Origin of the sequence: Xanthomonas citri pv. mangiferaeindicae, from assembly GCA_002240395.1 — a bacterium.
GTDB classification, from domain to species: domain Bacteria; phylum Pseudomonadota; class Gammaproteobacteria; order Xanthomonadales; family Xanthomonadaceae; genus Luteimonas; species Luteimonas citri_A.
In genome coordinates this window covers 3,250,200-3,480,885 of sequence record CP016836.1, presented here as the reverse complement: position 1 = coordinate 3,480,885, position 230,686 = coordinate 3,250,200, and the positions used below count along the sequence as shown (strand labels likewise).

Here is a 230,686-nt window from a genome sequence, read left to right as displayed (position 1 = left end):
GAGGATCTGTCGAAATTCTTCATCGCGCTGCTCAATCGCGGACAGGGGAACGAAAACCGCGTGCTGCAGCAGAACTCGGTGGACGAGATGCTGCGCCTGCAGTTCACGCCCACCCACAAGCCCGGCAATGTCGATATCGCCGAGAAGAACTCCGGCTTGTTCTGGCAGACGAAGTACAACACCCGATACGTCGGGCACGGTGGCAGCGATCCGGGCATGAAAACCGAGATGCTGGCCACGCCCGATCTACGCACCGGGGTGATTTTCTTCACGAACACCTCGGGCGCGGATACGGAGAAGGCTTACGACGGCATTCTCAAGGCGCTGTTCGCGCATGCGGAGGTGTTGCGCCGCGCGCAAGCGCACTGACGCGCTATCCATGGCGTGGATGACGCCTATCGATTGCAGCTGTCTGGTTGGATGACGGGGGCGGTGCCTACGATGGCGCATCCCTTTTTCCGGAGCGCATTGCACATGTCTCTGTCCAGGACGCCGCTCGCGGCCGCGCTGATGGCCGCCGTGTTGTTGCAGTTTCCCGTCAGTCCCGCCCAGGCCGATCCCCCATCGCAGCTGATGCAGCAGCAGGCCGGCGGCTATCGCGTGCGCATCGGCGAGGTCAACGTCACCGCGTTGACCGATGGTACGGTGGCGCAGGACCTGCACCAGTTGCTGCAGGGCACGACGCCACAGGACATTGACGATCTGCTGGCGCGCAACTTCGAGCGCAATCCGATCGAGGTGTCCATCAATGTCTTCCTGGTCGAACTGCCCGGCCATCACGTGCTGGTCGATACCGGCGCCGGGCAGGTGTTCGGGCCTGGCAATGGCGGCCGTCTGATCGAGAGCTTGGCCGCCCAGGGCCTGCGCCCGGAGGATGTGACCGACGTGCTGCTCACGCACGCCCATTCCGACCATGCAGCCGGGCTGGTGCGCGATGGCGAGCGCGTGTTTCCCAATGCTGTGGTGCACGTCGGCAAGCCGGACGTGGACTTCTTCTTCGACGACGATGCCCGTCGCGAGAGCGGCTACGACGTGCAGTACTTCGAGATCGCCCGGATGACCTTGAAGCCGTACCTCGAGGCCGATCAGGTCGCCATGTTCTCGGGCACGCAGCAGGTGCTGCCGGGTATCACCGGCACGGTGCATCCGGGACACACGCCCGGGTCCGCGTTCTACCGCCTCGACAGCGCCGGCGAAAGCGTGACCTTCGTTGGTGACCTCATCCATGCGGCGGCCGTGCAGTTTCCCAAGCCCGGCGTCACGATCGCCTACGACCAGGATCCTGCGGGCGCGAAGTCGGTGCGCCAGGGGCAGTTCGCCACGTTCGCGCGCGAGCGCACGTTGATCGCCGCGCCGCATCTGCCGTTCCCCGGCATCGGTCACGTCCGGGCCGGTGTGGACGGTGGCTATGATTGGGTGCCGATCACCTACACCAATCGCCAGGACCCTTAACGTTGTCGATGCGCGCCGCCTTGCCGCCCGGTCTGGATATGGACCTGCTGCTGACGCTCGATGCGTTGCTGGCCGATCAGAACATCACCCATGCGGCGCAGCGGCTGGGCATCAGCCAGCCGGCGATGTCGGCCCGGCTGACGCGGCTGCGGCAGGTCTTCGGCGATCGGCTGTTCGTCGCTGCGCCCAATGGTCGGGGCGTGGTGCCGACGCCACGGGCGCTGGCCTTGCGGCCGATATTGGGCGATGTCTTGCGTGGCATTGTGGACCTGCTCGCACCGGCGACGTTCGATCCCCGCACCAGTCAGCGGACCTTTGTCGTCGCGTTGCACGACAATCCCGCCCTGATGCTGGGCTCCGACCTGGTCAACCGTTTGCAGGCGCAGGCACCGCAGGTGCGCGTCCGTTTCGCGCTCCCGGACATGCAGGCCTTGCCCGCGCAACTGGAACAGGGCGAGGTGGATGTGTTCGTCGGGCTCAGCGATGTTGCCGAGCACGGCTGGGTGGGGCGGACCTTGTTCACCGACACATTCCTCACCGCCCAACGCAAGGGGCACCCGCGCGGCGGCCGCAAGCTGAGCCTGTCGGCGTTCTGCGCGGCGGCGCATCTGGTGGTCTCGTCCACCGGCGATCCGTTCTCGGGCTTCATGGATACGGCGCTCGCCAAGCTGGGCCGTCGCCGCCAGGTCGTCATGTCCACCGAGAGCTACGCGACAGCGCCGGCGCTGGTCGCCAACACCGATCTGCTGTGCACGCTGCCCGGGCGCTTGCTGCAGCGCTTCGGCGCCTCGCTGGACCTGTTCGCACCGCCGCTGGCGCTACCCAAGGTCACGATCAGCGCCTACTGGCATCCGCGCAGCCGGGACGATGCCGCCAGTGTGTGGTTCCGCAAGCAGCTGTTCCAGGCGGCGGGTGCGACCTCGAGCAACTGAAAGAGCGGTGAGTTTTAGTTGAAATCCAGGTATTTTGCTTTTACCCTGAATCCAGCTAAATTGCATTTACCTCGATATCGGGTATCGCGATGCCGACCATGCCTCATCCCTTGCTGACGAGTACGCAACTTGGGGCCCTGCTGCAGGCCACGCGTAAAGCGCAGGGGCTGACCCAGGCGACGCTGGCGTCGAGGCTGGGCCTGAGCCAGTCGCGAGTGTCGCACCTTGAACTCAATGCGCACGAGATGAGCGTGGCGCAGTTGCTTGCCTGGTGCGCGGCACTGGGCCTGGAGTTGGGTATGGGGCGGCGGGGCGCCCCTGCATCCTCGTCGGCAACCACGGACTGGTGAGATGGGACGTCGATCGCACAGCCGCAGCTTGTCCATCTGGACCAACGGTGTCCGCGTCGGCAGGTGGACCATCCCCGCGCGCGGGGAGATGGAGCTCCAGTACGACGCCGACTGGCGTGACGCCGATGTCGGCCGACCACTGTCCTTGTCGCTGCCGTTCACGCTGCAGAACCTGCCACTCAAGGGCGAGAAGGTCGCCCATTTCTTCGACAACCTGTTGCCTGACAGCGACGCCATCCGGCGCCGGGTGGCCGAGCGCTTCAGGACGGGCTCGACCGAACCCTTCGACCTGCTCAAGGCCGTCGGCCGTGACTGCGTAGGTGCTGTCCAGCTCCTGGACGAGGACGAGGCGCCCATCGGTTTCGATCGAATCGAGGGGACATCCCTGTCCGAGGACGCAATCGAGCGGCACCTGATCGAAACCGTGTCGCCATCAGCGTTCGCGGCGGCGCGAGACCCAGATGCAGACTTCCGCATCTCGCTGGCCGGCGCGCAGGAGAAGACGGCCTTCCTGTGGTGGGATGGGCAATGGCTGGCCCCGCGTGGCGCCACCCCGACGAGCCACATCTTCAAGCTTCCGCTTGGTCTGACGGGGGGGCGGCGCGCGGACTTCAGTACCTCTGTCGACAACGAATGGTTGTGCCTGCGCTTGCTCAAAGCCTACGGATTGCCCGTGGCCGAGGCGCGCATTGCGACATTTGGCCGCCAGCGCGTGCTGGTGGTGACACGCTTCGACCGGCGCGTCGCCCCCGATGGCCAATGGCTGATGCGTCTGCCGCAGGAGGACTTCTGCCAGGTCGAGGGCTGCTCGCCTTTGCGCAAGTACGAGAACGAGGGCGGTCCAGGGCTGAAGGCGTTGTTTGGGACGCTGCGGCAGTCGGTGAATGCCGAGGCCGACATGAAGACGTTGATGGCCGCGCAGGTGCTGTTCTGGTTGCTGCGTGCACCCGACGGCCATGCCAAGAACTTCAGCCTGCAGCTTCTGCCTCGCGGCCGCTTCCAACTGACGCCGCTGTACGACGTGATGTCGGTCTACCCGGTGCTTGGCGATGGTCCGAGCCAGTGGTCGCCGTATGACATCAAGTCGGCGATGGCGCTGCTCGGCAAGAAACGGCATTACGCCATGCAAAGCATTCAGCGCCGGCACTTCAGTAGCACCGCGCGACAGGTCGGCTATGCGGCGACGGCCGAGCCGATCATCGAAGACCTGCTCGCGCGAACGCCAGCTGCCATCACTGAGGTGCAAGCCGATTTGCCGCACGACTTCTCGCCGCGCGTCCTTGACGCCATTCTCGGCGGGCTCGAGCAGGCAGCCAGATCGCTCGGTGAGATGTCGCCGTAAGATGCAGGTCGTGTGCGCGTTCAAAACGTGGTGGCCGTGTCGGCGATGCGGATCGAGGTGTCGAAGCGTCCATGTCATCGGGGCGGGGACCCAGGAGATGGCTTAAGTCCTTACTTACTCCAAGCGGATCAGACCGTCGGATCTGGCGTCTGCGGCCGTGTGCATGACGTCGATGCGTTTCGAGCGCTCGCATCCAGCAGTCTGTAGAGCCAGAACGCCTCGTCCTGCCAAGTCTTGTCGCGCAGCTGCCGCGCCGACAGTCCGGTCACGCGCTTCACTTCGCGCCCCAGGTGGGATTGATCGCTGTAGCCGGCGTTCGCGGCAACTGTAGCCAGATCCTGCGCATGACGGGCGGCGTATTCGAAGGCCCCTTCAATGCGCGCGTACAGATCCAGATCGCGTTGGCTCTGTCCGGTCAGATGCTTGATCCGGCGCTGCACCTGGCGCATGCCCACGCCGAGTCGGGTGCGTGCGCCCCGCGCAGTCAGCGAGGTCAGCCAACTGCGGATCCCCACGATGTCAGTGGCCTGCTGGGCGTCTTGCCACAGCGGCGTCAAGCGGGCTTCCAGCGTATCGAGCGGTGCATCGGAGGCGCCGATGCCCGACAGTGCGGCCAGCGCTTCAGCGGGCAGCACCTGTTCGGCAGGGATGACGGTGTCCACGTAGTCCTGCAGTCGGATGCCCCATAGCCGCGCCAGTGCATCGGGGTAGAAGCTGACCATCAACGCGTGGATCGGGCCGGGTGACCAGCTGGCGGCGGGCTTGCGGAACGGGCCGGCGAACACGAGGGTCGGCAGCGGCTCGGCGCGGACCTGGACGGGCGCGCCGCCCTCGATGTCGACCATATGCAAGTGTCCGTCGAGGATCCAGGACACGGAGGGCAGGGGCGAGGCGGGATACATGTTGATCCGCTCGGCGGATGTGAGCGCCAAGCCGCGCGTGTCCCGCTCGATCGCGATATGGACGCAACCGGTCAAGGCAGAGGGCGGGAAGTGCAATCGGGCCGCTTCCGACGGCCGCCCGACGTGTCGCTTGCGTTCTATACCGGCGCTTCTCATGCCTTCGACAATCCCACCGTCATCCACCGGACCTGTCGAGCAAGACGCCATGACCAGAACCGTATTCCAGGGGAAGCTATCACATCGATTGCGGAGCGCCTGGGTGCTGCTGACCACCTCGTTGATGGTGCTTGTGCGCCGCGCGATCGGCAAACCATTGGTGGCCGAGTGGTCGGTGCCGTTTGAAATCGGGACATTGTTCTATCGCCGCCAATTCAATCACGCCTTTTCGCTGGACCAGATCGCAGAGGGGCGCGCCTACTTCGACAGTTGCTTGACGATTGCCGGCTCGCCGCCGCCCGTGGACATCCGGCAGAGCGGGGCAGGCGAGCCGCCCGGTGCGTGGTTCACCCCGAAGGGGTACACGGGCGCGCTGACGATGCTGTACTTCCACGGCGGCGGCTATACCTTCCATGCCGCGGTGACGCGCAACTTCATTGCGATGTTGGCGCATATGCTGCAGGTGCGGATCTTCTCGCTGGAATACCGGATGACGCCTGAGCATGCGCATCCGGCGCAGCTCGACGATGCGCTGTCTGCTTACCGGCGTCTGGTGACGACGGGAATCGCGCCGTCGGACCTGATTCTCTGCGGTGATTCGGCGGGTGGGCATCTTGTGCTGATGACCCTGGCTGCGCTGCGCGCGGCGGAACTGCCGCAGCCGCTGCTGGCGATCGCGATCAGTCCGTGGACCTACATCGGGCGATTGGGCGAGAGCCAGTTTGGAAACGACCGCTACGACATGGTGCAGGGCTATCAGACCCTGCAGTACGGCAAGTGGTTGAAGGGCGGTGCGGACTACACCGATGCGGCGCTTTCGCCGATGGGACAGGACTTCGGCGGCACTGCGCCGCTGTACATCCAGGCGGGCGACAAGGAGATTCTGGTGGACATGATCCGGGCGTTCGCCAAGCAGGCCGTCGGCCAGGGGGCAGGCGTGCGCCTGGATGTCTGGGACCACATGACCCACGAGTTCCATGCCTACGGCGATACCGAGCCGGCAAGCCGGCATGCCATTGCGCGCATGCGACACGCGATGGACTGGGCGGTGGCACAGCGTCGTGCCGATGGTGCGCGCCCGCACGGCGACAAGACGCAGGATCGTGCGTTTGCCGAGGCGGGCCAGACGGGTGCGGGTCTGTTTCCGGCGATTGACGAGACCGAGGTCGATGCCTGGCCCGACGCGCGCTCGACGGCACCGGCGGAATAGCGCTGCGTCGTCTCGCATCGACGTGCCTCGTTGTCTTGCCGGGCTCGGATCGACTCAACGATGCAGCGACCGCAATACCTTCGCCAATGTCTTGACCCCGGCTTCGAGCTCCTGCGGAGCATGGGCGGCAAAGCCCATCAGAAAGCCCGATGTGGGGGCCTCCGAAGCACAGAGCGTGCTCAGGCCGAGCAGGTCGATGCCAGCGCGGTGCGCGGCGTCCACGGCCTCAGGTTCGGACAGGACACGGACGAACAGGCACGGCATCTGCATGCCGCCGGCCGGGACCCGGGGTTCCAGGTCGTCGGACAGATGTTTGCGGACCAGCGCGGCCAGGCGGTCCCGCCGCTCGGCATAGACGGCGCGCATGCTGCGCACATGGGCGCCGAAATGGCCGCCTTCGATGAAGCGGGCCAGCGTGAGTTGCGGGATCGGGGCGCTGTGGCCGTCGAGCAGGGTGCGGGCCGCGGTCATCGGTGCGACCAGGGACGGGGCAGCACCATGTAGCCGATGCGAAGGCCGGGGAACAGCGATTTGGTGAAGGTGCCGATGTAGAGCGTGCGTTCGTGCGGATCGAGTCCCTGCACACAGGCGGTCGGCTTGCCCGCGTAATGGAACTCGCTGTCGTAGTCGTCCTCGATGATCCAACCCTGCTGCTCCCGCGCCCAGTCGATGATCGCCAGGCGGCGGTCCAAGGCCAGCGTCGCCCCGGTCGGGAACTGGTGCGACGGTGTCAGGAACACCGCACGCGCAGGGGCGCCGGGCTGCCGGCTGGCGTCGAGCAGGGGGGCGACCTGCAGGCCGTGCGCATCGACCGGTACGGGCACGCATTGCAGGCCCGCGGCCTCGAATGCCTTACGGGCACCGTGGTAGCCGGGGTCTTCGAGCAGGATCCGCTCGCCGGCATCGAGCAGCAGCGTGGCGCACAGGGTCAGGGCCTGTTGGGAGCTGGTCAACACCAGCACGCGATCGGGCGTGGCGCGCGCGCCGCGTTCGAGGTTGACGTAGTCGGCGATGGCCTGCCGCAGCGGTGCCATGCCCTGGGCCGGGCTGTGCAGCAGGGCCCGGGTGCCGTACTCCTTCAAGACCTGACGCTCGAGCCGTTCCCAGGTCGCCAGCGGAAAGCTGCGGGTTTCCGGTACACCAGGCACGAAGGCGCGTGGCGCCGGGAAATCGCGCACGCCGCCGCGCTGGAACAGGGCGCTGCCGCGTTGGCTCAGGCGCGGGGCGGTGCGGTCGGTGCGCGCGCGGCGTGCCTTGCCACGGCCGGGCAGGCGCTGCGCGCGTTCGGACACGAAGCTGCCGCTGCCCACGCGCCGTTCGATGAAGCCTTCGGCGTGCAGTTGGCCGTAGGCAGTCTCGACGGTGTCGCGCGAGACCCCGAGCGATGTCGCCAAGGCCCGTGACGCCGGCAGCGGCCTGCCGATATCCAGCATGCCGTCGAGAATCAATTGGCGCACCGCGCGTTGCACCCGCAGGTGCAGCGGCAAGGCGCGCTGCGCGGGGTCGCCGATTGCGGCTTTCACCGACTCGAGTTGGGCGTGCTTGAACAAGTGGTCTGCTCCATCGCCGGAAAGTGGCTGGGCGAATCGGGCCATTGTCCGCCTATAAATAGGCGCCGCAAGCTCAATGCCGCTGTAGGAGTCGTCCGTTCCCCATGGCCCATGCCCCCACGTCTGCGTCCGTTCACTGGAAGGACCTTCCGCACCCGGTCATCGCCGGGCTGATTTCCGTCATCGTCAATTATGGCGGCACCTTCATCCTGGTGTTCCAGGCGGCCAAGAGTGCTGGCCTGAGTCCGGAACTCACGGCCTCGTGGGTCTGGGCGGTCTCCATCGGGGTGGGCGTCACCGGCATCGTGCTGAGCTGGACGACCCGTGAGCCGATCATCACCGCCTGGTCGACGCCGGCCGCGGCGTTCTTGGTCACTGCCTTGGCCACGACGCCGTACGCCGAAGCCGTGGGCGCCTACCTGATCTCGGCCGCTGCCTTCGTGCTGCTGGGCGTGTCGGGCTGGTTCGAGCGCGTGATCCGGCTGATCCCGCCGGGTGTGACTGCCGGATTGCTGGCCGGCATCCTGCTGCAGTTCGGCATCGGTGCCTTTGCCGGTGTGAGCCTGGACCCGCTGCTGGCGGGCGTGCTGATCGTCGCCTACCTGGTGCTCAAGCGGGTGTCGCCACGCTATGCGGTGGTGGGCATCCTGGTGCTGGGGCTGATGGTCCTGTTGTTGCAGGGGCGGGTCGATGTTTCCGGGCTGCGCCTGGCATTGGCCGCACCGGTGTTCACCCCGCCGGTGTTCTCGTTCAACGCGTTGTTGAGCGTCGCATTGCCGCTGTTCTTGATCACGCTGACCGGCCAGTACATGCCGGGCATGCTCGTGCTGCGCAACGACGGCTTCAAGACCAGTGCCAATCCGATCGTGACGTTGACCGGCCTGGGCTCGCTGCTGATGGCGCCGTTCGGCTCGCATGCCTTCAACATCGCGGCCATCACCGCGGCGATCTGCACCGGCCGTGAGGCCCACGAACAGCCGTCCAAGCGCTGGATCGCCGGCGTGGCTGCGGGCGTGTTCTACGTCCTGGTCGGGGTGTTCGGGGTGACCCTGGCGACGTTGTTCATGGCGTTTCCGGCGACCTTCATCGCCACGCTCGCCGGCCTGGCGTTGCTCGGCACCATCGGCGGCAGCCTGGCCAGCGCGATGGCCGAGGCCAAGACCCGCGAAGCGGCGCTGATCACGTTCCTGGCCGCGGCCGCCAACATCAAGTTGCTGGGTATCGGCGGGGCGTTCTGGGGCCTGGTGATCGGGCTGGTGGCCTACGCGGTGCTCAACGGTCGATGGCCGCAGCGCAAGCCGGCAGCGGTGGGGGCTGTGCTGCCGCTGGACGGTACGGTGCGCTGATGGCGATGGCGTTCGACACCCCGACCGGCCACGACCAGCACGGCCGCTATCCCGAAGCGACCAGCGTCGAGGATTTCCGCCGCAATCTGGCCACAGTCCACGCGCGCATCGAGGCCGCCTGCCGCCGCGTCGGACGCGACCCGGCCACGGTGCGCCTGCTACCGGTCAGCAAGACCAAACCCGAGGCCAGCCTGCGCCTGGCGTATGCGGCGGGGTGCCGGCTGCTGGGCGAGAACAAGGTGCAGGAAGCGCACCGCAAGTGGGAGGCGATGCAGGATCTGCGCGACCTGCAGTGGTCGGTCATCGGCCACTTGCAGACCAACAAGGCCAAGCTGGTGGCGCGATTCGCCAGCGAGTTCCAGGCGCTCGACAGCCTGCGCGTGGCCGAGGCGCTCGAACGTCGCCTGCAGATCGAGGGTCGCTCGCTGGATGTCTATGTGCAGGTCAACACCTCCGGCGAGGCCAGCAAGTACGGGCTCGCGCCGGGCGAGGTGCCGGCCTTCCTCCAGGCGCTGCCGGCGTTCTCGGCGCTGCGCGTGCGCGGCCTGATGACCTTGGCGCTGTTTTCCAGCGACGCCGAACGCGTGCGCCGGTGCTTCGTGCTGCTGCGGGGGCTGCGCGAGCAGCTGCGGCAGGACGCGCCTGCCGGCATCGCACTCGACGAGCTGTCGATGGGCATGTCGGGCGATTTCGAGATCGCCATCGAGGAAGGCGCGACGGTGGTGCGGGTGGGGCAGGCGATCTTCGGTGCGCGCCCGATGCCCGACAGCTACTACTGGCCCGATGCCGCAGGCACCGAGGCGACGTCGGCATGAAGACGGCCGTGGCCATCCGCCATCTGCACTTCGAGGACCTGGGCACGCTGGCGCCGCTGCTGGTCGCCCGTGGCTACACCGTGCGCTATCTGGATGCCGGCCGCGAACGCATCGACGCCGACGCGCTGGCCGCAGCCGACCTGCTGGTCGTGCTGGGCGGCCCGATCGGTGCATACGATGAGGCGACATATCCGTTTCTCGCCGACGAACTCAACGTCATCGCCCAGCGGCTGCAACGCACTCGTCCGCTGCTGGGCATCTGCCTGGGCGCGCAGTTGATCGCCCGTGCACTCGGCGCCGATGTCGCCAGCATGGGACACAAGGAGATCGGTTTTGCGCCGCTGATGCTGACGCCTGCGGGCGAGGCGTCGGCGCTGACGGCGCTGGATCGCGTGCCGGTGCTGCATTGGCATGGCGATCGTTTCGGCATCCCGGCCGGTGCGGTCCGACTGGCGGGGACCAACGCGTGCGCCCATCAGGCCTTCGCCATCGGACGGCACGTGCTCGCGCTGCAATGCCATCTGGAGGCCGAGCCGCAGCGCATCGAACAGTGGTTGATCGGCCATGCCTGCGAACTGGCGCAGGCCGGCCTCGATCCACGCGCCTTGCGCGCCGATGCGCACGCCAGGCGAGACGATCTGCCGCGGGCGGCGCAGGCGGTGTTCGGCGCCTGGCTCGACGGGCTCGAGGCCGACGATGCGGTGGACATGACGCGATGACCACACCGCCGCCGGGCTTTCGGCCGCTCTCGCTGGACGTGGTCTCGGTGCAGTCGCAAGTGGTCTATGGGCGGGTGGGCAACGCCGTCGCGGTGCCGACCTTGGATGCATTGGGGCTTTCGGTGGCCGCGGTGCCGACCGTGGTCTTCAGCAATACCCCGCATTACCCGACGCTGCACGGCGGCGCGCTGCCGGCGGACTGGGTCGCGGGCTACTTGCAGGATCTGACGGCGCGCGGCGCGCTGGCGGGCCTGCGGGCGGTGCTGCTGGGCTACCTGGGTAATCCGCAGCAGGCTGCGGTCGTGGCGCGCTGGGTCCGGGCGCGTCTGGCAGAATGCGCGGCCCTCCGTGTGGTGATCGACCCGGTGATCGGCGATCACGACCACGGCGTCTATGTCGACGCCGGTCTGGTTGAGGCCTACCGCCGGGATCTGCTGCCCTTGGCTGACGGCGTGACCCCGAATGGGTTCGAGTTGGCGCAGCTGACCGGACGGTGCGTGCACGACGTCGACAGCGTGATCGCTGCTGCACGGACGCTGCTGACCGGCCACACGCAATGGGTGGCGGTGACCAGTGCCGCCCCCGACACCTGGGCGGAGAACGAAACCCAGGTGGTGCTGGTCACGCGCACCCGGGCCGAGGTGATCGGGCATCCGCGCGTCGCGATCACGCCCAAGGGCACCGGCGACCTGTTCTGCGCGGCGCTGACCGGGCACTGGCTGCGCGGGCGGGGCCTGCGGGACGCGACGACGCGGGCCTGCCGGCATGTCGTCGAGGCGCTGCGCCGGACCGAACAGGCGCAATGCGCCGAGCTGTTGCTGCCGCTGCCGGGCCACCTGCGTGGCGACGCCACGCTCTCGCCACGTCGGCACACGACCGCGGTCGCGCAGCAGGCGCGCCAGCCCGCGGACACCAGCGCGCGCGCACGCGCCTCCTCATTCCCCACCCCATAGGCCATTGCCATGTACGACGCCACCCTGACCCTGACCGAGTTCGACCCCGAGCTCGCCCAATCCATCCAGCACGAAGCGCGCCGGCAGGAAGATCATGTCGAGCTGATCGCTTCCGAAAACTACGCCAGCCCGTTGGTGATGGCGGTGCAGAACTCGGTGCTGACCAACAAGTACGCGGAAGGCTATCCCGGCAAGCGCTATTACAGCGGTTGCGGCTATGTGGATGTCGCCGAGCGCTTGGCGATCGAACGCGTCAAGGCGTTGTTCGATTGCGACTACGCCAATGTCCAACCGCATGCCGGCGCGCAGGCGAACGCGGCGGTGTTCCTCGCGCTGGCCCAGCCCGGCGACACGGTCATGGGCATGAATCTGGCGCAGGGCGGTCACCTGACGCACGGCAACCCGGCCAACTTCTCCGGCCGGCACTACAGGATCGTGCCGTACGGGCTGGATCCCGAGACCGGGCTGATCGACTACGACGAGATGGCGCGGATCGCGCGCGAGACGCGGCCGAAGATGCTGATCGGCGGCTTCTCTGCGTATTCGCGCCACAAGGACTGGGCGCGGATGCGGGCGATCGCCGACGAGGTGGGGGCGATCTTCTGGGTGGACATGGCGCATGTCGCCGGCCTGGTGGCCGCGGGGGAGTATCCCGACCCGCTGCCGCACGCCCATGTCGTGACCAGCACGACCCACAAGACGCTGCGCGGTCCGCGTGGCGGCCTCATCCTGGCCAAGGGGCAGAGCAGCGAGTTCTACAAAAAGCTCGACTCGGCGGTATTCCCCGGCACCCAGGGCGGGCCGTTGATGCATGGCATCGCGGCCAAGGCGGTGGCCTTCAAGGAAGCGCTGCGCCCCGAGTTCAAGACCTATCAACGCCAGGTGGTGACCAATGCCCGCGCCATGGCGGCGGTGCTGCAGCAGCGTGGCTATACGATCGTCTCGGGCGGCACCGACAACCATCTGATGCTGATCGACCTGTCGGCTAAGCCCTACACCGGCAAGGACGCCGACGCGGCGCTGGCCGATGCCTACATCACCACCAACAAGAACTCCGTGCCCAACGACCCGCGTTCGCCCTTCGTCACCTCGGGGCTGCGCATCGGCACGCCCGCGGTGACCACGCGCGGCTTCGGCGTACCCGAATGCGAGCAGTTGGCGGGCTGGCTGTGCGATGTGCTTGACGCGCTCGAAATCGGTGACGACGCGCTGACGAGCATCCAGGACCATGTGCGCATGCAGGTGGTGGCACTGTGCCGGCGCCATCCGGTGTACGGCTGAGCCAGCCCAGTGCGCCACGGGCACGCTGCGCGCCGGCGTACGCCGGCGCGCCCTTCCGGTTTCTTTCAGGAGCTTATCGATGTCGTCTCTTCGGTTGCCCTATCAGACCCTCTCGCCCGAAGCCTATCGAGGCTTCGGGCTGGCGAAGCAGGCGCTGGACAAAAGTCCACTCGGCAAGCCGCTCGTCGAGCTGGTCTATCTGCGCGTCTCGCAGATCAACGGCTGCGCGTTCTGCCTGGAGATGCATGCCGCAGCGCTGCGCGCCGGTGGCATGCCCCAGGCCAAACTGGACGCACTGGCCGGGTGGCGGGTCAGTGCCCATTTCAGCGAACGCGAGCGTCTGGCACTGGCCTGGACCGAGGCGCTGGTGGACGTGGCGAACAGCCATGCGCCGGATGAGGTCTTCCTGCCGCTCAAGGCCGTTTTCAGCGATGCCGAGATTTCGGATCTCAGCTTCGCGGTCGCGCTGATGAGTGCGTTCAATCGTCTGGCGATCGGCATGCGCCAGTAGGTCAGGGACCTGGGGCAGCGGCGACGGCGTGGAACGGTCGTGGGGAGGTAGGCGATTTTCCGGGGGCGTCCAGGATGACGCCTCACGGCTGCCTTCACCGACATCGTCTCTGGCCTATGATTGCGTCTGGCTCACGCATCGAACGTCCATGGCACGCCCCGATCTCAATCTGCTGCTGGCCCTGGACGCGTTGCTGGAGGAGGGCAGCGTCGTCGGCGCGGCGCGGCGCATGCATCTGAGCCCGCCCGCGATGAGCCGGACGCTAAGCCGGATCCGTGATGCGCTCGGCGATCCGGTGTTCGTACAGGTCGGGCGCAAGCTCGTGCCCACGCCCAAGGCGCTGGCGATGCGCGAGCAGGTGCGCATCGCGCTCGATCATGCCGCACAGGTGTTCGCGTCGAACGCGGTGGTCGACCTGGCGTCGCTGGACCGGCGATTCAACGTCCGCGCGACCGACGAGTTCGTCAGCATCCATCTGGGCCGGCTGCTCGACGCGATGGCCAAGGAGATGCCGCGGGCGATGCTGCGCTTCTCGCCGGAAGGCGACGATATCGACGAGGAGGCGCTGCGCAGCGGCCGCATCGATCTGTTCATCAGTGCATCGCGCACGCTGAGTGCGGAGATCCGTGTGCAATCGCTGTTCACCACGACCTTCGTCGGCGTAGCGCGCGCCGGGCATCCGATCTTCGATGAGGAGATCACCGCGGCCCGGTTCGCCCGTTGGGAACACATCCATGTGTCGCGACGCGGCAAGGACAGCGGCCCGGTCGATGACGCGCTACAGGCGCAAGGCCTGCGCCGGCATGTCGCGCTGGTGGTGCCCAACCCGTACACGGCGCTGTTCGCGCTGCAGGATTCGGACCTGCTGCTGTCGTTGCCGCGCCACCTCGCCCGCACCGCGCAGGCGGCGGGCTTGCGCTTGCGCGTGTTCGAACTGCCGGCGCCGATGGAGACCGTACTGCTGACCCAGGCCTGGCACCCGCGTCTGGACGGCGACCCGGCCCATCGCTGGCTGCGGCAGACGATCCATGCGCTATGTCGCGCAATCGACCTCCACCCCTGAAGAGGGAGGTACTGCGCCATCCAACGTGCGCATCCGATCGACGTCGCAAAAGTCCTCCCGCGCGCGGGGCGGGTTGGGTGGGGGCGGCCGGTCGATGCGATGTCTTTGGGCTCGGTCGCCAACGCCCATGCCCCCACCCGACGCCTTCGGCGTCGACCTCCGCCCGCAAGCGGGGGAGGTATTGCGCGGTCGACCTCCTGCTGCGACGAGGGCGGTTCGCACGGTCGACCTCACCCTGCGAACGCGGGGAAGTGTTGCGCGATCGATCCCCACGCGCGAAGAGGGAGGAGTGCGCTGGCAGACACGCGCATCGATCCGATCGACGCCGCAAAAGCCCTCCCCGCGTGCGGGGGAGGGTTGGGTGGGGGGCGATCAGGTCCGTTCGATGCATGCGTCGAACGCAATCGTTGGATTGCAATCATTTCACTTTTTGAAATGACTACGCCTACCTACAGTGCCTACCGGTCGGTCACTGCGAAGCGTCCAAAGTGCAAGCCACGCCCACATCCAAGACATCGCCAGGCGTGCTGCCCACGCGGCAGGCCTGGTGCCGGGATGCGCTCGCAAGCGGGCTGTCAGCGCTCGATCTGACTACGCCGCGTGCGACCTATGTGATGCGCTCGCTGCTGGCGGCCGGGCTGGCACTGGCGGTCGCTTATCGGCTCGATCTGCATGCGCCATACGCGGCGGCGTCCAGCGTGCTGCTGGTGATCCACCCGGTGCAGGGGGCGGTGATCGGCAAAGGGGCCTGGCGGGTGCTGGGCACCTTGGCCGGCATGTTGGCGGCGTTCGTGCTGATGGGCGCGTTCGGGCAGATGCCGTGGCTGTTTCTGATGGGTTTTGGCCTGTGGCTGGGGCTGTGCGTGGTGGGCATGACCCTGCTGCGGCATTTCCGGGCCTACGGCGCAACGCTGGCGGGATACACCGTGGGCCTGGCGGCCTACGGCGCGATGCAGCATCCGGAACTGACGTTCGACCAGGTCATCGGGCGTGGAGCGTCGGTGCTGGTCGGTGTGGTGTGCCTGGCCGCGGTGTCGGCGGTGTTCAGCGCTCGCAGCGTGCACGGTCGCTTGGCTGCGCAGTTGCATCGCCTGGCGGCGGGCACCGCGGGCGTGCTCGCCACGCATCCCCAGGCGATCCACGGGCGCGATGCGCCCGGCGGCAGGCCGCTGGATCCGGGCAGGTGCGCGCTCATCCTCGAGGTGTACGGCGTGGACGACATGCTGGCGTTGGGCAAGGCGGAGTCGGCGGACCTGGCGCGTCGCGCTGGTGCGGTGCGCCAAGCGATGGTCTCTTTGTTCTCCGCATTGGTCGGCGGTGCGCCGCCAATGGGGGGACATGGCGCCGCGCTCGATGCGCTGCGGACCGTGCAGCCGGACTGGGAGCGGGCCTGGCGGCAGGCGACCGATGCGCTGGCGCAGGCGCCGGATGCGTCCGGTCTGGCGCAGGCGACGCGGATGCTGTCCGGGCTGCGGGCCCGGGTGCGCGATGCACTGGCCGCGGTATCGCTCGAGCCGGCCAACGCGCAGGCCACGCTGACGATCGCGGGCGACCGCTTGATCGAGCAACTCGACGATTATCTCGACGCGCTCGCCAGCATCGCTCATGTCCACAGCGCACGGCCGATGATCGGCGGGGTGTCGGTGCCGTTTCACCGCGACATCGGCGCGGCGATCGAGAACGGGCTGCGCGCCCTGCTGACCGTCGTGCTCGGCGGTGCGTTCTGGATCGCCACCGGCTGGACCTACGGCCACATGATGCTGGCTGGCCTAGCGGCGGCGTGTGCGCTGCTGTCCACTGCGCCCGACCCGGCGCGCGGCGCGATCGCGTTCCTGCAGGGCACGGTTGCAGCTGCGGCGATGGCCTTCGTATGCGTCTTCGTCGTGTTGCCGCACATCTCCGGGCTGCCGCTGCTGTTGGTGGTCCTGGGCCTGTTCTGGTGGCCCGGCATCTACGCGACCACGATGCCGCGGCATGCCTTGGCCGGGGTCGCCTACCTGGTGGCCTTTACCAGCCTGGCGGCGGTGGACAATCCGATGCGCTACGACATCGCGCTGTTCCTCAACGGCGCGGTGGCCTGGATTCTGGCGGTGAGCTTCACCTTGTTGGCGTTCCGCACCGTGCTGCCACGCAATGCTTCGCGCGATGTCGAGCGCCTGCGCCAGCGCATCCGGGGCGACGCGCTTGCGACCTTGTCCAGCGCGGGAGAGGAGACGAAGGCCTGGCAATGGCGCCAGCAGCATCGCACCGCGCAACTCGGCGCTCTGTTGCGGGCGCAGCCCGAGGCGATGGATCGCGCCATCGCCGATGCGCTGGCCAGTCTGCACCTGGGCCGCGAAGTGCTGCGCCTGCGCCAGTGGCTGCGCCGCACGCCGGACACCGCTGCCGCGCATCGTGTGGTCAGCGTGACGCTCGCGCGCATGCGGCGACGCGTAGGCGCCCCGGCGGTGGCGGCCCGGCATGCGCGCCGCGCGGCCGTGTCGCTGTCGCGCATGGTTGCAACTTCTGCTGTGGCGGTCGTCGAGACGCGGCGCTTGATCGGCGCACTGCTGGACATCGCGGCGCTGCTCGAGCGCCATGCCGGCGCTGTGCCGCAACGCAAGGGGGAGCTTGGCGATGTTGCATGAGGTGGCTCTGGGCGGTCTCTACTTACCGCCGTTCTTCGTCTATGCCTGCGCCGCGTTGCCGCTCTACTTAGGGCTCCGCTTGCTGCTCGTGCGCAGCGGACTGCTGCGTCGGGTCTGGCATCCAGGCCTGTTTGAGTTCGCGTTGTCCGTCTGTCTCGTCTCGGTGTTGATCCTCCATGTCTGATCGTCCGCATCCCGCCGCGCGCGTCCTGCGCGTCGCTCTCACGCTCAGTGTCGTCATCGCGGCCTGCCTGCTGGTCGCTGCGCTGTGGCGCGCCTATGTGCTGGCGCCTTGGACCCGCGACGGCCGGGTCGCGGCGCAGGTCGTGCGCATTGCACCAGACGTGTCCGGCCCGGTCATGGAGGTCGCGGTCGTGGACGACCAGGTCGTGACTCGGGGCGATGTGCTGTACCGCATCGATCCGTCGCGCTTTGCGTTGGCGCTGGCGCAGACCGAGGCGCAGGCGGCTGCGGCGACGGTCACGCTGCGCCAGCGGGCCGAGGAGGTCCGGCGGCGCCGGGGCATGGAGCGCCTGCTGCCGGCCGAGGACATCCAGCGCGCGCAGCAGGCGCTGGCGCTCGCCCGCGCCGATCTGCAGATGGCGCAGGTCGCGGTCGATCGGGCGAAGCTGGATCTCGAGCGCACGGTGCTGCGCGCGCCGGTGGATGGGGTGGTCACCCGCCTGCGCCTGAGCGTCGGCGATTACGCCGCGGCGGGCCAGCCGACGATCGCGCTGGTGGATGCCGGCGGCTTCTGGATCACCGGCTACTTCGAGGAAACCAAGCTGCGCGGCATCCGGCCGGGCGCCGCGGCGCGGGTGCGGTTGATGGGTTACGACGGCGAGTTGCACGGTCGGGTCGCGAGCATCGGGCGCGGTATCGCCGACCCCAACCAGGAGGCCGATGCGCAGGGCCTGCCGAACGTGGCGCCGAGTTTCAGCTGGGTGCGCCTGGCGCAGCGCATTCCGGTGCGTGTCGAGTTCGAGCAGGTGCCATCCGGGGTGGTGCTGGCGGCGGGCATGACCGGCAGCATCGAGGTGCTGCCAGCGGACGGGGCGCCGGCCTCGCGCGGCCGGCTGGTCGCGTGGCTGCAGCGCTGGCTGTGAGGCGCGCGATGGCGATCTCATCCACGCAGAGACGAGCACGCAGCGGTGGCTGGGTCATGGCCGCGCTGCTGGCCGGCCTGTCGGGCTGCGCGACGGTCGGCCCCGACTATCGCGCGCCGACGGCGGCGGTGCCGGCGGACTGGATCGCGCCCGGCGCGCCTGTGCGCGACGACGATCGCGAAGCGCCGGGCCCGTGGTGGCGCACGTTCCAGGATCCGCTGCTCGAACGCCTCGTCACGCAGGCGCTGGCGCACAACCAGGATCTCGACATCGCGTTGGCGCGGCTGCGGCAGGCACGGGCCGAGCGCGTGCAGATCGCCTCGGCATCGCGGCCCGAGATTTCGCTCGGTGGAGCAGGCGAGGCCGCACACCGCTACGGGCACAGCGCCCAGGCATGGCAGCTGGGCATCGACGCCAGTTGGACGCTGGACCTGTTCGGCGGCACGCGCCGGGCGGTCGAGGCGGCCGATGCCGGTATCCAGGCGCTTGTGGAGGATCGCGATGCGCTGCAGGCGAGCCTGGTGGCCGAACTGGTGACCGACTACGCCGGATTGCGTGCCACGCAAATACGGCTGTCGATCGCGCGTGACGAGCTCGCCACGCTGATCGACAGCGTGCGATTGGCCGAGCAGGCGCATCGCAGCGGCCTGGGCACCTTGGCCGACGTGGCGCTGGCTCGCGCCGAGCGCGCCACCGCCGAGGCGCGGCTCCCGGTGCTGGAGACCGACATCGCGCGTTTCAGTCATGCGTTGGGCGTGTTGACCGGTGGCTTTCCCGGCGACTGGCAGGCCGCGCTGTTGGTGCCTGCATCGATGCTATCCAACCTCGAGGACTGGCCGCGCTCACTGCCTTCGGATGTGATCCGCCAGCGTCCGGACCTGCGCGCGGACGAACGGCGGCTGGCGCAAGCCACTGCGCAGATCGGCGTGGCGCAGGCGCAGGGCTTCCCCGTGTTTCGCATTCCGCTGGGCATCGGCGCCACGGCCGGCACCCTCCGCGAGCTGTTCTCTACGGCGACGCTGGCGTGGTCGGCCGGTGTGCAGAGCCGCCAGGTCCTGTACGACGGCGGACGCACGCGCGCGGCGACAGCGGCGGCGCAAGCCAATGTCGATGCGGCCCGCCAGATCTACGAGCGCGACATCCGGGTGGCGCTGCGCGAGGTGGAAGACGCCTTGATCGCCTGGACCAGCGAGCGCGAGCGCCAGGTGTCGTTGCAGGCGGCCGTCGTCGACAGCACGCAGGCACTGGACGATGCGACGCGCTTGTATGCGCAGGGTCTGCGCGCCTATCTGCCCGTACTCGTCGCGCAGCGCACGGTGCACCAGGCGCGCGACGCGCAGGTGCTCGGCCGATTGGCCGAACTGCACGCGGTCGTCGCGCTGCAGACGGCGCTGGGCGCCCAAGTTGCGGTTGTCCAGACGCCGGCAGCCGAGTCGGGCACGGCTGTGGACGCCTCGGCCGCGCGATGAACTGCGGCACATGCGGCGCGGCGTCCGTCAGCGGACTTTGCGGACCTCGGTGGCCGCGGGCAGCAGCGGACTACCGTCCTTGGCCTGCGGCTGCATCGGCGCGACCGGCCGACCACTGCGCTTGTCGAGCAATACCGAGTGCGGCTCGCCGGGGGCGAAGAGGGTCTGCTCGGCCCATTGGCGCAGCGCGACCACCACCGGGAACAGGCGCTCGCCCCGCGGCGTGAGCACGTACTCACGGTAGGCGCTGCCGTCGGAGGCGTCCTGGGTGGTGAGGATGCCGGCCTCCACCAGGCGGCGCAGGCGGTCGGACAGGATGTTGCGGGCCACGCCTAAGCCGCGCTGGAAATCGCCGAAGCGGCGGCTGCCGTCGAAGGCGTCGCGCACGATCAGCAAGGACCAACGGTCGCCGACGACATCGACGGCGCGGGCGACCGGGCAGTGGACGGCGGTGTCTTGGATGCGTGGGGACATCGGCCTGCTTGGTGGGCGAGTGGTTGCACTTTAAAACTTCATGGCGCAGCATGCGATCAGTTTCAAATAGAAACCAGATTCGCAGCGAGCGCCCCATGTCCACGCCTTCTGTCTCGCCGATTCCAGTTGCATGCGCACCGGTGCCTGCCCACGTCGCCGACCTGCCACGCGGGGTGGTGCTGTTGCTCGCGGTGGCCAGCGGCCTGAGCGTGGCCAACGTCTACTACGCACAGCCGCTGCTCGACGCGCTGGCGCAGGATTTCGCGATCGCGCCTGCGGCGGTGGGCGGCGTGGTCACCGCGACCCAGGTCGGCTGCGCGCTCGCGTTGTTGCTGCTGGTACCGCTGGGTGATGCGCTGGATCGACGCCGGCTGATGGCCGGGCAGGGGCTGGCGCTGGTCGGGGCGCTGCTGACGGTGGCGATGGCGCGCAGCGCGCCGGTGCTGCTGGCAGGCATGGTGGCGGTCGGGCTGCTCGGTACCGCGATGACCCAGGGCCTGATCGCCTACGCGGCCAGCGCCGCGGCGCCGCGCGAGCGCGGGCAGGTCGTGGGCACGGCGCAGGGCGGCGTCTTTATCGGTTTGCTGCTGGCCCGGGTGTTCGCAGGCACGGTCAGCGATCTGGCGGGATGGCGCGGCGTCTACGTCTGCGCGGCGCTGGCGATGCTGGCGATCGCGGTGCCGCTGTGGCGCTGCTTGCCCGTGCTGCCGGCGGTCGTCGCGGCGCCGTCCTATCAGCGGCTGCTCGCCTCGATGCTGACGCTGCTGCGGCAGGACCGCACGCTGCAGGTGCGCGGCACACTGGCGTTGCTGATGTTCGCAGCCCTGAACATCTTCTGGAGTGCGCTGGTGCTGCCGCTGCGCGCGCCGCCCTACGGTTTTTCGCACACCGCGATCGGCGCGTTCGGCCTGGTCGGTGCGATCGGTGCGTTGGCCGCCGCGCGCGCCGGACGCTGGGCGGACCGCGGTCATGCCCAGCGCACCAGTGCGGCGGCGCTCGCGCTCCTGGTGCTGGCCTGGTGGCCGCTGTCGGCAATGGACGGCGCGCTGTGGGCGCTGGTGCTCGGCATCGTGCTGCTCGACCTGGGCGGCCAGGCACTGCACGTCACCAACCAGAGCCTGATCCTGCGCAGCCCCGAGGCGCACAGCCGGCTGATCGGCCTGTACATGCTGTTCTATGCGGTCGGCAGTGGGCTGGGCGCCATCGCCACGACGTGGACCTATGCGCGTGCTGGTTGGAGCGGGGTATGCGGACTGGGCGCGGCAGTCAGCGGATTGGCGTTGGCGGTCTGGGCGCTGACGTTGCGATCGGCCGACGCATCGCGCTGAGGCGACGGGCCCAGCGCATAGCGCGATCGCGCGATTCGGCGTGCGCCTCCCTTCCTGCGCTCAGGCACGAGGGGACGGGGGCGGGTCCGAGACGCCGGCCGCGCGCAGGCACACCTGGCGGATCGAGGCGACCAGTTGCGAGGGGCCCGCGGTCTTCTCGCGCAGGATCGGCGCGACCGGCCCGACCAGCGCCTCGGTGAATGCGCCGACGATGCAGGCCGCGGTGACGTCGGCGTCCTGCGTCGGGAACTCGCGGCGCTCGATGCCAGTGCGCAGGATGTCGCGGAACACGTCGCCGAAGCGCCGGCGGCCGCGGATACGCTCGGCGTCGACTTCCGGATCGACCGGCTCGGCGATGAAGGCATAAGCCAGGGCCGGGCCGGCGAGGGCGCGGCGCACGAAGGCCTCGATTGCGGCGCCCAACTGGTCGCGGGCATCGGTGTGGGCGTCGGCGGCCGCGCGCAGGATCACGATCTCGGCATCGATCGCGGCGGTCAGCACTTCGACGAACAGCTCGGCCTTCGACGGGAAGTAGCGGTAGATCAGCCCGGTCGACACCCCGGCCTCGGCCGCGACGGCCGCAATCTGCGCCTCGCGGAAGCCGCCGACCGACACCAGGGTGCGCGCAGCCTGGACGATCCGCTCGCGGTTGCGGGCCATCCGTTCTTCCATCAGGTCGGAGCGCCGGTAGCTCAAATTGTGATCCTCGGTTCAATTTGTGAATCTTAGTTCAATTCTTCTCCGGAACCCGCTAGGCTGTGCGTCCGAACCCGACCTGCGGCGCCTTGCCGCACGGTCCACGCCCCGGGGAACCTTGGAGTCCAGCATGCGTATTCCGTCCATCGATTTCCAACTCGGCGAAGAGATCGAGATGATCCGCGAGTCCGTCCAGGACTTCGCCGCGCAGGAGATCGCGCCGCTCGCCGCGCACGCCGACGAGACCAATCAGTTTCCCCATGCGCTGTGGCGCAAGCTCGGTGCGCAGGGGCTGCTGGGCATCACCGTCGAGGAGGCCTACGGCGGCACCGGCCTGGGGTATCTGGCCCATGTGGTCGCGATGGAGGAGATCTCGCGAGCCTCGGGCGGCATCGGCCTGTCCTACGGTGCGCACTCCAACCTGTGCCTCAACCAGCTGCGCAAGAACGCCAGCGAGGCGCAGAAGCACCAGTACCTGCCGAAGCTGTGCAGCGGCGAGCATGTCGGCGCGCTGGCGATGAGCGAGCCGGGGGCGGGCTCGGATGTGGTCGCGATGAAGCTGCGCGCCGAGCTGCGTGGCGACCGCTACGTGCTCAACGGCAACAAGATGTGGATCACCAACGGGCCCACCGCCGACGTGCTGGTGGTCTATGCCAAGACCGACCCGGAGGCCGGCCCCAAGGGCATCACCGCCTTCATCGTCGAGAAGGGCTTCAAGGGATTTTCGACCGCGCAGAAGCTCGACAAGCTCGGCATGCGCGCCTCCGACACCTGCGAGCTAGTGTTCGAGGACTGCGAGGTGCCGGTCGAGAATGTACTCGGCGAGGTGGGTGGCGGCGCCAAGGTGCTGATGTCTGGCCTGGACTACGAGCGCCTGGTGCTCTCGGGCGGCCCGCTCGGGCTGATGGCGGCCGGTCTCGATGTCGTGCTGCCCTACGTGCACGAGCGCCACCAGTTCGGCGAGGCGATCGGCAACTTCCAGCTGATGCAGGGCAAGATCGCCGACATGTACGTGGCCTTCAATGCCTGCCGGGCCTATGTCTACGCGGTGGCCAAGGCTGCTGATGCCGGGCGCATCACCCGTCAGGACGCGGCCGGCGTGATCCTGTACGCGGCCGAGAAGGCGACCTGGCTGGCCGGGCAGGCGATCCAGGTGCTGGGCGGCAACGGCTACATCAACGAGTATCCGGTCGGTCGGCTGTGGCGCGACGCCAAGCTCTACGAGATCGGTGCTGGTACCTCGGAGATCCGGCGCATGCTGATCGGTCGCGAACTGTTCCGCCAGACCTGTTGAGAGGAGCGCGTCGATGGCTGTCCTGCAGAGCCGGATCGATCCCGCCGGCGAGAGTTTCCAGACCAATGCCGCCGCGATGCAGGCGGCGCTCGACGACCTGCGCGCGACCCAGGCGCGCATCGCGCAGGGCGGCAGCGAGGCCGCGCGCGAGAAGCACCGCAAGCGCGGCAAGCTCCTGGTGCGCGACCGCATCGATGCGCTGATCGATCCGGGCGCGCCGTTCCTGGAGGTCGCGCCGCTGGCCGCGCTGGGCATGTACGGCGACGATGTGCCGTGCGCGGGTGTCGTGGCCGGGATCGGCCTGGTCAGCGGCGTGGAATGCATGATCGTCGCCAACGATGCGACGGTGAAGGGCGGCACCTATTACCCGATCACGGTGAAGAAGCATCTGCGCGCGCAGGAGATCGCGCAGCAGAACCGCCTGCCGTGCATCTATCTGGTCGATTCGGGCGGCGCGTTCCTGCCGATGCAGGACGAGGTCTTCCCCGACCGTGACCACTTCGGCCGGATCTTCTACAACCAGGCCAATCTCTCGGCCGAGGGCATCCCGCAGATCGCCTGTGTCATGGGGTCGTGCACTGCCGGCGGTGCGTACGTGCCGGCGATGAGCGACGAGACGGTGATCGTCAAGGAGCAGGGGACGATCTTCCTCGGCGGCCCGCCGCTGGTGAAGGCGGCGACCGGCGAGGAAGTGGACGCCGAGTCGCTCGGCGGTGCCGACGTGCACACGCGCGTGTCGGGTGTGGCCGACCATTTCGCCGAGGACGACCTCGATGCGCTGGCACGCGTGCGCGACATCGTCGCCTCGCTCAACTGGCACAAGCAGGGCGAACTGCGGATGCAGCCGCCGGAGGACCCGCTGTATCCGGCCGAGGAGCTCTACGGCGTCATCCCGGCCGACACCCGCAAGCCCTACGATGTGCGCGAGGTGATCGCGCGGCTGGTCGACGGCTCGCGCTTCGACGAGTTCAAGGCGCGCTACGGCACCACGCTGGTGACCGGGTTTGCGCACCTGCATGGGTATCCGATCGGCATTGTCGCCAATAACGGCATTCTGTTCTCCGAGAGCGCGCTCAAGGGCGCGCACTTCGTCGAGCTGTGCGCCAAGCGCGGCATCCCGCTGCTGTTCCTGCAGAACATCACCGGCTTCATGGTCGGCAAGAAGTACGAGAACGGCGGCATCGCCCGTGACGGCGCCAAGTTGGTGACCGCGGTCGCGTGCGCGAAGGTGCCCAAGTTCACCGTGGTGATCGGCGGCAGCTTCGGTGCCGGCAACTACGGCATGAGCGGGCGTGCTTACTCGCCGCGTTTTCTTTGGATGTGGCCCAACGCGCGGATCGGCGTGATGGGCGGCGAACAGGCCGCAGGCGTGCTGGCGACCGTGCGTCGCGATGGCATCGAGGCCAAGGGGGCCAGTTGGTCGGCCGAGGACGAAGAGGCGTTCAAGGCGCCGATCCGCGCGCAGTTCGAGCAGCAGGGCCATCCGTACTACGCCAGCGCCCGGTTGTGGGACGACGGCATCATCGATCCGGCCAAGACCCGCCGCGCGCTGGCGCTGGCGCTGTCGGCGGCCATGAACGCACCGAACGAAGCCACCACGTTCGGCATCTTCCGGATGTGACCGGGTGCGACGAGGACACGCAATGACCGACACACCGAACATCGCGATCGTGCATCAGGGCGCCGTGGCGACCCTGTGGATGGATCGTCCCGAGCGTCACAACGCCTTCGACGAGCACCTGATCGACGCGATCGATCGTGGCCTGCAAACGCTGGGGGCCGACGACGACGTGCGCGTCGTCGTGCTGGCCGGCCGCGGCCGCAGTTTTTCCGCAGGCGCCGATCTCGACTGGATGCGCCGCGCCGCCGACTACGACGTTGCGCGCAACCGCGACGAGGCCGAGGCGTTGGCGCGCATGCTGCGACGCCTGGCCGAACTGCCCAAGCCGACCATCGCCCGGGTGCACGGCGCGGCGATCGGCGGCGGGCTGGGCCTGGTCGCCGCCTGCGATATCGCGATCGCCAGCGACAAGGCCGTGTTCGCAACCTCTGAGGTCAAGTTCGGCTTGATCCCGGCCACGATCGGGCCGTACGTGCTGCGCGCGATCGGCCCGCGGCAGGCGGCGCGCTACTTCCTGACCGCCGAACTGATCCAGCCGGCCAAGGCCCGCGACATCGGGCTGGTGCACGACGTCGTCGCCGACGACGCGCTCGACGCGGCCGTCGACACGCTGGTGCAGGCGCTGGCCCAGGGCGGCCCGAAGGCGCAGGCCGAATCCAAGCGGCTGATCCGCGACCTCGATGGCCAGACGATCGGCGATGCGCTCATCGCCGACACCGCGATGCGCATCGCCGATATCCGCGCCACTGACGAAGCGCGGACCCGTCTGGATGCCTTCCTGTCCGCGCGCCGCGCAAAGGACGCTCGATGAGCACTGGAACTTCCCAAGCCGCGCTGTTCGACAAGGTGCTGATCGCCAACCGCGGCGAGATCGCCTGCCGGATCATCGCCACCTGTCGCCGCCTGGGCATCCGCACCGTCGCGGTGTACTCCGATGCCGACCGCACTGCGCGTCATGTGCGCCTGGCCGACGAAGCGGTGCACATCGGGCCGGCCGCCGCGCGCGAGAGCTACCTGCGCAGCGACCGCTTGTTGGATGCCGCGCGCCGCACCGGCGCCCAGGCGATCCATCCCGGCTACGGCTTCCTGTCGGAGAACGCCGCGTTCGCCCAGGCCTGCGCCGATGCCGGCGTGGTGTTCATCGGCCCCAGCCCGGCCTCGATCCAGGCGATGGGCGACAAGCGTGAGGCCAAGGCGCTGATGCAGGCGGCTGGCGTGCCCGTGACGCCCGGGTATCACGGCGCGGATCAGGACCCGGCGTTGCTGCAGCGGCAGGCCGACGGCATCGGTTACCCGGTGCTGATCAAGGCCAGCGCTGGCGGTGGCGGCAAGGGCATGCGCCTGGTGGAAAAACCCGAGGACTTCGCCGCGGCGTTGCAGTCGTGCCAGCGCGAAGCCGAGAGTGCGTTCGGCGATGCGCGCGTGCTGATCGAGCGCTACATCGTGCGGCCGCGGCACGTGGAGATCCAGGTGTTCGGCGATCGCCACGGCAACGTCGTGCATCTGTTCGAGCGCGACTGCTCGGTGCAGCGCCGGCACCAGAAGGTGCTGGAAGAAGCGCCCGCACCGGCGCTGGGCGAGGCGCAGCGCGAGGCGATGGCGCAGGCCGCGATCGCCGCCGCGCGTGCGGTCGACTACGTCGGCGCCGGCACGATCGAGTTCATCGTCGGCGAGAGCCGCGGCTCGGGCGACGGCACGGGCGAGTTCCATTTCATGGAAATGAACACCCGTCTGCAGGTCGAGCACCCGGTCACCGAGCTGGTCACCGGCATCGATCTGGTCGAATGGCAGTTGCGCGTGGCGGCCGGTCAGCCGCTGCCGCTGCGCCAGGACCAGATCCGGCATCGCGGCCATGCGATCGAGGCACGGCTTTACGCCGAGGACGCGCTGAAGGGTTTCCTGCCCTCGACCGGGACCTTGCAGGTCATGCAGTTCCCGGCGGCCAGCGCCCACGTGCGCATCGACACCGGGGTGGAGCAGGGCGACGGCATCAGTCCATGGTACGACCCGATGATCGCCAAGCTGATCGTCTGGGACGAGGATCGGCCGCGAGCGCTGCAGCGCCTGCGCCAGGCGATCGACGCGGTACGCGTCGTCGGCGTGACCACCAATGCGGTGTTTCTCGGGCGGTTGGCGCGGCAAGCGGATTTCTCCGCGGCACGCCTGGAAACCGGCCTGGTCGCGCGCGAGATCGACCACCTGCTGGCGCCATTGCCCGAGGCCGACGATGCGGCATGGATGCTCGCTGCCCTCGGCGTCTGGGCGCAGCGCCGCGCCGCATCGGCAGGTGTGGATGACTCACCCTGGGCGCAGGATGGCTGGCGGCTCGGCGCGTCTGCGCCGCAATGGATCGAACTGTCGGCAAGCGGCGAGCGCCGTCGGCTCGCGCTGCAGCCGCAGGGCGACCAGATCGAGATCGGTTTCGACGGGGCCTCGTCGCGGACGGCGAGCGTCGACTGGACGGCGCCGACACTGACGGTCTCGCTCGACGGCGTGCGCGGCAGCGTGGACGTGCACGTGGTCGGCACGCAGGTCGTGCTGTACCGCGGCGCCGATCGGTTCGTGTTCGAGCACGTCGATCCGCTGCATCGCCACGCCGGCGCCGAAGCGCACGCCGGCGCGGTGGTCGCGCCGATGCCCGGGCGCATCGTCGAACTGCTGGCGCCCATCGGGGCGCCGGTCGCCAAGGGCACGCCACTGCTGGTGATGGAAGCCATGAAGATGGAGCACACGCTGCAGGCACCGCACGACGGCATGGTCGAGGCGTTTCTCGCCAAGCCGGGCGATCTGGTCGCCGATGGCGCGGTGCTGGTAGATTTCGTGACCGCTGACGAAGAGAAGCCCTAATGCGCGATGTGGTCCGTGTCGTCGAGGTGGGCCCGCGCGACGGGCTGCAGAACGAGAAGGCGATGGTGCCGACGGCGACCAAGATCGCGTTGATCGACCGGCTGTCGGCGTGTGGCTTCCCGGTCGTCGAGGCCACCAGCTTCGTCAGCCCGAAGTGGGTGCCGCAGTTGGCCGACGCCGAAGAGGTGCTGGCCGGGATCACCCGGCGCGAAGGCGTCGCCTATCCGGTGCTGGTGCCCAACGACAAGGGCCTGGCCCGGGCGCTGGCGACGGGCGAGCGCCATATCGCGGTATTCACCGCGGCCTCGGACGCCTTCAATCTCAAGAACACCAACATCGATGTCGATGGCTCGCTGGCGCGCCTGGCGCCCGTGGTCGAGCAGGCACGCGCGGCAGGGGTGTCGGTGCGCGGCTACGTGTCGACGGTGCTCGGCTGTCCCTATCAAGGCGCGGTGCCGGTGCGCGACGTCGTGCGCGTGGCCGCTGCGCTGCACGCGATGGGCTGCGACGAAATCTCGCTCGGCGACACCATTGGGGTCGGCACGCCGGCCAAGGCCCGCGAGATGCTGCTGGCCTGCGCGCAGGACGTCCCCATGGCGCAGTTGGCAGTGCATTTCCACGACACCTACGGACAGGCGCTGGCCAACGTCCACGCCTGCCTCGAGGCAGGCGTGCGCGTGGTCGACAGCGCGGTCGGCGGCCTGGGGGGCTGTCCGTACGCGAAGGGCGCCAGCGGCAACCTGGCGACCGAGGACCTGCTGTACATGCTCGAGGGGCTGGGGCTGCAGACCGGCGTCGATCTCGACGCGGTGACCCGGACTGCACTGTGGATCGGCGAGGCCTTGGGACGGCGGCCGGCGAGCAAGCTCGCGGCCGTCGCATTGGCCAATCGCGCCGCTGACTGAGCGATCCGCGCTGCGGATCGGGACCGGTGCTGTCTAGATGGACAGCCCCCCCGTCGCGGCGTGCTCCATCGAACGGCAACGCCCGGTTGCCTGATCGGAAAATCATTTGACATATCGGAGAATGGCTTGCAATCCTGCGGGCCTTGTCCGCCAGGAGCGTCTTCATGCCTGTGATCGCTGTCTGCCGCATGTCGGCGCCCGCGCCGTCTGGAAAGGCGCTCGCGCCATGTGGGCGGGACGCATGAGCGCGCCCGCGTCGATGCCGGGCCTCGCCCGCTGGTCGCTGCCGTTGCTGCTGCTGTGTATCGCGGTGGCCGGCGCTGCAGCCTGGCGCGCGACGCAGACGCCGGCGCCACTGCCGGCCGACATTCCGGTCTCGGACTTTTCCGCGGCACGTGCGCTGGTGGATTTGCGCTGGATCGCCGCCGAACCCCATCCCACCGGCTCGGCGGCGGCGGCGCGGGTCCGCGACCAGTTGGTCGCGCAGCTCACGCAGGCCGGCCTGGAGGTCGAGGTGCAACGCACGCACGCGTTCGCCGAGTACCGGAATCCACGCTTGCGCAACCTACGCGGCGGCAATGTCGAGAACGTCGTCGCCGTATTGCCGGGACGCGACCGCAGCCTGCCTGCGGTGATGATGATGGCGCACTACGACAGCGTCGCCAATTCGCCAGGCGCGGCCGACGACGGCCTGGGCGTGGCGGTGATACTGGAGGTCTCGCGTGCGATCGCGCAGGACGCGCGCCAGCGTGACGTGGTGTTCCTGTTCACCGATGCCGAGGAAGCCGGACTGCTTGGCGCGCGGGCATTCTTCGCCGAACACCCGCTGGCGCAGCGGATCGGCACCGTGGTCAATCTCGAGGCGCGCGGCAGCCGCGGCCGTGCGTTGTTGTTCGAGACCGGGCCAGGCAACGCCGGGCTGATCCGCACCTTCGCGGCCGGTGCACCACTGCCGGCCGGCAACTCGCTGACCGGCTTCGTCTATCGCTACATGCCCAACGGGACCGATTTCACGGTGCCGGCCGAGCGGGGCATTCCCGGCCTCAACTTCGCGATCCTCGGCGGCCTGTTCGACTACCACGCAGCGAGTTCCACGGTCGACAATCTCGACCCGGGCAGCGTGCAGCACATGGGCGCGCAGGTGCTGCCGCTGGTGCGCACACTGGCCGTGTCGCCGACCTTGCCGGCCGCCGATGCCGACCTGGTCTACAGCGATCTACCGGGGGGTGGATGATCGCGCTGCCGGCCTGGTCGGGCTGGTTGCTGTGGCTCGCGGCACTGCTGCCGATCGTCGCCGTCGCGCGTCGCGTTGCCTGGGCCGACGGCGGCTGGCGCGGCCTCGTCAGCGGCCTAGCGCTTGCGCCGCTGACGGTGCTGGCGGTCGCATTGACGGTGCGGCTGGCGTACCGGCTGCTCGGCGGCGGCGACGCATCGCTGCTGCTCAACCGCGATCTATTGGCCGTGTTTCCGATCCTGGCGGCCGGCTTGGGCCTGCTGTCGATCGGGACGGTGTTGGCGGTGGGCGGCCTGATCGCCGGCGGCGTGGGCCGGCGGACATTCGCGTTGGTCGCGCTGGCCGCGGGTGTCGCCGCGTCGCTGCGCGGCGGCTTCGATCCGGTCGCATTGGTGCTTGGCGTCGTCGTGGCCGGGCTGGCCTGGACCGTGGCCGGCACCCTGCGCCGCGGTGAGGCGGTGCGGCTGGGCGCGCTGGCGTTCTTCGGCCTGCTGGGCGCGGTGGTGCAGGCGCTGGCGCCGGAACTGGCGCCGTTGCTGCTGTGGCCGCTGCTGGGCCTGGCCATGGTCGCCTGGTGCCTGCCGGCCGGCGCACCGCTGCGTGCGGCGCGCGTGGCGGTCGCCGGACTGGTGACGGCCTATGGGCTGGCACATGTCTTCGGCTTGGCGCTGCAGGTGTTCGACGCCGTGGGCTTCGGTACGCCCGAGGTGCTGGCCGTCCCCGCGATCTGGCTGACAGCGCTGGCGCTGCCGTGGCTGCGGCTCGCCGACGGCCGGCGTGGCCCCACGGTCGCACCACTCGCCGTCGTGCTGCTGGCCAGCGGCGTGCTGGTCGCCGCGGCGTTTCCCCGGCTGGATCGGCAACGCTATCCGGCGCTGTCCCAGGTGATGTTCGTCGCCGATCCGGGGAAGGGCGAATATCACAGCGTCAGCGCATTGCCGCCGTCGTCGGCGTGGGTGCGCGCGGCGCTGCACGCCGATCGCGAGGCGCCGGCGCCGCGTCCGTTGCTGGCGGTCGATCTGGCCAATGTCTGGGCGACGCCGGCGGCGCCGATCGCGGTGTCCGAGCCGATCCGGTTCGAGCAGTCGCGCGATGCGGCGACCGGCGAGGCGGTGCTGCGTGTGCAGGCGCCGGCTGCGACCCGCGACCTGCGGGTGCTGCTCAAGAGCGCGGCGGCCGTGCCCGGCGTGACCCTGCAGGGCGAGCCGGCACCGTTGCTCGACACGCCCGATACCTGGTCGCGGCTGCGCTGGCATGCGCCGGGCGCGCAGGGGATCGAACTGCGCTGGCCGGGCGGTGCAGGGCCGGTCGAAGTCGAGGCCGCGGCCGGCATCGACGGCTGGCCGCAGGATGCCGAGCCGCTGCCGCCGCGCGCCCCGGACGTGATGCCCTGGTCCACCTCGGACATGACCTGGGTGCTCGGACAGACGCGCGTCGGGCCCTGACGCATCGCGGCCGCGGGCGCGATGCGTCTGTGGCGTCTGCCCGTCCGCCGCCGCGAGGCAGCGGGCGGACATGCGAACGCCGGCCACGGGGCCGGCGGGTCGTGTCGACCTTACTTGCGTTGAAAAAGATCGCCGTGACGAGCGGGCCTGCAGCGCAGGCCCGCTGTGCCGCAACACGCGCTCAGACCAGGCGGGTCAGCCAGCCGTGGCGGTCGGCCGCGCGACCGTACTGGATATCCAGCAGCGCCTTTCGGATCGTGGTCGTGACCGCGCCCGGACCGGCCTCGGCATCGCCAACCTCGAAATCGCGACCCTTGAGCACGCCGATCGGGGAGATGCTGGCGGCGGTGCCGCAGGCGAACACTTCGGCAATCTCGCCTGAGCGCACGCCGTCGATCCATTCGGCGATCTCGACCCGGCGCTCGGTCACGGTGTGGCCGTGGTCGCGCAGCAACTGGATCACGCTGTCGCGGGTGATGCCTTCCAGGATGCTGCCGGTCAGCGAAGGCGTGACCACGCTGCCGTCGCGCTGGACCAGGAACACGTTCATGCCGCCCAGTTCCTCGACGAAGGTGTTGGTCTCCGCATCCAGGAACAGCACCTGCGCGCAGCCGTTGTCGTAGGCCTCGCGCTGGGGCAGCAACGAGGCGGCGTAGTTGCCGCCGCACTTGGCCGACCCCGTGCCGCCGCGGCCGGCGCGGGCGTAGTCGCGCGACAGCCAGATCGAGACCGGCTTGATGCCGCCCTTGAAGTAGGCGCCGGCGGGGCTGGCGATCACGTAGTAGGCCACGCGACGGGCAGGGCGTACGCCGAGGAAATCCTCGTTGGCGATCATGAAGGGCCGGATGTACAGGCTCGACTCGCCACCGCCCGGCACCCAGGCCTGGTCGGTGCGCACCAGTTGGCGGATCGACTCGACGAACAGATCCACCGGCAGTTCGGGCAGGGCCATGCGGCGCGCCGAGTGCTGCAGGCGGCGGCCGTTGGCGTCGGGCCGGAACGTCCAGATCGAACCGTCGGCATGACGGAACGCCTTCATGCCTTCGAAGATTTCCTGGCCGTAGTGCAACACCGCTGCGGCCGGCGAGAACGTGAGCGGGCCATAGGGCCGCACGTGCGCGTCGTGCCAGCCGTCCTCGACGGTCCAGTCGATCGCGACCATGTGGTCGGTGAAATGGGTCCCGAACCCCGGGTCGGCGAGGATCGCTTCGCGGTCGGCCTGCTGGCGGACCTGTTGCGAGGGGACGATGCGGAAGGTATGGATCGGCTCGGTGGTCATGCGCGAACTCAGATGTGCAAAGCGTGGCCGAGTGCGCGCAGCGCCGCTTCCTGCACGGCTTCGCCCAGCGTCGGGTGGGGGTGGATGGTGCCGGCGATGTCCTCGAGCGTGGCGCCCATTTCGATGGACTGCACGAACGCGATCGACAGTTCCGAGACCTGCACGCCGACGGCCTGCCAGCCGACGATGCGGTGATCGTCGGCGCGCGCGACCACGCGCACGAAGCCGTCGGTGGATTCGAGCGACATCGCCCGGCCGTTGGCCGCAAACGGAAACAGCGCGGTCTTGGCGTCGATGCCCTGGGCCTTGGCCTCGTCCGGCGACAGGCCGACGACGACGACTTCCGGATCGGTGAAGCACACCGCCGGAATCGCGGCCGGCACGAACCGGCGCTTCTTGCCGCTGACGATCTCGGCCACCAGTTCGCCCTGGGCCATCGCACGGTGCGCGAGCATGGGCTCGCCGGCGACATCGCCGATCGCCCAGACCTGGCGCATCGAGGTGCGGCACTGGTCGTCGATCTTGATCGCCTTGCCGGCGAGGTCGAGACCCAGCGATTCGAGGTTGAAGCCGTCGGTCTTCGGACGCCGGCCGACCGCGACCAGGATCTGATCGCCGTTGAGCGTGCGCTCGGTGCCGTCCGGGTCGCGCACGCGCAGCGCGCCGTCGTCCGACAGGCCCAGCACGCTGTGGCCGGTCAGCACCTGGACGCCGGACTTCTGCAGGTGGGTGGCGACCGGCTTGGTCAGTTCATTGTCGTAGGCGGGCAGGATGCGGTCCTGCGCCTCGACCACGGTGACTTCGCAGCCGAGCTTGCGGTAGACCGTGCCCAGCTCCAGGCCGATGTAGCCGCCGCCGACGACGATCAGGTGCTTGGGCAGTGCGGTCGGCGACAGCGCTTCGGTCGAGGAGATCACTTTGCCGCCGAACGGCAGGAACGGCAGTTCCACCGGCACCGAGCCGGTCGCCAGCAGCAGGTGCTCGCACTTGATGCGCAGGTTGCCGCCGTCCTCAGCGGCGCCGGCGACATCGACGGTCTTGCCGTCGACGATCGTCGCCCAGCCCTTGATGAGCTGCGCGCCGTTCTTCTTCAGCAGCGCGCCGACACCGCCGGTGAGCTTCTTGACGATACCGGCCTTCCATTCGACGGTCTTGGCCAGGTCGATCGTCGGCGCCTGCACGGTGATGCCGAGCGGCGAGGTGCCGCCGGCGAAGGCGGCGACCTTGGCGAATTCCTCGGCGGCATGGATCAGCGCCTTGGACGGGATGCAGCCGATGTTGAGGCAGGTGCCGCCCGGGTTCACGCCTTCGACGACGACGGTCTTGACGCCGAGCTGGCCGGCGCGGATGCCGGCGACGTAGCCGCCCGGGCCGCCACCGATGACCAGCAGCTGGGTTTCAATGGTCTTCGACATCAGACACTCACTCCACGAACAGCAGGGCAGGGGTTTCCAGGCGACGCCGGATCGCCTGTACGAACTCGGCCGCGTCCATGCCGTCGACGATGCGATGGTCGAACGACGAGGACAGGTTCATCAGCTTGCGCGCGACCACCTGGCCCTCCTTGAACATCGGCCGCTCGATGATGCGGTTGACGCCGACGATCGCCACTTCCGGATGGTTGATGATCGGCGTGGAGACCACGCCGCCCACCGGGCCGAGGCTGCTGATGGTGATGGTCGAGCCCGACAGTTCCTCGCGGGTGGCCTTGCCTTCGCGCACGGCCGTGGCCAGACGCGCGATCTCGCCGGCGGTCTGCCACAGGTCCAGCGACTCGGCATGCGCGACCACCGGCACCGACAGGCCCACCGCGCTCTGCGTGGCGATGCCGAGCTGCACGCCTTCATAGCGGGTGACGATGTTGGCTTCGTCGTCGAAGCGGGCATTCATCTGCGGGTAGTCGCGTGCGGCCAGGATCACTGCGCGGGCCAGCAGCGGCAGCAGGGTCAGCTTGCCGCGCTCCTTGCCCCAACGCGCGTTGAGCTGGGCGCGCAAGGCCTCGACTTCGGTAACGTCGATCTCTTCCACATAGGTGATATGCGGAATGGTCGACCACGACTGCTGCATCTTCTGCGCGATCTTGCGGCGCAGGCCCATGATCGGGATCTGCTGCTCGCCGGTGCGGCGCGCATAGCCGCCACCCGAGGCCGCGCCACCGACCGGCTGGGCTTTGCCGCCGGCCGCGGCATAGGCGTCGAGATCGGCCTGCAGGATGCGGCCGCCCGGGCCGGTGGCCGGCACATAGCGCAGCTCGATGCCCAGGTCCCAGGCGCGGCGGCGCACGGCCGGCGAGGCCAGCGGCTGTTCGCCGGCGGCGAGCACGCCGTTGGTCACCGCACCGCGCGTTTCGGACTTGGCGACCGGTGCCGGCGCGGCCGGCTTCGCAGACGCCGCGGGCTTGGGCTCGGCAGCCGGCGCGGGCTTCGGTGCCTCGACCTTCGGCGTGTCCGCCTTCGGTTCGGCCGGCTTGGCGGCCGGTGTCTCGGGCGCCGCCGCGCCGGCCTTCACATTGCCGGCGCCTTCGACTTCGAGCCGGATCAGTTCGCTGCCGACGGCCATCATCTCGCCGGGCTGACCGCCCAGCGAGACCACGGTGCCGGCGACGGGCGAGGGGATCTCGACCATCGCCTTGTCGGTCATGACCTCGGCCACGACTTCGTCCTCGGCGACGGTACCGCCGACCTCGACCTTCCAGGCGATCAGCTCGACTTCGGCGATGCCCTCGCCGATGTCCGGCATCTTGATGACGTGGTGTCCCATCGCTCAGTCCTCCAGCACGCGATGCATCGCGTCGATGACCCGGGCCGGACCCGGGAAGTAGTCCCATTCCTGCGCGTGCGGGTAGGGGGTGTCCCAACCGGTCACGCGCTCCACCGGCGCCTGCAGGTGGTAGAAGCAGTGCTCCTGCACCAAGGCGACGAGTTCGGCGCCGAAACCGCAGGTGCGGGTGGCCTCGTGCAGCACGATGCAGCGGCCGGTCTTCTTGACCGATGCGACGATCGCGTCGAGATCCAGCGGCCACAGGCTGCGCAGGTCGATGACCTCGGCGTCGATGCCGGCATCCTCGGCCGCGGCCTGCGCCACCCACACTGTGGTGCCGTAGGTCAGGATGGTGAGCGCCTGGCCTTCGCGCACGATGGCGGCCTTGTCCAGCGGCACCGAGTAGTAGCCCTCCGGCACCAGGTTGTCGGCATGCTTGGACCAGGCCACGACCGGTCGGTCGTGATGGCCGTCGAACGGGCCGTTGTACAGGCGCTTGGGCTCGAGAAAGATCACCGGATCGTCGTTCTCGATCGAGGCGATCAGCAGGCCCTTGGCGTCATAGGGGTTGGACGGCATCACCGTGCGCAGGCCGGCGACGTGGGCGAAGATCGCCTCCGGGCTCTGGCTGTGGGTCTGGCCACCGTAAATGCCGCCGCCGCAGGGCGTGCGGAACACCAGCGGCGAGGTGAACATGCCGTTGGAGCGATAGCGCAGGCGCGCCGCTTCGGAGACGATCTGGTCGTAGGCCGGGTAGATGTAGTCGGCGAACTGGATCTCGGCGACTGGGCGCAGGCCGTAGGCGGCCATGCCGATCGCCGCGCCGGCGATGCCGCTTTCGGAAATCGGCGCATCGAACACGCGCTGCTTGCCGTACTTGGCCTGCAGGCCGTCGGTGCAGCGGAACACGCCGCCGAAGTAGCCGACGTCCTCGCCGAAGATCACCACGTTGTCGTCGCGCTCGAGCATGACGTCCATCGCCGAACGCAGCGCCTGGATCATGGTCATCGGCGCGCTGCCGGTGGTCTGGAGTTCGGTTTCGCTCATCTCACACTCCCAACTGCTGGCGCTGGCGGCGAAGGTGGTCGGGCATGTCCTTGTAGACGTCGTTGAACATGTCGGCCGCGCCGGGACGGTTGTCGCTGCCGAGCAACCCGTGGGACTCGGCCTCCTTGAGTGCGCGCGAGATCTCGGCATCGAGTTCGCTGCGCACTTGCTCGTGCTGTTCGTCGCTCCACAGCCCGCGCTTGATCAGATGCCGCTTCAGGCGCTCGATCGGATCGCCAAGCGGGAAATGCTGGGCGTCGTCGGCGGGGCGGTACTTGGAGGGATCGTCGGAGGTCGAATGCGGACCGGCGCGATAGGTGACCCATTCGATCAGCGTCGAGCCCAGGTTGCTGCGCGCGCGCTCGGCGGCCCAGCGCGACGCGGCGTAGACGGCCAGCAGGTCGTTGCCGTCCACGCGCAGCGACGGAATGCCGTAGGCGGCGCCGCGCGCGGCGAAGGTGGTGTTCTCGCCGCCGGCGATCGCCTGGAACGTCGAGATCGCCCACTGGTTGTTGACGACGTTGAGGATCACCGGCGCGCGGTAGACGTGGGCGAACACCAGTGCGGCGTGGAAATCGCCCTCGGCGGTCGCGCCATCGCCGACCCAGGCGGTCGCGATCTTGGTGTCGCCCTTGATCGCCGACGCCATCGCCCAGCCCACGGCCTGGATGTACTGCGTGGTCAGGTTGCCCGAGATCGAGAAAAAGCCCGCGTCCTTGTACGAGTACATGATCGGCAGCTGGCGGCCCTTCAGCGGGTCGGCGGCGTTCGACAGGACCTGGCACATCATCTCGACCAGCGAGACCTCCTTGGTGATCAGGATGCCCTGCTGGCGATAGGTCGGGAACTGCATGTCGCCGTCGCGCAGCGCCAGCGTCTGGCCGACCGCGATGGCTTCCTCGCCCAGGCACTGGATGTAGAACGAGGTCTTCTTCTGGCGCTGGGCGATCAGCATGCGCGCATCGAACGCGCGGGTCTTGAGCATCGCGTGCATCGCGCGCAGCAGCACCGCATCGTCGATGTCGGCCGCCCACGGGCCGACCGCGTCGCCGTTGTCGTCGAGCACGCGGACCAGTTGCGTGGTCAGCGGTGCGGTCTGGCCAGCGGTCACGTCGAGCGCGGGTTTGTCGACCGCACCCGCCGGGCTGAGCTGCAGATAGGAGAAATCGGTGGCCTGGCCCGGGCGGGCACTGGGTTCGGGCACGTGCAACCGCAATGGAGCGGGCGTGGCCGGGGTCTGGGACGTGGACATGTCAGGAGCCTCGCTGGACATGGGACATGGAAGGACGGGCGTGCCGGCGGCGGGGGGCGTCGGCGAGAGCGCGGCCGATGCCCGGACGGGCGATCGACGCGAGGGGGCACGCGCGGGGCGCGTGCCGGGACGGGGCACAGGGCAAGAAACGCTTCTCCCGGTCGGGGCGGGCTCGGCCCGCGGCACTCAGGCGGGCGCGGCACGCCGCATTCCGCCAGGCGTGAAGTCTACGGTGCCGGTCGGCTATCGTAAATTTGTTTAATTCTGTATGAGGTATCGTCCAATCCGATACCGCACTGCTTTCGGAGCCTCCAATGCAGATTCCGGCCAACCTGTCATTGCGACAGTTGCGCTATTTCGCCGAGGCCGCTGAACTGGGCCAGTTCTCCCAGGCGGCGCGCAAGCTGCATGTCTCCCAGTCGGTGATCACGACCGCGGTCGCGCAGCTCGAGACGATGCTGGGGCTGCGCCTGTTCGACCGGATGCCGCACGGCGTCGCGTTGACCGCCGAGGGCCATCGGTTCCACCAGCACGTGCGTCATGTGCTGGACACGCTGCAGGATGCGCTCAGCGAGCCGACGCTGCTGGCCAACACGCTGGCCGGCACCGTGCGCGTTGGCGCCTCCTACACGGTGCTGGGCTACTTCCTGCCCAGCCTGCTGGCGCGGTTCAAGCGCTCGTATCCGCTGGTGGAGATCGACCTGATCGACATGGATCGGGCCGAGATCGAGCGCGGCGTCGGCGACGGCGACCTCGATCTGGGGCTGTGCATCATCTCCAACATGGTGGCGCCGCATGTTCTCAGGCGACAGACCCTGATCCGCTCGCGCCGCCAGTTGTGGCTGGCCGAATCGCATCCGTTGGCGCAGTTGCCGACGATCGGACCGGCCGATGTGGCGCCGTATCCCTACATCATGTTGAAAGTGGACGAGGGTGAGGCCTCGTCGATGCGCTACTGGCGATCGGTCGGGCATACGCCGAACGTCGCGTTCCGCACCTCGTCGCTCGAAGCCTTGCGCGGCCTGGTTGCCTATGGGTTCGGCGTCAGCATCCTGTCGGACATGGTCTACCGGCCCTGGTCACTGGACGGCCGCCGCATCGACGTCCGTACGCTCGAGGTGGCCGTGCCGCCGATGGAAGTGGGCCTGGTCTGGCGCCCCGACGATCCGTTATCGGCACCTGCGAACGCGCTGCACCAGTTCCTGGTCTTCGCCTGCGAGACCTGAGGCACGTCGCCGATGCCATAGCGTCGGGTTATGCATCACTGCGCAATCCGCAATGGAACCACGCGGAGAAGCTTGGGTATGCTCGATCGCGAGAAATACGAACGCGATTTCTCCGATCGGAGTCGCGAAACGGTTATCCGGGTCACGCGTTCGTGACCGGCGCCTGATCGCGCCATACATCGGATCCAGGGACCGGACCGTCGCTGCTTTGCTCAGTGCCCCGCGCCTCCCCCAAGACCGGGTTCTGTCCGTCCTTTCAGGGGTCACCCCCACTTGCCGAGACCGAACACCATGCGCAATCGCGTCGCCCGTCCCTCCCTGTTGTCGCTGGCCTGTACCGTCGGCCTGTTCGCCACTGGCGCGCCGGTTCTGTCCATCGCCCAGGACGCGCCCGAACCTGCGGCCGTCGCTCGCAGCACGCAGACTCTCGAGGTCGTGCAGGTCACCGCGCAGAAGCGCGTGGAGTCGCCCACTGAAATCCCGATGTCGATCAGCGTGCTGGGCGAGGAAGCGCTCGACCGTCTGCAGATCAACAACGTCAACAACCTGGCCGGTGTGATTCCCGGTCTGCAGGTCAACAACCTGGGCTGGCCCGGCCGCACGCAGGTGTCGCTGCGCGGCATCGTGCCGATGGGCAACACGGCCTCGACCGCGATCTACGTCGACGACATCCCGTTGACCCCCAATGGGTCGCTGTCGGGCGGCACGTCCGGCATGTTCGACCTGCTGCCCTACGATCTGCAGCATGTCGAAGTGCTGCGTGGTCCGCAGGGCACACTGTATGGCGCCAGTGCGCTGGGCGGTCTGGTCAAATATGTCACCCGTCGCCCCGAACTGGACTACTTCGAAGGCCGGGCCGGTGGCACGGTCAGCGTCATCGACGACGGCGGCCACGTGGGCTACGCCGGACGTGCGTCGATCAATGCGCCGCTGGCCGAAGGCACGCTGGCGATGCGCGCCAGCTACGCCGAGCAGGCGACGCCGGGCTGGATCGACAACACCGTGCTCCAACGCCGCGACACCAACGATGTGCGCCAGAAGGCGGGGCGTCTTTCACTGCTGTGGCAGCCGATCGACACGCTCGAGGTGGTGCTCAGCGCGATCACCCAGCAGAACCGCGCCGACAACCTCGGCGTGGTCTCGCTCGATCCGGTGACGCTCGAGCGCTCCCTGCCCGGATACGCCAGTGACTATCTGCTGCTGCAGCCGAGCACCATCGAGGCCGACGTCTATGGGCTGAGCATCGACTGGGATCTGGGCTGGGCCGACTTCAGTGCATCGAGCAGTTGGCTCGATTCGGACACCTGGCGCGTGCAGGACCTGTCGGCGGAGTACGTGCCGCTGCTCGGTGGTACACCCGGTCGCGGCCCGATGGCTTATGCCGCGCTCGACACCAGGATCGGCCTGCGCAAGTTCACCCAGGAAGTCCGGCTGACCTCCAAGAACACCGGCAGGCTGGCGTGGCAGATCGGCGCGTTCTACACCGACGAGGATGCCGACTACATCGAGTTCGGCGACATCATGAGCGTGGACATGACGCCGGTGGCCTCGCTGTTCACCGCCGACGTGCTGACCACGTATCGCGAGAAGGCGCTGTTCGGCAACACGACCTGGAAGTTCAGCGACCGCTTCGACCTGGCCCTGGGCCTGCGCCACGCGCGCAACGACCAGGTGTTCGACCAGAACCTGGGCGGTCTGCTGGGCGGTGGGCAGGCCTATACCGGCACCTCGTCGGAAAGCGTGACCACCTGGAGCGTCAGTCCGCGTCTGTTCTTCGGCCAGGACAGCATGGCCTATCTGCGGGCCGCCAGCGGCTATCGCGCCGGCAGTCCCAATCCGCTGATCGCCAATGCACCGAACGTGCCGCGCCAGGTCGGTGCCGACACGCTGGTCAACTACGAACTGGGGATCAAGCGCCATCTGTGGGACCGGCGTGCGCTGGTCGAGGCCGCGGTGTTCCGCATCGACTGGGAGGACATCCGCCTCAACCTGGTCACGCCGAGCGGTATTTCCTATGGCCTCAACGGCGGCACCGCGCGCAGCCAGGGCGTCGAGCTCAGCGGTTCGGTCGCCGCGACCGACGGCCTGCGCCTGAGCGGCGCATTGAGCTATACCGATGCCGAGCTGACCGCGTCGATTCCGGGGCAAGCACCGGCGGGCACGCCGCTGCCGCAGGTCCCGGAGTGGAGTGGCAGCGTGCAGGCGCACTACCAGTTTCCGACGCGAGGCGAGTGGGCCTGGAGCCTGGCCGGCGCCTTGCGCTACTACGGCAGCCGTCCGCTGTCGGTGGCGGCGTCGCAGTCGATCGAACTGTCCAGCTACAGCCTGCTCGACCTCAGCGCCGAACTGGGCAGCACCGATGCGTCGTTCCGCTTCTTCGTCAACAACGTCACCAACGAAGACACCTTCACCTCGGCCAGTCGGACCCTGTTCGGATCGGCGCGTCTGACGCGCTGGAACGGGGTGATGCTGCAACCGCGTACAGTCGGCGTCTCGTTCGATTACAGGTTCTGACCATGGCACAGGGACGGGCGAGACGAGGGTGGGCGAGGGCGTTGCTGGCGGGTGGACTGCTGGTCGCCGCGCAGGCGCAGGCGGTCGATTCCGATGCGGTGCGCGCGCTGGTGGCCGACCCCACGCACGCGTCTGCGCCCGGGTGTGCGGTCGCGGCATTCCGCGGTGGCGCGCCGGTCCTGTCGGTCTCGGCAGGCCTGGCCGACCTTGAGAGCGTGCGTCCGATCGACGCCCGCACGGTGTTCTACGCAGCCTCGGTGTCCAAGCAGTTCACCGCACTGGTGGTCGCGCAACTCGCGGTCGAGGGCACGATCGATCTCGACGCCGACGTGCGGCGCTACCTGCCCGAGTTGCCGGCGTATGCCCACACCGTGACCCCACGGATGTTGCTGCACCACACCGCCGGCGTGCCGGACTGGCTGATGCTCGCTGCGCTGTCGGGGGCGTCGGACTGGAGCACGCTCGATGCGCGCCAGATCATGGCGCTGATCACCGCGCAGCCGCAGACCGCGTTCGTGCCGGGAAGCCGCTACGCCTACTCCAACAGCGGCTATCGGCTGCTCGCCATGCTCGTCGAGCGGGTCACCGGCACGCCGTTCGCCGAGCGTGTCCGCACCCACGTGTTCGAGCCGCTGGGCATGCGCGAGGCCTTCGTTCTGGACGGTGCACGGCCGACGGGCCCGAACGTTGCGCACGGCTATGTTCCGGTCGGCGACGGCTTCGAGGTGCGCGACACGTATCCGCTGGTCTCCGGATCGGGCGGGGTGATGCTCAGCGTCGAGGATCTTGCGCGGTACGAGCACGACATCGAGGTCGGTCACCGGGTCTGGACTGCGCCGGTGCGTGCGCTGATGTGGACGCCCGCGCGGTTGTCCGACGGTGGCCTGTCCGGTGCGCCCGACGGCCTGGGCTATGCGGGGGGCCTGCGCATTGGGCAGCGCCTGGGCCAGCGCGTCATCCAGCACGCCGGCGGCGCCGAGGCTTTCCGCCTGCAGTACTTGCGCTTGCCCGATCGCGGACTTGCGGTCGCGGTGCTGTGCAACCGCGGCGACCGCGACCCGGTTCCGCTTGCCGATACAGTCGCGGCCATGCTCGAGGGGGACACGCTCTGGTCGCCGACCGCGCAGGCGGCGGCCCGTGTCGGCGACTACACGAATGCGGCGCTGTCGCTGCGCTACCGGATCGACGCGATCGAGGCGGGCGACCGCCTGCACGCGACAGTCTTCTCGCCGCTGACGCCGGCAGCCGGTGAACCCCAGGTGTTCCGACCCGACGATACCGGCGGCTACGTGGCCGAGGATCCGGTCCGGTCGATCCGGCTGCGCTTCCAGCCCGAGGGTGCCGCATTGCGGGTGTCGATGGGCGATGAAGTCGTCCGGCTGTTGCGGACGGCCAAATGACCGACGTCGTACAGCCCAGGCGTCGCAGGTGTTGGCTGCGCATCATGCTGGCGGGCATCGTGGCGCTGCCGCTGGTGCTGGGGCTGGCGCTGCACCTGGCGATCCGCAAGGGCAGCTGCAGCAGCGACGTACCGTTCGCCGCCGCGCTGCGTACTGCCGAGGTGGCGGGGCGGCGCGTGCAGTGGTCGCTGCTCGGCGATCCCGCAGACCGACGGCCCACGCTGGTGCTCATCACCGGGCTGGGCAGCGGACAGGCGACGTTCGCCGCCGTGCTCGAAGGCCTGGCGCGCCACGGCCCGGTGTTCGCCTTCGATCGGCCCGGCTACTGTGGCAGCGAACGCGCACCGGCCGGTCCGCGCGATGCCGACACGATGGCCGACGAGTTGCATGTGCTGTTGCGCCAGACTCAGGTCCGGCCGCCCTATGTCCTGGTCGGGCATTCGCTCGGTGGCTTGATCGCCGAGGCCTATGCCGCGCGCTATCCCGACGAGGTGGCGGCGCTGGTGTTCGACGATGCGCGGGCCTCGGATTTCATGCAGCGCTGCCGCGCCACGCTGAGCGCGGCGCGCTGCGCCGATCCCTGGTGGGTTAGGCCGGTGCTGGCGCTTGCGCCGACCCAGGCACGGGAGTTCGCAGCGCTGGAGGCCAGCGAGGCACAGGTGCGTGGCCTCACGCCACCTCGCGGTGTCCCTGCGCTGGTGCTGTCGGCAGGAGTACTCCGGCTGGGGGACGATGTCCGCGATGTCTGGCTCGACAGCCAGCGCGGTCTGGCGGCGCGTTACGGTGCACGCCAGATCACGTTCGAGGACAGCGAGCATTTCCTGCATACGCAGGCGCCCGACCGCTTCGTGTCGCTGGTCGGCAGCTTCGTCGATACGCTGCCGTCGCGCACGCCGCCCGAATCCACGCCTTAGCGGGCCTGACGCGGTCAGCCGATCGCCGGCGCCCCGCGCTCGCCCAGCGCGGTCACCAGTTGCGCCAGGAAGCCCTCGGTCAGACGCGACGGCGGGCGATCCTCCAGGAACATGCACTGCACCTTGAAACCGAGCGCCGGGGTGAGCGGCCGCGAGGCGAGGCCGTTGCCGCCGATCGCCCGCGCGGTGAACTCGTCGACGATCGACGGACCCGCTCCGCATCGGGTCAGGCCCGCCGCGATGTAGAAGGTCTGGTTGGAGACGACCTCGCGCACACGCACCTCCAGCCGCTGCAGTTCACGGTTGAACAGGTCGCCCAGCGGACCGCCGGTCGTCAGCCCGATCAGGTCGCGGTCCTGCAGCGCCTTGAGCGCGACGCGTTCGCCGACATCGGGCATGTCCTGCTCGCGGAACATCACCTCCAGTTCGCCATCGGCGAGCGTCCGCCGTTGCAGGCGCGGATGCGGCGGGGCGTCGTAACCGATCGCGATGTCGCAACTGCGCTCGTAGAGCGCACGGAACAGGTCGTCGTGGTGCAAGGTCTGCACCTCGAAGGTGACCTGGGGATGCTGCATCCGGAAGCGTGCGATCGCCAGCGGCGCCACGGCTAGTCCCAGCGACGGCACCACGGCCAGCCGGATATGTCCGTCGGTCAAAAAACGCAGCTTGCCGGCCGCCTTCTGCAGCGACGTCAGGCGCCGGAAGACCTCCGCCGCCTCGATGGCCAGTGCGTGCGCTTCGTCGGTCGGCACTAGACGCCCGCGGACCCGTCGGAACAACGCGATGCCCAGCCGTTGCTCGGTGTGCTGGAGCACCTTGCTCAGGGCGGGCTGCGAGACGTGCAGTGCGCGCGCGGCGCCGCTGATCGAGCCGATGGTGTAGATCGCGTGGAAGACTTCGATCTGGCGAAAGCGCATGGGCGGGTCTGGACTTGCGTGACGGCGCATCGTGCGCGCGGGGAACCGATGGTTCAGCGGACGTGCGCCACCGGAGCGTCAGCCGGCTGCAGGCACGGCGCCGGGGAGGAGGGCGCGCTGGCGCCGGGGCTGCGCAGGCCGCCGCCCACAGCTGGGGCGATGTCGGCTGCAGCAGGCCGCCAACGAAGCTTACGCCGCCGAGATGATCCTCGCGCAACCAGAGCGGTCCGTCGAGGTCGATGAAGCGCGCGTGCCGGGCCACATGCAGCGCCGGCGCGATCGCCAGCGACGAGCAGCCCATGCAGCCGACCATGATGTCGAACCCTTGCGCCTGCGCTGCGTCCAGCAGCGACAGCGCACCGGTCAGGCCACCGGTCTTGTCGAGCTTGATGTTCACTACCTGGTAGAGCCCGCGCAGGCGGGGCAGGTCGGTGGCGACGTGGCAGGATTCATCCGCGCACAGCAGGGCGGCCGAGTCGAAGCCCGCAAGCTGCGCGTCTTCGCCGGCAGGCAACGGCTGCTCCACCAACTCCACCCGGGCCTCGGCGAGCACCGGCTGCATCGCCTGCAGCAGCGCCAGCGTCCAGCTCTCGTTGGGATCGACCATCAGCCGCGCTAGTGGCGCTGCCTCGCGCACCGCACGGATCAGGCGCGCGGGATCGTCGGCGCCGACTTTGATCTTGAGCAGGTCGAGATGCGCGTGCCCACGTGCGGCGCTGGCCATGCGCTCGGCCGTATCCAGGCCGATGGTCTGTGCGCTCGGCAGGCAGGGCGGGGCGGTCTGCCCGAGCAGCGTGGCGACCGACGCGCCGCGGCGCTGCGATTCCAGGTCCCACAGCGCGGCATCGACCGCATTGCGTGCCGCGCCCGGCGGCAGCATCCGCTGCAGCTGCGCCCGATCGATTCCACGAGGCGCGGCCCGGGTCAGCGTCTCGATCTGTGCCAGGACCGATGCGGTCGTTTCCCCGTAACGGGCATACGGCGTGGACTCGCCGCGACCGACGTGGTCGCCATCGCGGACATGGACCTCGACGACCTCGGCCGTGGTGCGCAAGCCGCGCGAGATGCGAAAGGGAACGGCCAGCGGCCAACTGCGCGGGTGTGCACTCAACCAGGACAGCATGCGAGCACCTTGTCGATGATGGCGGCGGCGCCGTGGCGCAGGGGATCGCAGGTCGGCAAAGCGAAGGCCTGCTCGGTGTCGCGGCACAAGCGCAGTGCCTCGGCATCGGACAGGGCACTGGTATTGAGGGCGATGCCTGCCGCCTGCACGCGGGGATTGGTCAGGCGTGCCGCCGCGAGGTTTGCTTCGAGCGTGATGGCCAGGTCCGGTGGGGCCATGTGTGGCAGGCCGCGCATGTGCTGGCGTCCTGGCGTATGGCACAGCACCAGTGCGTCGGGCTGGGCGCCATGCAGCAGCCCGAGCGCGACCCCGGCGAACGACGCGTGGAACAGCGAGCCCTGGCCCTCGATGACGTCCCAACCGCCGTCATCGCGCGCGGGCGACAATGCTTCGACGCCCCCGAAATGAAGTCGGCGACCAGCGCGTCGATCGCAATGCCACGACCGGCGATGAGAATCCCGGTCTGGCCGGTTGCACGAAAGTCGGCCGGGACGCCACGTGCGCGCAACGCCGCTTCGAGAACGAGCGCGGTGACCATCTTGCCGGTGGAGCAGTCGGTACCGACCGTCAGCAGGCGCCGGCCTTCGCGCTTGCGCCCGGTTCCGACCGGCAGGTCGGGCGGTGGCATCCGGACTTCGAACAGGCGTCTGCCGTGGCGCTGCGCAGCGGCAGCGATCGACGGGTGCGCGGCCAGGCGCTCGTGCAAGCCGGATGCGACATCGAGCCCGGCCCGAGCGCGGCAACGATGTCGTCAACCATGGTCGGCGACAGCCGGCCGCCCGCACTGGCGAGGCCGACGACCAGTGTCCTGACGCCCGCGGCGTGCGCGTGCACGAAGTCCATATCCGGCAGTCCGACCGTCGTGCGGCATTGGGGCCCACGGAACTGGCCGGCACACCACTGCGGGCGGAACTGCGCGAGACCTCGCGCGGTCTTGGCGGCCAGGTCGTCGGCGGCATCGCCCAGATAGAGCAGGAACGGCGGGGCCCAGGCGCCGGGCGCGTTGGACTCGAGGGACATCAAGCGCAGGCTCCTGGGCAGTTCCGGATCACCCGACCATCTTCAGTGGCGTGCGCACAGCCGGCTATTGAATTGGCGCTGCCAATCCATAGCCCCAGCTTATGGGCATGCGCGGCGCGCGTTCAGCCCGCTCCGGTCGGTGAGGACGGCAGCACGCTGCCATCGAACGCCCGGCGCCGCCGGGTCCACAGCTCGCGACCCGCGTAGAGCAGCAGTGGCACGACATAGGTGGACAGAATCGCGTACGCCAACAGGCGATAGCCCTGCGCGATCAGCGATACCAGCCCAATCGCGTCGGCCATGACCACCGCGCCGAGCAGGAGCGCGGCGATGATCCCCGCGCGCAGCAGCGGGCCCGGCTCGCGGCCGGTCCGCTCCTGCCAGTGAATCAGGATGCGTCGGTCGACCGATGCCATCAGCGCCACACCGGTCTCGACCAGGGCCACCAGGATCATCAGCCGGAACAGCCAGTGGAACCAGGGCATGCCCAGTTGGCCCAGCATCAGATCCGACGGCAGCGGCGCATCGGCGACCCCGGGCAGGAAAGCCAGCATGCACAGGTAGAAGATCATCGCCGGCAGAATCGCCAGCGGACCGGCCAGTGCGCCAGCGACCACGGCATCGCGGCGCCCCAGCATGTGCCGCACGACCAGCAATGCCGACACCGCTGCGAACACGTTGTAACCGGCGTAGGTCAGCCCGTCGAGCGCCCAGCGCGCCTCGGGCGGGCCGGCGCTCGACAGCGCCGACATCGATGCGCCACCGAAGCGCATCAGAATCAGGCATGCCGCCAGCGCGTAGACCAGGTACATGAAGATCGACATCAGCTTGAACAGGCGCTCGACGGCATTCGCACCGGCCTGCACCACCAAGGTGATCACGACCACCAGCAGCAGCGTGCCGACGATGCGCGGCCAGGCGAACATGCTCGACGCCAGTTCGCCGGCAGCCGCACCGAACACCGCCAGCACCACGACGATCAGGGCCAGGTAGGCGATCTCGAACGTCCACCAGCCACGACCGAGCAGATGCCGGAAGAAGCTGCGGTAGTCGTAAGCGCGGATCTGCTGGGCAAGCAGGAACGTCAGCGCGCACACGACGCTCCACACCACCATCGACAGCGTGATGGCCGCCAGGCCGCCCCAAGGCCCCGACGGCAGGAAGAACTCAGCCAGCTCGCGACCGGTGGCGTAACCGCCACCGATCACTGCGGACTTGAAGGCCAGGCCCGGCAGCAGAAACCGCTGGAACCGGCTGGCCTGGGCCGTCATGGCGTCGCGGCCTTGGGCAGGAACAGATAGTAATCGCGCACGGTCCGGGCGATCTCGGCGATGACGCGCTCGCGATCGCTCCGCGGCGCCGAGCTTCCCTTGACGAACGCCGAGATCACCACCTGGCTGCCGTCAGGCAGAGTGACCACGCCCACGTCGTTGACCGTGCCGCCCAATGTGCCGCTCTTGTCGGCCACCACCGTGCCGGCCGGCATGCGGCCGCGCAGGCGGTCGCCGCAGGTGCGGCAGCGTTCCATCACCTGGATCAGCGTCTGCGTGCTGTCGGCGCTCAGGGCCTCGCCCTTGAACAGGCGCGTCAACAGCGTCGACATCGCGCGCGGGGTCGAGGTATCGCGAGGATCGGCATCGAAGGCACGATTGGCTTGCTGGCTGCGCGCCAGCAGCGCCGGGTCCTTCGCCAGTTCGGCCACACCGGCCTTGGTCAGCGGTCCGGCCTCGCGGATGCCGTAGAAGCCGAGCAACAGATCACGCGTGTTGCGGTCCACACGTTGGCCTTCGACCCCTTGCGCGCGCAGCCAGGCGGTCACCGCCGCCGGGCCACCCGCCTGCGCGACCAGCACATCGGTAGCGGTGTTGTCGCTCTGGGTCAGCATCACCTCGAGCAGATTATGGATCGACAGGCTCAGCCCTTCGTGGATGAAGCGGTCGGCAATCACCTCCGAGTCCACGTGCATCGCCATGGGCACCGGCACCATCGTCGTCAGCGCCAGCTCGCCCGCATCCACCTTCGCCAGCACTGCCGCGGCGACCGCGACCTTGAACGTACTGGCCATCGGGAACGCGTCGTCGGGGTTGAGATGCACTTGCGGGCCAGCGCCGTCCAGGCGCCAGGCCGAGACACCGACGGTGCCGTCGACCTGCGTGGCCAGGCGGGCGACTTCGGTTTCGACCGGGGTGGCCGGTGCGGCCTCGGCCGACACCGCGCCCAGGCCGAAGACGCCGACCAGACATGCGGTCAGGCTCAGGGTCAGGGATCGGTTCTTCATGACAGGCAGGCCTCCACAAGGTGATTGAATTTGCCATCGTTTCGCATCGGATCGCCGGCCGGCAGTCCGAGACGCGCGGTGATATCCGCGCAGAGCGCGTCGACATCCGCAGCGTCCATGCCCTGCGTGTTGAGGCTCACGCCGATGCAGCGAATCGCCGGGTTGGTGCGGCGCCCCAGACGCACGGTCAGATCGATGACCTCTTCGATCGACGGCAGCGGATAGTCCGGATATCCGAGCGTATGCGCGCGGTCGGGCTGGTGGCAGACCACGAAGACGTCCGGCTGGCTTCCGTGCAGCAGACCCAGGCTGACGCCAGCGTAGGCGGGATGGAACAGCGACCCCTGGCCCTCGATGACGTCCCAGTGCCCGTCGGCGGCATCGGGGCTCAGGAGCTCGGCGGCGCCTGCGGAGAAGTCCGCGACCACGGCGTCCATCGCAATCCCCTGGCCGGCAATCAGGATCCCGGTCTGGCCACTGGCCCGGAACGTGGCGTCGACGCCGCGCTCGCGCAGGCCGCGCGCCAATGCGAGCGCGGTGTACTTCTTTCCGAGCGCGCAGTCGGTGCCGACTGTCAGAACGCGCTTTCCGCTGCGCTTGCGGCCGGTGCCCACGGGCAGGCCGCGGGGCGGCACACGCACATCGATCAACTGGCGTCCCAGTCGCGACGCGGTCTCGGCCAGTTCCGGGATATCACCGAGCCGCTGATGAAGCCCGCTGATCAGATCCAGCCCTTGTTCGAGCGCGTCGACCAGGGCCGGTACCCAGTCGGCAACGAGCACGCCGCCGCGGTTGGCCACGCCGATCACCACGGCCCGGGCGCCGGCGGCGTATGCCTGCGCCGGGGTCATGGCGGGCAAGCCGGTACTGACCGTGCCTCCGGGCAGGCGCCACTCGGCAACGCACAACTCGGGTGCCCAGTCGCGCAAGCCGATCGCGGTCTTGGCGAAGCCGACCTCAGTGGTGTCGCCGAGAAACAGCAGGTAGGGCTGGGGCAGTGCGGCGAGGGCGTGGGTCGCGCTGGGGGAAGAAGACGTCATGGAGACTCCATCGATGAAGCAGTCAGGTGGGGAAGGCGGCACGCCGGCGCTGACCGGTGTGCTGCAGGCAGAGGGGCGACGCGGCAAAGGCCGCCGTCGCGATCACGCAGCGGCGTCCTGCCTCGCCGGTCGGGCAAGGTCGTGCGGGGCGCGCGTGCGTCCGCCCGGTCAGGCGGCGCGGGCGCAGGGGATCAGAAGCGGTAGTCGATCGACACGCCGATCGTGCGCGGCTGCAGCGGCACGCCGACCACCGCGACGTCCTGGTTGAACACGTCGCGCACCAGCCCGGTCGACACGTAGGCGCGCTCATCGGTCAGGTTGCGGGCGTACAGCCGCGCGGTCCAGCGCAGGTTGGTCAGCTCGGCATGCAGGTCGATCGCCCGATAGCGCTCGATCTCGTAGCCGCCGTCGCCGACGCGGCTGCCGGTGAAACGGAAGCCGCCGCCGACGCGCCCGTGCCATTGCGGGCCGGCCTCGAAGTCGTAGTCCACGGTGCTCGACCAGCTCAGGCGCGGCGTCAGCGGCATGCGGCTGCCCGACTCCAGGCCGCTCTCCGGCGGCACTTCGCCCACTTCGGAATCGGTGTAGGCGGCATTGAACCCGACGGTCAGCCGATCGGTCGCGCGGACCATCGTCGCCAACTCCAGGCCCTGGCTCTTCGCGCTGCCGGCGTTGCCGAGCCGCGAGATGCCGTTGACGGTCTCGCGCAGTTGGATGTCGTCCCAGTCGATACGGAACGCGGCGACGTCGATCATCGCGCGCCGGTCCCAGAAGTGCGACTTGTAGCCCAGCTCGAAGTTGCCCAGCGTGTCGGAGCGCGTCATCGGCACCGAACCGGTCACCGAGACGTTCGGGCCGCCGGGCCGATAGCCGGTGGCATAGCGCGCATAGAGCATCGAGCGGTCGTCGAGATGCCAGCGCGTGGCGAGCTTCCAGGTGAACACGTTCTCGTCGATGGAATCGACCAGGTCGAGCGTGCCGCCATACAGCGCGCCGGTGGTGTGCTGCTCGAAATCCTGTTCGTTGCGCGCATAGCGCAGGCCGGCCGAGACGTCGAAGCGCGGGCTGAACTTGTAGGTCGCATCGGCGAACAGCGCCTGCTCGTCGTAGCGACCGGGCAAGGTGCCGGACGCGGCATTGAACGGCAGCGGATTGCCGCTGCTGTCGTAGGGGAGGACCGTCTGGCTGTTGGCGTGCTTCTCGCCGGTGAAGAAGGTGCCGACAAGCCATTCGAAGCGATCGTCCGCCTTGGAGCTGAGCCGGAACTCCTGCGTCCACTTGCGATTGCCCAGGTAGATGTCGAACTGCGCCTGGCCGGCCGGGATGGCGCCACCGGTCAGCAGCGGCCAGGCGACGCCATAGACCAACGTGGAATCCTGGGTCTCGTCCATGTGCGTCTCGGAGAAGCTGGTCGCCGACACGAAATCCATGCTGCCCAGGTCCCAGTCGAGAATCGCCGAGTGGTAGTTGGTCTCCATGCGGTAGGGCGTGGGCCGGAACAGGATGCCGTCGAGCTCGCCGCGCAACGGCTCGAGCGTCGTCGGGCTCAGGCCGACCTGGCCGGTGTTGTCCGCGTCGACCAACTGATGCAGCGTCTGCAGGCGCAGATTCACGTTGTCGGTGAGACGCCAAGTCAGCGCCACGCGCGAGGCGAGCTGGGTGTAGCCATTGCTGTCCTTGGCGTCGTCGCCGCTTAGGTCGGGCTGGTCGACGTAGCCGGGCGTCACCTGCCTGGAGAAGCTCGCACGCAGGCCGACGCGTCCTTCGACGATCGGCGCATTCATCGCCGCGCGCAGGCCGATGCCCAGATCGCCCGCCTCGTGGGTGCTGTTGACGTCCATGCCGGCGCGGAACTCGATCACGTCCGGGTCGGCTGCCTTGGTGATGTACTTGAACAGCCCGCCCATCGCGCCGGCGCCGTACAGCGTGCCTTGCGGGCCACGCAGCACTTCCACGCTCTGGATGTCGTAGGGCAGCAGGTCCAGCGCATAGGTCGTCGCACGCTGCTTGTTGGTACTGGGGCCGATCGGCGTGTCGTCGATGTAGGTGCCGATGATTGAGCCGCCGCCGAGCGGGGCCACGCCGCGCAGGGCCATCGTGGTCTGGCCTGGAGCGCCGCCGCTGTCGACCTGGAAGCCGGGCACATAGGCAGCAAAGTCGGTGAGCCGGGTCGCGCCGAATGCCTCGAGGCGCTCCTCGCTGATCACGCTGACGCCCGAGGCCACCTCCATGACGTTCTCGCTACGCTTCTGCGCGGTGGCGACCACGCGGTCGAGCTCCACCGCGTCGGGCGCCTGGCGGACGGTGTCGTTCTCCGCGGCCTGCGCAAACACCTGGGGGACCTGGCCGGCGCAACACATGGCCAGCGTGGTGGCGAGGATCGAAGGTTTCATCGTGCGCATGCCGGGCTCCGCAATGGGCGTGATCAGGTGGGAAGAACGATCGGCTTCCAGGTCTGGCCGAGCAGACGCCGGAAATTGCCGCCGAGGATCTGGCGAATGTGTCCGTCGCTGTAGCCGCGACGGATCAGGACCTCGACGAGGTCGTAGGTTTTGCGAGGATGATCGAAACCGTCGGTATCGATTCGCTCGCGGAATGCGTAGCTGGCCTTGTAACCGGCGCGCAGCGCAGCGCCCTGGTCGCCGGGCATGTCGTCGTAACCGTGCAGGTCGGCATCCGAGCCGATACCGACATGGTCGATGCCCGCCAGCTTCACGACATGGTCGATGTGGTCGACCATGTGCTCGATCGTCGTGGGCTCGCGGTCGCGCACGAACATGCGCACGCCGGTGATCCCCATGACCCCGCCCTTGGCCGCGAGCTTGCGGATCGCCTCGTCGGTCTTGACCCGCGGGTGATCGTTGAGTGCGCGGCAGTTGGAATGCGTGATCGCGACCGGGCGCGGCGACAGCTCGATCGTGTCGAGCGTGGTGCGGTCACCGCAGTGGGAGACGTCGATCAGCATGCCCGACGCGTTCATCGCCTCGATGATCTGCACGCCGAAATCGCTGACGCCGCCGTCGACCCGGTCGGTCGCGCCTGAGCCGAGCAGGTTTTGGGCGTTGTAGGTGAGCTGGGCGCAGCGCATCCCCAGGCGATAGAACAGGGCGACATCGTCCGGCGTGCGGAAGTGCTCGGCGTTCTGCACACCGATCATCACCGCGACCTTGCCGTCGGCCTTGGCCCGGTCGAGGTCTTCCGCCTCGCCGACCAGAGTGAACACGTGGCTGTTGCGACCGACGAAGCCATTCCATGCGGCCATGTACTGGAGCGTGTCCTGGAACGCGTTGGGCCCGCCGAGTCCGACCGCGTGATGGAGCGCGGTGATGCCGCTGGCGCGCATGTCGGCCGCGTCCTTCTCGCTGATCCGGATGGCCGGGTACTCGGGGCGGAAGTCGAGCTTGATCACGCCGAGCATGTCGATGACCAGCGACTCGCGGACCAGATCGATCGCACGCGTGGAGTAGGCGGTCGTGGCACCGGGCACCACGGCATGGCGGCCGCGCGCGATGGTGGGAAACGCGATCGCGCCTGCGGCCAGGGCGGCCACACCGCCGAGCAGTCGCCGGCGGGTCAGGGCAGGGGTCCGCGGTGCGGTGGACATGACGTTCCTCTTGCGATAATCCCGTTACGGGAATATTTATCCTGATCGGAGAATTGTCAAGGAATATCAGGACGCATTGTCCTGAATTTGCGCTGCACTGCAGCATGGCTGCTGGCGAGCGGCGGCATACGCGCTGCCGCTTTGAGGCGGATGCCCGGCCCCCGTCACTGTCGGTGTTGTCGCGACGGATCGACGTTGCGCAGATGGCCAGGCTCAGTGTGGCTGGGGATCGACGGCCGATTTGGCGAGCAGCGGACGCGCGCACTGCTCCAGTCGCCACAGCAGCAGGGCGACGACGACGCAGACGCCTGCCATCGTGGCGAAGAATCCATGCACGGATGTTCGCGACCACAGCGTGCCGGCTGCACCCGCCAGCAGGTTGCCGCCGAACGAGGCCAGGAACCATGCTGCGATGATTGTCGCGCCGAAGCCGACCGGGGCCAGACGCGCGAACAGCCCCAACCCGACCGGCAGGATGAACAGTTCGCCGAAGGTGAATACCAGGAAGAACAGCGCGGCCCACAGCCAACCGACCTGGGCGGCCGGCGTGCCGCCGAGCACCGCGACGAGCGCGAAGGCACCGCCGACCACCGCCGCGCCGATTGCCATCTTGCGCAACGCCGGCGGCTCGCGGCCCACCCGCGCTTGTCGGGTCCAGGCCCGGACCAGCCATGGCGTGATCAGGAACACCAGCAACGGGTTGAGCGAAAAGAACCAGGTCATCGGAATGGTGAAATCCGCCGTGATCGCCCGGTCGACGCCGGTGTCGAGCCAGATCGCGATGGTGTTGCCGATCTGCTCGTAGGCGAGCCGGAACACCACCACCAGCCCGGCAACCATCGCCATCAACTGCAGCACCGGGCGATAGGCCGGCTGCCACAGCGCCGACAGCGGCAGCGTCGTGCCGACGGTGCGCGGCGGATCGGGCGGCAGGTGCCGGCGTCCGCCGATGTAGATCGCAAGGCCAAGCAGCATGCCGATGCCGGCAGCGGCGAAGCCCACGTGCCAGCCGTAGAGCTCGCCGAGCGTGCCGCAGACCAGCGGGGCGAGAAACGCCCCGAGGTTGATGCCGACGTAGTAGACATTGAACGCCGAGCCGCGACGCGGATCCTCGCGCCGATACAGGTCGCCGACCTGGCCGGGCAGGGTCGGCAGGAACAGGCCATTGCCGAGCACGATCGCCAACAGCGCCGGATACAGCAGGGCATCGAAGGCCATCAAGAAGTGACCGAACGCCATGACCGCGCCGCCCACGATCACCGCGCGGCGCTTGCCCAGCCAGCGGTCGGCCACCAGCCCTCCGAACACCGGCGTCAAATACGCCAGCGCGGTGTACAGCCCGTAGACCAGCGAGGCCTGCTCCTGCGAGAACAGCAACTGCTTGGTCATGTAGTAGACCAGCAGCGCCCGCATGCCGAAGTAGGAGAACTTCTCCCACATCTCGGTCAGGAACAGGATGGTCAGGCCGGGCGGTTGCCCGAACCACGACCGCGGGGACTGGCTGTGCATGGGGGCCCCGCCGCCGCTTACAGCTGCACGCCAGTGGTCAGCAGTCCCTGCGTCCAGCTGACGAAGGCCAGGACCAGCCCGGCCAGTGCAACGACCCAACTGCCGAAGCGACGCAGACGCGGCCATGTCGCGGGCTTGCGCACCGCCACCCAGACCAGAACCAGCGCGGCCACCACGCCCAGCCACGACAGCGCTTGCACCAGCAGCAGCGGCAGGTCGCGATAGTCCGCCACGCCGCCCGGTGCCGAGATCGCCTTCGCATACAGTCCCCATGCGAGAACGCCGGCCAGCAGCACGGTGATCGACAGCGTCTGCGCGGCGCGCAAACCGCGAGCATCGACCGGTGCCGCCACGCCGTAATGACGCCGCACGAACACGCCGCCGACGCGCAGGACCGCCGACAGCACCAGCAAGGCGAGCGACACCAGCAGTGCAGGGCGCAGCCAGCTGGGCGAGCGCCAGGCCGGGAAGGGCTCGTAGCCGAACACCGACGCGAACGGACCGGCCGAGAAGTAGACAGGCTTGCCGTCCTCGATCTTCACCTCGAGCAGGCCGCGGCCGTGCTCTTCCTGCCACAGCCACGGCGCCACTTCCCGCCACCGCAGCAGCTGGCCATTGAGCCCCTTCTGGCCATCGACGGTGATCGTGCCGTCGTCCTGCGGATGCACCCGCACCGGCGACAGCAGGTTCACCACCCGAAGATAGGAGCTGTCGGAGCGACGCGTGCTCTGCCAGCTCACTCCCGCCAGTGCGGCCGCGTGCGCGCGGGCCGTGTCGGCATCGACACCTGGGCCCGCGGCAACGATCGGGCGCTGCGGCAGAAACTCGGCGACGAAACGCTCCCAGACCTGCGCGCGCAATGCCGATCCTGCGGCATCGCGGCCGGCAGTGTTGGTGGACACGAACAGGCCGATATTGCGCTCGGGGATCAGGTACAGCCACGAGTAGAAGAACAGCGTGGTGCCGCCGTGCGAGCGCGTGTCGTAACCGCCGGTGTCGGAGGTCATCCAGCCCAGCGCCATCCGCGGCAGGTGAGGCAGGTAGGCCGGCTGGGGCGCGAACATCTGCGCGACGCTTTCAGGGCGCAGGATGCGCTGGCCGTCGAGTTCGCCCTGGTTGAGCATCGCCAGCATGAAGCGCGCCATCGACCCGCCCGACGCGTAGAGGCCGCCGATACCGGGTGCGGTGGTCTTCTCCGCCAGCCAGGCGTCGCCCGAGCCGAGCCGGTAGCCATTGGCGACATGCGGCAAGAGCTCGGTCGGCAGTTGTTGCTGGAAGCTGGCGTACTGCATGCCCAGCGGGCCGAGAATATGCGCCTGCGCGTAGTCCTCGAACGACTGTCCGCTGATGCGCGCGACGATGTAGGCCGCAACGCCCGTGGCGTAGTTGGAGTACGCCGGCATCGTGCCCGGCGCGAAGATCTGCTCGGGCACCCAGTCCTTGAGGTACTGCTCGCCGGTGGCCGGATGGTCAGGCCCCAGCACGAGCAGATGGCGCATGCGTTCTTCCAGACCCGTGGTATGCGTCATCACCTGGCGCAGCGTGATCGGCTGGCCCTTGGTCGGCACCTCGAAATCGAGATAGGTGTTGATGTCGGTGTCGAGATCGAGACGGCCCTGTTCGACGAGCTGCATCACCGCCGTCCAGACGAACAGCTTGGAGATCGAGCCGGGACGGAACAAGGTGGTCTGCGGATCGACCGGCGCGCGCTTGGCGACATCGGAGAAGCCAAACCCGCGCTCTGTGACGACGCGGCCGTTCTCGACCACGGTCACCACCGCGCCGGCCAGATCGCCCTGCGCCATCAGATAGGGCACCAGTCCGTCGAGGAAGGTGTCCACGCGCGCGGCATCGAGGGTGCCGGCAGGCGCGGTACCCGCATCGGCTGCGACCGGCACCGGGCCCGGTACGGACGCCTCCTGCGGGGAGGGCGAGGGGACCTGCGCGTACAGCGGCGCCAGCAGGCCAGCCGATGCCAGCAGCAGGCCGGACGCGAACGCCCGCCAGCGGCGCCGAGTGATCGAATACGTCTTCATGCCGGCACTCCCGTTCCCCAGATGCTGTCGTCGCAGTGAATCAGCCCATCGTCGTAGTGCACGCCCGGCACCCGGTCGTCGCGCAGCACCAGCGGCCCATCGAGATCGACGACGTCGCAGTGCTGGCCGACGATGAAGGCCGGTGCCATGGCCCAGCTGCTGCCCATCATGTTGCCCACCATGACCTGCATGCCCAGCGTGCGCGCCTTGTCGACCATCGCCAGGCCCTCGGTCAGCCCGCCAGACTTGTCGAGCTTGATGTTGATCACGTCGAACACGTCGGCCAGCGCCTCGATCTCGGACGTGTCCTGCACGCTCTCGTCGGCGGCGAATGGCAACGGCCGGGCGAAGCCGTCGAGATCGCGTTCGCGCCCGCGCCGCAACGGCTGCTCGAGCAGGCTGACGCCGTTGTCCATCAGCACCGGGATCAGCGCATCGAGCACATCGGCGGTATAGCCCTGGTTGGCGTCCACGCCGATCCACACGTCCGGTCGCACCTTGCGCACTGCGCGGACGCGTTCGATGTCCACATCGAGCTCGCCACTGAGCTTGAGCTTGAGCGCCTTGGCCGGCGCGTAGCGCGCCACGGCGATCGACTGCATTGTCCCCGGATCGTCGGCGCCGAGGGTCCAGGTGGTCAGCAGCGGCCGGACCTGGGACAGCCCCGCCAGCGCCCACGCGGGCTTGCCGGCCCGCGCGGCCTCCAGATCCCAGAGCGCGCAATCGAGCGCATTGCGGGCGCCGCCGCGCGGCAGCAGGTGCTGGAGCGTGGCACGGTCGATGCCGGCTTCGATCACGCCACGCATTCCCTCAAGGGTCTCGAGCATCCGCTCCGGCGTATCGTCGAAGTAGTAGACGCCGCTGGCCTCGCCGCGGCCGCGGTGGCCCTGGTCTTCCAGTTCCACGCGCAGCACCGGCGCGTGCTCGAAGACATAGCCGCTGATCCGGAACGGGGCGAGCATGCGCAGCTTGTCGATCTGCAGAGTCAATTTCATGGCGGTCTCCAGCCGTCGGGCGGCGAGGGGTCAGTAATCGATGGCGAAATCGGCCAGGCCCATCAGGACCAGGACATAGGCGAGCACGCAGGCCGATGCCAGCAGCAGGGCGGCCCGCAGGATGGCGAACACGCCGCGTCGGCTGCGCAGTGTCTGCAGCAGGTGCCAGGCCGTTGCGGCGATGCCGCCGACGATGGCGATGAGGGTGCCGATACCCAGCAGGATCACGATCGGATCGAGGCGGTCGTCGAAGCGTGCGAAATCCGCCGAGCCCCAGGTCATCACAGCCAGGCCGGCGACCGGCATCAGCAACATCCAGACGCAGGCCACGCGGCTCAGGCGATAGGCGCGCAACGCGGCCGGCGACCAGTCCAGGCGACGACCATTGCGACGTCGGACGATCGCTGCGATCGGCCAGGCCAGCACGGTCAACACCAGCACGACCACCGCAGCGATCAGCAGCGGCTTGAGCCAGACCGCCGAGCGGTAGCCTTCGATCTGCAGGAAGGCATTGAACGGCGCCGCCGAATCGACGGCGAAGCCGACCGGCTGGCCATCCTTCAAGATCGCAGCCAGACGCACTTCGTTGTGCGTCGCCTGCCACAGCCAGGGGCCGATCGGCTTGAACAGCGTCGGCTGCCCGTTGGGCTGCTTCATGCGCTCGAAGCGCAGGCTGCCGTCGTCGAGCGCCTGCAGGCGCGCTTGCGACAGGAAGGTGATCTGTCCCAGCCCTGTTTCGGTGCGCCGGGCCTCGCGATAGGCGGGCGCCGCCAGCCGGCGCGCCTGCTCGGCCGCCAGGGCCACATCGACCGCTGGCGCCGGCGGCGCGGGGGCGGTGACGGGGAAATAACGGTCGGCAAAACGTTCCAGCAGTTCACGGCGGATCGGTCCGGTGACGCCGCCCACCCCCGCGCTGTTGAAGGACACGAACAGCCCCACGTCGTGGTCGCGGAACAGGAACAACTGCGAATGGAACGAGAAAGTGTCGCCGGCGTGCGAGACCACGCGTTGTCCGTTGACATCGATCTCATAGAACCCCAGCGCCATCGTGTGCAGCGGCGGCGCGAAGCGTGTCTGCGGGGTCAGCATCTGCGCGCTGGTCGACGCGCGGAGGATCGGTGTGTCGTGGCCACTGGCGGCCGAAAGATGGGCGATCATGAAGCGCGCCATATCCGAGCCACTTGCCGACATGCCGCCGGCTGGAACCGACGGCGTCACCTCGAACGCCCGCGCGTCGCCCGAGCCCCGCGCGTATCCCTGGGACACGTGGGCGCGCAGCGCCGGCGGCAGCGGCTGCCGGAAGCTGGCGTGATCCATCTGCAGCGGCGCATAGATCCTGCGCTCGATGTACTCGGGAAAGGGCAGGCCGGAGACGCGCTCGACGATGTAACCGGCCAGGCTCGTGCCGTAGTTCGAGTAGGCGGGTGTGGTGCCGGGCGCGAAGATCCGCTTGGGGACCCAATGGGCGAGGTAGGGACCGAGCGCGAGGCCGTGGGCCTGCGCAACGGCCTCGCTGGTCCACATGTTCTTGATGTTGGCCTCGAACCCGGCCGTATGCGTCATCAGGTGCCGCATCGTGATCGGTGCGCCGCGCCCGGGCACCTGGAAGTCCAGATAGCGGTTGATGTCCGCGTCCAGATCGAGCTGTCCGGCCTCGACCAGTTGCATCACCGCCGTCCAGGTGAACAGCTTGGAGACCGACGCCACCCGGAACAGGGTGCTGTCCGGATCGACCGGAATCCGCTGCTCGACGTCGGCGAACCCGTAGCCGCGGCGCACCAGAATCCGGCCGTCCTTGACCACCGTGACGACCGCGCCGGCGATGTCGCCACGCTCGATCGCGTACGGCAGGAAGCCGTCCAGCCAGGTGCCGGCATCGTCCTCGGTCAAGGCGTGGGTTTCGGCCGCCACGGGCGCGGTCGCGGCGGCGCCCGATTGCCGGGCGGAGACTGGGAGGCTTGCAGCGGCAGCACAGCACAACACGACAAGCCACGTCCAAAGACGCATGCGACGACCCCCCTCGACGGAAATCCGGAAGCGATGCAGGGGAGCCCGGCACCGCCGAAGATATCTCAATCAGGCTACATTATTCCTGATCGGAGAAATGTCAAACATTGCGTGGTGCCGGTCTGTGGAGCGGGCAGCGCAAGCGCGCTCTGTCGCGCCGCGTGCGGCCGCTCGGCCAGGGCGCGATGGACCCGAACAAGGTGCCCGCCGCGCCATCACCCAAAAAAAACATCCTGATCAGGATGGTGTTCATCCGCGCGTAGTATCGTGCGCTCACCTTCATTGCAAAGGACAAGGCCTGTCGATGAGTCCGAAGAGCCCCACGCTCGGAACCCTGCTGCGCGGCTTGCGCACGCGCAGGGGCTGGACGCTCAGGGAAATGAGCGAACACACCGCCATTCCGCTGTCCACCCTGTCGAAGATCGAGCACGACCGGCTGACGCTGACCTACGACAAGCTCCAGCACCTGGCGCAGCGCTTGAACATGCGCGTGTCCGAGCTGTTCGCCGAACCCGAGCCCGGCGCCGCGCCGCAGGCGGTGACCGCCCGCCGCAGCATCGGCACCCTCGACAAGGCGTTGCGGGTCAAGACCGATAACTACGACTATTTCTATCTGTGCACCGAGTTGCGGCGCAAACGCATGATCCCGATCGTCACCCGGGTCCGCGCCAAGACGACGGCCGAATTCGGCGATCTGGTGCGTCACCCCGGCGAGGAGTACATCCATGTGCTCGAGGGGCGGGTCCAGGTGCACAGCGAGTTCTACGACCCGGTGGTGCTCAGCGAGGGCGAGGGCATCTACATCGACAGCCAGATGGGACATGCCTACATCGTCGACACCGGCTGCGAGGAGGCCCTGCTGCTTGGCGTGTGCTCGAGCGCGGACGAAGACCTGATGGAATCGCTGATCACCATGCACGAGCAGGAAGGCAGCGTCTGAGCTCGGCCGGGCCCCGCCTTGCGCGGGCGCACGCAGGGCCTGGGACGTGCCGCCGGCCGCAGGCGATAATGCTGGGATGCCGGAACCCCACGCGCCCTCTGTGATCGATGCCGCCGATGCGGACTCGGCGTGGATGCGCCGGGCGCTGAGGCTTGCCGAACGGGCGATGGTCGAGGACGACGAGATCCCGGTCGGGGCGCTGATCGTCTCGCCGGAGGGCGAGGTGATCGGCGAGGGGTGGAACCGCAACATCGCCGAGCACGATCCCAGCGCGCACGCAGAAATCGTGGCGATGCGGCGTGCGGGTCAGGCCTTGGGCAACCACCGGCTGGTCGGCTGTACGCTGGTGGTCACGCTCGAGCCTTGCGCGATGTGTGCGATGGCGATGATCCATGCGCGGATCGCGCGCGTGGTGTTCGGGGCGTTCGACCCCAAGACCGGCGCGGCGGGCAGCGTGTTCGACGTGCTGGGCGATCCGCGGCACAACCACCGGGTCGAGGTGACTGGCGGGGTGCTGGCCGAGGTCGCCGGACCGATGCTGACAAACTACTTCCGTCGCAAGCGCGGCCGCCCGCTACGCTGACGCAGGCGAGGCGCGTGGACCGCTGCGATATCATGCGCGCCACGACCGCGATGGCGACCTGCCCATGAATGCCGACAGGCACAGCGATACCCGGCTGATCTGGATCGATCTGGAGATGACCGGTCTGGACACCGACCACGACCAGATCCTCGAGATCGCCACCGTGATCACCGATGGCGATCTCAACGTGCTGGCCGAAGGTCCGGAACTGGCGATCGTGCAGCCGCTCGATGTGCTCGAGGCGATGGACGATTGGAACCGCAATCAGCACACGCGCTCGGGTCTGTGGGCGCGCTCGCTGGAGCAGGGGGTCGGCCTGGCCGAGGCGCAGGCACGCACGCTGGCGTTCCTGCAGCAGTGGGTCGAGCCGGGGCGTTCGCCGATGTGCGGCAACTCGATCTGCCAGGATCGGCGGTTCCTGCACCGGCAGATGCCGGCGCTGGAGAAGTTCTTCCATTACCGCAACTTGGACGTGAGCACGCTCAAGGAGTTGGCGCGCCGCTGGGCGCCGCAGATCCTGTCGGGCTTCACCAAGCATTCGGCGCATACGGCGCTGAGCGATGTGCACGATTCGATCGACGAGCTCCGACACTATCGGCGCCACATGGCGGCGCTGGCGCAGCCTTGAGTTCTGCTCGGCCATATTCGGCCGAGCGGGCAGCGGGATAGCCGCCTGCGATTGCTTGCGGTAGCCGCGCTTTAAGCTCTTCTCATAAGTGCGGGGGTTGGATTCCCGCGTCGGATAGCCATCGGCCTGCCGGCTGGAAGCCGCTTCTCCCTCGGCAGGACATCCTGTCCTGACTCGGGCGCGCGCCATCCATGGCGCGCTTGGCGCGGCCTCCAGCCGTCAGTCCGCTGCTGCGGACGTATGCATCCCGACTTCGGGTAGACGCAGCACTACCTGCCGGGAAAGTCGCGCACGGCCGTACTCAGAGCGTTGCGCTGGTCTGGGGTTTGCAATAGCGCGCCATAGGCGTAGAGGCTGCTTGCCGGGCGGTGGCGAGCGCAAGCTGTATGCGTGCGACATGCCGCGCAATCCGGCTCCGTGAGGTGGAGTGGTCTGAGCGAACTGGCAGGTCTTCCCGACCGGCAGAACGTGCGCACTTCAATCGAAGTCACTCTTCGAACGACCTCGGCAGCGGACTGGCGGCCGGTGGCCGCGTCGAGCGCGCCATGGATGGCGCGCGCCCGAGTCAGGACAGGATGTCCTGCCGAGGGAAGAGCGGCTACCGGCCGGCAGGCCGATGCCCATCCGAAGTAAACGCTTCTCTCCCAAGCAAGCCACAAAAAAGCCCGGGAACAGCCCGGGCTTTTCGTGGGGCAGGGCGGTCAGCCCGCGCGTGCCTTGGACTTGGCCAGCTTCAGCCAGGTGTCGACCACGGTGTCGGGGTTGAGCGACACCGACTCGATGCCTTCTTCCATCAGCCACTGCGCCAGATCGGGATGGTCCGACGGCCCCTGGCCGCAGATGCCGACGTACTTGCCCTTCGCCCGCGCCGTCTTGATCGCCATCGACAGCAACTTCTTGACGGCCGGATCGCGCTCGTCGAACAGGTGCGCGACGATCGACGAATCGCGGTCCAAGCCCAGCGTGAGCTGGGTGAGATCGTTGGAGCCGATCGAGAACCCGTCGAAGATGTCGAGGAACTCGTCGGCCAGCAGTGCGTTGGACGGCACCTCGCACATCATAATGATCTTCAGGCCGTTCTCGCCCTGCTTCAGGCCGTTCTTCGCCAGCACCTCGACGACCTTGCGGCCCTCGTCGAGCGTGCGCACGAACGGGATCATCACCCACAGGTTCTCCAGGCCCATGGTGTTGCGGACCTTAAGCACCGCGCGGCACTCGAGCGCGAACGCCTCGGCGAACGAATCATCGACATAGCGGCTGGCGCCGCGGAAGCCGATCATCGGGTTCTCTTCGTGCGGCTCGAAATTGCTGCCGCCGATCAGGTTGGCGTACTCGTTGGACTTGAAGTCCGACAGGCGCACGATCACCGGATTGGGCGCGACCGAGGCGGTCAGCGTCGCGATGCCTTCGGCCAGGCGATCGACGTAGAAGTCGACCGGGCTGCGGTAGCCGACGGTCTTGGCATCGATCTTCTTCTTGGTCTCCGCATCCTGCCGGTCGTACTGCAGCAGGGCGTTGGGATGCACGCCGATGTGCGCGGCAATGATCATTTCCAGACGCGCCAAGCCGATGCCGGCATTGGGCAACTGGCCGAAATCGAACGCGCGCTCGGGGTTGGCGACGTTCATCATGATCTTCAGCGGCGCCTCGGGCATCGAGGTCAGATCGGTCGTGATGCGGTCGAAAGGCAGTGTGCCGGCGTAGATGTAGCCGGTGTCGCCCTCCGCGCAGCTGACCGTGACCTCCTGACCGTCCTCGATCGTCTCCAGCGCGTTGCCGGTGCCCACCACGGCCGGCACACCGAGCTCACGGGCGATGATCGCCGCATGGCAGGTGCGGCCGCCGCGATTGGTGACGATCGCCGAAGCGCGCTTCATCACCGGCTCCCAGTCGGGATCGGTCATGTCGGCGACGAGCACGTCGCCAGGGCGGACCCGATCCATGTCCTCGAGCCGGCGCACCACGCGTGCGACGCCCGCGCCGATCTTCTGGCCGATCGCGCGGCCCTCGCAGACCACCTCGCCGCGCTGCTCCAGCGAGAAGCGCTCGATCTGGGTGTTCTTGGCGCGCGACTTCACCGTCTCCGGGCGCGCCTGGACGATGAACAGCTTGCCGCTGACGCCGTCCTTCGCCCATTCGATGTCCATCGGGCGCTCGTAGTGCTCTTCGATGATCAACGCCTGGCGCGCGAGCTCCTGCACGTCCTCGTCGGTGAGCGAGAACGTGTTGCGCAGCTCGACGGGGGTGTCCTCGGTGCGTACGCGCTCGCCGGGCACGTCGGAATAGACCATCCGCAGCTGCTTGGCACCGATCGAGCGACGCAGGATCGCCGGCTTGCCGGCCCTGAGCGTGGGCTTGTAGACGTAGAACTCGTCGGGGTTGACCGCGCCCTGGACGACCATCTCGCCCAGGCCAAAGCTCGAGGTCACAAACACCACATCACGGAAGCCCGACTCGGTGTCGAGCGTGAACAGCACGCCCGATGCACCGATGTCCGAGCGCACCATCAGTTGCACGCCGGCCGACAGGAACACGTCCTCGTGCTTGAAGCCGTGGTGGACGCGGTAGGCGATCGCACGGTCGTTGTAGAGGCTGGCGAAGACCTCCTTGACCTTGTGCAGCACGTCCTCGACGCCGGTGACGTTGAGGAAGGTCTCCTGCTGCCCCGCGAACGAGGCGTCGGGCAGGTCTTCGGCGGTCGCCGAGGAACGCACCGCGACCGCGATGTCGCCGCCGCCGTTCTCGGCGCACAGCGCCGCGTAGGCCTTGCGGATGTCGGCGTCGAGCTCAGGCTGCAGCGGGGCCTCGGTCACCCAGCCGCGGATCTCGCGGCCGGCGGCGGTCAGGGCGCCGACGTCCTCGACATCGAGCGGCGCGAGCCGGTCGAAGATGCGCTGATGCAGATCGTTGTGGGCGATAAAGGCCTTGAACGCGTCGGCCGTGGTGGCGAAGCCTCCGGGCACCGAGACGCCCAGCTTGGCCAGATTGCCGATCATCTCGCCGAGGGAGGAGTTCTTGCCGCCGACCTGGGCCAGGTCGGTAAGGCGAAGGTCGTGCAGCCACAGGATGTTGGCGCTCAAGAGGAAGGCTCCGTGTCGCGTGATCGTGGACGGCCGGACCGGCGGGTCCGGCGCAGAACAGTTATTTTAGCCCTCCCGGGCGCCGCGGCGCTCGCCGATGCGACGGTCCCGTCATGCCGACCCCTCGTCCTGTGTTCTATGTCTCAGATGGCACCGGTATCACCGCCGAAACCATCGGCCACAGTCTGCTGACCCAGTTCAGCGGTACGCAGTTCAGCACCAACCGGATCCCGTTCGTCGACAACGCCGAGCGCGCACACGAGGTCGCGACGCTGATCCGCGCCCGCGGCGAGGCCATGGGCGCACGCCCGATCGTCGTCAGTTCCTGTGTCGACCCCGCGCTGGCGACGATCCTGGAGGAGAGCGGGGCGCTGGTGCTCGATGTGTTCGCGCCGTTCATCGAACCGTTGGAGCGCGAGCTGGTCGAGGCGCGCGAATCGCGCGTCGGCCGTGCGCACGGCATGGTCGATTTCGATACCTACCACCGTCGCATCAACGCGATGAACTTCGCGCTCGCGCACGATGACGGCATGTCGGTCAACTACGACGAGGCCGACGTGATCCTGGTGGCGGTGTCGCGCGCAGGCAAGACGCCGACCTGCATCTACCTGGCGCTGCACCACGGCGTGCGCGCGGCGAACTATCCGCTCACCGACGAGGACCTCGAGCACGACCGGCTGCCGCCGCGGCTGCGCGCGCACCGGGCCAAGCTGTTCGGCCTGACGATCGATCCGGTGCGTCTGGCCCAGATCCGCCAGGAGCGGCGCCCGAACTCGCGCTACGCCAAGCTCGAGACCTGCCGGCACGAGGTCAGCGCGGCCGAGTCGCTGTTCCGCGCCGAGCGCATTCCGGTGCTGAGCACGACCAACACCTCGATCGAGGAGATCTCCAGCAAAGTCATGTCGACGCTGGGCATCGAGCGGGTGATGTACTGACGCGACGTGGGCGTGCGCCGGGGGCTGCCGGGCGGTTCACTCCGCGGCGTGTAGGATCGCGTTATGCCCAATGTCGATTCCACCCGCGTCCGGATGCCCGCACTGGGCCGCTTCGGCTGGCTGATGGCGCTGTATGCCGAGAACCACGTCCGGCTCACCCGGCTGTTCCATCCTGGCGACCTGCCACCCGGTACCTACCTGTCGCAGGCGCCGGGCACGCCAACGGTCCAGCTCGAGGTGATCGCGCAGCACCGCTACACCACCGAACTGCGGCTGAGCTACACCATGCTCGATCCACTGACCGGCGAACCGGACCCATCCGCGCACCTGCGTCTGTATCGCGACGCCGGCCAGGTCGAGGCAACGCATTGCTACGTCGGCCGGCGCTGGCAGGACGTCATCGGCATGTTTCCACCACCGGCCGAAGTGGTCGACCACCGCTTGCGCATGAACACGTTTCTGGGCAAGTGGCTCCAATATCTGGTCGAGCAGGGACATGGGGTTGCAACTTTGCGCCCGAATCTGGATGATGCGCGCCTCGCTCGCGACGAAGCCGAACTGCTCGGCTGAAGGCCCCCTCCCGGAAGGCCAAAGTCGCGAACGAAGTGGAAGCGAAAACTTGTTGACGTTGCCGCACGGCATCCCTATAATTTCGCGCTTCCCACCGTGGGGCCATAGCTCAGCTGGGAGAGCGCCTGCATGGCATGCAGGAGGTCGGCGGTTCGATCCCGCCTGGCTCCACCACAATTTCGTCGACAACCACAAGGCCGGTTCTCGACACGATGCAGGCTTCTGCGTCCCCATCGTCTAGAGGCCTAGGACACCACCCTTTCACGGTGGACACCGGGGTTCGAATCCCCGTGGGGACGCCACTCAACACGCTGCGAACGGGCGACTTCGACAAGAAGTCGCCCGTTTTTTTTTGCCGTCGCGCGCGGCACACTGCCGTCATGACTTGTCGACGCCACAGGAGTAGCGTTTCGTTGGGTGCCTAGGGGGAGGACGGACGTGAGAAAGCTGCACGAGGCCGACCGGATCGCGCTGATCCGCAGTCTGGATCTGCTGTCGCTGGCGGGGCATCCTGAATTGGACAGGATCGTGGCCCTGGCCGCGTTCGCGTTCCGGGTCAAGACGGTCCTCATCTCCCTGGTCGACGAGGTGGACCAGCATTTCCTGTCCTGTGTGGGTACCGAGCTGCGCGGGACCAGCCGCGAGATTTCGGTCTGCACGCATGCGATCGAGCAGGACGACATCTACGAGGTGCCCGACCTCACCGCAGATCCGCTGTTCTCGCGCAACCCGCTGGTCATGGAGGCGCCGCGCATGCGCTTTTACGCCGGGGCGCCGCTGGTGCTCGGCGACGGCTACAAGGTCGGCACGATCTGCCTGATCGACTACGCCCCACGGCGGCTGGACGAAGCCGAGCGCGAGCAACTGCGCTCGTTCGCGAATCTGGTCGTCGGGCAGATCTCGCTGCTACGATCGATGGGGCGGCGCGACCCGGTCACCGGCCTGGCGAACCGCCAGCAATTGGCGTGGGATCTGCGCGAGTCCCTGCGGCAGTCGCCGCCCGCGATCCCGGTACCGTCGCATCTGTGCATCATCGACGTGCTCGATGTGGCGAGCGCCCATCGGTTGACCCAGGCACTGGGCGTGGCGCCGGTCGAATCGATCGTGCGACAGCTGGGCTTTCGCCTGACCGATGCCCTGGGTGAGACCGCCCGGGTCTACCACGTCGGCGTGACCCGATTCGCCTTCGTACTGGCGGGCCGCTCGCGCGACGAGGTCGCGGCGATCCTCACCGACCTGCGCGAGCGACTCAGCGCACCGGTGGTCAGCAGCGGGCTGACCCTACAGACGGTGTTCCATGCCGGGGTGGCGGGATTCTCGACCCACGATTCGGCCGACGTGCTGCGCCGGGCGGTGACCGCGATGCACGCGGCGCTGGAAAGCGGCGCGCCCTGGTGCGAGTACGACCGCGACCGCGACGCACGGCTGCAGCGGCATTACCGCCTGGCAACCCAGGTCGAGCGTGCCCTGGACACCCGCGAGTTTTCGCTGGTGTATCAGCCGCGCCTGAGCCTGTCGACCGGGCGCCTGGGCTCGGTCGAGGCGCTGCTGCGCTGGCGGCATCCCGAGTACGGCGACATCGCCCCGGACGAGTTCATCCCGGTCATCGAAGGCACGACACTGATGCCGTTGGTCACGCGCTGGGTGCTGCGCCAGGCCCTGCACCAGTTGCTGGCCTGGGAGGCGCAGGGCGTGGTGCTCGACATCTCGGTTAATTTGTCTGGCGCGGATTTCCGCGACGGTCGGTTGCCGGCGTACATCAGCGATCTGGCGCGCGAGCTTGGCGTCGAACCCTCGCGCCTGGAGCTGGAGGTGACGGAGGGCGAATGGCTGCGCGACAAAGGGAGCGTGGCCGCCCAGCTCGGCGCGCTGCAGGCGCAGGGGTTCAACGTCGCGATCGACGATTTCGGCGCCGGCTACAGCAACTTCTCCTACCTCAACGAACTGCCGGCCACGACGATCAAGATCGATCGTGGCCTGCTGGTCGGGATCGAAACCAACGAACGTCGTGCGCGGCTGATCAGGACCGTCCTCAAGCTATCCGTCGAGTTGGGCTATCGCACTGTCGCTGAGGGCGTGGAAACAGCCGGCCAACTGGCGATGCTGTGCGAGTGGCAATGCGACGAAGCGCAGGGTTATCACGTCTCCCGCCCACTGGCGCCAGACGCGTTGATCGCACTCATCCGGCAACACGACAGCGCCGCCTCCGGGTCGCCGCTGACCGGCGCGGAGACCGGGCGCCTCGCCACCGTCGGTCAAGCCGGCTCGCTATAATCGACCGCGATGCCCCGGATCTCCGCCACTGCCGTTCGCATCCTGCTGCTCGCACTGCTCCTGATCGAATCGATGGGCGCAGTCTTCGCCGCGCCTGCCATGCAAGCCACAGCCTCGATGCATGGCACTGCCCAGGCGAGTGACGCCGATGCGCAGCCTTGCCATGGCGCAACCGGCCAAGCCCCCTCGGAACAGGGCGGGGCGCCCGCGCCGCACGCCTGCGACGACGAGGGCGGCTGCCTCTGCCTGCACGGCTGCAGTGCGGTCCTGATACCGCGCCAGCGGCCGCTGACCTTGGTGCCGACGCCGGCACGTCACCCTGCGGACGTGGCCCAGGCACGCGGCGATCCCGCCGCCGTCCAGCCGATCCGCCCACCCATCGCCATCTCCTGATCCGCACCGTTCGTCCGTCCCGATGTGGGGCAGGGCGCAAGGCCCGCGCAACCGGGCCATCCTACGGATGGAGTGATGATGACTTCCGACGTTTCCTTTGGCCGCCGCGGCTTCGACCCCGCGCGCCGCCGTTTCGTTCAGGGCCTGGCGCTCGGCGGCCTGGCCGCCGGCCTGGGCGCCTGGCCCCGCCCGTCCTGGGCACTGCAATCACCGCACAGCCGCGTCCTGGCCGGCACCGACTTCGACCTGGTGGTCGGCGAGACCCTGGTGAACTTCACCGGACGCAGCCGGCCGGCCGCGACCATCAATGGCAGCCTGCCCGCGCCGATCCTGCGCTGGCGTGAGGGCACCACGGTCACGCTGCGCGTGCGCAATGCACTGCCGGCCGGCTCGATCTTCGGCGATATGACCTCCGTGCACTGGCACGGCATCCTGCTGCCGGCCAACATGGACGGCGTGCCGGGCATGAGCTTCGATGGCATCCATCGCGGCGAGACGTTCCAGTACCGCTTCGATGTGCGCCAAGGCGGCACCTACTGGTACCACAGCCATTCCGGGTTCCAGGAACAGGCCGGCCTGTATGGCGCGTTGATCATCGATCCGGTCGAGCCTGAGCCGTTCGCCTACGACCGCGACTACGTCGTGATGTTGACCGACTGGACCGACCTCGACCCGCATGCGCTGTTTGCGCGGCTCAAGCAGATGGCCGAGCACGACAACTGGTACAAGCGCACCGCTGGCGACTTCGCCCGCGACGTGCGCCGCGACGGCTGGCGCGCCACGCTCGCCGACCGCCGCGCCTGGGGGCAGATGCGGATGACGCCGACCGACATCTCCGACGTCAACGCGCACACCTATACCTATCTGATGAACGGCACGACGTCGCCGGGCAACTGGACGGCGCTGTTCCGCAGCGGCGAGAAGGTCCGACTGCGCTTCATCAACGGCTCGGCGATGACCTACTTCGACGTCCGCATCCCGGGCCTGAAGATGACCGTCGTCGCGGCCGATGGCCAGTACGTGCACCCGGTGACGGTCGATGAGTTCCGCATTGCCGTGGCCGAGACCTTCGACGTGATCGTCGAGCCCTCTGGGCAGGATGCCTACACGATCTTCGCCCAGGACATGGGGCGGACCGGCTTCGTCAGCGGCACGCTCGCCGTGCGCGAAGGCCTGCGCGCACCGATCCCCATGATCGACCCACGTCCGATCCTGACCATGGCCGACATGGGCCATGGCGGCATGCACGGCATGGACCATGGGGCAGGGCCGGGCATGGGGCAGGGCGGACACACGGCGGCGATGCGCGGTGGCGGCCACGACCACGCCGCGATGGGGCATGCCGCCATGGACCATGCCGACATGGGACATGGCATGACGCCGATGCAGGCGCATCCTGACAGCGAGCATGGCAACCCGCTCGTCGACATGCAGACCATGACCCCGGCGCCGAAGCTCGACGATCCCGGCATCGGCCTGCGCGACAACGGCCGCACCGTGCTGACCTACGGGGCGATGCGCAGCCTGTTCGAGGACCCCGATGGCCGCGCGCCGTCGCGCGATGTCGAGTTGCACCTGACCGGCCACATGGAGAAGTTCGCCTGGTCATTCGACGGCATCAAGTTCAGCGACGCCGCGCCCTTGCGGCTCAACTACGGCGAGCGTCTGCGCATCGTGCTGGTCAACGACACGATGATGACCCATCCCATCCATCTGCACGGCATGTGGAGCGACCTCGAGGACGATGACGGCCGCTTCCAGTTGCGCAAGCACACCGTGGACATGCCACCGGGTACACGCCGCAGCTTCCGCGTACGTGCCGATGCGCTCGGACGTTGGGCGTTTCACTGCCATCTGCTGTACCACATGGAAGCGGGCATGTTCCGCGAAGTGCAGGTGGTCGAATGAGCACCGTCACATCGCATCGCAAGTGCATGCCCACGTTGCTCGCCGCCGCGCTACTCGTCGCGAGCGGCGCGCGGGCGCAGGACCATGCGCACGGTCACGGCCATGGCGAGGCGCATCGACCGCCATCGAGCGCCGCGTCGGATGGAGTGTCCGCACATCGCCACCATCCGCCCACCGAACGCGGGCACGAGGGGCAGGGCGCGCATCGAGTGCCCACAGGAGCAGCCAGCCTGCGTGCCGGGGCGGACCATGCCGGACATTCCGATAAGACGGCGCAAGGGGCACCCGCCCATGATCCAGCGCAATCGCATGGGGCGACGCCTGCGAGCACACACCCTCCCGCGCACAACCACTCGGAGATGGACCACTCGGGGAGGGGCGCGGCGAACGGACATCCAACAGCTAGAACGGACAGCCACGTCGGGCATGCGCCTACGCCTGGCGACTTAGCTCCGGATGCGCCTCCGCGCACGCCGATCCCTACACTCACCGATGCCGACCGCACGGCGGCGTTTCCGTCGCTGCATCCTCATGCGATGGGCGATTCGGCGATTCGCCACTTCGTCCGCGTGGACCGCCTCGAAGGCTTCGACACCGATCACGGCCACGGCCTGGGCTGGGAGGTGGACAGTTGGATCGGCGGCGATGTGCACCGCTTGTGGCTGAAATCCGGCGGCGAACGCGTGGCGGGCCGAACCCACGACGCCTCGCTGGACGCGCTGTATGGCCGCAGCGTGTCGCCCTGGTGGGATGTCGTCGCCGGCGCCCATCACGTCTTTGCGCCGGGACAAGCCAAGACCTACGCCAGTGTTGGCGTGCAGGGGCTGGCGCCGTACTTCTTCGAAGTCTCGGCGATGGCGCACGTCGACGATCGCGGACGCGTGCTCGCCGAGCTGGAGATCGAGTACGAGCTGTTGCTGACCAACCGGCTGATCCTGCAGCCGGCGGTCGAGCTCTCGGCCGCCAGCGAATCGGATTCCGCGCGTCGGATCGGCAGTGGCCTGGGTCGGATCGAAGCCGGCCTGCGCCTGCGCTACGAGGTCACGCGACGTTTCGCGCCGTACATCGGTGTAGTTCACGAACGCAGCTTCGGCCAGACCCGAATACTGGAACAGGCTGATGGCGGTACCGGACGGGAGACGCGCTGGGTGGTCGGGATCAGGACCTGGTTCTGAGTTGAGCACCTGGGGCCGTGCAGTCGCGCGGCCCCTCTCATCCTAGCCATTGGAATTTTACATAATGTACATTATGCGAAGTTCGCTGGATTGTGCTTTCATGAGCGAGCCGCCTCCTGCGCGGCTTGAGTGTTACCGGGGGTTGCAGCCCCCGGCAAGGTTTGCCCGGACGGGCGAACAAAAAGCGGGTCGGCCGTGGGGGCTCCACTCCCCACGGTCGGCTCCACCAGCGCGGGTCCGACCGCTGGTGAATCCAGAGCGGCGCATCCATGCGCCATAGCCGCAGGGGCTTCACCCCTGCACCCGGTCCCGTCGTCGGCGCCTATCTCGCGATCACAGGCATCGAGCCACGCATCGCACGAGGCGATGCCGATCTCGACATCACTACGCACGACGAACGTAGCCACGCGGTCTACCAATGGCGCGCCCGCGAGCCGCTGCTCGCGGGCGAGGTCGTCAGCAGCGTCACGGAGACGGCCGTAATGATGACGAAGCGAGCGCACCACGCGCGGCGTGATCCCCGGCACGTTCGCGGGCAGCACCAGCCACGACACGTCGGCGCGCGGCTGTGGCCTGCTCAGCGCGCTCACGGGCCCACCTCAGCAGCCGTCGCCGACACCGGCATGAGCGCGTGCTGCAACCGACGACAGACAGCCGGCCCCCCGGCCCCCTGCTCGCCCTCGCCCTCGCCCACGACCAGCGCCGCGGCGTCGGCGGCTGTCAGCAGGCTTCCGGATGGCACCGCTTTGCCTTGAGCCCGCTTCCGCACGGACAGGGATCGTTTCGACCGACCCGCCGCGCCACCACTCGCGGCGTGGCTGCGTCGGGCTCGCTGTCGGGATCGGGCGTTGCGGGTGGTGGAATCGATCGAGCCGCCGACGCCGTCCTGGCGCGTGGAGCCGTCGAGAGCATCCCCTGCGGGTTCGACCTCAGGAACACGCAGAACTCGCGGATGGCGAGCGTGCAGAAGGCGTTGAAGGAGATCCCCATCCGGTCGGCCTGCGTCTGCGCGTCTTCCAGCAGATCCATGGGCAACCTCAGGTTGAATTTTTTCACTTCCGGCTTGGACGTTTTCATGGCCCCATTGTGGCCCCATTTTGGGGCCACATGCAACGGTCATTGAAAACGAAGGAAACAGCTGTTTTTCAGGCGAATCCGGAGAAACGGGAAATTGTGTATTCCCTTTGTGGGAAAAAGAGACAAGCCCAGGGCGCGGGCCCGCCGGGCCCGGCCCGAAGTCGGGCCTTGCGGCCCCCGGCTGGCCCGTATGCATGTGCGAGGGAACAAGGTAGGCGGGATCGGTGCGGCGACGGTCCATCACCCGCTTGAACTCGACAGCCATTCGCACCAGCAGTCCCTGCCACGCCATATCGCCCGGTTCGATCCGATGGCCCTCAGGCGTGATTAGCGCGCCCCTTACGAAGCGGTAGGCAGACCATGCGGGGTCGATAGGGTCGCCGCAGCGAAGCACGCGGAGAAGCTTGAAAGCGGCGTAAGGCGGGCGCGCCCTCCCAGTCTCCCAATGGCCGATGGTGCGGAACGACACGCCGAGGAAGTCGGCAGCGGCCTGCCGGTCGAAACCCGCAGTGCGTCTGGCGTCATAGAACTGGTCAGCAGTAATGACCGGATTGAACCTGCGAGGACGAAAACCCTTATTTTTCAAGGGTTTACTGTACATTATGCGAAGTTCCGCAGCCGGACGCTGGTCCGGCAGCTGGCACGCTGGATCGTCCGTCTCATCTTACGGAGATCGACATGCTGGGCACCGCACTTACGAATGCTCCGCGTACGCACTTAACGTGTACATCTGACGCAGTTAGAGGTGTACATCGAAGCTCCCGACGCACAAGAGCGTGTACACACGTGCGACTTCTGCAGGTTTAGGTGACCACTTATCCCTGAGTCGAATTGCTTGCCCGTCGCGAACGACGGACAGCCTCTTTGGCCTCCAACTCGGCCATGACGATATCCATCTCCCGAGAGACCAAGCGCCAAACCGCGATCAACGGGGCGAAAAAGACAACGGGACCTTCTCGCCAGCCTTGCTTGAAACTTGACCACAGTTCGTTTGCCGCCACGGGATACCTCCAGTTAGCGCGATGGGACAGTCGCTCCGACTCTATGGGTTCTTAGTCTTCCCAGATGAGACTCGGCCACGCAGTCGAAGACGAGCGTCGGGTGGAGCCAGCGCCCCTTGGTGCGGCGAGCCGAGCTCTAGGGCCGGGCCGACTCTTTCTTCTTCGCAGGTTTGCGGGCTTTAACTTGTAAGCGATTTTCTGCTGCTTGGCGGGCGACTTCAGCGTCTGACGCTCTATCGAGCGCGGCATTCCGCTGACGCTCCTGCTCTTTGATCTCTCCTTCAAGCTGGCTGACCAAGCGCTGCAGTTCGACCGCTCGGGCCGTCGCGAGACGTTCGGATTGGGAAGCTTCTGATGCCGCGTTGCGCAAGGCCACCTCATCGGCGGCAAATCCTTCGCGCTCTTGGCTCAGTGCCTCTTGGCGTTCTGCAGGGCGACCTGTTGGTCGGCAAAGCCGTTCTCGGCTTCGGACCGGGCATGCTCAAGAGCCAACGCCCGCCACTCCCCTGCCAACTTGGCGACCGCCTCAGGGGCCTCGGGCACCGAAAGGCTGCGCTGATGGGTGCTCAGCCGTGCACCAAGGGCACGCCACCAGGTCTCCAACCATCGCGTGACGGTGTTGGGCGACCCGGTGCCCAAGTGCGCACGAATGCGCTCGACGGTTGGTCGTTCTCCGGCGTCAACGATCTCGTCGGCAGCGGTGTGAACGTCGAATTCGGTGATGCCTCGAGCCATGGAAGTGCCTCCTACGCGACCGCCCTACTCTGTTGATTGCATACTCACGATAAGTGATGATTATCGCGGCTACGATCTCTAAGTCGTATTATAAATTACATACTAAGAAAGAAATTTCCGCTAACTCCACCCTCGTCCAGACCGTTCATCACCTGGTGTTGCCGGAACAGCTGGCCCAACAGGCCGCCGACGCGGTGCGCGAGCTGCTTGCCGAGGCCGCTGCCGCCAATACCACCCGCAGCTATGCCAGTGCCTTGCGCTACTGGGCCGGCTGGCACGCCGCCCGTTACGGAATCGAGCTGTCGCTGCCCGTGCCCGAGGCGGCCGTGCTGCAGTTCGTGGTCGACCATGTGGTGCGCCGTAACGCCGACGGTGACTTGGCTTGGGAACTGCCGCCGGCGATCGACCAGGCCCTGGTGGCTGCCGGCCTGAAGGCCAAACCCGGCCCCTGGACCCTGGCCACGGTCCGACACCGGGTCGCGGTCCTGTCCACGGCGCACCGGCTCAAGCAGCAGCCCAATCCCTGTGAGCAGCCGGCCATCCGTACCGTGCTCAGCCGCGCCGCCCGAGCGGCGGTCAAGCGCGGCGAGCATCCGCGTAAGAAGACCGCCATTACCCTGGCCGAACTGGAGGCCATGCTGGCCACCTGTGACGACAGCCTGGAAGGCCTGCGTGACAGCGCCCTGCTCTGTTTCGGCTTTGCCAGTGGCGGCCGCCGTCGCAGCGAGATCGCTGCGGCCGACCTGCGCGACCTACGCCGGATCGGGGCGCAGGGCTATATCTATCGGCTCGAGCACAGCAAGACCCAGCAGGCTGGTGTCACCGCGTCCTCCACTCCGGACAAGCCGGTGCTCGATCGGGCCGCCCTGGCGCTGGCGGACTGGCTGGATGTGGCGGGGATCACCGAGGGAGCGATCTTCAGGCGGCTGTGGAAGCGGCGTGTTGGCCCTGCCCTGTCCCCTGCTGCCGTCGCTGAAATCGTGCAGCGGCGGGCGAAGATGGCAGGGATCGAGGGAGACTTTGGTGGACACAGCTTGCGGTCAGGCTTCGTGACCGAAGCCAGCCGACAAGGCGTGCCACTGGCGGCGATCATGCAGATGACTGAGCACCGGGCGGTGTCGAGTGTTGTTGGGTACTTTCAGACCGGCGGTGCGTCGGCGAATCCTGCTGCTCGATTGCTTGAAGACTGAAGGGCAACGCTATTACCGCCCGTCGATAGATCTGGACCCAGACTCGGCCGCTCCCGCGAGTCCTCCTCGCCTCATAGCCGGCCCTTGGGCGGCGTCAGCAGGCTATTGCGGGACGGCGGGTAGACCGCCCCTCGCTCTACTTGTTCCAAGACGGCTTTGAGGTCCCAGCCGTTGGCCACGAGCTGCTCGATGACGTCGGGCGTCAGCGCGACCCGTCCTGCGCTCCGAAGATCTGCTCGATCCGCTTGTCGACCGACGGGGCCTGCTCGAGCGCCTCCCGGAGCTTGTCCACCGGATAGCCGCCAATCGCCCGGCTGCGGATCTCGGGATGCCCCGTCTCGACCGTGAAGAACGGTCCCGCCAAGCGAAAGGCGCCGTCCCATTCGATCTCCAGGCGCATCGGCAAGTTGCGCACGCCGACCTCCTGACGCTTGCCGTGCCAGACAAGGCAGAGGCAGCGGTCTTCCTCAGGGTCGAGCAGCCAGCCGTCGCCGTCCTCGGTCGAGAAGAGCACGAACTGACGAGAGGCGAGCGCCTCGGGGCCGGTAAGGATGAGCTTGCCCTCCCATGCCATGGCCGCCGCCATGATCCGCTCAATCTCCTTGGTGAGCTGCCGATCTGCCTTGATCTCTTCCGTTTCGGCCAAGCAGAGCTTGACGTGGTGCCAGTGCTCGTAGCCAGCGCTCTTGGCAACCCGATCAAGTAGCGCCGTGTGCTTGCCGCCGCCATTGCGTTGCAGGGCCTTGGCCTTCTTGCGCAGTGCATCCGCTTGGGCGGCAGTGGTCTTGATAAAACGCATGACTGACTCCTCGCTGGGGCGAAGGCCAGCTGCTCACTGCCCGGATTCGCCGCAGAGGGGAATCAAACATGGGAAGTTGGACGCCGTCCCCGCAGGGGTTTGCCATGGCGAGCAGCAGGCGCCGGCAACGCCCATGGGCAGCCTACCAAAGAAATCTGCAGGAGTGCGCCGCCGTTCTGGCGCCTTCCGCGCACGTGCGTGCAGGGTTCACTACTCTGCACCGCGAAGCTGGTAGCTGCCGCCCCTTTTGAAGACCAGTTCGGCATGAAGATCCGCACGGCCAACGATCACCGCCAACAGAGGTCGCCCATCAGATCGTCTACGACTGAGTCGCAGCCACTCTGATCGATCCAGCTCTGACGGCGTCGGGTAGTCCTGCGGGTGGGTATGCCACTCCCCAGATACCGCACTTGCCCCGAACTCTGCGCCCAGAGCATCGATGCAATCGTGGCATGTCCAAATGGCATCCTCTCAAACAAGGCGCGAAATCGTCGATCTCGCGGAGTGGGCGTCGTGGCCTTTTTGATCAGCAAGTGCTCGCCATGCACGGTCCCGAGCAGCAAGCCACCCGCCTCACAGTCCGTATCAGCGCGCTGGGCGTGATTTCGGAAGACCTCTAGCACCTCCGGTTCGAAATGGAGAAGTCTGCGGTGGTCATCAGTGGCCCAGGAGCTCAGGAACGGCATATCGGGCACGCCCTATGCGGCTCCGGACTGCAGTCTGGGGTTGCGACCTCAGCGGTGCGGTCCAGCACCCGCGTGCGGAGCCGCGGCGAAGACGGATCATTCAACCAATCAAGCGCCATCTCAGCGCCGAGCGTGGCGGCGTGCAGTGATACGGTGTTGGGAAAAGGCACGAATAGCCCCTCGCACCCCTGCCCAGCGAGAAGCGTAGAAGCGCCGCCTACTACCGACAGCAGTTCGCTTTCCCGCGCGTAGTGCCAGAGGCATCGGAAGCACGCACCGTTGTGTGGAGCGTGCAGGAGGCCGCGCACTGCGGCGCCTGGCCCATCGATCCAGACAGAAAGAATTGGCACGCTTGCGCCATATCGCTCGCTCAGCCAATGCCCGAGCGACTCTTCCCCGGTTGCATCAATCAGCAGATCAAGCGTGCCAAGCTCGGCTTTGCGCACGTCAACCGGGAGGGCCCGCACATTGGCACTCGGGAGCATGCGCTCAAGCTCTGCCTTCAACGCGGACGCCTTGTTGGAATCGAGGCTGGGAAACCCAAGTCGATGGCGCCCGATGTTCTGCGCGCCGAAGGTATCGAGATCGATCAACGTCAGCCGGCCGCCGAGCGTCCCCGCGCCCATACGAAGCAGTGCATCGGCGAGATGTCCGCCAATTGTTCCGCAGCCAACGACTGCAAGGTTCAACCCACCAAGCGTTGCGAGATTTGGGACGCTACGACTGGCCACATAAGCGTCGTCGATTCGCACCAGCCAGAGCGGCTGCACCTGTGCGCGCAGCGTCGGATCACCCCGCTCTGCCAGCTTCACCCGCTTGGCCTTGTTCCCCTTCGTGAGCTTGGGGCTAACGGCGCGTGAGTGCGCCAAGGCCTCTTCCAAGCGAATGACGATGCCGTAGGTGAGCAAGGGGGACTCGATGAGCACCAGCATGACGGGGGCTTTCTTTCGAAACCCCTCCCGAATGCGCTCATGAAGCTTTCGACGGCAACGCGGGTCGAGCGTGCTCTGCCAATCCAGCATCTCGGACACCGTGCTCGGTGGCCACGCGCCCGCCCAAGGCCTTGGCTGAGCTGGCGTTTTGATGCGAAACGTCAGCACGCTTTCGCTAGTGTTTTTGAACTCCAGCGCAGCCAGCTTGCGCGCCGTCCGCGCTTCATCGTCTGTAATACAGAGCATCGTTCTGCCAGCGGCCTCGCCGAACAGGCATCGCTGCTCCCCGAGTTGCTTGCCTTCGATGTCAATATGGCAGCTGTATCGCCCCCAGTAGGCAAAGAACTCTTCGGCCAGATCATCGACCAGTTCGCCAAGCAGCACCTTGTCCAGTACAAGCTCCGCCTGCTTCAAGCAGGCGAGCGTCTGTCCTACAGGGTCGAAGATATCCAGCACGACAGTGCCTTCCGCGAGAAAGCACAACTCTCCGTTCGGGCCGAGATGAGGCACGGCCGCTGGCAGCCCTTCTGGCTTCGTCAGAAGGCGAATCTTCGGAAGCGAGGTAAAGCGGGGGTCAAGGTCGATCTCGCACGGGACGACTCGCCCCTTGCGCTCTGCCGCCAAGTGACCAGAGAGGCGGAACCAGCCCGCTGGCGACTGCCCCAAGTGCACGAAGTTGCGCTCTTTCAGCGCTTCGATCACCTGGAGCGCCGCCGCCCGCTTCATCCGGCCATCGTCCGACCCACGAGCTCACTCGGGCCTGCCGCGGCGGGAGCCGCCATGATTGTCTGGGCGATCGTTGACGCCTTCACCCGCTCCGGCTCATCAGGAAAGCGGGCGCCAAACTCGCCGCGCATCCAAGTGCACCCCTGTGCCGCGTTGCTGGCCGCAACTGTTGCCCGGAGCACTTTTTCGAAGCTCTCAAAGGCCTGCGCCGCCTCCTCGACCTTCTCGGCACCAAGCCGCTTGGTCAGCGACTCACTCTCTTCTACGGGATTGCACACGCCGCCGCGAAGGCGCCCCGGCAGTTGAGCCACGACGTCCAGGAGCGCCAAATCATCGCGTCGATCGCGCTTCTCAAAAATCGGCGCTGCTGCTGCCATGAGCAGGATCGAGGACGGGCCGCCGCTCGCCCAGCGCCAATCGCGAAACGCTTTGAGGTAGCGCACTACGCGCCGGAACTGTTCGCCCTTCGCATCAACCTGTCCAAGAAACCAGTCCTTCACCGGCCGGGGGTCTGACGGCAACCAGTTGTCTTCTCGATGTGCCAACAGCACCTTGTTCTTCGGGAGCGCCGTCCAGCTATCGCGAGAACGAACGCTAACGGCCTTGGCGACCGAGTCGAAACCGTAGTTCTCCGTAGCGAGCGCGAGTTGCGTGAACTCCTCATCCGGAATCGCGTAGAGCGGGATGTCGATGTGCGCGTACTCGGAAATGATGACGCGAATGCAGGTGGCCTTCGACCGATCCATGCGCCAGCGGCGCGCCACCACCAACGGTAGAAGGGCTTCCTCTGCCGCCGCGAAGAAGACGGTCGTGGCGGCACTGGGGCGCTGCGACTGGGCCACAAAGCCCAGCGGCAAGTAGCACCCATCATCGACGTCTGCTTGCTGGGGCCGTTTGGCGGGCGAGTTCAGCGTTTTGTAGGCCCACGAGCCCTGCGTAAAAAAGCGCGGCTCGGGCACGGCGCCAGAGTATCCGTTCTCGCGAAGCGCGCGGGGAATGCCCGCCCGCAAGCAAGCGCGCACCTCCTTACGCGCATGGGCAATCGCGTCGCGCTCATCCTGCGAGAGATCGAGAGAGGCATGCATGCACGCTTCACCATCGACCGTCGTGAAAAACAGCGAGCTCAGGTTCAACATGTGGCCTCCTCGGCGTTCTTGTTCGCACCATGAAAAAAAGTCGGCGGAGCAGCCTTGTGCTCACGAAACGGCTTAAACTTGGGATCGGGCAGCGCACGCTGGGCTGCGTGCATACCCCTGTCCCGAAGCGTGTTGGTCGAGGCGATGGACACCCGATCAAGCGCCTTGACGTCCTTGCTCTGATCGGGCCTCGCTTTGTCGTCGATCGGGTAGTAGTCGTCGCCGAGCTTCTGCCGGAGCATGTAGTCCACTGAGGATTCTTGCGCCGAGATCACGAGATCGAACAGGCTGCCGCCCCAGCGCCCAAATCCGCGGTCCAAGCTTGCACCGCCGCGCACCGTCGCGCCAATGGTCATCGTGCCAATTGAGAGAACACGGACCTTTTTCTCTTTCTCGCCAGGCGCGAAGAACATGTCGACTTCGTGCAGCCCGAAGAGCCCCGGCGCATTGCCAACTAGGCCGCCATCAGCGAAGACGCCTCGCTTGTGCCGAAAGAGCGGGAAGTAAACGGGCGCTGCTGCAGTCGCGAGCGCGACGTCGACGAGGCGCATCTCATGGTCGATCTCAAAGCTCGGATGATGCGACGTCTTGAAGAACTGGCCGCGCCCGGTCGTGTAGTTCACAGCCGGGATGAGCACCCGGTGCCGCAAGTCGCCGATCAATGCGTCGCCGAACCGCTCGGTGAGAACATTCTCAAGCCCTTTGGAGTCATGTTTGGCCTTCGCCCAGAAGCCGAGCGCGCGACGTGTCCAGGTGCGGCACCCGAAGATTCGGTTGCCCTGCGTTTCGAACAGGCTCTTCAACTCGCTGGCTGGGATTTCAGCAGCGAGCCCAAGGGCCAGCATCCCACCTGCCGACGTCCCGCAAATGAGATCGAAGTGGGAGGCGATGGGCCGCCCAAGCCTGGCTTCAAGCTCGGCGAGCACCGTTCCGGTATACAAACCGCGGTAGCCGCCACCCGAGAGGGCAAGCACGTGGTAGGTGGGGATGCTAGTCATCGGATCAACCTCGCGGCGGGAAGCTGTCGTTGCCGTGACTGTCCTTGTCGCGGATGCGCCCATCAGGGCGATGAATCACGAGCTCCGAACTCTGATTGCGGGCGATCTCACGACCTGCGTCGATCGCTTTCTGCTGCGTTTGGTGCACGGACGTGGCGCGCTGATTGCCCGCCCCCTTTACCGCCCAGCCTTCCTGATGCGGCACCACGTGCTGGTTCTTACCGGCCATTTTTCTATTCCTTCTTGCTCAGACATGAAGTTCCGGCAGCTTCGATTTGCGAAGCAGCCACGCTTACCGCACACTCCGCTGCTCAGCCAGACAACACTCAGACCGGAAATCAGCCTGACCCGCTACTCCCTTCCGCCGCCTCTGTATGTCTATCTGGACAACACGCTATCAGTCCGTCGATTCGGTTACAACTGCTGTGTGCGGCAGATCACACCCAGCACGGCATTCGTTCAGCTTCGATGGCGTTCTAACGCTTTCTTAAAGGACTCACATGCCTCAAACCGGTCTTGGCGTCGCCCTGAGGACGCTCCGGGAGCGCAGCGGTCATTCGCTGCGCCGTATTACAGAACTCACTGAAGTTGATCACGCCTACGTCTACCGCCTTGAGACGGGAGAGAAGACCAATCCTTCGCTGGATCTGGTCCAGAAGATGCTCGCGGTGCTCGGCACTCAGCCGCGCGAGAACGAGTTAGTTGCATGGCTGGTGCAACACCCCGACACCGATCCAGCGCTCGTCCAATACGCGCTGGAAGACAGCACGGTGGATGTGGAAATATTCTCGGCAGCTGCCGGCGTGCGGCACAGGGGAAACGCGAGGCCTGATCCTGAGACGTTGATTGCGCGTGTCAGGCGCGCGTTCGCGGAGGACGACGATGAGGAAGATTGATTATGGAAGACGCCGAGGTCGCGCACCGGGCGCGTGAGTTCTTGCGACAGGTTGGGGCTGTTCCCGTAGGCGAAGATCTGAGTCCCTATGCAAAAGCCCTTGGCGCGAAGATCAAGTTTGACGAGCTTGATAAGGGCGAATCGGGTTACACGCTGACCCGCGCATCAGGCAAGCACGTCATCACGATCAACGCTTTGGAGTCGCCTCAGCGCCAACGCTTCACGATTTGCCACGAGATCGCGCATATCGCGCTTGAATTGCCGTCAGATCACAAGGAAGTGGCGCCCTGGGCTTTCGCCAAGCGGCATATCAATGAGGTCCACTGCGACCTTTTTGCAGCCGAACTTCTGATGCCATATCAGCAGTGGCTCGCTATTGTTTCCAAAGGTGAGCCTTCCCTCGACGCCATCAAGACGATGGCGGCCACCTTCTGCACCTCCTACCCGGCCACAGCATCGCGATTTGCAACATTGAGCGACGGCCCCTGTGCCTTCGTTACGATGGAGCGCGGCACAGTGCGCTATGCAGCGCAGTCCAAGACGCTGCGTGCGCTAAATGCGCGGATTCGCGCGCGTTCCCCCATCCCCGAGGGTGCCTTGGCACACCGTCTCCGCGCTGCAAAGGAGACTCAGACTCAAACCGCTGATGTCGCCCAAGACGTCTGGTTCGAAGACTGGGAGGCTGGTCTTGAGCTCGTTGAGCTAAGTCGCCACTACGCGGAGAGCGACACCACGACGTCACTGCTCTGGTTCGACAACGAAGACGCGCCAGAGATCGAGGTGGACCGTTTCGGGCGACAAACGCGCGAGGAGACCGGACTGGATGAGCTGACCGGCCATCTCGAATGGGGTAGCAGGTCTCGCCGACGCTAGTGCGAAACCAGCGCAAAAGTCTGAAGATCACGCCGTCGCTCCGATCACCCGAGTGGAGTTTGAGGCGCAGCAATCAACTGAGCCGTAAGTGCCGACGAAACCGTTGGCGATTCACTCCGAGCTTGTGCCCCACCTGTCTTCCATCGATCTGGCGTCGTGGTGCGAGCTCTGCGAGCGACATTAGGCTCCGCTGCTGTTCCTGATGGTTGGCACTGGCCCTGACGGCTGGGTCGGGGTGAACAGCCACAGGCTGCTGCGCTCGGTGCGCATGCTGCCAGTCGCCGTCTGAGGAGGATAGGCTGCAATCGCGATGCGGTGCTGCGGCGCTAGAATAGTCGGCGCCAAGGGGGCGGCTGATCCATACGAGGGGCGCGGCGGCGAAATGGAAAGCTCTACACAACGATTTGCCATACGGGTTCTGCGCGCCGCAAGCGCGCAATTGCCAAGCGACTTTACCGGCCTCGGGGTGATTTTCTACGCGACGCTCGATGAGCTGTTGTTTCTTGGACTCGATGTCCCACCGGTGGCTGAGGTGTCCTTGCCCGTGTTCGGAGAGGCAGCTATTGCGGCCACGCTGGCACAAGTGTCCAGCGTTGGTTCCGGCTGGCATGACGGTTTTCACTTCGTGGACGTCGAACGTGAAGTTCTGAGCCACTTGTCGCAGTTCGTCTCCCCGCCGTTGCCATTGCTTCCAGCAACGGCACCCGCCGCTGCGGGCGCCCGCCATATGACAGCGGCATTGGCGAGCCGGGTGCGGGGCATCCACGGCTGCGGCATCCTGACTGCTCGTAGCGAATTGTCATATTTCAGTGACGGCCGTTGCGTGGTCCACGAGCGCCTCGGATGAGAACAGTCACGCTGACGTTCGCCGAGATCGTGCGCCTCATCAAGGCGTCGTTTTACGTGACTCTAGGTGCCGCTGCCGTGATCGTGCTGCTGCGCCTGGCTGTTACCAGCAGTAGCAGCCAGACCTCCTTTGTTGCACTGGCTTTCCAATCGATCTCTATGGCGCTTCTATTCACGACGGCGCTGTTTGGCTTGTTGGCGAATCGCCCCTGGAAGTTCAAGCGCCTAGCCAGTTGGCTGGGGCGGCCCAGCATCCATGGCATTTGGGCTGGAACGCTATACACCGACTGGCAGGATAAGGAGGGCAATCGCCCCGCTCCGATCCCAATCGCATTCGTGATTCGGCAGACCTACCTGTTTGTATCGATTCAGTCATTCACTCAGCGCCAGCCGGCTCATTCAACGTTCGAGTTCTTGGGTACAGACGAGAAAACTACTGATACCCACTTGGCGTACGTCTACGAGCTGCGTCGCACCGCGTACAAAGAGAACAAACTGACGACCGGGTATGGCCACTTGACGCTGCAAGACGGTGGCAAGGTGCTGGCTGGCGATTATTGGACTAACTCGCCGACTCAAGGCCGACTCGAACTTGAGTTCATTGCTCAGGACTGTGATGGTGTCAATTCGTACGACTCGGTCATGCGAGTCATCGCTCAGACCAAGCGCCAGAAAGTCGGCGCGGCGACCTGAGTTACAAGGTTGGCCGAAGGTGGGCACGCTCCCTAACCCCGATAAATCTTCCAAACCGCACACTCCGATCGCGCCTAGTTCAGCCGAACGACCTTGTGATGCCGCGGCGGCTTCATCCTTCTCGATCCAGCCCAGCGTCAGCAGATAGAGGAAGGGGGTGGATTTTGACAGGTCGTTAGAACGGGCTCGTGAATCGTCTTGGTCAATCCACTTAACTACTAATTCGATCATTCAGAAGTCAGCTGGCAAGCCGATAAGGCAGGCATACTCCTACGTCAACATCGCATGCATTACCTCCTCCTGCTGTGCATGATTGTGTCCCTTGTGTGGGGATCGGCATCGATCGCACCCATCTTCGTCCGGGCATACGACTTTCTTCCCGGGCTAACAGTGGCGCTGCTACTGATCTTCCTATGCACAACCCTTTGGGGTGTAGCAACCGCCTATCTAATCGACCTGCTGAGCTCCCACCATCGTCGTAACAACGAGTTCCTTCGTGAATTCTACAAACTTCTATACAAAGACCTCGGTGTCATGCTGGTGCTCGCCGCCCTGCTCTGGTGCATTTTCTGGGCTGCCAAGCCGGCCTATAGCCTATCCAACATCGACATCGCATGCTTAGGGTTGCCCCTCTATTTGTATGCAATCCTCTCCATCGCGAAGGCTAAGGATCCAAGCCGAATCTTGAAGGTCTCAGTTGGTTACAGATCCGTTCTTGTAGTGCTTCCGCTCGTCCTTCTGACGGCTTCCTGCATCGCACTAGTACAGATCTACTCTGGTCGGGTTCCAGCGCTCGGCTCACTCTGGATCCAGCTGAGTATCTTAGCGGGTGGGTTCTCTACGTACGTCAGCTGTAATCAGTTCGCCTACTACGTTCGTCGTCGACGAATCGCAGTCTCTCCTACGCTCGGCCACATGTTTCGCAAGCTTCGAGGTGGTAAGCCCGGCATCTACGACCTTGCGATAAAAGTTTCGGAACGGTTTGAAGAAGAGATGAGGATCAAGACAGCTCAGCGAGCAGCAGAGGCTAGACGCAAGGTTGGCAAGAAGACTAAGAAGCGCTAGCAGCGTGCAGAAAAAAACAGAGCTTTACAGCTGAATTTTCTATCCCTTGCATACTTAAACCTCGCTAGGGCATGCATGCCTTGATCAGCGACGGCGTCGGGTCTGGATTCGCGCTCTATCTACGCCCGATAAACATCCCTAATCACTACCTCGCCTATTGCGAGTTCCCGCACGTCAGAGCACCAACCGCATCAAGCGTGGCGCAGCCGCGCCCGTCAGTCGCTAGCGGCCCGGACCGCGTGGGTGATTGCAAAGCTGGGATACAAGGCTCGCATTCGCGCGGATGCTTTCAATGGTGCGATGGCCGCGCGCACCATTGACCACAGCGCGAACAGGTTCGCAAAGCGCATCGGACTTGACGCGGCCGTTGGTATCCATGACCCGGCCGTACGTGGGTGAAAGTGCGTCGGGCGAACCGCCTGTGGTCGGCACAAAGTTGCGCACAACCCGCCCTCCGACCTCAATGTCACGGTTCGTGTCGTAGGTGCGATCGATGCGCTGGCCTTCGGGGCAGCGTTCGGATTGGTACGTGACCGCGCCCTGCCAGTTCACGCACTTGTAGACGTGCTGGGCCAAGGCCGGTGCCGACACGACGAACAACACCGCGAACGCGGCGACGCCCCTGACATCCATGATGCAACGCTCCATCCCCTGTAGGACGGAGTGTAAGCCTGCTCACGTGCTGCGTCACGTGACCGGATCGCCTGGCCAACTCGGGCGGAAGGCTTGGCCACCAGCGCCCTACCCGACGTCTAGAGATGAAAATTCCCGAACGATTCGGGTTGGTAGATCACCTTGTCGATCCGGATATGGCGCGTACGATCGCCCACTCTCCAGTCGAAGGCATCGCCTTCTTGGTAGCCCAGGATCGCGGCGCCGACGTCGGTGAGGATCGACAGTTTCCCGGAGCGGTCGTCGGCATCTTGCGGATAGACGAGCTCGACTTGCGCCTGATCGTGGTCCACCTGCAGCACGACCCTGGAATTCATGGTCACGACATCGCGCGCGACGCGCTGCGGCTCCACGACGATCGCGCGCTCGATCTCGTGTTCAAGCTCGACAACGGCCGCCCCTTGCTCGAACGCAATCAGGCTCTCGAGCCGGGCTTTGTCGATCTCCGTGACGTAGATGTCGGTCGCTTTTGCCAGGACGCCTTCGCGCAGCAACTGGAGATATCGAGCAGAGGTCATGGACAGAGAATTCAGCGTGGATACTTCGGCTTTGCGCAAAAAGCCGCAGCGCTCAAAGCCCTTGAGCGAGCGGGTGTTGCCCGGCTGAATCTTGGCGATGACGGTCTCGGCCCGCATGTCGAGGAAAGCGAGCTTCAGGCCTTCCCGGATGGTGCTGCCGCCCAGTCCGCGCCCCCAGTTGTCCTGGTCGCCGATGACCAAGACGATTTCGCACTCGGTGCCTGTCTTCACCAAGCGGACGAAGCCGACCGGGACATCGTTCCGGTCGTAGGTCATGAAGAATCGGCCGCCCTGATTGAACAAGTGTGTCAGGATGGGCATCTGCGTCCGGTCTACCGCCTGCGCGATGAATCGAGACACGCTGCGGGAGTCGCTCAGGTAGCGCGTCACGCGCTCATCTTCCAACCAGTCCATCAAAAGCAGGGCGTGTGTCCGCGTGATCTCCGGACGCAACGAAACAAACGGCTTTTTCATCTTCGCCACCTTGGTCGCAAGAATGAAAGCCTGTCACGGTCGCGCCGTGCTGGTTCTTTCCATCAACGCTGGAAATTATAGGCCCGATCCCATGCGTGCCCAAGGAAGGGGTCGCATGCAGTGACATGCTTTCCCTTGATCGAATCAGCTGTGGCGATGCATGCGCAGCGCTTGGCCAGCTCGACGATGAACCTGACAACCGGTGCCCTGCCCAAACGAGCCCTGCTTCAGCCCTGCAGGCTTACCGGATCCCACGATGGTTGCACGCCGACGAGACCGCGTCGTTGAGTCGGCGCAGGTCGTCGTAGCGGCGCTGCATGCCGAGGCGGGCCAGCGTCTTGTCGCGTTGGGCGCGGGCGGCGAGGCAGCGCGCGTGCCGGTCGTCGCGCGGCGCGGAGGGTCGGCGTGGCGCGCGGAAGCTGCGTGTGCGCATCGCTCGTGGGCGTGCCGAAGGCGGGTTTGACGTCACCTGGGCTGGCTGCGCCGCAACGGGCGCTGGGCGCAGATCGGCGATCTCCCAAGTCCTCAGTGTTGCGCCCGCGCAGGCCTGCGACTGGTAGACGATGCCGCCCGCGGCCTCCCGGCACTTGTGCAGCGACTGGGCACTCGCCGGCAGCACGCACAGCGCCAGCAGCAGCGCGAACATCGACCTTCGCATGGGCACCGTCCTGGGGCACGATCCTGGATCGATACGATGCCGCGCCAACAGATCGTGCGCCTCGGACCTCCGGCCGATCCGCGTAGGACTGGACCGCGCGGCCGGATCGGGGATTGCCGCAGCGTCAGTCGTCGCGTGCGGCGCGGGCCGCCTCGCGCGCGGCGCGCAGCTGGTCGAGCTTGTCCTTGAGCTTGATCTCCATGCCGCGGGCGACGGGCTGGTAGTAGACCCGTTCGCCCATCGCATCCGGGAAGCCGGTCTGGTCGAGGGCGATGCCGCCTTCGGCGTCGTGGTCGTACTGGTAGCCGGTGCCGTAACCGAGTTCCTTCATCAGCTTGGTCGGGGCATTGCGGATGTGCATCGGCACCTCCTGGGTGCCGTACTCGCGCACGTCGCGCTTGGCCTGGTTGAAGGCCATGTACGCGGCGTTCGACTTGGCGGTGCTGGCCAGATAGATCGCCACCTGCGCCAAGGCCAGATCGCCTTCGGGGCTGCCAAGCCGGTCGAAGGTGTTCCAGGCATCGATCGCCATCTGCAGCGCCCGCGGGTCGGCCAGGCCGATGTCCTCGACCGCCATCCGGGTCAGCCGCCGGGCGAGATAGCCCGGGTCGCAGCCGCCATCGAGCATGCGCGCCAGCCAGTACAGCGCGGCGTCGGGATTGGAGCTGCGCACCGATTTGTGCAGCGCCGAGATCTGGTCGTAGAACTGCTCGCCGCCCTTGTCGAAGCGACGGGTGCGGTCGGCCAGGACCTGCTCGATCGTGCCGGCGGTGACCTCCCCCCCTCGCACGCCAGTTCGGCGGCGATCTCCAGCAGCGTCAGCGCCCGGCGCACGTCGCCGTCGGCGGCCACCGCGATCAGCCGCAGCAGGTCGTCGGTGATGTGCAGCGTGCGGTCGCCCAGGCCGCGCTCGGGGTCAGCGAGTGCGCGGCGCAGGGCCTCCTGAATGTCATCGGGTGAGACCGCCTCCATGACGTGCACGCGGCAGCGCGAGAGCAGCGCGGAATTGAGCTCGAACGAGGGGTTCTCGGTGGTCGCACCGACGAACACGATGGTGCCGCGCTCGATATGCGGCAGGAACGCGTCCTGCTGGGTCTTGTTGAAGCGGTGCACCTCGTCGACGAACAGCACCGTGCGCCGGCCGCCGTCGAAGCGGTGCGCGGCTTCGGCCAGTACCTGGCGGACTTCGGGCAGGCCCGACAGCACAGCCGAGATCGCCTTGAACTCGGCGTCGGCATAGCGCGCCAGCAGCAAGGCCAGCGTGGTCTTGCCGCAGCCCGGCGGCCCCCACAGCACCATCGAGTGCACCTTGCCGGCCTCGACCGCGGTGCGCAGCGCGGTGCCCTCGGCGAGCAGACGGCGCTGGCCGACCATTTCGTCGAGGGTCGCCGGGCGCATGCGCTCGGCGAGCGGACGCATGGCGCTGCGGTCGACCTGCAGCAGGTCGCCGGTCAGCGAGGCGGCGGACTTGGCGGAACGGGACACGAGGCAGAGGCGTGGGACAGAAAACGGGCCGTCACGATAGCAAGCCGCCGTCGCAACCCGTGCGACGGCGGGATCGATCAGCCGATGGGGCCGCGCGGACTATTCGTCGCCACCCACCACGTCGACGCCGGCCGGCGGCGTGTAGCGGAAGGTCGAGGCGGCGAACGTGGGATTGCGCTTCCAGCCGCTGAAGCCGATGGTCGTGCGCTGACCGAGGCTGTCGAGGATCTCCATCCGTGCCAGGCCGCCGTCGTTGCCGAAGCCCAGCCGCGCGTTCTCGAACGCGGCGCCCTCGGCCTGCTTGGGCCGCAGTTCCAGCCACGACAGACCGTCACGCTCGCCCGCCGGTTCGACGACGAAGTCGCGGTCGAGCCGCGACGGATCGATCAGCGCCGCCAGCGGGCTGTCCTGTTCCTCGCTGCCCTGCGAACGGCGCGTGACCTGCTGCAGGTCGGGGTCGTAGACCCAGACGGTCCTGCCGTCTGCGACGATCAGCTGCGGGTACGGCTTGACGTACTCCCAGCGGAACAGGCGCGGCGCCGACAGCGCCACGGTGCCGCTCGCGCTTTCCTTGACGCGGCCGTTGCCGTCGCTGACCTGCTGCGTGAACTGCCCCTCCAGCCCCTTGAGGCCGCGGGTGAACGTGTCGAGCTGGGCGCGCGCGTCGGCGGCCTGGGCCAGCCCTGCTGCGACCAGCACGGACGCGGCGACGAGCCAGCGGGAATGACGGAAGATCGGACGCATCCTTGGACCTCGGGTGATCGAATCGTGGCGGTGAGTGTGCGAATCGTTGCCTGAATGCGATGCCGACACGCGCGCATCAGACGCGTGCGGCGGCATCGGTCGTTCAGCCGTCAGCGCGGTGGCGGGGGCGCGAGCACGCTGCGGTCGCCATTGTGTTCGGGCGGGCTGACCACGCCGGCCATCTCCATCGCCTCGACCAGACGCGCGGCGCGGTTGTAGCCGATCTTGAGCCGGCGCTGCACGCCGGAGATCGACGCGCGGCGGGTCTCGGTGACGATCTTGACCGCCTCGTCATACAGCGGGTCGCTCTCGTCGCCGCCACCGCCGCTGGCCTCCGGCAGGCCGGTCGCGCCGACCACGGTGCCGTCGCCCATCGTCTGCACCTCGTCGAGCACGCCTTCGATGTACTCGGCCTTGCCGCTCTGCTTGAGGTGCTCGACGACACGGTGCACCTCATCGTCGGAGACGAACGCGCCGTGCACGCGCTCGGGCATCGCCGTGCCCGGCGGCAGGTAGAGCATGTCACCGTTGCCGAGCAGGGTCTCGGCGCCGGACTGGTCGAGGATCGTGCGCGAGTCGATCTTGGAGCTGACCTGGAAGGCGATACGGGTCGGGATGTTGGCCTTGATCAGACCGGTGATGACGTCCACCGACGGCCGCTGCGTCGCCAGGATCAGGTGGATGCCCGCGGCGCGGGCCTTCTGCGCCAGACGCGCGATGAGTTCTTCGACCTTCTTGCCGACGATCATCATCATGTCGGCGAATTCGTCGATGAAGATGACGATGTAGGGCAGCGGTTCGAGCAGGTCGGCGACCTCCCCGCTCTCGGGGTTGGGCCGGAACAGCGGGTCGGACAGCGGCTGGCCGGCGTCCTGCGCGTCCCGGACCTTCTTGTTGAAGCCCGCGAGGTTGCGCACGCCCACCGCGCTCATCAGCTTGTAGCGGCGCTCCATCTCGGCCACGCACCAGCGCAGGCCGTTGGCGGCCTCCTTCATGTCGGTGACGACCGGTGCGAGCAGATGCGGGATGCCCTCGTAGACGCTCAGCTCGAGCATCTTCGGGTCGATCATCAGCATCCTGAGGTCTTTGGGCGAGGCCTTGAACAGCAGGCTGAGCACCATCGAGTTGACCGCGACCGACTTGCCCGAGCCGGTGGTACCGGCGACCAGCAGATGCGGCATGCGCGCCAGATCGGCAACGACCGGATTGCCACTGATGCCCTTGCCCAGCGCCAGCGTCAACGGGCTGGCCGATTTGTCGTATTCCTTGGAGTCGAGCAGTTCGGTGAGATAGATCATCTCCCGGCGCACGTTGGGAATCTCCAGACCGATCACCGACTTGCCAGGGATCACGTCGACCACGCGCACGGCCTTGACCGACAGGCCACGGGCGATGTCCTTGTCGAGCGAACTGATCTGGCTGACCTTGACGCCTGGCGCGGGCTCCATCTCGAAGCGCGTGATCACCGGGCCCGGCTGGGCCTCCTTGACCTCGACGTCGATACGGAAATCCTTGAGTTTGAACTCGATCTGCCGCGACAGCGTATCGAGCGTCGCCTCGTCGTAACCGCTCGGCTGGGGCTTGGGCGGATCGAGCAGCGACAGCGGCGGCACGTCGGAGCCGTCGGCATTGACGCCGTGGAACATCGGGATCTGCTGCTCGCGCTTGGCGCGCTCGCTTTTCTCGACCACCGGCGGGACCACCGGCGCTTCGATCTTGACCGGCGCACGCTTGGCGCGCAGTTCGGTCTCGATCTTGCGCGCCTCGGTGCGCTCCTCGCGATGCTCGCGCGCGGCCTTCCACTCGGTGGCCTGCTTGCTGCTCCGGCGCAGCAGCGGCGGCAACTTCAGGATCCAGCCGCCGATGCGGTCCATCAGCGCGAACCACGACAGGCCGGTCGCCAGCGTCACCGATACCAGAAACAGCGCGATCAGGAACAGGTTGCCGCCTACTTGGCCGAAGGCGCCCGACAGCGAGCGCCCGACCAGCCGCCCGAGGATGCCACCGCCGCCTGCCGGATAGCCGGCCAGCACGTCGAACCGCAGCGCCAGCAGGCCCGCGGCCGAGATCAGGAAGCCGACGATGCCGACCAGCCGCAGCGCGGGGCCGAAGTCGGCGCGGCCTTCGCTGCCTGCGTCCATGCCGAACAGCGCGATCCAGGCGACCGCCCCGAGGATCGGCGGCAGCAGGTAGGCCATCAATCCGCACAACTGCAGCAGGATGTCGGCCGTCCAGGCGCCAACCGGGCCGCCGACGTTGTGGATCTCGGTCGCCACCACCCCGCCCTGCGTCGACCAGCTCGGATCGGTGTGCGAATAGGTGACCAGGCACGCCAGCAGGTACAACAGCAACGGCGCGGTAACGATCAGGGCGATGTCGCGCAGCAGCCGCTGGCGCCGTGGATTGGGCGCAGTGGCAGCCGTCGCCTTCGCGGTGGCCTTCTCGGCGCCGCGGGCGCGCTTGACGCGATCTGAGAGCGGAGCTGCCACCGTGGGTAATTACCTGAGGAATTCGATACAGGTTGTTGATATTACGCCAAGACCGGGCCGGCTGCAGCGCGCCTTCGGACCGCGGCCGCACGCGCCTTGCGCGTGTCCGGGGCCAGCGCCGGCCAGCACGGTCGTGCGACGCGGCGACGGACGCAGCGTTGCGCGCGGCGGCCTCCAGCGCGCCTTGTCTTGCAGGGGGCGGGACGCCAAGCTATGCGCCACACGCGCCGCAGTGCGATCAACCGCGAGTTTACATGAGCTCTTCGAACGGCCCCCGCCACATCCGTCTGCTGATCCTGGGCTCCGGGCCCGCCGGCTGGACCGCCGCTGTCTACGCGGCGCGCGCCAACCTCAAGCCGGTCGTCGTCACCGGCATGCAGATGGGCGGTCAGCTGATGACCACCACCGAAGTCGACAACTGGCCGGGCGATGCCCACGGCCTGCTCGGCCCGGACCTGATGGCGCGCATGCAGGCGCATGCCGAGCGCTTCGACACCGAGGTTGTGTTCGACCACATCCATACCGCCGACCTGTCCCAGCGTCCATTCCGGCTCAAGGGCGACAGCGGCGAGTACACCTGCGATGCGCTGATCATCGCGACCGGCGCGACCGCCAAGTACCTGGGGCTGCCGTCGGAGGAGGCCTTCAAGGGCCGCGGCGTGTCGGCCTGCGCAACCTGCGACGGCTTCTTCTATAAGGACCAGGACGTGGCCGTGGTCGGCGGCGGCAACACCGCGGTCGAGGAAGCGCTGTATCTGTCCAACATCGCCCGCAAGGTCTACCTGGTGCACCGCCGCGACACGCTGCGCGCCGAGAAGATCATGCAGGACAAGCTGTTTTCGAAGATCCAGGCCGGCAAGATCGAGCCGGTCTGGCACCACACCGTCGACGAGGTGCTGGGCAACGACGCCGGCGTGACCGGGCTGCGGGTGAAATCGGTGCATGACGGCGCGACCCGCGATCTCGATGTGCACGGCTTCTTCGTCGCGATCGGCCACACCCCGAACACGACGCTGTTCGAGGGCCAGCTAGCGATGCACAACGGCTATCTCGAAATCCGTTCGGGCATCGACGGCAACGCGACCGCGACCAACGTGCCGGGCGTGTTCGCCGCCGGCGATGTCACCGACCAGCACTATCGCCAGGCGATCACCTCGGCGGGCTTCGGCTGCATGGCCGCACTCGATGCCGAACGCTTCCTCGACCAGCAGGGCTGATCGCAGCCGGGTCGCGCAGGTGGCCGCGCGCGACGCGGCCGGCCGCCTGCCGTGACGTTCGAACAACTGCGCCTGTTCGCGCGCCGGCACGGTCGGCGCATGTGGGTCCGTGCGACCGTGTACTGCGCCCTGGGTGTGGTCACCGCGTTGGTCGGCGCGCTGGTCAAGACCTGGATCCCGGAGTCGCTGGCCGGCCGGATCGGCGCCGATTCGGTCGGCAACCTGCTCAGCATCCTCGCCGCCTCGATGCTCGCGGTCACCACGTTCTCGCTGTCGACGATGGTCTCGGCCTACAGCTCGGCCTCGACTGGCGCGACCCCGCGCGCGACCCGCCTGCTGATCGCTGACAGCGCGGCGCAGAGTGCGCTGGCGACATTCATCGGCGCCTTCCTGTTCTCGGTGGTCGGCCTGATCGCGCTGAGCACCGGCCTCTACGGCGACAGCGGTCGCGTGGTGCTGTTCGCAGCGACAGTGCTGGTGATCGTGCTGATCACGCTGACCCTGCTGCGTTGGATCGAGCAGTTATCGAGTTTCGGACGGCTGGGCGCGACGATCAACTTGGTCGAGGCCGCGACACGCCGCGCGATCCAGGCGCATCTGCGCGCGCCTCACCTGGGTGGTGCGCCCGGCATGGGCGCGCCTGATGTCGGCCATCCGGTGGAGGCCGACCGGGTCGGCTATGTAGAGCACGTCGACGTGGCGCGGCTGGCGCAGATCGCGGCCGATCGGACGTGTGTGGTACACGTGCTGTCGCGCTCTGGCGCATTCGCCGCGCCCGGCCGGCCGCTGCTGGTCGTCGAGGGCGCGCGGCCGGACGAGGAGACGCTCGAGGCCCTGCGCGACGCCTTCACGATCGGCGATGAACGCAACTTCGACCAGGATCCGCGCTATGGCCTGGTCGTGCTGACCGAGATCGGCAGCCGGGCCCTGTCGCCCGCGACCAACGACAGCGGAACCGCGATCGACGTCGTCGGCACGGCCACTCGGCTGCTCTGCGAATGGGCGGCGACGGACACGGCCAGCGATGGTCCTCGCCATGCGCGCGTGTTCGTGCCGTCGATCACGATCGACGATGTCTTCGAGGATGTGTTCCCGCTGCTGGCACGTGATGGTGCCGGCCTGCTGGAAGTGGGCATCCGTCTGCAGAAAGGGCTGGCAGCGATCGCGGCGACCGGCCACCCGGCATTCGCCGCAGCCGCGCGCCGGCAGGCAGAACAGGCCCTCGCCCGCGCTCTCGAGGCAATGGCCTTCGAGGGCGACCGCGCGGCGCTCCGGGACGCAGCGGCGAGGGTTTGGGGCACGTGAGCACGCTGCGCATCGTCCGCAGTCTCGACGGGGTCGCCGCGGAGGATTGGGACGCGCTGTCGGACGACGGCAATCCCTTCGTCGCGCACGCCTTTCTCGCCGGCCTGGAATCGGAAGGCTGCCTGCGCGAGGACTGGGGCTGGACTCCGCACCATCTGACCCTGTGGGATGGCGGCACACTCGTCGCGGCGGCGCCGGCCTATTTGAAGGCCAACTCGCATGGCGAGTTCGTCTTCGATCACGCCTGGGCGCACGCCTATGCCCGCCACGGCCTGGACTATTTCCCCAAGCTGCTCTGCGCGGTGCCCTACTCGCCAGTGACCGGGCCGCGGTTGCTGGCGCGCACCCTTGAGGCCAAGGCGGCGCTGCTCGCGGCGATGCGCGCCCAGGTCGAGGCCGCGCAACTGTCGTCGGCGCACGTGAACTTCCACCCAGGCAGCGAGGCCGCCGCCTTCGACGACGACTGGCTGCCCCGGATCGACGTGCAGTACCACTGGCGCAATCCCGGCGATTGGGCGACGTTCGACGATTATCTGGGCGCGATGGATCACAAGCATCGCAAGAACGTCCGCCAGGAACGCGCCAAGGTCGCGCGCGCCGGCGTCGTGTTCCGGGTGCTGCACGGCGACGAGGCCAGCGATGACGACCTGGCGACGATGCACGCCTTCTACCTGCAGACCTTCGCCGAGTACGGCAACTCACCGGCGCTGACGCTGGACTTCCTGCGCCACTTGGCGCGCACGATGCCGCGGCAGTTGGTGCTGGTATTCGCCGACCTGGCCGGCGTGCCGGTCGCTGGCGCGCTGTGCCTGCGCGGCGGCGACACGCTGTACGGCCGCTACTGGGGCGCGAGCATCGCCCTGCCCGGCCTGCATTTCGAGACCTGTTACTACCAGGGCATCGCCTACTGCCTGCGCGAGGGCCTGGCCCGCTTCGAGCCCGGGGCACAGGGGGAGCACAAACTTGCGCGCGGATTCCTGCCGGCGTTCGTGCACAGCCGCCACTGGATCGCCGATCCACGTTTCCGCGAGGCGCTGCGCGACTGGTGCGCGCAGGAGGCCGAGGCGATCCGCGGCTACGCCGCCTCACTGGGTGCGACTGGCCCCTTCCGCGCGGACGCGCTGCGCTGAGCCTGCACCTGCCGCAGTTGGACGACGACCCGCTGGCGCCGTTTCCGCCGGTGGCCTCGGCCCTGCGCCGCCCGGACGGCCTGCTGGCGTTCGGCGGCGACCTGTCGGTGGCACGGCTGGCCAATGCCTACCGACAGGGCATCTTTCCCTGGTACTCCCAGAGCCAGCCGATCCTGTGGTGGTCGCCCGACCCGCGCACGGTGTTCGAGACCGCGACGTTCGCCCTGCCGCGGCGCTTCGTGCGCCAGCTGCGCCGCTGCGACTGGCAGGTGCGGGCCGACACCGCGTTCGAGGCCGTCGTCGCAGCCTGCGCGTCCGCCCCGCGCCCCGGCCAGGACGGGACCTGGATCACCGACGCCATGCAGGCTGCCTACGCCGCGCTGCATCGCGTGGGCCTGGCCCACAGCGTCGAGGTCTTTGCGGGCGACCGGCTGGTCGGCGGCATCTACGGGGTCGCGATCGGCCGGATGTTCTTCGGCGAGAGCATGTTCAGCGAGGTTTCCGGCGGCTCCAAGCTCGCCCTCGGCGCCCTCGCCCGACAGCTCCATCACTGGCAGATGCCACTGATCGACGCCCAGGTCGGCAATCCGCACCTGGAAGCACTGGGCGCCGCGCAATGGCCCCGCCCGCGCTTCGCCGAGGCGATCGCCGGGCTTGTCGAACAACCGCCCCCCGTCGCCGGCGCTTGGACCCAGCCGTTCGGGAACCAGCATGCCGCGATGTTCGCCCAACGCGCGGGCCAGACTGCTGCCGGGACACCCTGAGCCCCGCCCCGACCTCCGGACTGGCGGACAATCAGTGAGAGTTCTTCGCCGAAGCGAGGGGGGGGCATCTTACTTCTGCTCACTCGATCAGTGTGTTCGTCTTCGGCGCGCGCGTCGCGCCGGCCGGGGACTGCTCCCCGGCTCGGTCAGCCATCCATGGCTGACTCGCCGCCGCGGGCCATCCCTGGCCCGCTATCGCAATCCCCGGCCGGCACGACGCACTGAGGCCGACAGTGCGCGACTTCTTCCAGCAGGCGACTCTGCGTCTCCGAAGTCGGGTTACAAACATCTATGGCAGCGGACTGGTGGCCGGTGGCTGCGTCGAGCGCGCCATGGATGGCGCGCGCCCGAGTCAAGGCAGGATGCCTTGCCGAGGGAAAAGCGGCTTCCGGCCGGCAGGCCGCTGCCCACCCGGAGTGGTCCCACGCCTCAGCACTCGAGAGATAAGCCAATCACAAGGCCTCAGTCTTTTGCATCACCGCCAAGGCCGTGCCACAATACGCGACTTTGCCGGCGCGGCTTCAGCGCGGCTCCCTAACGACGAGTACCCAACACGAATGGCGAAAGACGACGTCATCGAATTCGAAGGCTCGGTCTCCGAGACGCTCCCGAACACCATGTTCCGCGTCAAGCTCGAGAACGGCCACGAAATCATTGCGCATATCTCCGGACGCATGCGCAAGAACTACATCCGCATCCTGACCGGCGACCGGGTCAAGGTCGAGATGACGCCCTACGACCTCACCAAGGGTCGCATCACCTACCGCATGAAGTAAGCGAAACGCTCCCAAGCGACGCGCTCCGTCGCTGGACGACGAAAAGGCAGCCCAAGGGCTGCCTTTTCGCGTTGCGCGCGCCGGCCGGAGAACCGGCGGCCACGCGCGCGTCACTCCACGGTCGCGGTGAGCAGGCGCTCGGGCTCGGCGAAGGTCTGCACCGTCAGCTCGCCGTCCTCGACATCCACCACCACGCGGCCACCGCCCATCAGCTTGCCGAACAGCAATTCGTCGGCAAGGCGGCGCTTGATCTTGTCCTGGATCACCCGCGACATCGGCCGCGCGCCCATCTGCGGGTCGAAGCCGTGCTGGGCCAGCCAGTCGCGCGCAGCCGGCGTGGCGCTGAGCGTGACGTCCTTCTCGTGCAGCTGGCTTTCGAGCTCGATCATGAACTTGTCGACCACGCGCAGGATGTGGTCCAGGCCCAGCGACTGGAACTGCACAATCGCGTCGAGCCGGTTGCGGAACTCCGGCGAGAAGCTCTTGCGGATCACTTCCATCGCATCGCTGCTGTGGTCCTGGCGCATGAAACCGATCGACCGGCGCGAGGCCTGGGTGGCGCCGGCATTGGTCGTCATCACCACGATCACATTGCGGAAATTCGCCTCGCGGCCGTTGGTGTCGGTCAGCACGCCACGGTCCATGACCTGCAACAGGATGTTGAAGATGTCCGGATGCGCCTTCTCGACCTCGTCGAGCAACAACACGCAGTGCGGCGTCTTGACGATCTTCTCGGTCAGCAGCCCGCCTTGGTCGAAGCCGACGTAGCCCGGAGGCGCGCCGATCAGGCGGCTGATCGAATGCGCCTCCATGTACTCAGACATGTCGAAGCGCACCAGTTCGATGCCCAGCTGCAGCGCCAGCTGCCGCGTGACTTCGGTCTTGCCGACGCCGGTGGGACCGGCGAACAGGAAGTTGCCGATCGGCTTGTCGGGATCGCCCAGGCCCGAACGGGCCAGCTTGATCGCCGACGTCAGGGTCTCGATCGCCGGGTCCTGGCCGAAGATCACCATCTTCAGGTTGCGCTCGAGGTGCTCGAGCACGTCCTTGTCGGTCGCGCTGACCTGCTTGGCCGGGATGCGCGCCATCTTGGCCACGATCGTCTCGACCTCCTCGACATCGATCAGCGCCTTGCGCACCCCCTCGGGCAGCAGCCGCTGGCGGGCGCCGGCTTCGTCGATCACGTCGATCGCCTTGTCGGGCAGCAGCCGGTCGGCGATGTGCTTGACCGACAGGTCGACCGCTGCCTGCAGCGCGTCGTCGGCGTAGGTCACGTCGTGATGCGCCTCGTACTTGGGCTTGAGGCCCAGCAGGATCTGGTAGGCCTCGCCGACCGTCGGCTCGACGATGTCGATCTTCTGGAAGCGCCGGGCGAGCGCACGGTCCTTCTCGAAGATGCCGCGGTACTCCTGGAACGTCGTCGAGCCGATGCAGCGCAGATCGCCCGACGACAGCGCCGGCTTGATCAGGTTCGAGGCATCCATCGTGCCGCCCGACGCCGACCCGGCACCGATGATGGTGTGGATCTCGTCGATGAACAGAATCGCGCCGGGATGCTTCTTGATCGCCGACAGCACGGCCTTCAGGCGCTTCTCGAAATCGCCGCGGTACTTGGTGCCGGCGACCAGCGCGCCGAGGTCGAGCGAATAGATCGTCGCCTCGCTCAGCACCTCGGGCACCTCGCCGTCGACAATGCGCTTGGCCAGACCTTCGGCGATCGCGGTCTTGCCCACACCGGCCTCGCCGACGTAGAGCGGGTTGTTCTTGCGACGGCGGCACAGCACCTGGATCGTGCGCTCGACCTCCTCGGCCCGGCCCACCAGCGGATCGATGCGTCCCTCGCGCGCGGCGGCGTTGAGGTCGCTGGCAAACTCAGCGAGCGCGTCGCCCTTGGCCTCGCCCTCGCCGCCTGCGCCTGCGGCGCCGTCCTCGTGCGCGCTCTCGGGCTCCTCGCCGCCGGTCTTGGCAATGCCGTGCGACAGATAATTGACGACATCCAGCCGGGTCACGTCCTGCTGGTTGAGGTAATAGACCGCGTGCGAGTCCTTCTCGCCGAAGATCGCCACCAGCACATTGGCGCCGGTGACCTCCTTCTTGCCCGAGGACTGGACATGGTAGACGGCGCGCTGGAGGACCCGCTGGAAGCCCAGCGTGGGCTGGGTGTCGCGGGTGTCCTCATCGGCGAGCTTGGTCACCGAGGTTAGAATGGCCTGTTCCAGATCGCCGCGCAGGCGGGCGAAGTCGGCACCGGTAGCCTTGAGCACCGACTCTGCCGACGGGTTCTCGAGCAGGGCCAGCAGCAGGTGTTCGACCGTCATGTACTCGTCGCGGGCCTCGCGGGCGCGCTTGTAGCACTGGCCGATCGTGAACTCGAGATCTTTGCTGAACATGGGGCGGAGCCTCCGGAATCACTGCAACCCTGAGTGGGGGCCCGGACCCGGCTTTTCCATCCCTGCCCCGGTCCTGTCAGCCGGCTCTTATTAGGCCTTCTCCATCGTGCACAGCAAGGGATGAAGGTTCAGTCGTGCGTATTCGTTCACCTGCGCGACCTTCGACTCGGCGACTTCGCGGCTGTAGACCCCGCACACCCGCGGCCACGGGTATGGACGTGCAGCATGACCTGGGTGGCGCGCTCGATGTCGAGGGCGAAGAACCGGGTCAGGATCTCGACGACAAAGTCCATCGGCGTGTAGTCGTCGTTGAGCAGCAGCACCGAATACAGTGGCGGTGGCGCCACTTCCGGCCTGCTGGTCTCCACGATGGTGCCGTGGTCGTGTTCGTGCTGGTGTCTGCGGCTCATGGCGCAATTATAAGCGCCGGCGATGGACGCGTCGGGAGCGCCGGGGGGACAATGCCGCCACGCCCCCACCCCGATCCCCATGCGCCTTCGCTTCCCGCCCCGCCCGTTTCCCGCCCCTGTCCGCGTTGCGCCCGCTGGGCTCGTGGCCAGTTGCCGACCGCGCGCGGCCGCGCTGCGACCCGTCGTCGGGGCGGTGTGGTGAGCGGGCGCTTCTGGCAGCCCGACGTGACCGTGGCCAGCGTCGTGTTCGATGCCGGACGGGTGCTGTGCGTGGAGGAGCGGGTGGATGGGCGCCTGGTGCTCAACCAGCCGGCGGGCCATCTCGAGCCCGACGAGGCGCTGGTCGATGCGGCGGTGCGCGAGACGCTTGAAGAGTCGGGCTGGACGGTCGAGCCGACCGCACTGATCGGCCTGTACCAGTGGAAATCCCCACCGCGCCCGGGCGAGGCCGACGGCCGCCACTTCATCCGCGTGGCCGTGGTCGCCAGGCCGCTGGCCCACGACCCGGACCGCGCGCTCGACGACGGCATCGTCCAGGCGCTGTGGCTCACGCCCGAAGCACTGCGCGCCGAGGCCGCGCGCCACCGCAGCCCGCTGGTCTGGCAGGTCGTCGCCGACTGCCTGGCCGGACAGCGTCACCCGCTGTCGTTGCTGCGTCAGCTGCGATGAGCGCGCCGGACGTCGTCGTCGGGCTGTCGGGCGGGGTCGATTCGTCGGTCGCCGCGCTGCTGCTGCGCGATGCGGGCACGCCGGTGGCCGGCCTGTTCATGCAGAACTGGGCCGATGACGACACGCAGGACGGCGGCGGCTGCCGCGCCGAGGACGATCGCCGCGATGCGGTCGCGGTGGCCGGTCGCCTCGGCCTGCCGATCCATTTTCGGGACTTTTCGCGCGAGTACTGGGACGGTGTGTTCGCCCACTTCATCGCCGAGTACGCGGCCGGGCGCACGCCCAACCCCGATGTGCTGTGCAACCGCGAGATCAAGTTCCGGCATTTCCTCGATGCCGCGCACGCGCTGGGCGCAAACCGGATCGCGACCGGCCACTACGCTCGCGTAGGACGCGATCGCAACGGCTGGCAGCTGCTGCGCGCCCATGACCGCAGCAAGGACCAGACCTACTTCCTGCACCAACTCGGCCAGGCGCAGTTGGCCGCGACGCTGTTTCCGCTCGGCGACCTGCCCAAGTCGCGGGTCCGCGAGATCGCCCGTGCCCATGGCCTGGCGACGGCCGAGAAGAAGGATTCGACCGGCATCTGTTTCATCGGCGAACGCGACTTCCGCAGTTTTCTCGCGCGCTATGTGCCCGCCCGCGAAGGCGAGATCCAGACGCCCGACGGACGGGTGGTCGGCCGGCATCCGGGGTGTTCTTCTTCACCCTCGGCCAGCGCGAGGGCCTGCAACTGGGCGGCGTGCGCGGCTTCGCGGCCGCGCCTTGGTACGTCGTCGATAAGCGCGTCCACGACAACGTGCTGGTGGTCGACCAACAGCGCGACAGCCCCTGGCTGATGTCGCGCACGACCTGGACCGCACAGGCACACTGGATCGCGGGTGCGCCGCCGGCTACCCGCTTCGTGGCCAGCGCGCAGACCCGCTACCGCCAGCCCGACGAGACCTGCGAGGTCGACGTGCGCGACGACGGCACCCTGGCGGTGCACTTCGCGCAGCCGCAACGCGCGGTCACGCCCGGCCAGTCGCTGGTGCTCTACGACGGCGAGCGCTGCCTGGGCGGGGCGGTCATCGAGGCGACCGACGCGCCTGCGACCACCGCCACGGCAGGCGCAAGCAGGCCGGAGCGCGCCGCAGACGCTAGACTTGTCCGATGAGCGATTCCTTCGACGATCGGGTGCTCGCGCTCGCCGCGCTCGCCCAGGCCCTCCAGCAAGTCCGTACCACCGCCGAGTCCGGCCAGTCGCGCGGCGATGCGGCGCAGACCGTTATCGACAGCGTCTTCCGCATCGATGCCGACTCGGTGGCCGACGTCTACGGTGGTGTGCCGCGGCTGCAGCCCGGGCTGCGCCTGCTGCGCGACATCCTCACCCGCCAGCCCCACGATGAGGGCGTGCCCAAGCTCGCGATGTCGGTGATGCGGCTCGAACGGCGGTTCTCGGCCGAGCCTGACGTCATCGACGCCGTGAGCGCCGGCCTGCGCCGGATCGCGCCGCAGGCCGAGTCGCTGGGCGCCGCCCATCCCGACGTGCTGCTCGCGCTGGGCGCGCTGTACGCCGACACGATCAGTCAACTGCGGCCGCGGGTCATGGTCCAGGGCGCACCACACTATCTGGGCCAGGCCAGCGTGGTCGCCGAGATCCGCGCCCTGCTGTTGGCGGCGGTGCGCGCGACGGTGCTGTGGCGCCAGCTCGGCGGCACCCAGTGGGATCTGCTGTTCGCGCGCGGCCGCATGCTCGAGTCGATCGCGCGGCGCGTGCCCTGATCTCGACGTCCGCATGCGCCGATGCGCATGCGGTTGTCGGCAGTTGGCTAAAGGCCTGCCACCGGGTGCCGATACCGGGAGCGTGAGAACCTCCCTGAGAGCGCCATGTACGCACGCATCCTGATCCGCCTCGCCGCGCCGTTGTCGCTGACCCTGCTCCTGCCGCTGGCGTTCGCGCTCGGTTGGGCGGCGCCTGCGCGATGGGCGATCCTGCTGACCCTCACCGCCAGCTGGCTGGCCGTGGGCCTGTGGCTGCTGCGCCGCGAAACCCGGCGTTCGCCCGAACAGGTGCGCGTGCTCAAAGAGCAGGACCACCTGCTGACCGAGCTGCGCCAGTTCGTCGGCGCGGAGATCGAAGGCTCGCGCGTCGAGATCGAACGGGCGCGCGAGTTGATCCGCCAAGCGGTCAGCGCGCTGGGCAGCAGCTTCGATGCGATGAACCGCAAGTCGCGCCAACAGGCGCAGGCGATGGGGCGGCTGCTCGACCATACCGGCGACCAGGACGGCATGGGCGGGGCCGATGTCGCCCGCTTCGCCCAGCATGCGAGCCAGCGCATGGAACAGTTGGTCGAAGCCCTGGAGCAGGTCAGCGGCCAGAGCGTGACCACCGTGTCGCATATCGACGAGATGGCCGGGCACCTGGATGGCATTTTCGCGCTGCTCGAGGACGTCAAGTCGATCGCCGACCAGACCAACCTGCTCGCACTCAACGCCGCGATCGAAGCCGCCCGCGCAGGCGAGGCCGGCCGCGGTTTCGCGGTGGTTGCCGACGAGGTCCGCAACCTCTCCGAACGCTCGACCGCGTTCAACGAACAGATCCGCAAGCTGGCGCATTCGTCCAAGGAATCCATCGCCAAGGTCCGCGACACGGTCTCCAACATGGCGTCGCGCGACCTGGACCGCTCGCGCGACGCGCGCGCCGAGGCGGCGGGCATGCTGACCCAGGTGGCCGCGATCAACCGTTCGCTCGGCGACGGCATGCGCGAGATCTCCGAGTGCGGGCGCGCGATCGATTCGAGCGTCGGCGACGCCGTGCGGGCCTTGCAGTTCGAGGACATCGCGACCCAGGCCCTGGGGGCGTCCATGCCCACCTCGAACGGTTGAGCGCGATCAACCGCGAAGCGATCGACCTGCAGGAGATCCTGCATCGCAACGGTGGCGCACTCGACGACGAAATGATGCGGGCGCTGCAGCGGATCGGACAGCGCCTGCGCGAATCACGCTCGACCTGGGAAAAGCCGCCGCACAAGCCGGTCGCGCAGGAGAGCATGGGCGCAGGAACCGTCGAGTTGTTCTGAGTTGAAACCGCGCTCGGCCAACAGCGCACCCCCGCAGGCCCCGGCACCGACCGGGGCCTGCGTGCTGCCGCATCCGAGCGCGCCGGCCGATGCCACCGTCAGCCGGATCCCGGCCGACCTGCTGCAGCGCCTCGAGGCCGCTGCCGACGAGGAACTGCAGGCGCTGCTCGACGCTGCGCGCGTGCCGCCGTCCCAGACGCCGCCGCCCGATCCGATCGAGGCGAGCATCGCCTGGGACCTCGCCGCCGGCTTCTGAGGGACGCGAGTGGGTGGTCCCGGGGAAGGCCCGTGCCCCACCCGACGCCTACTGCGTCGACCTCCCCGCACGCGGAGGAGGTGCAGCAGTTCCAGTCGTTCGATAAGGACGGACTCGCTTGGCACCCTCCCCCGCAAAGCGGGGAGGGTTGGGGTGGGGGCGCCTTCCGCGCCAGGCGCGCGCGCCCAGCCGACACTTGCGGCTCGACCTCCCCTCCGCGCCGGGGGGGAGAGATTCGGTCGTGAGGAACTGCCTGGCATCCGCGGCCGCGCCCTTTCCTGCGCACGGGCGGCGCAGCATTTCCGACCGTTCGATCAGCAGGGGCAGCCGACCGCGCCACGCGCGGAGGGAAGAGCGCCCTGCCCCGCCGCGCGTCGAAGGGGCCATGCCCTTCGGACGCACGACTGCGAGCGGGCTTCGCCCTCCAAACCGGAGTCAGAGTGCAATTACGCCTCGCGAAATTGCACTCTGACCCCGGTTTTGATCCTTAGCCCGCGTGTGGTCAGCGGGCCGTGGCGCCGTCGACGGCCTGGTGATGCGCGAGCAACCAGCGTGCCATCTCGCGCGGCGGCAGCGGGCGCGAGTACAGATAGCCCTGGACTTCGTCGCAGCCGTATTCGAGCAGCAACCGCTCGTCCTCCATCGATTCCACGCCCTCGGCCAGCACCTGCATGCGCAGCGCCTTGCCCAGATGGATGATCGCGCGCGCGACCTCGACCGCACGCCGCGAGCCACCGAGTTCGGAAATGAAACTGCGGTCGATCTTGAGTCGGCCCACCGGGAAACGGCTCAGATAGCTCAGGCTCGAGAACCCGGTGCCGAAGTCGTCGATCGCCAGCGCCACCCCGGCGCCCACCAGCATGTCGAAGCAGGCCCGCAAGGCCTCGGTATCGTGCAACAGCGCCGACTCGGTCAACTCGAGCTCGAGCCGCGCCGGCGGCCAGCCGGCTTCAGCGCAGGCGGCCAGCACCCGGCTGGCGAACGCGGTATCGCGCAACTGCACGGCCGAGACGTTGATCGACATCCGGCCGAATGCGATGCCGGCCGCTTCCCATGCCGCCGCCTGGCGGCAGGCTTCGCGCAGCACCCAATCGCCGATTGCGGCGATGTCGCCGGTCGCCTCGGCGATCCCGATGAACTCGTCCGGCGGACAGACCCCGAGCTCGGGGTGCTGCCAACGCAGCAGCGCTTCCACGCCCGAGACACTGCGCCGGGCGATATCAACCAGTGGCTGGTAGGCGAGCGTAAATTCCTCGTGCTCGAGCGCGCCGCGCAGCGCGTGTTCGACGTCCAGCCGCCGCCGGGCGAGCCGCCAGGCATCGGGGCTGTAGAACTCGACCCGGTTGCGTCCGCCCTGGCGCGCGCCGTGCAATGCGACACCGGCGGCACGCAGCAGTTCGTCGAAGCCAACGCCTGCAGGCCGCACGGCGATACCGGCACTGATGCCAAAGCGCAGGATCTCGCCGCCGACCGGCACCGGATCCGAGAGTCCGGCGACGATCCGCTGTGCACTGCTGGCGACATCGCGCCGGCTCTCGCCCTGCTGCAACAGCACCACGAACTCGTCGGCGCCCACGCGCCCGAACAGGTCGCCGGCATCGACCAGCATATGCAGCCGGGTGGCGATGGCCTTGAGTACGACATCGCCCGCGGCATGGCCGTGGGCCTCGTTGATGCCGCCGAAGCCGGCGACATCGAGCAGCAGCAGCGCCTGGTAGGCGGCCGCGTTGGCGACCAGCGCCGCTTCGATGTCCTGGCGCAGCCGGGTGCGGTTGGGCAAGCCGGTCAGCGCGTCGAAATGCGCCAGCCGCTCGATGCGCTCGCTGGCCGCGCGCTCGCGGGAGATGTCGCGGAACAGCACCAACCAGCGCGCAGGCCGGCCGTCGCCGGACTCGTAGTCGACCACCGCCTGGGTCCAGACCTGCGCGCCATCGGGCCGGTAGAAGCACAGCTCGATGGTCTGGGTGGGCGCGCCGCCCGCGGTGCGACTCATCGCCACCTGCAGGATCTCGCGCGATTCGGTGGTGTAGTGGCGCAGCAGCTCGTCGAGCGCCAGCGACTCGCCCTCGCGACCATGCAGACCGGCGCACTCCCCGGTCCAGTGCAGACGCCGGGTGGCGGCGTCGACCTCGCAACCGCCGATGCGGCCGAGCTCGGCGACGCGTCGCAGCAAGTCGCCGCGCCGGTGCGCCTCGGCGTCGGCATGCCGTTGCCGAGTGACATCCTGGACCTGGGCCAGCACCCGTGCCGGCAAGCCGCGCTCGTCCTCCTCGCCGCTGGGTGAGGCCCAGATCTGCAGATGCGCCGGGCCGGCGACGCCATCGACCACGAGGTCGAAATGGGCCGGCTTGGCGCACTCGCGCAGGCAGCGCCAACTGGTCCGCAGCATCGGGAACTGCGCCCGCGGGATGCGGCGCAGCCACACGCGCAACGAACAGCCGTCGCCGACGCCCAGCAATTGCCGAAGTTCGGGCGCGCTATGCACCAGGCCCGAGGCGGGGACCCAGCTCCAGCTCGACATGCCCGCCAGGCGCTGGGTGTCCTCGACCAGGCGTCGCTGCTCGCGCAGACGCTGCTCCAGCTGTTTCTGATCGTCGATGATCGTCAGCGTGCCGGCCATCTTCAGCGGTGCGCGCTGGGCATCGCGGGCGATGATCCGGCCGCTGTCGCGCACCCAGCGCCAGCCCGCGGCGGGCTGCAGGCAGCGGTACTCGCACAGATAGGAGGATTCGCGCCCGGCCAGATAGGCGCCGATCGCCTCGCGCATGCGCCCGCGGTCCTCCGGGTGCACGCGCCGGCTCATCTCCTCGAACGATAGCGGCGCGCCATCGCGATGGCCGACCAGCGCATGCCAGGTCCCCGAGCCACGCAACTGGTCGTGGCGCACGTCCCACAGCCACAGGGCATGGCCGCCCGCCTCGGCCGCTTCCAGCCAGTCCTCGACATCCTCCGACAGACTCACGCTCAACGAGAACGCGATCGGCCCGGCGCCATCGATCGAGATCGCGGACAACCGGCCGTACAACGGGGCATCGGGCCCCGGCAGTTCGCAAGCGATCGCATGCTCGCCGTCGAGCAGTCGCGCATAGAGCAGCGACAACGACGGCGCGTGCAGCTCCACCAAGCGGTCCAGGCCCCGCCGCCGGGCGGCCGGGTTGGCGACCAGGCAGCGTCCGCCGCGGTCGAGCAGCAACAACCCGTCGGACAGCGGGTGATCGAGAAGACTCGAGATGACGCCGGCATCCATCTGGACCGCTTCGCTCCGTGTCGGCTTGGCATGTCGCGGATCGCGACTTGGCTCACCGTCCGTTAGCGGCGACCTTCGGACGAAGTTGAGCGCTGTCGAAAACAGCCCGGTAGACTCGTGAGCGAACGATGCACGGGGCAGCCGGTCAAATGGGGTCGGGAAACACGAACGTCCGCGCCGCGCGGCGCCAGGACGAGGCGTTGCGCCGCCGATTCGCCGCATTCGGCCGCCGCGTCTCGCTGGGCTGTCTGCTCGGCGGACTGGCGTGGCTCGCCGTCTGCGCCCTGCTGCCCGCATCGCTGCCGGCCGCAGGACCGTTCGACGGCCGGTTGGTGGTCGCCGCACTGATGCTGATTCCGGCAGCCGGGCTGCCCGGCTGGTGGCTGCGGCGGCAGGCCGACCGCCTGGTCCGCAATCACGAGCGCGCGCTCGCAGGCGCCCGGCGCATCGAGCGCGACCGGGAACTGCGCGAGCTGCTGGAGCTCTTGCCAGACGGCACGCTGCTGGTCACAGGGGGCCAGGTCCGCCACGCCAACGCCGCCTGCGCGGCGGCGTTCGGCTATGCGGGATCGATGGCCGGGGTCGCCGTCGCGACGCTGGTCGAGGACGCGGATCGGGCGGCATTCGACGCGCTGCTCGCCGACCCCGGGCAGGCGGGCGACGCGCCGGCCCCGCGCATGCGGCGCCGGGACGCGACCGGCTTTCGCGCCTCGCTGACCGCCAGCCGCACGCGTTACGAGGACAGCGACTGCGTGCTGGTGGTGCTGCGTGACCTGAGTGAGGTGGAGCGGATGCGCGATGCCCTGGCGGTCAGCAACGCCGAACTGCGTGCGCTCGCGGCCCGCATGTTCACGCTGCAGGAGGACGAACGCCGCGCGATCTCGCGCGAGTTGCACGACGACATCGGGCAGTCGGTCACCGCGATGAAGCTGGCCGCCGGTAGCGCGCTGGTGGAGACCGACGCGCTGCGTCGCCGCGACGACCTGGAGGACATCGCGATGCTGGCCGATACGACCATCGAGCGCTTGCGCGACATCTCGGTGCTGCTACGCCCGCCGCAGCTCGATGCATTAGGTCTGGAAGCCGCGCTGCGCGCGCACGCAGCGCGGTTGCTGCGCAATGCCGCCCTGCAGGCCGAAGTCGAGATCGCGACGCTGACGCGCCGGCCGACCCGCGAAGTCGAGCAGGCGTGTTTCCGCATCGCGCAGGAAGCGTTGACCAACATCGTCCGGCACGCCAGAGCGAGCCGGGTGGCGTTGCGGCTGTATGAGGATGCCGACGCCTTGTGCCTGCATGTCGGCGATGACGGCGTCGGCTTTCCGGAAGGCGCGCCGAAGGGGTTGGGCCTGGTGATCATGCGCGAACGTGCGCAAAGCGTCGGCGGCCAACTGGACGCGGCGTCCTCGCGCACCGGCGGCACCCGGATCGAGGCACGGCTGCCCTACGACGTCCAGGCGGCGCCGTGACCGCAGCGGCCACCCGGTAGAATTCCACGATGCAGCCTATCTCCGCACCGCTGGAACGCCTGGGAGCCGGCCACCCTGCCCTGGCGCAGATGATCCGCGATGCCAGGACCCGCAGCGGTGGGCTGGCATTGCTGCATGTGGACATCGATCACTTCGCCTCGGTGAATCAGAACATGGGCGCGGACGTCGGCGACGCCGCGCTCGAGGCGGTCGGCGCCCGGCTGCAGAGCAGCCTGGGCGAACAGGGCACGGTATGGCGCCACGGCAGCGACGAGTTCGTCGTCGCCGCCTGGCTGCCCGACGACGCACCCGCCTCGGCGCAGGCGTTGGCCGAGGCCCTGGTCGAGGAGATCGAGCGCCCGCTCGAGGTCCTGCCCTACACACTCTTCCTCGATGCCAAGATCGGCGTCAGCCTGTGTCCGCAGCACGGCACCGAGCCCTCGGCCCTGCTGCAACTGGCCGAGAACGCCGTGCGCCGCGCCTCGCATGCGGTCTACGAGCACGTCCAGTTGCACAGCAATGCGGCCGCCGATCGCAGCCAGGGCGAGAACGGCATCGGCCGGCAGATTCTCGAGGCGCTGCCCAATGGCGAGTTCCGGCTGCGCTACCAGCCCAAGATCAGCGCCCGTGACGGGCGCGTGATCGGCATGGAGGCGCTGCTGCGCTGGCAGTCGCCGACACTCGGCCTGCTGCTGCCCGAGCGCTTCCTGCCGACCGCCGAACGAATCGGCGCGATCCTGCAGATCGGCAATTGGATGCTCGATCGCGTGGTCGCGCAGATCCGCGCCTGGCGCGAACAGGGCTTCGACGATTTCTTTGTCGGTATGAACGTCACCACCCAGCAGTTGCTCGATCCGGCGTTCGTCGACCGACTGCTGGGCCGCATGCAGCAGGCTGGACTGCCGACGTCCTCGCTGGTGCTCGAGCTCAACGAGCGGGCACTGGGGGCCAACATCGACGTCGTCCATCGGGCGGTCTCGACGCTGCGCCACGAAGGCATCGGGGTCACGCTCGACAACTTCGGCACCGGCGAGGCCAGCTTGGGCGCGCTGGTGCGCTATCCGGCCGACATCCTCAAGATCGACCGCAGCTTCATCAACGCCGCGCCCGCGGGCAGCCGCGAGACGGCGATCGTGCGCGCGCTGATCGCAATGGGTCATCAGTTGGGCATGAAGGTGATCGCCAACGGCGTGGAGACCGAAGCCCAGCTCGGCTTCCTGCGCCGGGCCGACTGCGATTACTTCCAGGGCTACCTGTTCGGCGAGCCGATGAGCGCCGAGACCGCGGGCCAGGCACTGCGTCGCCGCTATCTGCGTCCGGAACTGTTCACCGCGACCAAATCACATCGCACGCTGTTGCTAGTCGACGACGAAGAAAACGTGCTGCGCGCGCTGGTACGGCTGTTCCGCCGCGATGGCTATCGGATCCTGGCCGCCGGCAACGTGCGCGATGCGTTCGGCCTGCTGGCGACCAACGAGGTGCAGGTGATCCTGTCCGACCAGCGCATGTCGGAGATGGACGGCACCGAGTTCCTGGGCCGGGTGAAGATGCTCTATCCCGACACCATCCGCCTGGTGCTCTCGGGCTACACCGACCTGGCCACGGTGACCGAGGCGATCAACCGCGGCGCGATCTACCGGTTCCTGACCAAGCCCTGGGACGACAACGTGCTGCGCGACCACATCCGCCAGGCGTTTCGGACCTACGACATGCAGCGCGGGCGCGACGGCGCGGAGTAAGCGCGGCGCCAGGTCGACTCAGGCGTGGGCGCCCGGCTGGCGTAGCGGCAGCACGATGCGGAAGCGGCTGCCGGCCCCCGGCGTGCTGTCCACTTCGATCCGGCCATGGTGCTTGGCGACGATGCCGTAGGAGATCGACAACCCCAAGCCCGTGCCCTTGCCCACCGGCTTGGTGGTGAAGAACGGATCGAAGATCCGCTGCAGCATCTCGGCCGGGATGCCGTTGCCGGTATCGGCGATCTCCACCCAGACCTCGTCGCCCTCGTGCCCGGTGCGCACCGCGATGGTGCCCTGGGTCTCGATGGCCTGGCCGGCGTTGAGCAGCAGGTTCATGAACACCTGGTTGAGCTCGGACTGCAGGCACTCGACCATCGGCAGCGTGCCGTAGTCCTTCTCCAGCGTGGCCTTGTAGCGCAGCTCGTTCCAGACGATGTTGATCGTCGATTCCAGACCGGCGTGCAGATCGGCCAAGCGCCAGGCGTGCTCGCGGTCCGAGCGCGAGAAGTCGCGCAGGTCGCGGACGATGCGCGTGACCCGCTCGATGCCCTGGCGCGATTCGGTCAGCAGTTGCGGCAGGTCGCGACTGATGAAGTCGATGTCCAGGCGTTCGCGGGTGGCGTCGATCTCCGCGCGCATCGCCTGCGGGTCGTCGGTGCGCAGTGCGCGTTCGTAGACGTCGATCAGCGCGAACAGATTGCCGACGTACTCCTGCAGGCTGCCGAGATTGGAGTGCACGTAGCCAATCGGATTGTTGATCTCGTGCGCGACGCCGGCAGCCAGTTGGCCGATCGAGGCCAGCTTCTCGGCCTGCAGCAGTTGCTCCTGCGCCGCATTGAAGCGGACGTTGAGCTCGCGGTGGCGCTGCAGCAGTTCGTCGTCACCGCGTCGCGGCCGGGCCGGGTCCTGCAGCACCAGAAGATAACGCCCGTCGTCGGCCGCCAGCCGGTACAGACGCGCGGCGATCTGGCTGCCTTCGCCGAATGCGACCTGGTCGTGCCAGCGGCCGGTGGCCTCGGCCTGCTCCAGCGCATGCGCCGGCAGCAGCGCATCGAGCCGGCAGGCGTCATCGACCCAGGTCGGATGCAGCCGTTGCAGCGCATCGCCGGTGGGATTGGCATACAGCAGGCGGCCGTCGCCCGCATAGAGGTAGATGCCCTCCTCGATGCAGGACAGAACCGAAGTGGGCATGGTCGGAGGCGGTGCGGCGACGGGATCGAAAATCGGGGGCACTGCAAAGAGCCGGCTACGGACGCCCGGCGATTCTAACCGCAGGCGGCGGCCGCTCAGGCGACCGCGAGTTCGCGGCTGCGGCAATCGCGCTCGGCGCGGCCCTGTGCGTCGTAGCCGGGCAGGCTCTCGGTACGGCCAAGATGCCGCAGCGCCCAGTTCACCTCGCGGCGGCGCCGGGCCAGCAGTGCGCCGTTGGCGCGATTGAGCTCGCTCAGCTCGGCCAGTGGACCGGCCAGTTCGCCGGCCGGGCAGCGCTCGAGCTCGCGCAGCGCGACGATCTTGTCCTGGGTCGAGCGCATCAGCGCGCCGACATCGTGGCCGATCAGCGCCTCGCGCTCGTCGGCGAGCGCGCTCGCAAGACGGGCCAGGCTGTCCTGTGCCGCCGTCATCGGATCAGCCGCCCAGGCGGGCGTCGAGATCGAGCATCCGCGAGGCGATCGCCTCGGCGTCGACGCGGTAGCTGCCCGAGGCGATCGCCTCACGCACGGCCTGGACGCGCGATTCGTCGAAGGCCGGTCGCGTCGAGAGGTCGCGCTGCAAAGCCTGCAGGCCGGTCGCCTCGCCGGTCAGACGCAGGCTGTCGCCGGCCGTGGCACTGGCGGCTTCGACCGCCTTGTCGCGGCTGTCGCCGGCACGGGCCACCTGGGCGCCGGCCACGGGCGCGGCACTGCGGACGGTCGGCGCCTGGAGTCCATCGATCTTGTGGGTCATGGCAGGGATCCTGACACGAAGTGCGTGAATGGGTTCGTGGACGGTATCGGCCGCCGTCCGCGGAGCTTTAGCGCCAATCGGCGTCGGGTGCCAGATCGCATCGTCCTCAGCGTCCCACGACCACGTCGCCGGCCGGGTCGACGATGCCCTGCACCACCCGGCGCGAGGACAGGTTTTCGACGCTGACCCGCTCACGCTCGCCAGCGTCGCCGAGCGCGCGACCGGCCATGCGCACCTCGACCCCGGCCTGGCGCGAGACCAGGGCGATGGTGTCGCCGCGGCGCACCAGCCGCGGCGACACCAGGTCGCCCGCGGTCAGCACGCTGCCGGCAAGCAGCGTGCGGCGGGCGCTGCGACCGACGGCCTCGGCAGGATCGGCCACCGCGGCGCCGGCCACACGCGCGCCGTCGCGGCGTTCGGCGATGAGGTCATCGGCCGCGATCGTCTGGCCTGAAGCCACGCCGCGCGCCAGCACGAGCACCGTCTGGCTGCGCCGCACGCGGACCGGGACGTACAGACGCCAACCGGCCGGGCAACTCACCTCCACGGTGGCGCCGCCGCTGCGCGTGGCCTGCAGCGGCTCGGCGCACCGCGGCATGCGCAGGGCCGGGTCGAGCGCCGTCTCGGCCTCGCCGCCTTCGACCGCCGACAGTGCGGCCAGGCGGATCGAGTCGACCGACTGGAAGGCATCCGACGCCACGACCGACGCGGCTCCGGCGCATGCCAGCAGCGCAGCGGCCAGGCGCCAGGCGGTTCCGACGGGACGCGGCAGGCAGGCGGTCATGGCGGGCCCCTCTGGGACGAACGGATGCTGCCGCCGATGCAAGCGCCGTGCCGCAGCGTGCATCGGCCCGGGCTCAAGTCGTCGGTCGGCGGGCCGATACCGCAGGCATGTCGCAGGATCTGCTCGACCGCATCGACCAGCGTACCCGCCTCGCCGGCCACAACCGGCTGGCGCTGCTGCTGTTCCGTCTCGGCGGACGTCAGGTTTTTGGCGTCAATGTCTTCAAGGTGCAGGAAGTCCTGCGCCGACCGCATCTGTTCCGGGTGCCGGGGCTGCCGGCGCAGTTCGCCGGTGTGGCGGACGTACGCGGCCGCAGCGTGCCGGTGCTCGACCTGGGCGTGGCGATCGGCCATCCCGAGCGCAGCGACGATGCCCCACCCGGCTATCTGGTGGTCACCGAGTTCAACCGCTCGGTGCAGGGCTTTCTGGTCAGCGGAGTCGAACGCATCGTCAACATCGCGGTCGAGGACGTGCTGCCGCCGCCGGACCTGGGCGCCGAGGGCGGCTATTTGACCGCGGTCACCCGCTACCAGGGCGAGCTGATCCAGGTGATCGACGTCGAAAGCGTGCTGGCCGACATCTCGCAGGCGCGGATGGACGCCGACCTGTCCCCGGACTATGCGCTGCCGGCCGATGCACCGCCGATGCAGGTGCTGGTGGTCGACGACTCGCGGGTCGCGCGCCAGCAGATCCGCAGCGTGCTCGACCAGCTCGGCGTCGGGGTGACGCTGCTGTCCGACGGCCGCCAGGCGCTCGACCACCTGCTGCAGCTGCACGCGGCCGGCGAGCCGCCCTCGCAGCGCTACGCGATGATCGTCTCCGATATCGAAATGCCAGCGATGGACGGCTACACGCTGACGACGGAAATCCGTCGCCACCCAGGCCTCGCCGATCTGTACGTGCTGCTGCACACCTCGCTGTCGGGTGTGTTCAACACCTCGATGGTGCAGAGCGTGGGCGCGAACGCGTTCGTCGCCAAGTACAGCCCGCACGACCTGGCCGACGAAGTGCTCAAGCGCCTGCACGAGGTCGCCGACGCGGCCGGCGGACGACTCGTCGCCGCCTGAGCCTGGCCGCGGCTGCCACGCCGCACGCCTTGGCACGCCGCTTGCACGGTCACCGGTGAACTCCGCCGGAGGCCGGTCATGTCCAATCCGATCTCGTCCTATCTCGGGCTGCAGGCCGATGCGCTGCCGCTGCGCGAGCAGCGGATGAAGCTCATCGCCAGCAACCTGGCCAACGCCGACACACCGGGCTTTCAGGCCCGTGACCTCGACTTCAACGCCGCGCTGGCCGCTGCTGCGCGCGCGCGCGAAGCCGGCGGACAGTCCGGCTTGCGCGAGCGCACCGATCACATCCCGCTGCCGGGCGCCGATGCCCTGGCGCCGTTCGAGGTCGCGCGCGTCGCTGCCCAGGCCAGTCTGGACGGCAACAGTGTCGATCCTGATGCCGAGCGCGCCGCCTACGGCCGCGCGGCGCTGGAGTACCGGGCGTCGCTGAGTTTCCTCGAATCCAAGGTCCGCACCCTGCTGACCGCCATCACCGGACAGTAACCGATGAGCAACCTGCCGATCTTCGATGTCGCCGGTTCGGCCATGCAGGCCCAGTCGGTCCGCTTGAGCACGCTGGCCAGCAACCTGGCCAACGCCGACTCGGTCGCCGGCACGCCCGAGCAGGTCTACCGGCCGCTCGAGCCGGTGTTCCGCGCCAGCGCGCATGCCAGCGACCCGGCGCTGACCGGCGTGCAGGTGGCTGGCATCGTCGAGCGCGACACGCCGCCGATCCAGCGCTACGAACCCGGTCACCCGCTCGCCGATGCCCAGGGTTACGTGTACGCGCCCGACGTCGACCCGGTGTCGCAGATGGTCAACCTGATCTCCGCCTCGCGCAGCTACCAGGCGGGCGTGGAGATGATGAACACCGCCAAGGAACTGGCCGTCGCCACCTTGAGCATGGGCCGCTGATGAGCACGATCTCCAGCGACATCGCCAACAGCCTCGGCCTAGGCAGCGGCAAGGCTGCCGACAAGAAGGACGCCTCACTCGGCCAGGCCGACTTCCTGCGGCTGATGACCGAACAGCTCAAGCACCAGGACCCGCTCAAGCCGATGGAGAACAGTGCGTTCCTCGGCCAGTTGGCGCAGTTCTCGACCGTGCAGGGCATCCAGGACCTCAACAGCTCGGTCAACGGCTTCGCCAATGCGATGGCCAGCGACCAGTTGCTGCGCGGCGCGAATCTGGTGGGCCGCGATGTGGTGCTGCCATCGGCCAAGCTGGCGCTGCCGAGCGAAGGCAGCGCGACCGGCCTGGTCGCCGCCCCGTCGGCCGGCATCGTGAACTTCGATGTCACCGATGCCAACGGCGAGCTCGTGCACCAGTTCAGCGTGCCGGCCACCGCCGCCGGCGAGGTCGCGTTCGCCTGGGACGGCACCGATGCCGCCGGCAACCGGCTGCCGGCCGGGACCTATGGCATCGCCGCACGCCACCTGGCGGGCAGCGGCGAGTCCTCGGTGCTGAGCACCTATGTGCGCGCCCGCGTCGACAGCGTGTCGGTCGGCAGCGACGGGCTCTACCTCGATCTCGACGGCCTGGGCACCGCGCCGATCGGCTACGTGCTGCGCGTCAACTGACCGCCCTTTTCATCCGCGCCCGACCACAACGGAGTCCGCCATGAGCTTCAACACCGCACTGTCCGGCATCAACGCAGCCAACGCCGACCTCAACGTCACTGCCAATAACGTCGCCAACGTCAACACCACCGGCTTCAAGGAGTCGCGCGCGGAATTCGGCGATCTGTTCTCGCGGACGTCCTACGGGCTGGCCCGCAACGCGATCGGCTCAGGCGTGAAGCTGAGCAACGTCGCCCAGCAATTCTCCCAGGGCAACATCACGCCGACCGGGCGCAACCTGGACATGGCGATCGATGGCGAGGGCTTCTTCACCCTCAACAAGAACGGCACCCGGCTCTACAGCCGCGCCGGCAACTTCCAGGCCGACAACCAGGGCTACATCGGCACCCCGGACGGGGCCCGGCTGCAGGTCTACCCCCCAGCGCCAATGGCACCGGCTTCGACATCGGCCGTGTGACCGACCTGCAGCTGCTGACCACCGACAGCCCGCCACGCGCGACCAGCGCGGTCAACCTGAAGTTCACCCTGCCCGGCAATGCGAAGCCGCCGACGATCGCGACCTTCGATCCGGGGGAGCCCAACAGCTACAACGCCTCGAGCGGCGGCGTCACGGTGTTCGACTCGCTGGGCGTGAGCCACGTGCAGACCTCGTACTTCGTCAAGACCGATGTGGCCAACGAATGGCAGGTGCACACCTACATCGACGGCGAACGCGTCGGCGATGTCGCCACGCTCACCTTCACCGACAACGGCGCGCTGACCGAGCCCGCCGATGGCCGCATCGTGCTGACGCCGTTCGTGCCGGGCAACGGGGCTGGCGAGGTCGCGGTCACGCTCGATGTCAGCGGCTCGACCCAGTACGGCAACGGCTTCCAACTGCGCGACAACCGCCAGGACGGCTACGCGGCCGGCAAGCTCGACGAGATCAGCATCGCGGCCGACGGCGTGGTGTTTGCGCGCTATTCCAACGGCGCCGACGCCGCGCTGGGCCAGGTCGCGCTGACGACCTTCGTCAACCCGCAGGGGCTGCAATCGCAGGGCAACAATTTCTGGGCCGAAAGCTACGATTCGGGCGCCTCGCGCACCGGCGTACCCGACAGCGCCGATTTCGGCCACCTGCAGGCCGGCGCGCTGGAATCGTCGACCGTCGATCTGACCGAGCAGTTGGTCAACATGATCGTCGCCCAGCGCAACTTCCAGGCCAACGCACAGATGATCTCGACCCAGGACCAGGTCACGCAGACGGTCATCAACATCCGTTGATGCGCCGGCCGGTCGATGCGTGGCGGGTGAGAGGACGACGTTGCGCGCACGTCTGCACCCGCTCCGGATCGCCAACTCCCCGCTCGTCTTGCGCCCTCGCCCCCGAAACTCCAGACCCGGCCCCCCATGGACAAAGCCCTCTACGTCGCGATGAGCGGCGCCCGCGCCACGCTGCAGGCCCAGGGCACGGTGGCGCACAACCTTGCCAATGCCGAGACCGCCGGCTTCAAGGCCGCACTGGCCAATACCCGGGCCTATCGCGTGCCCGGCGGCGAACACGCCTCGCGCATCGACGCGATGCACATCGACCAAGGCTTCGACAGCCGGGTCGGTGCGCAACGGGTGACCGGCAACGCGCTCGATGTCTCGCTGCGGCCCGACCGCTGGCTGGCGGTGCAGTCGGCCGACGGCGGGGTGGCCTACACCCGCGCCGGAAATCTGTCGCCGACCCCCAACGGCCAACTGGTCACCGGCGGCGGACATCCACTGATCGACGAGAACGGCCAGCCGCTTGCGCTGCCGCCGCACCAGGCGCTGGACATCGGCGAGGACGGCACGGTGTCGATCGTGCCGCTCGGCGAAGGCCCGCAGACGCTGGCGATCGTCGGCCGCCTGCGCGTGGTCGAGGCGCCCCCCGACCGGCTCGCGCGCGGGCTCGACGGGCTGATGCGCAGCACCGACCCCCAACAACCCCCGGCTCAGGCCGTCGGCAACGTCATGACGACCGGCGCCCTGGAAGCGAGCAACGTCGACGCCGCCGGCGCCCTGGTGCAGATGATCCAGCTGCAACGCCAGTTCGAAATGCAGGTCAAGCTGATCCAGCGCGGCGACGACAACGCCCAGGCCGCCAACAGCCTGCTCCGCCTGGGCGGCTGACGCTAGAAAACCGGCGTCTCAAAACCGGGGTCAGAGTGCAATTTCGTCGTCGTGGCAAGACGACCCGATGCAGTCGCTACGAAATTGCACTCTGACCCCAGTTTTTGCTGACCCCGGTTTTGGGACGGTGGCACGGGGATTGCATCGCTGATGGTGGACGGCGCGGTGCGCCGCATCGAGGACACGACGATGAACCAGGCACTGTGGGTGGCGAAGACCGGGCTGGATGCGCAGCAGACGCGCATGTCGGTGGTCTCCAACAATCTCGCCAACACCAACACCACCGGCTTCAAGCGCGACCGCGCCAACTTCGAGGACCTGCTCTACCAACAGGTGCGCCAGCCTGGCGGTGCGAGCTCGGCGCAGACGCAGCTGCCGACCGGTCTGCAGCTCGGCACTGGCGTGCGCGTGGTCTCGACAGCCAAGGACTTCCAGCAGGGCAATCCGCAGCAGACCGGCCGCGCGCTCGACGTGATGGTCGACGGCCGTGGGTTCTTCGAGGTGCTGCTGCCCGATGGCACGTCGGCCTATACCCGCGACGGCAGCTTCAAGATCAGTCCGCAGGGCGAACTGGTGACCAACAGCGGCTTCGCCGTGCAGCCGGGCATCCAGATCCCGGAGGGCGCGCAGGCGATGACCATCGGCCAGGACGGCACGATCACCGTGCAGATGGCCGGTGAGGGCCAGGCGCTGGAGATCGGCTCACTGACGATCACCGACTTCATCAACCCGGCGGGCCTGCAGGCGCGCGGCGAGAACCTGTATCTGGAGACGACTGCTTCGGGGCCGGCGCAGAACGGCACGCCGGGCCTCAACGGCCTGGGCCTGATCGAACAGGGCGCGCTGGAAGGCAGCAACGTCAACGTGGTCGAAGAGCTGGTCAGCATGATCGAGACCCAGCGCGCCTACGAGATGAACGCCAAGGCGATCTCGACCACCGACTCGATGCTCGGCTATCTCAACAACAACGTCTGAGGCTGCCATGTCCGTGGTTCCGCCATCTGCGCCACGCGCGCTCGTGCTGCTCGCCCTGCCTGCCCTGCTCGGCGGCTGCGTCGCCGCCGGCGATGTCCGGCCGTATCCCGCGCTGGCACCGATCCAGCCGGTCGCAGCCCCGCCGACGTATGCGACCCAGGGCGCGATCTACCAGGCCGGGGGCGGCGGACTGTCGCTGTTCGCCGACAAGCGCGCGCGCGAGGTTGGCGACCTGATCACGATCCAGCTGATCGAGAGCACGATCGCGCAGACCAACGCTGCGACCAAGGTCGGCAAGGAAAGCTCAGTGGACATCGCGCCGCCGAACCTGTTCGGCGCCCCGGTCACGATCGGCGGGCGCGAAGTGCTTGGCGCCAGCGCCAGCGGCAAGCGCGATTTCGACGGCAATGGCCGCAGCACGCAGAGCAACCGCCTGCAGGGCAGCATCACCGTCACCGTGGTGCAGCGTCTGCCCAACGGCAATCTCGTCGTCGAAGGCAGCAAGGAATTGCGCCTCAATCAGGGCAATGAACTGGTGCAGGTCCAGGGCATCGTGCGCCCGGCCGACATCGCCCCCGACAACAGTGTGCCCTCGGGCCGCGTCGCCGACGCGCGGATCGTCTACGGCGGCCGCGGCGCGATCGCCCAGTCCAACGCGATGGGCTGGCTCGGCCGGTTCTTTAATTCGCGGCTGTCTCCCTACTGAGTCCCGTCATGCGCCCTGCCCGCTACCGTCCGTTGCTCGTCGCCGCGCTTGTGCTGTGCGTGTGCCTGCCCGCTTTCGCGCAGGAACGCATCAAGGATCTGGCCACCATCGGCGGCGTGCGCGGCAATGCGCTGGTCGGCTATGGCCTGGTGGTCGGCCTGGACGGCAGCGGCGACCGCACCAGTCAGGCGCCCTTCACCGTGCAAAGCCTGCGCAACATGCTCAACGAGCTCGGCGTCACCGTGCCGTCGAACGTCAATCCGCAGCTCAAGAACGTCGCCGCGGTCGCGATCCACGCCGAGCTGCCGCCGTTCGCCAAGCCCGGCCAGACGATCGACATCACCGTCTCGTCGATCGCCAACGCGGTCTCGCTGCGTGGCGGCACCCTGCTGATGGCGCCGCTCAAGGGCGCCGATGGCCAGGTCTACGCGATCGCCCAGGGCAGCCTGGTCGTCGGCGGCTTCGGCGCGCAGGGCCGCGACGGCTCGCGCGTGTCGGTCAACATCCCCAGCGTGGGCCGCATCCCGAACGGCGCGATGGTCGAGCGTGGGGTGGCGACCGGGGAACTGGGCGACAGCGGCGAGTTGACGCTCAACCTCAACCGCGCCGATTTCAGCACCATCGCCAACATGGTCGCCGCGCTCGACGCGCGTTTCGGTCCCGGCACCGCGCGCGCCGTCGACGGCGTGACCATCGCGGTGCGTGCGCCGTACGACCCGGCTGCGCGGATCGGTTTTCTCGCGCAGGTCGAGAACGTGCAGCTGGCCGCCGGTTCTGCGCCGGCCAAGGTCATCGTCAACGCGCGTACCGGCACCGTGGTCATCGGCTCACAGGTCAAGGTGCTGCCGGCGGCGATCGCCCATGGTTCGTTGAGCGTGACGATCACCGAGAGCGTGGACGTGAGCCAGCCCGAGGCCTTCGGACGCGGCAGCACGGTCGTGGCGCCGCGTTCGGATATCGAGATCGGCCAGGACGGCAGCCGCATGTTCAAGTTCGCCGGCGGCACCTCGCTTGATGAGATCGTCCGCGCGGTCAATGCAGTGGGCGCAGCCCCCGGCGACCTGATCGCGATCCTCGAGGCGCTCAAGCAGGCCGGCGCGCTGCGCGCGGAGCTGGAGGTGATCTGACATGCGCATCGCCCCGACGCCCATCGAGCTCGCGCCTGGCCAGCGGCCCGACGCCGGCCGCATCGACGATGCTGCACGCCAGTTCGAAGGCGTGTTCGCGCAGATGCTGATCAAGAGCATGCGCGATGCGAGCTTCGGCGATGCGCTGTTCCCGGGCGAGAATCAGCTTTACCGCGACCTCTACGACCAGAAGCTCGCCAAGTCGCTGACCGACGGGCCGGGGCTGGGCCTGGCCAAGACCATCGCGCGGCAACTGGGCGGCACGCAGGCCGCGCCGGCGCTCGACACGCGGCTGGACCCGAGCGCGCCGTTGCCCTCTGCGGACGCCGACACTGGCGAGCGGTCCTTGTTGCCCGAGACACTCGGCGCACGCACGCTCGACCTGATCGCCGGGCGCACCGCCGCGTCCGCCGAGAGCGCGAGCTCGGCCTCGCCGATGGATGGCTTCATCGATCGGCTGCTGGCCCGTGTGCAGCCCGCCGCCTCGGCCGCCGGCGCGGCCGCGACCGCACTGGTGCCGGGGGCGGCCGCGCTGGAAAGCGCCTCGCGCGCCGCCGCCGACCGGCTGGGCACGCGCACGCCCGAAGGCTTCGTCGCCTCGATCTGGTCGCACGCACAGAGCGCGGCGCGCGAACTCGGCGTCGATGCCCGGGCGCTGGTGGCACAGGCCGCGCTCGAGACCGGCTGGGGCCGGCGCATGATCCGCCAGAGCGACGGCGGGACCGCGCACAACCTGTTCGGCATCAAGGCCACCGGCTGGCAGGGCGAGCGCGTCACCGCGACCACCCACGAGTACCGCAATGGGGTGCGCCGCGACGAGCGCGCGCAGTTCCGCGCCTATGCCTCGCCGGCCGAGAGCTTCGCCGACTACGTGCGGCTGCTCAAACAGAACCCGCGCTACCGCCAGGCACTCGAGTCGGGCGGTGACGTGCGTCGTTTCGCCAGCGCGCTGCAGCAGGCCGGCTACGCCACCGACCCGCGCTACGCCGACAAGATCAGCGCAATCGCCAACGGCCCCACGCTGGGGCGTGCCCTGTCGACGATCGCCGAGGTCGCACGCGAGGCCGGCGACGCCGTGCAACCGTTCCGCTTCGCCGGCGCCGACGCGTCCGGCCAGGCGTTCTCCCGCCGCTAGTCGCCAGGACCCGTCATGGCCAACGTCCTCACCACCGGTACCAGCGCGCTGATCGCGTTCCAGCGGGCGCTCTCGACCGTCGGCCACAACGTCGCCAACATCAAGACGCCCGGCTACAGCCGCCAGCAGGTCGAGTTCACCACCGGCACGCCGCAGGACGTCGGCGTGGGCTACATCGGCAGCGGCACGCGGATCAGCGACATCCGCCGCGTCGCCGACGATCTGGCCAATGCCCGGCTGATCGACAGTGGCGGCGAACTGGCCCGCCTGCAGCAGCTCTCCACGCTCACCGGCCGCGTCGACAGCCTGATGTCCGAGTCGGCCACCGGCATCGCCGGGCAGTGGTCGAACTTCTTCGACGCGGTCAGTGCGCTGTCGTCCAAGGCCTCGGCATCGGCCGAGCGGCAGAGCCTGCTCGGCGACGCCAAGGCGCTGACCTCGCGCTTCCAGCAACTGCACGGCGAGTTCGGGCGCCTGGCGACCGAGGTCGACAACGGGCTGGTTGCCGGCGCGACCGAGGTCAACCGGCTGGCCGGGCAGATCGCCCAGCTCAACGCGCGGATCAGCAGTGCATCGACGGCCTCGCCCGACCTGCTCGACCAGCGCGATCAACTGATCACCGAGCTCGTCGGCTGGACCGGCGGCACCGCCGTGCCGCAGGACGGCGGCGCGATCAATGTGTTCTCCAGCGGCGGCCAGGCTCTGGTCGTCGGCGCGCAGGCCTCGCAGCTGACCACCGTCTCCGACCCCTACCGGCCCGAGCGCCAGCAGTTGGCGCTGCAGGGCGCCGGCCAGACCGTACGCATCGACGAGCGTGCGATGGGCGGGCGCCTGGGCGGGCTGCTCGAGTTCCGCAGCCAGGTGCTGGACCCGACCCAGGCCGAACTGGGCCGGATCGCGCTGGGTCTGGGCATGCGGTTCAACGCCGGGCACGCCGCTGGCGTCGATCAGACCGGCGCACGCGGCGGCGATTTCTTCAGCGTGCCCGCGCCGGTGGTCTCCGGCCACAGCGCCAACAGCGGATCGGCGCGATTGTCGGCGAGCGTCGCCGACCTCGCCGCGGTCGATGGTCGCAACCTGATTGTGCAGTGGCGCGACGGCGCCTGGTCGGCAAGCGATGCGGCCACCGGCGCCACGGTGCCGGTCGCGGGCACCGGCACTGCCGACGATCCGCTGCGCGTGGGCGGTATCGCGCTGATCGTCGACGGCACACCCGCGCAGCAGGACCGCTTCCTGCTGCAGCCCACCGCCCAGGTCACCGGCGGGCTGGCGGTGGCGATCACCGACCCAGGGCGGATCGCCGCAGCAACGGCAGTGCGTGTCGATGCCGCGCTCGACAACCAGGGCACCGGCAAGCCGTCGGGCATGCGCGTCGACGATGCCCAGGCAGCGCTCGCGGGCCCGGCCAGTATCGAGTTCCTCGATGGCGACCAGTACATGATCGATGGCGACGGGCCGTTCCCCTACACACCGGGCGCGCGGATCGAGTCCAACGGTTGGTCGTTCGTGCTCGACGGCATTCCGGCCGCAGGCGATACCTTCACCGTCGGTCCAACGGGTGCCGGCTCCAGCGACAACGGCAATGCCGCCCTGCTCGCCGGCCTCGACGATCTGCGCCTGCTCGACGGCGGCAACGTCAGCCTCAACAGCGCGATCTCGGGCCTGACCTCGGCCGTCGGCTCGACCGCGCGGCATGCCGCCTATGCCGCCGAAGCGCAGGCGGTGGTGCACACCCAGGCGCAATCGGCCCGCGACAGCGTGTCGGGCGTCAATCTCGACGAAGAAGCCGCCAACATGCTGCAGCTGCAACAGGCCTACCAGGCTGCCGCGCACATCGTGTCCACCGCCGACACCCTGTTCCAGTCGATCCTGGGAGCCGTCCGCCGATGAGCAATCGCATCTCCACCAGCATGCTCTACCAGCAGTCGATCGCCTCGCTGCAGTCCAAGCAGGCCTCGCTGGCCCGTCTGCAACAGCAGTTGACCACCGGCCAGAAGCTGCTGACCGCCAAAGACGACCCGGTCGGCGCGGGGGCTGCGGTCGGCCTGGACCGCGCGCTCGCCGAACTCGAGCGCTTCGGCAAGAACGGCGATGCCGTGCGCCATCGTCTGAGCATGCAGGAAAGCGCGCTGACGCAGGCCGGCGACATCATGGGCCGGATCACCGAACTGACCGTGCGCGCCAACAGCGCCTCGCTGTCGGACGGCGACCGCAAGGCGATCGCCATCGAGATCACCAGCCTGCGCGACAGCCTGCTGGAGGTAGCCAACAGCCCCGACGGCACCGGCCGTTATCTGTTCGGCGGCACCCAGGACGGCAGCCCGCCCTTCAGTCGGGTGGCCGGCAGCGTCGCCTATGGCGGCGACCAGACCCAGCGCCAGGTCGAAGTCGCGCCGCAGTTGTTCGTCGCCGACACTGCGCCCGGCAGCGAGGTCTTCCTGCGCGTGCGCACCGGCGATGGCCGGGTCGACGTCGCCGCGCAGGCCGGCAACACCGGTACCGGCCGGGTCGGCAGCTTCTCGGTCGCCGATTCGTCGCGCTGGGACGGCGGCCAGTACCGGATCGTGTTCGGCGAGGATGGCGCCTACGAGGTCCTGGATGCCGCCGGCGACGTGGTCGGCAGCGGCACGCATGTCGACGGTGAGGCGATCGACGTCAACGGCGTCCACGTGGTGCTGGGCGGCGCGCCGGCCGACGGCGACGCCTTCGAAGTCGGCCCGTCGACGACGCGCGACGTGTTCGCGACCATCGACCGACTGCTCGGTGCGCTGGCGCTCGACCCGACCACCGATGCCCAGCGCGCCGCGCAGCAGAACGCGCTGCAGGGCGCGATGCGCGACATCGCCACCGCGCAGGACCACTTCATCGACGCCCGCGCTGCGGGCGGCGCCCAACTGTCCGCGCTCGATGGCGCCGACAGCCTGCGCGACGCCCAGGGCCTGACCATCGAGACCACGCTCTCGGGCCTGCGCGACCTCGACTATGCCGAGGCGATCGCGCAATTCAATCTGGAAAAGGTCGCGCTCGACGCCGCCCAGCTGAGCTTCGTGCAGATGCAGCGCCTGTCGCTGTTCGACCTGCTGCGCTGACGCCGGCGAAGGGCGCCTGGACGTCCACGGCGCCTGCCCGCCGTCGGCGCGCCCGCGAAACGTCTTCCGTACGAGCCCCACGTTCGCGATACGCTCAGGCCTGCTCCATGCGCTGCAGTCTCAGCTGCAACGCGCGGCCGCCCCTGGGACTTCGATCTCGACCTCCAGCCCAAGCGCATGCACCGCCGCGAGGACATAGCCCCACGCGACGGAGGTCTCGCCGCGCTCCAGTCGATGCCAAGTGACGCGCGACATGCCTGCAGCTTCAGCGGCGGCGGTCATGCTGATGCCCAGCGACTTGCGCCTGTCGCGCAGCCTTTGCCCGCTATGTCTGGCCTGGGTTGCCACATCGGGAACACGTTCGATAGCCACGGATGACTCCTCGATTTCGTTCCTCATCGTATACATTTCGCGCGGAATGTAAACAAATGGATACAAAATGAAGACCCAACGGGATCGTGCTCGGTCGCCTTCGCGCGGATGCGACCCAGGGCCAGCGAATGCCTGGTCCCCATGATGTGCGACGACAGCCCTAAAGCCCTGCCCCGGGACGCCGTTAATGGTGTCAGCAGAGGACGGGGCCGGTGAGACGGCAAGCCCCTGCGGAGCCACCCGGCAAGGCCCTGTACCCGCCGGATTCCCTCATCCAGGAGACCAGCAATGTCCGTCATCAACACCAACACCATTTCGCTGAACGCCCAGCGCAACCTGTCGACCAACAGCTCGAGCCTGTCGACGACGATCCAGCGCCTGTCGTCTGGCCTGCGCATCAACAGCGCCAAGGACGACGCTGCCGGCCTGGCGATCTCCGAGCGTTTCAGCACCCAGATCCGCGGCGCCAACCAGGCCGCCCGCAACGCCAACGACGGCATCTCGCTGGCACAGACCGCCGAAGGCGCGCTGGGCGAGATCGGCAACAACCTGCAGCGCATCCGTGAGCTGTCGGTGCAGTCGCGCAACGCCACCAACTCCGACACCGACCGCGCCGCGCTGAACTCCGAAGTCCAGCTGCTGAAGGCCGAGATCCAGCGCGTCGCCGAGCAGACCAACTTCAACGGCAAGAAGCTGCTTGACGGCAGCTTCCAGAACCAGGCCTTCCAGGTCGGCGCCAACCAGGGCCAGACGATCAGCGTCGCACAGATCGCCGACGCCAACATCAGCAAGCTCGGCAACTGGAACGAAGCCGCCACCTCGGCGACTGTGACCGGCGTGGCCGCAACGGGTGGCGCAACCGCAGGTGGTGGCGCGGCCACCCCGGGCACGGCGACGATCGACGTGTCGGCCTTTGTCGCCACGGGCGCCGACGACGGTTTCGCCGCGTTCGACCTCGACGTCAATGGCGAGACCGTCACCGTCCAAGCCGTCGCCGGCACCAACGACATCGCTGCGGCCCGCGCCGCGCTGGCGACCAATATCGCTACGGCGATCAACGGCGAGGCCGCTGGCGTGGCCACTGCCACCGGCACCAACGTCGCCCTGTCCAATACTGGCGCCGCCGCAGTCGTGGTCGACAACAGCACCGGCCCACGATCAACGTCACCGCAGCGGCGCAGACGCCCGCAGGCGCAGCAACGCCCGCCAGCTTCACCGCCGGCAGCTTCACGCTGCAGGGCGTGCTGCCGTCGGGCGACAACTCCGAGGCGATCACGATCAGCTACGACAAGGCCGGCAGCGCTTCCGAGCGCGCCAACAACCTGGTCACCGCGATCAACAACCAGAGCTACAACACTGGCGTGACTGCGTCGCTCAAGGACGGCAAGGTCGAGCTGGCCTCGGCAAATGGCAACTTCACGGTCGGCCTCAGCACGGGTGACGATGCCGCCGGCCTGCTCGCCCAGACCGGCCTGACCGCCGGCGCGACGGCGAACTTCGCCGAAGGCGCCGCCGCCACCGGTTTCGCCCAGCTCGACATCTCGACCGAGCGCGGCGCCGAGAACGCGATCCTGGCGATGGACGCCGCCCTGAACTCGGTCAACTCGGCCCGCGCCGATCTGGGCGCCGTGCAGAACCGCTTCAGCTCGGTCGTGGCGAACCTGCAGACCGGTTCGGAGAACCTGTCGGCCTCGCGCAGCCGCATCGTCGACACCGACTTCGCCAAGGAGACTGCCGAGCTGTCGCGCACGCAGATCCTGCAGCAGGCCGGTACCGCAATGCTGGCGCAGGCCAACCAGATCCCGCAGAACGTGCTGAGCCTGCTGCGCTGATCGCGCCGCAGTTCCCGCACTGACGTGGACCGCGACCCGCCTTCCGGCAACGGAAGGCGGGTTTCGCGTTGTGGGCAGCGGCGCCTGGCGACGGCGCGGCGCTGGCACGCAACCTGCATGGCTTGGGTCGACTCAAGCGCGGCGTGAACGCGCCGATATCCAATCCAGAGGGCGCACGTCTGCCAGGGCGGCGTCAGCGGGCAACGGGAGACCGGACATGGCGGACTATTCTTTTGGCTACGGCGGCGTCGGCTCCGGCCTGGACATCAGCGCAATCGTCACCAAGCTGGTCAGCAGTGACCGTGCGCCACACGATGCGCGGCTCAACAAGCTCGAGACCAACGCCAAGTTCAAGCTCTCGGGCCTGGGCGGGGTGACGTCCGCGTTCGACGGCCTCAAGACCGCGCTCGATGCCTTGCAAAAGCCCGAGGCGCTGGGCGCCCGCATGGTCACCTCGCGCTCGACGACCGGTGCCGCGCCGACCGGCACCGTCACCGACACCGTGCTCGGCGCCACCGTCGGCGGCAATACCCCGCTGGGGCGCTATGAGGTCGTGGTCGAGCGCTTGGCCACCGCGCACAAGCTGGTCGGCGACGGCATCGACAAGGCCACCAAGTTCGGGGCCGGCACCTTGCGGGTCGGGATCGGCGCCGACTTCGTCGACGTCACCGTGGCCAAGGACGCCACCCTGACCGACATCCGCAATGCGATCACCGCCGCCGCCGGCAAGCACGGCGTGCAGGCGGCACTGTTGACGTCCGACGAGGGCCAGCATCTGTCGCTGGGCAGCGCCAAGACCGGCGCGGCGCATGCGATCACGCTCTCGGTGCTCGAGGGTGAGAGCGATCTGCATGGCCTGGTCGACGGCATGACCGAGCAGGTCCCGGCCGCGGATGCCAAGCTCTCCATCGACGGGCTGGTCACCACCAGCGCCAGCAACACGGTCACCGATGCGGTCCAGGGGTTGACCCTCAAGCTCAAGGATGCCGGGACCAGCATCGTCGAAGTCGCGGCCAATCCCACCGGCAGCCGCACCGCGGTCGAAGGCTTCGTCAAAGCCTACAACGCCGCCCTCAATGCAATCACCACTGCCACCAGCTACAACGCCGAGACCAAGACGCCCTCCTCGCTGACCGGCGATGCACAGATGCGCGGCGCCGGCTCTCAGTTGCGCGGGATGATGAGCGAACTGCTCGGCGAACTCGCCGCCCAAGGACTGGATGCCAAGACCCTGGGCCTGCAGACCCAGGGCCATCCCAACCCCAACGGCAATTTGGTGCTCGATGCCACCAAGTTCGACGCCGCGATGGCCGAAAATCCGGCCAAGATCGCCGCCGCCTTTACCGGCGAGACCGGTATCGCCAGCCGGCTCAACGCCGTGGTCAAGACCTATGTCGGCAAGGAAGGTTCGTTCACCTCGCGCAAGGAGGGGCTCGATGGCCAGATCAAGGACATCGGCAAGCAGCGCGATGCGCTGGAGCTGCGCATGAAGGGCGTTGCTGAGCGCTACAAGGCGCAGTTCGTGGCGCTGGACAAGCTCATGTCGCAGATGAGCACCACCAACACCTATCTCGCCCAGCAGCTCACCGCGCTGTCGGCGCAGAGCTCACAGTGATCCCTCGGAGGGACCCCGATGATGCCCCGCAACTACGCCCAGCAGTACCGTCAGACGCAGCTGGAGGGCGCCGTCATGGAGGCCGATCCGCACCGGCTGGTCGCGCTGTTGCTGGCGGGCGCCTGCGAGCGCATCCGCCTGGCCGAAGCGTGCCTTGAGCGTGGCGACCAGGCGCGCAAGGGCAAGGCGATCGGTGAGGCCTGCGCGATCGTCGGTCATCTCGATGGTTCGCTCGACCACGAAGCCGGCGGCGAGATCGCGGCCAATCTGTCTTCGCTCTACGACTACATCGTGCGCCGGCTGACCGAAGCCAACCTGCAGAACGACCCGACCGGCCTGCGCGAATCGCTGGCGCTGCTGGCCGAGGTCGATGCCGCCTGGGCCGCGATCCAGCCCGGCAAGGCGGCCAGTGAAGCGACCGGCGCGCCGGCATGAGCGGGCTCGAGGTTCTGCACCACGACCTTGCCGCGCTCGAGGCGGCGATCGCCGACGATGACCTGGCGACCGCAGCGGGCCTGCTGGACGCCTACCAGCAGCGCCTGGAAGGCACGGTGGCGTCCGCCGCCGCTCCCCTGCCGGTGCCGGCCCTGCGCGCGCTGCTCGACGCCCAGCTCGCACTGACCGCACGCCTGGGCGTGCGCCGCGACGCGGCCGCCGCGCAGTTGCGGCAGGCACACCGCGCCAACGCGGCCTCGCGGATCTACGCCGGACTGGAGCAGGCGCCGTGAGTCCGCTCGCGTCGACCACGCCGGCCGAAGCCGAGGCGCGGTTGTTCGGCGACGCCCTGAGTTGCGAACTCGACCTGCCGGTGGCCATCGAGCCGGCCGACGGCGCCGGCCGTCAGGCCGAGGCCATCACCCTGCTATCGGCGCTGGCCCACATCGAGGACCTGCGCAAGGACGACGGCAGTGAGGACCACGGCGACCTGCCGCTGCTGGCCCAGCGCATGGACGCCAAGCTCGACCTGATCCTCGCCCTGCTCGGCCGGCTGGCCCGGCGCGATGACGGCCTGGTCGACCGCCGGCTGCACTGGTCCTGCCATGGCCTGCGGGTCGACCTGGAACCCGGCCAGCACCCGCCTCCGGGCGCGGCCGCGATCGTGCGGCTGCAACCGGCCGACTGGCTGCCCGACCACCTGGCACTGCCGGCGACGGTGGTGGCCTGCGAACAGGGCCACGCCGGCACCCGGGTGTGGCTGGCCTTCGCCAGTCTGCGCGCCGATCTCGTCGAGGCGCTGGACCGCCATCTGTTCCGTCTGCACCGGCGCCAGGTCGCCGAACAGCGGCGGCGCTGAAGCTTGCCGCCCGGCTGACGTATCCTGTCCACCGGGCGGCCCCTTACGGCGGCCAGGAGGGGACTGGACTGGTGCGCGTACTGATCGTCGATGACCACACGCTGGTACGGGCCGGCCTGGACCGGCTGCTGCAAGGCTTCGACGATGTCGATGTATGCGCACAGGCCAGTGGCGCCGACGAGGCGCTGACGCTGAGTCTGGCCCATCGCCCCGACCTGGTGCTGATGGACCTCTCCCTGCCCGGTCGCAGCGGCATCGACGCCATGGTCGCGATCCACGCGCAGTTGCCCGCCACCCGCGTGCTGATCATGTCGATGCACGACGATGCCCAGCACGTGCGCTCGGCGATCGAACGCGGCGCGGCCGGCTTCATCGTCAAGGACGCGGCGCCGATGGAGCTGGAAGTGGCGCTGCGCACCGCGTTCACCGGCGAGCTGTATCTCAGCCCGCGGCTGTCGTCACGGCTGATGGCGCCGATGTTCGGCCGCCCGGTCCAGGGCGGCGTCGATGCGCTGTCCAGGCGCCAGCAACAGATCCTCGACCTGATCGGCCGCGGGCGCAGCAGCAAGGAGATCGCCGCCGAGCTCGCGATCAGCATCAAGACGGTCGAAACCCACCGCGCGCGCATGATGGAAACGCTCGGCTGCCGGCGCGCCAACGACCTGGTGCTGCTCGCTGCGCGGCAGCGGCCGGCCGGTGACTGAGGCGCGCCGCCGGAATCCCGGCACCGGCGCCGGCCAGCCTGTCAGGGAAACCCCGACAGCAGTCAGGTAATGCCTTGCCGACGTCGGGAACTGCCCGATAGCGTTGCCGTCACGCGGGCTTCACGATGCCTGCACGCGCCGTCCTCCTGCGCGACGGGATTCCGACATGAAGGCCTCCGCCTCGCTGCAGCTCGGCCAGCAGCTCCACCTGACACCGCAGTTGCTGCAGTCGATTCGTCTGCTGCAGCTCGATGGCCAGCAACTGGAACTGGAAGTGCGCCGCGTGCTCGCGCACAACCCGATGCTCGAGCTCGATGAGGCATCCCCCGCTGCGCCCGCCCCGACAGACGCCGACTCCATCCCCGATGGCCGGGTCGAGGTCGCCGCGTTCGACGAACTGCCTGAAAGCACGATGTGGGATGTCCGCACCGCCAGTTGGAGCGGCGACGACGACGGTCTGCAGCGGATTGCGGCCACCGAGTCCAGTGACCCGCATTGGCGGATCCTGCAGCGCCTGGCGCTGGAATTGCCGGACGCGCAGCTGGCGATCGCCGCGTTCTGGCTGGCTCATTGCGACGAGTCCGGCTATCTGCTCGAGCCGCCCGACGCGCTCGCCGCGCGCGCATCGGCCCAGTTGGGCTGCTCGGCGGCACAGGCCGAGGCGGTGCGCCAGCGGCTGCTGGCCGGCGACCCGGCCGGGATCGCCGCGCGCGACGTGCGCGAATGTCTGCTGGCACAGCTCGACGCCCTGCCCGGCCGCGTACCGGGCCGCCCGCTGGCCCGGCGCCTGGTCGAGGTCGGGCTCGACCTATTGGCCGCGCACGATATCGATGCGATCGCCCGCCGTCTCGACCGCGCGGTCGAGGATGTCCACGAGGCGGTCGCGCTGGTGCGCGCACTCGACCCGCGCCCGGCGCAAGCCGACGCCCCCGTGTCCGACGACGCGGTGGTCCCCGACGTCGTGGTCTGGCATGCCGATGCCGGCTGGCGGGTCGCATTGAACCCGCTCACCACCCCGCGCGTGACGATCAATACCGGTTACGAGCGCCTGCTCGCCGATGGCGGCGAGGCCGCCGCGCCGATGCGCGAACTGCTGCAGGAAGCCCGCTGGTTCGCCCGTGGCCTGTCGATGCGCTACGACACGCTGCTGCGCACCGCCCGGGTCCTGGTCGAACGCCAGGCGGCGTTCCTGACCCGGGGTGAAGAGGCCATCGCGCCGTTGACCCTCAAGGAGGTCGCCGAGGCGATTGGCATGCACGAATCGACGGTGTCGCGGATCACCACCGGCAAGTACCTGCAGACACCGCGCGGCACGATCGAGATGAAGCGGTTCTTCGCAGTCCGCTTGGAAGGCGCGGAGGTCTCCGGCGCCGCAGTCCGGGCGATGGTGCGGCGGCTGATCGAGGCCGAGCCGCGGCACCGCCCGCTGGCCGACGACGCGATCGCTGCCCTGCTCGCACGACAAGGCGTGCACATCGCGCGGCGGACGGTCGCCAAGTACCGCGAACAACTCGACATTCCGCCCGCCCGTCTGCGCCGTGCCCCGGCGTCCGCGCCATTGGCCCGAACGGCCTGAGACTGCCCATGGACAAGATCAAAGTACTGCTGGTCGATGACCACGACGGCTTCATCAATGCCGCACTGCGCCACCTGCGCCGGCTGGACTGGCTGGATGTGGTCGGCACCGCCGGCAACGGCCTGGAGGCGATCGCGCAATCCGAGGCGCTGCGCCCGGACGTGGTGCTGATGGACCTGGCGATGCCCGAGATGGGCGGCCTGCAGGCCGCACGCTTGATCAAGGCGCAGGACGACCCGCCCTACATCGTGATCGCCAGCCACTTCGACGACGCCGAGCACCGCGAGCACGCCACGCGCGCCGGTGCCGACAACTTCGTCAGCAAGCTGTCCTACATCCAGGAAGTCATGCAGATTCTCGAAAGCCTGCGCCATCCGCAGGGCGAGCCGGGAGCGCAGCCGTGAGCGAGCCGCGCATCCTGGTCATCGACGCCGATGGCGACCGCGCCGAGCGGCTGTGCACGCTGCTCGAATTCATGGATCTGCGCCCGCGCTGGGTCGCCGAACCCGGCGAGATCTCCGCCGCGCGGCACCGGCCCAGCGACTGGGTCGCGGTGCTGGTCGGCGACATCGCCGCCGACGATGCCGCCGCGTCTGCGTTCTTCGGCTGGCTGGGCCAGGCCGGGATCGCGCCGCCGGTGCTGCTGATCGACGGCGAGGCGCCGGCGTTCGCCAGTGCGCATGGCCTGCACGAGGCCGGCGTGTGGACGCTCGAATCGCCGCTGCGCCACGCCCAGCTCGAGAACCTGCTGCGCATCGCCAGCCTCAAGCGCATCGATGCCGACCGTCAGGCCGCGACCGACCAGGGCTTCGGGCCGACCGGCAGCAGCGAGCCGGTCCGGCGCCTGCGGCGGATGATCGACCAGGTCGCGCCGTTCGACACCACCGTGCTGGTGCTGGGCGAATCGGGCACCGGCAAGGAGGTCGCCGCGCGCGCCATCCATCAGCGCTCGGCCCGCCGCGATGGACCGTTCGTGGCGATCAATTGCGGCGCGATTCCGGCCGAACTGCTCGAAAGCGAACTGTTCGGCCATGAGAAAGGCGCGTTCACCGGGGCGCTGTCGGCGCGCAAGGGCCGCTTCGAAATGGCCGAGGGCGGCACGCTGCTGCTCGACGAAATCGGCGACATGAGCCTGCCGATGCAGGTCAAGCTGCTGCGCGTACTGCAGGAGCGTTGCTTCGAGCGCGTCGGCGGCAACCAGTCGATCCGCTGCGACGTGCGCGTGATCGCGGCGACCCACCGCGACCTGGAAGCGCGCATCGGCGAGGGCCAGTTCCGCGAGGACCTGTTCTACCGGCTCAACGTGTTTCCGATCGAGATGCCGTCCCTGCGCGAACGGCGCGACGACCTGCCCGAGCTGGTGGGCACGATCGCCAGCCAGCTGGCACGCAACGGGCGCGGCGAGATCCGCTTTTCGGCCGACACCCTCGACGCACTGGCCGGCTATGCGTGGCCGGGCAACGTGCGCGAGCTGAGCAACCTGGTCGAGCGCCTGGCGGTGCTCAATCCGGGCGGCATGGTGCGCGTGCAGGATCTGCCGCAGCGCTACCGCGAGCACCTGGTCGAGCCGCCACCGGCAATGCCCGTGGCGCCGCCGGCGGACGTTCAAGCGCCCGCTGTCGCCGCGGACGCCTGCGAACCGGCGCAGCTGCCCGAGGACGGGCTGGACCTGCGCGATCACATGGCGCGGATCGAGCTGGGCCTGATCCGCGAGGCGCTCGAACGCAGCGACGGCGTGGTGGCGCATGCGGCGCAGTTGCTGGGCCTGCGTCGCACTACTTTGGCCGAAAAACTGCGCAAGTACGGCATCGAGCGCGAACTGGCCGCCTGAGCGGCCCGCAAGACGCGGTTCGGGCGCCCGACGACGCGCACCACCGTTGCGGACGTCGTCGGCGCGCTTCGACCGTTCGTGCGAGCGTCGTCGAACGCAACGGGCGCCTGCGTCGCGTGCCCTGTGCTGCATCCTCGAGACCCGAGTCGAACGCCTGCGCCTGCGACCGCGCCGGCGACACGCGCATCGGCGCGGCGCCGACTTTCCGGCGCCACCGCCGCCAGGCCCCCGGCACGCGACTTGCATCGTCCCGGCAGGATTCCGACACCCATGCCCCATGAGCCATTCGGTCAACTCGATCCTCTCGCAGATCCGCAGCTACCAGGGCCAGATGCCGGCCATGGCGCAGGCGCGCGAGACGATCGCCGCCGATGCCGCGCGCTCGGATGCGATCCCGGTCCAGGGCCTGGGCGGCGCGCAGGCGCCGGCCGGTGTCGCAGGCGCGGCAAGCCCGAGTTTCGGCGCGACGCTGCGCAACGCGATCGAGGGCGTGAACGCGGCCCAGCAACGCAGCGGCGCGCTGGTACGTGCGTTCGAGCTCGGCGAGCCGGGCGCGGATCTGGCCAAGGTGATGGTGGCCTCGCAGCAATCGCAGGTGGCGTTCCGCGCCACCGTGGAAGTGCGCAACCGACTGGTACAGGCGTACCAGGACGTCATGAACATGCCGCTGTGACGGCACCGGAGACCGACTGAGCCATGGCGATCCCGCTTCCCAAGGATGTCTTCAACGCCGACAAGGCCGGCGGCAAGGCGGTCGAGGTGCTCGACCGGCTGGAGAAGATGCAGCTCGCCCGTCGCCTGGGCAAGATGCTGTTGCTGGCCGCGGCCATCGCCGGCGGCCTGATCGTGTTCTTCTGGTCGCAGACCCCCGGCTACGTGCCGCTCTATGCCGGTCTCGACCCCAAGGCCACGGCCGAGGCCACCGACCTGCTGCGCACCGCGCAGATCCCGTTCCGCATCGACCAGGCGACCGGCGCGATCTCGGTGCCCGAGCAGAATGTGCACGACGCCCGCCTGAAGCTCGCCGGCTCCGGACTGACCGAGTCGGGCCGTCTGGGCTTCGAACTGATGGAGCGCGACCCGGGCTTTGGCGTCAGCCAGTTCGTCGAGACCGCGCGCTATCAGCACGCGCTGGAGACCGAACTGGTGCGCACGATCGCCGCGCTGCGCCCGGTGCGCGATGCCCGCGTGCACCTCGCCATTCCCAAGCCCAGCGCCTTCACCCGCCAGCGCGAGGCCGCCAGCGCCTCGGTGGTGCTCGAGCTGCGCGGCGGCGCCAGTCTCGAGCGCGGTCAGGTCGACGCGATCGTACACCTGGTCGCCTCCAGCATCCCCGACCTTGCGCCCGAGCGGGTCACCATCGTCGACCAGAACGGCCGTCTGCTCAGCGACAGCCGTCAGGATCCGGACGCGGCGATGAGCGCGCAGCAGTTCGAGCAGGCGCGCCGCCAGGAGACGTCGTTCAACCAGCGCATCCGCGAACTGCTCGAGCCGATGACCGGCGCCGGCCGGGTCAATGCCGAGGTCACCGTGGACATGGACTTCTCGGTCAGCGAAGAGGCGCGCGAGCTTTACAACGCCGAGCCGCCGAAGCTGCGCAGCGAACAGACCAGCGAGAACAGCGCGCCCGCCGGTCCCCAGGGCATTCCCGGCGCGACCAGCAACCTGCCCGACACCGCCGCCAATCCGGCGCCGGTCGATGCGGCAGTGGCTGCGGCCGCGGGCAACGCGGGCGAATCGTCGCGGAGCGCGACGCGCAACTACGAGCTCGACCGCACCCTCAGCCACACCCGCCAGCCGGGCGGCCGGATCCGCCGGGTCACCGCCGCGGTGCTGGTCGACCACGTGCCGCGTGCCGGCGCCGACGGCACCACCACGTTGCAGCCCTTGACCGCGGCCGAGCTGCAGCGCATCGAAGCGCTGGTGCGCCAGGCGGTGGGGTTCGACGAGGCCCGCGGCGACGTGGTGTCGGTGATGAACGCGCCGTTCGTGCGCGAAACGCTCGACGACGTCGGCGCGCTGCCGTGGTGGCAACAGCCCATGCTGCGCGACATCGCGCGGATCGCACTCGGTGCGCTGGTCGTGCTGGCGCTGCTGTTCGGCGTGGTGCGCCCGGCGGTGCGTCAGATTACCGGGCCGTCGGCGAAGCCCCGGCGCGCTGCCGACCCGGAGACTGCCGAGGTGGTGATGCTCGACGACGAGGCGCTGCCGGCGCTTGCCGACGACACCGCGCAGATCAGCGCGCTGTCGGCGCATGCGCATGCGCAGGCGACGATCGCGCTGCCGTCCGATGCTTATGAGGACCGCCTGCGGCAGGCCCGCGAAGCAGTGAAAACAGATTCCAAGCGCGTGGCGCAGGTCGTGAAGGGATGGCTGGGCGATGAAGCGACCACCTGACATGGGGGATATGACCGGCGTGCAGCGCGCCGCGGTGCTGCTGCTCTCGCTCGGCGAGGCCGACGCGGCCGAGGTGCTCAAGCACATGGGCGCCAAGGAAGTGCAGAAACTCGGCCTGGCGATGGCGACCATGGGGCCTGTCAGCCGCGAACAGGTGACCGGTGTGATGGACGACTTCCACGGCGCACTGGAGCGGCAGACCTCGCTCGGCGTGGGGGCCGACGACTACATCCGCGCGGTGCTGGTGCAGGCGCTGGGCGCCGACAAGGCCGGCAGTCTGATCGACCGCATCCTGCTGGGACGCAACACCACCGGCCTGGACACGCTCAAGTGGATGGACCCGCGGGCGATCGCCGACCTCGTGCGCCACGAGCATCCGCAGATCATCGCGATCGTGATGTCGCATCTCGATCCCGATCAGGCCGCCGATGCACTCAAGCTGATGCCCGAGCGCACCCGCGCCGACGTGCTGCTGCGCATCGCCACGCTCGACGGCATCCCGCCCAATGCGCTCAACGAACTCAACGAGATCATGGAGCGGCAGTTCGCCGGCAACCAGAACCTCAAGTCGTCGGCGGTCGGCGGAGTCAAGGTCGCGGCCAACATCCTCAACTTCATGGAATCGGGTCAGGACCAGGGCCTACTGGGCGCGATCCGCAAGATCGACCCGCAGCTGTGCCAGCGCATCCAGGACCTGATGTTCGTGTTCGACGACCTGATCGAGCTCGACGACCGCGAGCTGCAGATCGTGCTGCGCGAGGTGTCGGGCGACCGCCTGGGCATCGCGCTGCGCGGCGCCGATCCGCGCGTACGCGAGAAGATCACCCGCAACATGTCGCAACGCGCGGCCGAGATCCTGATCGAGGACATGGAGGCGCGCGGGCCGGTCCGGCTGTCGGACGTGGAGTCGGCGCAGAAGGAGATCCTGACCATCGTGCGTCGGCTCGCCGATGAGGGCGCGCTGACGCTGGGCGGCGGCGGTAACGCCGAGGCGCTGGTATGAGCGGCGCGGTGCGCTGGCTGGCACCGGCGCTCGACGCGGGCGCCAGCCTGGCCCCGGTGGCGGCCGAGGTCCCGGCCGAACTGCCGCGCCCGCCCTCGCTCGAGGAGATCCAGCGCATCCGCGACGACGCCCAGCGCGAAGGCCATGCCGAAGGCCTGGCCCAGGGTCGCGCCGAAGGCCTGGCGCAGGCGCAGGCGGAAATGCGCCGGCTGGCCGCGCAGATCGAGGGCATCCTCGACAACTTCTCGCGGCCGCTGGCACGGCTGGAAAACGAAGTCGTCGCCGCGCTCGGCGAACTGGCCGTGCGCGTGGCCGGCGGCCTGGTCGGCCGGGCCTACGAGGCCGAACCGGCGCTGCTGGCCGAACTGGTCGCCGAAGCCGTCGACGCGGTCGGCGGCGCGGCGCGCGAGGTCGAGGTGCGCCTGCATCCCGACGACATCGCCTCGCTGACGCCGCTGCTGGCATTGCCGGACGAAACCCGCCTGGTCGCCGATCCGGCGCTGGCGCGCGGCGACCTGCGCGTGCATGCGCCGAGCGTGCGCATCGACGGCAGTCTCGAGGCGCGGCTGCGCGGCGCACTGGACACCGTGCTGCGCCGTGCCGGGACGCGCGGATGAGCGCCCCCCTGCCCCGCGCCGATCCCGCCGACTGGCTGGCTGCACGCAACCTGCGGCTGGCCGCACGCCTGGACACCACCGGGCCCGATCCGGCGGCAGGCCGCGGGCTGATCCGCGAAGGCATCCTGCGCCGCGCAGTCGGGCTGACGCTCGAGGCGGTCGGCTGCGAGGCGCCGATGGGCGCAACCTGCCGGGTCGAGGTCGCCGATGGCGGCTGGGTCGAGGCCGAGGTCGTGGGCTTCGCCGGCGAGCGCACCTCGCTGATGCCCAGCGCCGAATTGCACGGCCTGCTGCCCAATGCCCGCGTCGTGCCGCTGCAGCGCCGCGGCGGCGTGGAGATCGGCGAAGGCTTGCTCGGCCGGGTGATCGACAGCGACGGCGTACCGCTCGACGGCAAGGGCCCGATCCGCGCCGAAGGCACGGTCGGCATGGCCGGCGTGTCGATCAACCCGCTGGCGCGCGAACCGATCACCCAGCCGCTGGACGTGGGCGTGCGCGCGATCAACGCGCTGCTGCCGATCGGCCGCGGCCAGCGCGTGGGCCTGTTCGCCGGCTCGGGCGTCGGCAAGTCGACGCTGCTGGGCATGATGACCCGCTTCACCTCGGCCGATGTGATCGTGGTCGGCCTGATCGGCGAGCGCGGCCGCGAGGTGCGCGACTTCGTCGAGACCACGCTCGGCGAGGACGGGCTGCGGCGTGCGGTCGTGGTCGCCGCCCCGGCCGACCGGCCGCCGCTGGCGCGCCTGCATGGCGCCTACCGCGCGACTGCGATTGCCGAGTGGTTCCGCGATCAGGGCCTCAACGTGCTGCTGCTGATGGACTCACTGACCCGCTTCGCCCAGGCCCAGCGCGAGATCGGGCTGTCGGTCGGCGAGCCGCCGACCACGCGCGGCTATCCCCCGTCGGTGTTCGCCAAGCTGCCGGCCCTGGTCGAGCGCGCCGGCAATGGCGCCAAGGGCCGCGGCTCGATCACCGCGTTCTACACCGTGCTGACCGAGGGCGACGATCCGCAGGACCCGATCGCCGATGCCGCCCGCGCGATTCTCGACGGGCACATCCTGCTCTCGCGCCGGATCGCCGATGCCGGCCTGTATCCGGCGATCGACGTCGAGTCGTCGGTCAGCCGCGTGGTCACCGAGATCGCCGATGTCGACTGGCGCGACCGCATCCGCGCACTCAAGCGCCTGGTCAGCGCCTACAACGCCAACCGCGACCTGATTGCCATCGGCGCCTACCAGCGCGGCGGCGACCCGGCCGTCGACGAGGCACTGGCGCGCTGGCCGGAGATCGTCGGCTTCCTGGGCCAGGACATCGCCCGCGCCGCCGACCTGCAACACAGCCGACAGGCGCTCGAACGCCTGCTGCAACCTGAGGAATCCGCCGCATGAAACAGTCCCGACGCATCGATCCGTTGCTCAGCCGCGCCCAGGACCAGGAAGACGCCGCGGCGCGCGTGCTCGCCCAGCGCCAGTCCTCGCTCGACGAACACGAGGCCCGCCTGGCCGAACTACGGCGCTATGCCGACGAGTACGCGCACAGCCAGCTCGCCGCGACCAGCCCGGCCCAACTCGCCAACCGCCGCGCCTTCCTCGAGCGGCTGGAAAGCGCCGTCGAGCAGCAGAGCCGCACGGTCGATCAGAGCCGGCAGACGGTCGAGCTCGAACGTGGCCGGCTGCTGCTGGCCAGTCGCGACAAGCAGGTGCTCGAGCAACTGGCGGCCAGTTATCGCGCGCAGGAGCGCCAGGTCGACGAGCGCCGCTCGCAGCGCGAACTCGACGATCTGGGCGCGCGCCGCGTGCGCCTGGCCGCGGCCGAGGGCCAGGACGCATGACCCCACTGGCGACCACCGCGACCACTGGCATCGGCGCGACATCCGCGGCCACGCGCGGTCCCGGCGCGTCGCCCAGCCCCGCCGGCAGCGAGGACGGATTCGCCCGCGCACTCGAGCGGCGACAGGCACAGCGCAGTGCCGACGCCTCGGCGCAGCGGCGCGCCCCGCAGGCGCGGAGCGACGACCGCGCTTCTGACGAGGTCGATGCCGCGGCGTCACCCGACACCGCACCAGCGCCCGAAGACCGCGAATCGGCTGCCGCGACCGGACCCCAGCCACTGCCTGTCGATCCGATGCCGTGGCCGCCCGCAGGCCTGGCCGGGCTGCCGGGACTGGCTGCGGTGCCGCTTGCCGAGCCGCCTGTCGAGACCGCCGCAGTGCCGGAGGCCTTGAGCCCGCCCCAGGCATCGGCGAGCCCCGCAATTGCGACGACGGTCGCGCCCCGCATGCCCGCGCTCGCGCTGTCGCCCGATGCTGCGTCCGGCGACGAGGCTGCGCTCGCGACCGTCGCCGCCGCCGACATCGCCGCAGCATTACCGGCCGGCGAGCCCGCGCCCGATCCCGGCGAGGCCCCGGCGCCGATCGCATTCGCCCTGCCGGGCGCCCCCGCGGCGGCTGTACGCGCCCCGCCACCGCTGCTCGATGCGCCACTGACGACGCCCGATCTCCATGGCGGAGAGTTCGAGGACCAACTGGGCGCGCAGCTCGAATGGATGGCCGGCCAGAAGATCGGCCATGCCCGCATCCGCGTCACGCCCCAGGACCTGGGTCCGATCGAGGTGCGTCTGCAGCTCGACGGCGACCGGATCGCCGCCGACTTCGTCAGTCCGCACGCACAGACCCGCGATGCGCTCGAACAGGGCCTGCCGCGGCTGCGCGACCTGCTCGGCGAACACGGCTTCCAGCTCGCGCACGCCGGCGTCGGCCACGATGGCGGCTCGGACGCACGCGACGGAATGTCGTCGCCGGCCGGGCACCCGACAGCCGCTTCCCGGCAGGATCACGGTCCCGAGACACTGCCGACGCCCGCCCCGACGACCCGGCGGATCGGCCTGCTCGACGCTTACGCCTAGGCGAGGCGTCGATCCCGCGACGGCCTTCAGTGGCGGCGCAGCGCGCCACGGCGGGCGCGCGTTGCCATCGTCCGACCCTCCGGCACGGCCACGCGCACGCCGCGCGACGATCCACCGTCGCCAGAACGGCACGGCGATTGCATCGCAACGCAGGCATTCCTTTTCGGACCCGCCCCGTGGCCGCCGCTGCCGATCCCCAACCCAAGTCTCCTCCCAAGAAGCGGCGCAAGCTGCTGTGGCCGATCCTCGGCGGCCTCGTGCTGCTTGCCTTGGCGGCCGCCGGCGGCGCCGCGGCGCTGCATCTGCGCAACAACCCGGGCCCGCCGAAACCCGTGCTGCCGGCGCAGGCCCAGTACCTGCCGATGGCGCCGCCGTTCGTCGTCAACCTCGGCGACGACAGCGAGGGGCCGCGCTACCTGCAGGTCGAAGTGCAGTTGGTCACCCGCGATCCGCTCGATGTCGCCCAGCTCCAGCACCACGAGCCGGCGCTGCGCGCACGGCTGCTGATGCTGTTCTCGCAGCAGACCGCCGGCACCGTGGCCACGCGTCAGGGCAAGGAGGCGCTGCGCGCGCAGGCGTTGAGCGAGGTGCAGACGCTGATGACCGAGGAAACCGGCAAGCCGCGCGCCGAAGCGCTGCTGTTCACCAGTTTCGTGACTCAGTGAGGCGAGCGGCATGAATCCCAACGACCTGCTGTCGCAGGACGAGATCGACGCGCTGCTGCACGGCGTCGACTCGGGCGCGGTGGACACCGAGCCGCAGGCCGATCCGGGCGAGGCGCGGACCTACGACTTCGCCAGCCAGGACCGCATCATCCGCGGGCGCATGCCGACGCTGGAGATGGTCAACGAGCGCTTCGTGCGGCTGTGGCGGATCGGCCTGTTCAACCTGATCCGCCGCTCGGCCGACCTGTCGGTGCGCGGCATCGACCTGATCAAGTTCGGCGACTACCTGCACCAGCTCTATGTGCCGACCAACCTCAACCTGATCAAGTTCAAGCCGCTGCGCGGCACCGGCCTGATCGTGTTCGAGCCCAAGCTGGTGTTCGCCGTCGTCGACAACTTCTTCGGCGGCGACGGCCGCTACCCGACCCGCATCGAAGGCCGGGAATTCACCCCGACCGAGATGCGGGTGATCCAGCTGATGCTGCGCCAGACCTTCGCCGACATGGCCGAGGCCTGGGCACCGGTGCTGGATGTGGAGTGCGAGTACATCAACTCCGAGATCAACCCGCACTTCGCCAACATCGTCACGCCGCGCGAGTACGTGGTGGTGAGCCGCTTCCACGTCGAACTGGAAGGCGGCGGCGGCGAGATCCACATCACCCTGCCCTACTCGATGCTCGAGCCGATCCGCGAACTGCTCGATGCCGGCATCCAGAGCGATCGCGTCGACCGCGACGAAAGCTGGAACGTGTCGATGCGCGAGCAGCTGATGTCGGCCGAGGTCACGGTGTCGAGCATCCTGGCCAAGCGCACGATCGACCTGCGCCGTCTGACCCGGTTGAAGGTCGGCGACATCCTGCCGATCGAGCTGCCTGAAGAAGTGCCGATCTGCGTGGAAGACATCCCGGTCTTCACCGGCCGCTTCGGCACCGCCGGCGGTTGCAATGTGGTGAAGATCACCGACACACGCCCGCCCGGCACCCCATCGCCCCGCCCCGCCCCCGTCCAGGACCTGCCCGCATGAATCCCCAGGATCCCGCCGCATCCGCAGCCGAGCCCGCACGCTTCGATGACCTGCGCGCCGAGCGCGCCGACGATGCCGCCGACCTCAATCTCGACGTCATCCTCGACGTGCCGGTTGCGCTGTCATTGGAAGTCGGCCGCACGCGCATGCCGATCCGCAACCTGCTGCAGCTCAACCGCGGTTCGGTGGTCGAGCTGGAGCGCGGCGCCGGCGAGCCGCTCGATGTCTACGTCAACGGCACGCTGATCGCGCATGGCGAGGTCGTGGTCATCAACGACCGCTTCGGCGTGCGCCTGACCGACGTCGTCAGCCCCAGCGAACGGATCCGGAGACTGCGGTGATCGTCGCAGGCGCCTTTCCCGCTGCCGCGGCGACCGGACGGGCCGCGGCCCTGTCGGCAGCGCCCGAGGCGGCAACGGCGGCCCCGGTGCCCAGTGTCGTCAGCGACGCCCCCACTGGGACGGACACCGTGCCGGCCGCGTCGGCGACGGCCGTCGAAGCTGCGGTCGTGGCGCCTGCTGTCGCGACGCCCGTCGCCAGCCTCGGCCAGCCGACACCGATGCCGATCGGCAGTCATGCACCGCAGGCGCCGGGCCTGGGCGGCGCGTTCGTCGCGCTGGTGCTGGTGCTCGGGCTGATCCTCGGCCTGGCCTGGCTGCTCAAGCGCCTGCCCGGCAGCGGCCTGCGCCAGGCCGACGGCCTGCGGGTGGTCGCCAGCATTCCACTCGGCGGCAAGGAGCGCGCCGCGGTGCTGCAGGTCGGCGGCGAGCAGTTGCTGGTCGGCATCGGCGCCGGCGGCGTGCGCACGCTGCACGTGCTGCCCGCACCGCTGGCCGAGGCACCGCCGCTGGCGATGCCGACGCTCAAGTCGCTTCCCGATTTCAGGCAGCTGCTCGCCCAGCGGCTGCGCAAGGACCCCTGATATGTCCCGTCATTCCCGCTTGCTCGCGCGCTTGGCCGGCGCGCTGTGCCTGCTGCTGCCGGTGCTGGCACTCGCTGCCCCGGCGATCGCGCCGCAACTGCCGGCATTGCCCGATGTGACTGTCGGCCAGATCGGCGATGCGCCGGTGAGCCTGCCGCTGCAGACCCTGCTGTTGATGACGGCGATCACGCTGATCCCGTCGATGCTGCTGGTGCTGACCGCCTTCACCCGCATCATCGTGGTGCTCGCGCTGCTGCGCCAGGCGCTGGGCACCGGCCAGACGCCGTCCAACCAGGTGCTCGTCGGCCTGGCGCTGTTTCTCACCGCGCTGGTGATGACGCCGGTCTGGGAATCGGCCTGGAATGCGGGCTTTGGGCCCTATCTCGACGGCCGCATCGATTTCCGCACCGCGTGGGACCTGGGCACCGCACCGCTGCGCGGCTTCATGCTGGCGCAGGTGCGCGAAACCGACTTGATGACCTTCGCCGGCCTCGCCGGACACGGCACCTATGCCGGTCCCGACGAGGTGCCGTTCCAGGTGCTGGTCGCCTCGTTCGTGACCAGCGAACTCAAGACCGCGTTCGAGATCGGGTTCCTGATCTTCATCCCCTTCATCATCATCGACCTGGTCGTGGCCAGCGTGCTGATGTCGATGGGCATGATGATGCTCTCGCCGATGCTGGTCTCCGCCCCATTCAAGATCCTGCTGTTCGTGCTCGTGGACGGCTGGGTGCTGACGGTCGGCACGCTGGCGGCCAGTTTCAACCTGCCATGACCCTGAACTCGCGCTCACCGAATTGCGCCGCGGCCTCGAAGTCGCGCTGTGGGTCGGCGGCCCGCTGCTGGCCACCGTGCTGGTGGTCGGCGTCGTGGTCGGCGTGCTGCAGGCCGCCACCCAGATCAACGAGCCGACGATCGCGTTCGTCGCCAAGGCGGTCGCGCTGACCGCCGCGCTGTTCGCGCTCGGCGCGTTCCTGATCGGCTATCTCGTCGACTACACGACGACGTTGTTCCACAGCATCCCGCATCTGATCGGCTGATCGCGGCGATGCACGCAGGGCCCCGCTGATGGATGCCGCCACGCAGATGGCGATCGATGGCCAGGCGGCCTTCGGCATGATCGGCGCGTTGCTGTGGACCGCACTGCGGGTGGGCGCGCTGCTGATGGCGATGCCGATGATCGGCACGCGCGCGCTGCCGGCACGGATCCGGGTCATGGTCGCGCTGGCGATGAGCCTGGCGCTGGCCCCGATCCTGCCCGCGCCGCCGCCCTGGAGCGGCTTCGACGCGGCGACCGTGCTGTCGATCGCCCGCGAGCTCGCGGTCGGGGCTGCGATGGGATTCATGCTGCGCCTGGTGTTCGAGGCCGGGGCGCTGGCCGGCGAATTGATCTCGCAGGGCACCGGCCTGTCGTTCGCACAGATGAGCGACCCGATGCGCGGGGTCAACTCCGGCATCATCAGCCAGTGGTTCTATCTGGCCTTCGGCCTGCTGTTCTTCGCCGCCAACGGCCATCTCGCGCTGGTTGCGCTGCTCGTGCGCAGCTACGAGGCGCTGCCGATCGGCACGGCGTTGCCCGAGCTCGAGGCCACGTTGCGCGTCGCCCCCGAGTTCTTCGCGCTGGTGCTGCGCGGCGCGGTCTCGCTGGCGCTGCCGGTCATGGTCGCGATGCTCGCGGTCAATCTCGCGTTCGGTGTGCTGTCTCGCGCCGCGCCGGCGCTCAATCCGATCCAGCTCGGCCTGCCGATCTCGGTCCTCGTGGGCCTGTTGCTGATCGCAGTGCTGGCCGGGGAACTGGGCCCGCCGATCCAGCGGTTGTTCGACTTGGCCTTCGATGCCGCCGCGCGGCTGCCGCTGGGGCGTTGAGGCCGCGGCTGAGCCGAGGCACCGCCCGCGCGGCATATGACTTGCAGCGGACAGCCCGTCACCTGCGATGCCGGCAACGATGGCCGAGAACGAAGACGGTCAGGAAAAGACCGAACAGCCCAGCGAAAAACGACTGCGCGACGCGCGCGAGAAGGGCAACGTCCCGCGCTCGCGCGAACTGTCGACCGTGGCGGTGTTCGGCGCGGGCGTGTGCATGCTGCTGGCCACCGGCGGCGGCCTGTCGGCGCGCGCACTCGACTGGATGCGTGCGGCGCTGACCCCGGACCTGGCGATGCTCGAATCGCCGCAGATGCTGTTCGGCCATGCCGGTCAGCTGATGCTCGGCTTCCTGTGGCTGCTGGCGCCGCTGCTGCTGGTGCTGCTGCTCGCCTGTCTGGTCGCACCGGCGCTGATGGGCGGATTCAACGCCTCGACCAAGGGGCTGGTGCCCGATCTGAAAAAGCTCAACCCGCTGGCCGGCCTCAAGCGCATCTATGGCCCCGAGGGCGCGGCCGAACTGCTCAAATCGCTGTTGCGCGTGGCCCTGGTCGGCACCGCGGCCGCGCTGTTCCTGTGGCCCGGTCTGCATCGCCTGCGCAGCATGCTCGACCAACCACTCGAGGCCGCCGCCGGCGCCGGCCTCGGCTTCGCGCTGTGGATGCTGATGGCAACCTCCGCGGCGTTGCTGCTGCTGGCCTTGCTCGATGCGCCGTACCAGAGATGGAACTGGCGCCGGAAGCTCAAGATGACGCGGCAGGAACTGCGCGAGGAGATGAAGGAAAGCGAGGGCCGGCCGGAGGTCAAGGGCCGCATCCGCCAGATGCAGCAGCAGATGTCGCAGCGGCGGATGATGGAAGACTTGCCCGGTGCCGACGTGATCGTGGTCAATCCCACGCATTACGCAGTCGCGCTCAAGTACGAGGGCGAGGCGATGCGCGCGCCGAAGGTGATCGCCAAGGGCGTGGACGAAATGGCGCTGCGCATCCGCGCCGTCGGCGAGCAGCACCGCATTGCGCTGGTCGCCGCGCCGCCGCTGGCACGCGTCTTGTATCGGGAGGCGCAGATCGGTCAGGAAATCCCCGTGAAGCTCTACGCCGCCGTCGCCCAGGTGCTGTCCTACGTGTACCAGCTGCGCAGTTGGGCGCCGGGCCAGCCCTACCCCGAACTGTCGGCGGTCGAAGTCGATGAGGACGAGACCGGCCGGGGGGCGCAGCCGTGAGCGCGGTGATGCAGTCCGGCCCCAAGCGCCTGTTCGACATGCTGCGCCATGGACTGGGCGCGCCGTTGCTGGTGCTGGCGCTGCTGGCGATGGTCGTGGTGCCGCTGCCGCCGTTCGCGCTCGACGTGCTCTTCAGCTTCAACATCGCGATCTCGCTGGTGGTGCTGCTGGCGGTGGTCTACGTGCAGCGCCCGCTGGACTTCAGCATCTTCCCGATCGTGCTGCTGATGACCACGATGCTGCGCCTGGCGCTGAACGTGGCCTCCACGCGCGTGATCCTGCTGCACGGTCAGAACGGCCCGGGCGCAGCCGGCAACGTGATCGAGTCGTTCGGCGAGTTCGTCGTCGGCGGCAACTTCGCGGTCGGCATCGTCGCGTTCGCGATCCTGACGATCATCAACTTCATGGTCATCACCAAGGGTGCGGGCCGGGTCTCGGAAGTCACCGCGCGCTTCATCCTCGATGCGATGCCCGGCAAGCAGATGGCGATCGACGCCGACCTCAATGCCGGCCTGTTGACCCGCGAGGACGCCAAGGCCCGGCGCGAGGAAGTCCGCCAGGAAGCCGATTTCTACGGCGCGATGGACGGCGCCAGCAAGTTCATCCGCGGCGATGCGATCGCCGGCATCCTGATCCTGTTCGTGACGATCATCGGCGGCCTGGCGATCGGCATGCTCCAGCACGGCATGCCGTTCGGAGACGCGGCGGCGACCTACACCCTGCTGTCGATCGGCGACGGCCTGGTGTCGCAGTTGCCGTCGCTGCTGGTGTCCTCGGCGGTCGCGCTGCTGGTCACCCGCGCCTCGCGGGCCCAGGACATGGGCGGCGCGGTGACCGGGCAGGTGTTCGGCCAGTACCGGGCGTTGTCGATCGCGGCGGTCATTCTGCTGGTGGTCGGGCTGGTGCCCGGCATGCCGAACCTCGCCTTCCTGACCTTGGCCGCGCTGGTCGGCTACGGCGCCTGGACGATGCGCAAGCGCAGCCTGGCGGCCGAACGCGCCGCAGCCGCGCCGGACGCCGCACTGCCCGCGCCCGAGCAGGCCGCCAATGCGGAGCTCGGCTGGGACGACCTGCGCCCGGTCGATCCGCTCGGCCTGGAGGTCGGTTATCGGCTGATTCCGTTGGTGGACAAGGCCCAGGGCGGCGAACTGATGGCGCGGATCAAGGCCGTGCGTCGCAAGCTCACTCAGGACATCGGCTTTCTGATTCCGCCGGTGCACATCCGCGACAACCTCGAACTGTCGCCCACCGCCTACCGGCTGCTGGTCCACGGCGTGCCGGTGGCGACCGCCGAGGTTCATCCCGACCGCCTGCTGGCGCTCGATCCAGGCGGCGCGCTACAGCCGATCGAGGGCATTCCGGGCAAGGACCCGGCGTTCGGGCTCGACGCACTGTGGATCCTGCCGATCCAGCGCGCCCAGGCCGAAGCCGCGGGCTACACCGTGGTCGATCCGGCGACCGTGGTCGCGACCCACCTCTCGCACCTGGTCCGCGAACAGGCGCCCGAACTGCTCGGGCACGAGGAAGTCCAGCAGTTGCTGGCGACCCTGGCGCGCAGCGCGCCCAAGCTCGCCGAGGACCTCACACCCAAGGCGCTGCCGCTGGCGGTGGTGGTCCGGGTGCTGCAGAACCTGCTGGTCGAGCGTATTCCCGTCCGGCAGCTGCGCCGCATCGCCGAGGCGCTGGTCGAGCATGCCGCGCATACCCAGGACCCCGGTCAACTCACCGCCGCGGTCCGCACCGCGCTGGGCCGCTTCATCGTCCAGGAGATCGCCGGTCCGGCGCCCGAGTTGCCGGTCTACACGCTGGCGCCCGCGCTGGAACGCGTCTTGCAGGATTCCGCGCAAGGGACCGGCGCTGCGCTGGAGCCGGGCCTGGCCGAACGTCTGCAGCAGAGCCTGGCCGATTGCGCCGGCCAGCAGGAGGCCAGGAACGAACCGGCGGTGGTGCTGGTCCCCGGCCAGGTCCGCGCCGCGCTCGCGCGCCTGGTCCGGCACAGCGTCCCGACCCTGTCGGTGCTGGCCTACACCGAAGTCCCCGAAGACAAGCGACTCAAGTTGCTGGGGACGATCAGTTGAAGCGCGGGACTTGGTTGTAGGGACGGGGGACTGGTGAACGCAGGGCCCCGCCACGGAGAACGCACGATGCACGCACGACACCCCAGCGCCCCCCAAGGCCGCCCCGATCGACGCAGTGCTCTCGCCTGCGCCATGCCGTCCCCCCCATTCCTCATCTCCGGCTGCCGCCCATGAACATCCGCCGTTTCGTCGCCGCCGACATGCGCAGCGCCCTGCAGATGGTGCGGGCCGCGCACGGGCCCGACGCCGTGATCCTGTCCAATCGCCGCACCGACGAGGGCGTGGAGATCGTCGCGGCCAGCAACTACGACGAGAGCGTGGTCCAGCGCGCCCTCGACGAGGCCCAGCGGCGCGAGGCGCCGGCAGCCTCGCCTGTCGAGCCGTCGCAGGCACAGGCCGCCGAAGCCCGCGACGACTCGCCCGCCGAACGCTGGCTGCGTGCGTTGGCACCGGTCGAGGCGGCTGCGCCGCCACAGACGGTGGTCCATGCGGCAGCCGCGAACCCGCCACCCGCAGCGATCACCGAGGCCCTGCACGCCGAGCTCGCGGACGCCGGCGCCGGATTTCCGTCGTTTGCCGAACTGCTCGGGCGCCGTCGCTCCGCCGCGCCGGCATGGGCCGCCGAAGACGACGGGATTCCGTCGCAGGCGCTGCCCGAACCGCCCGCGCCCGCGCCGGATGTCCCCGCGCCCATCGGGCATGTCCTGATGCCGCCGCCCCCGGTCGCCACGCCGCCCGCCCTCGTCGCCGTGCCCGCCCCGCCGACGCCGAGCAGCGACGGCGAGCTGGCGCAGATGCGCGAGGAACTGGCGCAGATGCGGCAGATGATCGAGCGCGAGATGGCGCGCCTGACCGACGAGCGCCTGCGCGGGTCCCCGGCCCGCGGCCAGGTCATGGAATTGATGGAAGACTATGGCTTCGATGCGGGCATCACCCGCGACGTCGCCTTGCAGGTGCCGGCCGACACCCCGGCCCACCGCGTCCGCGGCCTGATGCTGGCCTTGCTGTCCAAGCGCCTGCCGATCTGCCCGATCGACCCGCTGGAGGAGGCCGGGGTCATCGCGCTGGTCGGCCCGACCGGCGCCGGCAAGACCACGACCATCGCCAAGCTCGCCGCGCGGTACGTCGCCCGCCACCAGGCCCGCGACGTGGCGCTGGTGACCACCGACACGGTGCGCGTGGGCGGCCGCGAACAACTGCACAGCTACGGCCGGCAGCTCGGCATCGCGGTGCACGAGGCCGACAGCGAAACCGGGCTGGTCCAGTTGCTGCAGCGCCTGCGCGACTACCGACTGGTGCTGGTCGACACCGCCGGACTGAGCCAGCGCGACCGTGCCCTGGCCGGCCAACTGCACTGGCTGCGCGCTGCGCGCCAGATCCGCACCCTGCTCGTGCTGCCCGCCAACACCCATTTCGCCGATCTCGACGAAGTCGTCCGCCGCTTCGAGGGCGCCCGCCCGCAGGGCGCGGTGCTGACCAAGCTCGACGAGACCGGGCGGCTGGGCAGCGTGCTGTCGGTCGCCGTCGATCACGCCCTGCCGCTGACCTGGATCGCCGACGGCCAGCGCATTCCTGACGATCTGCATCGCGCCAATGCCGCCCATCTGGCATTGCGGCTTGAAGATCTCCGCCGCGATGCCGATAAGCCGATCGTCCCCACGCACGATCTCCACGACCCCGACGCCCAGAAGCCCCACCATGCCGTCGCCTGACCTGCCCGCCCCGCCCCGTTCGCGCCCGTCCGCACCCTCGCCGTCACCGGCGGCAAGGGCGGCGTCGGCAAGACCAACGTGTCGGCCAATCTCGCCATCGCACTGGCCGGCATGGGCCAGCGCACGATGCTGCTCGACGCCGACCTGGGCCTGGCCAATCTGGATGTGCTGCTGGGCCTGTCGCCGCGCTTCACGCTGGCCGACCTCGTGGCCGGGCGCTGCACGCTCGACGAGGCGATCATCGAGGGCCCGGCGGGCGTGCTGATCGTGCCCGCCGCCTCCGGTCGCCGGCACATGGCCGAGCTGCGTCCGATCGAGCATGCCGGCCTGGTCAACGTCTTCAACGAGCTTGAGCGCGAGCTCGATGTGCTGGTGGTCGATACCGCCGCCGGCATCACCGACTCGGTGCTGACCTTCTGCCAGGCCGCGCAGGACGCAGTGGTCGTGGTCTGTGACGAGCCGGCCTCGCTCACCGATGCGTATGCACTGATCAAGGTGCTTGCGCGCGAGCGCGGCCTGGACCGGATCCAGGTCGTCGCCAATATGGTACGCAGCCCGCAGGAGGGCCGCGCGCTGTACGACAAGCTGGTGCGCGTGTGTGAGCGCTTCATCGGCGACGTCTCGCTGAACTACCTGGGCGCAGTGCCGCAATGCGAGTGGCTGCGCGCCGCGGTCCAGCGCCAGCAGGCGGTGGTGCGCGCCTACCCGGGCAGCCCGTCGTCGCAAGCGCTGGTGGAGATCGCACGTCGCGTCGCGCGTTGGCAGGCACCGACCGCGCCGCGTGGCCACGTCGAATTCTTCGTCGACCGCCTGCTGCGCCAGGGAGCGGCCGCATGAACGCCGCCGCCCGCCAGTACCAGGCGGTCCAGCGCGCCAGCGCGCCGGATCCGGTCGTGGTGCATGCCGAATTGGTGCGCCGCATCGCCCATCACATCGCTGCGCGGCTGCCGGCCAGCGTCGAGATCGACGACCTGATCCAGGCCGGCATGATCGGCCTGCTCGAGGCCTCGCGCAGCTACGACGCCGAACAAGGCGCCTCGTTCGAGACCTATGCCTCGATCCGCATCCGCGGCGCGATGATCGACGAGATTCGCCGCGGCGACTGGGTGCCGCGCTCGGTCCATCGCCGTGCACGCGAAGCCGCCGCCGCAATCCGCGAGATCGAGCAGGCCAGCGGCCGCGCCGCCAGCGCCCAGGAGGTCGCGGCCAAGTTGCAGATGCCGCTGGCCGACTATCAACGTCTGCTCGAAGACGCCGCCCGCGGCCAGGTGCTGAGCCTGGACTCGCACGTCGAGGACCACGGCGAGGTCGAGCCGGCCAACCGCGACGGCGGACCGACGCCGCAGGAACACCTGGTACGCAGCGAGTTCGGCCGGGAACTGGCCGCGGCGATCACCCTGCTGCCCGAGCGCGAACAGCTGGTGCTGTCGCTGTACTACGAACAGGAACTCAACCTCAAGGAGATCGGCGCGGTACTGGGCGTGAGCGAATCGCGCGTATGCCAGATCCACGGCCAGGCCGTGGTCCGCCTGCGCGGCCGCCTGTCCGCCTTCGAACTCGCAGATACCGGCATCGGCAACGCCGACTGATGCCCCACCCGTGGAGCCCGCTTTGAACAAGAACATCCGTATCCTCGTGGTCGACGACTTCTCGACGATGCGCCGCATCGTCAAGAATCTGTTGTCGGACCTGGGCTTCAACAACACCGTCGAAGCCGAGGACGGCAACAGCGCGATGGCCGTGCTGCGCCAGGATGCGGTCGACCTGGTCATCACCGACTGGAACATGCCCGGCATGACCGGCATCGAGTTGCTGCGCGCGATCCGCGCCGACCCCAAGTTCCGCGCGCTGCCGGTGATGATGGTCACCGCCGAGGCCAAGCGCGAGCAGATCATCGAGGCGGCGCAGAGCGGCGTGAACGGCTACATCATCAAGCCGTTCACCGCGCAGACGCTGTCGGAGAAGCTCGGCAAGATCTTCGAGCGCCTGGGAGGCGCGGCGTGACCGCCACGGTCGCGGTGACCACCGACCGCAGCCAGCTCGCCGGCCTGCTGCACGACGCGCTCGAAGCGCTTGAACGCGGCGACGAGGCCGGCTGGCGCCGGCAAGTCGACGCACTCGCCGCCGCCCGCGCGCGCACCCTGGTCGACGGCCTGGGCCGGCTGGCGCGGGAACTGGCGCAGGCGCTCGACACCCTGCCGGCCGCGCCCGCGCAAGGTGGGCTCGACGATGCCTGCGCCCGCCTCGACCACGTGGTGACGATGACCGAGCAAGCCACCCACCGCACGCTCGATCTGATCGAGGACAGCCGCGCGCACGTCGCCCAGCTGCGCGCCGGCACGCTGGACGCCGCGCAGACCGCAACCATCGACGCGCTGCGCGAGAACCTGCGCGAGATGGCGCTGGCGCAGAGCCACCAGGACCTGGGCGGGCAGATCATCCGCCGCGTCGCCGGCATCGTGCGCGGCGTGCACGAAGGCTTCGGCGCCCTCGGGCTGCCGCCCGCCGACGGCGAACAGGACCGTCTGCGTGCTGTCGGCCCGGCCGTTGCCGGGCTCGACACCGGCACCGTCGGCCAGGACGACGCCGACGACCTGCTCTCACGCCTGGGACTCTGAGCGATGCAGTTCTCGCCCGACATCGCCGCCGATTTCGTGCTCGAAGCACGCGAGCTGCTCGTCGACCTGGGCGGGCAACTGGTCGAGCTGGAGCAGTCGCCGGACGACCGCGAACAGCTCAACGCGGTCTTCCGAGCCTTCCACACGCTCAAGGGCGGCGCCGGCTTCCTCGGCGCGACCGCGCTGGTTGAGCTGTGCCATGCCGCGGAGGAAACGCTGGGCGCCGCACGCTCGGGCGCCGCGACCTTGTTGCCGCGGCACTTCGACGCCGCGCAGCAGTCGCTCGACTGGCTGCAGGCGATGGTCGACGCGGTCGAAACCGGCAGCGACGTGCCGCATGCGCCGCCCGAACTGATCGCCGGCTTCGCGCTCGACACCGCCGCGCCTGTGGCACCGACCCCGGCCGCCCGTGTGGCCCCGACCGTCGCCGCGCCAGCCACGGCGGGCAGCGAGATGATCGACGACGACGAGTTCGAGGCACTGCTCGACCAGTTGCATGGCAACGCCGCGCCCGGCGCATCGGCCCCGGCGCCCGCACCAGGCCCGAATGATCCGATCGACGACGACGAGTTCGAAGCCCTGCTCGATCAGTTGCACGGCAAGGCCGCCCCAGGCGCCACGCCGGTCGCCGCCGTACCGGCCGCGGGTGGCGACACCATTGACGACGACGAATTCGAAGCGCTGCTCGACCAGTTGCACGGCGCGCACGCGCCCGGCGCAGCACCAGCGCCCGCCGTCGCGGTCGCGGCGCCCGCACCTGCCGTCCCGCCGCGCGCCGCGCCGCCGGCGCCGGCCAGACCGGCCGCCGCGCAGGCACCGGCCGAGCGCGAGCAGACCGTCCGTGTCGACACTCGGCGGCTCGATGCGATCGTCGACCTGGTCGGCGAACTGGTGCTGGCCCGCAACCGCCTCAAGACACTGCGCGCACGATTGCGCGACGAGGACCTCGACCGCGCCGTCGCCACCCTGGACAACGCCACTGCGCGCCTGCAGGGCGCGGTCATGCGCACGCGCATGCAGCCGGTCGGCAAGGTGTTCTCGCGGTTTCCGAAGGTCGCTCGCGATGTCGCCCGCGCGCTCGACAAGGAAGTGGACCTGGAACTGGTCGGCGCCGACACCGAGCTCGACCGCAACCTGGTCGAAGCGCTGGCCGACCCGCTGATCCACCTGGTCCGCAACGCGATCGACCATGGCGTGGAGACGCCGGATCTGCGCGAGGCGACCGGCAAGCCGCGCGCCGGGAAGGTCCGGCTGATCGCCCAGCAGCAAGGCGATTACGTCGGCATCGAGGTCCAGGACGACGGCGCCGGCATCGACCCCGAGCGGCTGCGCGCCAAGGCCCGCGAGAAGGGCCTGATCGACGCCGAATCGGCCGCACGCCTGAACGCCGAGGAATGCCTGCATCTGATCTTCCTGGCCGGCCTGTCGACGCGCACCGAGGTCAGCGACATCTCCGGCCGCGGCGTCGGCATGGACGTGGTGCAGTCGCGGATCCGCGAGCTCGGCGGGCAGATCCAGGTGCAATCCGAACTCGGTCGCGGCAGCCGCTTCACGCTGCGCGTGCCGCTGACGCTGGCGATCCTGCCGACCCTGCTGGTCCATGCCGCGGGCGATGCCTACGCCTTGCCGCTGGCGCGGGTGCAGGAAGTGCTGCATGCACCGGCACGCACGGTCAACTGGTTCGATGGCCGCGCCGCGCTCGACCGCCGCTCGCATACGCTCTCGCTGCTCGACCTGCGGCACTGGCTCGACCGGCCCGCGCTCGATACCGCGTTGCTGACCATCGTGGTGCTGCAGCGGGGCGACAGCCGCTTCGGCCTGGTGGTCGACGAAGTACGCGGGCGCGAAGAGGTGGTCATCAAGCCACTGCCGCGCGCGTTGCGCGGCCTGCCCGGCTATGCCGGCGCGACCTTGATCGGCGATGGACGGCTTGCACTGATCCTCGACGTGGACGCGCTGCGCGGCCCCTGAGCCCCCGGGCGCGGCTCAAGTCGCCGCGCCCGACGCCGATATCGCGATCATGGACCTTTTCAGCGTCGTCGGACTCGTGCTCGCCCTCGCCGCCCTGGTGGGTGGCAGCATCCTCAAGGGTGCCGGGCTCGGCGCGCTGTGGTCGCCGGCTGCCTTCGTGATCGTGATTGTCGGTACGCTCGCCTCGATCCTCCTGCACACGCCGCCGAGCGTGTTCAAGCGCGCGATGCGCATCCTGCGCTGGACGATCCGACCGCCGACCGCCGACCGCGGCGCACTGATCGCGCAACTGCTGGAGTGGAGCAACGTCTCGCGCAAGCAGGGCCTGCTGGGCCTGGAAGCCTATGTCGAGTCGCAGAGCGACCCGTTCCTGCGCAAAGGCCTGCAGATGCTGGTCGATGGTGTCGAACCGGAGGCCATCCGGCACATGCTCGAGATCGAACTGCACGGCGAGGAACAGCAGGACCTGGCCGCGGCGAAAGTGTTCGAGAGCATGGGCATCTACGCACCCACGCTCGGCATCGTCGGCGCGGTGCTCGGACTGATTGCAGTGATGAAGAACCTGGCCGATCCGTCCAAGCTCGGCCACGGCATCGCCGCGGCGTTCACCGCCACGATCTACGGTATCGCCTCGGCCAATCTGTTCTTCCTGCCCGTCGCCTCCAAGCTCAAGAGCGTGATCGGCCGCCGCAGCGGCGAGCGCGAACTGGCGATCGAGGGCCTGATCGCGATCGCCCAAGGCGAGAATCCGCGCAACATCGAGGCCCGTCTGGCCGGTTTCCTGCACTGAGCCGGCGACGATGGCACGACGCGTCCACCACGAAGAACACGCCAACCACGAGGCCTGGGCGATTCCCTACGCCGACCTGATGACGCTGCTGTTGGCGTTCTTCGTCGTCATGTACGCGGTGTCCTCGCTCAACGAGGGCAAGTACCGGGTGATGGCCAGTTCGCTGGCGAATGCCTTCAGCGGCACGCCGCGGACGATCGACCCGATCCAGGTCGGCGACAATGTCTACCGCGATGCCAGCCTCAAGGCGCCGGTGCCGATTCCCGGCGGCGCGCGGCGCGGTCCGGGAAGTTCGTCGCCCGTGCTCGACTCGCCGCTGCAGCCGATGCTCGAATCGAAGATGCGCAGCGACCGCATCGACGACGGCGCCGACGGCGCGGCGCGTGCCGCCTCGCGCCAGCAGCTGGCGCGCATCGCGCTGCAGCTCGAGGACGCGCTGTCGGAAATGGTGCATGCGCGGCTGATCACCGTGCGCCGCGCCGACCTCTGGCTGGAGGTCGAGATCAACAGCGACATCCTGTTCCCCAGCGGCTCGGCGACGCTCGACTTCGGCGCGCAATCCCTGCTCGGCCGGCTGGCCGCGGTGCTGCGCGGGCTGCCCAATCCGATCCGGATCGAGGGCTACACCGACGACCGCCCGATCCGCACCGCGCACTTCCCGTCGAACTGGGAACTGTCGGCCGCACGCGCGGCCAGCGTGGTGCACCTGTTCGTACGCGAGGGCCTGGCGCCCGAGCGGCTGGTGATGGTCGGCTACGGCGAACAGCGACCCAAGGCCGACAACGCCAGCGAGGCCGGCCGCAACGCCAACCGGCGGGTGGTGCTGATGGTGCTGGCCGAGCCCGAATCGACCCAGGGCCAGCCGATCGGCGGGCCGGCGCCTTCGCAGCCGGTCGCGATCGAGGCCATCCCGCAGTCGCCACTGATCACGCCCCCGATTCCCTGCCCCCCCATCCCCGAGGAGAGACCTGATGCGCGTCTGGGCGATCGCCAACCAGAAAGGCGGCGTCGGCAAGACCACGACCACGCTGGCCCTTGGCCGTGCGATGGTCGCGCGCGGGCTGCGCGTGCTGCTGGTCGATCTCGACCCGCATGCCTCGCTTACCCGTGCGTTCGGCATCCCGACCGACCCACCGCCTGCGGGCGTGGCCGACCTGTTCGCCACCCCGCCCTCGAGCCTGGCCGCGCTGATGCGCGCCTCGCCGACCGAAGGCCTGGACTACGTCTGCGCGCAGACTGCGTTGGCGACACTCGAGCGCCGCAGCGCGACCCAGCCGGGCCTCGGCCTGGCGCTGTCGCAGGCGATCACCCGGCACACCGGCGGCCACGATGCGATCCTGCTCGACTGCCCGCCCACGCTCGGCCTGTTGATGGTCAACGCCCTGGCGGCCGCCGACCGGGTGATCGTGCCCACGCAGTGCGAACCGCTGGCGCTCTACGGCCTGGCCGGCATGGTGCGCACGGCCGAAATGGTCGAACGCTCCCGGCAACGGCCGCTGCCGGTCTCGGTGGTCCCGACCATGTATGACCGCCGCACTCGGATCGGGCGCGAAACCCTGGCGCAGCTGCAGGACGAGTACGCGGGCAAGATCTGGGACGAGGCGGTCCCGGTCGACACCCAGCTCAGCAACGCCGATGCGCTCGCCCAGCAGGTGGTCAACGGCCATCCGCCGGGGCGCGCCTTCTCGGCCTACGGCCGCGCGCTCGATTGGCTGCTGGCCGAAGACCAGGCGCTGGAGCACGCCGCATGAACGCCGCCGAGGTCGTCGACGACTACCTCGGCGTGCTGCTGTCGGCCGCGCCGGCGCCGGCAACCGCCGCACCCGCGCCGCCTCCCGCGGTCGCCGCAACGCCCGTGACCGCCCCACCGGGCCCGACGCGGGCACCGGCACAGACCGCGCCGCCCCACCAGCGCCGCCCGCGACGCGGCCACGGCCGCCTGCACCTGCGCCAGCCGCACCGCGGGTCGCAAGCGCCGCGGCCCGCGCCGACATCCCGCCGCGCCGCAGCGGCGAGCGTCAGGCGCGCTGGCTGCGGCTACGCTGCGGCAGTCAGATCTACGGCCTGGAGCTGCTGAAGATCCGCGAGGTCGTGCTGCCCGCCCCGCTGCTGCCGGTGCGCGGCGCCTCACCGTGCCTGGCCGGCCTGATGAACCTGCGCGGCCAGGTCGTGCCGGTGATCGATCTGGGGCTGCAGTTGGGCGACACCGCGGTCGAGGACACGCCAGCGACGCGGATCGTCGTGCTCGAGGAACACGGCGATACCCTCGGCCTGCGCGTGTCCACGGTCGAGGACGTGGCCGTGGTCTCCGACGCCCAGATCGAAGGCGCCCACACCTCCCGCCTCGCCCCGGTCGGCGACCACCGCATCCGCGGCATCGCACGCCTCGGCGGCGCGGTCATGCTGCTCCTCGACGCCTCCCGACTGCTGTCGATGCCGCTCTACACCGCCCGCTGAGCCTCACGCGTCCATCCAGACGCGCTTGCTCACTTCGGATGGAAAGCGGCCTGCCGGCCGGAAGCCGCTCTTCCCTCGGCAAGGCATCCTGCCTTGACTCGGGCGCGCGCCATCCCTGGCGCGCTCGACGCGGCCACCGACCGTCAGTCCGCTGCCGCGAACATTGGCAGCCCGACTTCGGTTCGAGGAGAAGTCGCCTGTTTGCAAGACCAGGGTCAGAGTTCAGTTCTCGCGTTGCGAAATTGCACCCTGACCCCGGTTCGGCATCGTGCGCCTCGTCGGCACGGTCACGCTGCTGCTCGACCCCTCGCGACTGCTGCCAATGCCGCTCTATACCGCTCGTTGAGCCTCGCGTTCGGCGACGGATACGCTCAGCGAGACAGGTCTCCAACGAAGTCACCGCGCTTCTAGCAGCGTGCCCCCAGCATGCGGCGTTGCACCGACCCGAAGGCGGAATGCAAACGCACGAGGCAGCGGACTGACGGCCGGTGGCCGCGCCAAGCGCGCCATGGATGGCGCGCGCCCGAGTCAGGACAGGATGTCCTGCCGAGGGGGAAGCGGCTTCCGGCCGGCAGGCCGATGCCCATTCGAAGTCACCCCTCATCGCCGCACGCAAAAAGCCCGCCCTAAAGCTCGCCGCATCCCTGCCGCTAACCCGTCGTACCCCCGACTTTGCGGAGACGCGATGACCACCGTGGACCTGGGCGAGGATCTCGGCATCGAGACCAGCGCCGCACTCAAGGCACGGCTCGAGCCCCACCTGGCCCACGACCAGGACGTGCTGCTGGACGGCGCCCAAGTGCGACGCGTGCACACCGCCGGCCTCCAGGTGCTGTGCGCATTCTTCGCCAGCCGCAGCGCCTCAGGCCGGACCACCGCACTGCACGACAGCAGCGCCGCCCTGCTCGACGCCATCCGCCTGTTGGGGATCGGCCACGCGCTGGGACTGCCCAGCCCCCCTCGCACCCATTCGAACGCAAGCACAGTGGAGAACGCCGCATGAGCGCACGCATTCTGGTAGTGGACGACTCGGCCTCGATGCGCCAGATGGTCTCCTTCGCCCTGACCTCGGCCGGCTTCTCGGTCGAAGAAGCCGAAGACGGCCAGGTCGCCCTGGGGCGCGCCCAGGGCCAGCGGTTCAACGCCGTGGTGACCGACGTCAACATGCCCAACATGGACGGCATCGCCCTGATCCGCGCCCTGCGCGGCCTGCCCGATTACAAATTCGTCCCGATGCTGATGCTCACGACCGAGTCGGCTTCCGACAAGAAGGCCGAAGGCAAGGCCGCGGGCGCGACCGGCTGGCTGGTCAAGCCGTTCAACCCCGACCAACTCGTCGCCACCGTCCAGAAAGTCCTGGGCTAAACACCCGCCTTCCGCCTCCGAATCCAGGTCACCCCATGAACATGGACATGCAGCGCTTCCACGCCACTTTCTTCGAGGAAAGCCGGGAAGGCCTGGAAGCGATGGAAGCCGGCCTGCTGCAGCTCGAGCAGGGCGACCAGGACCCGGAGCTGGTGAACTCGATCTTCCGCGCCGCACACTCGATCAAGGGCGGCGCCGCGACATTCGGATTCGACGCAGTCGCCGCGCTGACCCATGTGCTCGAGACGCTGCTCGACGAACTGCGCGCCGGCAAGCGCAGCGTCGATGCCGCCGCAACCGATGCAATGCTGGCCTCGGTCGACGTCCTGCGCGCACTGCTGGCCGAAGCCGAAACCGGCCAGCCCGCCGACCCGGCCGCCGCGGTCGCCGTGCAGGCCCGGCTCGAGGCCGTGCTCGCCGGCACCGCCGCACCGGCACCGGTCGCCGCCGCGGCACCGGCCACATCTGCGGTCGCCCCTACCGCAGAGCCGACCGGCTGGCAGATCGGATTCACGCCGGCGCCGTCGATGTTCATGAGCGGCAACGATCCGCTGCGCATCATCCGCGAGCTCGACCAGTTGGCGCCGCTCGCTGTCGCCTGCCGGATGGACCGCCTGCCCGGCTTCGGCCAGCTCGATCCGCTCGAAGCGTATCTGGCCTGGGACCTGGGCCTGATCGGCGCGGTGCCGCGCAGCGCGATCGACGACGTGTTCGCGTGGGTCGAGGACGATTGCACGCTCGACATCCGCCCGACGGCAGGCGCCGCGCCAGCGCCTGCGCCGGCATCCGCGCCCAGCGCGGACCCGACACTCGCCCCCGCCACGAGCGCAGCTGCGACCGGCACCGCCGCCCCTGCGGCGAACGGCCACGAGGCCGAAAGCTCGATCCGGGTCAGCACCGACAAGATCGATGGCCTGATCAATCTGGTCGGCGAACTGGTGATCACCCAGGCGATGCTCAAGCAGGTGTCCGCCGCCCTCGACCCTGCACTGAGCGAACGCCTGTTCGCCGGGCTGGACCTGCTCGAACGCAACACCCGCGACCTGCAGGAAGCGGTCATCGGCGTGCGCATGCTGCCGGTCGATGCGGTGTTCCGGCGCTTCCCCCGCCTGGTGCGCGACCTGTCCACACGGCTGGGCAAGCAGGTGCGCCTGCGCACGCTCGGCGAAGGCACCGAGCTCGACAAGGGGCTGATCGAGAAGATCGCCGATCCGCTGGTGCACCTGGTCCGCAACGCGATCGATCACGGTCTGGAGCTGCCCGACGCGCGCCGCGCCGCCGGCAAGGACGAGGCTGGCACGATCACGCTCGCCGCCTCGCATCAGGGCGGCCACATCGTCATCGAAGTCGCCGACGACGGCCGCGGTCTGGACCGCGAACGGATCCTGGCCAAGGCTGCCGAACGCGGCCTGGCCGTGCCCGAGTCGCCGACCGACGCGCAGATCTGGGACCTGATCTTCCAGGCCGGCTTCTCGACCGCCGACGCAGTCACCGACCTGTCGGGACGCGGCGTCGGCATGGACGTGGTCCGACGCAACATCCAGGCGCTCGGTGGCGAGGTGCAGCTCGAAAGCCGCACCGGTCACGGCACCCGCGTGGTGATCCGCCTGCCGCTGACCCTCGCCATCCTCGACGGCATGAGCGTGGCGGTCGGCGAGGAGACCCTGATCCTGCCGTTGACCTATGTGATCGAAGCCCTGCAGCCCAGGCCGAGGACATCCGCAGCCTTGCCGGCGAGGGCCGCGTGTTGCGCGTGCGCGGCGAGTATCTGCCGCTGGTCTCGCTCAACGATCACTACCGCTACGGCCAGCCGCAAGGCGTCGATCCGCTGGTCGTCGTGGTCGAGGGCGACGGCCAGAAGCTGGCGCTCGAGGTCGACGAACTGATCGGTCAACAGCAGGTCGTGGTCAAGAACCTGGAGAACAACTATCGCCGCGTCGACGGCATCTCCGGCGCGACGATCCTGGGCGATGGTCGGGTGGCACTGATCGTCGATGTCGGCGGTCTGGCCCGGTCACTGCGTCTGCCGCAAGCGGCGTGACGCCAACGATGTGCGATCGCGTCGCTATTCGCGCCCGCCGCACCACATCGCCTGCGGTCACCGGATTTCACCTCATGTGCACATTCATTTCCGCGACGTGAATCACAGCGGTAGCACTTGAAGAAATATCGATTTCAACGTTCAAGTCGTTCCGTTTCCGGCCGCTAGTCGTCAGGCGAAGGACGCGCTCCAGGTGTTGACCAACACCTGCCCGCGTCCTTTGTCGTATCCGGAGACCTCCCATGAGATGGTTGAACAACCTGTCGATCGCCCGAAAGCTGGCGGTCGCCTTCACTCTGATCGTGCTGTTGGCCGCGGGGCTGGGCGCATTCGCTCTGAACCGGCTGGGCAGCATCAATGCCGAACTGCAGAAGGTCAGCCTCGATGACATGCCGGCGGTGCAGCACCTGGGCGAGATCCGTTCGCAGCTGGGCGAGTACCGGATGTACGAGCTGGCGCAGCTCAGCCGCCTGGACGAGCCCGATGCGGTGCGCGATTACGATCAGCGCCTGGCTGAGATCGAGAAGATCATCGCCGAGCAGCGCGCCCTGTACGAAGCGCTGCCGGTGGTCGACGACGAGCGCGGCCTGTACGACGCGATGACGGCACGCCTGGCGGCGTACTTCGCCGCGCGGCGTGAGATCGAGCAGGCGCTGGCCGTTGGCGACGGCGAGACCGCGCAGACGGTATCCGACGCGAAGTCGCGTCCGCTGCGCCGCGACCTGTTCGAGTCGATGGCCGCCCTGGCCCAGTTCAACGACCAGCGCTTGAGCAGCGACATCGCCCAGGCAAACGCGGTCTACCGCAGCAGTCTGTTGGCGATGATCGCTGGCATCGTGATCATCGTGCTGCTGGCCGCGGCGATGGCGATCGCGATCTCGCGGACGCTGTCGCGCTCGGTCGGCAGTGCGGTCAAGGTCGCCAACGACGTGTCGGACGGTCGCCTGGATACCCAGATCGTCGTCGACCGCAACGATGAGGTCGGGCAATTGCTCGGCGCCATGCAGCGCATGCAGGGTCAGCTGCGCGCCGTGATCGATGCCCAGCGCGGCATGGCACGTGCGCATGAGGACGGCGCGATCAGCTATCGCATGGACGAGGGCGCGTTCCCCGGCGACTACGGCCTGATGGTGCGCGAGACCAATGCGCTGGTCGGCTCGCACGTCGACGTGAAGATGCACCTGATCGAGGTCATGCGTCAGTACGCGATCGGCGACCTGACGCCGGACCTGGAGCAGTACCCGGGCGAGAAGGCGGTGCTGACCGAAACCATGGCCACGGTGAAGGCCAACCTCGGCGCGATCAATGCCGAGGTCAAGGCGCTGGCCGGCGCGGCCGCACGCGGCGACTTCAGCGTCCGCGGCGATGCGGCTCGGTTCCAGCACGATTTCCGCGGCATGATCGAGGACCTCAACCGGCTGATGGATGCCGCCGACGGCAACCTCGACCAGCTCTCGCGGCTGCTGCAGTCGATCGCGGCCGGTGACCTCACCGCGCGTATGGACGGCGACTTCCACGGCGTGTTCGCCCGCATGCGCGACGACGCCAATGCCACCGTCGCCCAGCTCACCAGCATCGTCGCCCGCATCCAGGGCGCGTCGGCTGCGATCGGCACCGCCTCCACCGAGATCGCCTCGGGCAACGACGACCTCTCGCGCCGCACCGAGCAGCAGGCGGCCAATCTGGAAGAAACCGCGGCCTCGATGGAGGAACTGACCTCCACCGTCCGCCAGAATGCCGACCACGCCCGCCAGGCCAATCAGCTCGCCCAGGGCGCGGCCACCGTCGCCTCCCAGGGCGGCGAGGTCGTCGGTCAGGTCGTTTCCACGATGGCCGACATCGAGGCCTCATCGCGCAAGATCGCCGACATCATCTCGGTCATCGACGGCATCGCGTTCCAGACCAACATCCTCGCGCTCAACGCCGCGGTCGAGGCCGCGCGGGCCGGCGAACAGGGCCGTGGCTTTGCGGTCGTGGCCTCCGAGGTCCGTACGCTTGCCCAGCGCAGCGCCAACGCCGCCAAGGAGATCAAGGGTCTGATCGAGGACTCCACCAGCAAGGTCGCCAGCGGCGCCGCGCTCGCAGGACAGGCCGGCACCACGATGGCCGAGATGGTCGCCTCGGTGCAGCGCGTGACCGACATCATGGCCGAGATCTCTGCCGCCTCGCAGGAGCAAGCGGCGGGTATCGAACAGGTCAACCAGACCATCGTGCAGATGGACGAGACCACCCAGCAGAACGCGGCCCTCGTCGAAGAAGCCTCGGCCGCTGCGCGGGCGATGGAGGAACAGGCCGCGGGCCTGGCCGATGCGATCGCGGTGTTCCATATCGAGGCCGCGCACGTCGGCGCAGCCACCCGCCGACCTGCCGCCGCGGCGGCGCCGAGCGCTCCGGCCGCCCCCCGCCCAGCGCCGCCTGCCGCGCCCGCCAAGCGCCCTGCCCCTGTGCCCACCCGCAAGGCGCCAGCGGCGGTGCTGGAGACCGACTGGGCAGAGTTCTGATCGCCAGGCCCGGCCGGCCCACCCCGTCGCACTGGGGTCGGGGCGGCCGGGCACGCGCCTGTCGGCACACACGCCTCAATCTCGACGCAGCGCGGCCGATACCGGTGGCAGGCCCACTCCTGCCACCCTCATGAATCCCGTCGCCGCCGTGCTCCGTGCGCTGTCCGATCTTTCGATGCAGCGCAAGTTCCTGCTCCAGACCGCGCTCGTCGCGACCGGTATCATCCTGCTGGCCGTCGTCGCGGCCCGGGTCCAGTTCGTGGACCTCAACCAGTCCCGCAAGGACGGTGTCGCATCGCAGGTCAAACTGGCGCTGGGTGTTGTCGAGGAGTACGCCAGCCGCGCCGAACATGGCGAGCTGACCCTTGAGCAGGCCAAGGACCGCGCCCTGCGCACGCTCGCGGCGATGCGCTCGGACAACGACGTCGACTACTTCTTCGTCACCGACGAACACCCAACCATGCTGATGCACCCGCTGCGCGCGGACCTGATCGGCAAGGACGTGTCCGGGATCACCGATACCGATGGCACGGCCATCTACAGCCGCTTTGTCGAAGTCGCGCGCGCCGGCGGCGGCAACGTCGACTACGTCTGGGCCAAGCCGGGCGAGGACGAACCGGTGCACAAGACCTCCTACTCGGCGTTGTATGCGCCGTGGGGCTGGGTCGTGACCACCGGCGTCTATCTCGACGATACCCAGTCCCAGGCGCTGACATTCACCGCGATCATGACCGTCGTCGGCGGCCTGCTGGTGCTGCTCAACGCCGGGATCGGCTGGCTGATCGGCCGCTCGGTGCTCGAGCCGCTGGGGCGGGCGGTGAGCGCGATCCGCGGCGTGGCCCACGGCGACCTGAGCATCCGCACCGGCCACCAAGGCCGCGACGAGATCGGCCAGATGCTGCGCTCGACCGACGAGATGGTGCACATGCTCGAGCGGTTCTCCGAACAGACGCGCGAGATGATCCGCCAGCATGCGGGCGACGACATGCGTCACCGGATGCCGGTCGACTTCCCGGGCGTCTACGGCGAACTGGCGTCGGGCATCAACACCATGATGTTCGAGCACCTGGACGCATTCGTCGAGGCAATCGAGATCCTCAACGAGTACGCCAACGGCGACCTGTCGCGCGACGCGCGCCGCCTGCCCGCCAGCCGCGCGGTGCTGCACGAGGCGATGGACGCCGCCAAGGCCAGCCTCATGGCGATCAACGGCGAGATCAACCGGCTGGCCGCAGCGGCCGCCGCCGGCGACTTCTCGGTCCGCGGCGACGAGCGCCGGTTCCGCGACGACTTCGGCCGCATGATCCAGAGCCTCAACGCGATGATGGCGGCCAGCGATCGCAGCCTGAGCGAGCTCTCGCGGCTGCTGCAATCGATCGCCGCCGGCGACCTGACCGCGCGTATGGACGGCGACTTCCACGGCGTGTTCGCCCGCATGCGCGACGACGCCAATGCCACCGTCGCCCAGCTCACCGCCATCGTCGCCCGCATCCAGGGCGCGTCGGCTGCGATTGGCACCGCCTCCACCGAGATCGCCTCGGGCAACGACGACCTCTCGCGCCGCACCGAGCAGCAGGCCGCCAATCTGGAAGAAACCGCGGCCTCGATGGAGGAACTGACCTCCACCGTCCGCCAGAATGCCGACCACGCCCGCCAGGCCAATCAGCTCGCCCAGGGCGCGGCCACCGTCGCCTCCCAGGGCGGTGAGGTCGTCGGTCAGGTCGTTTCCACGATGGCCGACATCGAGGCCTCCTCGCGCAAGATCGCCGACATCATCTCGGTCATCGACGGCATCGCGTTCCAGACCAACATCCTCGCGCTCAACGCCGCGGTCGAGGCCGCGCGGGCCGGCGAACAGGGCCGCGGCTTTGCGGTCGTGGCCTCCGAGGTCCGTACGCTTGCCCAGCGCAGCGCCAACGCTGCCAAGGAGATCAAGGGCCTGATCGAGGACTCCACCAGCAAGGTCGCCAGCGGCGCCGCGCTCGCAGGACAGGCCGGCACCACGATGGCCGAGATGGTCGCCTCGGTGCAGCGCGTGACCGACATCATGGCCGAGATCTCCGCCGCCTCGCAGGAGCAGGCGGCGGGTATCGAACAGGTCAACCAGACCATCGTGCAGATGGACGAGACCACCCAGCAGAACGCGGCCTTGGTCGAAGAAGCCTCGGCTGCTGCGCGGGCGATGGAGGAACAGGCCGCCGGGCTTGCCGATGCGATCGCGGTGTTCCGTGTCGATACCGCCACCGCGTTGCTGCAGGCAGTGGTGGACGCGGCCCGCCCGCCGGCCCCAGGCCACGCGCTGCCCTGATCGTCCAGGCCCACCCCACGCATGACGGCAAGGACGATGGCGCCTGCAGACCCGCTCCATCCGCTGGACGACGAAGCGCTGTCGCGCTACATGCTGCGCGACAGTGCCGACATGGGCCGGGTGCTGCGCAGCCTGGTCGAGACCAAGGCATTGATCAGCGGCAGCCTGATGCCAGGCGACCTGTCCTGCCCGACCGCACTGCTCGCGGTCGGCGACGACGGCACGCTGGTGCTCGACGCCAGCCGCCAGGACGCCCTCAATCGCAGGATTGCGACCTGCACCCAACTCGTCTGCGATACCCGGCTCGACGCGGTGCAGATCCGTTTCCGACTCTCGACGCCATTGCCGATGCTGCACGAGGGGCGCCAGGCGTTCGTCGCATCCTGGCCCGAGGCGCTGCTGCGCCTGCAGCGACGCGATCTTTATCGTGTCGTGCCACCGCTCGATGCCGGCGTGACGCTGCACCCGGGGCATGGCGACACCCCGGCGGCGTCATCGGACGACGGCCTGCGGGTGCTGGACCTGAGCGGCGGCGGGCTCGCAGTGGCGATGGATGACGGCGACGATCCGCGTTTTGCACCCGGGCGCACGCTCGATCGCTGCCTGTTGCAGTTGCCGGACGCCGCCCCGGTTCCCGTGGCCGTCGCCGTGGCGCACCGCTTCTGCGAGCAGACCGGCCCGCGGGTGCGCTGGCGTGCGGGCTGCCGCTTCGTCGCGCTGGCACCGGCCGCGCAGCGGCGCATCCTGCAGTCCATCTTCCAGATCGAGCGCCAGCGCAACGCCCGGCTCCGCCGCGCCGTGTAGCGCCGGCGCCTAAAGTTGCCCGCCGCGCGGCCGATGTCGCACGGGACACCCGACACGCGCGCGAGCGCGGCATGCCTGCAGGAGCGCACCGATGAGCAGTCCAGATCCCCAGAACGCCGGCGAGTACCTCACCTTCACCCTGGGCGACGAGCACTACGGCGTCGACATCCTCAAGGTGCAGGAGATCCGAGGCTACGACGCAGTCACCCGCCTGCCCGACGCGCCGGACTACATCAAAGGCGTGATCAACCTGCGCGGCACGATCGTGCCGGTGATCGACCTGCGCCTGAAGCTGCGCCTGGCGCAGGCGCGCTATGACAGTTTCACGGTGATGATCGTGCTCAATGTCGAGGACCGTGTCGTGGGGATCGTCGTCGACGGTGTGTCGGACGTGGTGCCGCTTTCTGCCGAGCAGATCCGCCCGACGCCCGAGTTCGGTGCGGCGATCGACACCCGCTGCATCTCCGGCATCGGCACGTTCGACGACCGCATGCTGATCCTGCTCGACATCGAGACCCTGCTCGACAGCGCCGAACTGGCGGTTCCCCAGGCAGCGTGATCCCCGATCTGGGACCGCCGTCACACAGCTTTCACTCAAGGCCCGGCCGCACACGGCCGATAGAGGCGGACACAGGCGCTTTCGCGCCTGCCGTCCATCGATCAAGGAGCAGACCATGACCATCCACTGCAAGACGTCTTCCCTGCTGGCCGCGCTGCTGCTGGTCGGGGGCGCCTCGACCGCCTTCGCCCAGGAGGCCATCCGTCCCGAACAGGCCGTGCGCTTCGTCGGCAAGAGCGGCATGGTCTGCGGCAAGGTCGAAAAGACCCGCTACGCGGAGAACACCGAAGGCCAGCCGACCTTCCTGTACATGGGCGGCGCGTTCCCGCGCCACACCTTCTCGGCGCGCATCCCCAACGAGCAGCGTGACCGGTTCCGTCCCTCGCCCGAGGAACTGGAAGGCCGCGATGTGTGCGTCGTGGGCACCATCCAGCGCGACGCCAGCCGCGCCGAGATCGCAGTCAGCTCGCCCAGCGACATCAAGCTCGCCACCATCAAGTAAACCCCGCGCCCGGATTGCAGACCGCATCCGGGCCGTTTTTTCCATCCGGCCGCCTACGGGGGATTGCCGCATGCACTGGTTCTCGAATCTCAAGCTCGCACCGAAACTGATGCTGGCATTCGGCGTCGTCCTGATCCTGATGATCGCCCAGGGCGTGGGTGGCTTCATCGGCCTGCGCTCGCTCGACAGCGTGACCGACCACCTGGCCGACAACACCCTGCCGACGCTGACCACAGTCGGCGAAACGCGCGCCCTGCTCGGCGAGTACCGCGCCGCGTCATATCTGGGTCTGGTGCGCGCCAGCGATCAGGTCAAGCGCGATGCGCGCGAGCGCACCGCTGCGATGGAGCAGCAGATCGATGCAAACATGGCAGCGTACGCGCCGCTGATCGTCTCGCCGGAAGAGCGCAAGCTCTACGACGGCTTCGTGACCGCTTGGACCGATGCCAAGGCCTCCTACCACGAGGTCAACGAACTGATCGAGCTCGACCTGCCTGACGACGCCACCGACACCTTCATCGGCCGCACCCGCGACCTGCACATGGCCGCCGGCAACGCGTTGCAGGCGCTGCAGGCCGAGGCCGACCGCCAGGCCACCGCGGCTCGTGAGGAGGCGCGCTCGGTGCAGACCGGGTCGAGCATTCTGATGGTGGTCATGCTGCTGGCCGGCATCACCGGCGGCATGGTCATCGCCTGGCTGATGGCACGCAACCTCACCGGCGCCACCCGCTCGGCAGTCGCGGTCGCCAATGACGTGGCCAGCGGCAAGCTCGACACCCGCATCGATGCCAGCCGCCGCGACGAGATCGGCGACCTGCTCAAGGCCATGCAGCGGATGCAGCACGACCTGCGCGAGCGGATCGAGCGCGACCAAAAGATTGCCAGCGAGAATCTGCGCATCCGCACCGCGCTCGACAGTGCCTCGACCGGCATGATCGTCACCGACGAGAAGTTCGACATCCTCTACGTCAATCCGGCGCTGGAAACCGTGATGCGCGACAACGCCGAGGCGATCGCCGCCGAGCTGCCGCACTACGATCCGGCCCAGCCGCTGCTGGGGGCCTCGCTGGCGACGTTCGAGCTGGACGGCAAGCCGGACCAGCGCGTGCTGACCAGTCTCAAGGAGCGCGGCATCGCGCACCGCGAGATGCATTACCAGGACGCCTGCATCGCGCAGATCATCTCGCCGATCCGCGACGCGCACGGCCGCGATATCGGCCTGATCGCCGAATGGCGCGACCGCACCGGTGAAGTCCGGGTCGAAGCCGAAGTCGCCCGCATCGTGTCCGCGGCCGCGGCCGGCGATCTCGACCATCGCGTCTCGCTGGACGGCAAGCACGGCTTCATCCTGCAGCTGGCGCAGCAGCTCAACAGCCTGCTCGACGCCAACGCGGTCAGCCTGGCGCAGGTCTCGCACGTGCTCAATGCGCTCGCCTCGGGCGATCTGACCGCGCGCATGGAAGGCGATTTCCACGGCGTGTTCGCCCGCATGCGCGACGACGCCAACGCCACCGTCGCCCAGCTCACCGCCATCGTCGCCCGCATCCAGGACGCGTCGGCTGCGATCGGCACCGCGTCCACCGAGATCGCCTCGGGCAACGACGACCTCTCGCGCCGCACCGAGCAGCAGGCGGCCAATCTGGAAGAAACCGCCGCCTCGATGGAGGAACTGACCTCCACCGTGCGCCAGAACGCCGACCACGCCCGCCAGGCCAATCAGCTCGCCCAAGGCGCGGCCACCGTCGCCTCCCAGGGCGGCGAGGTCGTCGGTCAGGTCGTTTCCACGATGGCCGACATCGAGGCCTCATCGCGCAAGATCGCCGACATCATCTCGGTCATCGACGGCATCGCGTTCCAGACCAATATTCTCGCGCTCAACGCCGCCGTCGAGGCCGCACGCGCCGGCGAACAGGGCGCGGTTTCGCGGTCGTGGCCTCCGAGGTCCGTACGCTTGCCCAGCGCAGCGCCAACGCCGCCAAGGAGATCAAGGGCCTGATCGACGACTCCACCAGCAAGGTCGCCAGCGGTGCCGCGCTCGCTGGACAGGCTGGCAAGACCATGGCCGAGATGGTCGCCTCGGTGCAGCGGGTGACCGACATCATGGCCGAAATCTCCGCCGCCTCGCAGGAACAGGCCGCGGGTATCGAGCAGGTCAACCAGACCATCGTGCAGATGGACGAGACCACCCAGCAGAACGCCGCACTGGTCGAAGAAGCCTCGGCCGCCGCGCGGGCGATGGAGGAGCAGGCCACGGGCCTGGCCGACGCGATCTCGATGCTGCGGATCGAAGGACAGGCCGTGGCCGCACCCGCCGCGAAACCGACCCGGGCAGCGCCGCCACCGTCGCGCAAGCCGGCACCCGCCGCGCCACGTCCGGCAACACGCGCTCCCGCCGCGCCCGCTCTGGCCGAGGCGGACTGGGCGGAGTTCTGATCGTCGCCGCCGATACGGGGCACCGACAAGGCCCGGCCCAGTGCCGGGCCTTGCGCGTGACGCGACGATCGCGGTCAACTTCGCCGGCGTCGCGCCGATAACCATCGAGTCTCCCTGACGCGCCGGTCGCCATGAGTGCCGCTTCCCTGCCCCACCCGCCCGGCGACGCCCGCCAGTTCGTGTTCGCCGACCGCGATTTCCGTCGCGTGTGCCAGCTGATCCACGACCGGGCGGGCATCGCGCTGGTCGCCAGCAAGCGCGACATGGTCTACGGCCGGCTGTCGCGGCGGCTGCGCGCGCTCGGCCTCGACGACTTCAGTGACTATCTGGCGTTGCTGGAGGGCGATCCCGACGGCGATGAATGGCAGGCGTTCACCAATGCGCTGACCACCAATCTGACCTCGTTCTTCCGCGAGCCGCACCACTTCGAGACGCTGCGCACCCAGTTGCAGCGCGCCGGGTCGGGCCGCAAGCCGCTGACGCTGTGGTCGTGCGCAGCCTCGACCGGCGAGGAACCGTACTCGATGGCCATCACCGCCTGCGAGGCCTTCGACACGCTGCAGCCGCCGGTGCGCATCGTCGCGACCGACATCGACACCCAGGTCCTGGCGACCGCGCGTCAGGGCGTCTATCCGATCGAACGCGTCGCCGCACTCGACGCGGACCTGCGGCGCCGCTTCTTCCAGCGCGGCACCGGCCCCAATGCCGGCAAGTGCCGCGTGCATCCGGCGCTGCAGGCGCTGATCGAGTTCCGTCCCTTGAATCTGCTGGCCAGCCGTTACGATGTCGGCGGTCCGTTCGATGCGATCTTCTGCCGCAATGTGATGATCTACTTCGACAAGCCGACCCAGCGCGGCATCCTGTCGCGGCTGATCACGCACATGGACGCGGCCAGCCTGCTTTATACCGGGCACTCGGAAAACTACCTGCACGCCGCCGACCTGATCCAGCCCTGCGGCCGCACGCTGTACCGCCGCCACTTCGCAGCGACTGCCCCGTGAGCGCGCCGCCCAGCGACACGGTGATGCGCTACCGCGACCCACAGTTCCAGGTGCCGGCCGCCAAGCTGCTGCCGACCCAGTACCTGGTGGTCAACGACGGCACCGCGCTGGTCACCGTGCTGGGCTCATGCGTGGCCGCGTGCATTCGCGACCCGCTGCTGCACCTGGGCGGCATGAACCACTTCCTGTTGCCCGACGGTGGCAATGGCGACGGCGCGCCGGCCCGCTACGGCAGCTATGCGATGGAAGTGCTGATCAACGAGCTGCTCAAGCGCGGCGCCAGCCGCCGTCGCCTCGAGGCCAAGGTGTTCGGTGGCGCCAACGTGCTCAAGGGCTTCACCAGCAACCCGGTGGGCACGCGCAACGCCGAGTTCGTGCGCGGCTATCTGGACGCGGAGAACATCCCGGTCGTGGCCGAGGATCTGCAGGGCATCCATCCGCGCAAGGTGTGGTTCTTCCCGCAGACCGGCAAGGTGATGGTCTACCGGCTGCCGCACGCACACGGCGCCGAGGTGGCGGCCGCCGAATCGGCCGTCCGTGCCCGCTTGGCGCGCGCGCCGGTCGCCGGCGATGTGGAGCTGTTCGAATGACGCCGGTGCGCGTGCTCATCGTCGACGACTCGGCGGTCGTGCGTCAGTTGCTGACCGAAGTGCTGTCCGCCGATCCCCAGATCGAGGTCGTGGGCAGCGCCGCCGACCCCTTGCTCGCCCGCGAGAAGATCAAGCGCCTGCATCCCGATGTGCTGACCCTCGATGTCGAGATGCCGCGCATGGACGGCCTGGTGTTTCTCGACAATCTGATGCGACTGCGGCCGATGCCGGTGGTGATGGTGTCCTCGCTGACCGAGCGCGGCGCCGACATCACCCTGCAGGCCTTGGCGCTGGGCGCGGTGGACTTTGTCGCCAAGCCACGCATCAATGTCGCCCACGGCCTGGAAAGCTACGCGCAGGAGATCACTGCGAAGGTCAAGGCCGCGGCGCGCGCGCAGGTCCGCGCCGCACCGCGCCCGACATCGCGTCCGGCGGCCGGGCCCGCTGCTGCGACCGAGACGACCGCCACACCGGTCGCGTTGCGCTACCGCACGACCGACCGGCTGATCGCAATCGGCGCGTCCGCGGGCGGTACCGAAGCGATCCGCGTCGTGCTCGAGGCGATGCCGCCCGATGCACCGGCCATCGTGCTGACCCAGCACATTCCCGCCAGTTTCAGCGCACCGTTCGCCGAACGCCTGGACCGGCATTGCGCGATGCTGGTGCGCGAGGCGCGCGACGGCGAGACCATCCTGCCCGGGCATGTCTACCTGCCGCCGGGCGACCACCACCTGCGCGTGCTGCGCGACGGCGCTCGCTGGCGTTGCCGGCTCGACCCCGGCCCGCCGGTCAACCGACACCGGCCTGCGGTCGACGTGCTGTTCCGCTCGGTCGCGCAGGCGGCGGGCGCCAACGCGGTTGCGGCGATCCTCACCGGCATGGGCGACGACGGCGCCCGCGGACTGCTCGAACTGCGCGAGGCCGGGGCTGCGACGCTGGTGCAGGACGAGGCCAGCAGCGTCGTCTGGGGCATGCCCGGCGCCGCCTGGAAGCTGGGCGCCGCGCAGGAATGCCTGCCGCTGGACCGCATCGCCCAGCGCCTGCTCGCATTGGCCCGGCGCGAGACGGCCGACTGACCGCGCCCCCGCCCATGCGCCGCCGCGCCCGGCGCCCAAGCTGCGCGCGGTCAGCCGGCTGCGACCATCGACCGGGACGATCGTGTGCCACGCCGCAGCATCAGGATTTCCGCGCCCACCGCTTGCTCAGTGCGACGCGCCTGGATAGGCCTTTTCGCCGGCCAGCACCGCCAGCCGGACTGTTTGGCCGTCGGCATCGCGCTGCGCGAGGCGATTGCCCGGCGGCGGCAAAGGACAGGTGGCGTAGGCGGTGTACGCACACGGCGGGTTGTAGGCGCGGTTGAAGTCGACGACGACGGTCGCATCGTCGGCGACAGGGCCGGTCTGCAGATAGCGGCCGACCGCATAGGTCTCCCGCCCGCTGGTCCGATCCTGGAAGTTGAGGCTCAGGCCCTGCTGCGGATCGCCCAGCGCCTCCAGCCGCCAGCGGTGTCCGTCCTTGTCGAATTCCACATAGCCTGGATTGGGCGTGTCGTTGATGTCGCCAATGATGTTGGCGATCGGCAGGGTCGTGCCCGGCGGGTGGGCCACGAACCGGGCCTGCACCCGCCAGGCGGGATCGGGCTCGAAGAAGTCGAGGCCTGCAAACTGAAGGCGCGCCGGCGCATCGGCGTGCCGGACCCGCAGGCCGAGCCGATCGCCGCGGCGGATCAACGAGATCCGGCCCTTGCCCTCGTCGTAACCGAGCTGGGTGCCGCCGTCCCGGCCTTCGGGCTCCAACGCCACCTCGCCCTGCAGGGGGCGGCCATCGACGGTAACCGCGGCTTCTCGGTCAGCGGTGAAGTAGATGCCATCGGCCCGCCGCTCGAGTTCGCCCAGGTGCGGCGGACCGATGGCCAGGCGGATGTCGTCCTGCGCGCCGCCGCCGACGCGCTGTCTGTCGGCCTCGACCCAATGCAGGCCGATGAGGCTCGTCCAGCCATCGGGCTTGTTCAACGCGTCGGCACGTTCGCGAACCCACGCCGCATGCGCCTGACGGAACTCAGGTGTGGTGTCCGCCGAGGCGATCGGCGCCGCGCCGGGCGCGTCCGGGCGATCGCAGGCGACGAGCGCCGGGAGCAGCAAAACTGCGAATGCGAGCGTACGCGTCTTCATGGGGTCACCAGGTCCTTGAGATGCCGAGATGCAGATAACGGCCGTAGGATTCGTGCAGGGCCGTCAGATAGTTGCCGGCGGCGTTCAGCGGCGGCGCCTTGTCGAACAGATTGCGTGCGCCGGCTTCCACCGTCGTGCCGGCGAGCGGCCCGCGGGTGAAGGCATGCGCCACCGACAAGGCCCAGCGCTGGGTGGACGGTACGACGAACGGGCTGCGATCGGCATACGCGCCAGCGGTCACGCTGCCGCTGTAGTCATCGCGCAGCCGCACCGTCCAGCCGGCGTGCTGCCAGAGCAGCGTCGCGCTGCCGCGCCATTCCGGCTTCGCGCCGTTGATGCCCACTTCGTTGGCCGCGCCCAGGTTCGCGGCGACGATGTCCAGCGCGCCGCTGTCGATGGCCTCGGCCACCTGCTGTACTTCGATCGGCTTGTGCTGGGTGTAGGCCTTGAGGCGGCTGACGTCGAGCAACAACGCGAAGTCGCCCCACGCCGTCTCGCGGAACCGCCAGGCCAGGCGGTAGTCCACCCCGGACGCGGTCAGCGGTTGCCGGTTGCGATAGGTGTCGTACACATGGGTCACGACACCGGCCGGCGCGATGCCCGAGCCCTCGAACAGCGCGATGTCCTCGGCGGTCACCGGGGCGCGGACCACGTTCGGGTTGCTGCGGCCCTCGACGACGCGCAGATACGCGTCGTAGAGCACCTCCTCGCCCATGGTGCCGATCGGATTCTCGACTTCGATCCGCCAGGCGTCCACGCTCAGACTCAGATCGCCCAGCCCCGGCGGCAGGAACCGCGGCTCGAACACCGCGCCCCACGACGATTGCCGGGTCGTCTCCGGTGCGACATCGTCGCCGTAGGCCGTGACGGCGCTGACCGACGGCTTGACCTGCGATCCGTTGCTGTAGGCGTTCAGGCAGGCGGTGTAGTCGGGATGCGCGCCCTTGACCACCAGCGCGTGGCAACGCACGGCGTCGTTGTTGAAGCCGAAACCGTAGGTCGGCGGCGCGTTCACCAGTTCCAGGCCGGGGGCGCGGAAGCCGCCGCTGATCGAGCCGCGCAGCAGCAGGCTGTCGTTGACGCCCCACGCCGCGGCGACCTTCGGTTTGGCCACATCGCCGGCATCGCTGTAGTCCTCGTAACGCCCCGCGATCTGCAGGTCCAGCGAACGCACGAACGGGATGCCGTGGGTCGATGCGACCAGCGGCACCGCCAGCTCGATCAGCGCCGACTTCACATTGCGGCTGCCGCGCACGTCGGGCCGGGGACTGTGGGTGAAGAAATTGCTCTGGGCGACGGTCCCGGTGTACCAGTCCACGTACGGTGTGCTGCCATCGATGCTCCGGTCGCGATCGTCGAAGCGACTTTCGTAGCGGTACTCCACGCCCGCCGCCAGGCCGATGTCGCCGGCATACCAGGACAGCAGGTCGGGCCGGTCGAGCTTGAAGTCCCACAACGCCAGTTCGGCCGTTCCCTCGCGGGTTGCCTCGCCGATGAACGCGGAGGTGTCGTAGGCCGTGGCATCCCCGACCCGGATGCTGGCCGGGTCGCCACCGCTGAACGGGTTGTAGGCGCTGGCATCGGTGCGGTTCACCGCGTCGATGAAGGCATCGGTGAACCCGCCCTGCTGTCGATCGGTGCTGCGCGCGCGGGAATACAGCAGCGCGGTTTCCCAGTTCCAGCCCGAATCGGTCCAGCCGCGCAGGCCGAGCAGCGCTCGCGATTGCGAGTTGTCGACACGGACCCGGCGGACGCCCGAATCGGCGAACTGGTAGTTGAGCAGCCGGATCGCGTCCGCCCCCCGCAGGGCGTCGGGCACCCAGTAGGCATCTGGCCGGATGTGCAGCAGGAAGCCGTCGCCGCCGAACCCCGCCTCGCTGCTGACCCAGGATTCGGATTGCGCGCGGTAGTAGCCGAGTTCGCCGAACAGCTGACGGCGGTCGTCCAGGTCGAAACGTGCCGTGGCGAACACGTTGCCCTTGTCGATCGCAGGCGCGGTCGTGATGCCCGGCTCGGCGCCGGCGTCGTAGTGGTAGCGGGTCGGCACCTGACCCGGCGCCAGGGCGCCGGTGGCCGGGTCGATGTGCCAGCTGCCGGTCCGCCGCCCATCGATGTAGGTGTCGAAATGGCCCCAAGGCGTGCGGGTGGTGAAGCCGGTGGTGCCGTCGGGATCGGGGACGCTGGTGCCGTCGGCCAGCACGCGGCGGCCGTCGGTCGCCGTGAACCAGGCGTCCGAATTGCGCTGCGCGGTCCGGGTGGACAGCCCATAGAGCACCGATACATTGCCGCGGCCGCCGGCGAAATCGCGGCCGACGTAGCCCTCGAGCGACACGTCCTCGCGGTGGCCGTCCTGGACCGCGCCGTAGCGCAGCGTGATGCCGCCGCCGTCCTCCAGGTTGGTCGGCGTGATCAGATCGGTGACGCCGGCGATCGCATCGGCGCCATAGATGGACGCCGCCCCGTCGAGCAGCAGATCGATGCGCTCCAGGCCGAAAGTCGGGATCGCATTCGCGTTGTAGGTGGTGTTGTCCCCGCTGTTGCTGATCGGATGCTGCACGGTGCGGCGGCCGTTGATCAGCAGCAAGGTGTACTTGGCGCCGAGGTTGCGCAGATTGATGGCCCCCACGTCGCCACGCGCGACATTGGAATTGCGCCCGGCGTTGGTGGTGCCCTTCTCGGTCACCGCGACGTCGCCGAACTGCGGCAGGCTGCGGAACAGTTCGTTGCCGTTGGTCGCGCCGGTGGCCTGGATCTGGGCCCGGTCCACCGTCGCCACCGGCAACGCCGCGGCGGCGCCGCCACCGGCGATCCGCGAGCCGAGCACCGAGACCTTGTCGAGCAAGCGCGCAGAGGGTGCGGATGCCGCGTCCGGCGCGTCGTCTGCCTGCACGCTCGTCGACAGCAGCGCGCACAACGCCAGCGCCAGGCGGCCGCGCGTCGGCGCGGTCACGCGCGCGCCGCGGGCGGCGGCCGTCGGGACAGGATGGGCGCGGGCGGAACGGTGCATCGGGGACCCCGTGGTTCGATGGAAGGACGACCGCGTTCGACGGACCTCGCACGCACGTGTGCGCGCGCGATCCGGGCGCGTCGAATGCTCTGGTTCTGATGGCGCGCGGCGCACGCCGCGCGGGAGTGCTAGCTAGCGCGGCGTCTGCGCGAACGCGCCGCGCACGATGCGGCCGTCCAGCGTCTGCGCATCCTTGACCAGGTTGTAGAGCGGACAGGTCGCCTCGACCGCCTGGCGCAGGGCGTCGATGTCCTGCGCGGACGCAGGCGATGCGATGGTCGCGGTGTAGCGGATGTTGCGAAACCGCGCCGGCGTGCTGACGTTCGCACCGAAACGCGGTCCGAGCTCGCCGTCCACGGTCAGTTCCAGGGTGTCGAGCAGCACATTGCGGGTGGCGGCCTGCACTTCGAAGATGTGCGTCAGGCAGGTCGCGGTCACGCCCAGCAGGTGTTCCTCCACGGTCGGCGCAAGCCCGTACCCCAGCAGGTCCGGCGCGCTGTCGTGCAGTTGCTGGTGGTAGCCGTCCTCGCCCAGGAATACCCGGCGCAGGCCGGTATGCGGCTCGACGTGTGCACGCGCGACCAGGGCGCGCGGCGTCGAGGTCCGCTCCGCCGCCTGGGCGCGCTTGCCCAGCACGGCGGGCCGCTTTTCCTCGGTGATGAAATCGCGCAGACCGGGCGGCAGGTCGGCTTCGCGCTGCGCCGGCGAGTGCGTGTAGCGCACCTCGGCATGGCTGACCTGCTGCGGTCGGGTCACCAGATCGATCGCCGCCGACTGCGCATGGACGGCCTGGCGGAGCGATTCGAGCTGCGCGGCGTCGGCCGGCGAGTCGATGTAGGCTACGTAGGACAGGTTGTTCGGATAGGCCAGGGTGTCGCTCTTGCGCTCGGGCACGCTCGTGAACACCACGTCCAACGCGTCGATCGGAACGTTCTGCACCGCCGCCTGCACGATGTACTCGTCGGCGACCGCACTGGCCAGCGTGCCGACCAGGGAGTCCCAGGACCCCGCCCGAGGTTGTAGCCGGCATAGTCGCGGCCACTGTCGCTGATGGACTGATACTCGCCGTTCGGCCCCAGGCGCAGCCGGCGCACGCCCGAGCGGCTCTCGGCGGTGACCTTGCCATGCAGCGCGGTGGGTGCGGCGTCCTGCGCCTGCAGGGCCTGGATCGCCGCCCGCTTGTTGCTCAGGTACGCGCGCAGCGGCGAGCCGGCCCCGTCATCTGCCCGGGCAAGTGGCGCGGCCGCCAGCAGTACAGCGCACAGTGCCGCGGCGACGGCCCAGGACGGAGAAGCGAGACGCGCGGTGGACATGGGCAAGCGTTCCTGCGGCAACGAGGTGATCAGCACTCTTTCACGATGCTGCGCCGCACGAAAACAACGATTCGGCATGTCCTCAGTCCCGCCAGCGATGGACGGCGACGGCTACCGCAAACAAGAAAAACGCCGCGCCCGTCTGCACGGGCGCGGCGCTCAGGACGATCGGAACCTCAGAGATCAGGCAGCGACCGACGACGCCGTCTCGCGGTACTCCTCGATCTGATCGAAGTTCATGTAACGGTAGATCTCCGCGCTCTGCGTGTTGATCACGCCGACGCCCGCCATGTACTCCTCGCGGGTCGGGATCCGACCCAGGCGCGAGCAGATCGCGGCCAGTTCCGCCGAGCCCAGATACACGTTGGAGTTGCGGCCCAGGCGGTTGGGGAAATTGCGGGTCGAGGTCGAGAACACCGTCGCGCCCTCGCGCACCTGCGCCTGGTTGCCCATGCACAGCGAGCAGCCCGGCATTTCCATCCGCGCACCTGCGGCGCCGAACGTGCCGTAGTGGCCTTCCTTGGTCAGCTCGGCGGCGTCCATCTTGGTCGGCGGCGCGACCCACAGCTTGGTCGGGATGTCGCGCTTGCCTTCCAGCAGCTTGGACGCTGCACGGAAGTGACCGATGTTGGTCATGCACGAGCCGATGAACACCTCGTCGATCGCCACGCCGGCGACCTCCGATAGCGTCTTCACGTCGTCCGGGTCGTTGGGGCAGGCCAGGATCGGCTCGTGGATCTCGGCCAGGTCGATCTCGATGACCGCCGCGTACTCGGCGTCGGCATCGCCCTGCAACAGTTGCGGGTCGGCCAGCCACTGCTCCATCTTCTCGATCCGGCGCTGGATCGAGCGCGCGTCCTGATAGCCCTGGGCGATCATCCACTTGAGCAACGTGATGTTGCTGGTGATGTACTCGATGATCGGTTCCTTGTTCAGGTGCACCGTGCAGCCCGCGGCCGAGCGCTCGGCCGAGGCATCCGACAGTTCGAACGCCTGCTCGACCTTCAGGTCCGGCAGACCCTCGATCTCGAGGATGCGCCCGGAGAACACGTTCTTCTTGCCCTGCTTGGCGACCGTCAGCAGCCCGGCCTTGATCGCGTACAGCGGGATCGCGTTGACCAGGTCACGCAGGGTCACACCCGGCTGCATCTCACCCTTGAAGCGGACCAGCACAGACTCGGGCATGTCCAGCGGCATCACGCCGGTGGCCGCGGCGAACGCGACCAGGCCGCTGCCGGCCGGGAACGAGATGCCAACCGGGAAGCGGGTGTGCGAATCGCCGCCGGTGCCGACGGTGTCGGGCAGCAGCATGCGGTTGAGCCAGCTGTGGATCACGCCGTCGCCGGGACGCAGCGAGATGCCGCCGCGGGTGGAGATGAACTCCGGCAGCGTGTGATGGGTCTTGACGTCGACCGGCTTGGGGTACGCCGCGGTGTGGCAGAACGACTGCATCACCAGGTCGGCAGAGAAGCCCAGGCACGCCAGATCCTTGAGCTCGTCGCGGGTCATCGGGCCGGTGGTGTCCTGCGAGCCGACCGAGGTCATCTTCGGTTCGCAGTACGTCCCCGGACGCACGCCCTGCCCTTCGGGCAGACCGATCGCACGGCCGACCATCTTCTGCGCCAGCGAGAAGCCCTTGCCGCTGTCGGCCGGCTGCTGCGGCAGACGGAACAGGTCCGTCGGGGCCAAGCCCAACGACTCGCGCGCCTTGGCGGTCAGGCCGCGGCCGACGATCAGCGGGATACGGCCACCGGCGCGCACCTCGTCGAACAGCACCTGGGACTTGACCTCGAACTGGGCGATCGTCTCGCCGTTCTTCAGCGCGCGGCCCTCGTAGGGGCGCAGCTCGATCACATCGCCCATCTCCATCTTCGAGACGTCGAGCTCGATCGGCAGCGCACCGGCGTCTTCCATCGTGTTGTAGAAGATCGGCGCGATCTTCGCGCCCAGGCACACGCCGCCGGCACGCTTGTTGGGGATGTAGGGGATGTCGTCGCCGGTCCACCACAGCACGCTGTTGGTCGCCGACTTGCGCGAGGAACCGGTACCGACCACGTCACCAACGTAGGCGACCAGGTGCCCCTTCTGCTTGAGATCGGCGATGAGCTGGATCGGCCCACGCTTGCCGTCTTCTTCCGGCACGAACGGCGCGTCGTCACGCTTGTTCTTGAGCATCGCCAGCGCGTGCATCGGAATGTCGGGCCGCGTGGTCGCATCAGGTGCCGGCGACAGGTCATCGGTGTTGGTCTCGCCCGGCACCTTGAACACGGTCAGGGTCATGGACGCCGGCACTTCGGGCTTGCTGGTGAACCACTCCGCCTCGGCCCAGCTGCGCAGCACGGCCTGGGCATTGGCATTGCCGGCCTTGGCCTTGTCCTCGACATCGTGGAAGGCATCGAACACCAGCAGCGTGTGCTTGAGGCCATCGGCGGCGATCGCGCCGACCGCGTCGTCGTCGAGCAATTCGACCAGCGGGTGGACGTTGTAGCCGCCGAGCATGGTGCCCAGCAGTTCGGTCGCGCGCGCGCGGTCGATCAGCGGGTTGTGCTCGGTGCCCAGCGCAATCGCGGCCAGATACGAGGCCTTGACCTTGGCGGCGTCGTCGACGCCGGCCGGCACGCGGTGGGTGAGCAGATCCAACAGGAACTCAGCCTCGCCGGCCGGCGGGTTCTTGAGCAGTTCGACGACCTCGGCGGTCTGCTGCGCGTTGAGCGGCAGCGGCGGAATGCCCAGCGCTTGACGCTCGGCAACGTGGTGGCGGTAGGCTTCCAACATGCGGGCAACTCCAAAAGTCTTGCGGTACCGGGAGAACCGGTCTCAGGCCGACGGTACGATCAGCTTGAGACCCTTGAAATAAGTGCGGAAGAACGCGTCATCGCGCGTGATCAGGCCATTGCACTGCAGCAGTGCGTGCGCCCCGACCAGGAAGTCCCGCGCCGCGCGGCCGCTCGTGTCGCCGCGCTGCCAGGAACGGCGCTGCATCTCGCCGGCGCGCAGCGCCGACTTGGCCTCGATCGCCGAAAAGCGCACGCCCATGTCCTCGAGCACGGCCATGGTCTCGGCGCCGTCACGCAGCGCGCCGCAGATCTCGGCCAGGGCCACGTCGCAGACCACGACCGGACCCGCGCTCAGGTACTGGCGCAGGCAGGCCTCGGCGGCGTCGGCCTGCGGGCCGTCGGCCAGCAGGTCCACCAGCACCGGGGCGTCGACGGCGATCACGGCGTGGCGTCGCCATCAGGGGTGTCGGCCGCTTGGCCGCGGACCGCGCGCATCGCCGCATCGGTGTCATCGAAGCCTTCGAGCTTGAAGCGGCCGCGCGCGCGCGACACGGCATCGTCGACGCTCTTGCGCAGCACGATCCGGCTGCCTTCCAGTTCGACCTTCAGAATCGTGCCCTTGCTCAGCCCGAGCGCATCGCGCACCGGCTTGGGCAGGGTGATCTGGCCGCGCTCGGCGACGGTGGCTTCCATGGCGAGCCTCCTGGAAAGTATGCGCGCATTGTACATACCTGACTGCGCATACTCCAGCCCGCGCCGGTAAACGGGATGCCTGGACGCCGCCCCGACGGGCCGCCTTTCCCTTTTCCGTCTACGGGCAACTCGGTGGGCACCGCGCCGGCGAAAACGGGCTTCCGATACCAGCTCACCCTTCAGACCAGCGAGAACCGGCGCACCGGTCCGCCGGTCCGGCACGCTGCGAACCGCGGCCCGTTCGCGTCAGAACGCCAGTTGGAAGCGCGCGTTGAGCGTCGTACCGCGATCCTCGCCGCGGTAGTCGCCGCTGCGGTTGTCGGTCTCCCAGCGGATCGCATCGAGCATGACCCGGCTGAAATCGTTGAGGTACCAGTTCACGCCGACCGTCAGCGCGTCGCCGGTGCCACCGGCGGGCAGCTCGCCGTAGTCGACGTTCTCGTACCTCGCCTTGAGCTCCCATGCGCCCCACCCGCCCGCGGTCACCGGCCGCGCGACCTTGACGCGGCTCCAGGTGCCGGTCTTGGCCGCGAACGCCGGGCTTGCGCCCGACAGGAACCAGCCGGCCGACAGCGCCCAGGCGTCATGCGCCACGTCGAAGCGCCCTGTGCCGCCGACACCGGCGACCTCGCGCCGCCCCCATTCGCCATAGCCCCAGAACGGCCCGCGCACGCCCAGCAGTTCCACGCCGTAGCCTTGCCCGTGGTCGGCACCTGGCAATACGCCGGGTGCGATCTTGACCAGATCGTTGAGATGCCCGGCGATCGCCGAGCTGCGGAACACACCGCTGCTGCCCGGCGCGATGTCCTCGTAGAAGCCCCAGGCGCCCAGGTGCAGCAGACCGCCCTCGCCCTTGACCGGGTTCCAGTGCACGCGGCCGGCCAGGGTCATCGAATCGTCGCTGTCGCCGACGTTGTTGAGGTCGTTGCCGGCGATCGACAGGCTCGCGTGCCAGTCCTCGCCGTAGACGCGCTCGGTCAGGCCGACGCCGAACAGCCCGCGCTGCGGCACGATCTGCGTACCGACGACATTGCGGTCCTGGAACGGGGTGTTGCCGGTCCCGCTGGCGCCGTCGATGCCGCGGTCGTTGAGGCGATTGCCCACCGTCAGCTCGGCCTCGCGACCAAACAGCGTGTGGCCAATGGTCACGTAGGCCGACTTCCAGGCCACGCCGTTGTCGGCGAAATCGCCTTCGACCGCGTAGCCGAGCTGCCCGTAGCTGCCCTCCACGCCCAGGCGCACCGAGCGGATCTCGGTGCCGGTGATGTTGCGGGCCTCGAAATCGGAGCCGTGCGTGCTGGAGGTGTCGATGAAGACCCGGCCACGCGGCCGGAACGTGATCTGCCCGTCGGCGCTGGCAAACTGCGGCGCGCCCTTCGACCAGCCCACCGCCGGCGCTTTGGCCTGCGCGGCTTCGATCTTCGCCACGCGATCGGCCAGCGCGGCCTCGGTGTCGGGCGTGGCCCTGACGCCGACCGCGGGCGGCGCGGCGGTCACACTGGACGCGGTGCCGGCCTCCAGCGCGGACAGGCGCGCCTCGAGCCGGCGGATCTGCTCGGCCTGCTGGCGGACGAGGTCCTCCAGCGCGGCCGGCGCCGTCTGCGCGGACGCGGCCGAGGTGGCGAGCAGCAGGCCGACGGCGGTGGCCAGCAACGTGGGGCGGGGGCGGGACATGCGAGGCATGGGGCGATCTCCGGGCGCGGCGGTGCACACGGCGGCCGGACGGCGAGTGCCGGCCAGCGCCGGCGGACGGCCGCAGGCGGGCCTGCCGCGACCGCGGCAGACAGGACGGATGGGAAGAGGCGCCGGTGCCGCGAGCGCGGCGACCGGCGCAAAGCACCCGGACGTGGGGAACGGGTGTCGATGGGCCGCCCGGCGCACTGCGCCAGGCGACGAGGCTCAGCTGGTGGCTTCGCGAGAGGCGTTCGGACGCCAGGTGATCAAGCGGTTCTCGGCGACGTCGAGCACCGCGTCGATGATCAGCACGAACGCGGCCAGCAGGATGATGCCGGCGAACACACCGACCGCATTGAAGTTGCCTTCGGCCTGCGCGATCAGGTAGCCCAGGCCCGCCGAGGCGCCCAGGTACTCGCCGATGATCGCGCCGACCACCGCGAAGCCCACCGAGGTGCGCAGCGAGGACAGGATCCAGCTCGCCGCGGCCGGGAAGTACACGTGCCGCAGCAGCGCGCTGCGGTTGGCGCCGAGAATGCGGGCATTGGCCAGCACCACCGGGTTCACCTCGCGCACGCCCTGCATCGCGTTGAAGAACGTGATGAAGAACACCAGCGTGACCGCCAGCGCGACCTTCGACCACAGTCCCAGGCCCAGCCACAGCACGAAGATCGGGGCCAGCACCACGCGCGGGATGGCATTGAAGCCCTTGATGAACGGGTCGAGGATCCGCGCCGCACGCCGGCTCAGGCCCAGCCACACGCCACCGGCCACGCCGAGCGCGGTGCCGATGATGTAGCCCAGCGCGGTCTCGGTCAGAGTGATGTACACGTGGGTGTAGAAGCTGGTGTCGGCCAGCCAGGTGAACATCTGCCGCGCGATGTCGAACGGCGCCGGGAAGAAGAACGGGTCGATGACCTTCGCCGACACGCCGGCCTGCCAGCCGCCGAACACGACGACGACGAGCATCACCTGGATCAAACGGTCAGTCTTGGCGTGCATAGCTCTTCTCCACTTCGCCGCGCAGGCAGGCCCAGATATCGCGGTACAGGTCGGTGAAACGCTGATCGAGCTTGATCTCGGCCACATTGCGCGGACGCTCCAGGCGCACCGGGAAGCTCTCGACGACACGGCTCGACGGGCCCGAGGACAGCACGACCACGCGATCGCCCAGTGCGATCGCCTCCTCCAGGTCGTGAGTGATCAACATCACCGCGCGCCGGTCCTCCTGCCACAGCCGCAACAGTTCGTTCTGCATCAAATGCCGGGTGTGGATGTCGAGCGCGGAAAACGGCTCGTCCATCAGAATGACCTTCGGCTCGACGATCAGCGCCTGCGCCATCTGCACGCGCTTGCGCTGCCCGCCCGAAAGCTGGTGCGGATAACGGTGTTCGAAGCCCGACAGGCCGACCTTGGTCAGCCAGGCGCGGGCCTTGTGCTCGCGCTCGTCCTGGGCCACACCGCGAAAGCGCAGCCCCAGTTCGACGTTCTGCAGCGCGGTCTTCCACGGCAGCAGGGCGTCCTGCTGGAACAGGTAGCCCACGCTTTCCTGCACGCCACGCACCGGCTTGCCGTCGATGTGGATCGTGCCCGCCGAGGGCGTCAGCAGGCCGGCGACGGCGTTGAGGATCGTGCTCTTGCCGCAGCCGGTCGGGCCGACGATGGCGAGAAACTCGCCGTCGGCGACCTGCACGTCGACATCGCGTACGGCGGTGAAATCACCGAAGGACATGGTGACATTGTCGATCGCCACCGTGGGACGGGTCTGGATCGGCATCGGGTCTACTTCCCGCAGTCGGGCAACACTGGCGACAGCCATGGAACCTCCTGGCGTTACTGGGCCGGATCCGCGAGGGCGCGGTCGACGAAGGCGTTGGTGTAGGTCTTCTCCAGATCGATGTCGGCGTTGGCGACATCGGCGTTGAACTCGCGCAGGACCGTCAGCGGCGTGCGCAGGTCCTCGGGATTGAAGCGACCGTCGCGGGTGAAGATCGCGCGCGCGGCCTCGACGGCCTTCGCATAGATCTCCCGATCACCCGACACGTACTTGTCGGGCAGCGCGGCGACGATCTCCTCGGCCGAATGGTCGGCGATGAACGCCAGCGCCTTCTGTTGCGCGCGGACGATCTTCTCGGCCACTTCGGGCCGCTTGTCGAGGAACGACTGGTCTGCGTACATCACCGACGTCGGGTAGATGCCGCCGTACACCGCACGGGCACCCGCGTCGCTGCGCGCGTCGATGATGATCTTGCCCACGCCCCGCTCGGCGATCAGCGTCGCGGCCGGGTCGTAATTGACCAGCAGGTCGACCTTGCCCTGGTCGAGCGCTGCGACCGCGGCCGCGCCCGAGCCGACGCCGATGATCGAGATGTCGTCGACCGGGATGCCGTGCTGGGCCAGGAAGTGCCGGACGAAGAAGTCCGACGACGACCCCGGCGCGGTGATGCCCACGTTCATGCCGCGGATCGAGGCCGGGTTGGCCGGATCGAACGTGCTGTCAGGCCGTCCGGCCAGCACCAGGCCGGAGTTGCGGGACAGCAGCACGAAGCCGACCACGTTCTTATGCTTGGCCTGCATCTGGATCGTGTGGTCGTAGAAGCCCACCGCGACGTCGGTGGAGCCTGCGACCAGCGCCTGCAGCACCTTCGAGCCGCCCTGGGCGAAGTTCTCGGTGCGCACGTCCAGCCCGACCTCGTCGAAGTAGCCGTTGGCGTCGGCGATGAAGAACGGCAGGTTGTTGAGGTTGTAGGAGCCGACGCTGATGCGGACGGACTCGGTGCCCTCGCCGCCGCGGCCGGTGCAGCCGGCCAGGCAGACGAGCGCCGCCGCGCAGGCGGCGAGAATGAAACGCTTGTACATCGATCCCTCCCAGGATGGTGATGGTGCGGTCCGGGCAGCGCCCGGGTGAGTCAGGTCATGCCGCCGAGCTCCATGCCGCTGCCGCGTCCCTGCGCGGATCCGTGCTGGCGAACACACGGCCTTCGAACAGGCGCCGCGCCGTTCTCACGACGCTGGCGACGATGGGGGCATCCGGGCCAGGTCGGTGCAGCGCCACATCCAGGCGGCCGCTGGGGTGTTCGAGTGCGACATCGGCGGGCAGCGCCAGATCGCCCGCCATGCGTTGCGCCAGGGTGCCCGGCGTCACGCACGCCGTCGAGATCCCGACCGCGCCGGTGATCGCCAGCGCACTGTGGCACTGGTGCGGCATGAAATAGCGCACCTGGAGCGTGCCGCCGGCGCGCGGCGGCAGCAGCAGCACCGGCTTCGGGATCACCCGGTCGGCGGCGTCGGCGATGCCCATCCGCCGCCCGGCCTCGATGCGGATCCGTTCCAACCGGGCCAGCATCGCGGTGTCGGCATTGAGTGCGGCGACGCTCTCCTCACCGGTCACGCCCAGCGCGGACCCGGCCAGCATCACCATCGGCATGGCGCAGTCGACGCAGCTCACTTCCACGCCATCGATCCATTCGCTGGCCGCGCCGGTCGGCAGCAGCTTGCCGGTGCGCGCGCCCGCCGCATCGAGAAACGCCAGCGAGATCGGCGCCGCGGTGCCCGGCGCACCGGCGATCGCGGTGTCGCCCCGGTAGCTGACCCGGCCGCGCGGCGTCTGCACTGTCGCCAGCACCACCTTGCCGGTATTGACGTTGTGGATGCGCACCAGCGTTTGCGGGTCGGACGCGGCGACCATGCCCGACTCGATCGCGAACGGACCGACCGCCGCCAGCATATTGCCGCAGTTGGGGGTGGTGTCGACGACCTGCTGGTCCGGCCGGACCTGTGCGAACAGATAGTCGATGTCCGCATCGGCGCGGCTGGCCGGACCGACGATCGCGACCTTGCTGCTCAAGGCGTTGCCGCCGCCGATGCCATCGATCTGCAACGGATGCCCCGACCCCATCAGATCGAGCAGCAGCCGATCCCGCCGGGCGGGATCGCTGGGCAGGTCCGAGGCGAGAAAGAACGGCCCTTTGGAGGTGCCGCCCCGCATCAGGACACAAGGCAGACTGTAGAGATCGTTGGACATGACGTGGCCAGATTGATATCTATATCGAATCAATAATTCGATTCGTTCCGATCTTGTCATGGGCCGAATTGATCTGTGAATTGCTTTTTTCTGGATGATTGATCCGATATGAGCATCAATTGCGAAATTCTCGACCTGCGCGCCTTTCTGCTCGTCGCCGACACCCGCAGCTTCCACCGCGCCGCCGAGGCGCTGCACGTCTCGCAACCGGCGCTGAGCCGGCGCATCCAGAAGCTCGAACATGCGGTGGGCGCGCCGTTGCTCGAACGCACGACGCGCAGCGTCGCGCCGACCGCAGTCGGGCAGAACCTGCTGCCGCTGGTGCGACGGATGATCGAGGAGTTCGACGGCTCGCTGTTCTCCTCGCGCGGCGTCGACGACGGCCGCGGCAGCCAGGTCACGATCGCCTGCCTGCCGACCGCGGCGTTCTACTTCCTGCCCAGCGTCATCGCCCGCTTCCATGAAGACCATCCCAACGTCCGCTTCCGGATCCTCGACATCCCGGCCACCGAAGGCCTGCAGGCGGTCGAGCGCGGCGAGGTCGAGTTCGGGGTGAACTTCATGGGAGCATCCGACCCCGAACTGGAGTTCGACGTGTTGGTCGAGGATCCGTTCGTGCTCGCCTGCCGCCGCGACCATCCGCTGGCCAAGAAGCGCCGCGTGACCTGGCACGACATCGCCCAGCACCCGTTGATCACCGTGCATCGCACCAGCGGCAACCGCACCCTGCTCGACGGTGCCCTGGCGCGCGAGAACCTCAAGCTGAGCTGGTTCTACGAAGTGACGCACCTGTCGACCTCGTTGGGCCTGGTCGAGGCCGGCGTCGGCATCTCGGTCCTGCCACGTATGGCCACGCCGCAGGAGGAACACTCCATCTTGGTGACCCGCGAGATCGCGCCCCCCGTGGTGTCACGTACGATCGGCATCGTGCGACGGCGCGGTGCGATGCTGTCGCCGGCGGCCGAGCGGTTCCTGCAGATGCTCAAGAGCACCTGGCAGGATCCGGCCACGGCATCGCGGCGATGACACCCCCGCCACGCCATGCGATCTACACTGACCGGATTGACACGGTGACACCCGCCCATCCGTAGGAGACCGGGCCCAGGCCCGGACGCATGCCAGCACGCCACGACCCAGCCCGGCTGTGTCACCGCCAGCAACCGCGACAGGAGCCCCCCATGACCGATTCCTTTTCCACGCGCGCCGATCTCGACGTCGCCGGCCAGCGCTACACCTATGCCAGCCTTCCGGCGCTGGCGGCGAAGTTCGACATCGCCCGCCTGCCCTACTCGATGAAGATCCTGCTGGAGAACCTGCTGCGCCACGAGGACGGCGAAACGGTGACCGCACGGCACATCGAAGCGGTCGCGAACTGGCAGGCAACGGCCGAGCCCGACACCGAGATCGCTTTCATGCCCGCGCGCGTGGTGCTGCAGGACTTCACCGGCGTGCCCTGCGTGGTCGACCTGGCGGCGATGCGCGATGCGGTGGTGCGCCTGGGCGGACGGCCCGAGCAGATCAATCCGCTGATCCCCTCCGAACTGGTCATCGACCACTCGGTGCAGGTCGACGTGTTCGGCCGGCCCGACGCGCTCGATCTTAACGGCAAGATCGAGTTCGAGCGCAACAAGGAGCGCTACGGCTTCCTGCGCTGGGGCCAGAAGGCGTTCGACAACTTCAAGGTGGTCCCGCCCAACACCGGCATCGTCCACCAGGTCAATCTCGAACATCTGGCGCGCGTGGTCATGACCGCCGAGCGCGAGGACGGCACGCGCTGGGCCTACCCTGACACCGTGTTCGGGACCGACTCGCACACCACGATGATCAACGGCATCGGCGTGCTGGGCTGGGGCGTGGGCGGCATCGAGGCCGAGGCCGCGATGCTCGGCCAACCCTCGTCGATGCTGATCCCGCAGGTCGTCGGCTTCAAGCTCACCGGCCGGCTGCCCGAGGGCGCGACCGCGACCGACCTGGTGCTGACCGTCACCCAGATGCTGCGCAAGCACGGCGTGGTCGGCAAGTTCGTGGAGTTCTTCGGCGACGGGCTGCAGCATCTGCCGCTCGCCGACCGCGCGACGATCGGCAACATGGCGCCCGAGTACGGCGCGACCTGCGGCATCTTCCCGATCGACGCCGAATCGCTGAGCTATCTGCGCCTGTCGGGCCGCAGCGAGGCGCAGATCGCCCTGGTCGAGGCCTACGCCAAGGCGCAGCAGCTCTGGCACGAGCCCGGCGCACCCGAGGCCGAGTACAGCAGCGTGCTCACGCTCGACATGGGCGACGTGCGGCCGTCGCTGGCCGGGCCCAAGCGCCCGCAGGACCGCGTGCTGCTGGAGGACGTGCAACAGAATTTCCGCGACAACGTCGGTGCGCTCACCGCACGCCGCGATGCCGCCAACGATGCGCAGATCGACCGCTTCGAGAAGGAAGGCGGCGGCCAGCCGCAGGCCGAACGCCTGGCCGCCCGGCCGGTGTCGAAGATCACTCTCGAGGACGGCGAACACGAGCTCACCGACGGCTCGGTGGTCATCGCCGCGATCACCTCCTGCACCAACACCTCCAACCCGGCGGTGATGCTCGGTGCCGGCCTGCTCGCGCGCAATGCCGCGGCCAAGGGCCTGAAGGCAGCGCCGTGGGTCAAGACCTCGTTGGGGCCCGGCTCGCTGGTGGTCACCGACTACCTCGAAAAGGCCGGCTTGATGGACGACCTGCAGAAGCTCGGCTTCTACGTCGTCGGCTACGGCTGCACAACCTGTATCGGCAACTCGGGCCCGCTGCCCGATGCGGTGTCCAAGGGCATCGCCGAGAACGACCTCGCAGTCGCGGCAGTGCTGTCGGGCAACCGCAACTTCGAGGGCCGCATCCACGGTGAGGTCAAGATGAACTACCTCGCCTCGCCACCGTTGGTGGTCGCCTACGCGATCGCCGGCACCGTCGATATCGACCTGGCCCACGATCCGCTGGGCAAGGACCAGGACGGCAACCCGGTCTACCTGCGCGACATCTGGCCGTCGAACAAGGAGATCGGCGATTTCATCGCACGCACGATCGGCCCGGAGATGTTCGCCAAGAACTACGCCGACGTCTTCAGGGGCGACACGCGCTGGAACACCATCGAGTCGCCCGACGGCGAACTCTATGCCTGGGACGAGAGCTCGACGTACATCAAGAACCCGCCCTACTTCGAGGGCATGACCATGGATGTGGGCAGCATCGACGACATCCACGGTGCGCGGGTGATGGGCCTGTTCGGCGACTCGATCACCACCGACCACATCTCGCCGGCCGGCAACATCAAGAAGGACTCACCCGCCGGGCGGTTCCTGCAGTCGCGCGGCGTCCAGCCGGCGGACTTCAACAGCTATGGCTCGCGCCGCGGCAACGACGACGTGATGGTCCGCGGCACCTTCGCCAACATCCGCATCAAGAACCTGTTCTTCGGTGGCGAGGAAGGCGGCAACACGCTCTACTTCGGCAAGGGCGAGCCGGAAAAGCTGGCGATCTACGACGCGGCGATGAAGTACCGCGCCGATGGCGTCCCGCTGGTGGTGTTCGCCGGCAAGGAGTATGGCACCGGCTCCTCGCGCGACTGGGCGGCCAAGGGCACCAACCTGCTCGGCGTCAAGGCGGTGATCGCCGAAAGCTTCGAGCGCATCCACCGCTCCAACCTGGTCGGCATGGGCGTGCTGCCGTGCAGGTTCCAGGACGGCGAGAACGCGCAGACGCTGGGGCTGGACGGGACCGAGACGATCGACATCACCGGTCTCGACGACGGCCGCGCCAAGCGCGCGCAGGTGGTGGCGACCAAGGCCGACGGCCGCCAGATCCGCTTCGAGGTCCACGTGCTGCTGCTGACCCCGAAGGAAGTGGAGTACTTTCGCCACGGCGGGCTGCTGCACTACGTGCTGCGTCAGCTGGCCAGCAAGCAGGCAGCCTGATCCCGGATCGGACAGGCACCCTGCCCGCCGCCGCAGCGCGGCGGGCAGTCAATGGGACACGCGCGCCGTGTACGCGGCGCGACTACCGCGCCGCGCCTTGCCTCGCCCGGAAAGCCTGTGCTCCAATCGAACGCGATTGCGCAGGTACGCTCACCGCTTCGAGTGACGGCCTTCATCAGGGAGAAGACCGAATGACCGACCAACGCCCGTGGCTGGCGAACTACCCTGCGGGCATCCCCGCCGAGATCGATCCCAACGAGTACCCCTCGGTCCCCGCGGTCCTCGACGAGGCAATCGCGAAGTACCGCGACAAGCCCGCGTTCTCCAACATGGGCAAGACGCTCACCTACGGCGAGCTCGACACCTACAGCCAGCAGTTCGCAGCCTACCTGCTGGGCGAGCTCAAGCTCAAGAAAGGTGATCGCGTCGCGATCATGATGCCCAACTGTCTGCAGTACCCGATCGCCATCTTCGGCGTGCTGCGCGCCGGGCTGACGGTGGTGAACACCAATCCGATGTACACCGCCCGCGAACTGCGCCACCAACTGGTCGACTCCGGCGCGGCGGCAATCCTGGTAATGGACAACTTCGGCAAGACGGTGCAGGACGTCATCGCCGACACCCAGATCAAGCAGGTCGTGACCACGGGCCTTGGCGACCTGCTGGGCTTTCCGAAGGGCGCGATCGTCAATCTGGTGGTCAAGCACGTCAAGAAGATGGTGCCCGACTACACCATCCATGGCGCGATCCGCTTCCGCGAAGCGCTCGCGCGCGGCCGCAAGCACACGCTGCCCGAGGTTGCGATCGCACACGAGGACATCGCATTCCTGCAGTACACCGGCGGCACGACCGGCGTGGCCAAGGGCGCGATGCTCACCCATCGCAACATGGTCGCCAACATGCAGCAGGCGGCGGCGTGGCTGGGCACCGACGCCAAGCGCGGCGAGGAACTGATCGTCACCGCGTTGCCGCTCTATCACATCTTCGCACTGACCGCGAACTGCCTGGTGTTCATGGAGTTCGGCGGCCACAACCACCTGATCACCAACCCGCGCGACATGCCCGGCTTCGTCAAGGAGCTCAAGGGCATCCGCATGACCGCCATCACCGGCGTCAATACGCTGTTCAACGGCCTGCTCAACACGCCCGGGTTCGACCAGGTGGACTTCTCGCGCCTGCATCTGAGCCTGGGCGGCGGCATGGCCGTCCAGCGCGCGGTGGCCGAGCGCTGGAAGGCGGTCACCGGCACCACGCTGGTGGAGGCCTACGGCCTGACCGAGACCTCGCCTGCGGCCTGTATCAATCCGATGACGCTGGCCGACTACAACGGCTCGATCGGCCTGCCGGTGCCCTCCACCGAGGCCTGCATCAAGGACGAGAACGGCGCGCAGTTGGCGGTCGACGAAGTCGGCGAACTGTGTATCCGCGGGCCGCAGGTCATGAAGGGCTACTGGCAGCGCCCGGGCGACACCGCAGAAGCGATCGATGCCGAGGGCTGGCTGCACACCGGCGACATGGCGCGGATGGATGCCGGCGGCTACTTCTACATCGTCGACCGCAAGAAGGACATGATTCTGGTCTCGGGGTTCAACGTCTATCCCAACGAGATCGAGGATGTGATCGCAATGATGCCCGGCGTGCTCGAGGTCGCGGCGATCGGCGTGCCCGACGAGCGCTCGGGCGAGGTGGTCAAGGTCGTCATCGTGCGCAAGGACCCCAGTCTGACCGCCGACCAGGTCAAGGCCCATGCCCGCGAGCACCTGACCGGCTACAAGCACCCGCGCATCGTGGAGTTCCGCAGCGAGTTGCCCAAGACCAACGTCGGCAAGATCCTGCGCCGCGAACTCCGCGAAGCCGCCCCGGAATCGTGATATCGATCACATTTTGGAGACGATATTCGTCCCAAAGTGCCTGCAAGCCATTGAAGCCATTGCCCTGACGCCCCGATGCGCGCATAGAGCGCGCATCGGGCGATTCAGCATCCACGCGGGTTTGCACCGGCGCCCGACGGTGCGGCCCCCGTTTCAGGGGATTTTCAATGCACACCATCGAACCCATTCGTCGCGAAGGCGCGGCCGCGCCGTCACTCCTCCGCCTGCACCACGACGCCTCCAGCGACGCGCACTGGTGCTTCATGCATGCGCAGCCGGCCAGTGCGCAGCCTGACTACCGCCCCTGTTTCTCTCCCGGGCTGCTTCGCGAACTGCGGCTGTTCGCCCAGGCGAGCATCGAGCAGATCTCCGAGCGCGCCCGGGTCGCGCCTGCGCATCTGTCACACATCGTCTTGGCCTCCGATGCCCCGGTGTACAACCTCGGCGGCGACCTGCAGCTGTTCGTGGACCTGATCCGACTGCGCGACCGCGAAGCCCTGACCCGTTACGCCCGGCAATGCGTCGACAACATCCACCTGCTGCAGACCCGGTTGCACCCCAATGCCCACACCATCGCGCTTGTTCAGGGCGATGCGCTGGGCGGTGGTCTGGAACTCGCCCTGGCCTGCCGCACCATCGTCGCCGAACGCGGCGTCCAGATGGGCTTCCCCGAGGTGTTGTTCGGACTGTTCCCGGGGATGGGCGCCTACTCGTTGCTGGCCCAGCGGGTGAGCCCGCACGTCGCCGAGGAAATGATGCTGGGCGGGACCATGTACAGCAGCGAAGACCTGCACCGGCTCGGCCTGGTCGATGTACTGGTCGAGCCCGGCGAAGGCGTGCCTGCGGTCCACGAGCAGATTCGCAAGCATCGGCGGATCGCCACCGCGCGGCTCGCGTTGCACCGCGTCCGCGATGGCGCCCATCCGATCCCGCTCGCAGAGCTGGTGCGCATCACCGACATCTGGGTCGACACCGCCCTGCAGCTCGAGGCGCGGCAGCTGCGGACGATGGAACGCCTGGTCCGCGCGCAGCAGCGGCTGCAGCCCGCACCGGCTGAGGTCGGGCGCACCGCCGTCGGCAGCTGAGCGCACCACGGCCCCCGGGTCAGACGGCGTCTGACCCGGGCAGGCCGATCCGTGGCAGATCACCGCGCACCCGCAGCGCCTCCAGCGCCTCGTCGAGCGCCCGGCCCAGCCCTTGCAACAGCAGCCGCCATTCGATGGCCAGACGGTCGGACGGCATTCGCATGCCCCGCGAGGCCTGCGCCTCGAGGTCCGAGGCGCCGAGGTTGGCGGCCGTGCCCTTGAGCGCGTGACACAGGTCGCGGACTTCGTCCCATCGTCCCGCGTCCGATGCGCCCGCCAGGTCGACCAGGCACTTGCGCGCGTCGCGCGCGCACTCCGACAGGAAGCGCCGGATGAACGCCTCGTCGAAGCCCATGTCGCGCATCTCGTCGATCACCGGCGTCGACAGCCGGTCCACTCGCGGCCGCAGGTCGGACGCGCGTCGCCCCGCCTCCACACCCGGCGCGATCTCGGCCAGCGTTTCGAGCAAGCGCTCGATGACCACCGGCTTGGTGAGGTAGGCGAACGCGCCCGCGCGTCGACAGCTTTCCTGCGCCTCGGCGGTGGCGTCGGCGGTCAGCACGATGAACGGTGTGCGCCGGCCGCTGCCCGCCTCGATGACGCGGGTCTGCCGGAGGACATCCAGTCCGTCGGCGCCGGGCATGTGCAGATCGGTGATCACCGCATCGAAGTGCTCGCGCTCGAGCGCATCGAGCACAGCTTCGCCATCGTCGACGAGCAGCGGGCGATGCCCGGCACGCTCGAGCAGGCGGCGCAGCACCATCAGATTGGCCGACTGGTCGTCGGCGACCAGCACGCGCAGCGGCGCGACCCGGGCCCGATGGCGCACGAAAGGATCGGCGAACGCGATCACGTTGCCCTCCCCCGCCCGACGCGCTGGCGCATCGCCAGTCACGCGGCCGAACGGCAACTCCACCCAGAAGTGCGACCCCTGCCCCGGCTGGCTTTCGGCCTGGATGCTGCCGTCCATCTGTTCGGCCAGGCCCTTGGCGATCGTGGTCCCCAGACCCGTGCCGCCATAGCGCCGCCCGAGCCCGGAATCGACCTGCTCGAAGGCGTCGAAGATGCGGACCAGGGCATCGGGGGCGATGCCGATGCCGGTGTCGCGGACCGAGAACCGCACCCGCACCCGCTCAGGACCCGCATCGACGGTGGAGATCGCGAGCGTGACCTCGCCGCGCTCGGTGAACTTGATCGCATTCGACAACAGATTGACCAGGATCTGCCGCAGGCGGTTGCTGTCGCCATACAGCGTAGCGGGCACGTCGTCGGCGATCGACGAGGCCAGCGCCAGGCCCTTGGCCTGCGCGCTTGGTCCCAGCATGACCTCGATGCCGCGCACCAGGTCGTGGAGCGCGAAGGCGCTGTCGTTGCGCTGGAACTTGCCGGCCTCGATCTTGAACAGGTCCAGCACATCGTCGACCAGAGCCTGCAGGGCCTTGGCCGAGGTCTGGATGACCAGCGCGCTTTCGCGCTGCTCCGCGCTCAACGGCGTGGTCACCAGCAGTTCGGACATGCCCACGATGCCGTTGAGCGGGGTGCGGAACTCATGGCTCATGTTGGCCAGGAACCGACTCTTGGCCTCGCTGGCGGCCCGCGCGGCGGCGGTGGCGTCGGTGAGCGCACGCAGCAGCGAGCTCAGGTAGAGCGGGACCGCGACCAACCCGGCGAGCAGGCCCAGCGCCAGCGGTAGGTTGTGCTGGTGCCAGTACGAGGTGGTCGCGATCGCGATCCCGAACGTGATCACCGCAAACCCGATCGCCGCGTACAGGTAGCGCGGCCCGAACCGCAGGCCGTTGCCGACCGTGACCCACATGATCACCACGTACAGCCAGGCCAGCAGGTCGCCGAGCAGGTACAGGCCCACGCCCATGAGGCTGTAGTCGGCCAACATGCCCAGCACCCGGCGCGGATGCGAGACGCCAGGGCGCCACAGCAGCCAACCGGCGATGCCCAATGCGACCGCGACCTCGACCGCCAGGTAGGCCTCCGACAGGCGCAGCTCGCGGGCGACCTCGGGGTGGCGGCCCACCACGAGCTGCAGGTAGGCATAGATCACGCACAGCATGACCAGGCGCACGGCCGCCTGGCCATGCTCGCTGTCGGGCCGCCCTGCCAGGCGGCTGCCGATCCAGCGCACGACACCTTTCACGTCATTGCAGCCGGGTCGCGGTCCGGTCCAGGCGTGCGCAGATCTCCTCCAGCCGCGCCCGGTTCGACAGCAGCGCCTCCACGCAGCGCGGATCGAACGCGCGTCCACTGTTGTGCCCGATGTACTCGAGTGCCTCGTCCATCGACCAGGCGCGTTTGTAGGGGCGACGCGAGACCAGTGCATCGAACACGTCGGCCACCGCGACGATGCGCGCCTCGAGCGGGATCTGCTCGCCCGACAGCCCATCGGGGTAGCCGCTGCCATCGAAGCGTTCTTGATGGCGCAAAGCGATGGTGGCGCTGAGCTGGACGAACCGGTTGTGGCTGTCGCTCAACAGTTCGTAACCGATCCGCGGATGTTGCCGCATCACTTCCAGTTCGGCCTCGTCCAACGGTCCGGGCTTCATCAAGATCGCATCGGGCATCGCGATCTTGCCGATGTCGTGCAGCGGCGCGGCCAGTTCGATCATCCGCACCTCGTCCTCGAACAGCCCCATCGCCTCGGCGACCATGCCGGCGACCGCAGCCACGCGCTCCAGGTTGGCGCTGGTGCTGGCATCGCGATAGGCGATCGCGCGGGCCAGCCGGGTCAGCGTCTCGCGCTCGCGCTCCTCGACCTCGTGCATGCTGCGCAGCAGCCGCTGCTCGAGCGACAGTGCCCGCTGCTTGACCGATTCGGCCTGCTGACGTAACTGCAGCAGATTGCGGCAGCGGGCGCGCAGCTCGCGCGGGCGCACCGGCTTGACCAGGAAATCGATGACGCCGGCATCGAGCGCGGCCTGGCGGATCGGCTCATCGCCGACCACGGTGACCAGCACGACCGGCACATCCCGATGCGGCGGCAGCTTGCGGAAGCGGCGGGCGAACTCCAGCCCGTCCATGCCCGGCATCCGGTAGTCGAGCAGCAACAGGTCGGCGCGGTGGCTGTCGCACCAGCCCAGCGCCTGCTCCGGATCCTCGAAGTCGAAGACATCGAGCTCCGGGCTGATGTCCTCGAGGATATGCCGCAACATGGTTCGCGCGGACGTCTGGTCGTCGACGATCACGATGTTCAACGCAGGCCCCTTCTGACGATGCGCGAAATACCGGTGGCATCGCGCTTGGTCGATCTTAGCGCGACCCGCCAGCCACAGGGGAATCCTATTCAGCAATGCATCCAAGCGCCGGCGGCCGCCGGGTCGACGCCGGTCTCAGGCCTCGGTCTGCGGGCGCATGTACGGGAACAGCAACACGTCGCGGATGGACGATGACCCGGTCAGCAACATGACCAGCCGATCGATGCCGATGCCCAGGCCGCCGGTCGGCGGCAGGCCGACCTCGAGCGCGCGGATGTAGTCGGCATCGAAGTGCATCGCCTCGTCGTCGCCCCCTTCGCGAGCGTCGACCTGGGCGCGGAAACGCGCGGCCTGGTCCTCGGGATCGTTCAGCTCGGAGAAGCCGTTGGCGATCTCCTTGCCGCCGATGAACAGTTCGAAGCGGTCGGTGATGCCCGCCTCGGTGTCCGATTCGCGGGCCAGGGGCGAGACCTCGACCGGATAATGGGTGATGAACGTCGGCTGGATCAGGCCGGTCTCGACGGTCTTTTCGAAGATCTCCAGCAGCAGCTTGCCCCAGCCGTAGCCCGGCTTGACGTGCACGCCCAGGCGCGCGCAGTGGGCGGCCAGCGCGTCGCGGTCGCGACAGTCGGCAACGCTGATCTGCGGGTTGAGCTCGCGCACCGCCTCCTCGAGCTTCCAGCGCCGGAACGCCGGGCCGACGTCGATCGCATGGCCGTCCCACTCCAGTGCGGTCGTGCCGACCGCCTGCACCGCCACGTCGCGGATCAGCGCCTCGGTCAGGTCCATGACCTCTTCGTAGGCGACATAGGCCTCGTAGAGCTCGAGCATCGTGAACTCGGGATTGTGCCGCGTCGACACGCCCTCGTTGCGGAAGTTGCGGTTGATCTCGTAGACGCGCTCGAAGCCACCCACGACCAGACGCTTGAGGTAGAGCTCGGGTGCGACGCGCAGGTAGAGATCCAGGTCCAGCGCATTGTGGTGCGTCGTGAACGGCTTGGCCGCCGCGCCGCCGGCCAGGTAGTGCATCATCGGCGTCTCGACTTCGAGGAAATCGCGCGCGTCGAGCCACTGGCGGATCGCCGCGACGATGCGCGAGCGCTTGACGAACACCGCGCGCGCTTCGGGCGAGACGATCAGATCGACATAACGCTGGCGATAGCGCTGCTCGACATCCGACAGTCCGTGCCACTTGTCGGGCAACGGCCGCAGCGACTTGGTCAGCAAGCGCAAGGTCTCGGCCTTGATCGACAGTTCGCCGGTCTTGGTGCGCATCAGCGTGCCTTCGGCCGCGACGATGTCGCCCACATCCCAGCCCTTGAACGCGTCGTAGCGCTCGCCCAGCGTGGTCGATTGCAGGAACAACTGGATCCGGCCGCTCACGTCCTGGATCTGCGCGAACGCGGCCTTGCCCATGACCCGCTTGGCCATGAGCCGGCCGGCCACCGCGACCCGCCGGCCTTCTGCGTCCAGCGCCTCACCTGTCCAGCGCTCGGCGTCAGCGTACGCCGCCTGTAGCGTGCCGGCCTCATCACGGCGACGGAAATCATTGGGGAACGCCACGCCCTGTCCGCGCAGCGCGGCCAGTTTGCCGCGACGCTCGGCGATCAGGGCATTGTCGTCGGCGGGCTGGGGGCTGTCGGGCTGCTGGCTCATGAGGGTCTCGGAAAGATCAGGTGTTAGCCGCGGATCGACGCGGAGAAAACGGATCAGAATGGAACGACGTGCGGCTGGGTTCGATCATGCCCGCAGGCGCGGGCCCCAAGGGCATGGACCGGTCGGACGCGGCCATCGCCCCGTCCCTGCGCTGGGCATGCGCCCGGCAGGGCCGTGCGGCGTGCTGACGGATCGGCGGTCATCGCACCGATCCGCAGCGCAGCACTCAGTTGGCATCCAAGCGCTTGGCGCCGGCCTCCAGGCCGGACTTGAGCGCGGCCTCGACGAACTCGTCCAGATCGCCGTCGAGCACCTTCTGGGTGTCGCTACGCTCCACGCCGGTGCGCAGATCCTTGATGCGGCTCTGGTCGAGCACGTAGTTGCGGATCTGGCTGCCCCAGCCGATGTCGGACTTGGTCGCTTCCAGCGCATCCTTTTCGGCATTGCGCTTCTGCAGTTCCAGTTCGTAGAGCTTGGCGGCGAGCATCTTCATCGCGCGGTCGCGGTTGGCGTGCTGGCTGCGTTCGGTCTGGCAGGCGACGACGGTGTTGGTCGGCACGTGGGTGATGCGCACCGCCGACTCGGTCTTGTTGACGTGCTGACCGCCGGCACCAGACGAGCGGTAGACATCGGTTCGCAGGTCGGCCGGGTTGATCTCGATGTCGATCTTGTCGTCGACCTCCGGGGACACGAACACCGAGGTGAACGAGGTGTGCCGGCGATTGTCGGAATCGAACGGCGACTTGCGCACCAGCCGGTGCACGCCGATCTCGGTCTTGAGCCAGCCGTAGGCGAAGTCGCCCTCGACACGGAAGGTCGCCGACTTGATGCCCGCCACTTCACCGCCCGAGACCTCCATCAGCTCGGCCTTCCAGCCGCGGCTCTCGGCCCAGCGCAGATACATGCGCAGCAGCATTTCGGCCCAGTCCTGGGCTTCGGTGCCACCGGCACCGGCCTGGATATCGACGAAGGCGGCGGCCGAGTCCATCTCGCCGGAGAACATGCGCTGGAACTCCAGCTTGTCGACCTGGCTGGCGTAGCCCTCGACATCGGCGACGACCGCCTGCGCGGTGTCCTCGTCATTCTCCGATTCGGCCAGTTCCAGCAGTTCGGCCGCACCGTCCAGGCCCTCGGTCAGCGTGCGGATGCCATTGACGGTCTTGTCGAGCGTGGCGCGCTCGCGACCCAGCGCCTGCGCGCGCTCGGGATCGTTCCAGATATTCGGGTCTTCGAGCTCGCGCTCGACTTCTTCTAGACGTTCGCGACGAGCGTCGTAGTCAAAGATACCCCCTCAGCGCATCCAGCCGACCGCGAAGGTCGGCGATGCGCTGGCGAACAGGATTGAGTTCGATCATGGTGCGGTGGGACTCGCGTAAAGAGCCGGTGATTCTAGCAAGCCGCGCACCCGGCAGTCCCGGCCGGCGCACGGCGCCGGCCGGGAGGTCGCCTCAACGGCGTTCGAGCAGGATGCGGTACGGGCCGCCGGCGTCGCCATCGAGCGCGGAAGCCTCGACCACGTAGCGACCGGGCTGGAGCCGCTGGACGATCCGGGCATCGAGCCCGCCGGCGCCGTCGTCGTCGCTGGCCACCTCGTTGCCGTCCTTGGTCAGCGACAGGTAGCTGTCGATCTGGCTGGAGCGCATCTCGATCGCGTAGTCGCCTGCGCTGCGGACCTCGAACGACCAGCGGTCGGTCATGCCGGGCAGTAGCGCGGTCTCGACCGGGCGGCCGATCGTCAGCGCACCGCCGCCTGCGCCTTCAGGCACTTCGGTCGCAGTCAGCGACAGCGTGTAGGGGCCTGCACCGGGCGTCGCGCTGTCGGCCTCGAGCGTGTAGGTGCCGGCTTCGAGCAGCATGCCGATGCGCGAATTGAGGCGTTCGCCGCCATCGTCGTCCTCCTTCTGTACGCCCTGGCCGGACAGTCGCATCAGCGGATCGATCTCGTCGCTGCGCATATCCAGGCGGACCACCCGGCGCTCGGGCAGCGTGAAGCGGTAGGTGTGCGCGCGCCCAGCGTACAGACCGGTGACCGTCGACCCGATCGCAAGCTCACCGCCTTCGCGCAGGTCGCCGGTCTCGAAGCTCGACGCGGTGACACTGATCCGGTAGGCACCACTGGCGCCTTCGCTGCCGTAGCGCTTGGCAGTCAGGCGATAGCGGCCCGGCGCCAGGCGCAGCGTCAGACGCGCATTGCTGCCCTCGCCGCCGTCGTCGTTGGTGACCGAAACGCCCGGCCCATCCAGCGCCAGAACCGAATCGAAGTCATCGGACATCATGTCGATCGTGTAGATCCCATCGCGATCGATCTGCAACGGCAGCTCCCGCTCGCCATCGGTCCAGTCGCCGATGGTCGAACCGACGCGCAGTGCCTGGCCGTTGTAGGTGTCCACACGCGAGGAGATCAAGGTGTAGGGGCCATACGACGAAGCGTCGGTGCCGCTGACGGCAATCGTGTAGCGGCCCGCGCGCCGGGCCCGGATCGTCAGCGACGACGCCTCGCCCCGATCGGTCGACGAACCGATCAGTTCGTTGTCCAGGAAGGCCGCCAGCCGCGCGCGCAGCGCGCCGGTGACCTTGAAGGTCGCGACCTCGCCTTCGCGCAGGTCGACGCGGTAGAGCTGGCTGCGCGAGCCGTCCTGGTGGTTGAGGCTGGAGCGGCTGGTGATCTCGCCGCGCACCTCGCCGCCGATCGACAGCGGTGCGGGATCGGTGGCCTGGGCCTGCACCAAAGCAGGCGCGATGGCGAGCGCGATCGCCAGCGAAAGCGTATGGACGGTTTTCAAGCGAATCTCCCTTCGACAGTAGAGGCGCCCTGCGCAGTCGCGGACGCGGCGCGCGCATTCTCGCACCCGTTCAGGGAAAAAGGGATCACGGTCTCGCGCGGAGCGAAAGAGGCCACTTCCCCGGCTGCCGATGGACGCTCCGCTTCGAAGATGGGCCCATCCGGCCCCTCGCCAAACCAGAACCGGGGTCAAAACCGGGGTCAGAGTGCAATTCGTCCCGCGAAGTTGCACTCTGACCCCGGTTTTTGGGGGTGAGGCGACAGCTCGGCTCGGACGCCCGCAAGTCACGCCCGCCGCCGACGCCGTCCCTCAGCCCGCCATCGGCTCCCGGTGCTCGACCAGCAACTGCACTGCATCGCCGCCGCGGTAGTCGTCGGGCGCGAGCCGGTAGACGATACGCTCGCGAGGGGCCGGCGCGACCTCGCGCCAGGCGCCGAAATGGATCGCATCGACGGTCGCCGGACGGCCGTCGAGCCGCAGGCTGAGCTTGAGGTGCCGCCCGCCGACCACCCGCCAGTCGACGATCGTGAACTCGCCGTCGAACAATGGCTCGGGGAAGCCCTGCCCCCAGGGGCCGGCGTCGCGCAGGTGCGCGGCGTGCACGATGTCGAATTCGCCGGGCCCGAGCGGACCATCGGTAACGATCTCCGCCCGCAGCAGCGCCGGATCGAGCAGGGTCGCGACCGCCTGCCCGAAGGCGCGCTCGAACGCCGGCAAGGCCTCGCGCCGCAGGCTCAGGCCGGCCGCCATCGCATGGCCGCCGAAGCGCTCGATCAGGCCAGGATGCGCCACGTCGACCGCGGCCAGCACGTCGCGGATATGCAGGCCCGGAATCGAGCGCGCCGAGCCGCGCAGCTGGTCGCCGCCGGGCTCGGCCGGTGCGAAGGCGATCACCGGCCGATGCAGCGCATCCTTCATCTTCGAAGCCACAAGACCGACGACCCCCGGATGCCATTGCGGATCGTGCAGGCAGACCCCGATGGCCGCGGGATCGACCGGCGGTCGGCCGGCGACCGCGGCCTCGGCGTCATCGAGCATCGACTGCTGCACTGCGCGGCGCTCGGCGTTGATCGCGTGCAGCGTCGCCGCGAGCGTCTGCGCCTGGGTCGCGTCGTCGGTGAGCAGGCATTCGATCCCGATCGCCATGTCCTCCAGGCGCCCGGCGGCGTTGATGCGCGGCGCGATGCCAAAGCCGATGTCGCCGGTGGTCAAGCGCGCCGCCTGTCGCCCCGACACGTCGATCAAGGCCTGCAGACCGGCGCAGCCTTGCCCGCTGCGCAGCCGGCGCAACCCGGCCGCGACCAGCGCCCGGTTGTTGACGTCCAGCGGCACGAGATCGGCGACGGTGCCGACCGCGACCAGATCGAGCAGCGTCGACAGGTCCGGCGCTGGACCTGCGAAGGCGCCGGTCTCGCGCAGCCGCCGGCGCAGCGCCAGCAGCACGTAGAAGATCACCCCGACGCCGGCCAGCGCCTTGCTCTGGAAGCGGTCGCCGGGCAGGTTCGGATTGACGATCGCATCGGCCGGCGGTAGCGCCTCGCCTGGCAGATGGTGGTCGGTCACCAGCACCTGCCAGCCCCGCGCTTTCGCCGCGGCGACGCCGGCGTGGCAGGCGATGCCGTGGTCGACGGTCACCAGCAGCGCGGGCGCCAGTGGCGCCAGCGCATCGACCAGGCCGGGCGACAGCCCGTAGCCGTGGACGATGCGATTGGGCACGGCATGCACGATATCCCGCGCACCCAGCATGCGCAGCCCCCGTACCGCGACCGCACAGGCCGTCGCGCCGTCGCAATCGAAGTCGCCGACGACCAGGATCCGCCTGCGCTGGGCGATGGCATCGGCGAGCAGGGTGGCCGCCGCATCAATGTTCGACAACCCGTCGGGCGGCAGCAGCCCGGCCAGGCGTGGCTGGGCGGCCTGCAGGTCGTGCGCACCGCGCGCCGCATAGATGCGCCGCAGCAGCGCCGGCACCGTCGCCGGCCAATCGCCGCCGGGCGCGCTGTCGCGACGTCGGATCGTCGGCGACGGACGCGTCATGGCCGCGCCGCCGTCGCCGGCACAAGAGCCCGGCGCCAGATGCGCAGGCGGTGCCAACGGCGCAAGGTCAGCACCCGGCCATCCTCGTCGTCGAGAACCAGGGTGTCGAGCCGGCCATCGGCCAGCGCTGCGAGGGCGGGCCGCAGCCAGTCGGCCTGCAGTTGGCGCAGGTCGCGCAGCCCCCCAGGTCGATCAGCAGCGCGTCGCGCAGCGCGGGCCAGCCCGACGGCAGCGATTCAACTTCGGTCGCGATCGCCGCGAGCGCGCGCAGCGTCGCATCGTCGGTGAGCACGCGCGCCTGTGCGCCGCGGGCCACCCCGGAGTCCGCGGGCAGCGCCCCGCCGCCCCAGAACCATAGCGCATTGACCGGTGGCTGTCCGGCCGCCGTCCTCGCGGTGTTCCAGGGATGCGTGTGCAGGAGGATCTGCGCCTCGTTCGCCAGCGCCCGCCAGCGCCGGGCCTCGGCGCCGCCATCATCGTGATCGGCCAGATCGGTGCCGAGCGCATCGGACGGGTCGACGAACGCCGGCAGCGGAGTCTCCCGCGGCAGCCGCAGATACCAGCGCGATGGCGACGGCGCGTCGAGCGCGAAGCCGGCCTCGGCGAACACCGGCTGCAAGACCGGCAGCAGCGCGTCGACATCGGCCTGCGCCAGGCCCAGCGTCTCGCCGTGGCCCATCAGACGCACGCCATTGATGTCCGGCCGCAGCCACGCCGGGTCGGCGCGCAGCCAGGCACTGTCCGGTGCATCGGCATCGCCAACATCGACCTGGCGCGACAACGCCGCCAGCGGCCAGCCGCCTTCGGGCGTCACGACGTGCCGCGCAAGCTGGGGTCGACGCCCAGGCGCGGCCATCGTGCGATCGGCACGGCCCAGTGCCCGCACGATGTCCGGCTGCCAGCGCTGCGCGCCGAAACGCGCGGCGGCGGGCAGCAGGAACGTCGCCGAGGTCATCGGCTCAGCCGAGATACTCGACGCTGACGATGTCGTAGTCGCGGGTGCCGCCCGGCGCATCGATGCTGATGCTGTCGCCCTCATGCTTGCCGATCAGCGCACGCGCCACCGGCGAGGAGATCGCAATCAGACCCTGCTTGATGTCGGCCTCCAGGTCGCCGACGATCTGGTAGCGCTTCTCTTCGTCGGTCTGCGCATCGGCGATCACCACTGTCGCGCCGAATACCACCTTGTCGCCGGCATTGAGCTTGGCGACATCGATGACATCGGCATGCGACAGCTCGCTCTCGAGCTGCTTGATCCGGCCCTCGATGAAGCTCTGCTGCTCACGCGCTGCGTGGTACTCGGCGTTCTCCTTCAGATCGCCGTGCGCACGCGCCTCGGCGATCGCATCGATGACCGCCGGCCGCTTGACCGACTTCAGTTCCTCGAGCTCCTCGCGCAGGCGCTGCGCGCCGCGCGTGGTCATGGGTGCCCTCATGGCGTCCCTCCTGTGTGTGAGTTGGATGGCGACGCGCCGCCGTCGAGCTGCGCGTGCAGTTCCTGCAGGGCCCAGACCGGGCCGCTGCCGCGATAGTCCAGCGAATGCAGCAATGCGCGGGCGCCAGCCACCGTGGTCGAGTACGTGACCCGGTGCTGCAGCGCTTCGCGACGGATCGAGAACGAGTCGGAGATCGCCTGCTTGCCCTCGGTGGTGTTGACGATGTACGCGATCTCCCCGTTCTTGATCAGGTCGACGATGTGCGGTCGGCCCTCGACCACCTTGTTGACCTGCTCGCAAGCGATGTCGTGCTCGCGCAGCCACTTGGCGGTGCCGGAGGTGGCGACGATCGCATAGCCCTTGGCCGCCAGATCACGCGCAACCGGCAGCACGCGCTTCTTGTCCGGGTCGCGCACCGAGACGAAGACCTTGCCGCTGGTGGGCGGGGTGCGGATGCTCGCCGCCTCCTGCGCGCGCGCGAACGCCGCGCCGAAGCTCTCGCCCACGCCCATGACCTCGCCGGTCGAACGCATCTCCGGCCCGAGGATCGGGTCGACGTTCTGGAACTTGGCGAACGGGAAGATCGCTTCCTTGACCGAGTAGTACGACGGCACGATCTCGGTCGTCGCCCCCTGCTCGGCCAGCGTCTTGCCGGCCATGCAGCGCGCCGAGATCTTGGCCAGCGGCAGCCCGATCGCCTTGGACACGAACGGCACCGTGCGCGACGCGCGCGGGTTGACCTCGAGCAGGAAGATCGTCTCCACGCCCGCGTCGTCGGTCTGCACCGCGAACTGGGTGTTCATCAGGCCGACGACCTTCAGCTTGCGGGCCAGTGCCGCGACCTGCTCGCGCAGGCGCGCCTGTACATCGCTCGACAGCGAGTAAGGCGGCAGCGAGCACGAGGAATCGCCCGAATGCACGCCGGCTTCCTCGATGTGCTCCATGACGCCACCGATCAGCACGTTGCCGTCCTTGTCGGCGATCACGTCGATGTCGACCTCGACCGCGTTGTCGAGGAAGCGGTCGAGCAGCACCGGCGAATCGTTGGACACCTTGACCGCGTCGCGCATATAGCGCGCCAGGTCGGCATCGGCGTGCACGACTTCCATCGCCCGGCCGCCGAGCACGTAGCTTGGCCGCACGACCAGTGGATAGCCGATCTCGCGCGCCAGCACCAACGCTTCCTCGGGGTTGCGCGCCGTGCGGTTGGGCGGTTGCTTGAGGCCGAGCTCGTCGACCAGCTTCTGGAAGCGCTCGCGGTCCTCGGCCAGGTCGATCGAGTCGGGCGAGGTGCCGATGATCGGCACCCCGTTGGCCTCGAGCGCGCGCGCCAGCTTGAGCGGCGTCTGGCCGCCGTACTGCACGATCACGCCCTTGGGCTTCTCGATCTCGACAATCTCCAGCACATCCTCGAGCGTCAGCGGCTCGAAGTACAGACGATCGGAGGTGTCGTAGTCGGTCGAGACCGTCTCGGGATTGCAGTTGACCATGATGGTCTCATAGCCGTCCTCGCGCAGTGCGAGGGCGGCATGGACGCAGCAGTAGTCGAACTCGATGCCCTGCCCGATCCGGTTCGGCCCGCCGCCGAGCACGATGATCTTCTCGCGGCCGCTGGGACTGGCCTCGCACTCGTCCTCGTAGGTCGAGTACAGATAGGCAGTGTCGGTCGCAAACTCGGCCGCGCACGAGTCGACGCGCTTGTAGACCGGGCGCACACCGAAGGCGCGGCGCAGTGCACGCACGGCCTGCTCGTCGGTGCCCAGCAACTGGGCCAGGCGCGCGTCGGAAAAGCCCATGCGCTTGAGCGCACGCAGCCGCGCCTGGTCGAGCGCGTCGATGCCATTCGCCGCGACCTCGCGTTCGGTTGCGATGACCTCCTCGATCTGATCGAGGAACCACGGATCCACGTACGACAGGCCGTGCACGTCCTCGACCGACAGGCCGGCGCGGAACGCATCGGCCAGGTAAAACAGCCGCTCGGGGCCCGGCTCGCGGACCTCGCGGCGCAGGGTCGCCAGGTCGCCTTCGTCAGTCAGGTCCAGGCCGGTCGGATCGAAACCCACCTTGCCGGTCTCCAGGCCGCGCAGCGCCTTGTGCATCGATTCCTGGAAGGTGCGGCCCATCGCCATGACCTCGCCAACCGACTTCATCTGCGTCGTCAGGCGGGCGTCGGCGGTGGGGAACTTCTCGAACGCAAAGCGCGGGATCTTGGTGACCACGTAGTCGATCGACGGCTCGAACGAGGCCGGGGTCTTGCCGCCGGTGATCTCATTCTTCAGTTCGTCGAGCGTGTAGCCGATCGCCAGCTTGGCCGCGACCTTGGCGATCGGGAAGCCGGTCGCCTTGGAGGCCAGCGCCGAGGAGCGCGACACGCGCGGGTTCATCTCGATCACCACCACCCGACCGGTGGTCGGGCTGATGCCGAACTGCACGTTCGAACCGCCGGTGTCGACGCCGATCTTGCGCAGCACCGCGATCGACGCATTGCGCAGGCGCTGGTACTCCTTGTCGGTGAGCGTCTGCGCCGGCGCGACGGTGATGCTGTCGCCGGTGTGCACGCCCATCGGGTCGAGATTCTCGATCGAGCACACGATGATGCAGTTGTCCGCGGTGTCGCGGACCACTTCCATCTCGAACTCTTTCCAGCCCAGCACCGATTCCTCGACCAGCACCTCGCCGACCGGCGACAGCTCGAGGCCGCGCTTGATGATCTCCTCGAACTCCTCGCGGTTATAGGCGATGCCGCCGCCCGAGCCGCCGAGCGTGAAGCTGGGCCGGATGATCGTCGGATAGCCGACCTTGGCCTGGATCTCGACCGCCTGCTCAAAGGTGCGCGCGACCTCGGCCTTCGGGCACTCCAGGCCGATCTCCTGCATCGCCACGCGGAACAGCTCGCGGTCCTCGGCCATGCGGATGGCCTCGCGCTTGGCGCCGATCAGCTCCACGCCGTACTTGTCGAGCACGCCGTTGTCGGCCAGGTCGAGCGCGCAGTTGAGCGCGGTCTGCCCGCCCATCGTCGGCAGCAGCGCGTCGGGCTTCTCCTTGGCGATGATCTTCTCGACCGTCTGCCAGTTGATCGGCTCGATGTAGACCGCATCCGCGGTCTCCGGGTCGGTCATGATCGTGGCCGGGTTGGAGTTCACCAGCACCACGCGGTAACCCTCCTCGCGCAGCGCCTTGCAGGCCTGCGCGCCGGAGTAGTCGAACTCGCAGGCCTGGCCGATGACGATCGGTCCGGCCCCGATGATGAGAATGGTCTGGATGTCGGTGCGCTTTGGCATGGCTTTCTCTAAGGTCGGTACCGCGTATCGGGGAGCGATCGCCCAGTGTCGATCAGGACGCGGGCTCGAAAGGGGACGACGGCGCGCATGGCGGGATGGGCCCGGGCAACGGCCTGCGTGAAGTGGTGCGCCATGCGCCCGGGCGAACGTTGGACGCGGGCCATCGGGGCCAGGACGCGATCACGACAGCGCCTCGACCGGAACCTGGATGCCGCAGGTGCGCGCCATCTCGTCGCTTGCCGCCTTCACACGCTGGGGCGCAAAGCTGTGAACCTGATCGAATCCGCTCACGAGCGCCCAGAAAGCCTTGCCCTGGGTGAAGGCCTCGATCTGCGCCAGTTGCTCGGGCGAGAGGGTATCGGGCGGTGGCTGCACTCTGCCGGTCCGCATGTTGGCGAGCACCATGTCGGCGGCGACCGCCCCGGCCGGTGTCTCGATGAACGCGTTCCACTTCGCCAGATGCTCAGCGCCCTGCTCGCCCAGCGCCTCGGTGAAGATCTGCCGCATATGGCCGACCACCAGTGTCCGCATCGGGCCCTGCGCGCAGTCGCGTTCGCTCGCCTCCATCTCCACGAACGGCGGCACGGCCTGCACGATGTCCCGGGCGATCTCCTCACCGAAGCGCTCGATGCCCAGACGTTGAAGCAGCGCCGCAACGCTGGCTTCGGACGCGGGCGCGGCCGCCACAGGCATGGCGGCGCACAGGGCGGCGAGCAAGAGCAGGCGTGCGGCGGTCATGCCCGGTCGGTCGCCATCAGCGCCACGAACTGGTCGAACAGCGGCGCCACATCGTGCGGCCCCGGCGACGCCTCGGGATGGCCCTGGAACGAGAAGGCCGGCGCATCGGTCAGCGCGATGCCCTGGTTGGTGCCGTCGAACAGCGAGCGATGGGTCACGCGGACATTGGCCGGCAACGTCGATTCGTCGACCGCGAAGCCATGGTTTTGCGAGGTGATCATCACCCGGCCGCCGTCGACGGCCTGCACCGGATGGTTCGCGCCATGGTGGCCGTGCGGCATCTTCATCGTCTGCGCGCCGGCCGCCAGCGCCAGCAGCTGGTGGCCCAGGCAGATGCCGAAGGTCGGGACCTTGTTCTCGATGAAGGTGCGGATCGCCTCGATCGCGTAATCGCACGGCGCCGGGTCGCCGGGGCCATTGGACAGGAATACACCGTCGGGCTTCAGCGCGAGCACGTCACTGGCCGGCGTCTGCGCCGGCACCACGGTCAGCTCGCAGCCGCGCTCGGCGAGCATGCGCAGGATGTTGTGCTTGACGCCGTAGTCATAGGCCACGACCTTGAACTTGGCCGGCGCCGACACAAAGGCGTTCGCGTCCAGATCCAGCTGGCCGTCCGACCAGCTGTAGCGCTCGGTCGTGCTGACCACCTTCGCCAGATCCATGCCCTTCAGGCCCGGGAACTTGCGCGCGGCCTCGAGCGCCTGGTCCACATTCACCTCGCCGGCCATCAGCGCACCGTTCATCGCGCCACGGTCGCGCAGCAGGCGCGTCAGCTTGCGGGTGTCGATGCCGGCGATCGCGACGATCCCGCGCGCACGCAGCCATTCGGGGAGTGCGATCTGGCTGCGCCAACTGCTCGGACGGCGCGGCACATCGCGCACGATCAGCCCCGAGGCCCATACCCGTCCAGCCTCGTCATCCTGGTCGGTACAACCGGTGTTGCCGATATGCGGATAGGTCAGCGTCACCAGCTGGCGCGCATACGACGGATCGGTGAGCACTTCCTGGTAGCCGGTCATCGCGGTGTTGAACACCGTTTCACCGACCGACAAGCCAGGAGCGCCCACGGAAACGCCCTCGAACACGGTGCCGTCTTCAAGGACGAGAATTGCGGAATCTGTCACGTGGTCTTCGCCTACGTCAGGTTGCAGGAAACCGCCAGAGCGGCGGCAGCCGGTCCGGAGGCGAGAGGTTCAGGCGAGCGAGAATTGTACCGACGCCGGCCCCGCTGCGCCAGCGCGGCGCACGCGACCGGTCACGCAACCGGCGCGTCGCCTGCGCCGAGCAGCTCGGCGATCGCGTAACGGCGCGGCGCGCGCCCGGCCAGCCGCATCGCGACGTGCAACGCCCCGGCCGCGAAGATGTCGCGATCGCCGGCCCGGTGAACGAGCTCGATGCGCTCGCCGCGGGTCGTGAACTGCACCAGATGCTCGCCGACGATATCGCCGGCGCGGATCGAGGCGTAGCGCGGACGAGCGCCCTGCCCCTCGGCGGCCGCGCCCAGCGTCAACGCGGTCCCCGATGGCGCGTCGAGCTTGCGCGTGTGGTGCGACTCGACGATGTCGCAGTCCCAGCCCGGCAGCATCGCCGCCGCGCGCGCCACCAGGTCCTGCAGGACCGCGACTCCGAGGCTGAAGTTCGAGGCCCACAGCACCGGAATCCGCGCCGCCGCGGCGTCGAGGGCCGCGGTCTGCGCCTCGGACAGGCCGGTGGTGCCCGACACCAGCGCCGTACCACGCCGCTCGCACAGCGCCAGCAGCGCATCGAAGCCCGCCGGCAGGCTGAAGTCGATGGCGACGTCGAAGGGCGGCGCGCCGCTGAGCTCGGCGGCGCCGAAATACGGCACCCCGCCGATCACCCGCTGGCGCGGCGCACTGCCCGACACCGCCGCCACGACCACCAAACCGTCGCACGACGCTGCCAAGCGCAGCACCGCCTGCCCCATCCGGCCGGATGCCCCGTGCACCAGCACCCGGACAGGTGCGCTCATTGGGTCACCGCCAATCGCAGCAGTGGGGTTGAAATGGCAACGCCATCGGGTCGGATCTTCATAGCGCGCATTCTAGCCTCGAGGCGGAAGCGTGGCCGACCGCCTCGGGTGAAGATCGCACTGCATCGTTTCCAGGACTGAGCGTTCCAACAACGAACGCAGATCCACGCATTTCACATGGCCCGTGGCGGGCGCGGCGCAATCCGCTGCGCGGGTCAAGCACAGCTTCGTCGTATCCGGGCGATGCATGGCGATTTTTTCGCCACCACGAGCGTGCCGCGCCAATGAAGGGCCGCCCCTGCTTATCCACATCTTTGTGACCAGGCCATCCACACCGGCTGTGGACGACCGCGGCCGGAGTCGGCGCAGCGCGGCCGTCAAGTCGCGACCTTGCCTCGGTCCTCGCCGGCCCGGGAGGCGACAGCATGCGATGCATCCACAGTTGCGCAGGTCAAGTCCAGATTCTCCGGCTGCCCAGGCGGATGGCGAAAATTTCACCACGCAAAATGCACCCGCCTGCGAAGCGGCCGCGCGATGCTTATCCACACCTTTGTGACCAGAGCATCCACATCGCTTGTGGATGACCGGCGTGGTGGCCGCGATCGCGACGTCGTCAAGCGGCCGCGGGGTGTTCTCCCCGCCTGGGGTTCGACTGCAACACCGTGCCTGCAATGCCATCGCCCATGGCGCTGGATCGTCGCATCGCGCCGCTGCGCCCACGCCGTTGGGCGCGCAGACCATGCACGCGCCGTGCGTATGCAGAACCGATTGCGCGAAGCAAGCCCTGCGTTGGGCTGCGAACCAACGGCTGGCGAAAAAATGACCAGCCAAAAACACACCCGATCGCAAGCGGGGCGGCGCGGCTTATCCACATGTTTGTCGTCATGACATCCACACCGGCTGTGGATACCGATCGCGCTATGGGCAATGTGTCCGTCCGTCAAGCAGTCCGGTCGCGGAATCGACGCGCCATGCCCATTGCGCGTCTCGAATCGCACCGATGATCGTCCGCAATGCGGATGCGCCCAACGACCTGCAGGCCACAATCGCCGCACCGGGCGTGGCCCATCGGCGGCACTGGCGTCGCGTGACGTACCGCGTCAGCCGTTCGCAGCTCGCCTGCGGAGCGCCCAGTCGGTGCTCGGCCGGCGCCTAGGTCGAAGACGTCGATCCCATCGTCTCAGCGACGAGGTGCGTGGGCGGTACTTCGGTGTGGTGCGCCGGGCTGACAGGCGCACGAAGCGGCCTGTCGTACACGCATTGAACATCCACGGACGCCCGCGCCGTGTCTGCAGCTCGCCTTGTTTGCGTCAAGAGGGGCACATGACGATGTGCCCGCTCGGGCACGGCTTGCCCCACGCAGCGGGGTCAGCACTGCGGCACAAGCGTATGGGAGCCTGTCGGCGGAAGGCGGTCGACGCCTTCGCCGCATCTGCATCGCGCGCGCCGCCGAGCGCCTCGCCGAGCGGCGCGCGGGCTCAGGACGTCATGCGTTCCCAGAAGCCCTTGACGCCATCCATGAAGGTGCTCGACTTGGGCGAATGCCGGCGTGCGTTCTCGGTGGTGAACGTCGCCTCGAAGCGCTGCAGCAGATCGCGCTGGTCGGCCGTCAGATTGACCGGCGTCTCGACGAAGATCTTGCAGTACAGGTCGCCGACCGAGCGGCTGCGCACCGACTTGACGCCCTTGTCGCGCAAGCGGAACACCTTACCGGTCTGGGTCTCGGCCGGAATGCGGATCTCCGCCTCGCCGCCGAGCGTGGGCACGCGCACCGTGTCGCCGAGCGCGGCCTGCGAGATGCGGATCGGCACCTCGCAATGCAGGTCGTCGCCGTCGCGCACGAAGATGTCGTGCGGGCGCACCCGCACCTCGACATAGAGATCGCCGGGCGGCGCACCGGCCGGACCGGCCTCGCCTTCGCCCGACAAGCGGATGCGATCACCCGAATCGACGCCGGCGGGAATCTTCACCGACAGCACCTTTTCGTCCTCGACCCGGCCCGCGCCATGACACGTCTTGCAGGGATTGGCGATCACCTGGCCATGCCCGCCGCAATGCGGACAGGCCTGCTGCATCGTGAAGGGCCCGCGCTGCATGCGCACCTGGCCGCGACCGGCGCAGGTCGAACAGGTCTCGCGCTTGCCATCTTCCGAGCCGCTGCCATTGCAGTCGTCGCAGCCGGTCAGCGTCGGTAGCTCGATGCGCTTCTCGACACCAGCGACCGCTTCCTCGAGATCGAGCTCCATCACATAGCCCACGTCGGCGCCGCGACGCGGGCCGCTGCGTCCGCCGCCGCCGAAGATGTTGCCGAAGATGTCGCCAAAGATATCGCCCATGTCCGGACCGAAGCCCGGTCCGGCATTGCCCCCGCCCATGCCGTGCTCGAACGCGGCATGCCCGTGCTGGTCGTACATCCGACGCTTGCCGCCGTCCGACAGCACCTCGTAGGCCTCCTTGCACTCCTTAAACGCGGCCTCGGCGGCGGCATCGCCTGGGTTGCGGTCCGGGTGGTGCTTCATCGCGCAACGGCGATACGCCTTCTTCAGCTCGTCTTCGCTGGCGGTGCGGGAGACGCCAAGGACTTCGTAGTAATCGCGTTTGCTCATGAGGCCGTGATTCGTAATGCGGGATGGGGGAGGCCAAGCGTTAGAGTGTGACCACGCGAGAAAGAAGCGGAGCTGAGCTCCGCTTCTTTCCATCACGCATCACGACTGCGCCGATTACGCCTTCTTCTCGTCGTCCTTGACCTCGGTGAACTCGGCATCGACCACGTCGTCGGACTTGGGCGCATCGCCCTGCCCGCCGACGTCGCCACCGCCCTGCTGGCCGGCCGCGGCCGCGGCGGCGAACAGCTGCTGCGAGACTTCCTCGAGCTTCTTGGACTTGGCCTCGATCTGCGCCTTGTCGTCACCCTTCATCGCGGTCTCGACCTCGGCGATCGCCGCCTCGGCATTGCCGATCACATCGCCGGGCACCTTGTCGCCGTTGTCCTTGATCGCGCTGCGGGTCGCGTGCACCAGCGCATCGGCCTGGTTGCGCGCGGCGACGAGCTCCTGGAACTTGCGGTCGTCCTCGCGGTGCGCCTCGGCGTCGGCGACCATCCGCTGGATCTCGTCATCCGACAGACCCGAACCGGCCTTGATCTCGACCTTCTGCTCCTTGCCGGTCTTCTTGTCCTTGGCTGACACGTGCAGGATGCCGTTGGCGTCGATGTCGAACGACACCTCGACCTGCGGCATGCCGCGCGGCGCCGGGTCGATGCCGGTCAGGTCGAAACGCGCCAGCGACTTGTTGAAGCGGGCCTGCTCGCGCTCGCCCTGCAGCACGTGCACGGTCACGGCCGACTGGTTGTCGTCGGCGGTGGAGAACGTCTGCGAGGCCTTGGTCGGGATCGTGGTGTTCTTCTCGATGATCTTGGTGAACACGCCGCCCAGGGTCTCGATGCCCAGGCTCAGCGGGGTCACGTCGAGCAGCAGCACATCCTTGACGTCGCCGGCCAGCACGCCGCCCTGCACTGCCGCACCAATCGCGACCGCCTCGTCGGGGTTCACGTCCTTGCGCGGTTCCTTGCCGAAGAAGTCGGCAACGGCCTGCTGCACCTTGGGCATGCGGGTCTGGCCGCCGACGAGAATGACCTCGTTGACGTCGGACGCGCGCAGGCCGGCATCGTTGAGCGCGATGCGGCAGGGCTCGATCGAGCGCTTGATCAGATCCTCGACCAGCGCTTCGAGCTTGGCACGGGTCAGCTTGATGTTCAGGTGCTTCGGGCCTGAGGCGTCGGCAGTGACGTACGGCAGATTGACCTCGGTCTGCTGCGACGACGACAGCTCGATCTTGGCGCGCTCGGCCGCGTCCTTCAGGCGCTGCAGCGCCAGCGGGTCCTTGCGCAGGTCGATGCCCTGATCCTTCTGGAACTCCTCGACGAGGTAGTCGATGACGCGTGCGTCGAAATCCTCGCCGCCGAGGAAGGTGTCGCCATTGGTGGCCAGCACCTCGAACTGCTTCTCGCCGTCGACTTCCGCGATCTCGATGATCGACACGTCGAAGGTGCCGCCGCCCAGGTCGTAGACCGCAACCTTGCGGTCGCCGCCGCTCTTGTCCAGGCCATAGGCCAGCGCGGCCGCGGTCGGCTCGTTGATGATGCGCTTGACGTCGAGGCCGGCGATGCGGCCGGCGTCCTTGGTCGCCTGGCGCTGGCTGTCGTTGAAGTACGCCGGCACCGTGATCACCGCCTCGGTGACCTTCTCGCCCAGGTAGTCCTCGGCGGTCTTCTTCATCTTCTCGAGGATGCGCGCCGAGACTTCCTGCGCCGACAGCTTCTTGCCGTCGCTGGTCGCGACCCAGGCATCGCCGTTGTCGTGCTCGAGGATCTTGTAGGGGACCAGGCCGATGTCCTTCTGGACCTCGGCGTCCTTGAACTTGCGGCCGATCAGGCGCTTGACCGCGAAGAACGTGTTGTTGGGGTTGGTGACGGCCTGGCGCTTGGCCGAGGCGCCGACCAGCACCTCGCCGTCCTTGGTGTAGGCGACGATCGACGGCGTGGTGCGGTCGCCCTCGCTGTTCTCGATGACCTTGGCCTTGCCGCCGTCCATGATCGCCACGCACGAATTGGTCGTGCCGAGATCGATGCCGATGATCTTTGCCATTGCAGTGCTTCCTCTAGGAAATGTCGTTGTGCGGGGACGGCGGCGAGGCCGTCGATGCGGGGTATCTGGGGACGCGCAACACAGCGTTCAAGCGGTGTGATGCGCAAGGGCGCCAGTCGGCGCCGGTCGCGCTCAGTCGGCCTTGGCCACGACCACCATCGCCGGGCGCAGCAGGCGCTCATTGAGCAGGTAGCCCTTCTGGAAGACCTGGGCGACCGCGCCCGGCGGCACGCCCGGCACCTCGACGATGCTCATCGCCTGATGGTGTTCAGGGTCGAAGGGGTCGCCAGCCGCCGGCGCGACCACGCGCAGACCGTTGCTCTCGGTCGCCTTGACCAGTTCGCGCAGCGTCAGTTCGACGCCGGCGCGCAGCGGATCGTTCTCCGGTGCGCTCGCCAGCCCCGCCTCGAGCGCGTCGAACACCGGCACCAGCGACGAGAGCAGGCGCTCGTTGGCGAACCGGCGCGCGGTCTCGATCTCGCGCGCCAGGCGCTTACGCTGGTTCTCTAGGTCGGCGCGCTCGAGCAGGCTCTGGGCGCGCACCTGTTCGAGCTCGGCCTTCAGCAGCTCGACCTGCTCGGTCAGCTGGGCCTCGACCGGCGTGGCCTGGTCGTTGGACTCGTGGGTTTCGGGGTGCTGCGTCTCGTGCTGTTCCTGGGTCATGTCTGGTTCCGGGGCGGGCGTCTGGCCGCCGACCCGCCCAGCTATGGGGCTGGCCGCCGCGGTTTCAAGCCGCGGCCGGGAACTCGACGCCGCCGCGCCCGGTGACTTTAGGCCGCGTCTGGCGTGCGGCCCGGCGCGCCCTCGCCTGCCGCAGGATGGCCGCCGAGCGCCGCGCCCAACAGATCGGCGGTCGCCTGCACCACCGGGATCACCCGGTCATAGGCCATGCGGGTCGGGCCGATCACCCCCAACACGCCCAGCGTCCGCCCGCCCGCGGCATAGGGCGCGGTGACCAGCGACACGCCCTCCAGCGGCGCCAGGCCGGTTTCCTCGCCAATGAAGATGCGCACGCCCGGCGCGTGCAGTGTGCGTTCGAGCAACTGCAGGATTTCGCGCTTGCGGGAAAACGCCTCGAACAGTTCGCGCAGCCGGTCCAGATCCGACAGGTCCTGCACCCCGATCAGCCGATTCTGCCCGGCCAGCACCATGTCCTCGTCGGCCGGCACCAGCGCCTGTTCGGCCAACTCCATCGTCTGCGCCAGCAGCGCCTCCATCTCGTCGCGGGCGTGGCGAAGTTCCTCGACCAGCGTCGCCCGCACCACCGCCATGGGCCGGCCCGCGCAATGTTGGTTCAGGTAATTGGCCACGCGCTCGAGCTCGGCGGCGTCGAAGCTGCGCCGGGTCTGGAAAATCCGGTTCTGCACCTCGTGGTCGGCGAACACGATGATCGCCATGACCCGCTGGCCGTCGAGCGGCACGAAATCGATGTGCCGAAACGCCAGTTGCTCGCGTCGCGGCACCGAGACCACGCCGACGAAGCGCGTCATCGCCGAGACCAGCTCCGACGCACTGCCCAGCAGCGACTGGTGCCCGCCGGCCCCGGTCAGCTCCCCGCGCAGCCGCACCAGCTCCTGCTCGCGCAGCGGCTTGACCTGCAGCAGCGAATCGACGAACACCCGGTAGCCCTGCGCGGTGGGCACGCGCCCGGCCGAGGTGTGCGGGGAGCTCAACAGCCCGGCTTCTTCCAGGTCGGCCAGGATGTTGCGGATGGTCGCCGGGCTCACATCCAGACCGGCATGCCGGGCGAGCGTCTGCGACCCGACCGGCTCGCCGTCGCGGATGTGCCGCCCGATCAGCGTGCGCAACAGTTGGCGGGCGCGCGGGTCGAGCGGATGGCGGGTGTCGGACGACATGCGGGCGGTATACGGCGCCGCCGCCACCGATGCAAGCGCGGTCTCCACCGGTGAGACGTGCGCGGGCTATCAAGCCGCCGCTACACGACCGCAGGCCGCCAAGGCACAATTCCACCGATGCTCACCCACCTCGCCATTCGCAACTTCGCCGTCGCCACCGCCACCGACCTCGAGTTCGGTCCGGGGCTGACCGTCATCTCCGGCGAGACCGGCGCCGGCAAGTCGCTGCTGGTCGATGCGCTGGGCTTTCTGTCCGGCCAGCGCGCCGACAGCGGCATCGTCCGCCACGGCGCCGAGCGCGCCGAGCTGCATGCCGAATTCACGCTGGACGACGCCGCACCGGCGCTGCGCTGGCTGCGCGACAACGAGCTCGACGAAGGCGCGACCTGCCAGTTGCGGCGCACGCTGCGCGCCGACGGCGGCTCGCGGGCCTGGATCAATGGGCGGCCGGCGACGATCGCCCAACTGTCCGAGCTCGCCGGACGCCTGGTTGAGATCCACGGCCAGCACGAACACCAAGCCCTGCTGGCACGTGGCAGCCAGTTGGCGCTGCTCGATGCCCAAGCCGGCAATGGCGCGTTGCTGGCCGCGGTCCGCAGCGCAGCGCAGGACTGGCGCACATTACAGGGCGAGCGCGAGGCGCTGATCGGCATCGGCGATGTCGGCGAGCGCCGCGACTGGCTGCGCCACCAGCTCGACGAGCTGGAAGGCGAGCGGTTGGAGCCCGAAGCAATCGCCGAACTGCACGTCGCGCACCGGCGCCATGCCAACGCTGCCGGCCTGATCCAGACCTGCGACGCCGCGCTGGCCCGGATGAGCGGTGAGGACGCCGTCGGCCTGCCGCAGGCGCTGCACGCGCTGCGCCACGAACTGGGTCGGATGCGTGCGCACGAACCGCGGCTGGGCGAGGTGGACGCGATGCTCGACGCCGCCACGATCCAGCTCGACGAGGCCACCCGCCTGCTCGGCCAGGTCCGCGACGACCTCGACATCGACCCGGCCGAACTCGAACTGCTCGAGCAACGCTTGGGCCGGCTGCACGAACTGGCGCGCAAACACCGTGTCACGCCCGAAGAACTGAGCGAGGTTCAGCAGCGGCTGGCCGCCGAGCTCGAACAGCTCGACGGCGCCGGCGAGCGCCTGGCGCGCCTGGACGGCGAGATCGACGCAGCATTCGCGCGCTGGCGCAGCGCCGCTGACCGTTTGGGCACCGCCCGCCGTAAGGCCGGCAAGGCGCTGTCGAAGGCAACGACCGCGCTGATCCACGAGCTCGGCATGGGTGGCGGGACCTTCGAGATCGCGTTCGAGCCGGTCGAGCACGACCGGCCCGATCCGCAGGGCGCCGAGCGCATCGAGTTCATGGTGTCGGCGAATGCCGGTCAGCCGCCGCGACCGCTGCGCCGTGTGGCATCGGGCGGAGAACTATCGCGTATCTCGCTGGCGATCGAGGTCGCAGCACTGGGCCACGACGCGGTGCCGACGATGGTCTTTGACGAGGTCGACTCGGGCATCGGTGGCGCGGTCGCCGACATCGTCGGCCGCAAGCTGCGCGCGCTGGGCGCCAGCCGCCAGGTGCTGTGCGTGACCCACCTGCCCCAGGTCGCCTCCAAGGGACATGCGCACTATCGCGTGCACAAGGCCGCGAGCGGCGGTGCGACCGAAAGCCGGGTCAGCCTGCTCGACGCCGAGGCCCGGACCGAAGAACTGGCGCGGATGCTCGGCGGGGTCGAAGTCAGCAGCGAAGCCCGCGCCGCGGCCCGAAAGCTGTTGGAGACAGCCGGTCCCTGAACGGTGGCGCGGCCTCGGGCCGCACCTACGGATCGCGCGCTCGGCCGCCGGCCGCTTCGTTCAGCGGCGCTTGCGCACGTACAGCACCAGCGAGTGGTCCTCGAGGTGGTAGCCGTAGCGTTCGGCGATCTCGTGCTGCAACTTTTCGATCTCGGCGCTTTCGAACTCGATGATCTTGCCGGTGTCCACGTCCACCATGTGGTCGTGGTGGCCGCCACGGTCGAGCTCGTAGACTGCGTGCCCACCCTCAAAATTGTGCTTGAGCACCAGGCCCGCGGCCTCGAATTGGGTGAGCACCCGGTACACCGTGGCCAACCCGATCTCGTCGCCCTGCTCGAGCAACTGCCGGTAGATGTCCTCGGCGGTGAGATGCTGCCGCGGCGTGCGCTGCTCCAGCAGGTCCAGAATCCGCATGCGCGGGTGGGTGACTTTCAGTCCTGCCTTGCGCAGGTCGAGCGATTCCATGAAGTGTCTCCGAGTACAGGCCGGCATTCACTGGCGGTTGAACGCCGGCTGCCTGAATCGCGGTGGCGGCGTGACGCGCAGTGTATCATCGGCCCGGTCTCCGCAGCCCCCGGCCCCTGCCCTCCGCCATGCAGAAAGTCATTCTCGTCTCGGCCCTCGTCCTGGCCACCAGCGGCTGCGCCCTGGTCTACAAGCAGCCGATCTATCAGGGCAACCTGATCGAGCAGTCCGCGGTCGAACAATTGCAGGTGGGCATGGGCAAGCCGCAGGTCGAGGCGCTGCTGGGCTCGCCCGCGATCGCCGACCCGTTCCATCACCAGCGCTGGGACTACACCGCCACCCAGCGGGTCGGCCGCAGCGGCCAGACCGAGGTGAAGAACTTCACGGTCTACTTCGAGAACGACCAGCTTGCGCGCTGGGAAGGCGACTACTTCCCCAACCGCGATCAGGAACTGGCCGAGCAGATGCGCAAGTTCGGCAACCTGCCCAAGGAGCGCGGCAAGCGCCGCTGACGGCGCGTCAGTCCGCGTCGCGCTTCGCCGCGCGGCGCCTGCGCGCCTCTTTGGGATCGAGCTGCAACGGGCGCAACAGCTCCAGGCGGTCGCCATCGGCCAGTTTCGCAGCCGCCTCCACGCGTACGCCGTACACCGCATAGCCGGCAATGCCGGCCAGCACCGTCGGATCGGGCAACGCCGCCAACGCCATCGCGACATCGGCACCATCGGGCAGCGCGAGTGTCCAGCTGCGGTGCGCCCGGGGCTGCGCGTCAACGACCTCGATCCGCATCGTCGTGCTCAGCCGGCCGGCTCGCGCTCGGCGACCCGGATGAAATCGTTGACCATGCGATCGGCGAGCCCGCGGAACCCGAGGGTAAGCGCCGGCAGCATCAGGCGGCTGCTGGGCTCGAACTCCAGCGACAGCGACACCTTGCACGAGCTTGGATCCAGCGCGCGGAACGTCCAGCGCCCGTGCAACGACTTGAACGGGCCGTCCCGCAACTGCATGTCGATGGTATCGGGTGGCGACAAGATGTTCTCGGTCGTGAACCACGTCCGCAACGCGCCCAGGCCCAGATCCAGCCGGGCGACGATACGGTCGTCACCCGATTCGAGGACCTGCGCCGAATCGCACCAGGCGAACCGGCGCGGATAAGCAGGCACATCATTGACCAGCGCGAACATGCGCTCGGCCGGTTGCCCGACAAGGGCGCTACGTTCGATCTTGGGCATGACTCGCCTGGAGGTCGTGCTTCGAGGACAATGGGGAAATGAGCAAGAAAAGCGGCAAGGCCAAGGATAAAGCAAACAGCACCGGCACCATCGCGCTGAACAAGCGCGCGCGCCACGAATACCACCTCGAGGACCGTTACGAGGCCGGCCTGGCGCTGCAGGGCTGGGAGCTCAAGGCCATCCGCGCCGGGCGTGCCAACATCGGCGAGAGCTACGCCGTCATCCGCCACGGCGAACTGTTCCTGTTCGGCGCCCAGATCACCCCGCTGATCCAGGCCTCCACGCACGTCGTCGCCGATGCCCACCGCACGCGCAAGCTGCTGCTGCATCGGCGCGAGATCGACGTGCTCGTCGGCCGCGTGCAGCGCGATGGCTACACCGTCGTGCCGACCGCGCTGTACTGGAAGGGCAACAAGATCAAGGCCGAAATCGCGCTCGCCAAGGGCAAGCAGAAGCACGACAAGCGCGAGACCGAGCGCGAACGCGACTGGGCCCGCGACAAGCAGCGACTGCTGCGCCGGCACAACAAGGACGCCTGACCGCCGGCCCCCTCAGGGCCGCGACGGTTCCGGTTTGCGCGCCAGCGTGAAGCGGAACGTCGCGCCCTGCCCCGGCGCGCCTTCGGCCGAGATCGTGCCGCCGTGGCGTTCGACGATGCGCTTGACCGACGCCAGCCCCACCCCGTGGCCCTTGTACTCGTCCTCACGGTGCAGCCGCTGAAACGGACGGAATAGCTTGCCCGCGTAATCGGCATTGAACCCCGCGCCGTTGTCGCGCACAAAGAACGCCCCATCGGCGCCGCGGCCGAACTCGATCCTGGCCTCGGCGGTATCGGCGGTGAACTTCCAGGCGTTGCCGAGCAGGTTCTGCAGCAGATTGCGCACCAGCGCCGCATCGCCCTCGGCGGTCAGCCCCGGTGCGACGACGACCTCGACCTGCCGCGCCGGCTCGGCATGGCGCAACTCGGCCACCACCTCCTCCGCCAGCCGACTCAGATCCAGCGGGCTGCGCTTGAACTCGCCGCGGCTGATGCGCGACATCTTCAGCAAGGCGTCGATCAACGCATCCATCCGCGCGGCCGCATTGCGCACCCGTGCCAGATAGTCCTGTCCCTGTGCGTCGATCGCATCGCAGTAGCGCTCAGCCAGTATCCGCCCGAAGCCGTCGATGCTGCGCAGCGGCGCGCGCAGGTCGTGCGAGACGATGTAGGCGAACGACTCCAGTTCGTGGTTGGCCTGGGTGAGTTCGCGGGTCCGCTGCTCCACGCGCGATTCGAGCGTGCGATTGAGCGCATGCACCTGCGCCTCGGCGCGTAGGCGCTCGGTCACATCGTCGACCTGCACCAGGCGCGTGACCTCGCTGTCGGCCTCGCCCAGCACCAACGTCGAGGCCAGATGCACCTGGCGGATATCGCCATCGCACCGGCGCAGGCGCCGGGTGCTGCGATGCACCCCCTCGCGCAGCGCCTGCATTTCCTGTGTCCGTGTGACCTGATCCTGCGCATCGACGAAGTAGTCGCTCAGCCGCGTGCCGGTCATCGCCGCCTGCTCCAGGCCCGCGATCTGCGCCATTGCCGGATTGGTCTCGACGATGGCGCCGTTACGGTCCAGCAGCACCATGCCGATGGCCGAGTAACGCATCGCATTGCGGAATCGCTGCTCGCTGCGGCGGTAGGAATCACTGAGCCGGCGCGCCAGGAACTCCGCGCGCGACTGCGTCCTGGCCAGGGTGAGCACCACCGCGAACAGCAGCAACGACGCCAGCACCCCGGTCACCAGCGTGGTCTGCAGCTCGCGCATGCCGCCCGAGGTCAGCGGCCCGATGTGCTGGAAGTCGTAACGCCAGGTGCGGCCATAGACCGTCTGGGTCAACGAATGGAGCACCCGCCCCGAGGGATCGGCGTCGAAGTTGCGCGTCTGCAACACCGGCGCATCCCCGCCATCGGTCACATCCACGACGCGGAAGGCGGTATGGAGGCCACTGCTCACGCCGGACCGGTCGATGAAATCCGCGGACCGGAATGAGGCAAACACCCAGCCGATCAGCGCGTTCTCGCGCGCAGCCGGCGCCTCGGGGAACCGCACCGTGCGGTAGACCGGTCCGAACATCAGCACGCCCGGTCCACCATCGGCGGCCATCGGCCGCAATATCATCGGCGCACTCAGGCGCACCTGCCCGCTGTCGCGCGCGGCGTCCATCGCCGCGCGACGGACCGGATCGCTGTACTGGTCATAGCCGATCATCGTGCGCGAGCCCGGATTCTCCGGTTCGAAATAGACGATCACCCCATACTTGTCGCGCGCGCCGCGCGGCCGCACAGAGAACAGGCCCTCTCCCTGCGCCCGCCGCCGCAACTGCAGTTCGGACAACCCCCGCGGATCGACGTAGGCGACGTAGCCCAGGCCGACCATGCCCGGCAGTTGCCGAGCGATGTCCAGGCCCTCGACATAACCGCGCCATTGCCGGGTGGTCGGCATGTCCGCCGCAGCGCTATGCAGGGCCACCCCGCCCCGGATACTCAACTCGTACTGCAGCAGACGCTGACGGACCGCATCGGCCAGGCGCTCGGCCTCGGCCACGAAGCTGCCCTCGGCCAGCCGCTGCTCGCGCTCGCTTGCGTTGTGCGCGTACAGCGCGACCATCGACAGCGCACCGAGCAGTACCAGCACCGCGAGCCCATACCCTCGGCGCAGGCGCGCCCGCAGCGAAGCGGGCGTAAGGCGTTGAAAAGGCGAGGGTCCAGCCATCGCGACAGGATAACGGCCTGGCGACACGAAGACACCGCCCCCAGCGCCGCCAGCCCGGCATGGACAGGAACTGGACGGCTCCGCGCAGCGCCCCGGCGGTCGGATCCGCTGAAATAGGAGCTGCACAGCCACTCGGTCACAGGCGCGCTGAGCGCGGAACCGCACCGACCGGGCGGCCACACGCTGCTGGCTTGGCGGCCCCAAGGGGCGCAGGATGCTGCCCGTGGCCGCAAGAGCCCCCCATGCGCCGCTTCTCCATCGAAATCGACGCCATCGGCACCCCGGAGTCGGATCTGCTCGAATGCCTGACCCGCATCGACTTGCAGCAACCCCTGGATCCCGAGGCCTTGCCACTGATCGACCGACTCGTCGACGACGGCCTGGTCGATCGGACGCCCGATGGCGAATTGGCGCTGACCCTCGCCGGCATCGAACACAGCAAATCGCTGAACCTGCGGGTCTCTTCTGACAGCGCGGCACGCGGTGTGCTTGATGCACGTGGGGGCGGCGCGGCCTCTGAGCCTGCCCCACCGAATCCCGATTCCGCCCCCGGAACACGCCATCGTTCGTGTCCGTGTCCTGATGCGTAACTGATGCGTCGACACTGATCGCGCGGGTGGGGATTCCCGCGTCACCGGGTCGACACAAAAGCTTAGATTGACCGTTTCCAGGTCAGACAACGACACTGCGATGTCAGGGATTACGATGCGCAAGATCACGAGAATGATAATTGCGAGGTCGATTCTGGCCTCTCGACTGCGCGCCACAGGTGTGATCTCGATCAACCCAACTGAGCACGGAAGCAACGAACGACCCCATCGATGCCGCCTTCGAATAGGGCGCGCTGCAATGCGAAAATAGCTTCGGCGGAATCGCCACTGGCGTGCAGGTACATTCCATGCAGCATTAACCTGGCTTCTGGTCGGCCGCGGCCAACGTGCTTTGCGGCGTTTCTTGAGCCGCATAGCCTGATTGCCACCGGATGGGCTCTCTCGTTAAGCCATCTCAATGAGGACACCTTCACGAGACCGGACTCGCGGGCCGCACTTCTGGATGATCCGGTACATGCCTCGCATGTGTAGCTATCCCATGCAGCCCGACTAATCGATCAAAGCTGCTTCGGCCTGGTTGGCATCGAACAGCTAGCGACGACCAGATCGAAGCCTTGCACCGCGACCTGGAGTGAGCCCAAAATCGCCTCCGCGACGGAGTTTCATTCAAGGATGCAGGCCCGATCCAGTCGCGCTACGGAAGACAAACGCCGGGGACGGCACAGGGGAGATATGCGGAAGATTTTGATTGCGGCAATGCTGGCCGTGGGGCTTTCGGGATGCGTCTCGATACAAGGGCCGGGCTCGCGCGAAGAGTGGCAGGCGATTCACGTCCGGGAGTACCACGGCAAGAGCCAGAAGGATGTGCTCGACGCTGCGGAGAAGATCCTTCGCCTCGCAGACCATGACTTCAATTTCGACTACCCGGACGGGAAGCTGGTTGGCCAACGAAGCTGGGTCGTCTACATGGCGATCGCCATCGTTGGTGGCACCGATTATTGGACGGTTTCGACCGAAGCCCTTCCCAGCGCCACGAGGGTCACGGTCGACGTCACGAGGGCGACTGGAAGCGTGTACGCAGCGCCTGTGATTGGCGGGCCGGGGGCTACTGTCCAGCAGTCCTCGACACCTGGCGTTCCACTGCGCACCAGGGCTGCCTATGACCTGTTCTTCGCCCGACTCGACCACCTGTTGAGTGGCTCGGGGACATGGACAACATGCGATGAGTTCAAGCTTACGGTTGCCCGACGGGACCGCGGCGGGATCGACACACTGTGCTCAATCACCACGGACGACAAGGCGCCGGACGCGCCGTGACGACGCTTCTGATCGCATTGGCTGCGCGACAATCTGCGATCTTCTCAAGCTGCGAGCCCAAATCCCGTCAACGCCCCAGTTCTCGCGTTCTGGCAGGTCGACTGACATAAGGCTGAAGACAGCGCTTTCGGGGCGCAGCAAGACTTCACAGTCAAGAACGCTTTTGGCTTGGCGCTGAAGTTCATGGATGTGTGCGTCTTCCTGCCAAACAAGTCGTTTGGATTTCCTGGAGCGCTGGTAGCGAAAGACATCCGCCCGAGGGCGACTCATATCCCCCCACGGTCTCACGGTCTGCAACGGACGGGGCCAGACAACGGCAGACAAAAAAAGGCCGGGAAGCGCGCTGGAGCGCGTTTTCCCGGCCTTCTGTGGTCTTGTGGAGACCGATTTTTGGTGGAGGTGGCGGGAGTCGAACCCGCGTCCGAAGGCACTCCATCCCCGGTACTACATGCTTAGCGCACCGTTGGATCTCGCCCCGGAACAGCACGGTGCGCAAAGCGCATCCCGGGACCAGCCTGTCAGTTCAACCACGGCAGACAGGCGGCCGCCGCGGCTGGTTCCTGTGATGATGACCCTACATCCACGAGCACAGGCACAAGTGGGTTCGGGGCTTACGCCTTAAGCGGCGAGAGCGTAGTTGTCGTCGTTGGCAACTAAAAGTTTGCCGCTGGATTTACGAGGAAAGCTGCCCCCTCGGCATGCACCAGGTAATTTCGCGACCCCCGTCGAAGCCATGGCACCCCCGGGAAATCAGAACTTACGCTGATGCATGCAGTATACGGGCGGCCTGATGCGATGCAAGCGGGCGACGACGGCATGCGAGCGCAGGTTCATAGGCGGAGCCGCCCCCACGCCTCGTGCCGGAGTGCAATCGTTCCAACTATGAGAAATGCCATCGGCTATAACGTCGCATCGTTCGATCGGTGCTGCTAGCATGCGCGTCCCCCTTGGGGAGTAGCCGGCTTCCGCACTGCGGAAGCGCCCGCGTCAACACACTCGATCCATTGCGATCGTGGCGCGTGCGACCAGTCCAGGTTGGCGAGACCAGCGGTGTACCGGCATCACGCGGATTGGGCGTGCCGGCATGCCGTTGTCGCGCTTGCCCGATCCCGATTGATGCGCACGATGTCCCTGGGTTCCATCCTCCTGATCGGCTTCGCCATGTCGACCGACGCCTTCGCCGCCGCTGTCGGCAAGGGCGCGGCGATGCGACGCCCCCACTTTCTCCAGGCTCTGCGTGCCGGTGTGATCTTCGGCACGATCGAGGCGCTCACGCCCGTCATCGGATGGGCCCTGGGTCTAGCGGCGGCCGCCTATGTCAGCGCCTGGGATCACTGGATCGCGTTCGTCCTGCTGGGCCTACTCGGCGCGCGCATGATCCACGCGGGCCTGCGCAAAACACCCGAAGACGACGCGACCCCTGCCCGCCATGGCTTCTGGAACCTTGCTGCAACCGGCTTTGCCACCAGCATCGACGCGATGGCGGTGGGCGTAGGGCTGGCCTTTCTCGACGTCAACATTGCCGTGGTGGCGACCGTCATTGGTATCTGCACCCTGGTCATGGTGACCACCGGCATCATGCTCGGACGCGTGTTGGGCGCGCTCGCCGGCAAGCGCGCCGAGATCATCGGCGGATTGATCCTGATCGGCATCGGCGCGGCCATCCTCTATGAGCACCTCGGCGGCGGAGGCGGTTTGCCTACGCTGTAACCGGTGCGCCATGCGTGCGCGGTGGCAGCAGACACGAATCCCGCGGTTCACGGCAGACACACGAGGGCTACCCGAAGCTCGAACGATCGTCAGCCGGAGCGTCCTCGATGAAAGTCCGCCGCGTCTACAGCACCGATTCCCTGCCCGCCGCACAGACCGCCATCCGTGAGGTGCGCGATGCAGGCATTGAAGACGATGCCATTTCGGTGATCGCCCGGTCGGACATCGAGCTCGAAAGCGTGCCCGAGCATCAGAAAGAAGCGCCCACCGACTTCAAGCATGCCGCGATGCGTGGCGCCGGCTTGGGTGGGGCGACAGGTCTGATCGCAGGTCTGGTGGCGGTTGCGGTGCCGCCGCTTGGACTGACTCTCGCCGGCGTCGCCTTGACGACACTGGGCGGTGCAGCCGTCGGCACCTGGGCGTCGTCGTTGGTCGGCGCTTCC

General features: G+C 68.5%; 186 protein-coding genes, 2 tRNA genes, 1 other RNA gene and 12 pseudogenes (2 of these 201 only partly in view). 127 read left to right on the top strand and 74 right to left on the bottom strand.

The features are described 5' to 3' along the window. From BEN78_15140 to BEN78_15120, 5 genes are all read left to right on the top strand, one after another. Positions 1–369 carry the 3' portion of a hypothetical protein gene (locus BEN78_15140; GenBank protein ID ASR45176.1) on the top strand. It extends 699 nt beyond the left edge of the window, so the window shows 369 of its 1,068 coding nt (coding positions 700–1,068); the start codon falls outside the window, past its left edge; it ends in the stop codon at positions 367–369. 105 nt (positions 370–474) lie between these two features. Further along, positions 475–1,452 (top strand): MBL fold metallo-hydrolase, encoded by a 978-nt coding sequence (locus BEN78_15135; protein ASR44498.1) that lies wholly within the window; start codon positions 475–477, stop codon positions 1,450–1,452. A gap of 8 nt (positions 1,453–1,460) precedes the next feature. Continuing rightward, on the top strand, positions 1,461–2,384 hold the full coding sequence (locus BEN78_15130; protein ID ASR45175.1) for a LysR family transcriptional regulator: 924 nt from the start codon (positions 1,461–1,463) through the stop codon (positions 2,382–2,384). 89 nt (positions 2,385–2,473) lie between these two features. After that, a complete protein-coding gene (locus tag BEN78_15125) occupies positions 2,474–2,734 on the top strand; it encodes a transcriptional regulator (GenBank protein ID ASR44497.1) in 261 nt (86 codons plus the stop codon). Position 2,735: 1 nt separating this feature from the next. Then, entirely contained in the window at positions 2,736–4,076 is a 1,341-nt protein-coding gene (locus tag BEN78_15120) for a toxin HipA (GenBank protein ID ASR44496.1), read from the top strand. Between the two features lie 128 nt (positions 4,077–4,204). Here BEN78_15120 and BEN78_15115 read toward each other — a convergent pair whose 3' ends face one another. Further along, positions 4,205–5,134 carry a hypothetical protein gene (locus BEN78_15115; protein ASR44495.1) on the bottom strand — a complete coding sequence of 310 codons (930 nt, stop codon included), beginning with the start codon at positions 5,132–5,134 and terminating at the stop codon, positions 4,205–4,207. 88 nt (positions 5,135–5,222) lie between these two features. Between BEN78_15115 and BEN78_15110 the strand changes: the two genes are divergently transcribed. Then, positions 5,223–6,344, top strand: coding sequence for an acetylesterase (locus BEN78_15110; GenBank protein ID ASR44494.1), 1,122 nt, complete (start codon positions 5,223–5,225; stop codon positions 6,342–6,344). Positions 6,345–6,398: 54 nt separating this feature from the next. On the opposite strand, the pseudogene BEN78_15105 reads toward BEN78_15110, so the two are convergent. Then, positions 6,399–7,894, bottom strand: a pseudogene (locus BEN78_15105) (GntR family transcriptional regulator). A gap of 104 nt (positions 7,895–7,998) precedes the next feature. Between BEN78_15105 and BEN78_15100 the strand changes: the two are divergent. From BEN78_15100 to BEN78_15050, 11 genes and pseudogenes are all read left to right on the top strand, one after another. Beyond that, positions 7,999–9,240, top strand: a complete 1,242-nt coding sequence (locus BEN78_15100) for a benzoate transporter (GenBank protein ID ASR44493.1) — start codon at positions 7,999–8,001, stop codon at positions 9,238–9,240. Continuing rightward, the gene (locus tag BEN78_15095) at positions 9,240–10,055 is read left to right on the top strand and encodes a YggS family pyridoxal phosphate enzyme (protein ID ASR44492.1); all 816 of its coding nucleotides are present in this window, start codon (positions 9,240–9,242) and stop codon (positions 10,053–10,055) included. The genes BEN78_15100 and BEN78_15095 overlap by 1 nt, the downstream gene beginning before the upstream one ends. Further along, complete coding sequence (locus BEN78_15090; GenBank protein ID ASR44491.1) at positions 10,052–10,774, top strand: glutamine amidotransferase; 723 nt, start codon at positions 10,052–10,054, stop codon at positions 10,772–10,774. The genes BEN78_15095 and BEN78_15090 overlap by 4 nt, the downstream gene beginning before the upstream one ends. Further along, positions 10,771–11,604 (top strand): annotated as a pseudogene (gene pdxK / locus BEN78_15085) (bifunctional pyridoxal kinase/hydroxymethylpyrimidine kinase). The gene BEN78_15090 and the pseudogene pdxK overlap by 4 nt, the downstream one beginning before the upstream one ends. A gap of 132 nt (positions 11,605–11,736) precedes the next feature. Beyond that, entirely contained in the window at positions 11,737–13,008 is a 1,272-nt protein-coding gene (gene glyA / locus BEN78_15080; GenBank protein ASR44490.1) for a serine hydroxymethyltransferase, read from the top strand. 79 nt (positions 13,009–13,087) lie between these two features. Then, the gene (locus BEN78_15075; GenBank protein ASR44489.1) at positions 13,088–13,519 is read left to right on the top strand and encodes an alkylhydroperoxidase; all 432 of its coding nucleotides are present in this window, start codon (positions 13,088–13,090) and stop codon (positions 13,517–13,519) included. Positions 13,520–13,667: 148 nt separating this feature from the next. Then, positions 13,668–14,582, top strand: a complete 915-nt coding sequence (locus BEN78_15070; GenBank protein ID ASR44488.1) for a LysR family transcriptional regulator — start codon at positions 13,668–13,670, stop codon at positions 14,580–14,582. Positions 14,583–15,196: 614 nt separating this feature from the next. Further along, positions 15,197–17,209, top strand: coding sequence for a fusaric acid resistance protein (locus tag BEN78_15065; protein ASR45174.1), 2,013 nt, complete (start codon positions 15,197–15,199; stop codon positions 17,207–17,209). Beyond that, positions 17,199–17,393 (top strand): hypothetical protein, encoded by a 195-nt coding sequence (locus BEN78_15060; GenBank protein ID ASR44487.1) that lies wholly within the window; start codon positions 17,199–17,201, stop codon positions 17,391–17,393. The genes BEN78_15065 and BEN78_15060 overlap by 11 nt, the downstream gene beginning before the upstream one ends. Further along, positions 17,386–18,315, top strand: a complete 930-nt coding sequence (locus BEN78_15055) for an efflux transporter periplasmic adaptor subunit (GenBank protein ID ASR44486.1) — start codon at positions 17,386–17,388, stop codon at positions 18,313–18,315. Before BEN78_15060 ends, BEN78_15055 begins: the two co-directional genes overlap by 8 nt. An 8-nt stretch (positions 18,316–18,323) precedes the next feature. Continuing rightward, on the top strand, positions 18,324–19,784 hold the full coding sequence (locus tag BEN78_15050; protein ASR44485.1) for an RND transporter: 1,461 nt from the start codon (positions 18,324–18,326) through the stop codon (positions 19,782–19,784). Between the two features lie 27 nt (positions 19,785–19,811). Here the strand turns inward: BEN78_15050 and BEN78_15045 are convergent, their stop codons facing one another. Continuing rightward, a complete protein-coding gene (locus tag BEN78_15045) occupies positions 19,812–20,258 on the bottom strand; it encodes an HxlR family transcriptional regulator (protein ASR44484.1) in 447 nt (148 codons plus the stop codon). Between the two features lie 95 nt (positions 20,259–20,353). Here BEN78_15045 and BEN78_15040 point away from each other — a divergent pair, with 95 nt between their 5' ends. Further along, entirely contained in the window at positions 20,354–21,586 is a 1,233-nt protein-coding gene (locus BEN78_15040) for a hypothetical protein (GenBank protein ID ASR44483.1), read from the top strand. A 60-nt stretch (positions 21,587–21,646) separates the two neighbouring features. Here BEN78_15040 and BEN78_15035 read toward each other — a convergent pair whose 3' ends face one another. Then, complete coding sequence (locus tag BEN78_15035) at positions 21,647–22,282, bottom strand: AcrR family transcriptional regulator (GenBank protein ASR44482.1); 636 nt, start codon at positions 22,280–22,282, stop codon at positions 21,647–21,649. Positions 22,283–22,412: 130 nt separating this feature from the next. On the opposite strand from BEN78_15035, the gene BEN78_15030 reads away from it, so the two are divergent. The 7 genes from BEN78_15030 (at position 22,413) to BEN78_15000 (ending at position 31,628) form a co-directional block, all read left to right on the top strand. Continuing rightward, the gene (locus BEN78_15030) at positions 22,413–23,576 is read left to right on the top strand and encodes an isovaleryl-CoA dehydrogenase (protein ID ASR44481.1); all 1,164 of its coding nucleotides are present in this window, start codon (positions 22,413–22,415) and stop codon (positions 23,574–23,576) included. Positions 23,577–23,589: 13 nt separating this feature from the next. Beyond that, on the top strand, positions 23,590–25,197 hold the full coding sequence (locus tag BEN78_15025; protein ASR44480.1) for a methylcrotonoyl-CoA carboxylase: 1,608 nt from the start codon (positions 23,590–23,592) through the stop codon (positions 25,195–25,197). Between the two features lie 22 nt (positions 25,198–25,219). After that, positions 25,220–26,008, top strand: coding sequence for an enoyl-CoA hydratase (locus tag BEN78_15020; protein ID ASR44479.1), 789 nt, complete (start codon positions 25,220–25,222; stop codon positions 26,006–26,008). Further along, positions 26,005–28,044, top strand: a complete 2,040-nt coding sequence (locus BEN78_15015) for a 3-methylcrotonyl-CoA carboxylase (protein ASR44478.1) — start codon at positions 26,005–26,007, stop codon at positions 28,042–28,044. The genes BEN78_15020 and BEN78_15015 overlap by 4 nt, the downstream gene beginning before the upstream one ends. Continuing rightward, positions 28,044–28,949 carry a hydroxymethylglutaryl-CoA lyase gene (locus tag BEN78_15010; GenBank protein ID ASR44477.1) on the top strand — a complete coding sequence of 302 codons (906 nt, stop codon included), beginning with the start codon at positions 28,044–28,046 and terminating at the stop codon, positions 28,947–28,949. The genes BEN78_15015 and BEN78_15010 overlap by 1 nt, the downstream gene beginning before the upstream one ends. Positions 28,950–29,190: 241 nt before the next feature. Then, on the top strand, positions 29,191–30,183 hold the full coding sequence (locus BEN78_15005) for a hypothetical protein (GenBank protein ASR44476.1): 993 nt from the start codon (positions 29,191–29,193) through the stop codon (positions 30,181–30,183). Continuing rightward, the gene (locus tag BEN78_15000; GenBank protein ASR44475.1) at positions 30,180–31,628 is read left to right on the top strand and encodes a hypothetical protein; all 1,449 of its coding nucleotides are present in this window, start codon (positions 30,180–30,182) and stop codon (positions 31,626–31,628) included. The genes BEN78_15005 and BEN78_15000 overlap by 4 nt, the downstream gene beginning before the upstream one ends. A 181-nt stretch (positions 31,629–31,809) precedes the next feature. On the opposite strand, the gene BEN78_14995 is transcribed toward BEN78_15000, so the two are convergent. From BEN78_14995 to BEN78_14975, 5 genes are read right to left on the bottom strand one after another with little or no spacing between them, the layout of a single operon-like run. Continuing rightward, positions 31,810–32,892: a branched chain amino acid aminotransferase gene (locus tag BEN78_14995; protein ID ASR45173.1), complete on the bottom strand. Its 1,083-nt coding sequence runs from the start codon at positions 32,890–32,892 to the stop codon at positions 31,810–31,812. 23 nt (positions 32,893–32,915) lie between these two features. Further along, on the bottom strand, positions 32,916–34,322 hold the full coding sequence (locus tag BEN78_14990) for a dihydrolipoyl dehydrogenase (protein ID ASR44474.1): 1,407 nt from the start codon (positions 34,320–34,322) through the stop codon (positions 32,916–32,918). Between the two features lie 7 nt (positions 34,323–34,329). After that, the gene (locus tag BEN78_14985; GenBank protein ID ASR44473.1) at positions 34,330–35,667 is read right to left on the bottom strand and encodes a branched-chain alpha-keto acid dehydrogenase subunit E2; all 1,338 of its coding nucleotides are present in this window, start codon (positions 35,665–35,667) and stop codon (positions 34,330–34,332) included. A gap of 3 nt (positions 35,668–35,670) precedes the next feature. Further along, the gene (locus BEN78_14980; protein ID ASR44472.1) at positions 35,671–36,714 is read right to left on the bottom strand and encodes a 2-oxoisovalerate dehydrogenase; all 1,044 of its coding nucleotides are present in this window, start codon (positions 36,712–36,714) and stop codon (positions 35,671–35,673) included. Position 36,715: 1 nt separating this feature from the next. Next, positions 36,716–37,966 (bottom strand): 2-oxoisovalerate dehydrogenase, encoded by a 1,251-nt coding sequence (locus BEN78_14975; protein ASR44471.1) that lies wholly within the window; start codon positions 37,964–37,966, stop codon positions 36,716–36,718. Between the two features lie 314 nt (positions 37,967–38,280). Between BEN78_14975 and BEN78_14970 the strand changes: the two genes are divergently transcribed. The 4 genes from BEN78_14970 to BEN78_14955 all read left to right on the top strand — a co-directional run bounded on the left by BEN78_14970 (position 38,281) and on the right by BEN78_14955 (position 44,020). Then, positions 38,281–39,192 carry a LysR family transcriptional regulator gene (locus tag BEN78_14970; protein ID ASR44470.1) on the top strand — a complete coding sequence of 304 codons (912 nt, stop codon included), beginning with the start codon at positions 38,281–38,283 and terminating at the stop codon, positions 39,190–39,192. 291 nt (positions 39,193–39,483) lie between these two features. After that, positions 39,484–41,706, top strand: a complete 2,223-nt coding sequence (locus tag BEN78_14965) for a hypothetical protein (protein ID ASR44469.1) — start codon at positions 39,484–39,486, stop codon at positions 41,704–41,706. 41 nt (positions 41,707–41,747) lie between these two features. Then, positions 41,748–43,106 (top strand): hypothetical protein, encoded by a 1,359-nt coding sequence (locus tag BEN78_14960; protein ID ASR44468.1) that lies wholly within the window; start codon positions 41,748–41,750, stop codon positions 43,104–43,106. Between the two features lie 44 nt (positions 43,107–43,150). Continuing rightward, entirely contained in the window at positions 43,151–44,020 is an 870-nt protein-coding gene (locus tag BEN78_14955) for a hypothetical protein (GenBank protein ID ASR44467.1), read from the top strand. Between the two features lie 14 nt (positions 44,021–44,034). Here BEN78_14955 and BEN78_14950 read toward each other — a convergent pair whose 3' ends face one another. Beyond that, complete coding sequence (locus tag BEN78_14950) at positions 44,035–44,937, bottom strand: hypothetical protein (protein ASR44466.1); 903 nt, start codon at positions 44,935–44,937, stop codon at positions 44,035–44,037. Positions 44,938–45,139: 202 nt separating this feature from the next. Here BEN78_14950 and BEN78_14945 point away from each other — a divergent pair, with 202 nt between their 5' ends. Then, positions 45,140–45,556: a hypothetical protein gene (locus BEN78_14945; protein ID ASR44465.1), complete on the top strand. Its 417-nt coding sequence runs from the start codon at positions 45,140–45,142 to the stop codon at positions 45,554–45,556. A 488-nt stretch (positions 45,557–46,044) separates the two neighbouring features. Here the strand turns inward: BEN78_14945 and BEN78_14940 are convergent. The 10 genes and pseudogenes from BEN78_14940 to BEN78_14895 all read right to left on the bottom strand — a co-directional run bounded on the left by BEN78_14940 (position 46,045) and on the right by BEN78_14895 (position 60,549). Next, positions 46,045–47,080 (bottom strand): annotated as a pseudogene (locus tag BEN78_14940) (EBNA-1 nuclear protein). A gap of 122 nt (positions 47,081–47,202) precedes the next feature. Then, on the bottom strand, positions 47,203–48,351 hold the full coding sequence (locus BEN78_14935; protein ID ASR44464.1) for a hypothetical protein: 1,149 nt from the start codon (positions 48,349–48,351) through the stop codon (positions 47,203–47,205). Further along, positions 48,348–49,301 (bottom strand): hypothetical protein, encoded by a 954-nt coding sequence (locus BEN78_14930; protein ASR45172.1) that lies wholly within the window; start codon positions 49,299–49,301, stop codon positions 48,348–48,350. The genes BEN78_14935 and BEN78_14930 overlap by 4 nt, the downstream gene beginning before the upstream one ends. A 53-nt stretch (positions 49,302–49,354) precedes the next feature. After that, positions 49,355–50,398, bottom strand: coding sequence for an EBNA-1 nuclear protein (locus tag BEN78_14925; protein ASR44463.1), 1,044 nt, complete (start codon positions 50,396–50,398; stop codon positions 49,355–49,357). Between the two features lie 191 nt (positions 50,399–50,589). Further along, positions 50,590–52,800 (bottom strand): hypothetical protein, encoded by a 2,211-nt coding sequence (locus BEN78_14920; GenBank protein ASR44462.1) that lies wholly within the window; start codon positions 52,798–52,800, stop codon positions 50,590–50,592. Positions 52,801–52,823: 23 nt separating this feature from the next. After that, positions 52,824–54,002: a dipeptidase gene (locus BEN78_14915; protein ID ASR44461.1), complete on the bottom strand. Its 1,179-nt coding sequence runs from the start codon at positions 54,000–54,002 to the stop codon at positions 52,824–52,826. Between the two features lie 213 nt (positions 54,003–54,215). Further along, positions 54,216–55,511: a peptide ABC transporter gene (locus BEN78_14910; GenBank protein ASR44460.1), complete on the bottom strand. Its 1,296-nt coding sequence runs from the start codon at positions 55,509–55,511 to the stop codon at positions 54,216–54,218. A 17-nt stretch (positions 55,512–55,528) separates the two neighbouring features. Further along, a complete protein-coding gene (locus BEN78_14905; protein ASR44459.1) occupies positions 55,529–57,547 on the bottom strand; it encodes a hypothetical protein in 2,019 nt (672 codons plus the stop codon). After that, complete coding sequence (locus BEN78_14900; GenBank protein ID ASR44458.1) at positions 57,544–58,542, bottom strand: dipeptide epimerase; 999 nt, start codon at positions 58,540–58,542, stop codon at positions 57,544–57,546. Before BEN78_14900 ends, BEN78_14905 begins: the two co-directional genes overlap by 4 nt. 30 nt (positions 58,543–58,572) lie before the next feature. Next, on the bottom strand, positions 58,573–60,549 hold the full coding sequence (locus BEN78_14895; GenBank protein ID ASR44457.1) for a hypothetical protein: 1,977 nt from the start codon (positions 60,547–60,549) through the stop codon (positions 58,573–58,575). A 304-nt stretch (positions 60,550–60,853) separates the two neighbouring features. Here BEN78_14895 and BEN78_14890 point away from each other — a divergent pair, with 304 nt between their 5' ends. The 3 genes from BEN78_14890 (at position 60,854) to BEN78_14880 (ending at position 62,700) form a co-directional block, all read left to right on the top strand. Beyond that, positions 60,854–61,489 carry an XRE family transcriptional regulator gene (locus tag BEN78_14890; protein ASR44456.1) on the top strand — a complete coding sequence of 212 codons (636 nt, stop codon included), beginning with the start codon at positions 60,854–60,856 and terminating at the stop codon, positions 61,487–61,489. Between the two features lie 76 nt (positions 61,490–61,565). Next, on the top strand, positions 61,566–62,072 hold the full coding sequence (locus tag BEN78_14885) for a tRNA-specific adenosine deaminase (protein ASR44455.1): 507 nt from the start codon (positions 61,566–61,568) through the stop codon (positions 62,070–62,072). Between the two features lie 64 nt (positions 62,073–62,136). Beyond that, positions 62,137–62,700, top strand: coding sequence for an oligoribonuclease (locus BEN78_14880; GenBank protein ASR44454.1), 564 nt, complete (start codon positions 62,137–62,139; stop codon positions 62,698–62,700). 701 nt (positions 62,701–63,401) lie between these two features. Here BEN78_14880 and BEN78_14875 read toward each other — a convergent pair. Beyond that, a complete protein-coding gene (locus BEN78_14875) occupies positions 63,402–65,780 on the bottom strand; it encodes a phosphoenolpyruvate synthase (GenBank protein ID ASR44453.1) in 2,379 nt (792 codons plus the stop codon). A gap of 113 nt (positions 65,781–65,893) precedes the next feature. On the opposite strand from BEN78_14875, the gene BEN78_14870 reads away from it, so the two are divergent. From BEN78_14870 to BEN78_14830, 9 genes are all read left to right on the top strand, one after another. Next, positions 65,894–66,715: a phosphoenolpyruvate synthase regulatory protein gene (locus BEN78_14870; protein ASR44452.1), complete on the top strand. Its 822-nt coding sequence runs from the start codon at positions 65,894–65,896 to the stop codon at positions 66,713–66,715. Positions 66,716–66,778: 63 nt separating this feature from the next. Continuing rightward, positions 66,779–67,285 (top strand): hypothetical protein, encoded by a 507-nt coding sequence (locus BEN78_14865; protein ASR44451.1) that lies wholly within the window; start codon positions 66,779–66,781, stop codon positions 67,283–67,285. A gap of 98 nt (positions 67,286–67,383) precedes the next feature. Further along, positions 67,384–67,459, top strand: a tRNA-Ala gene (locus BEN78_14860). A 52-nt stretch (positions 67,460–67,511) separates the two neighbouring features. After that, positions 67,512–67,587: transfer RNA gene (locus BEN78_14855), tRNA-Glu, on the top strand. 181 nt (positions 67,588–67,768) lie between these two features. Next, a complete protein-coding gene (locus tag BEN78_14850) occupies positions 67,769–69,559 on the top strand; it encodes a hypothetical protein (GenBank protein ID ASR45171.1) in 1,791 nt (596 codons plus the stop codon). A 9-nt stretch (positions 69,560–69,568) separates the two neighbouring features. After that, the gene (locus tag BEN78_14845) at positions 69,569–69,952 is read left to right on the top strand and encodes a hypothetical protein (GenBank protein ASR44450.1); all 384 of its coding nucleotides are present in this window, start codon (positions 69,569–69,571) and stop codon (positions 69,950–69,952) included. Positions 69,953–70,030: 78 nt separating this feature from the next. Next, positions 70,031–71,860 (top strand): copper oxidase, encoded by a 1,830-nt coding sequence (locus BEN78_14840; GenBank protein ASR45170.1) that lies wholly within the window; start codon positions 70,031–70,033, stop codon positions 71,858–71,860. A 26-nt stretch (positions 71,861–71,886) separates the two neighbouring features. After that, positions 71,887–73,035 carry a hypothetical protein gene (locus tag BEN78_14835; GenBank protein ASR45169.1) on the top strand — a complete coding sequence of 383 codons (1,149 nt, stop codon included), beginning with the start codon at positions 71,887–71,889 and terminating at the stop codon, positions 73,033–73,035. Between the two features lie 814 nt (positions 73,036–73,849). After that, on the top strand, positions 73,850–74,158 hold the full coding sequence (locus BEN78_14830; GenBank protein ASR44449.1) for a hypothetical protein: 309 nt from the start codon (positions 73,850–73,852) through the stop codon (positions 74,156–74,158). Between the two features lie 1,363 nt (positions 74,159–75,521). On the opposite strand, the gene BEN78_14825 is transcribed toward BEN78_14830, so the two are convergent. Then, positions 75,522–75,848, bottom strand: a complete 327-nt coding sequence (locus tag BEN78_14825) for a hypothetical protein (protein ID ASR44448.1) — start codon at positions 75,846–75,848, stop codon at positions 75,522–75,524. A gap of 113 nt (positions 75,849–75,961) precedes the next feature. Here BEN78_14825 and BEN78_14820 point away from each other — a divergent pair, with 113 nt between their 5' ends. After that, positions 75,962–77,038: an integrase gene (locus BEN78_14820; protein ASR45168.1), complete on the top strand. Its 1,077-nt coding sequence runs from the start codon at positions 75,962–75,964 to the stop codon at positions 77,036–77,038. Positions 77,039–77,240: 202 nt separating this feature from the next. Here the strand turns inward: BEN78_14820 and BEN78_14815 are convergent, their stop codons facing one another. From BEN78_14815 to BEN78_14795, 5 genes are all read right to left on the bottom strand, one after another. Continuing rightward, positions 77,241–77,837 carry a hypothetical protein gene (locus BEN78_14815; GenBank protein ASR44447.1) on the bottom strand — a complete coding sequence of 199 codons (597 nt, stop codon included), beginning with the start codon at positions 77,835–77,837 and terminating at the stop codon, positions 77,241–77,243. A gap of 673 nt (positions 77,838–78,510) precedes the next feature. Continuing rightward, the gene (locus tag BEN78_14810) at positions 78,511–80,181 is read right to left on the bottom strand and encodes a thiamine biosynthesis protein ThiF (protein ID ASR44446.1); all 1,671 of its coding nucleotides are present in this window, start codon (positions 80,179–80,181) and stop codon (positions 78,511–78,513) included. After that, positions 80,178–81,317, bottom strand: a complete 1,140-nt coding sequence (locus BEN78_14805; GenBank protein ASR44445.1) for a hypothetical protein — start codon at positions 81,315–81,317, stop codon at positions 80,178–80,180. The genes BEN78_14810 and BEN78_14805 overlap by 4 nt, the downstream gene beginning before the upstream one ends. Continuing rightward, positions 81,311–82,315: a patatin gene (locus BEN78_14800; protein ASR44444.1), complete on the bottom strand. Its 1,005-nt coding sequence runs from the start codon at positions 82,313–82,315 to the stop codon at positions 81,311–81,313. Before BEN78_14800 ends, BEN78_14805 begins: the two co-directional genes overlap by 7 nt. 4 nt (positions 82,316–82,319) lie before the next feature. Next, positions 82,320–82,544 carry a hypothetical protein gene (locus BEN78_14795; protein ID ASR44443.1) on the bottom strand — a complete coding sequence of 75 codons (225 nt, stop codon included), beginning with the start codon at positions 82,542–82,544 and terminating at the stop codon, positions 82,320–82,322. Positions 82,545–82,815: 271 nt separating this feature from the next. Here BEN78_14795 and BEN78_14790 point away from each other — a divergent pair, with 271 nt between their 5' ends. The 3 genes from BEN78_14790 (at position 82,816) to BEN78_14780 (ending at position 85,622) form a co-directional block, all read left to right on the top strand. Further along, the gene (locus BEN78_14790; protein ID ASR44442.1) at positions 82,816–83,211 is read left to right on the top strand and encodes a transcriptional regulator; all 396 of its coding nucleotides are present in this window, start codon (positions 82,816–82,818) and stop codon (positions 83,209–83,211) included. Positions 83,212–83,213: 2 nt separating this feature from the next. Next, positions 83,214–84,083, top strand: coding sequence for a hypothetical protein (locus BEN78_14785; protein ID ASR44441.1), 870 nt, complete (start codon positions 83,214–83,216; stop codon positions 84,081–84,083). Positions 84,084–84,926: 843 nt separating this feature from the next. Continuing rightward, complete coding sequence (locus BEN78_14780) at positions 84,927–85,622, top strand: hypothetical protein (protein ASR44440.1); 696 nt, start codon at positions 84,927–84,929, stop codon at positions 85,620–85,622. Positions 85,623–86,909: 1,287 nt separating this feature from the next. Here the strand turns inward: BEN78_14780 and BEN78_14775 are convergent. The 6 genes and pseudogenes from BEN78_14775 to BEN78_14750 all read right to left on the bottom strand — a co-directional run bounded on the left by BEN78_14775 (position 86,910) and on the right by BEN78_14750 (position 93,727). Further along, positions 86,910–87,335, bottom strand: a complete 426-nt coding sequence (locus BEN78_14775; protein ID ASR44439.1) for a hypothetical protein — start codon at positions 87,333–87,335, stop codon at positions 86,910–86,912. A gap of 104 nt (positions 87,336–87,439) precedes the next feature. Next, positions 87,440–88,351, bottom strand: coding sequence for a GNAT family N-acetyltransferase (locus BEN78_14770; protein ID ASR44438.1), 912 nt, complete (start codon positions 88,349–88,351; stop codon positions 87,440–87,442). 241 nt (positions 88,352–88,592) lie between these two features. Continuing rightward, a complete protein-coding gene (locus BEN78_14765) occupies positions 88,593–88,997 on the bottom strand; it encodes a hypothetical protein (GenBank protein ASR44437.1) in 405 nt (134 codons plus the stop codon). Positions 88,998–89,133: 136 nt separating this feature from the next. Further along, a pseudogene (locus BEN78_14760) lies at positions 89,134–90,494 on the bottom strand (recombination factor protein RarA). 99 nt (positions 90,495–90,593) lie between these two features. Next, positions 90,594–91,238 carry an outer membrane lipoprotein carrier protein LolA gene (locus BEN78_14755; protein ASR44436.1) on the bottom strand — a complete coding sequence of 215 codons (645 nt, stop codon included), beginning with the start codon at positions 91,236–91,238 and terminating at the stop codon, positions 90,594–90,596. Positions 91,239–91,348: 110 nt separating this feature from the next. After that, positions 91,349–93,727: a cell division protein FtsK gene (locus BEN78_14750; protein ID ASR44435.1), complete on the bottom strand. Its 2,379-nt coding sequence runs from the start codon at positions 93,725–93,727 to the stop codon at positions 91,349–91,351. A gap of 254 nt (positions 93,728–93,981) precedes the next feature. On the opposite strand from BEN78_14750, the gene BEN78_14745 reads away from it, so the two are divergent. The 5 genes from BEN78_14745 to BEN78_14725 all read left to right on the top strand — a co-directional run bounded on the left by BEN78_14745 (position 93,982) and on the right by BEN78_14725 (position 98,919). Next, the gene (locus tag BEN78_14745) at positions 93,982–94,944 is read left to right on the top strand and encodes a thioredoxin-disulfide reductase (GenBank protein ID ASR44434.1); all 963 of its coding nucleotides are present in this window, start codon (positions 93,982–93,984) and stop codon (positions 94,942–94,944) included. A 99-nt stretch (positions 94,945–95,043) separates the two neighbouring features. Beyond that, positions 95,044–96,249, top strand: a complete 1,206-nt coding sequence (locus BEN78_14740; protein ASR45167.1) for a hypothetical protein — start codon at positions 95,044–95,046, stop codon at positions 96,247–96,249. Next, complete coding sequence (locus BEN78_14735; protein ASR44433.1) at positions 96,246–97,379, top strand: GNAT family N-acetyltransferase; 1,134 nt, start codon at positions 96,246–96,248, stop codon at positions 97,377–97,379. Before BEN78_14740 ends, BEN78_14735 begins: the two co-directional genes overlap by 4 nt. Then, a complete protein-coding gene (locus BEN78_14730) occupies positions 97,376–98,143 on the top strand; it encodes a leucyl/phenylalanyl-tRNA--protein transferase (GenBank protein ASR45166.1) in 768 nt (255 codons plus the stop codon). The genes BEN78_14735 and BEN78_14730 overlap by 4 nt, the downstream gene beginning before the upstream one ends. 557 nt (positions 98,144–98,700) lie before the next feature. Further along, positions 98,701–98,919: a translation initiation factor IF-1 gene (locus BEN78_14725; GenBank protein ID ASR44432.1), complete on the top strand. Its 219-nt coding sequence runs from the start codon at positions 98,701–98,703 to the stop codon at positions 98,917–98,919. 110 nt (positions 98,920–99,029) lie between these two features. Here BEN78_14725 and BEN78_14720 read toward each other — a convergent pair whose 3' ends face one another. Both BEN78_14720 and BEN78_14715 read right to left on the bottom strand, forming a co-directional pair. Then, positions 99,030–101,309: an ATP-dependent Clp protease ATP-binding subunit ClpA gene (locus BEN78_14720; protein ID ASR44431.1), complete on the bottom strand. Its 2,280-nt coding sequence runs from the start codon at positions 101,307–101,309 to the stop codon at positions 99,030–99,032. Between the two features lie 90 nt (positions 101,310–101,399). Then, positions 101,400–101,719: pseudogene (locus BEN78_14715) on the bottom strand (ATP-dependent Clp protease adapter ClpS). 195 nt (positions 101,720–101,914) lie between these two features. Between BEN78_14715 and BEN78_14710 the strand changes: the two are divergent. The 5 genes and pseudogenes from BEN78_14710 (at position 101,915) to BEN78_14690 (ending at position 105,706) form a co-directional block, all read left to right on the top strand. Then, complete coding sequence (locus tag BEN78_14710; protein ASR45165.1) at positions 101,915–102,388, top strand: NUDIX hydrolase; 474 nt, start codon at positions 101,915–101,917, stop codon at positions 102,386–102,388. Beyond that, positions 102,385–103,544, top strand: a pseudogene (locus BEN78_14705) (tRNA 2-thiouridine(34) synthase MnmA). Before BEN78_14710 ends, BEN78_14705 begins: the two are co-directional and overlap by 4 nt. Beyond that, positions 103,541–104,152, top strand: a complete 612-nt coding sequence (locus BEN78_14700; protein ID ASR44430.1) for a lysogenization regulator HflD — start codon at positions 103,541–103,543, stop codon at positions 104,150–104,152. The pseudogene BEN78_14705 and the gene BEN78_14700 overlap by 4 nt, the downstream one beginning before the upstream one ends. Positions 104,153–104,257: 105 nt before the next feature. Further along, positions 104,258–105,450 (top strand): annotated as a pseudogene (locus BEN78_14695) (chemotaxis protein). A gap of 1 nt (position 105,451) precedes the next feature. Beyond that, complete coding sequence (locus BEN78_14690; GenBank protein ASR44429.1) at positions 105,452–105,706, top strand: hypothetical protein; 255 nt, start codon at positions 105,452–105,454, stop codon at positions 105,704–105,706. A 502-nt stretch (positions 105,707–106,208) separates the two neighbouring features. Here BEN78_14690 and BEN78_14685 read toward each other — a convergent pair. Beyond that, positions 106,209–108,953 (bottom strand): hypothetical protein, encoded by a 2,745-nt coding sequence (locus BEN78_14685; GenBank protein ASR44428.1) that lies wholly within the window; start codon positions 108,951–108,953, stop codon positions 106,209–106,211. Between the two features lie 149 nt (positions 108,954–109,102). Here BEN78_14685 and BEN78_14680 point away from each other — a divergent pair, with 149 nt between their 5' ends. Together BEN78_14680 and BEN78_14675 are read left to right on the top strand one after the other, a co-directional pair. Further along, a complete protein-coding gene (locus BEN78_14680) occupies positions 109,103–110,419 on the top strand; it encodes a hypothetical protein (protein ASR44427.1) in 1,317 nt (438 codons plus the stop codon). 29 nt (positions 110,420–110,448) lie between these two features. Then, a complete protein-coding gene (locus BEN78_14675) occupies positions 110,449–112,158 on the top strand; it encodes a c-di-GMP phosphodiesterase (protein ASR44426.1) in 1,710 nt (569 codons plus the stop codon). A gap of 18 nt (positions 112,159–112,176) precedes the next feature. Here BEN78_14675 and BEN78_14670 read toward each other — a convergent pair whose 3' ends face one another. From BEN78_14670 to BEN78_14655, 4 genes are all read right to left on the bottom strand, one after another. Continuing rightward, positions 112,177–113,346, bottom strand: a complete 1,170-nt coding sequence (locus tag BEN78_14670) for a histidine kinase (GenBank protein ASR44425.1) — start codon at positions 113,344–113,346, stop codon at positions 112,177–112,179. Between the two features lie 95 nt (positions 113,347–113,441). Next, on the bottom strand, positions 113,442–113,777 hold the full coding sequence (locus BEN78_14665; protein ID ASR44424.1) for a flagella protein: 336 nt from the start codon (positions 113,775–113,777) through the stop codon (positions 113,442–113,444). Between the two features lie 4 nt (positions 113,778–113,781). Further along, positions 113,782–114,099, bottom strand: a complete 318-nt coding sequence (locus BEN78_14660; GenBank protein ID ASR44423.1) for a flagellar biosynthesis anti-sigma factor FlgM — start codon at positions 114,097–114,099, stop codon at positions 113,782–113,784. Positions 114,100–114,205: 106 nt separating this feature from the next. Further along, on the bottom strand, positions 114,206–114,841 hold the full coding sequence (locus tag BEN78_14655; GenBank protein ID ASR45164.1) for a flagella basal body P-ring formation protein FlgA: 636 nt from the start codon (positions 114,839–114,841) through the stop codon (positions 114,206–114,208). Between the two features lie 149 nt (positions 114,842–114,990). Here BEN78_14655 and BEN78_14650 point away from each other — a divergent pair, with 149 nt between their 5' ends. From BEN78_14650 to BEN78_14595, 12 genes and pseudogenes are all read left to right on the top strand, one after another. Continuing rightward, a complete protein-coding gene (locus BEN78_14650) occupies positions 114,991–115,950 on the top strand; it encodes a chemotaxis protein CheW (GenBank protein ASR44422.1) in 960 nt (319 codons plus the stop codon). Positions 115,951–116,028: 78 nt separating this feature from the next. Beyond that, positions 116,029–116,436 (top strand): flagellar basal-body rod protein FlgB, encoded by a 408-nt coding sequence (locus BEN78_14645; protein ID ASR44421.1) that lies wholly within the window; start codon positions 116,029–116,031, stop codon positions 116,434–116,436. Positions 116,437–116,439: 3 nt separating this feature from the next. Beyond that, complete coding sequence (locus tag BEN78_14640; GenBank protein ASR44420.1) at positions 116,440–116,847, top strand: flagellar basal body rod protein FlgC; 408 nt, start codon at positions 116,440–116,442, stop codon at positions 116,845–116,847. Next, the gene (flgD, locus tag BEN78_14635; GenBank protein ASR44419.1) at positions 116,847–117,512 is read left to right on the top strand and encodes a flagellar basal body rod modification protein; all 666 of its coding nucleotides are present in this window, start codon (positions 116,847–116,849) and stop codon (positions 117,510–117,512) included. Before BEN78_14640 ends, flgD begins: the two co-directional genes overlap by 1 nt. A gap of 40 nt (positions 117,513–117,552) precedes the next feature. Continuing rightward, a pseudogene (locus BEN78_14630) lies at positions 117,553–118,775 on the top strand (flagellar hook protein FlgE). Between the two features lie 126 nt (positions 118,776–118,901). Then, complete coding sequence (locus tag BEN78_14625; GenBank protein ASR44418.1) at positions 118,902–119,651, top strand: flagellar biosynthesis protein FlgF; 750 nt, start codon at positions 118,902–118,904, stop codon at positions 119,649–119,651. Between the two features lie 189 nt (positions 119,652–119,840). Beyond that, positions 119,841–120,626 carry a flagellar basal-body rod protein FlgG gene (locus BEN78_14620; GenBank protein ID ASR45163.1) on the top strand — a complete coding sequence of 262 codons (786 nt, stop codon included), beginning with the start codon at positions 119,841–119,843 and terminating at the stop codon, positions 120,624–120,626. A gap of 7 nt (positions 120,627–120,633) precedes the next feature. Further along, positions 120,634–121,332 (top strand): flagellar basal body L-ring protein, encoded by a 699-nt coding sequence (locus BEN78_14615; GenBank protein ASR44417.1) that lies wholly within the window; start codon positions 120,634–120,636, stop codon positions 121,330–121,332. An 8-nt stretch (positions 121,333–121,340) separates the two neighbouring features. Further along, positions 121,341–122,459, top strand: a complete 1,119-nt coding sequence (locus BEN78_14610; GenBank protein ID ASR44416.1) for a flagellar biosynthesis protein FlgI — start codon at positions 121,341–121,343, stop codon at positions 122,457–122,459. 1 nt (position 122,460) lies between these two features. After that, positions 122,461–123,594 carry a flagellar rod assembly protein/muramidase FlgJ gene (locus BEN78_14605; GenBank protein ASR44415.1) on the top strand — a complete coding sequence of 378 codons (1,134 nt, stop codon included), beginning with the start codon at positions 122,461–122,463 and terminating at the stop codon, positions 123,592–123,594. 15 nt (positions 123,595–123,609) lie between these two features. Then, positions 123,610–125,484 (top strand): flagellar hook-associated protein FlgK, encoded by a 1,875-nt coding sequence (locus tag BEN78_14600; GenBank protein ID ASR44414.1) that lies wholly within the window; start codon positions 123,610–123,612, stop codon positions 125,482–125,484. Continuing rightward, complete coding sequence (locus tag BEN78_14595; GenBank protein ID ASR44413.1) at positions 125,481–126,683, top strand: flagellar hook-associated protein 3; 1,203 nt, start codon at positions 125,481–125,483, stop codon at positions 126,681–126,683. Before BEN78_14600 ends, BEN78_14595 begins: the two co-directional genes overlap by 4 nt. Positions 126,684–126,803: 120 nt before the next feature. Here the strand turns inward: BEN78_14595 and BEN78_14590 are convergent, their stop codons facing one another. Then, positions 126,804–127,091: a hypothetical protein gene (locus BEN78_14590; protein ID ASR44412.1), complete on the bottom strand. Its 288-nt coding sequence runs from the start codon at positions 127,089–127,091 to the stop codon at positions 126,804–126,806. A gap of 252 nt (positions 127,092–127,343) precedes the next feature. Here BEN78_14590 and BEN78_14585 point away from each other — a divergent pair. The 32 genes and pseudogenes from BEN78_14585 (at position 127,344) to motC (ending at position 157,693) form a co-directional block, all read left to right on the top strand. After that, positions 127,344–128,887: pseudogene (locus tag BEN78_14585) on the top strand (flagellin). A 217-nt stretch (positions 128,888–129,104) separates the two neighbouring features. Further along, positions 129,105–130,502 carry a hypothetical protein gene (locus BEN78_14580; GenBank protein ASR44411.1) on the top strand — a complete coding sequence of 466 codons (1,398 nt, stop codon included), beginning with the start codon at positions 129,105–129,107 and terminating at the stop codon, positions 130,500–130,502. Between the two features lie 18 nt (positions 130,503–130,520). Then, positions 130,521–130,937: a flagellar export chaperone FliS gene (locus tag BEN78_14575; GenBank protein ASR44410.1), complete on the top strand. Its 417-nt coding sequence runs from the start codon at positions 130,521–130,523 to the stop codon at positions 130,935–130,937. Beyond that, the gene (locus tag BEN78_14570; protein ID ASR44409.1) at positions 130,934–131,230 is read left to right on the top strand and encodes a hypothetical protein; all 297 of its coding nucleotides are present in this window, start codon (positions 130,934–130,936) and stop codon (positions 131,228–131,230) included. Before BEN78_14575 ends, BEN78_14570 begins: the two co-directional genes overlap by 4 nt. Then, positions 131,227–131,796 (top strand): hypothetical protein, encoded by a 570-nt coding sequence (locus tag BEN78_14565; protein ID ASR44408.1) that lies wholly within the window; start codon positions 131,227–131,229, stop codon positions 131,794–131,796. The genes BEN78_14570 and BEN78_14565 overlap by 4 nt, the downstream gene beginning before the upstream one ends. Before the next feature lie 71 nt (positions 131,797–131,867). After that, positions 131,868–132,500 (top strand): DNA-binding response regulator, encoded by a 633-nt coding sequence (locus tag BEN78_14560; GenBank protein ID ASR44407.1) that lies wholly within the window; start codon positions 131,868–131,870, stop codon positions 132,498–132,500. A gap of 166 nt (positions 132,501–132,666) precedes the next feature. Beyond that, entirely contained in the window at positions 132,667–134,076 is a 1,410-nt protein-coding gene (locus BEN78_14555; GenBank protein ASR44406.1) for an RNA polymerase sigma-54 factor, read from the top strand. Between the two features lie 8 nt (positions 134,077–134,084). Continuing rightward, complete coding sequence (locus BEN78_14550; GenBank protein ASR44405.1) at positions 134,085–134,480, top strand: two-component system response regulator; 396 nt, start codon at positions 134,085–134,087, stop codon at positions 134,478–134,480. Beyond that, positions 134,477–135,907 (top strand): Fis family transcriptional regulator, encoded by a 1,431-nt coding sequence (locus BEN78_14545; protein ID ASR44404.1) that lies wholly within the window; start codon positions 134,477–134,479, stop codon positions 135,905–135,907. The genes BEN78_14550 and BEN78_14545 overlap by 4 nt, the downstream gene beginning before the upstream one ends. A gap of 277 nt (positions 135,908–136,184) precedes the next feature. Continuing rightward, positions 136,185–136,580 carry a flagellar hook-basal body complex protein FliE gene (locus BEN78_14540; GenBank protein ID ASR44403.1) on the top strand — a complete coding sequence of 132 codons (396 nt, stop codon included), beginning with the start codon at positions 136,185–136,187 and terminating at the stop codon, positions 136,578–136,580. A gap of 23 nt (positions 136,581–136,603) precedes the next feature. Further along, positions 136,604–138,304: a flagellar M-ring protein FliF gene (locus tag BEN78_14535; GenBank protein ID ASR44402.1), complete on the top strand. Its 1,701-nt coding sequence runs from the start codon at positions 136,604–136,606 to the stop codon at positions 138,302–138,304. Positions 138,305–138,314: 10 nt separating this feature from the next. Further along, on the top strand, positions 138,315–139,307 hold the full coding sequence (locus tag BEN78_14530) for a flagellar motor switch protein FliG (GenBank protein ASR44401.1): 993 nt from the start codon (positions 138,315–138,317) through the stop codon (positions 139,305–139,307). Beyond that, positions 139,304–139,924, top strand: coding sequence for a flagellar assembly protein FliH (locus tag BEN78_14525; protein ID ASR44400.1), 621 nt, complete (start codon positions 139,304–139,306; stop codon positions 139,922–139,924). The genes BEN78_14530 and BEN78_14525 overlap by 4 nt, the downstream gene beginning before the upstream one ends. After that, positions 139,921–141,312, top strand: a complete 1,392-nt coding sequence (locus BEN78_14520; protein ID ASR44399.1) for a flagellum-specific ATP synthase FliI — start codon at positions 139,921–139,923, stop codon at positions 141,310–141,312. Before BEN78_14525 ends, BEN78_14520 begins: the two co-directional genes overlap by 4 nt. After that, positions 141,309–141,755, top strand: a complete 447-nt coding sequence (locus tag BEN78_14515) for a flagellar export protein FliJ (GenBank protein ID ASR44398.1) — start codon at positions 141,309–141,311, stop codon at positions 141,753–141,755. Before BEN78_14520 ends, BEN78_14515 begins: the two co-directional genes overlap by 4 nt. Then, positions 141,752–142,828 (top strand): hypothetical protein, encoded by a 1,077-nt coding sequence (locus tag BEN78_14510; protein ASR44397.1) that lies wholly within the window; start codon positions 141,752–141,754, stop codon positions 142,826–142,828. Before BEN78_14515 ends, BEN78_14510 begins: the two co-directional genes overlap by 4 nt. 176 nt (positions 142,829–143,004) lie before the next feature. Then, on the top strand, positions 143,005–143,493 hold the full coding sequence (locus BEN78_14505; protein ASR44396.1) for a hypothetical protein: 489 nt from the start codon (positions 143,005–143,007) through the stop codon (positions 143,491–143,493). Between the two features lie 10 nt (positions 143,494–143,503). Then, positions 143,504–144,517, top strand: a complete 1,014-nt coding sequence (locus tag BEN78_14500) for a flagellar motor switch protein FliM (GenBank protein ID ASR44395.1) — start codon at positions 143,504–143,506, stop codon at positions 144,515–144,517. Beyond that, a complete protein-coding gene (locus BEN78_14495; GenBank protein ASR44394.1) occupies positions 144,514–144,858 on the top strand; it encodes a flagellar motor switch protein FliN in 345 nt (114 codons plus the stop codon). Before BEN78_14500 ends, BEN78_14495 begins: the two co-directional genes overlap by 4 nt. A 218-nt stretch (positions 144,859–145,076) precedes the next feature. Then, the gene (locus BEN78_14490; protein ASR45162.1) at positions 145,077–145,439 is read left to right on the top strand and encodes a flagellar biosynthetic protein FliO; all 363 of its coding nucleotides are present in this window, start codon (positions 145,077–145,079) and stop codon (positions 145,437–145,439) included. A gap of 1 nt (position 145,440) precedes the next feature. After that, the gene (locus BEN78_14485) at positions 145,441–146,214 is read left to right on the top strand and encodes a flagellar biosynthetic protein FliP (GenBank protein ASR44393.1); all 774 of its coding nucleotides are present in this window, start codon (positions 145,441–145,443) and stop codon (positions 146,212–146,214) included. A 22-nt stretch (positions 146,215–146,236) separates the two neighbouring features. Next, on the top strand, positions 146,237–146,479 hold the full coding sequence (locus BEN78_14480) for a flagellar biogenesis protein (protein ASR44392.1): 243 nt from the start codon (positions 146,237–146,239) through the stop codon (positions 146,477–146,479). A 28-nt stretch (positions 146,480–146,507) separates the two neighbouring features. Then, complete coding sequence (locus tag BEN78_14475) at positions 146,508–147,305, top strand: flagellar biosynthetic protein FliR (GenBank protein ID ASR44391.1); 798 nt, start codon at positions 146,508–146,510, stop codon at positions 147,303–147,305. Positions 147,306–147,384: 79 nt separating this feature from the next. Continuing rightward, a complete protein-coding gene (locus BEN78_14470; protein ID ASR44390.1) occupies positions 147,385–148,524 on the top strand; it encodes a flagellar biosynthesis protein FlhB in 1,140 nt (379 codons plus the stop codon). Positions 148,525–148,532: 8 nt separating this feature from the next. After that, positions 148,533–150,602 (top strand): flagellar biosynthesis protein FlhA, encoded by a 2,070-nt coding sequence (locus tag BEN78_14465; GenBank protein ASR45161.1) that lies wholly within the window; start codon positions 148,533–148,535, stop codon positions 150,600–150,602. A gap of 170 nt (positions 150,603–150,772) precedes the next feature. Further along, complete coding sequence (locus BEN78_14460) at positions 150,773–152,314, top strand: flagellar biosynthesis protein FlhF (GenBank protein ID ASR44389.1); 1,542 nt, start codon at positions 150,773–150,775, stop codon at positions 152,312–152,314. Positions 152,315–152,392: 78 nt separating this feature from the next. Beyond that, the gene (locus BEN78_14455) at positions 152,393–153,151 is read left to right on the top strand and encodes a cobyrinic acid a,c-diamide synthase (GenBank protein ASR44388.1); all 759 of its coding nucleotides are present in this window, start codon (positions 152,393–152,395) and stop codon (positions 153,149–153,151) included. After that, positions 153,148–153,903 carry an RNA polymerase sigma factor FliA gene (locus BEN78_14450; GenBank protein ID ASR44387.1) on the top strand — a complete coding sequence of 252 codons (756 nt, stop codon included), beginning with the start codon at positions 153,148–153,150 and terminating at the stop codon, positions 153,901–153,903. The genes BEN78_14455 and BEN78_14450 overlap by 4 nt, the downstream gene beginning before the upstream one ends. A gap of 22 nt (positions 153,904–153,925) precedes the next feature. Beyond that, positions 153,926–154,318 (top strand): histidine kinase, encoded by a 393-nt coding sequence (locus tag BEN78_14445; GenBank protein ASR44386.1) that lies wholly within the window; start codon positions 153,926–153,928, stop codon positions 154,316–154,318. Then, positions 154,315–154,932: a chemotaxis protein gene (locus BEN78_14440; protein ID ASR44385.1), complete on the top strand. Its 618-nt coding sequence runs from the start codon at positions 154,315–154,317 to the stop codon at positions 154,930–154,932. The genes BEN78_14445 and BEN78_14440 overlap by 4 nt, the downstream gene beginning before the upstream one ends. Before the next feature lie 3 nt (positions 154,933–154,935). Further along, entirely contained in the window at positions 154,936–156,903 is a 1,968-nt protein-coding gene (locus tag BEN78_14435; protein ID ASR44384.1) for a chemotaxis protein CheA, read from the top strand. Positions 156,904–156,952: 49 nt separating this feature from the next. Next, complete coding sequence (gene motC, locus BEN78_14430) at positions 156,953–157,693, top strand: flagellar motor protein (protein ID ASR44383.1); 741 nt, start codon at positions 156,953–156,955, stop codon at positions 157,691–157,693. Positions 157,694–157,918: 225 nt separating this feature from the next. Here the strand turns inward: motC and BEN78_14425 are convergent, their stop codons facing one another. After that, the gene (locus tag BEN78_14425; protein ASR44382.1) at positions 157,919–158,209 is read right to left on the bottom strand and encodes a hypothetical protein; all 291 of its coding nucleotides are present in this window, start codon (positions 158,207–158,209) and stop codon (positions 157,919–157,921) included. Between the two features lie 455 nt (positions 158,210–158,664). Between BEN78_14425 and BEN78_14420 the strand changes: the two genes are divergently transcribed. From BEN78_14420 to BEN78_14355, 14 genes and pseudogenes are all read left to right on the top strand, one after another. Next, a complete protein-coding gene (locus BEN78_14420; protein ASR44381.1) occupies positions 158,665–159,444 on the top strand; it encodes a chromosome partitioning protein ParA in 780 nt (259 codons plus the stop codon). A 340-nt stretch (positions 159,445–159,784) separates the two neighbouring features. Beyond that, positions 159,785–160,150, top strand: a complete 366-nt coding sequence (locus BEN78_14415) for a hypothetical protein (GenBank protein ASR44380.1) — start codon at positions 159,785–159,787, stop codon at positions 160,148–160,150. A gap of 685 nt (positions 160,151–160,835) precedes the next feature. Further along, complete coding sequence (locus BEN78_14410; protein ASR44379.1) at positions 160,836–161,153, top strand: hypothetical protein; 318 nt, start codon at positions 160,836–160,838, stop codon at positions 161,151–161,153. After that, the gene (locus BEN78_14405) at positions 161,150–161,515 is read left to right on the top strand and encodes a Fis family transcriptional regulator (protein ASR44378.1); all 366 of its coding nucleotides are present in this window, start codon (positions 161,150–161,152) and stop codon (positions 161,513–161,515) included. Before BEN78_14410 ends, BEN78_14405 begins: the two co-directional genes overlap by 4 nt. Positions 161,516–161,550: 35 nt before the next feature. Beyond that, positions 161,551–163,556, top strand: a pseudogene (locus BEN78_14400) (chemotaxis protein CheA). Positions 163,557–163,798: 242 nt separating this feature from the next. Then, complete coding sequence (locus BEN78_14395; protein ASR44377.1) at positions 163,799–166,057, top strand: chemotaxis protein; 2,259 nt, start codon at positions 163,799–163,801, stop codon at positions 166,055–166,057. 130 nt (positions 166,058–166,187) lie between these two features. Further along, the gene (locus BEN78_14390) at positions 166,188–168,365 is read left to right on the top strand and encodes a chemotaxis protein (GenBank protein ASR44376.1); all 2,178 of its coding nucleotides are present in this window, start codon (positions 166,188–166,190) and stop codon (positions 168,363–168,365) included. A 21-nt stretch (positions 168,366–168,386) separates the two neighbouring features. Further along, positions 168,387–169,169, top strand: a complete 783-nt coding sequence (locus BEN78_14385; protein ASR44375.1) for a hypothetical protein — start codon at positions 168,387–168,389, stop codon at positions 169,167–169,169. 91 nt (positions 169,170–169,260) lie between these two features. Then, the gene (locus tag BEN78_14380; GenBank protein ID ASR44374.1) at positions 169,261–169,728 is read left to right on the top strand and encodes a chemotaxis protein CheW; all 468 of its coding nucleotides are present in this window, start codon (positions 169,261–169,263) and stop codon (positions 169,726–169,728) included. A gap of 115 nt (positions 169,729–169,843) precedes the next feature. After that, positions 169,844–170,230, top strand: a complete 387-nt coding sequence (locus BEN78_14375) for a hypothetical protein (GenBank protein ID ASR44373.1) — start codon at positions 169,844–169,846, stop codon at positions 170,228–170,230. Between the two features lie 70 nt (positions 170,231–170,300). Continuing rightward, positions 170,301–172,663: pseudogene (locus BEN78_14370) on the top strand (chemotaxis protein). A 131-nt stretch (positions 172,664–172,794) separates the two neighbouring features. Then, positions 172,795–173,664: a chemotaxis protein CheR gene (locus BEN78_14365; GenBank protein ID ASR44372.1), complete on the top strand. Its 870-nt coding sequence runs from the start codon at positions 172,795–172,797 to the stop codon at positions 173,662–173,664. 23 nt (positions 173,665–173,687) lie between these two features. Beyond that, positions 173,688–174,254: a chemotaxis protein CheD gene (locus tag BEN78_14360; GenBank protein ID ASR45160.1), complete on the top strand. Its 567-nt coding sequence runs from the start codon at positions 173,688–173,690 to the stop codon at positions 174,252–174,254. Continuing rightward, on the top strand, positions 174,251–175,330 hold the full coding sequence (locus BEN78_14355) for a chemotaxis response regulator protein-glutamate methylesterase (GenBank protein ID ASR44371.1): 1,080 nt from the start codon (positions 174,251–174,253) through the stop codon (positions 175,328–175,330). The genes BEN78_14360 and BEN78_14355 overlap by 4 nt, the downstream gene beginning before the upstream one ends. A 126-nt stretch (positions 175,331–175,456) precedes the next feature. Here the strand turns inward: BEN78_14355 and BEN78_14350 are convergent, their stop codons facing one another. The 11 genes from BEN78_14350 to BEN78_14300 all read right to left on the bottom strand — a co-directional run bounded on the left by BEN78_14350 (position 175,457) and on the right by BEN78_14300 (position 189,913). Then, positions 175,457–176,425, bottom strand: coding sequence for a hypothetical protein (locus tag BEN78_14350; protein ID ASR44370.1), 969 nt, complete (start codon positions 176,423–176,425; stop codon positions 175,457–175,459). Between the two features lie 4 nt (positions 176,426–176,429). Next, complete coding sequence (locus tag BEN78_14345; GenBank protein ASR44369.1) at positions 176,430–179,432, bottom strand: hypothetical protein; 3,003 nt, start codon at positions 179,430–179,432, stop codon at positions 176,430–176,432. A 132-nt stretch (positions 179,433–179,564) separates the two neighbouring features. Beyond that, on the bottom strand, positions 179,565–180,116 hold the full coding sequence (locus BEN78_14340) for a hypothetical protein (protein ASR45159.1): 552 nt from the start codon (positions 180,114–180,116) through the stop codon (positions 179,565–179,567). Between the two features lie 812 nt (positions 180,117–180,928). Then, on the bottom strand, positions 180,929–183,520 hold the full coding sequence (locus BEN78_14335; protein ID ASR44368.1) for a bifunctional aconitate hydratase 2/2-methylisocitrate dehydratase: 2,592 nt from the start codon (positions 183,518–183,520) through the stop codon (positions 180,929–180,931). 42 nt (positions 183,521–183,562) lie between these two features. Continuing rightward, the gene (locus BEN78_14330; GenBank protein ASR44367.1) at positions 183,563–183,964 is read right to left on the bottom strand and encodes a DNA-binding protein; all 402 of its coding nucleotides are present in this window, start codon (positions 183,962–183,964) and stop codon (positions 183,563–183,565) included. Continuing rightward, on the bottom strand, positions 183,961–184,215 hold the full coding sequence (locus tag BEN78_14325) for an AbrB family transcriptional regulator (GenBank protein ASR44366.1): 255 nt from the start codon (positions 184,213–184,215) through the stop codon (positions 183,961–183,963). The genes BEN78_14330 and BEN78_14325 overlap by 4 nt, the downstream gene beginning before the upstream one ends. Before the next feature lie 246 nt (positions 184,216–184,461). Continuing rightward, positions 184,462–185,889: a porin gene (locus BEN78_14320; GenBank protein ASR44365.1), complete on the bottom strand. Its 1,428-nt coding sequence runs from the start codon at positions 185,887–185,889 to the stop codon at positions 184,462–184,464. A gap of 225 nt (positions 185,890–186,114) precedes the next feature. After that, positions 186,115–186,891, bottom strand: a complete 777-nt coding sequence (locus tag BEN78_14315) for an ABC transporter permease (protein ASR44364.1) — start codon at positions 186,889–186,891, stop codon at positions 186,115–186,117. After that, the gene (locus BEN78_14310; protein ID ASR44363.1) at positions 186,875–187,666 is read right to left on the bottom strand and encodes a mannosyltransferase; all 792 of its coding nucleotides are present in this window, start codon (positions 187,664–187,666) and stop codon (positions 186,875–186,877) included. Before BEN78_14310 ends, BEN78_14315 begins: the two co-directional genes overlap by 17 nt. 56 nt (positions 187,667–187,722) lie before the next feature. Next, a complete protein-coding gene (locus tag BEN78_14305; protein ASR44362.1) occupies positions 187,723–188,748 on the bottom strand; it encodes a hypothetical protein in 1,026 nt (341 codons plus the stop codon). 55 nt (positions 188,749–188,803) lie between these two features. Beyond that, positions 188,804–189,913, bottom strand: coding sequence for a 4-oxalomesaconate tautomerase (locus BEN78_14300; GenBank protein ASR44361.1), 1,110 nt, complete (start codon positions 189,911–189,913; stop codon positions 188,804–188,806). Positions 189,914–190,021: 108 nt separating this feature from the next. Here BEN78_14300 and BEN78_14295 point away from each other — a divergent pair, with 108 nt between their 5' ends. The 4 genes from BEN78_14295 (at position 190,022) to BEN78_14280 (ending at position 196,807) form a co-directional block, all read left to right on the top strand. Next, complete coding sequence (locus BEN78_14295) at positions 190,022–190,939, top strand: LysR family transcriptional regulator (GenBank protein ID ASR44360.1); 918 nt, start codon at positions 190,022–190,024, stop codon at positions 190,937–190,939. Positions 190,940–191,091: 152 nt separating this feature from the next. Then, positions 191,092–193,851 (top strand): aconitate hydratase 1, encoded by a 2,760-nt coding sequence (locus BEN78_14290; GenBank protein ASR44359.1) that lies wholly within the window; start codon positions 191,092–191,094, stop codon positions 193,849–193,851. Between the two features lie 191 nt (positions 193,852–194,042). Next, positions 194,043–195,722: a long-chain-fatty-acid--CoA ligase gene (locus BEN78_14285; GenBank protein ASR44358.1), complete on the top strand. Its 1,680-nt coding sequence runs from the start codon at positions 194,043–194,045 to the stop codon at positions 195,720–195,722. Between the two features lie 167 nt (positions 195,723–195,889). Next, complete coding sequence (locus BEN78_14280; GenBank protein ID ASR44357.1) at positions 195,890–196,807, top strand: hypothetical protein; 918 nt, start codon at positions 195,890–195,892, stop codon at positions 196,805–196,807. Positions 196,808–196,826: 19 nt separating this feature from the next. Here BEN78_14280 and BEN78_14275 read toward each other — a convergent pair whose 3' ends face one another. The 16 genes and pseudogenes from BEN78_14275 to BEN78_14200 all read right to left on the bottom strand — a co-directional run bounded on the left by BEN78_14275 (position 196,827) and on the right by BEN78_14200 (position 220,436). Beyond that, on the bottom strand, positions 196,827–198,959 hold the full coding sequence (locus BEN78_14275) for a hypothetical protein (GenBank protein ASR44356.1): 2,133 nt from the start codon (positions 198,957–198,959) through the stop codon (positions 196,827–196,829). 1 nt (position 198,960) lies between these two features. Then, complete coding sequence (locus BEN78_14270) at positions 198,961–200,067, bottom strand: two-component system response regulator (protein ID ASR45158.1); 1,107 nt, start codon at positions 200,065–200,067, stop codon at positions 198,961–198,963. A gap of 81 nt (positions 200,068–200,148) precedes the next feature. Further along, positions 200,149–201,669: a lysine--tRNA ligase gene (locus tag BEN78_14265; protein ID ASR44355.1), complete on the bottom strand. Its 1,521-nt coding sequence runs from the start codon at positions 201,667–201,669 to the stop codon at positions 200,149–200,151. Between the two features lie 226 nt (positions 201,670–201,895). Then, a complete protein-coding gene (locus BEN78_14260) occupies positions 201,896–202,807 on the bottom strand; it encodes a peptide chain release factor 2 (protein ID ASR44354.1) in 912 nt (303 codons plus the stop codon). A 310-nt stretch (positions 202,808–203,117) separates the two neighbouring features. Continuing rightward, complete coding sequence (locus BEN78_14255; protein ID ASR44353.1) at positions 203,118–204,452, bottom strand: hypothetical protein; 1,335 nt, start codon at positions 204,450–204,452, stop codon at positions 203,118–203,120. Between the two features lie 309 nt (positions 204,453–204,761). Next, on the bottom strand, positions 204,762–206,489 hold the full coding sequence (locus BEN78_14250) for a single-stranded-DNA-specific exonuclease RecJ (GenBank protein ID ASR45157.1): 1,728 nt from the start codon (positions 206,487–206,489) through the stop codon (positions 204,762–204,764). After that, positions 206,486–207,444 (bottom strand): annotated as a pseudogene (locus tag BEN78_14245) (hypothetical protein). The gene BEN78_14250 and the pseudogene BEN78_14245 overlap by 4 nt, the downstream one beginning before the upstream one ends. Positions 207,445–207,448: 4 nt before the next feature. Beyond that, positions 207,449–207,925 carry a transcription elongation factor GreA gene (locus BEN78_14240; protein ASR44352.1) on the bottom strand — a complete coding sequence of 159 codons (477 nt, stop codon included), beginning with the start codon at positions 207,923–207,925 and terminating at the stop codon, positions 207,449–207,451. After that, positions 207,922–211,206, bottom strand: coding sequence for a carbamoyl phosphate synthase large subunit (locus BEN78_14235; protein ASR44351.1), 3,285 nt, complete (start codon positions 211,204–211,206; stop codon positions 207,922–207,924). The genes BEN78_14240 and BEN78_14235 overlap by 4 nt, the downstream gene beginning before the upstream one ends. A gap of 180 nt (positions 211,207–211,386) precedes the next feature. After that, the gene (locus tag BEN78_14230; GenBank protein ASR44350.1) at positions 211,387–211,944 is read right to left on the bottom strand and encodes a hypothetical protein; all 558 of its coding nucleotides are present in this window, start codon (positions 211,942–211,944) and stop codon (positions 211,387–211,389) included. Then, on the bottom strand, positions 211,941–213,068 hold the full coding sequence (locus BEN78_14225; GenBank protein ASR44349.1) for a carbamoyl phosphate synthase small subunit: 1,128 nt from the start codon (positions 213,066–213,068) through the stop codon (positions 211,941–211,943). The genes BEN78_14230 and BEN78_14225 overlap by 4 nt, the downstream gene beginning before the upstream one ends. A 131-nt stretch (positions 213,069–213,199) precedes the next feature. Continuing rightward, the gene (locus tag BEN78_14220) at positions 213,200–213,889 is read right to left on the bottom strand and encodes a 4-hydroxy-tetrahydrodipicolinate reductase (protein ASR44348.1); all 690 of its coding nucleotides are present in this window, start codon (positions 213,887–213,889) and stop codon (positions 213,200–213,202) included. Positions 213,890–215,412: 1,523 nt separating this feature from the next. Next, on the bottom strand, positions 215,413–216,540 hold the full coding sequence (locus tag BEN78_14215) for a molecular chaperone DnaJ (GenBank protein ASR44347.1): 1,128 nt from the start codon (positions 216,538–216,540) through the stop codon (positions 215,413–215,415). A 114-nt stretch (positions 216,541–216,654) separates the two neighbouring features. After that, positions 216,655–218,580, bottom strand: a complete 1,926-nt coding sequence (locus BEN78_14210; GenBank protein ID ASR44346.1) for a molecular chaperone DnaK — start codon at positions 218,578–218,580, stop codon at positions 216,655–216,657. Between the two features lie 132 nt (positions 218,581–218,712). Continuing rightward, complete coding sequence (locus BEN78_14205; GenBank protein ASR44345.1) at positions 218,713–219,243, bottom strand: nucleotide exchange factor GrpE; 531 nt, start codon at positions 219,241–219,243, stop codon at positions 218,713–218,715. A gap of 107 nt (positions 219,244–219,350) precedes the next feature. Beyond that, the gene (locus BEN78_14200; GenBank protein ASR45156.1) at positions 219,351–220,436 is read right to left on the bottom strand and encodes a heat-inducible transcriptional repressor HrcA; all 1,086 of its coding nucleotides are present in this window, start codon (positions 220,434–220,436) and stop codon (positions 219,351–219,353) included. Positions 220,437–220,553: 117 nt separating this feature from the next. Here BEN78_14200 and BEN78_14195 point away from each other — a divergent pair, with 117 nt between their 5' ends. Then, positions 220,554–222,224: a DNA repair protein RecN gene (locus BEN78_14195; GenBank protein ASR44344.1), complete on the top strand. Its 1,671-nt coding sequence runs from the start codon at positions 220,554–220,556 to the stop codon at positions 222,222–222,224. 60 nt (positions 222,225–222,284) lie between these two features. On the opposite strand, the gene BEN78_14190 is transcribed toward BEN78_14195, so the two are convergent. Next, entirely contained in the window at positions 222,285–222,689 is a 405-nt protein-coding gene (locus tag BEN78_14190; GenBank protein ID ASR44343.1) for a transcriptional repressor, read from the bottom strand. Positions 222,690–222,817: 128 nt separating this feature from the next. Here BEN78_14190 and BEN78_14185 point away from each other — a divergent pair, with 128 nt between their 5' ends. Next, positions 222,818–223,201 carry a hypothetical protein gene (locus BEN78_14185; GenBank protein ID ASR44342.1) on the top strand — a complete coding sequence of 128 codons (384 nt, stop codon included), beginning with the start codon at positions 222,818–222,820 and terminating at the stop codon, positions 223,199–223,201. A gap of 7 nt (positions 223,202–223,208) precedes the next feature. Here BEN78_14185 and BEN78_14180 read toward each other — a convergent pair whose 3' ends face one another. Then, positions 223,209–223,475: a hypothetical protein gene (locus BEN78_14180; GenBank protein ID ASR44341.1), complete on the bottom strand. Its 267-nt coding sequence runs from the start codon at positions 223,473–223,475 to the stop codon at positions 223,209–223,211. A gap of 8 nt (positions 223,476–223,483) precedes the next feature. Then, positions 223,484–223,918 (bottom strand): ubiquinone-binding protein, encoded by a 435-nt coding sequence (locus tag BEN78_14175; GenBank protein ID ASR44340.1) that lies wholly within the window; start codon positions 223,916–223,918, stop codon positions 223,484–223,486. Between the two features lie 38 nt (positions 223,919–223,956). On the opposite strand from BEN78_14175, the gene BEN78_14170 reads away from it, so the two are divergent. Continuing rightward, on the top strand, positions 223,957–224,457 hold the full coding sequence (locus BEN78_14170; GenBank protein ASR44339.1) for an SsrA-binding protein: 501 nt from the start codon (positions 223,957–223,959) through the stop codon (positions 224,455–224,457). Between the two features lie 12 nt (positions 224,458–224,469). On the opposite strand, the gene BEN78_14165 is transcribed toward BEN78_14170, so the two are convergent. After that, positions 224,470–226,587, bottom strand: a complete 2,118-nt coding sequence (locus tag BEN78_14165; protein ASR44338.1) for a hypothetical protein — start codon at positions 226,585–226,587, stop codon at positions 224,470–224,472. A 320-nt stretch (positions 226,588–226,907) separates the two neighbouring features. On the opposite strand from BEN78_14165, the gene BEN78_14160 reads away from it, so the two are divergent. Then, on the top strand, positions 226,908–227,255 hold the full coding sequence (locus BEN78_14160; protein ID ASR44337.1) for a hypothetical protein: 348 nt from the start codon (positions 226,908–226,910) through the stop codon (positions 227,253–227,255). 717 nt (positions 227,256–227,972) lie between these two features. After that, complete coding sequence (locus BEN78_14155) at positions 227,973–228,533, top strand: hypothetical protein (protein ID ASR44336.1); 561 nt, start codon at positions 227,973–227,975, stop codon at positions 228,531–228,533. A 391-nt stretch (positions 228,534–228,924) separates the two neighbouring features. Here BEN78_14155 and ssrA read toward each other — a convergent pair. After that, positions 228,925–229,277: a transfer-messenger RNA gene (gene ssrA / locus BEN78_14150) on the bottom strand. Positions 229,278–229,658: 381 nt separating this feature from the next. On the opposite strand from ssrA, the gene BEN78_14145 reads away from it, so the two are divergent. Together BEN78_14145 and BEN78_14140 are read left to right on the top strand one after the other, a co-directional pair. Continuing rightward, positions 229,659–230,243, top strand: coding sequence for a hypothetical protein (locus BEN78_14145; protein ID ASR45155.1), 585 nt, complete (start codon positions 229,659–229,661; stop codon positions 230,241–230,243). Positions 230,244–230,350: 107 nt separating this feature from the next. Next, on the top strand, positions 230,351–230,686 hold the 5' portion of the coding sequence (locus BEN78_14140; GenBank protein ID ASR44335.1) for a hypothetical protein. It continues 162 nt past the right edge of the window; only the first 336 of its 498 coding nucleotides appear in the window; its start codon is at positions 230,351–230,353; its stop codon lies off the right edge, out of view.

Excerpts from the sequence above, each read along its gene's own strand:
- BEN78_15115 (ASR44495.1), bottom strand. The coding sequence starts at position 5,134 with ATGAGAAGCGCCGGTATAGAACGCAAGCGACACGTCGGGCGGCCGTCG.
- BEN78_14810 (ASR44446.1), bottom strand. The coding sequence starts at position 80,181 with ATGAAGCGGGCGGCGGCGCTCCAGGTGATCGAAGCGCTGAAAGAGCGC.
- BEN78_14970 (ASR44470.1), top strand. The coding sequence starts at position 38,281 with ATGCAGATTCCGGCCAACCTGTCATTGCGACAGTTGCGCTATTTCGCC.
- BEN78_15045 (ASR44484.1), bottom strand. The coding sequence starts at position 20,258 with ATGTCCCCACGCATCCAAGACACCGCCGTCCACTGCCCGGTCGCCCGC.
- BEN78_14680 (ASR44427.1), top strand. The coding sequence starts at position 109,103 with ATGGGGTCGGGAAACACGAACGTCCGCGCCGCGCGGCGCCAGGACGAG.
- BEN78_14300 (ASR44361.1), bottom strand. The coding sequence starts at position 189,913 with ATGTCCAACGATCTCTACAGTCTGCCTTGTGTCCTGATGCGGGGCGGC.
- BEN78_14185 (ASR44342.1), top strand. The coding sequence starts at position 222,818 with ATGCAGAAAGTCATTCTCGTCTCGGCCCTCGTCCTGGCCACCAGCGGC.
- BEN78_14685 (ASR44428.1), bottom strand. The coding sequence starts at position 108,953 with ATGGATGCCGGCGTCATCTCGAGTCTTCTCGATCACCCGCTGTCCGAC.
- BEN78_14290 (ASR44359.1), top strand. The coding sequence starts at position 191,092 with ATGACCGATTCCTTTTCCACGCGCGCCGATCTCGACGTCGCCGGCCAG.
- BEN78_14495 (ASR44394.1), top strand. The coding sequence starts at position 144,514 with ATGAATCCCCAGGATCCCGCCGCATCCGCAGCCGAGCCCGCACGCTTC.
- BEN78_14890 (ASR44456.1), top strand. The coding sequence starts at position 60,854 with ATGAGTCCGAAGAGCCCCACGCTCGGAACCCTGCTGCGCGGCTTGCGC.
- BEN78_14180 (ASR44341.1), bottom strand. The coding sequence starts at position 223,475 with ATGCGGATCGAGGTCGTTGACGCGCAGCCCCGGGCGCACCGCAGCTGG.
- BEN78_14660 (ASR44423.1), bottom strand. The coding sequence starts at position 114,099 with ATGACCCACAAGATCGATGGACTCCAGGCGCCGACCGTCCGCAGTGCC.
- BEN78_15075 (ASR44489.1), top strand. The coding sequence starts at position 13,088 with ATGTCGTCTCTTCGGTTGCCCTATCAGACCCTCTCGCCCGAAGCCTAT.
- BEN78_14595 (ASR44413.1), top strand. The coding sequence starts at position 125,481 with ATGAGCAATCGCATCTCCACCAGCATGCTCTACCAGCAGTCGATCGCC.
- BEN78_14475 (ASR44391.1), top strand. The coding sequence starts at position 146,508 with ATGGATGCCGCCACGCAGATGGCGATCGATGGCCAGGCGGCCTTCGGC.
- BEN78_15030 (ASR44481.1), top strand. The coding sequence starts at position 22,413 with ATGCGTATTCCGTCCATCGATTTCCAACTCGGCGAAGAGATCGAGATG.
- BEN78_15090 (ASR44491.1), top strand. The coding sequence starts at position 10,052 with ATGAAGACGGCCGTGGCCATCCGCCATCTGCACTTCGAGGACCTGGGC.
- glyA (ASR44490.1), top strand. The coding sequence starts at position 11,737 with ATGTACGACGCCACCCTGACCCTGACCGAGTTCGACCCCGAGCTCGCC.
- BEN78_14870 (ASR44452.1), top strand. The coding sequence starts at position 65,894 with ATGCCGACCCCTCGTCCTGTGTTCTATGTCTCAGATGGCACCGGTATC.
- BEN78_14520 (ASR44399.1), top strand. The coding sequence starts at position 139,921 with ATGAGCGCCCCCCTGCCCCGCGCCGATCCCGCCGACTGGCTGGCTGCA.
- BEN78_14900 (ASR44458.1), bottom strand. The coding sequence starts at position 58,542 with ATGAAATTGACTCTGCAGATCGACAAGCTGCGCATGCTCGCCCCGTTC.
- BEN78_14360 (ASR45160.1), top strand. The coding sequence starts at position 173,688 with ATGCGCTACCGCGACCCACAGTTCCAGGTGCCGGCCGCCAAGCTGCTG.
- BEN78_15120 (ASR44496.1), top strand. The coding sequence starts at position 2,736 with ATGGGACGTCGATCGCACAGCCGCAGCTTGTCCATCTGGACCAACGGT.
- BEN78_14535 (ASR44402.1), top strand. The coding sequence starts at position 136,604 with ATGGCGATCCCGCTTCCCAAGGATGTCTTCAACGCCGACAAGGCCGGC.
- BEN78_15060 (ASR44487.1), top strand. The coding sequence starts at position 17,199 with ATGTTGCATGAGGTGGCTCTGGGCGGTCTCTACTTACCGCCGTTCTTC.
- BEN78_14410 (ASR44379.1), top strand. The coding sequence starts at position 160,836 with ATGACCACCGTGGACCTGGGCGAGGATCTCGGCATCGAGACCAGCGCC.
- BEN78_14885 (ASR44455.1), top strand. The coding sequence starts at position 61,566 with ATGCCGGAACCCCACGCGCCCTCTGTGATCGATGCCGCCGATGCGGAC.
- BEN78_15100 (ASR44493.1), top strand. The coding sequence starts at position 7,999 with ATGGCCCATGCCCCCACGTCTGCGTCCGTTCACTGGAAGGACCTTCCG.
- BEN78_14230 (ASR44350.1), bottom strand. The coding sequence starts at position 211,944 with ATGACCGCCGCACGCCTGCTCTTGCTCGCCGCCCTGTGCGCCGCCATG.
- BEN78_14975 (ASR44471.1), bottom strand. The coding sequence starts at position 37,966 with ATGTCCACGTCCCAGACCCCGGCCACGCCCGCTCCATTGCGGTTGCAC.
- BEN78_14540 (ASR44403.1), top strand. The coding sequence starts at position 136,185 with ATGAGCCATTCGGTCAACTCGATCCTCTCGCAGATCCGCAGCTACCAG.
- BEN78_14665 (ASR44424.1), bottom strand. The coding sequence starts at position 113,777 with ATGACGGCGGCACAGGACAGCCTGGCCCGTCTTGCGAGCGCGCTCGCC.
- BEN78_14190 (ASR44343.1), bottom strand. The coding sequence starts at position 222,689 with ATGGAATCGCTCGACCTGCGCAAGGCAGGACTGAAAGTCACCCACCCG.
- BEN78_14390 (ASR44376.1), top strand. The coding sequence starts at position 166,188 with ATGAATCCCGTCGCCGCCGTGCTCCGTGCGCTGTCCGATCTTTCGATG.
- BEN78_14345 (ASR44369.1), bottom strand. The coding sequence starts at position 179,432 with ATGCACCGTTCCGCCCGCGCCCATCCTGTCCCGACGGCCGCCGCCCGC.
- BEN78_14500 (ASR44395.1), top strand. The coding sequence starts at position 143,504 with ATGAATCCCAACGACCTGCTGTCGCAGGACGAGATCGACGCGCTGCTG.
- BEN78_15065 (ASR45174.1), top strand. The coding sequence starts at position 15,197 with ATGCGCTCGCTGCTGGCGGCCGGGCTGGCACTGGCGGTCGCTTATCGG.
- BEN78_14220 (ASR44348.1), bottom strand. The coding sequence starts at position 213,889 with ATGGGGCAGGCGGTGCTGCGCTTGGCAGCGTCGTGCGACGGTTTGGTG.
- BEN78_14700 (ASR44430.1), top strand. The coding sequence starts at position 103,541 with ATGAGCGATTCCTTCGACGATCGGGTGCTCGCGCTCGCCGCGCTCGCC.
- BEN78_14305 (ASR44362.1), bottom strand. The coding sequence starts at position 188,748 with ATGTACAAGCGTTTCATTCTCGCCGCCTGCGCGGCGGCGCTCGTCTGC.
- BEN78_14175 (ASR44340.1), bottom strand. The coding sequence starts at position 223,918 with ATGCCCAAGATCGAACGTAGCGCCCTTGTCGGGCAACCGGCCGAGCGC.
- BEN78_15135 (ASR44498.1), top strand. The coding sequence starts at position 475 with ATGTCTCTGTCCAGGACGCCGCTCGCGGCCGCGCTGATGGCCGCCGTG.
- BEN78_14765 (ASR44437.1), bottom strand. The coding sequence starts at position 88,997 with ATGTTCGCGCTGCTGCTGGCGCTGTGCGTGCTGCCGGCGAGTGCCCAG.
- motC (ASR44383.1), top strand. The coding sequence starts at position 156,953 with ATGGACCTTTTCAGCGTCGTCGGACTCGTGCTCGCCCTCGCCGCCCTG.
- BEN78_14845 (ASR44450.1), top strand. The coding sequence starts at position 69,569 with ATGCCCCGGATCTCCGCCACTGCCGTTCGCATCCTGCTGCTCGCACTG.
- BEN78_14435 (ASR44384.1), top strand. The coding sequence starts at position 154,936 with ATGCAGTTCTCGCCCGACATCGCCGCCGATTTCGTGCTCGAAGCACGC.
- BEN78_14990 (ASR44474.1), bottom strand. The coding sequence starts at position 34,322 with ATGTCGAAGACCATTGAAACCCAGCTGCTGGTCATCGGTGGCGGCCCG.
- BEN78_14675 (ASR44426.1), top strand. The coding sequence starts at position 110,449 with ATGCAGCCTATCTCCGCACCGCTGGAACGCCTGGGAGCCGGCCACCCT.
- BEN78_14640 (ASR44420.1), top strand. The coding sequence starts at position 116,440 with ATGAGCAACCTGCCGATCTTCGATGTCGCCGGTTCGGCCATGCAGGCC.
- BEN78_14295 (ASR44360.1), top strand. The coding sequence starts at position 190,022 with ATGAGCATCAATTGCGAAATTCTCGACCTGCGCGCCTTTCTGCTCGTC.
- BEN78_15040 (ASR44483.1), top strand. The coding sequence starts at position 20,354 with ATGTCCACGCCTTCTGTCTCGCCGATTCCAGTTGCATGCGCACCGGTG.
- BEN78_14935 (ASR44464.1), bottom strand. The coding sequence starts at position 48,351 with ATGACGGCCCAGGCCAGCCGGTTCCAGCGGTTTCTGCTGCCGGGCCTG.
- BEN78_14755 (ASR44436.1), bottom strand. The coding sequence starts at position 91,238 with ATGCGTCCGATCTTCCGTCATTCCCGCTGGCTCGTCGCCGCGTCCGTG.
- BEN78_14600 (ASR44414.1), top strand. The coding sequence starts at position 123,610 with ATGGCCAACGTCCTCACCACCGGTACCAGCGCGCTGATCGCGTTCCAG.
- BEN78_14145 (ASR45155.1), top strand. The coding sequence starts at position 229,659 with ATGTCCCTGGGTTCCATCCTCCTGATCGGCTTCGCCATGTCGACCGAC.
- BEN78_14195 (ASR44344.1), top strand. The coding sequence starts at position 220,554 with ATGCTCACCCACCTCGCCATTCGCAACTTCGCCGTCGCCACCGCCACC.
- BEN78_14790 (ASR44442.1), top strand. The coding sequence starts at position 82,816 with ATGCCTCAAACCGGTCTTGGCGTCGCCCTGAGGACGCTCCGGGAGCGC.
- BEN78_14395 (ASR44377.1), top strand. The coding sequence starts at position 163,799 with ATGAGATGGTTGAACAACCTGTCGATCGCCCGAAAGCTGGCGGTCGCC.
- BEN78_14590 (ASR44412.1), bottom strand. The coding sequence starts at position 127,091 with ATGTATACGATGAGGAACGAAATCGAGGAGTCATCCGTGGCTATCGAA.
- BEN78_14795 (ASR44443.1), bottom strand. The coding sequence starts at position 82,544 with ATGGCCGGTAAGAACCAGCACGTGGTGCCGCATCAGGAAGGCTGGGCG.
- BEN78_14805 (ASR44445.1), bottom strand. The coding sequence starts at position 81,317 with ATGTTGAACCTGAGCTCGCTGTTTTTCACGACGGTCGATGGTGAAGCG.
- BEN78_14825 (ASR44448.1), bottom strand. The coding sequence starts at position 75,848 with ATGGCTCGAGGCATCACCGAATTCGACGTTCACACCGCTGCCGACGAG.
- BEN78_14265 (ASR44355.1), bottom strand. The coding sequence starts at position 201,669 with ATGAGCCAGCAGCCCGACAGCCCCCAGCCCGCCGACGACAATGCCCTG.
- BEN78_14770 (ASR44438.1), bottom strand. The coding sequence starts at position 88,351 with ATGAAAAAGCCGTTTGTTTCGTTGCGTCCGGAGATCACGCGGACACAC.
- BEN78_14235 (ASR44351.1), bottom strand. The coding sequence starts at position 211,206 with ATGCCAAAGCGCACCGACATCCAGACCATTCTCATCATCGGGGCCGGA.
- BEN78_14965 (ASR44469.1), top strand. The coding sequence starts at position 39,484 with ATGCGCAATCGCGTCGCCCGTCCCTCCCTGTTGTCGCTGGCCTGTACC.
- BEN78_14420 (ASR44381.1), top strand. The coding sequence starts at position 158,665 with ATGCGCGTCTGGGCGATCGCCAACCAGAAAGGCGGCGTCGGCAAGACC.
- BEN78_14460 (ASR44389.1), top strand. The coding sequence starts at position 150,773 with ATGAACATCCGCCGTTTCGTCGCCGCCGACATGCGCAGCGCCCTGCAG.
- BEN78_14625 (ASR44418.1), top strand. The coding sequence starts at position 118,902 with ATGGACAAAGCCCTCTACGTCGCGATGAGCGGCGCCCGCGCCACGCTG.
- BEN78_14280 (ASR44357.1), top strand. The coding sequence starts at position 195,890 with ATGCACACCATCGAACCCATTCGTCGCGAAGGCGCGGCCGCGCCGTCA.
- BEN78_14840 (ASR45170.1), top strand. The coding sequence starts at position 70,031 with ATGACTTCCGACGTTTCCTTTGGCCGCCGCGGCTTCGACCCCGCGCGC.
- BEN78_14925 (ASR44463.1), bottom strand. The coding sequence starts at position 50,398 with ATGACGTCTTCTTCCCCCAGCGCGACCCACGCCCTCGCCGCACTGCCC.
- BEN78_14725 (ASR44432.1), top strand. The coding sequence starts at position 98,701 with ATGGCGAAAGACGACGTCATCGAATTCGAAGGCTCGGTCTCCGAGACG.
- BEN78_14880 (ASR44454.1), top strand. The coding sequence starts at position 62,137 with ATGAATGCCGACAGGCACAGCGATACCCGGCTGATCTGGATCGATCTG.
- BEN78_14945 (ASR44465.1), top strand. The coding sequence starts at position 45,140 with ATGATCCTCGCGCAACCAGAGCGGTCCGTCGAGGTCGATGAAGCGCGC.
- BEN78_14160 (ASR44337.1), top strand. The coding sequence starts at position 226,908 with ATGCGCCGCTTCTCCATCGAAATCGACGCCATCGGCACCCCGGAGTCG.
- BEN78_15055 (ASR44486.1), top strand. The coding sequence starts at position 17,386 with ATGTCTGATCGTCCGCATCCCGCCGCGCGCGTCCTGCGCGTCGCTCTC.
- BEN78_14485 (ASR44393.1), top strand. The coding sequence starts at position 145,441 with ATGTCCCGTCATTCCCGCTTGCTCGCGCGCTTGGCCGGCGCGCTGTGC.
- BEN78_14315 (ASR44364.1), bottom strand. The coding sequence starts at position 186,891 with ATGCACGCCAAGACTGACCGTTTGATCCAGGTGATGCTCGTCGTCGTC.
- BEN78_14550 (ASR44405.1), top strand. The coding sequence starts at position 134,085 with ATGGACAAGATCAAAGTACTGCTGGTCGATGACCACGACGGCTTCATC.
- BEN78_14210 (ASR44346.1), bottom strand. The coding sequence starts at position 218,580 with ATGGCAAAGATCATCGGCATCGATCTCGGCACGACCAATTCGTGCGTG.
- BEN78_14800 (ASR44444.1), bottom strand. The coding sequence starts at position 82,315 with ATGACTAGCATCCCCACCTACCACGTGCTTGCCCTCTCGGGTGGCGGC.
- BEN78_14530 (ASR44401.1), top strand. The coding sequence starts at position 138,315 with ATGACCGGCGTGCAGCGCGCCGCGGTGCTGCTGCTCTCGCTCGGCGAG.
- BEN78_14285 (ASR44358.1), top strand. The coding sequence starts at position 194,043 with ATGACCGACCAACGCCCGTGGCTGGCGAACTACCCTGCGGGCATCCCC.
- BEN78_14720 (ASR44431.1), bottom strand. The coding sequence starts at position 101,309 with ATGTTCAGCAAAGATCTCGAGTTCACGATCGGCCAGTGCTACAAGCGC.
- BEN78_15025 (ASR44480.1), top strand. The coding sequence starts at position 23,590 with ATGGCTGTCCTGCAGAGCCGGATCGATCCCGCCGGCGAGAGTTTCCAG.
- BEN78_15130 (ASR45175.1), top strand. The coding sequence starts at position 1,461 with ATGCGCGCCGCCTTGCCGCCCGGTCTGGATATGGACCTGCTGCTGACG.
- BEN78_14555 (ASR44406.1), top strand. The coding sequence starts at position 132,667 with ATGAAGGCCTCCGCCTCGCTGCAGCTCGGCCAGCAGCTCCACCTGACA.
- BEN78_14895 (ASR44457.1), bottom strand. The coding sequence starts at position 60,549 with ATGCGTCTTTGGACGTGGCTTGTCGTGTTGTGCTGTGCTGCCGCTGCA.
- BEN78_14645 (ASR44421.1), top strand. The coding sequence starts at position 116,029 with ATGTCCAATCCGATCTCGTCCTATCTCGGGCTGCAGGCCGATGCGCTG.
- BEN78_14865 (ASR44451.1), top strand. The coding sequence starts at position 66,779 with ATGCCCAATGTCGATTCCACCCGCGTCCGGATGCCCGCACTGGGCCGC.
- BEN78_14610 (ASR44416.1), top strand. The coding sequence starts at position 121,341 with ATGCGCCCTGCCCGCTACCGTCCGTTGCTCGTCGCCGCGCTTGTGCTG.
- BEN78_14250 (ASR45157.1), bottom strand. The coding sequence starts at position 206,489 with ATGACGCGTCCGTCGCCGACGATCCGACGTCGCGACAGCGCGCCCGGC.
- BEN78_14215 (ASR44347.1), bottom strand. The coding sequence starts at position 216,540 with ATGAGCAAACGCGATTACTACGAAGTCCTTGGCGTCTCCCGCACCGCC.
- BEN78_14575 (ASR44410.1), top strand. The coding sequence starts at position 130,521 with ATGATGCCCCGCAACTACGCCCAGCAGTACCGTCAGACGCAGCTGGAG.
- BEN78_14780 (ASR44440.1), top strand. The coding sequence starts at position 84,927 with ATGAGAACAGTCACGCTGACGTTCGCCGAGATCGTGCGCCTCATCAAG.
- BEN78_14620 (ASR45163.1), top strand. The coding sequence starts at position 119,841 with ATGAACCAGGCACTGTGGGTGGCGAAGACCGGGCTGGATGCGCAGCAG.
- BEN78_14200 (ASR45156.1), bottom strand. The coding sequence starts at position 220,436 with ATGTCGTCCGACACCCGCCATCCGCTCGACCCGCGCGCCCGCCAACTG.
- BEN78_14365 (ASR44372.1), top strand. The coding sequence starts at position 172,795 with ATGAGTGCCGCTTCCCTGCCCCACCCGCCCGGCGACGCCCGCCAGTTC.
- BEN78_14405 (ASR44378.1), top strand. The coding sequence starts at position 161,150 with ATGAGCGCACGCATTCTGGTAGTGGACGACTCGGCCTCGATGCGCCAG.
- BEN78_15000 (ASR44475.1), top strand. The coding sequence starts at position 30,180 with ATGATCGCGCTGCCGGCCTGGTCGGGCTGGTTGCTGTGGCTCGCGGCA.
- BEN78_14425 (ASR44382.1), bottom strand. The coding sequence starts at position 158,209 with ATGTCGCTGTTGATCTCGACCTCCAGCCAGAGGTCGGCGCGGCGCACG.
- BEN78_14525 (ASR44400.1), top strand. The coding sequence starts at position 139,304 with ATGAGCGGCGCGGTGCGCTGGCTGGCACCGGCGCTCGACGCGGGCGCC.
- BEN78_14920 (ASR44462.1), bottom strand. The coding sequence starts at position 52,800 with ATGCGCACGATGAAACCTTCGATCCTCGCCACCACGCTGGCCATGTGT.
- BEN78_14490 (ASR45162.1), top strand. The coding sequence starts at position 145,077 with ATGCCGATCGGCAGTCATGCACCGCAGGCGCCGGGCCTGGGCGGCGCG.
- flgD (ASR44419.1), top strand. The coding sequence starts at position 116,847 with ATGAGCACGATCTCCAGCGACATCGCCAACAGCCTCGGCCTAGGCAGC.
- BEN78_14515 (ASR44398.1), top strand. The coding sequence starts at position 141,309 with ATGAAACAGTCCCGACGCATCGATCCGTTGCTCAGCCGCGCCCAGGAC.
- BEN78_14615 (ASR44417.1), top strand. The coding sequence starts at position 120,634 with ATGTCCGTGGTTCCGCCATCTGCGCCACGCGCGCTCGTGCTGCTCGCC.
- BEN78_14355 (ASR44371.1), top strand. The coding sequence starts at position 174,251 with ATGACGCCGGTGCGCGTGCTCATCGTCGACGACTCGGCGGTCGTGCGT.
- BEN78_15050 (ASR44485.1), top strand. The coding sequence starts at position 18,324 with ATGGCGATCTCATCCACGCAGAGACGAGCACGCAGCGGTGGCTGGGTC.
- BEN78_14510 (ASR44397.1), top strand. The coding sequence starts at position 141,752 with ATGACCCCACTGGCGACCACCGCGACCACTGGCATCGGCGCGACATCC.
- BEN78_14325 (ASR44366.1), bottom strand. The coding sequence starts at position 184,215 with ATGGAAGCCACCGTCGCCGAGCGCGGCCAGATCACCCTGCCCAAGCCG.
- BEN78_14470 (ASR44390.1), top strand. The coding sequence starts at position 147,385 with ATGGCCGAGAACGAAGACGGTCAGGAAAAGACCGAACAGCCCAGCGAA.
- BEN78_14465 (ASR45161.1), top strand. The coding sequence starts at position 148,533 with ATGCAGTCCGGCCCCAAGCGCCTGTTCGACATGCTGCGCCATGGACTG.
- BEN78_14320 (ASR44365.1), bottom strand. The coding sequence starts at position 185,889 with ATGTCCCGCCCCCGCCCCACGTTGCTGGCCACCGCCGTCGGCCTGCTG.
- BEN78_14570 (ASR44409.1), top strand. The coding sequence starts at position 130,934 with ATGAGCGGGCTCGAGGTTCTGCACCACGACCTTGCCGCGCTCGAGGCG.
- BEN78_14335 (ASR44368.1), bottom strand. The coding sequence starts at position 183,520 with ATGTTGGAAGCCTACCGCCACCACGTTGCCGAGCGTCAAGCGCTGGGC.
- BEN78_14385 (ASR44375.1), top strand. The coding sequence starts at position 168,387 with ATGACGGCAAGGACGATGGCGCCTGCAGACCCGCTCCATCCGCTGGAC.
- BEN78_14450 (ASR44387.1), top strand. The coding sequence starts at position 153,148 with ATGAACGCCGCCGCCCGCCAGTACCAGGCGGTCCAGCGCGCCAGCGCG.
- BEN78_14915 (ASR44461.1), bottom strand. The coding sequence starts at position 54,002 with ATGTCCACCGCACCGCGGACCCCTGCCCTGACCCGCCGGCGACTGCTC.
- BEN78_14240 (ASR44352.1), bottom strand. The coding sequence starts at position 207,925 with ATGAGGGCACCCATGACCACGCGCGGCGCGCAGCGCCTGCGCGAGGAG.
- BEN78_14745 (ASR44434.1), top strand. The coding sequence starts at position 93,982 with ATGAGCTCTTCGAACGGCCCCCGCCACATCCGTCTGCTGATCCTGGGC.
- BEN78_14775 (ASR44439.1), bottom strand. The coding sequence starts at position 87,335 with ATGGAGCGTTGCATCATGGATGTCAGGGGCGTCGCCGCGTTCGCGGTG.
- BEN78_14605 (ASR44415.1), top strand. The coding sequence starts at position 122,461 with ATGCGCATCGCCCCGACGCCCATCGAGCTCGCGCCTGGCCAGCGGCCC.
- BEN78_15095 (ASR44492.1), top strand. The coding sequence starts at position 9,240 with ATGGCGATGGCGTTCGACACCCCGACCGGCCACGACCAGCACGGCCGC.
- BEN78_14740 (ASR45167.1), top strand. The coding sequence starts at position 95,044 with ATGTGGGTCCGTGCGACCGTGTACTGCGCCCTGGGTGTGGTCACCGCG.
- BEN78_14670 (ASR44425.1), bottom strand. The coding sequence starts at position 113,346 with ATGCCCACTTCGGTTCTGTCCTGCATCGAGGAGGGCATCTACCTCTAT.
- BEN78_14785 (ASR44441.1), top strand. The coding sequence starts at position 83,214 with ATGGAAGACGCCGAGGTCGCGCACCGGGCGCGTGAGTTCTTGCGACAG.
- BEN78_14955 (ASR44467.1), top strand. The coding sequence starts at position 43,151 with ATGCTGGCGGGCATCGTGGCGCTGCCGCTGGTGCTGGGGCTGGCGCTG.
- BEN78_14950 (ASR44466.1), bottom strand. The coding sequence starts at position 44,937 with ATGCGCTTTCGCCAGATCGAAGTCTTCCACGCGATCTACACCATCGGC.
- BEN78_14650 (ASR44422.1), top strand. The coding sequence starts at position 114,991 with ATGTCGCAGGATCTGCTCGACCGCATCGACCAGCGTACCCGCCTCGCC.
- BEN78_14310 (ASR44363.1), bottom strand. The coding sequence starts at position 187,666 with ATGCCGATCCAGACCCGTCCCACGGTGGCGATCGACAATGTCACCATG.
- BEN78_14815 (ASR44447.1), bottom strand. The coding sequence starts at position 77,837 with ATGCGTTTTATCAAGACCACTGCCGCCCAAGCGGATGCACTGCGCAAG.
- BEN78_14985 (ASR44473.1), bottom strand. The coding sequence starts at position 35,667 with ATGGGACACCACGTCATCAAGATGCCGGACATCGGCGAGGGCATCGCC.
- BEN78_14155 (ASR44336.1), top strand. The coding sequence starts at position 227,973 with ATGCTGGCCGTGGGGCTTTCGGGATGCGTCTCGATACAAGGGCCGGGC.
- BEN78_14375 (ASR44373.1), top strand. The coding sequence starts at position 169,844 with ATGACCATCCACTGCAAGACGTCTTCCCTGCTGGCCGCGCTGCTGCTG.
- BEN78_14980 (ASR44472.1), bottom strand. The coding sequence starts at position 36,714 with ATGAGCGAAACCGAACTCCAGACCACCGGCAGCGCGCCGATGACCATG.
- BEN78_14835 (ASR45169.1), top strand. The coding sequence starts at position 71,887 with ATGCCCACGTTGCTCGCCGCCGCGCTACTCGTCGCGAGCGGCGCGCGG.
- BEN78_14350 (ASR44370.1), bottom strand. The coding sequence starts at position 176,425 with ATGAAGACGCGTACGCTCGCATTCGCAGTTTTGCTGCTCCCGGCGCTC.
- BEN78_14205 (ASR44345.1), bottom strand. The coding sequence starts at position 219,243 with ATGACCCAGGAACAGCACGAGACGCAGCACCCCGAAACCCACGAGTCC.
- BEN78_15010 (ASR44477.1), top strand. The coding sequence starts at position 28,044 with ATGCGCGATGTGGTCCGTGTCGTCGAGGTGGGCCCGCGCGACGGGCTG.
- BEN78_15125 (ASR44497.1), top strand. The coding sequence starts at position 2,474 with ATGCCGACCATGCCTCATCCCTTGCTGACGAGTACGCAACTTGGGGCC.
- BEN78_14910 (ASR44460.1), bottom strand. The coding sequence starts at position 55,511 with ATGCACAGCCAGTCCCCGCGGTCGTGGTTCGGGCAACCGCCCGGCCTG.
- BEN78_15005 (ASR44476.1), top strand. The coding sequence starts at position 29,191 with ATGAGCGCGCCCGCGTCGATGCCGGGCCTCGCCCGCTGGTCGCTGCCG.
- BEN78_14380 (ASR44374.1), top strand. The coding sequence starts at position 169,261 with ATGAGCAGTCCAGATCCCCAGAACGCCGGCGAGTACCTCACCTTCACC.
- BEN78_15015 (ASR44478.1), top strand. The coding sequence starts at position 26,005 with ATGAGCACTGGAACTTCCCAAGCCGCGCTGTTCGACAAGGTGCTGATC.
- BEN78_15070 (ASR44488.1), top strand. The coding sequence starts at position 13,668 with ATGGCACGCCCCGATCTCAATCTGCTGCTGGCCCTGGACGCGTTGCTG.
- BEN78_14170 (ASR44339.1), top strand. The coding sequence starts at position 223,957 with ATGAGCAAGAAAAGCGGCAAGGCCAAGGATAAAGCAAACAGCACCGGC.
- BEN78_15020 (ASR44479.1), top strand. The coding sequence starts at position 25,220 with ATGACCGACACACCGAACATCGCGATCGTGCATCAGGGCGCCGTGGCG.
- BEN78_14905 (ASR44459.1), bottom strand. The coding sequence starts at position 57,547 with ATGAAGACGTATTCGATCACTCGGCGCCGCTGGCGGGCGTTCGCGTCC.
- BEN78_14580 (ASR44411.1), top strand. The coding sequence starts at position 129,105 with ATGGCGGACTATTCTTTTGGCTACGGCGGCGTCGGCTCCGGCCTGGAC.